196 protein-coding genes, 4 tRNA genes, 2 rRNA genes and 12 pseudogenes (2 of these 214 only partly in view) are annotated in these 230,686 nt (G+C 51.7%); 80 read left to right on the forward strand and 134 right to left on the reverse strand.

What is annotated here, in order from left to right; all coding sequences use genetic code 11:
- Nucleotides 1-579, forward strand: the 3' portion of a protein-coding gene (ytfE, locus tag OLG56_RS19425) for an iron-sulfur cluster repair protein YtfE (RefSeq protein ID WP_000331471.1). Its footprint begins 84 nt before the window's first position; only the last 579 of its 663 coding nucleotides appear in the window; its start codon lies off the left edge, out of view; its stop codon occupies nt 577-579.
- Between the two features lie 111 nt (nt 580-690).
- Here the strand turns inward: ytfE and cycA are convergent, their stop codons facing one another.
- Together cycA and bamJ are read right to left on the reverse strand one after the other, a co-directional pair.
- Nucleotides 691-2,100, reverse strand: coding sequence for a D-serine/D-alanine/glycine transporter (gene cycA, locus OLG56_RS19430; protein ID WP_000228322.1), 1,410 nt, complete (start codon nt 2,098-2,100; stop codon nt 691-693).
- Between the two features lie 295 nt (nt 2,101-2,395).
- Nucleotides 2,396-3,016, reverse strand: a complete 621-nt coding sequence (gene bamJ / locus OLG56_RS19435; protein ID WP_000235164.1) for a BamJ family beta-barrel-assembly machinery protein — start codon at nt 3,014-3,016, stop codon at nt 2,396-2,398.
- 219 nt (nt 3,017-3,235) lie between these two features.
- On the opposite strand from bamJ, the gene OLG56_RS19440 reads away from it, so the two are divergent.
- Complete coding sequence (locus OLG56_RS19440) at nt 3,236-3,871, forward strand: OapA family protein (RefSeq protein WP_001119446.1); 636 nt, start codon at nt 3,236-3,238, stop codon at nt 3,869-3,871.
- Nucleotides 3,872-3,920: 49 nt separating this feature from the next.
- Here the strand turns inward: OLG56_RS19440 and OLG56_RS19445 are convergent, their stop codons facing one another.
- The 5 genes from OLG56_RS19445 to rpsF all read right to left on the reverse strand — a co-directional run bounded on the left by OLG56_RS19445 (nt 3,921) and on the right by rpsF (nt 6,434).
- Complete coding sequence (locus OLG56_RS19445) at nt 3,921-4,847, reverse strand: DMT family transporter (RefSeq protein ID WP_061377164.1); 927 nt, start codon at nt 4,845-4,847, stop codon at nt 3,921-3,923.
- 147 nt (nt 4,848-4,994) lie between these two features.
- Nucleotides 4,995-5,444, reverse strand: coding sequence for a 50S ribosomal protein L9 (gene rplI, locus OLG56_RS19450; RefSeq protein ID WP_016507482.1), 450 nt, complete (start codon nt 5,442-5,444; stop codon nt 4,995-4,997).
- A gap of 41 nt (nt 5,445-5,485) precedes the next feature.
- A complete protein-coding gene (rpsR, locus tag OLG56_RS19455) occupies nt 5,486-5,713 on the reverse strand; it encodes a 30S ribosomal protein S18 (RefSeq protein ID WP_000135199.1) in 228 nt (75 codons plus the stop codon).
- A 4-nt stretch (nt 5,714-5,717) separates the two neighbouring features.
- Nucleotides 5,718-6,032 (reverse strand): primosomal replication protein N, encoded by a 315-nt coding sequence (gene priB / locus OLG56_RS19460; RefSeq protein WP_001519453.1) that lies wholly within the window; start codon nt 6,030-6,032, stop codon nt 5,718-5,720.
- A gap of 6 nt (nt 6,033-6,038) precedes the next feature.
- Nucleotides 6,039-6,434 carry a 30S ribosomal protein S6 gene (gene rpsF, locus OLG56_RS19465; RefSeq protein WP_001216673.1) on the reverse strand — a complete coding sequence of 132 codons (396 nt, stop codon included), beginning with the start codon at nt 6,432-6,434 and terminating at the stop codon, nt 6,039-6,041.
- A 386-nt stretch (nt 6,435-6,820) separates the two neighbouring features.
- On the opposite strand from rpsF, the pseudogene yjfY reads away from it, so the two are divergent.
- Nucleotides 6,821-7,095: pseudogene (yjfY, locus tag OLG56_RS19470) on the forward strand (DUF1471 family protein YjfY).
- Nucleotides 7,096-7,147: 52 nt separating this feature from the next.
- Here the strand turns inward: yjfY and OLG56_RS19475 are convergent.
- The 7 genes from OLG56_RS19475 to ulaA form a co-directional block, all read right to left on the reverse strand.
- Nucleotides 7,148-7,705 (reverse strand): YagU family protein, encoded by a 558-nt coding sequence (locus tag OLG56_RS19475; protein ID WP_000026294.1) that lies wholly within the window; start codon nt 7,703-7,705, stop codon nt 7,148-7,150.
- A gap of 87 nt (nt 7,706-7,792) precedes the next feature.
- Nucleotides 7,793-8,479 carry an L-ribulose-5-phosphate 4-epimerase gene (locus OLG56_RS19480; protein WP_001170774.1) on the reverse strand — a complete coding sequence of 229 codons (687 nt, stop codon included), beginning with the start codon at nt 8,477-8,479 and terminating at the stop codon, nt 7,793-7,795.
- Nucleotides 8,479-9,333 carry an L-ribulose-5-phosphate 3-epimerase UlaE gene (ulaE, locus tag OLG56_RS19485; protein WP_000949530.1) on the reverse strand — a complete coding sequence of 285 codons (855 nt, stop codon included), beginning with the start codon at nt 9,331-9,333 and terminating at the stop codon, nt 8,479-8,481. Before ulaE ends, OLG56_RS19480 begins: the two co-directional genes overlap by 1 nt.
- Nucleotides 9,334-9,342: 9 nt before the next feature.
- Complete coding sequence (gene ulaD, locus OLG56_RS19490) at nt 9,343-9,993, reverse strand: 3-keto-L-gulonate-6-phosphate decarboxylase UlaD (RefSeq protein ID WP_000056761.1); 651 nt, start codon at nt 9,991-9,993, stop codon at nt 9,343-9,345.
- Nucleotides 9,994-10,006: 13 nt separating this feature from the next.
- Nucleotides 10,007-10,471 carry a PTS ascorbate transporter subunit IIA gene (gene ulaC, locus OLG56_RS19495; RefSeq protein WP_000776531.1) on the reverse strand — a complete coding sequence of 155 codons (465 nt, stop codon included), beginning with the start codon at nt 10,469-10,471 and terminating at the stop codon, nt 10,007-10,009.
- A 9-nt stretch (nt 10,472-10,480) separates the two neighbouring features.
- A complete protein-coding gene (gene ulaB, locus OLG56_RS19500) occupies nt 10,481-10,786 on the reverse strand; it encodes a PTS ascorbate transporter subunit IIB (protein WP_000218358.1) in 306 nt (101 codons plus the stop codon).
- A 15-nt stretch (nt 10,787-10,801) separates the two neighbouring features.
- Nucleotides 10,802-12,199 carry a PTS ascorbate transporter subunit IIC gene (gene ulaA, locus OLG56_RS19505; RefSeq protein WP_000404876.1) on the reverse strand — a complete coding sequence of 466 codons (1,398 nt, stop codon included), beginning with the start codon at nt 12,197-12,199 and terminating at the stop codon, nt 10,802-10,804.
- 362 nt (nt 12,200-12,561) lie between these two features.
- Between ulaA and ulaG the strand changes: the two genes are divergently transcribed.
- Both ulaG and ulaR read left to right on the forward strand, forming a co-directional pair.
- Complete coding sequence (ulaG, locus tag OLG56_RS19510) at nt 12,562-13,626, forward strand: L-ascorbate 6-phosphate lactonase (RefSeq protein WP_000049161.1); 1,065 nt, start codon at nt 12,562-12,564, stop codon at nt 13,624-13,626.
- Between the two features lie 104 nt (nt 13,627-13,730).
- Nucleotides 13,731-14,486, forward strand: coding sequence for an HTH-type transcriptional regulator UlaR (ulaR, locus tag OLG56_RS19515; protein ID WP_000133618.1), 756 nt, complete (start codon nt 13,731-13,733; stop codon nt 14,484-14,486).
- Here ulaR and yjfP read toward each other — a convergent pair.
- A complete protein-coding gene (yjfP, locus tag OLG56_RS19520; protein WP_000560303.1) occupies nt 14,483-15,232 on the reverse strand; it encodes an esterase in 750 nt (249 codons plus the stop codon). The two genes, ulaR and yjfP, sit on opposite strands and share 4 nt — an antisense overlap.
- 183 nt (nt 15,233-15,415) lie before the next feature.
- On the opposite strand from yjfP, the gene bsmA reads away from it, so the two are divergent.
- Together bsmA and yjfN are read left to right on the forward strand one after the other, a co-directional pair.
- The gene (gene bsmA / locus OLG56_RS19525; protein WP_000586836.1) at nt 15,416-15,745 is read left to right on the forward strand and encodes a biofilm peroxide resistance protein BsmA; all 330 of its coding nucleotides are present in this window, start codon (nt 15,416-15,418) and stop codon (nt 15,743-15,745) included.
- A gap of 130 nt (nt 15,746-15,875) precedes the next feature.
- A complete protein-coding gene (gene yjfN / locus OLG56_RS19530; protein ID WP_001518964.1) occupies nt 15,876-16,151 on the forward strand; it encodes a DUF1471 family protease activator YjfN in 276 nt (91 codons plus the stop codon).
- A gap of 44 nt (nt 16,152-16,195) precedes the next feature.
- Here the strand turns inward: yjfN and OLG56_RS19535 are convergent, their stop codons facing one another.
- From OLG56_RS19535 to nnr, 22 genes and pseudogenes are all read right to left on the reverse strand, one after another.
- A complete protein-coding gene (locus tag OLG56_RS19535; protein ID WP_061377165.1) occupies nt 16,196-17,818 on the reverse strand; it encodes an isovaleryl-CoA dehydrogenase in 1,623 nt (540 codons plus the stop codon).
- An 84-nt stretch (nt 17,819-17,902) separates the two neighbouring features.
- Complete coding sequence (locus tag OLG56_RS19540) at nt 17,903-19,066, reverse strand: glutathionylspermidine synthase family protein (RefSeq protein ID WP_001647250.1); 1,164 nt, start codon at nt 19,064-19,066, stop codon at nt 17,903-17,905.
- A 2-nt stretch (nt 19,067-19,068) separates the two neighbouring features.
- Complete coding sequence (locus OLG56_RS19545; protein WP_023197641.1) at nt 19,069-19,707, reverse strand: DUF1190 domain-containing protein; 639 nt, start codon at nt 19,705-19,707, stop codon at nt 19,069-19,071.
- 9 nt (nt 19,708-19,716) lie between these two features.
- Entirely contained in the window at nt 19,717-20,115 is a 399-nt protein-coding gene (locus tag OLG56_RS19550) for a DUF350 domain-containing protein (protein WP_000547736.1), read from the reverse strand.
- A gap of 17 nt (nt 20,116-20,132) precedes the next feature.
- Nucleotides 20,133-20,816, reverse strand: coding sequence for a YjfK family protein (locus OLG56_RS19555; RefSeq protein ID WP_000090295.1), 684 nt, complete (start codon nt 20,814-20,816; stop codon nt 20,133-20,135).
- Between the two features lie 121 nt (nt 20,817-20,937).
- Nucleotides 20,938-21,025, reverse strand: a pseudogene (locus OLG56_RS19560) (hypothetical protein); the annotation flags it as partial.
- On the reverse strand, nt 21,025-21,723 hold the full coding sequence (locus OLG56_RS19565; protein WP_000511981.1) for a PspA/IM30 family protein: 699 nt from the start codon (nt 21,721-21,723) through the stop codon (nt 21,025-21,027). The gene OLG56_RS19565 and the pseudogene OLG56_RS19560, both read right to left, overlap by 1 nt.
- Before the next feature lie 14 nt (nt 21,724-21,737).
- Entirely contained in the window at nt 21,738-22,142 is a 405-nt protein-coding gene (locus OLG56_RS19570; RefSeq protein ID WP_000312612.1) for a YjfI family protein, read from the reverse strand.
- Between the two features lie 132 nt (nt 22,143-22,274).
- Nucleotides 22,275-23,006, reverse strand: a complete 732-nt coding sequence (gene rlmB / locus OLG56_RS19575; RefSeq protein WP_001293274.1) for a 23S rRNA (guanosine(2251)-2'-O)-methyltransferase RlmB — start codon at nt 23,004-23,006, stop codon at nt 22,275-22,277.
- Between the two features lie 90 nt (nt 23,007-23,096).
- The gene (gene rnr / locus OLG56_RS19580; protein WP_000076351.1) at nt 23,097-25,535 is read right to left on the reverse strand and encodes a ribonuclease R; all 2,439 of its coding nucleotides are present in this window, start codon (nt 25,533-25,535) and stop codon (nt 23,097-23,099) included.
- A gap of 37 nt (nt 25,536-25,572) precedes the next feature.
- Entirely contained in the window at nt 25,573-25,998 is a 426-nt protein-coding gene (gene nsrR / locus OLG56_RS19585) for a nitric oxide-sensing transcriptional repressor NsrR (protein WP_001177632.1), read from the reverse strand.
- 219 nt (nt 25,999-26,217) lie between these two features.
- The gene (gene purA / locus OLG56_RS19590; protein ID WP_000527976.1) at nt 26,218-27,516 is read right to left on the reverse strand and encodes an adenylosuccinate synthase; all 1,299 of its coding nucleotides are present in this window, start codon (nt 27,514-27,516) and stop codon (nt 26,218-26,220) included.
- A 102-nt stretch (nt 27,517-27,618) separates the two neighbouring features.
- Entirely contained in the window at nt 27,619-27,816 is a 198-nt protein-coding gene (locus OLG56_RS19595) for a DUF2065 domain-containing protein (protein ID WP_001089290.1), read from the reverse strand.
- Between the two features lie 78 nt (nt 27,817-27,894).
- Nucleotides 27,895-28,899 carry a protease modulator HflC gene (gene hflC / locus OLG56_RS19600; protein ID WP_001232416.1) on the reverse strand — a complete coding sequence of 335 codons (1,005 nt, stop codon included), beginning with the start codon at nt 28,897-28,899 and terminating at the stop codon, nt 27,895-27,897.
- A gap of 2 nt (nt 28,900-28,901) precedes the next feature.
- The gene (gene hflK, locus OLG56_RS19605) at nt 28,902-30,161 is read right to left on the reverse strand and encodes an FtsH protease activity modulator HflK (RefSeq protein WP_000312505.1); all 1,260 of its coding nucleotides are present in this window, start codon (nt 30,159-30,161) and stop codon (nt 28,902-28,904) included.
- 214 nt (nt 30,162-30,375) lie between these two features.
- Nucleotides 30,376-31,656 (reverse strand): ribosome rescue GTPase HflX, encoded by a 1,281-nt coding sequence (gene hflX / locus OLG56_RS19610; RefSeq protein ID WP_000460338.1) that lies wholly within the window; start codon nt 31,654-31,656, stop codon nt 30,376-30,378.
- Between the two features lie 71 nt (nt 31,657-31,727).
- The gene (hfq, locus tag OLG56_RS19615) at nt 31,728-32,036 is read right to left on the reverse strand and encodes an RNA chaperone Hfq (protein ID WP_001051875.1); all 309 of its coding nucleotides are present in this window, start codon (nt 32,034-32,036) and stop codon (nt 31,728-31,730) included.
- 82 nt (nt 32,037-32,118) lie between these two features.
- Entirely contained in the window at nt 32,119-33,069 is a 951-nt protein-coding gene (gene miaA, locus OLG56_RS19620) for a tRNA (adenosine(37)-N6)-dimethylallyltransferase MiaA (RefSeq protein ID WP_001000734.1), read from the reverse strand.
- Nucleotides 33,062-34,918 (reverse strand): DNA mismatch repair endonuclease MutL, encoded by a 1,857-nt coding sequence (gene mutL, locus OLG56_RS19625; RefSeq protein WP_039517270.1) that lies wholly within the window; start codon nt 34,916-34,918, stop codon nt 33,062-33,064. Before mutL ends, miaA begins: the two co-directional genes overlap by 8 nt.
- A gap of 9 nt (nt 34,919-34,927) precedes the next feature.
- Nucleotides 34,928-36,250: an N-acetylmuramoyl-L-alanine amidase AmiB gene (amiB, locus tag OLG56_RS19630; RefSeq protein ID WP_061377166.1), complete on the reverse strand. Its 1,323-nt coding sequence runs from the start codon at nt 36,248-36,250 to the stop codon at nt 34,928-34,930.
- A gap of 16 nt (nt 36,251-36,266) precedes the next feature.
- The gene (tsaE, locus tag OLG56_RS19635; RefSeq protein WP_000981984.1) at nt 36,267-36,728 is read right to left on the reverse strand and encodes a tRNA (adenosine(37)-N6)-threonylcarbamoyltransferase complex ATPase subunit type 1 TsaE; all 462 of its coding nucleotides are present in this window, start codon (nt 36,726-36,728) and stop codon (nt 36,267-36,269) included.
- On the reverse strand, nt 36,700-38,247 hold the full coding sequence (gene nnr / locus OLG56_RS19640) for a bifunctional ADP-dependent NAD(P)H-hydrate dehydratase/NAD(P)H-hydrate epimerase (protein ID WP_000968675.1): 1,548 nt from the start codon (nt 38,245-38,247) through the stop codon (nt 36,700-36,702). Before nnr ends, tsaE begins: the two co-directional genes overlap by 29 nt.
- On the opposite strand from nnr, the gene queG reads away from it, so the two are divergent.
- Nucleotides 38,246-39,385: a tRNA epoxyqueuosine(34) reductase QueG gene (gene queG / locus OLG56_RS19645; protein WP_001670426.1), complete on the forward strand. Its 1,140-nt coding sequence runs from the start codon at nt 38,246-38,248 to the stop codon at nt 39,383-39,385. The two genes, nnr and queG, sit on opposite strands and share 2 nt — an antisense overlap.
- 269 nt (nt 39,386-39,654) lie before the next feature.
- Here queG and OLG56_RS19650 read toward each other — a convergent pair.
- From OLG56_RS19650 to OLG56_RS19660, 3 genes are all read right to left on the reverse strand, one after another.
- Nucleotides 39,655-39,730: transfer RNA gene (locus tag OLG56_RS19650), tRNA-Gly, on the reverse strand.
- Between the two features lie 155 nt (nt 39,731-39,885).
- Nucleotides 39,886-39,961 (reverse strand) — tRNA-Gly (locus OLG56_RS19655).
- A 37-nt stretch (nt 39,962-39,998) separates the two neighbouring features.
- Nucleotides 39,999-40,074, reverse strand: a tRNA-Gly gene (locus tag OLG56_RS19660).
- 275 nt (nt 40,075-40,349) lie between these two features.
- Between OLG56_RS19660 and OLG56_RS19665 the strand changes: the two genes are divergently transcribed.
- Nucleotides 40,350-41,090, forward strand: a complete 741-nt coding sequence (locus OLG56_RS19665) for an arginine ABC transporter substrate-binding protein (protein ID WP_000727892.1) — start codon at nt 40,350-40,352, stop codon at nt 41,088-41,090.
- Between the two features lie 61 nt (nt 41,091-41,151).
- Here the strand turns inward: OLG56_RS19665 and orn are convergent, their stop codons facing one another.
- Nucleotides 41,152-41,697 carry an oligoribonuclease gene (gene orn, locus OLG56_RS19670; RefSeq protein ID WP_001271546.1) on the reverse strand — a complete coding sequence of 182 codons (546 nt, stop codon included), beginning with the start codon at nt 41,695-41,697 and terminating at the stop codon, nt 41,152-41,154.
- Nucleotides 41,698-41,803: 106 nt separating this feature from the next.
- Here orn and rsgA point away from each other — a divergent pair, with 106 nt between their 5' ends.
- From rsgA to mscM, 3 genes are all read left to right on the forward strand, one after another.
- Complete coding sequence (gene rsgA, locus OLG56_RS19675) at nt 41,804-42,856, forward strand: small ribosomal subunit biogenesis GTPase RsgA (RefSeq protein WP_000041945.1); 1,053 nt, start codon at nt 41,804-41,806, stop codon at nt 42,854-42,856.
- A 91-nt stretch (nt 42,857-42,947) separates the two neighbouring features.
- Nucleotides 42,948-43,916 (forward strand): archaetidylserine decarboxylase, encoded by a 969-nt coding sequence (gene asd / locus OLG56_RS19680; RefSeq protein ID WP_000934949.1) that lies wholly within the window; start codon nt 42,948-42,950, stop codon nt 43,914-43,916.
- 18 nt (nt 43,917-43,934) lie between these two features.
- Nucleotides 43,935-47,261: a miniconductance mechanosensitive channel MscM gene (gene mscM, locus OLG56_RS19685; RefSeq protein WP_061377167.1), complete on the forward strand. Its 3,327-nt coding sequence runs from the start codon at nt 43,935-43,937 to the stop codon at nt 47,259-47,261.
- Nucleotides 47,262-47,322: 61 nt separating this feature from the next.
- Here the strand turns inward: mscM and yjeM are convergent, their stop codons facing one another.
- Nucleotides 47,323-48,825, reverse strand: a complete 1,503-nt coding sequence (gene yjeM / locus OLG56_RS19690) for a glutamate/gamma-aminobutyrate family transporter YjeM (protein WP_000149872.1) — start codon at nt 48,823-48,825, stop codon at nt 47,323-47,325.
- Between the two features lie 225 nt (nt 48,826-49,050).
- Nucleotides 49,051-50,028 carry an elongation factor P--(R)-beta-lysine ligase gene (gene epmA / locus OLG56_RS19695; protein ID WP_000004797.1) on the reverse strand — a complete coding sequence of 326 codons (978 nt, stop codon included), beginning with the start codon at nt 50,026-50,028 and terminating at the stop codon, nt 49,051-49,053.
- 322 nt (nt 50,029-50,350) lie between these two features.
- On the opposite strand from epmA, the gene frdA reads away from it, so the two are divergent.
- From frdA to OLG56_RS19720, 5 genes are all read left to right on the forward strand, one after another.
- Complete coding sequence (gene frdA, locus OLG56_RS19700) at nt 50,351-52,141, forward strand: fumarate reductase (quinol) flavoprotein subunit (RefSeq protein WP_001192952.1); 1,791 nt, start codon at nt 50,351-50,353, stop codon at nt 52,139-52,141.
- The gene (gene frdB / locus OLG56_RS19705) at nt 52,134-52,868 is read left to right on the forward strand and encodes a fumarate reductase iron-sulfur protein (RefSeq protein WP_000829509.1); all 735 of its coding nucleotides are present in this window, start codon (nt 52,134-52,136) and stop codon (nt 52,866-52,868) included. Before frdA ends, frdB begins: the two co-directional genes overlap by 8 nt.
- Nucleotides 52,869-52,878: 10 nt before the next feature.
- On the forward strand, nt 52,879-53,274 hold the full coding sequence (gene frdC / locus OLG56_RS19710; protein ID WP_000208749.1) for a fumarate reductase subunit FrdC: 396 nt from the start codon (nt 52,879-52,881) through the stop codon (nt 53,272-53,274).
- Nucleotides 53,275-53,284: 10 nt separating this feature from the next.
- Nucleotides 53,285-53,644 carry a fumarate reductase subunit FrdD gene (gene frdD / locus OLG56_RS19715; protein WP_000609650.1) on the forward strand — a complete coding sequence of 120 codons (360 nt, stop codon included), beginning with the start codon at nt 53,285-53,287 and terminating at the stop codon, nt 53,642-53,644.
- 110 nt (nt 53,645-53,754) lie between these two features.
- Nucleotides 53,755-54,288 carry a lipocalin family protein gene (locus tag OLG56_RS19720; RefSeq protein ID WP_001527545.1) on the forward strand — a complete coding sequence of 178 codons (534 nt, stop codon included), beginning with the start codon at nt 53,755-53,757 and terminating at the stop codon, nt 54,286-54,288.
- A gap of 16 nt (nt 54,289-54,304) precedes the next feature.
- Here the strand turns inward: OLG56_RS19720 and sugE are convergent, their stop codons facing one another.
- On the reverse strand, nt 54,305-54,622 hold the full coding sequence (sugE, locus tag OLG56_RS19725) for a quaternary ammonium compound efflux SMR transporter SugE (protein WP_000118469.1): 318 nt from the start codon (nt 54,620-54,622) through the stop codon (nt 54,305-54,307).
- 256 nt (nt 54,623-54,878) lie between these two features.
- Here sugE and OLG56_RS19730 point away from each other — a divergent pair, with 256 nt between their 5' ends.
- The gene (locus OLG56_RS19730; protein WP_000912959.1) at nt 54,879-55,466 is read left to right on the forward strand and encodes a helix-turn-helix transcriptional regulator; all 588 of its coding nucleotides are present in this window, start codon (nt 54,879-54,881) and stop codon (nt 55,464-55,466) included.
- A gap of 30 nt (nt 55,467-55,496) precedes the next feature.
- Here OLG56_RS19730 and ecnB read toward each other — a convergent pair whose 3' ends face one another.
- From ecnB to efp, 3 genes are all read right to left on the reverse strand, one after another.
- Nucleotides 55,497-55,643: a lipoprotein toxin entericidin B gene (gene ecnB, locus OLG56_RS19735; RefSeq protein WP_000239598.1), complete on the reverse strand. Its 147-nt coding sequence runs from the start codon at nt 55,641-55,643 to the stop codon at nt 55,497-55,499.
- Between the two features lie 107 nt (nt 55,644-55,750).
- Nucleotides 55,751-55,885, reverse strand: coding sequence for an entericidin A/B family lipoprotein (locus OLG56_RS19740; protein WP_001670700.1), 135 nt, complete (start codon nt 55,883-55,885; stop codon nt 55,751-55,753).
- Between the two features lie 60 nt (nt 55,886-55,945).
- Nucleotides 55,946-56,512 carry an elongation factor P gene (efp, locus tag OLG56_RS19745; protein ID WP_000257282.1) on the reverse strand — a complete coding sequence of 189 codons (567 nt, stop codon included), beginning with the start codon at nt 56,510-56,512 and terminating at the stop codon, nt 55,946-55,948.
- A 40-nt stretch (nt 56,513-56,552) separates the two neighbouring features.
- Here efp and epmB point away from each other — a divergent pair, with 40 nt between their 5' ends.
- On the forward strand, nt 56,553-57,581 hold the full coding sequence (epmB, locus tag OLG56_RS19750) for an EF-P beta-lysylation protein EpmB (protein WP_000940478.1): 1,029 nt from the start codon (nt 56,553-56,555) through the stop codon (nt 57,579-57,581).
- 280 nt (nt 57,582-57,861) lie between these two features.
- Entirely contained in the window at nt 57,862-58,719 is an 858-nt protein-coding gene (locus OLG56_RS19755; RefSeq protein WP_001229228.1) for a YjeJ family protein, read from the forward strand.
- A 47-nt stretch (nt 58,720-58,766) separates the two neighbouring features.
- Here the strand turns inward: OLG56_RS19755 and OLG56_RS19760 are convergent, their stop codons facing one another.
- From OLG56_RS19760 to OLG56_RS19770, 3 genes are all read right to left on the reverse strand, one after another.
- Nucleotides 58,767-59,120: a DUF4156 domain-containing protein gene (locus tag OLG56_RS19760; protein ID WP_000558210.1), complete on the reverse strand. Its 354-nt coding sequence runs from the start codon at nt 59,118-59,120 to the stop codon at nt 58,767-58,769.
- A gap of 243 nt (nt 59,121-59,363) precedes the next feature.
- Nucleotides 59,364-61,010 (reverse strand): chaperonin GroEL, encoded by a 1,647-nt coding sequence (gene groL / locus OLG56_RS19765; RefSeq protein ID WP_000729126.1) that lies wholly within the window; start codon nt 61,008-61,010, stop codon nt 59,364-59,366.
- A 43-nt stretch (nt 61,011-61,053) separates the two neighbouring features.
- Nucleotides 61,054-61,347 carry a co-chaperone GroES gene (locus tag OLG56_RS19770; RefSeq protein WP_000027827.1) on the reverse strand — a complete coding sequence of 98 codons (294 nt, stop codon included), beginning with the start codon at nt 61,345-61,347 and terminating at the stop codon, nt 61,054-61,056.
- Between the two features lie 275 nt (nt 61,348-61,622).
- Between OLG56_RS19770 and yjeH the strand changes: the two genes are divergently transcribed.
- Entirely contained in the window at nt 61,623-62,864 is a 1,242-nt protein-coding gene (gene yjeH / locus OLG56_RS19775) for an L-methionine/branched-chain amino acid transporter (RefSeq protein ID WP_023217649.1), read from the forward strand.
- A gap of 58 nt (nt 62,865-62,922) precedes the next feature.
- Here the strand turns inward: yjeH and OLG56_RS19780 are convergent, their stop codons facing one another.
- Nucleotides 62,923-63,399 carry an FxsA family protein gene (locus OLG56_RS19780; protein WP_001267291.1) on the reverse strand — a complete coding sequence of 159 codons (477 nt, stop codon included), beginning with the start codon at nt 63,397-63,399 and terminating at the stop codon, nt 62,923-62,925.
- A 340-nt stretch (nt 63,400-63,739) separates the two neighbouring features.
- Between OLG56_RS19780 and aspA the strand changes: the two genes are divergently transcribed.
- The 6 genes from aspA to OLG56_RS19810 all read left to right on the forward strand — a co-directional run bounded on the left by aspA (nt 63,740) and on the right by OLG56_RS19810 (nt 69,542).
- On the forward strand, nt 63,740-65,176 hold the full coding sequence (gene aspA / locus OLG56_RS19785; protein WP_000069439.1) for an aspartate ammonia-lyase: 1,437 nt from the start codon (nt 63,740-63,742) through the stop codon (nt 65,174-65,176).
- A 114-nt stretch (nt 65,177-65,290) separates the two neighbouring features.
- The gene (gene dcuA / locus OLG56_RS19790; RefSeq protein WP_000637595.1) at nt 65,291-66,592 is read left to right on the forward strand and encodes an anaerobic C4-dicarboxylate transporter DcuA; all 1,302 of its coding nucleotides are present in this window, start codon (nt 65,291-65,293) and stop codon (nt 66,590-66,592) included.
- A gap of 120 nt (nt 66,593-66,712) precedes the next feature.
- On the forward strand, nt 66,713-67,060 hold the full coding sequence (gene cutA, locus OLG56_RS19795; protein WP_000887832.1) for a divalent cation tolerance protein CutA: 348 nt from the start codon (nt 66,713-66,715) through the stop codon (nt 67,058-67,060).
- Nucleotides 67,036-68,739 (forward strand): protein-disulfide reductase DsbD, encoded by a 1,704-nt coding sequence (locus tag OLG56_RS19800; protein WP_061377168.1) that lies wholly within the window; start codon nt 67,036-67,038, stop codon nt 68,737-68,739. Before cutA ends, OLG56_RS19800 begins: the two co-directional genes overlap by 25 nt.
- Before the next feature lie 36 nt (nt 68,740-68,775).
- Nucleotides 68,776-69,351, forward strand: a complete 576-nt coding sequence (locus OLG56_RS19805; protein ID WP_001188509.1) for a transcriptional regulator — start codon at nt 68,776-68,778, stop codon at nt 69,349-69,351.
- Between the two features lie 115 nt (nt 69,352-69,466).
- Nucleotides 69,467-69,542: transfer RNA gene (locus tag OLG56_RS19810), tRNA-Phe, on the forward strand.
- A gap of 79 nt (nt 69,543-69,621) precedes the next feature.
- Here OLG56_RS19810 and OLG56_RS19815 read toward each other — a convergent pair.
- A pseudogene (locus tag OLG56_RS19815) lies at nt 69,622-69,696 on the reverse strand (helix-turn-helix domain-containing protein); the annotation flags it as partial.
- A gap of 555 nt (nt 69,697-70,251) precedes the next feature.
- Between OLG56_RS19815 and OLG56_RS19825 the strand changes: the two are divergent.
- Nucleotides 70,252-71,004: a non-specific acid phosphatase gene (locus OLG56_RS19825; protein ID WP_000842407.1), complete on the forward strand. Its 753-nt coding sequence runs from the start codon at nt 70,252-70,254 to the stop codon at nt 71,002-71,004.
- 144 nt (nt 71,005-71,148) lie between these two features.
- Here the strand turns inward: OLG56_RS19825 and OLG56_RS19830 are convergent, their stop codons facing one another.
- From OLG56_RS19830 to OLG56_RS19875, 10 genes are all read right to left on the reverse strand, one after another.
- Nucleotides 71,149-71,997, reverse strand: coding sequence for an SdiA-regulated domain-containing protein (locus OLG56_RS19830; RefSeq protein WP_079980923.1), 849 nt, complete (start codon nt 71,995-71,997; stop codon nt 71,149-71,151).
- Nucleotides 71,998-72,022: 25 nt separating this feature from the next.
- On the reverse strand, nt 72,023-72,184 hold the full coding sequence (locus OLG56_RS19835; RefSeq protein ID WP_176202677.1) for a hypothetical protein: 162 nt from the start codon (nt 72,182-72,184) through the stop codon (nt 72,023-72,025).
- 260 nt (nt 72,185-72,444) lie between these two features.
- The gene (locus OLG56_RS19840) at nt 72,445-72,657 is read right to left on the reverse strand and encodes a FaeA/PapI family transcriptional regulator (RefSeq protein ID WP_000063794.1); all 213 of its coding nucleotides are present in this window, start codon (nt 72,655-72,657) and stop codon (nt 72,445-72,447) included.
- Between the two features lie 72 nt (nt 72,658-72,729).
- Nucleotides 72,730-73,314 (reverse strand): hypothetical protein, encoded by a 585-nt coding sequence (locus OLG56_RS19845; protein WP_024134326.1) that lies wholly within the window; start codon nt 73,312-73,314, stop codon nt 72,730-72,732.
- 42 nt (nt 73,315-73,356) lie between these two features.
- Nucleotides 73,357-74,016 (reverse strand): DsbA family protein, encoded by a 660-nt coding sequence (locus OLG56_RS19850; RefSeq protein WP_001663292.1) that lies wholly within the window; start codon nt 74,014-74,016, stop codon nt 73,357-73,359.
- A 180-nt stretch (nt 74,017-74,196) separates the two neighbouring features.
- Nucleotides 74,197-74,664 carry a hypothetical protein gene (locus OLG56_RS19855; RefSeq protein ID WP_207011555.1) on the reverse strand — a complete coding sequence of 156 codons (468 nt, stop codon included), beginning with the start codon at nt 74,662-74,664 and terminating at the stop codon, nt 74,197-74,199.
- A gap of 716 nt (nt 74,665-75,380) precedes the next feature.
- The gene (afaD, locus tag OLG56_RS19860) at nt 75,381-75,818 is read right to left on the reverse strand and encodes an AfaD family invasin (protein WP_000191852.1); all 438 of its coding nucleotides are present in this window, start codon (nt 75,816-75,818) and stop codon (nt 75,381-75,383) included.
- 19 nt (nt 75,819-75,837) lie between these two features.
- Nucleotides 75,838-78,426 (reverse strand): fimbria/pilus outer membrane usher protein, encoded by a 2,589-nt coding sequence (locus OLG56_RS19865; protein ID WP_139764732.1) that lies wholly within the window; start codon nt 78,424-78,426, stop codon nt 75,838-75,840.
- Between the two features lie 210 nt (nt 78,427-78,636).
- Complete coding sequence (locus OLG56_RS19870) at nt 78,637-79,467, reverse strand: fimbria/pilus periplasmic chaperone (RefSeq protein ID WP_079980926.1); 831 nt, start codon at nt 79,465-79,467, stop codon at nt 78,637-78,639.
- A gap of 201 nt (nt 79,468-79,668) precedes the next feature.
- Nucleotides 79,669-79,974 carry a PapB/FocB family fimbrial expression transcriptional regulator gene (locus OLG56_RS19875; protein ID WP_000370555.1) on the reverse strand — a complete coding sequence of 102 codons (306 nt, stop codon included), beginning with the start codon at nt 79,972-79,974 and terminating at the stop codon, nt 79,669-79,671.
- Between the two features lie 531 nt (nt 79,975-80,505).
- Between OLG56_RS19875 and OLG56_RS19880 the strand changes: the two are divergent.
- Nucleotides 80,506-80,649: pseudogene (locus OLG56_RS19880) on the forward strand (transposase); the annotation flags it as partial.
- A gap of 16 nt (nt 80,650-80,665) precedes the next feature.
- A pseudogene (locus OLG56_RS19885) lies at nt 80,666-80,926 on the forward strand (Rpn family recombination-promoting nuclease/putative transposase); the annotation flags it as partial.
- 288 nt (nt 80,927-81,214) lie between these two features.
- Here the strand turns inward: OLG56_RS19885 and OLG56_RS19890 are convergent.
- The 3 genes and pseudogenes from OLG56_RS19890 to OLG56_RS19900 form a co-directional block, all read right to left on the reverse strand.
- Nucleotides 81,215-81,448, reverse strand: a pseudogene (locus OLG56_RS19890) (IS481 family transposase); the annotation flags it as partial.
- A gap of 234 nt (nt 81,449-81,682) precedes the next feature.
- Nucleotides 81,683-82,174: a GNAT family N-acetyltransferase gene (locus tag OLG56_RS19895; RefSeq protein WP_000622305.1), complete on the reverse strand. Its 492-nt coding sequence runs from the start codon at nt 82,172-82,174 to the stop codon at nt 81,683-81,685.
- Complete coding sequence (locus OLG56_RS19900) at nt 82,171-82,464, reverse strand: type II toxin-antitoxin system TacA family antitoxin (protein ID WP_001110453.1); 294 nt, start codon at nt 82,462-82,464, stop codon at nt 82,171-82,173. The genes OLG56_RS19895 and OLG56_RS19900 overlap by 4 nt, the downstream gene beginning before the upstream one ends.
- A gap of 323 nt (nt 82,465-82,787) precedes the next feature.
- Here OLG56_RS19900 and OLG56_RS19905 point away from each other — a divergent pair.
- From OLG56_RS19905 to rtsB, 3 genes and pseudogenes are all read left to right on the forward strand, one after another.
- Nucleotides 82,788-83,010: pseudogene (locus OLG56_RS19905) on the forward strand (hypothetical protein).
- Nucleotides 83,011-83,273: 263 nt separating this feature from the next.
- The gene (locus tag OLG56_RS19910; RefSeq protein ID WP_000921676.1) at nt 83,274-84,149 is read left to right on the forward strand and encodes an AraC family transcriptional regulator; all 876 of its coding nucleotides are present in this window, start codon (nt 83,274-83,276) and stop codon (nt 84,147-84,149) included.
- The gene (gene rtsB / locus OLG56_RS19915; RefSeq protein WP_001269916.1) at nt 84,146-84,433 is read left to right on the forward strand and encodes a transcriptional regulator RtsB; all 288 of its coding nucleotides are present in this window, start codon (nt 84,146-84,148) and stop codon (nt 84,431-84,433) included. Before OLG56_RS19910 ends, rtsB begins: the two co-directional genes overlap by 4 nt.
- Here rtsB and OLG56_RS19920 read toward each other — a convergent pair.
- The gene (locus OLG56_RS19920; protein ID WP_001527266.1) at nt 84,426-84,608 is read right to left on the reverse strand and encodes an ATP-binding cassette domain-containing protein; all 183 of its coding nucleotides are present in this window, start codon (nt 84,606-84,608) and stop codon (nt 84,426-84,428) included. The genes rtsB and OLG56_RS19920 overlap by 8 nt on opposite strands.
- 19 nt (nt 84,609-84,627) lie before the next feature.
- On the opposite strand from OLG56_RS19920, the pseudogene OLG56_RS19925 reads away from it, so the two are divergent.
- Nucleotides 84,628-84,727 (forward strand): annotated as a pseudogene (locus OLG56_RS19925) (hypothetical protein); the annotation flags it as partial.
- A gap of 109 nt (nt 84,728-84,836) precedes the next feature.
- Nucleotides 84,837-84,971, forward strand: a pseudogene (locus OLG56_RS19930) (hypothetical protein); the annotation flags it as partial.
- Between the two features lie 294 nt (nt 84,972-85,265).
- Here OLG56_RS19930 and OLG56_RS19935 read toward each other — a convergent pair.
- Nucleotides 85,266-86,171 carry an SdiA-regulated domain-containing protein gene (locus OLG56_RS19935; protein ID WP_001268209.1) on the reverse strand — a complete coding sequence of 302 codons (906 nt, stop codon included), beginning with the start codon at nt 86,169-86,171 and terminating at the stop codon, nt 85,266-85,268.
- A gap of 303 nt (nt 86,172-86,474) precedes the next feature.
- On the opposite strand from OLG56_RS19935, the gene OLG56_RS19940 reads away from it, so the two are divergent.
- Nucleotides 86,475-87,875: a CBM96 family carbohydrate-binding protein gene (locus tag OLG56_RS19940; protein ID WP_024154985.1), complete on the forward strand. Its 1,401-nt coding sequence runs from the start codon at nt 86,475-86,477 to the stop codon at nt 87,873-87,875.
- 83 nt (nt 87,876-87,958) lie between these two features.
- Here the strand turns inward: OLG56_RS19940 and OLG56_RS19945 are convergent, their stop codons facing one another.
- The 4 genes from OLG56_RS19945 to OLG56_RS19960 form a co-directional block, all read right to left on the reverse strand.
- Complete coding sequence (locus tag OLG56_RS19945; RefSeq protein WP_310923808.1) at nt 87,959-88,552, reverse strand: TorD/DmsD family molecular chaperone; 594 nt, start codon at nt 88,550-88,552, stop codon at nt 87,959-87,961.
- A 75-nt stretch (nt 88,553-88,627) separates the two neighbouring features.
- Nucleotides 88,628-89,401 carry a dimethyl sulfoxide reductase anchor subunit family protein gene (locus tag OLG56_RS19950; protein ID WP_000544921.1) on the reverse strand — a complete coding sequence of 258 codons (774 nt, stop codon included), beginning with the start codon at nt 89,399-89,401 and terminating at the stop codon, nt 88,628-88,630.
- Nucleotides 89,394-90,020, reverse strand: coding sequence for a DMSO/selenate family reductase complex B subunit (locus OLG56_RS19955; RefSeq protein ID WP_000816143.1), 627 nt, complete (start codon nt 90,018-90,020; stop codon nt 89,394-89,396). Before OLG56_RS19955 ends, OLG56_RS19950 begins: the two co-directional genes overlap by 8 nt.
- Nucleotides 90,021-90,033: 13 nt before the next feature.
- Entirely contained in the window at nt 90,034-92,463 is a 2,430-nt protein-coding gene (locus OLG56_RS19960) for a DMSO/selenate family reductase complex A subunit (protein WP_023207450.1), read from the reverse strand.
- Nucleotides 92,464-92,837: 374 nt separating this feature from the next.
- Here OLG56_RS19960 and OLG56_RS19965 point away from each other — a divergent pair, with 374 nt between their 5' ends.
- From OLG56_RS19965 to fumA, 5 genes are all read left to right on the forward strand, one after another.
- Nucleotides 92,838-94,469 (forward strand): sensor histidine kinase, encoded by a 1,632-nt coding sequence (locus OLG56_RS19965; RefSeq protein ID WP_207011554.1) that lies wholly within the window; start codon nt 92,838-92,840, stop codon nt 94,467-94,469.
- The gene (dcuR, locus tag OLG56_RS19970; protein WP_000611307.1) at nt 94,466-95,185 is read left to right on the forward strand and encodes a two-component system response regulator DcuR; all 720 of its coding nucleotides are present in this window, start codon (nt 94,466-94,468) and stop codon (nt 95,183-95,185) included. Before OLG56_RS19965 ends, dcuR begins: the two co-directional genes overlap by 4 nt.
- A gap of 316 nt (nt 95,186-95,501) precedes the next feature.
- The gene (locus OLG56_RS19975; protein WP_001530565.1) at nt 95,502-95,768 is read left to right on the forward strand and encodes a hypothetical protein; all 267 of its coding nucleotides are present in this window, start codon (nt 95,502-95,504) and stop codon (nt 95,766-95,768) included.
- A gap of 146 nt (nt 95,769-95,914) precedes the next feature.
- Nucleotides 95,915-97,255: an anaerobic C4-dicarboxylate transporter DcuB gene (gene dcuB / locus OLG56_RS19980; RefSeq protein WP_000899149.1), complete on the forward strand. Its 1,341-nt coding sequence runs from the start codon at nt 95,915-95,917 to the stop codon at nt 97,253-97,255.
- A 95-nt stretch (nt 97,256-97,350) separates the two neighbouring features.
- Nucleotides 97,351-98,997, forward strand: a complete 1,647-nt coding sequence (gene fumA, locus OLG56_RS19985; protein WP_000037187.1) for a class I fumarate hydratase FumA — start codon at nt 97,351-97,353, stop codon at nt 98,995-98,997.
- An 88-nt stretch (nt 98,998-99,085) separates the two neighbouring features.
- Here fumA and melB read toward each other — a convergent pair whose 3' ends face one another.
- A complete protein-coding gene (gene melB / locus OLG56_RS19990) occupies nt 99,086-100,516 on the reverse strand; it encodes a melibiose:sodium transporter MelB (protein WP_000028070.1) in 1,431 nt (476 codons plus the stop codon).
- Between the two features lie 83 nt (nt 100,517-100,599).
- A complete protein-coding gene (melA, locus tag OLG56_RS19995; protein WP_001527488.1) occupies nt 100,600-101,955 on the reverse strand; it encodes an alpha-galactosidase in 1,356 nt (451 codons plus the stop codon).
- A gap of 268 nt (nt 101,956-102,223) precedes the next feature.
- On the opposite strand from melA, the gene melR reads away from it, so the two are divergent.
- The 7 genes from melR to pmrB all read left to right on the forward strand — a co-directional run bounded on the left by melR (nt 102,224) and on the right by pmrB (nt 111,714).
- Complete coding sequence (melR, locus tag OLG56_RS20000; protein ID WP_000106992.1) at nt 102,224-103,156, forward strand: transcriptional regulator MelR; 933 nt, start codon at nt 102,224-102,226, stop codon at nt 103,154-103,156.
- Nucleotides 103,157-103,388: 232 nt separating this feature from the next.
- On the forward strand, nt 103,389-105,656 hold the full coding sequence (gene adiA, locus OLG56_RS20005) for an arginine decarboxylase (protein ID WP_001542850.1): 2,268 nt from the start codon (nt 103,389-103,391) through the stop codon (nt 105,654-105,656).
- A gap of 297 nt (nt 105,657-105,953) precedes the next feature.
- Entirely contained in the window at nt 105,954-106,715 is a 762-nt protein-coding gene (locus OLG56_RS20010) for an AraC family transcriptional regulator (protein ID WP_001217075.1), read from the forward strand.
- Between the two features lie 139 nt (nt 106,716-106,854).
- Nucleotides 106,855-108,192 (forward strand): arginine/agmatine antiporter, encoded by a 1,338-nt coding sequence (gene adiC / locus OLG56_RS20015; protein ID WP_000093130.1) that lies wholly within the window; start codon nt 106,855-106,857, stop codon nt 108,190-108,192.
- Between the two features lie 133 nt (nt 108,193-108,325).
- Nucleotides 108,326-109,969: a phosphoethanolamine transferase EptA gene (eptA, locus tag OLG56_RS20020; RefSeq protein WP_001630070.1), complete on the forward strand. Its 1,644-nt coding sequence runs from the start codon at nt 108,326-108,328 to the stop codon at nt 109,967-109,969.
- Nucleotides 109,966-110,634: a two-component system response regulator PmrA gene (gene pmrA / locus OLG56_RS20025; protein WP_000697894.1), complete on the forward strand. Its 669-nt coding sequence runs from the start codon at nt 109,966-109,968 to the stop codon at nt 110,632-110,634. The genes eptA and pmrA overlap by 4 nt, the downstream gene beginning before the upstream one ends.
- Nucleotides 110,635-110,643: 9 nt before the next feature.
- Nucleotides 110,644-111,714: a two-component system sensor histidine kinase PmrB gene (pmrB, locus tag OLG56_RS20030; protein ID WP_001212189.1), complete on the forward strand. Its 1,071-nt coding sequence runs from the start codon at nt 110,644-110,646 to the stop codon at nt 111,712-111,714.
- A gap of 7 nt (nt 111,715-111,721) precedes the next feature.
- On the opposite strand, the gene pmrR is transcribed toward pmrB, so the two are convergent.
- Both pmrR and proP read right to left on the reverse strand, forming a co-directional pair.
- Nucleotides 111,722-111,811 carry an LpxT activity modulator PmrR gene (gene pmrR / locus OLG56_RS20035; RefSeq protein ID WP_000844399.1) on the reverse strand — a complete coding sequence of 30 codons (90 nt, stop codon included), beginning with the start codon at nt 111,809-111,811 and terminating at the stop codon, nt 111,722-111,724.
- A gap of 69 nt (nt 111,812-111,880) precedes the next feature.
- Nucleotides 111,881-113,383: a glycine betaine/L-proline transporter ProP gene (proP, locus tag OLG56_RS20040; protein WP_000919710.1), complete on the reverse strand. Its 1,503-nt coding sequence runs from the start codon at nt 113,381-113,383 to the stop codon at nt 111,881-111,883.
- A 467-nt stretch (nt 113,384-113,850) separates the two neighbouring features.
- On the opposite strand from proP, the gene OLG56_RS20045 reads away from it, so the two are divergent.
- The 6 genes from OLG56_RS20045 to yjcO all read left to right on the forward strand — a co-directional run bounded on the left by OLG56_RS20045 (nt 113,851) and on the right by yjcO (nt 119,880).
- Nucleotides 113,851-114,186 (forward strand): zinc ribbon domain-containing protein YjdM, encoded by a 336-nt coding sequence (locus OLG56_RS20045; RefSeq protein WP_000056482.1) that lies wholly within the window; start codon nt 113,851-113,853, stop codon nt 114,184-114,186.
- 119 nt (nt 114,187-114,305) lie between these two features.
- Nucleotides 114,306-114,749 carry a VOC family metalloprotein YjdN gene (gene yjdN / locus OLG56_RS20050; RefSeq protein WP_001131302.1) on the forward strand — a complete coding sequence of 148 codons (444 nt, stop codon included), beginning with the start codon at nt 114,306-114,308 and terminating at the stop codon, nt 114,747-114,749.
- Nucleotides 114,750-114,900: 151 nt separating this feature from the next.
- Nucleotides 114,901-115,335, forward strand: coding sequence for an aminoalkylphosphonate N-acetyltransferase (gene phnO / locus OLG56_RS20055; protein ID WP_001530527.1), 435 nt, complete (start codon nt 114,901-114,903; stop codon nt 115,333-115,335).
- Nucleotides 115,336-115,592: 257 nt separating this feature from the next.
- The gene (gene lpxO / locus OLG56_RS20060; RefSeq protein ID WP_000457035.1) at nt 115,593-116,501 is read left to right on the forward strand and encodes a lipid A hydroxylase LpxO; all 909 of its coding nucleotides are present in this window, start codon (nt 115,593-115,595) and stop codon (nt 116,499-116,501) included.
- Nucleotides 116,502-116,866: 365 nt separating this feature from the next.
- Nucleotides 116,867-119,014 (forward strand): formate dehydrogenase H subunit alpha, selenocysteine-containing, encoded by a 2,148-nt coding sequence (locus OLG56_RS20065; protein ID WP_011233236.1) that lies wholly within the window; start codon nt 116,867-116,869, stop codon nt 119,012-119,014.
- A 176-nt stretch (nt 119,015-119,190) separates the two neighbouring features.
- A complete protein-coding gene (gene yjcO / locus OLG56_RS20070; RefSeq protein ID WP_000803307.1) occupies nt 119,191-119,880 on the forward strand; it encodes a Sel1 family TPR-like repeat protein YjcO in 690 nt (229 codons plus the stop codon).
- 76 nt (nt 119,881-119,956) lie between these two features.
- Here the strand turns inward: yjcO and OLG56_RS22410 are convergent.
- The 8 genes and pseudogenes from OLG56_RS22410 to nrfA form a co-directional block, all read right to left on the reverse strand.
- Nucleotides 119,957-120,033, reverse strand: a pseudogene (locus OLG56_RS22410) (hypothetical protein); the annotation flags it as partial.
- A 4-nt stretch (nt 120,034-120,037) separates the two neighbouring features.
- On the reverse strand, nt 120,038-121,348 hold the full coding sequence (gene gltP / locus OLG56_RS20075; protein ID WP_000793278.1) for a glutamate/aspartate:proton symporter GltP: 1,311 nt from the start codon (nt 121,346-121,348) through the stop codon (nt 120,038-120,040).
- Nucleotides 121,349-121,692: 344 nt separating this feature from the next.
- Nucleotides 121,693-122,313, reverse strand: a complete 621-nt coding sequence (gene nrfG / locus OLG56_RS20080; protein WP_000083224.1) for a heme lyase NrfEFG subunit NrfG — start codon at nt 122,311-122,313, stop codon at nt 121,693-121,695.
- Nucleotides 122,310-124,548, reverse strand: a pseudogene (gene nrfF / locus OLG56_RS20085) (heme lyase NrfEFG subunit NrfF). Before nrfF ends, nrfG begins: the two are co-directional and overlap by 4 nt.
- Nucleotides 124,541-125,497 (reverse strand): cytochrome c nitrite reductase subunit NrfD, encoded by a 957-nt coding sequence (gene nrfD, locus OLG56_RS20090; protein WP_061377180.1) that lies wholly within the window; start codon nt 125,495-125,497, stop codon nt 124,541-124,543. The pseudogene nrfF and the gene nrfD overlap by 8 nt, the downstream one beginning before the upstream one ends.
- A complete protein-coding gene (gene nrfC, locus OLG56_RS20095) occupies nt 125,494-126,165 on the reverse strand; it encodes a cytochrome c nitrite reductase Fe-S protein (protein WP_001278026.1) in 672 nt (223 codons plus the stop codon). The genes nrfD and nrfC overlap by 4 nt, the downstream gene beginning before the upstream one ends.
- Nucleotides 126,162-126,728: a cytochrome c nitrite reductase pentaheme subunit gene (gene nrfB / locus OLG56_RS20100; protein ID WP_000115063.1), complete on the reverse strand. Its 567-nt coding sequence runs from the start codon at nt 126,726-126,728 to the stop codon at nt 126,162-126,164. Before nrfB ends, nrfC begins: the two co-directional genes overlap by 4 nt.
- Nucleotides 126,729-126,839: 111 nt before the next feature.
- Entirely contained in the window at nt 126,840-128,276 is a 1,437-nt protein-coding gene (gene nrfA / locus OLG56_RS20105; protein ID WP_000101784.1) for an ammonia-forming nitrite reductase cytochrome c552 subunit, read from the reverse strand.
- Nucleotides 128,277-128,707: 431 nt separating this feature from the next.
- Here nrfA and acs point away from each other — a divergent pair, with 431 nt between their 5' ends.
- The 3 genes from acs (at nt 128,708) to actP (ending at nt 132,866) form a co-directional block, all read left to right on the forward strand.
- Entirely contained in the window at nt 128,708-130,666 is a 1,959-nt protein-coding gene (gene acs / locus OLG56_RS20110; protein WP_023233001.1) for an acetate--CoA ligase, read from the forward strand.
- Between the two features lie 239 nt (nt 130,667-130,905).
- Nucleotides 130,906-131,220 carry a DUF485 domain-containing protein gene (locus tag OLG56_RS20115; RefSeq protein WP_000999620.1) on the forward strand — a complete coding sequence of 105 codons (315 nt, stop codon included), beginning with the start codon at nt 130,906-130,908 and terminating at the stop codon, nt 131,218-131,220.
- Complete coding sequence (gene actP / locus OLG56_RS20120; RefSeq protein ID WP_000832536.1) at nt 131,217-132,866, forward strand: cation/acetate symporter ActP; 1,650 nt, start codon at nt 131,217-131,219, stop codon at nt 132,864-132,866. Before OLG56_RS20115 ends, actP begins: the two co-directional genes overlap by 4 nt.
- Nucleotides 132,867-132,904: 38 nt before the next feature.
- Here actP and OLG56_RS20125 read toward each other — a convergent pair whose 3' ends face one another.
- Nucleotides 132,905-133,594, reverse strand: a complete 690-nt coding sequence (locus OLG56_RS20125; RefSeq protein ID WP_001067096.1) for an LrgB family protein — start codon at nt 133,592-133,594, stop codon at nt 132,905-132,907.
- The gene (locus OLG56_RS20130) at nt 133,587-133,997 is read right to left on the reverse strand and encodes a CidA/LrgA family protein (RefSeq protein ID WP_000257347.1); all 411 of its coding nucleotides are present in this window, start codon (nt 133,995-133,997) and stop codon (nt 133,587-133,589) included. Before OLG56_RS20130 ends, OLG56_RS20125 begins: the two co-directional genes overlap by 8 nt.
- 103 nt (nt 133,998-134,100) lie before the next feature.
- On the opposite strand from OLG56_RS20130, the gene OLG56_RS20135 reads away from it, so the two are divergent.
- Nucleotides 134,101-134,988 carry a LysR family transcriptional regulator gene (locus OLG56_RS20135; protein WP_000354962.1) on the forward strand — a complete coding sequence of 296 codons (888 nt, stop codon included), beginning with the start codon at nt 134,101-134,103 and terminating at the stop codon, nt 134,986-134,988.
- A 94-nt stretch (nt 134,989-135,082) separates the two neighbouring features.
- Here OLG56_RS20135 and OLG56_RS20140 read toward each other — a convergent pair whose 3' ends face one another.
- From OLG56_RS20140 to soxR, 4 genes are all read right to left on the reverse strand, one after another.
- Entirely contained in the window at nt 135,083-136,729 is a 1,647-nt protein-coding gene (locus tag OLG56_RS20140; RefSeq protein ID WP_000402189.1) for a Na+/H+ antiporter, read from the reverse strand.
- Nucleotides 136,730-136,878: 149 nt separating this feature from the next.
- Nucleotides 136,879-138,228: a guanine/hypoxanthine transporter GhxP gene (ghxP, locus tag OLG56_RS20145; protein ID WP_000106907.1), complete on the reverse strand. Its 1,350-nt coding sequence runs from the start codon at nt 138,226-138,228 to the stop codon at nt 136,879-136,881.
- Nucleotides 138,229-138,575: 347 nt separating this feature from the next.
- Nucleotides 138,576-139,244: a glutathione S-transferase family protein gene (locus OLG56_RS20150; RefSeq protein ID WP_000958575.1), complete on the reverse strand. Its 669-nt coding sequence runs from the start codon at nt 139,242-139,244 to the stop codon at nt 138,576-138,578.
- Between the two features lie 292 nt (nt 139,245-139,536).
- Nucleotides 139,537-139,995 carry a redox-sensitive transcriptional activator SoxR gene (gene soxR, locus OLG56_RS20155; protein WP_000412686.1) on the reverse strand — a complete coding sequence of 153 codons (459 nt, stop codon included), beginning with the start codon at nt 139,993-139,995 and terminating at the stop codon, nt 139,537-139,539.
- An 86-nt stretch (nt 139,996-140,081) separates the two neighbouring features.
- Here soxR and soxS point away from each other — a divergent pair, with 86 nt between their 5' ends.
- On the forward strand, nt 140,082-140,405 hold the full coding sequence (soxS, locus tag OLG56_RS20160; protein WP_000019483.1) for a superoxide response transcriptional regulator SoxS: 324 nt from the start codon (nt 140,082-140,084) through the stop codon (nt 140,403-140,405).
- Here the strand turns inward: soxS and pdeC are convergent.
- Nucleotides 140,393-141,994 carry a cyclic di-3',5'-guanosine monophosphate phosphodiesterase PdeC gene (pdeC, locus tag OLG56_RS20165; protein ID WP_000083659.1) on the reverse strand — a complete coding sequence of 534 codons (1,602 nt, stop codon included), beginning with the start codon at nt 141,992-141,994 and terminating at the stop codon, nt 140,393-140,395. The two genes, soxS and pdeC, sit on opposite strands and share 13 nt — an antisense overlap.
- A gap of 563 nt (nt 141,995-142,557) precedes the next feature.
- Here pdeC and OLG56_RS20170 point away from each other — a divergent pair.
- The gene (locus tag OLG56_RS20170; RefSeq protein WP_023212848.1) at nt 142,558-142,839 is read left to right on the forward strand and encodes a YjcB family protein; all 282 of its coding nucleotides are present in this window, start codon (nt 142,558-142,560) and stop codon (nt 142,837-142,839) included.
- A gap of 276 nt (nt 142,840-143,115) precedes the next feature.
- Here the strand turns inward: OLG56_RS20170 and siiF are convergent, their stop codons facing one another.
- From siiF to ssb1, 7 genes are all read right to left on the reverse strand, one after another.
- The gene (siiF, locus tag OLG56_RS20175; RefSeq protein ID WP_000358575.1) at nt 143,116-145,182 is read right to left on the reverse strand and encodes an SPI-4 type I secretion system protein SiiF; all 2,067 of its coding nucleotides are present in this window, start codon (nt 145,180-145,182) and stop codon (nt 143,116-143,118) included.
- Between the two features lie 39 nt (nt 145,183-145,221).
- The gene (gene siiE / locus OLG56_RS20180) at nt 145,222-161,907 is read right to left on the reverse strand and encodes a non-fimbrial adhesin SiiE (protein ID WP_061377181.1); all 16,686 of its coding nucleotides are present in this window, start codon (nt 161,905-161,907) and stop codon (nt 145,222-145,224) included.
- Nucleotides 161,908-161,923: 16 nt separating this feature from the next.
- Complete coding sequence (gene siiD, locus OLG56_RS20185) at nt 161,924-163,201, reverse strand: SPI-4 type I secretion system protein SiiD (protein ID WP_001081935.1); 1,278 nt, start codon at nt 163,199-163,201, stop codon at nt 161,924-161,926.
- On the reverse strand, nt 163,198-164,517 hold the full coding sequence (siiC, locus tag OLG56_RS20190) for an SPI-4 type I secretion system protein SiiC (RefSeq protein WP_001541306.1): 1,320 nt from the start codon (nt 164,515-164,517) through the stop codon (nt 163,198-163,200). The genes siiD and siiC overlap by 4 nt, the downstream gene beginning before the upstream one ends.
- Nucleotides 164,507-165,895, reverse strand: a complete 1,389-nt coding sequence (locus tag OLG56_RS20195) for a MotA/TolQ/ExbB proton channel family protein (protein ID WP_000875200.1) — start codon at nt 165,893-165,895, stop codon at nt 164,507-164,509. Before OLG56_RS20195 ends, siiC begins: the two co-directional genes overlap by 11 nt.
- Entirely contained in the window at nt 165,892-166,524 is a 633-nt protein-coding gene (siiA, locus tag OLG56_RS20200) for an SPI-4 type I secretion system auxiliary protein SiiA (protein WP_000389240.1), read from the reverse strand. The genes OLG56_RS20195 and siiA overlap by 4 nt, the downstream gene beginning before the upstream one ends.
- A gap of 1,039 nt (nt 166,525-167,563) precedes the next feature.
- Nucleotides 167,564-168,094 (reverse strand): single-stranded DNA-binding protein SSB1, encoded by a 531-nt coding sequence (ssb1, locus tag OLG56_RS20205; protein ID WP_000168322.1) that lies wholly within the window; start codon nt 168,092-168,094, stop codon nt 167,564-167,566.
- Between the two features lie 247 nt (nt 168,095-168,341).
- Here ssb1 and uvrA point away from each other — a divergent pair, with 247 nt between their 5' ends.
- From uvrA to OLG56_RS20220, 3 genes are all read left to right on the forward strand, one after another.
- Nucleotides 168,342-171,167, forward strand: a complete 2,826-nt coding sequence (uvrA, locus tag OLG56_RS20210; RefSeq protein ID WP_000357725.1) for an excinuclease ABC subunit UvrA — start codon at nt 168,342-168,344, stop codon at nt 171,165-171,167.
- A gap of 131 nt (nt 171,168-171,298) precedes the next feature.
- Nucleotides 171,299-171,754 (forward strand): hypothetical protein, encoded by a 456-nt coding sequence (locus OLG56_RS20215; protein WP_000432195.1) that lies wholly within the window; start codon nt 171,299-171,301, stop codon nt 171,752-171,754.
- On the forward strand, nt 171,741-172,079 hold the full coding sequence (locus tag OLG56_RS20220) for a hypothetical protein (protein WP_001627500.1): 339 nt from the start codon (nt 171,741-171,743) through the stop codon (nt 172,077-172,079). The genes OLG56_RS20215 and OLG56_RS20220 overlap by 14 nt, the downstream gene beginning before the upstream one ends.
- On the opposite strand, the gene OLG56_RS20225 is transcribed toward OLG56_RS20220, so the two are convergent.
- From OLG56_RS20225 to dnaB, 6 genes are all read right to left on the reverse strand, one after another.
- Complete coding sequence (locus OLG56_RS20225; RefSeq protein WP_000155665.1) at nt 172,080-172,436, reverse strand: MmcQ/YjbR family DNA-binding protein; 357 nt, start codon at nt 172,434-172,436, stop codon at nt 172,080-172,082.
- 2 nt (nt 172,437-172,438) lie between these two features.
- Nucleotides 172,439-172,855 (reverse strand): secondary thiamine-phosphate synthase enzyme YjbQ, encoded by a 417-nt coding sequence (locus tag OLG56_RS20230; protein WP_000270392.1) that lies wholly within the window; start codon nt 172,853-172,855, stop codon nt 172,439-172,441.
- A 128-nt stretch (nt 172,856-172,983) separates the two neighbouring features.
- A complete protein-coding gene (gene aphA / locus OLG56_RS20235; RefSeq protein ID WP_000724436.1) occupies nt 172,984-173,697 on the reverse strand; it encodes an acid phosphatase AphA in 714 nt (237 codons plus the stop codon).
- 186 nt (nt 173,698-173,883) lie between these two features.
- Nucleotides 173,884-175,077, reverse strand: coding sequence for an aromatic amino acid transaminase (tyrB, locus tag OLG56_RS20240; RefSeq protein ID WP_000486910.1), 1,194 nt, complete (start codon nt 175,075-175,077; stop codon nt 173,884-173,886).
- A 185-nt stretch (nt 175,078-175,262) separates the two neighbouring features.
- On the reverse strand, nt 175,263-176,342 hold the full coding sequence (alr, locus tag OLG56_RS20245; RefSeq protein WP_001147297.1) for an alanine racemase: 1,080 nt from the start codon (nt 176,340-176,342) through the stop codon (nt 175,263-175,265).
- A 31-nt stretch (nt 176,343-176,373) separates the two neighbouring features.
- The gene (gene dnaB / locus OLG56_RS20250) at nt 176,374-177,789 is read right to left on the reverse strand and encodes a replicative DNA helicase (protein WP_000918353.1); all 1,416 of its coding nucleotides are present in this window, start codon (nt 177,787-177,789) and stop codon (nt 176,374-176,376) included.
- Nucleotides 177,790-177,853: 64 nt separating this feature from the next.
- Here dnaB and OLG56_RS20255 point away from each other — a divergent pair, with 64 nt between their 5' ends.
- Entirely contained in the window at nt 177,854-178,837 is a 984-nt protein-coding gene (locus OLG56_RS20255) for a quinone oxidoreductase (protein WP_000235555.1), read from the forward strand.
- A gap of 174 nt (nt 178,838-179,011) precedes the next feature.
- Here OLG56_RS20255 and pspG read toward each other — a convergent pair whose 3' ends face one another.
- The 3 genes from pspG to OLG56_RS20270 form a co-directional block, all read right to left on the reverse strand.
- On the reverse strand, nt 179,012-179,254 hold the full coding sequence (gene pspG, locus OLG56_RS20260) for an envelope stress response protein PspG (RefSeq protein WP_061377182.1): 243 nt from the start codon (nt 179,252-179,254) through the stop codon (nt 179,012-179,014).
- 167 nt (nt 179,255-179,421) lie between these two features.
- A complete protein-coding gene (gene dusA, locus OLG56_RS20265) occupies nt 179,422-180,420 on the reverse strand; it encodes a tRNA dihydrouridine(20/20a) synthase DusA (RefSeq protein WP_001182221.1) in 999 nt (332 codons plus the stop codon).
- Nucleotides 180,421-180,507: 87 nt separating this feature from the next.
- Entirely contained in the window at nt 180,508-181,818 is a 1,311-nt protein-coding gene (locus tag OLG56_RS20270) for a conjugal transfer protein TraF (RefSeq protein ID WP_023225674.1), read from the reverse strand.
- 246 nt (nt 181,819-182,064) lie between these two features.
- Here OLG56_RS20270 and zur point away from each other — a divergent pair, with 246 nt between their 5' ends.
- On the forward strand, nt 182,065-182,580 hold the full coding sequence (gene zur, locus OLG56_RS20275; protein WP_000416271.1) for a zinc uptake transcriptional repressor Zur: 516 nt from the start codon (nt 182,065-182,067) through the stop codon (nt 182,578-182,580).
- Nucleotides 182,581-182,679: 99 nt separating this feature from the next.
- Here zur and OLG56_RS20280 read toward each other — a convergent pair whose 3' ends face one another.
- The 5 genes from OLG56_RS20280 to OLG56_RS20300 form a co-directional block, all read right to left on the reverse strand.
- Nucleotides 182,680-182,889 carry a CsbD family protein gene (locus OLG56_RS20280; RefSeq protein ID WP_001030592.1) on the reverse strand — a complete coding sequence of 70 codons (210 nt, stop codon included), beginning with the start codon at nt 182,887-182,889 and terminating at the stop codon, nt 182,680-182,682.
- 21 nt (nt 182,890-182,910) lie between these two features.
- Nucleotides 182,911-183,024, reverse strand: a complete 114-nt coding sequence (locus tag OLG56_RS20285; protein ID WP_010989093.1) for a hypothetical protein — start codon at nt 183,022-183,024, stop codon at nt 182,911-182,913.
- The gene (gene dinF / locus OLG56_RS20290; RefSeq protein ID WP_001128113.1) at nt 183,021-184,346 is read right to left on the reverse strand and encodes an MATE family efflux transporter DinF; all 1,326 of its coding nucleotides are present in this window, start codon (nt 184,344-184,346) and stop codon (nt 183,021-183,023) included. Before dinF ends, OLG56_RS20285 begins: the two co-directional genes overlap by 4 nt.
- 178 nt (nt 184,347-184,524) lie before the next feature.
- Entirely contained in the window at nt 184,525-185,133 is a 609-nt protein-coding gene (gene lexA, locus OLG56_RS20295) for a transcriptional repressor LexA (protein ID WP_000646079.1), read from the reverse strand.
- A gap of 108 nt (nt 185,134-185,241) precedes the next feature.
- On the reverse strand, nt 185,242-185,610 hold the full coding sequence (locus tag OLG56_RS20300) for a diacylglycerol kinase (RefSeq protein WP_000002900.1): 369 nt from the start codon (nt 185,608-185,610) through the stop codon (nt 185,242-185,244).
- A gap of 170 nt (nt 185,611-185,780) precedes the next feature.
- Here OLG56_RS20300 and plsB point away from each other — a divergent pair, with 170 nt between their 5' ends.
- Nucleotides 185,781-188,201 (forward strand): glycerol-3-phosphate 1-O-acyltransferase PlsB, encoded by a 2,421-nt coding sequence (plsB, locus tag OLG56_RS20305; protein WP_061377183.1) that lies wholly within the window; start codon nt 185,781-185,783, stop codon nt 188,199-188,201.
- Nucleotides 188,202-188,299: 98 nt separating this feature from the next.
- Here the strand turns inward: plsB and ubiA are convergent, their stop codons facing one another.
- The 5 genes from ubiA to malK form a co-directional block, all read right to left on the reverse strand.
- Nucleotides 188,300-189,172 (reverse strand): 4-hydroxybenzoate octaprenyltransferase, encoded by an 873-nt coding sequence (gene ubiA / locus OLG56_RS20310; protein ID WP_000455249.1) that lies wholly within the window; start codon nt 189,170-189,172, stop codon nt 188,300-188,302.
- Nucleotides 189,173-189,185: 13 nt separating this feature from the next.
- The gene (ubiC, locus tag OLG56_RS20315) at nt 189,186-189,683 is read right to left on the reverse strand and encodes a chorismate lyase (protein ID WP_000019219.1); all 498 of its coding nucleotides are present in this window, start codon (nt 189,681-189,683) and stop codon (nt 189,186-189,188) included.
- Between the two features lie 181 nt (nt 189,684-189,864).
- Nucleotides 189,865-190,782, reverse strand: a complete 918-nt coding sequence (gene malM / locus OLG56_RS20320; protein WP_000782497.1) for a maltose operon protein MalM — start codon at nt 190,780-190,782, stop codon at nt 189,865-189,867.
- Between the two features lie 163 nt (nt 190,783-190,945).
- The gene (locus tag OLG56_RS20325; protein WP_000973678.1) at nt 190,946-192,304 is read right to left on the reverse strand and encodes a maltoporin; all 1,359 of its coding nucleotides are present in this window, start codon (nt 192,302-192,304) and stop codon (nt 190,946-190,948) included.
- A gap of 88 nt (nt 192,305-192,392) precedes the next feature.
- Entirely contained in the window at nt 192,393-193,502 is a 1,110-nt protein-coding gene (malK, locus tag OLG56_RS20330) for a maltose/maltodextrin ABC transporter ATP-binding protein MalK (RefSeq protein ID WP_000179176.1), read from the reverse strand.
- A gap of 361 nt (nt 193,503-193,863) precedes the next feature.
- On the opposite strand from malK, the gene malE reads away from it, so the two are divergent.
- A complete protein-coding gene (gene malE / locus OLG56_RS20335) occupies nt 193,864-195,054 on the forward strand; it encodes a maltose/maltodextrin ABC transporter substrate-binding protein MalE (RefSeq protein ID WP_000695415.1) in 1,191 nt (396 codons plus the stop codon).
- On the opposite strand, the pseudogene OLG56_RS22415 reads toward malE, so the two are convergent.
- A pseudogene (locus OLG56_RS22415) lies at nt 195,003-195,143 on the reverse strand (hypothetical protein); the annotation flags it as partial. The gene malE and the pseudogene OLG56_RS22415 sit on opposite strands and share 52 nt — an antisense overlap.
- Before the next feature lie 42 nt (nt 195,144-195,185).
- On the opposite strand from OLG56_RS22415, the gene malF reads away from it, so the two are divergent.
- From malF to xylE, 3 genes are all read left to right on the forward strand, one after another.
- Entirely contained in the window at nt 195,186-196,730 is a 1,545-nt protein-coding gene (gene malF, locus OLG56_RS20340; RefSeq protein ID WP_061377184.1) for a maltose ABC transporter permease MalF, read from the forward strand.
- A gap of 14 nt (nt 196,731-196,744) precedes the next feature.
- Nucleotides 196,745-197,635: a maltose ABC transporter permease MalG gene (malG, locus tag OLG56_RS20345; protein ID WP_001252081.1), complete on the forward strand. Its 891-nt coding sequence runs from the start codon at nt 196,745-196,747 to the stop codon at nt 197,633-197,635.
- 319 nt (nt 197,636-197,954) lie between these two features.
- Nucleotides 197,955-199,430, forward strand: coding sequence for a D-xylose transporter XylE (gene xylE / locus OLG56_RS20350; protein WP_001091898.1), 1,476 nt, complete (start codon nt 197,955-197,957; stop codon nt 199,428-199,430).
- A 45-nt stretch (nt 199,431-199,475) separates the two neighbouring features.
- On the opposite strand, the gene psiE is transcribed toward xylE, so the two are convergent.
- The 6 genes from psiE to pgi form a co-directional block, all read right to left on the reverse strand.
- Complete coding sequence (gene psiE, locus OLG56_RS20355) at nt 199,476-199,886, reverse strand: phosphate-starvation-inducible protein PsiE (RefSeq protein ID WP_000982752.1); 411 nt, start codon at nt 199,884-199,886, stop codon at nt 199,476-199,478.
- Nucleotides 199,887-200,028: 142 nt separating this feature from the next.
- Nucleotides 200,029-202,125 (reverse strand): YjbH domain-containing protein, encoded by a 2,097-nt coding sequence (locus OLG56_RS20360; protein ID WP_061377185.1) that lies wholly within the window; start codon nt 202,123-202,125, stop codon nt 200,029-200,031.
- Nucleotides 202,125-202,862, reverse strand: coding sequence for a capsule biosynthesis GfcC family protein (locus OLG56_RS20365; RefSeq protein WP_000977974.1), 738 nt, complete (start codon nt 202,860-202,862; stop codon nt 202,125-202,127). Before OLG56_RS20365 ends, OLG56_RS20360 begins: the two co-directional genes overlap by 1 nt.
- Nucleotides 202,859-203,497: a YjbF family lipoprotein gene (locus OLG56_RS20370; RefSeq protein ID WP_000824809.1), complete on the reverse strand. Its 639-nt coding sequence runs from the start codon at nt 203,495-203,497 to the stop codon at nt 202,859-202,861. The genes OLG56_RS20365 and OLG56_RS20370 overlap by 4 nt, the downstream gene beginning before the upstream one ends.
- Before the next feature lie 63 nt (nt 203,498-203,560).
- On the reverse strand, nt 203,561-203,803 hold the full coding sequence (yjbE, locus tag OLG56_RS20375) for an exopolysaccharide production protein YjbE (protein WP_001541297.1): 243 nt from the start codon (nt 203,801-203,803) through the stop codon (nt 203,561-203,563).
- Nucleotides 203,804-204,246: 443 nt separating this feature from the next.
- Nucleotides 204,247-205,896 (reverse strand): glucose-6-phosphate isomerase, encoded by a 1,650-nt coding sequence (pgi, locus tag OLG56_RS20380; RefSeq protein WP_000790032.1) that lies wholly within the window; start codon nt 205,894-205,896, stop codon nt 204,247-204,249.
- Nucleotides 205,897-206,283: 387 nt separating this feature from the next.
- Here pgi and lysC point away from each other — a divergent pair, with 387 nt between their 5' ends.
- The 6 genes from lysC (at nt 206,284) to OLG56_RS20410 (ending at nt 212,572) form a co-directional block, all read left to right on the forward strand.
- Entirely contained in the window at nt 206,284-207,633 is a 1,350-nt protein-coding gene (gene lysC / locus OLG56_RS20385) for a lysine-sensitive aspartokinase 3 (protein WP_000136392.1), read from the forward strand.
- Nucleotides 207,634-208,011: 378 nt separating this feature from the next.
- A complete protein-coding gene (locus tag OLG56_RS20390) occupies nt 208,012-209,601 on the forward strand; it encodes a PTS sugar transporter (RefSeq protein ID WP_000716847.1) in 1,590 nt (529 codons plus the stop codon).
- 23 nt (nt 209,602-209,624) lie between these two features.
- The gene (locus OLG56_RS20395; RefSeq protein WP_000472329.1) at nt 209,625-210,464 is read left to right on the forward strand and encodes a beta/alpha barrel domain-containing protein; all 840 of its coding nucleotides are present in this window, start codon (nt 209,625-209,627) and stop codon (nt 210,462-210,464) included.
- Nucleotides 210,465-210,480: 16 nt separating this feature from the next.
- Nucleotides 210,481-211,344 (forward strand): Cof-type HAD-IIB family hydrolase, encoded by an 864-nt coding sequence (locus tag OLG56_RS20400; RefSeq protein WP_000924643.1) that lies wholly within the window; start codon nt 210,481-210,483, stop codon nt 211,342-211,344.
- The gene (locus tag OLG56_RS20405; RefSeq protein ID WP_001068171.1) at nt 211,331-212,089 is read left to right on the forward strand and encodes a DeoR/GlpR family DNA-binding transcription regulator; all 759 of its coding nucleotides are present in this window, start codon (nt 211,331-211,333) and stop codon (nt 212,087-212,089) included. Before OLG56_RS20400 ends, OLG56_RS20405 begins: the two co-directional genes overlap by 14 nt.
- Nucleotides 212,090-212,299: 210 nt before the next feature.
- Entirely contained in the window at nt 212,300-212,572 is a 273-nt protein-coding gene (locus OLG56_RS20410) for a YjbD family protein (protein WP_001207628.1), read from the forward strand.
- Here OLG56_RS20410 and rluF read toward each other — a convergent pair.
- From rluF to OLG56_RS20425, 3 genes are read right to left on the reverse strand one after another with little or no spacing between them, the layout of a single operon-like run.
- Nucleotides 212,569-213,438, reverse strand: a complete 870-nt coding sequence (rluF, locus tag OLG56_RS20415) for a 23S rRNA pseudouridine(2604) synthase RluF (RefSeq protein WP_000954618.1) — start codon at nt 213,436-213,438, stop codon at nt 212,569-212,571. The two genes, OLG56_RS20410 and rluF, sit on opposite strands and share 4 nt — an antisense overlap.
- A gap of 46 nt (nt 213,439-213,484) precedes the next feature.
- Nucleotides 213,485-214,024 (reverse strand): DUF2058 domain-containing protein, encoded by a 540-nt coding sequence (locus tag OLG56_RS20420; RefSeq protein ID WP_001096724.1) that lies wholly within the window; start codon nt 214,022-214,024, stop codon nt 213,485-213,487.
- A gap of 34 nt (nt 214,025-214,058) precedes the next feature.
- The gene (locus OLG56_RS20425; protein ID WP_001576533.1) at nt 214,059-214,160 is read right to left on the reverse strand and encodes a hypothetical protein; all 102 of its coding nucleotides are present in this window, start codon (nt 214,158-214,160) and stop codon (nt 214,059-214,061) included.
- Nucleotides 214,161-214,231: 71 nt separating this feature from the next.
- On the opposite strand from OLG56_RS20425, the gene pepE reads away from it, so the two are divergent.
- A complete protein-coding gene (gene pepE, locus OLG56_RS20430; RefSeq protein ID WP_061377186.1) occupies nt 214,232-214,921 on the forward strand; it encodes a dipeptidase PepE in 690 nt (229 codons plus the stop codon).
- Between the two features lie 75 nt (nt 214,922-214,996).
- Here pepE and OLG56_RS20435 read toward each other — a convergent pair whose 3' ends face one another.
- Nucleotides 214,997-216,628 (reverse strand): Na/Pi cotransporter family protein, encoded by a 1,632-nt coding sequence (locus OLG56_RS20435; RefSeq protein ID WP_000956811.1) that lies wholly within the window; start codon nt 216,626-216,628, stop codon nt 214,997-214,999.
- Between the two features lie 266 nt (nt 216,629-216,894).
- Nucleotides 216,895-220,578: a methionine synthase gene (metH, locus tag OLG56_RS20440; RefSeq protein WP_061377187.1), complete on the reverse strand. Its 3,684-nt coding sequence runs from the start codon at nt 220,576-220,578 to the stop codon at nt 216,895-216,897.
- 303 nt (nt 220,579-220,881) lie between these two features.
- On the opposite strand from metH, the gene iclR reads away from it, so the two are divergent.
- Nucleotides 220,882-221,706 carry a glyoxylate bypass operon transcriptional repressor IclR gene (gene iclR / locus OLG56_RS20445; protein ID WP_000226434.1) on the forward strand — a complete coding sequence of 275 codons (825 nt, stop codon included), beginning with the start codon at nt 220,882-220,884 and terminating at the stop codon, nt 221,704-221,706.
- Between the two features lie 10 nt (nt 221,707-221,716).
- Complete coding sequence (locus tag OLG56_RS20450) at nt 221,717-222,124, forward strand: ASCH domain-containing protein (RefSeq protein ID WP_077905741.1); 408 nt, start codon at nt 221,717-221,719, stop codon at nt 222,122-222,124.
- On the opposite strand, the gene aceK is transcribed toward OLG56_RS20450, so the two are convergent.
- From aceK to metA, 4 genes are all read right to left on the reverse strand, one after another.
- Nucleotides 222,088-223,839, reverse strand: a complete 1,752-nt coding sequence (aceK, locus tag OLG56_RS20455; protein WP_001137275.1) for a bifunctional isocitrate dehydrogenase kinase/phosphatase — start codon at nt 223,837-223,839, stop codon at nt 222,088-222,090. The two genes, OLG56_RS20450 and aceK, sit on opposite strands and share 37 nt — an antisense overlap.
- Nucleotides 223,840-223,940: 101 nt before the next feature.
- Nucleotides 223,941-225,245 (reverse strand): isocitrate lyase, encoded by a 1,305-nt coding sequence (aceA, locus tag OLG56_RS20460; protein ID WP_000857878.1) that lies wholly within the window; start codon nt 225,243-225,245, stop codon nt 223,941-223,943.
- Nucleotides 225,246-225,276: 31 nt separating this feature from the next.
- Entirely contained in the window at nt 225,277-226,878 is a 1,602-nt protein-coding gene (gene aceB, locus OLG56_RS20465; RefSeq protein ID WP_001069371.1) for a malate synthase A, read from the reverse strand.
- A gap of 268 nt (nt 226,879-227,146) precedes the next feature.
- The gene (gene metA / locus OLG56_RS20470; protein WP_001122767.1) at nt 227,147-228,076 is read right to left on the reverse strand and encodes a homoserine O-acetyltransferase MetA; all 930 of its coding nucleotides are present in this window, start codon (nt 228,074-228,076) and stop codon (nt 227,147-227,149) included.
- A gap of 156 nt (nt 228,077-228,232) precedes the next feature.
- Between metA and OLG56_RS20475 the strand changes: the two genes are divergently transcribed.
- Nucleotides 228,233-228,670 (forward strand): acetyltransferase, encoded by a 438-nt coding sequence (locus tag OLG56_RS20475; RefSeq protein ID WP_000973248.1) that lies wholly within the window; start codon nt 228,233-228,235, stop codon nt 228,668-228,670.
- Between the two features lie 333 nt (nt 228,671-229,003).
- On the opposite strand, the gene rrf is transcribed toward OLG56_RS20475, so the two are convergent.
- Together rrf and OLG56_RS20485 are read right to left on the reverse strand one after the other, a co-directional pair.
- Nucleotides 229,004-229,119 (reverse strand): 5S ribosomal RNA (gene rrf / locus OLG56_RS20480).
- Between the two features lie 195 nt (nt 229,120-229,314).
- Nucleotides 229,315-230,686 (reverse strand): 23S ribosomal RNA (locus OLG56_RS20485); it runs 1,534 nt beyond the window's last position.

Raw genomic sequence — 230,686 nt, forward strand, 5'->3', positions numbered from 1 at the left:
TACTGCTGCGGCGGAAAACAGACGCTGGCGCGCGCCGCCGCGCGTCACGACGTCGATATTGACATCATTGAAGCGCAACTGGCGCAATTGGCTGAACAGCCCATCGAAAAAGACTGGCGCGCCGTTCCGCTGGCGGACATTATTGACCATATCGTTGTGCGCTATCATGATCGACACCGCGAACAACTGCCGGAGCTTATCCTGCAGGCAACCAAAGTGGAACGCGTTCACGCGGATAAGCCAAACGTCCCACGCGGCCTGACAAAATATCTCACCGCGCTGCATGAAGAGCTTTCCAGCCATATGATGAAAGAAGAACAGATCCTGTTTCCCATGATCAAACAGGGTATGGGTCGCCAGGCAACGGGCCCGATAAGCGTAATGGAAAGCGAGCATGACGAGGCGGGAGAGCTGGTAGACGTCATCAAACACGTCACCCAAAATGTAACGCCGCCGCCAGAAGCCTGCACCACCTGGAAAGCGATGTATAACGGCATTAATGAGATGATTGATGATCTGATGGAGCACATCAGCCTGGAGAATAACGTGCTGTTCCCACGCGCGCTGGCCGGGGAATAATCGCCAGCCAGGCATTTTGCCGGATGGCGGCTGTAAACCGCGCCTTATCCGGCCTACAAATCAACGCTACGCTGTAAGCCCGGTAAGCGCCAGCGCTACCGGGCAAAACAATTAACGCATTCCCGCCATCCGTTTCTTACCTATCAACAGCCAGCCCAGACCCAACGCGATAAACCACAGCGGCGTCACGATCAGCGCCTGGCGCGTATCGTCTTCCAGCGTCAGTAATACCAGCACGAACGCAAAGAACGCCATACAGACCCAGCACATCAGCTTACCGAGCGGCATCTTATAGATGGATTTTTCATGCAAGTGGGGACGCTTTTTGCGGTACACCAGGTATGAACACAGAATGATGGTCCAGACAAACATAAACAGGATAGCCGAAACCGTAGTGATCATGGTGAATGCGCCAATCACGCTCGGGTTGACCATCAGCATAACCACGCCGCCCAGCAGGCAGATACAGGAGAAGGTCAGGCCTTTCGCCGGTACCGCGCGTTTCGATAGCTTAGCGAACGCTTTTGGCGCCACGCCTTCTTGCGCCAGGCCAAACAGCATACGGCTGGTCGAGAAGACGCCGCTGTTGGCGGAAGACGCCGCCGAGGTCAGCACAACAAAGTTGATCACGCTAGCGGCGGCAGGCAGACCCACCAGTACAAACAGCTCAACAAACGGGCTCTTATCCGGCACCACGGAACTCCACGGCGTCACCGACATAATGACAATCAGCGCAAAGACGTAGAACATGATGATACGGATCGGTATTGAGTTAATCGCGCGCGGCAGCGATTTTTCCGGATCTTTAGTTTCTGCGGCGGTAGTACCGACCAGCTCAATGCCCACGAAGGCGAACACCGCAATCTGGAAACCGGCAAAGAACCCGCTAATACCTTTCGGGAACCAGCCGCCGTCATTCCACAGATGCGCAAAAGACGCTTCAACGCCTGTCGGCGATTTAAAGTGCATCGCAATCATGACCAGCCCGACCACAATCAACGCCACGATGGCGACGATTTTGACCATAGCAAACCAAAATTCCATTTCACCAAACATTTTAACGGTGGCGAGGTTGAGGCTTAGCAGCAGGATCACTACCGCCAGCGAGGCGACCCAATCGGAAAGGCCGGGAAACCAGAACTGCGCGTAGGCGGTAATCGCCACCACGTCAGCCATACCGGTCACTACCCAGCAAAACCAGTACGTCCAGCCGGTGAAATATCCCGCCCAGGGGCCAAGCAGGTCGGAAGCAAAATCGCTAAACGATTTATATTCCAGATTCGAGAGCAGCAATTCCCCCATGGCGCGCATCACGAAAAAAAGCATAAAACCGATGATCATATACACAAAAATGATCGACGGTCCGGCGAGACTGATCGTTTTACCCGATCCCATAAACAGACCGGTACCAATAGCGCCGCCAATAGCGATAAGCTGTATATGACGGTTTGTAAGATTGCGCCGTAGCGACTGTTCAGCCGGAGCCTGTTCGTCGGCTGCGACTTTTACCTGATCTACCATGTTTTTCTTCCTGTACCTGTCTGTGTTGTGCGGGCTCTACGGCCTTTGGTCTATGATACGACGATCCTGTTATCAGGACTCATCGATATTAGGTAAGAATCGGCGGGATGAATACTAAGATTCAAATACAATGTTAATTTTATGTTTAAAATGAGTGTTATATCACTTTGATAATGCGAATTAGCTCACAAAAATACACGTAACGACGCCATTTGCAAAATAAAATATTGGCATCTGCTGAAGTCAGGGTTGCCGGATAAGGCGTTTACGCCGTCATCCGGCAAACCCGGAGCGCTTAGAGAATTTCCAGCAGTTCCACCTCAAACACCAGGGTGCTGAATGGCGGAATAGATGCCCCGGCCCCACGCTCGCCATAGGCCAGCTCCTGTGGGATAGTCAGTTCCCATTTGGAACCTACCGGCATCAGAGTCAGCGCTTCAATCCAGCCGGCGATCACGCCATTTACCGGGAATTCAGCCGGTTCGCCGCGCGCGACGGAGCTGTCAAATACGGTGCCATCAATAAGCTTACCGGTGTAATGCACGCGTACGCGGTCGGTACGCGCCGGAATCGCGCCTTCGCCCTGCGTCAGAACGCGGAACTGTAAACCAGATTCAGTACTGTTCACACCGTCTTTTTCGCGGTTTTCTTCCAGGTATTTCACGCCTTCGGCCGCCATCGCTTTGAAACGCTCACGACGCACCGTGTCCGCACGCTCATGAATTTCACGCAGCGCGCGATGCACCACATCAACAGGAACCGCCGGGTGTTTACCTTCCAGCGCATCAGCAATACCTGCAACCAGCGCTTCAGGCAATAGCCCTTCAAGACCGGATTCGCTAAGCTGCTGCCCTACCTGCAAACCAATGCCATAGCTCGCTTGCGCTTCAATAGTGTCAAAAGTCGGGGTGGCCATTATTTTTCCTTCATCGGATATCAAAAAAGTAGCGGGCAGCATAACAGCCACGCTTCTTCTGGTAAAACTTTGTCTCAGGGAGGATGACAAATCGCAGGGAAAAAGAAACAATAGATTATCCGTATTGATGTCACGAAAGCGGATAGCACTACCAGTATCATAGCGTTAGCCATCTATACTCTATGATTAAGGAACGAGATGCGGAGCAGGAGGTAAACCATGCCCGGGCGCTTTGAATTAAAACCAACCCTGGCGAAAATCTGGCACGCGCCGGATAATTTTCGCATCATGGAGCCGCTGCCGCCTATGCATCGTCGTGGCATTATCATTGCCGCTATCGTGCTGGTGATCGGTTTCCTGCTGCCCGCCAGCGAGACCAGCGACTCGCCTGTCGTCACGCGGGAAGCGCAATTGGATCTGCAATCGCAATCACAGCCGCCGACGGAGGCCCAGCTTCAGGCGCAACTGGTCGCGCCGCAAAACGATCCGGATCAGGTGGCGCCCGTTGCGCCGGAACCTATCCAGGAAGGCCAGCCGGAAGAACAAAACCAGCCGCAAACGCAGCCTTTCCAGCAGGATAGCGGCATCGGTCAACAGTGGCGCTCGTACCGGGTAGAGCCTGGTAAAACTCTGGCGCAACTGTTCCGTGACCACGGACTTCCCCCAACAGACGTTTATGCAATGGCGCAGGTAGAAGGCGCTGGCAAGCCGCTGAGTAATCTCAAAAATGGTCAAATGATTAAAATTCGCCAGAATGCCAGCGGGGTGGTGACAGGTTTAACGATAGATGGCGATAACGGCCAACAGGTGCTGTTTACGCGTCAGCCTGACGGCAGTTTTATTCGCGCACAGTAACGCCGGCTACGCCTTACCCCGCCTATACCCTATTCGTTCAGGTGAAGCATTACCGCTTCACCTTATTCACCCACCAAATCCCCGAACACACCAGCACCAGCGCAATCATGTATTTCCACTCCAGAATATTCTCGCCGAGGAAAATAGCCGAAAGAGCAGCGCCGGAAACCGGGATCAGAAAGTTAAACGGCGCAATCATCCCCACGCGATTATATTTGAGTAAAATGCTCCATAGCGCAAAAGCGACCGACGAGAGCAACGTCAGGTAGACTAAAATCGCCACCGACGAGAAGCCATGTATCGTCAGCGTACCGCCAAAAACGTAGCCGCCAATGACCAGTACCAGACCGCCAATCCCCAATTGATAGCCAGCCATGACCATCGGATCGACCGTCTGCGAGAGACGTTTGCCATACAACGTGGCCGCAGAAAGAATAAACGCCGCCAGCACCACGGAGCCTTCTCCCGGCAGATTAAAGCTGAAATCCAGGCCGTTGCTGACGTTCACCACCATGACGCCCGCAAAGCCCAGAATACAGCCGAGCGTTTTGTTGTAGCTCAATCGGTCGTTCTGATAAATAAAATGCGCCAGCAATACGCTGAAGAATGTGCCTGTCGCGTTCATGATTGAGCCTTTCACGCCGGAGGTAAACGCAAGGCCGATATAGAAAAAGAGATATTGCAGCGACGTCTGAGTCAGCCCCAGTAACGTTAACTGAGCAAACTGGCGCGGACGAAACCGACCAATCGGTTTACGCTGAAGCAACGCGAACAGTAGCAGCAACCCACCCGCAAACAAAAAACGATAACCAGCAAAAACAATTTTAGAAGGGATATCGTCGGTGGCTATCTGAAAGAGGTCATAACCGCTTTTGATGGCTGGATAAGCGCTGCCCCATAGCAGGCAACAAAATGCGGCACACACATAAACGACGTTTTTGCGGGCAAACGGGGAGGCCTGGCGTTGGGTATCCATTCTTTCACCAAGAAATTAAAATAATGTTTTATTTTTGATTATCGCGAAAAGAGGGGGAGATAGCCAGTCGAAAAGCGATGGGGTTAAAAAAGCAAAACGTCGGCGCTGGGCCGACGTTTCGTTGCTAGCAAAAACGAGAATGCCTGATTACTCAGCAACCACGTTGATGATAACTTTTGCGAATACTTCGCTGTGAACCTGGAAGTTCACTTCGTGTTCGCCAGTGGTACGCAGAACGCCGTTCGGCAGACGAACTTCGCTCTTAGCCACGTCAACGCCAGCTGCAGTCACAGCGTCAGCGATGTCGCGAGTACCGATGGAACCGAACAGTTTACCTTCGTCGCCTGCTTTAGACGCGATAGTAACGGTTTCCAGGGTGTTGATTTTCTCTGCGCGTGCATTTGCAGCAGCCAGAACGTCAGCCAGTTTAGCTTCCAGTTCAGCGCGACGTGCTTCGAAGTATTCAACGTTTTTCTTGGTAGCCGGAACAGCTTTACCCTGTGGTACCAGGAAGTTACGAGCATAGCCCGCTTTAACGTTAACCTGATCACCCAGGCTACCCAGGTTTGCTACTTTATCAAGCAGAATAACTTGCATTACCTTATCCTCTCAAAGTCGTATTAATGGACCGTGACCGATTACTGATGGCGATCAGTGTACGGCAGCAGAGACAGGTAGCGAGCGCGTTTGATAGCGCGAGCCAGCTGACGCTGGTATTTTGCACGGGTACCGGTGATACGGCTTGGGACAATCTTACCGCTTTCGGTGATGTAGTTTTTCAGCGTAGCGATATCTTTATAGTCGATCTCTTGAACGCCTTCCGCGGTGAAACGGCAGAACTTGCGACGACGGAAATAACGTGCCATATGGCTAGTCTCCAGAATCTATCAATTCAATCTGCTCGGCATGCAGAACCATTTTGCTCAGACCGTTCTTTGCCTTGTGGCAAGAGATAAACCCCTGAACGGTTATGCGGCTGCCGACCGTTATACTGTGAGTAATGGCCTGGTTTTCGTGTCCGCTAACAATAACGGGCATTTGGCACCACGCCTGCCGGTGAAAGCCGGCTTCCTCTTGCACAGAACGATGCTCAAGCACGAACTGGCAATGCGGAATTCCTGATGGACTGACCTTTCGAAGGGGGGCCCTGCACACGGTGCCGGACAACGCCAGACGGTTGGTCATCAGAAATTACTCTTCAGAATCCCCAGCTTCAGCATCATCTGCGGTTTCGTTAGCGAAATCATCGCGACGCTCACGGCGCTCGTCTTTCGCTTTAACCATCGGAGAAGCTTCGGTAACAGCGTGCTTAGTACGCATAACCATGCTGCGGATAACGGCATCGTTGAAGCGGAAGGTAGTTTCCAGCTCATCGATCACTTCCTGCGGCGCTTCAACGTTCATCAGAACATAGTGCGCTTTGTGCAGTTTGTTGATCGGGTAAGCCAGCTGACGGCGGCCCCAGTCTTCCAGACGGTGGATCTTGCCTTCTGCGCCAGTGATGGCGGCAGAGTAACGCTCGATCATGCCCGGAACCTGTTCGCTCTGGTCAGGATGGACCATAAAAACGATTTCGTAATGACGCATCGAATTGCTCCTTACGGATTATTCAGCCTCCTGTCTGGGTCAGCCGCGGCCCATGGAGGCAAGGAACGTGTTAAAGGTCGGCTGAAAAATGACGCGTTATAATACTGACACGCCCGGCGAAACTCAAGGCAATAGTTCGATTATTTATGTGCCTGCCGATCAGTTCTGAAATGTAAAAGATTAAGGCTGAGATACCGACCTGTTAACCACCATAACAGCTAGCGAGTTGACGATTTATCAGGCAGAAGCGGGAAATGCGGTAATTTTTTGAACAACTGCATCAGAAATGGTCGCTATCGCTCCTGCTGGTAGCGATTAAAATAACATCAGAGGTTCACAAAAAAGGAGGCAGGGCCAGGTCAGCAACCGCCGCCGAGGAGGTCACTATGTTCTTCCGTATTTTCCCCCTTCTGGCTGGATTTTTGCTCAGCGTAAATACAATGGCAGCCATTGAAATTGATAACGTCAGGTCAGAAATATGGACGATATACAGAGCTTAGGCGTGATTTACATAAACCATAATTTCGCGACCGAAAGCGAGGCCCGCCAGGCGCTGAAAGAAGAAACTGATGCGCGAGGCGCAACGTACTACCACCCGATTTTGTTACGGGAGCCCGGTAGTAACGGCAACATGCATGCCAGCGCGGAGATTTATCGCTAGTATCAGGAAAATGCCATAGTTTTGCCCCCTGGTCAGGGGGCATTTTTTTCGCTTATCGGGTTGTTAATGGCACTTCGGCATCCGGCTCATGCGTTATGCGGTTTCGCAGATCGCGGCGCATTAATTCAATCACCCAAAACCAAAATACATGTCCCAGAATTTCAGAAGCGTACTCGTCAAAAGGAAGTTGTGTAAGCGGAGGCGTTAAGTTCAGCGCCGGGCAGAATATGCCATGCACGACAACCGTAACAATCAGCCCCGCCAGTATCCCCTGCCATAATTTAACTTTCGGGAAAATTTCCGCGACGACGCAGTAACCTATTGCGAACACCAGCGAAAAGATAATGTGAGTTACCATCACAGGGTTAATAACATGCTCAGAAAAGGTATAAACCGTTTGTGTTGGGTCAATGCCTAAATAATCCCGCAAAAAAATATACGGTGGATTAAACTCATCGCGCCCGCCGGAAAACGTTCGCGGCGGTAAAGGAACTTCCGCGCCCCATTTTACAAATGCTGAAATAATACCCGCTGCAAAACCAATTAACGCAGCTACTCCATACCGACGCCGCTGTGGGTCAGTTTTAACAAACAATCCGTTGATAGACACAGTAGTATGATTCTATAGAGTGTTATGAAAGAAGCTCCGGAATCTGACCAATTACATCCCTGAGGGATAGGATCCCGGAGCGTTGTTTTACTTCTGCCCGTAATACGCATTCGGGCCATGCTTACGCATGAAGTGCTTGTTCATCAGATAATCGTCGATGGGGTTGAGGCCAGGGTTAATACCGCGCGCAATCCACGCCATTCGCGCCACTTCCTCCATGACGACCGCGTTATGTACCGCATCGTGCGCATCTTTCCCCCAGGCGAACGGCCCGTGTTGATACACGACAATGCCTGGCGTATGCAGCGGTTCCACCTCGCCCAGCGTTTCGATAATCACCTTACCGGTGTTCAGCTCGTACTCGCCCTGCACTTCTTCTTCGCTTAACGCTCTGGTACAAGGAATATCGCCAAAGAAATAGTCCGCGTGCGTGGTGCCGAGCGCTGGAATAGCCATCCCCGCCTGCGCCCATGCCGTGGCGTGGGTGGAGTGGGTATGAACGACGCCGCCAAGCGACGGATAGCGTTGATACAGCGCCAGATGGGTAGCGGTATCGGAAGAAGGACGATAACCTCCCCCCACCACTTTGCCATCCATATCCACCACCACCATGTCATCTGCCTGCATGGTTTCATAGGCGACACCGCTTGGCTTAATTACCACCAGCCCGCGTTCGCGATCGATAGCGCTGACGTTGCCCCAGGTAAACGTCACCAGTCCATAACGGGGCAAATCCATGTTAGCGTCAAATACCTGCTGCTTGAGTTTTTGCATTAGGCTGCCTCCACCAGACCGGCGCTGGCCATGCGCGCTTTCACCCAGTCACGCGCTTTCGCTACCTCTGCCGCCGGGTTCTCTGCTGTTTCGCTCCACATCTCAATCAGATAGGGCCCGCAATAGCCACTCTGTTTGAGCGTTTCGAAGCAGCGTTCGAAATCGACAACGCCTTCGCCAAACGGCACATTTTTGAACACGCCGGGTTTAGTATCTTTGACGTGTACCGCGACGATATGCCCGATTCCCGCCTGTAGCTCCATCTGTACGTCGTTATCCCAGGCAGACAGATTGCCGATATCCGGATAGAGCTGGAACCACGGGTTATTGAGGTAGTGAGCATAGCCCAGCGCTTTACTGATGGAATTCATCAGCGGGTAGTCCATGATCTCCATCGCCAGCGTCACCTGGGCGCGGCTGGCCATATCAACGCTCTCTTTTAACCCATCGCGGAAGCGGCAACGCGTTTCGTCGTTGGCCTGCTGATAGTAAACGTCGTACCCCGCCAGTTGAATGACGCGAATCCCGACGTCCTGCGCAAACTGAATCGCTTTACGCATAATCTCCAGCCCCTGCGCCCGTACCGCGTCATCTTCGCTACCGAGTGGAAAACGACGATGCGCGCTCAGACACATGGACGGCACGCGCACGCCGGTTTCAGCAACCGCGCTCACCAGCGCCAGGCGCTGCTCGCGACTCCAGTCGAGCCGCGCCAGTCGGGCGTCGGTCTCGTCCACCGACATTTCAACGAAGTCAAAACCCAGCGTTTTCGCTAGCCGCAGGCGCTCCAGCCAGCACTCCCCAGCAGGGAGCGCTTTTTCATAGATGCCGAGCGGAATTTGTTTCGACAGCATAGCCGCTCCTTAGCCCCACAGTTGGGCAATGGAGCGTTTGAACTGCCGTGCGGCTTCTACCGGCGATTCGGCATCGCGAATGCTGCGCCCCGCGATAAAGACATGGATCGGAATGCCTTTGAACAGCGGCAGGTCTTCCAGCGCCAGCCCGCCGGTCACGGTCACTTTAAAGCCCATATCGGACAGCCGCTTAATCGCGGTAATATCCGCCTCGCCCCACGCCACGCCTGCGGCCTGCGCGTCACGGCTGCGGTGATAAACCACTTGCTGAATGCCCGCATCACGCCACTGCTGCGCCTGTTCCCAGGTCCAGTAACCGGTCAGCTCGATCTGCACGTCGCCGTTGAACTCTTTTGCCACATCCAGCGCACCTTTCGCAGTGTTGATGTCAGCGCAGCAAATGACCGTTACCCAGTCCGCGTTGGCTTCGAAACACATACGGGAGAGGATTTTACCGGCATCGGCAATTTTGGCGTCCGCCAGCACGATTTTGTGCGGATAGAGCGCTTTCAGGTCGCGAACGGCGCGCACGCCTTCGCCCACGCACAGAATGGTGCCCACTTCAATGATATCGACTTCTTCGGCAATCAGGCGAGTGGTTTCATAGGCGCTATCCATAGTCTGGTTGTCCAGCGCGACTTGCAACATCGGTAATGACATGTTCAATTCCTTCTTAAGCTGCCGCGTTGGTGCGGTCAATGAGATCCAGGACTTCCTGCGCGGTACGGCAGGCGCGTAAACGGTCAAAATTGGCTTCGTCTTCAAACAGATTAACGATCTGCATGATGCCTACTTCCTGATGGGTATTGGCGTCTACTGCCGCCATGGTGATCAGAATATCCACCGGATCGTTATCTTCGTGGTTGAACTCCAGCGGCTTTTTCAGGGTCACCAGAGAAAAACCGGTTTTCTTGACCCCTTCTTCCGGGCGGCCATGCGGCATCGCCAGGCCGGGGGCAATCACAAAATAGGGGCCAAACTGCTCAACGCCATCGAGAATGGCCTGGTAATAGCGCGGCTCCACCACGTCGGCAGCCACCAGTAAATCGACGCCGATCTTGACGGCTTCCTGCCAGGTATTCGCTTCAGCCTGCAGGCGGATAGAATTATTCTCCGCCAGTGAATCACGTAATTTCATGTTGCATCCTTACTTCACATCTTGCGGGAAATGTTCTTTGATCACTTCCAGCAGTTTCGGGCCGAAGTCAGCTGGAGAGAGCATGTTGCGCACGCCAACCACATATTTGTTGCCGGTCACGCTGATTTCGCCTGCAATATGGGTAGAAGCGATGATGATATCCGCGCCGCTCAACTCGCTTTTGTACTCGCCAACCGCGCAGCTGTTTACCGTGTGGTCAATGTTTGATTGGGTTAAAAACTGGTCCACTTTCATTTTCATGATCATGGAACTGCCTTGTCCGTTGCCACACACAGCCAGAATACGTACGGTCATAATCAAAACTCCTTATTAAGCAGACTGTTCTGCCAGTTGTTTTTCTGCATCTTCTTCTGCGCGCAGTGCGCGGCCAGCGAAGAACATATAAGCCAGTGCAATTACAATGATGACGGCCATAAAGGCGATACCGAGGGAGAAGAAGCCCTGCATCATCGGCGGTGCCAGAATCGACCAGTCCGCCATACCCATCCAGGCACTCATACCGGTGAGTTTCACCGCCCAGACGCAACCAAAGATTTCAATCATCCCCATCACCAGACAAATTTTCAGCGCCGCACGCCAGCCGCCGAAGTGGTTAGCGAACACGCCGATAGTGGCGTTAGAGAAGAACATCGGGATAAAGCCAGGAATAATCAGGATCGAGGAGCCGCAGGCAACCAGGATGCCAACCGCAATCAGCTGACCAATGGTGCCCCACATAAAGCCCCAGACCACCGCGTTCGGCGCGAAGCTATAAATAGCCGCACAGTCAATCGCCAGTACTGCGCCCGGAATCAGACGCTGGGAGATACCGTTAAAGGCCTCAGAGAGTTCTGCCACAAACATGCGCACGCCCTGAGTGATGATGAAGATCGCCACCGCAAAGGAGAAACCGGTTTGCAGGATGTAGACCGTCCAGTGCACTTTGCCCGCCATCGCCTGCACGGTGTCGATACCGAAGGAGAGCAGAATGGCACCAAAGAAGATGGTCATTACAATCGCCGTGGAGACGATGTTGTCGTGGAAAATATTCAGCCAGCCCGGCAGTTTGAGGTCTTCAACGCTTTCCTCTTTTTTGCCCAGGAACGGCGCGACTTTATAGGCAATCCAGGAAGCAAACTGCTGCTGGTGACCAATAGAGAAACCACAGCCATCGGTCACTTCCTGAGTCGGCTTATACATCATGTTGGAGGTAATACCCCAGTACAGGGAAACCAGTATCGCCGTGCAGATAATGGTGGTCCACATGGAATAGCCGAAGATATAGAAAGAGACCGCAATCAGCCCCGCCTGCTGGAACATGATGTGCCCGGTCAACATGATGGTGCGAATACCGGTAATGCGTCGCAACAAGACGTAACAAATATTCAGCGCCAGCGCGAGCAACACCGCGTAGCCTACCCAACTATACGCATCACCCATCCGTTCGATCGTTGCCATCATCGAAGCATAGGTATCGGAAATCGCGCCGTTGATGCCGTAGACCTCAGACATTTTCGCCACCACCGGTTTAAAGGTGCTGGTCAGAATGCCGGACCCGGCCTGTAGCAGCATGAAGCCAATGATGGTTTTGATCGTCCCTTTGATGATCACGCTGACGCTTTTACGCAGCAGGATATAGCCCAGGCAGGTCACAATACCCAGTAATAGCGGGGCATTGGTCATTACCTGATTAAAGAAAATGGTAAAGATGTTGTAGAGGATCTCCATAACGATCTCCGGTAGACAAGGTTGCTGAGTCGCAGGCGCTCAGAATAATGTCCCTCCACTGTAATTTTCAAAAGTAATCACAACAAGATTGAATTTGATTAAATGTGACGTAGCGCGCAAATAATTAGCACACTTAATACATGGTTTACTTATAAATAACTCATTTCTTCATTAAAATAAGTAAAATCATAAAGATGAATACATCCCCATGACGCCAGAAAAGATTAAATTTTCTTCTGACTGCGTTCTCCTCTACCCAAAAGTCAAAAAATAGCCCATTGCCTTCTTGAGAAAATAGTGTCAGGCTTAATCAAAACAAATCACGTTTTGAACCATTTTGAACAAACATGAAGGTAAATGCGATGAGTAAAGTACAAAGCATCACGCGTGAATCATGGATTCTGAGCACGTTTCCGGAGTGGGGAAGCTGGCTGAACGAAGAGATTGAGCAAGAGCAGGTCGCGCCGGGTACGTTCGCTATGTGGTGGCTGGGCTGTACCGGTATCTGGCTAAAATCTGAAGGCGGCACTAACGTATGCGTCGATTTCTGGTGCGGTACCGGTAAACAGAGCCACGGTAATCCGTTGATGAAAACCGGCCATCAGATGCAGCGTATGGCTGGCGTCAAAAAATTACAGCCTAACCTGCGCACTACGCCGTTTGTTCTCGATCCTTTCGCTATCCGTCAAATTGACGCCGTACTGGCGACCCACGACCATAACGATCACATTGACGTCAATGTCGCGGCTGCCGTAATGCAGAATTGCGCCGATGATGTTCCGTTTATCGGCCCGCAGACCTGCGTGGATTTATGGGTTGGCTGGGGCGTGCCGAAAGAACGCTGCATCGTGGTAAAACCGGGCGATGTCGTGAAAGTGAAAGATATTGAAATTCATGCGCTTGATGCCTTTGACCGTACCGCATTAATCACCCTGCCCGCCGATCAGAAAGCCGCTGGCGTACTGCCGGACGGCATGGATGTACGCGCGGTTAACTATCTGTTTAAAACGCCGGGCGGCAATCTCTATCACAGCGGCGATTCTCACTATTCCAACTACTACGCGAAACACGGCAACGAACATCAAATTGATGTCGCGCTCGGTTCTTACGGTGAAAACCCACGCGGTATTACGGACAAAATGACCAGCGCGGATATTTTACGCATGGCGGAATCGCTGAATACCAAAGTGGTGATCCCGTTCCATCACGATATCTGGTCGAACTTCCAGGCCGATCCGCAAGAGATCCGCGTGCTATGGGAAATGAAGAAAGATCGCCTGAAGTATGGTTTTAAACCGTTTATCTGGCAGGTTGGCGGCAAGTTTACCTGGCCGCTGGATAAAGACAATTTCGAATACCACTATCCGCGTGGGTTTGACGATTGCTTTACCATTGAACCCGATCTACCGTTCAAATCCTTCCTGTGAGTCGATATCATGCCGGGATTACCCGGCATTTTTTCCATTTACTTTAGTATTTCCAGGCTATTTCAAATATCATCTTTTCAAATCAATTTGTATCGGAATAGCTCATGACTGAAGCACAAAGACATCAAATACTGCTGGATATGCTGGCACAGTTGGGCTTTGTTACCGTCGAAAACGTGATTGAGCGTCTGGGGATCTCCCCGGCGACAGCGCGCCGCGACATCAACAAGCTCGACGAAAGCGGGAAACTTAAAAAAGTGCGCAACGGCGCAGAGGCCATTACCCAACAGCGGCCCCGCTGGACGCCGATGAATCTGCACCAGGCGCAAAACCACGATGAAAAAGTACGCATCGCGAAAGCGGCGTCGCAGCTGGTGAACCCAGGTGAAAGCGTAGTGATTAACTGCGGCTCCACCGCTTTCCTGCTGGGGCGCGAAATGTGCGGGAAGCCGGTACAGATCATTACCAACTATCTGCCGCTGGCGAATTATCTGATCGATCAAGAGCATGACAGCGTGATTATCATGGGGGGTCAGTATAATAAAAGCCAGTCGATTACCCTGAGCCCGCAGGGAAGTGAAAACAGTCTCTATGCTGGCCACTGGATGTTTACCAGCGGAAAGGGCTTAACCGCGGATGGCCTGTACAAAACCGATATGCTAACCGCCATGGCGGAACAAAAAATGCTCAGCGTCGTCGGGAAACTGGTCGCGCTGGTCGATAGCAGTAAAATTGGCGAGCGCGCGGGAATGCTGTTCAGCCGCGCCGATCAGATCGCTATGCTTATTACCGGCAAAAATGCCAATCCGCAGGTTTTGCAACAGCTTGAAGCCCAGGGTGTAAGCATACTCCGCGTTTAAAGATGCTGTCGGAAAAACGCTACCGTCGCCGACAACGCTTCTGGCGTAATGCGATGCCGCACGCCTGCGGCCCATAAACAGGTCACATGCTTATCCAGCTTCGCCGCGGCGAGTGCCTGCTGGAGCCGGAAGGTTTCGATAGCAGGCACCACGTCATCCTCCTGACCATGCCACAACAGAAGCGGCCTGTCGGCCAGTCGCTCTAACTGATGTGTGACTTCCCATTCACGTAGCGGCGCGATGATATTGTCGAATTCCGCCTGCTGTGCCGGGTTCTGCGGGGATAACGGCGGGAAAAGCGTCCGGGCGAGCCCGGTAAAATAGCCCGACCCCATTAAACTGGCCCCGCATTTTACCTCTCGGTGACGCGTCATAATGCCCAGCGCCGTCATACCGCCCATGGATGCGCCGCCCACCGCCAACCGCCCGTCAAGTAGCCAGTTTTCCGCCTGAATCGCCGCACGTAACGTCGTAAATTCCTGCATGTTTTGGTGCAGAATCTGCCAGAATCGGTGTATCCGTCCCTGTGAGTCGCCGCCGAAGCGAGCGCCATGCTCCGGCGCATCCGGCATGACTACCCGGAATCCTGCCTGTGCCAGGGCAACGGCAAAATAACTATAAACCAGGCTGGAGGAGGTGAAGCCATGATAGAACACCACACAGGGAAGCGGCACGGCGCGTTTCCCTTCCGGGAAGGCATGTAGTACGACGCCTCCGGCTAATTGTCGTGTTTCAATCGCTATCATTATTCTCTCCTTTTTATCCGGTATGCCACGGAGAAATACTTAACGCAAGTTTATGGATAGCGCAATAATTCATAATGTTTGAGAACTGGGTTACGCTTTCGCAACGTTTTCATTCGAAAATCGCGTGACAGGTAACACTTCGGGAACATTCCCCCTAAAGGGAAATCAATAAGGCATTACACTATGATTATCAGGAAACGAGATAGAGTTATGCGTCGGTTTGCTTCATTGATAGCAGCGCTGTTATTAAGCGCGTGTAGCGTGCTGCAGGGTACGCCGCAACCTGCGCCGCCTGTCGCCGATCACCCGCAGGAAATCCGTCGCGATCAAACGCAAGGACTACAGCGGATGGGGACCGTAAGCGCGCTGGTTCGGGGCTCCCCGGATGATGCTATAGATGAAATCAGAGCGAAAGCCGTCGCTGCGAAAGCCGATTATTACGTTATCTTAATGGTTGATGAAACGGTTGTAACCGGCCAGTGGTATTCACAAGCCATTTTGTATCGTCAATAACAGTAGATTGATTTTTAGTCAGTTTTACATTGCTTTGCGTCCCTATGCGTTTACCTGTGCACAATACACAAACAGGTTTACCGTGATGGAGCGTCCTGTTAAATGCGGGGTATGTAATAAGGAGCTGACGATGAAACAAGAACTTGCCTTATCCTCACTGCTGCTTTCTGCCGGACTGGTGAGTACGACGGCACAGTCTGCCGAATTCGCCAGTGCTGACTGCGTAACGGGTCTGAATGAAATCGGCCTGATCTCGGTCAGTAATGTTGCAGGAAACCCACAGGATGTAGAGCGGATTATCGCCCTGAAAGCCGATGAACAGGGTGCGTCCTGGTACAGAATTATTCAAATGTATGAAGAACAACAGTCGGATAACTGGCGCGTACAGGCGATACTCTATGCCTGATGCCGCGTGGCTCGCGCCGGATGGCATGTACTACAGGCCAAACGTTACCGCAGTCCCCCGGTCGCCCTTAACAGTAAATCATTTTGTACCTGGGCAGACAGCGGCATTTCGCCGCGTGTATCCAGCATCATCTGACACCACGCTTGCGCCAGCGGCGGCGAGGCATGACGCAGCATTTCCGCTCCGCATCCCAGCAGGAAAAGCTGCTGCGTAATCTCTCTGCCCATTGCTTCGTCCGGTTTGCGTAAACGTTGCTGTAGCTGACGTACCGCGCGGTCGTAATGGCGATCCTGACCTTTGACTTCCGCAAAAGCTTCACTCAATACGTCATAGACGCCGTGTTGTTTTGTCAGCACCCGAAGTACATCCAGACACATGATATTGCCGGAACCTTCCCAGATACTGTTCACCGGCATTTCACGGTACAGGCGCGGAAGTTCGCTCTCTTCGCAATACCCCATCCCGCCGAGAACCTCCATCGCCTCAGCCACAAAAGGGATTCCCTGCTTACAGATGGCGAATTTCGCCGCTGGCGTGAATAATCGCGCCCATAATGCCTCTTTCGCCTCGCGACGTTGCTCCCAGGCGCGCGCCAGCCGAAACAAAAGCGCCGTCTGCCCCTCCAGGCATAGCGCCATACGACTTAAGGTTTGTCGCATCAACGGTTGTTCGATCAGCAGCTTACCAAAAGCCTGACGCTGATGAGCATGGTAAATCGCGACTGAAAATGCGCGCCGCATTAAGCCATGACTCCCGAGCGCGCAGTCAAGACGCGTCATACCGCCCATCTTTAAGATATGCCGAATCCCGTCGCCCTCTTCTCCCAGCCGCCAGCCGACGGCATCCTGAAACTCGACTTCGGCGCTGGCATTAGACCGATTACCGAGTTTATCTTTCAGGCGTTCAAGACGAACAGAGTTCCGTTGCCCGTCTGGCAGGAAACGCGGCACAAAGAAACAGGATAGTCCTCCTTTTGCCTGCGCCAGCACGAGGTGCGCATCACTTTGCGGCACAGAGAAAAACCATTTATGTCCCACCAGCCGATATGAATCATCCGCCAGCCGCTCCGCGTGGGTCGTATTACTGAGTACGTCCGATCCGCCCTGCTTTTCCGTCATTCCCATGCCGATAAGCAGGCCCCGTTTTTGCCCGCCCGGCAGCAAATGCGAATCGTAGCGATCGCTGCGCAGCGGCACCAGCCAGTCATGGAAAGTGGCGGGAAGCATCTGCAATAGCAACGGTGTCGCGGCAAAGGTCATCGTGACAGGACAGAGTGTTCCCGCTTCTACCTGCGCATGTAACACAAAACGCGCCGCCCGGGCGACAAAGCTTCCCGCCCTTGCCTCCTCCTCCCAGGCCAGATTATGTACCCGATTGGCGCAAAGCCCCTGCATCAACAGATGCCAGGCGGGATGAAAGCGAACGTCATCCAGACGCTGTCCCAGGGGATCGTAACGCAGCAACTCAGGAGGATGCGCGTTCGCCAGACGACCCAGTTCCAGTGATTCCGCCGTTCCCAGTTGTTGGCCAATGCTGGCGAGAAGATCGCTATCCCATCCCGCGCCTTCCCGGGAAACCGCTTCACACAGCGCGCCATCAGACAGGAATAAGTTACTGTTATTGAGCGGAGCAGGTTGATTAAAGACGGTATGTGTTTGCCAGGACATGGTGTCTCCCTCCTTCAATGGCGCTGAAGTCAAGTATGGTCATGACTGCGCCATTGACGCCGGAGCAAGATCACAAAAGTATGATTAACCGGCAATATAATGTGGGACGAAACGGGAAGTGTCTTTGGTAATTAGCGTATTGTCCTCGCGAATCCCCATCCCGGCGGCTTCATCGTCAATGATCCAACTGCCAATCAGCGTATAGCTATCGCCAAAGCGCGGCAAAGGCTGAAACGCCTGGTAAATCATCGGCTCGTCAGCGTAGTCGCCGTCGGCATGATCGATAACATTTTGCCGCTCGTCGAAAATCGTGACGTTGCCGCCTTCACGTGAATAAATCGGCTTCCGTACGCTGCTTTCGCCTGGCGCTGCGAGCGATTTTTCGCCCTCAAACCAGGCCGGTAGCAGATTCGGATGGCCAGGGAAAAAGCGCCACAATAACGGCAACAGCCCTTTGTTACTCAGAATACTTTTCCACAATGGCTCAATCCATTGCTCACGCCGTTTTCGCAGTAGCGGGCCGTTGTCATCGCGCATCATCCATTCCAGCGGGTAGAGCTTAAAGGCGCGGCGAATCACGTTATCGTCCAGATCGGTCAGCACGCCGCCTACGCCAAGCCCCAGTTCTTCAATATAGATAAATCGCGTTTCCTGGCCCGCCTGCTGCGCGCAATCCTGAAGGTACAGCACCGTCGTACGATCTTCGTCGGTATCTTCACAACAGCAAAAGTAGAGCGGTTCCCGACTGTACAGCTCGCTGAAGCGGGCGATCAGCCGCTCCTGTATCGCGTTGTATTGATCGGCATCACGCGGAATGGCGCCGCTACGACGAGCATCCTCCAGCCATAGCCATTGAAAGTAGGAGGATTCATAGAGCGATGTCGGCGTATCCGCGTTGTATTCCAGCAATTTAACCGGATCTTTGCCGCACCAGACGAAATCCATCCGCCCGTAAAGCGAAGGATCGCGGCTGCGCCAACTTTCGGCGATGACATCCCAGTACAATGGCGGGATCGCCAGCTGCTGCATGATCTGCTCATCCCGGACGGCCCGCTCGACAATCTCCAGACACATCTGATGAAGCTCTGCGGTCGGTTTTTCGATCTGTTCTTCAATTTGCCGTAATGTAAAACGGTAGGCCCGGCTTTCATCCCAGTAAATTTCGTTATCGATAACATGAAAGTCAAAACCGTGATCGCAGGCAATCTTATCCAGATCCCGGCGTACCGGTACGTTATGTCGTAGCATGGTTAGCCTCCCCAGTGCCCGCGGGCGCTGGAAGAACGGCCATAGCCGCCGCGGGAGACGGTGGACGCTTTCCGTGTGATATAACCAGGGCTGGTCGCGGTATCGCTTTTCCCGGTACCGCTGCGCCACGCATAATCGCCGGACGTGGTGCGCCAGACGGGACGGGAGGCGTAGGATGAACCGCCGCTGCTATAGATGTATTGTTCGTCACGGTTTTGACGAATCGCGCGGCTGAGCAAAAAGCCGCTTAATACCGGAACCCAACTCCGATCGGTGCTATCAAAGTAGCAATCGCCAAACTGCGACTGACAGCTCTCCTGCGTCAATTGCTTAGGCACATTCGCGTAAAATTCTGTTTTCGCATTATTCCAGCCGTCAGCGCAAACGCTGGCACTATTGCCATCGTCAATACAGTCGTTCACCGTGGCGTAAAACGTCCCATCGCCGTCGTTGTCAGTATTGCCGCCATCACCGCACCCCTTCAGGAGAAAAAAGGCCGCTCCGCCCATAATCGCCAGCGTCAGGCATTTTGGCGTGTAGCGATTTCGTTGCCGCTCAAAGGGATTAACCGGTTCGGCTATCCGTCTTATTGCCGAATGGCCTACGCCGGATGTGCTTCTGGATTTTCGTTTTTTTGCCATGATCTTCCGTTACCATGTCATACAGGCAGCGTTAAAAATACCGCCAGCCAGCGCTGCGGTTCCCATAAATAGCCCCGCCGCCACGTTGTGATGAATAATTTTTTCGCTCAGCGTAGGCATGTATAACCTTACGCAGCCATAAATCAGCAGTTGAATCACCAGCGCAATGCCGCCCCAGGCAAAATAGTCCGGGATACTGACCGAGTTTATCGCCGCGCTGGATAAGGGGATGACATAGCCCAGCAACGTACCGCTAAAGGCCAGCGATGCCGCAGTATTGTTATTTTTTATCAACTGCCATTCATTATGCGGCGTTATCTTTGAGTAAATAAAAAGAAATGCGATGACCATTGCCGCGCCAATAAAAAAATAGGCGCAGAAAGCCAGTAATGCGTCCAGTATATGCATAATTGTCCTGTATGTGCTTAACCAATAACCGTCAGTGAGGTGAGCGGGATATCCACGCCGAGCGCGCGCGAAAACACCCATTCAGGCTCACCGCGTTCGTTAAATGATTCTTCCCCGTTCAATAGAAGATACTCCCAGGCGTCATCCGTCACCTGGCGCTGGAAGCCCATCGTAAAATTGTGAACGTCCCATTTCTCTGCCTGCTGATTTTCAACCTTTTCCAGCATGTAGACAGGTTCAATATTGCCCGGCTCTTCATGGTTAAAAAAGCGCTGCCAGCGCCGTTCTTGCCAATTGAGCGTCATCGGCCCTATTGCCGCTGGCGCAATGGCTGAACGCCAGTGACGTTCCTCGTTAATACCGAAACTTTCCTCATATACAAAAAGTTTGATGTCATCAATGTCGTCAACATCCGTGCCGCCAGTGGTGTTAATTTGTAGAAACTCATCGCCAGAGGTGTAGTAGCGAAAAATCTGACTGCCGCCGCCTAAATCTATGCGACTCGCTGCCGCGACAGTGTATTTTTCACCCGGTAGCTCTACCAGCAACGACGACTTCAGTAGCCGGAATGCCAGCGTATCCAGCGTGAAACCGGCGTTAAGATGTAATCCTAATGGTCCGCGAATCGGCGCTGGCGCGCTTGTTTTACCGAGCAAACGCTGAAAAAATTGCATCATAGGGGAACCTCTATCTCTTGCCATGCGACCTCTTCAGCCAGAATGCGATTGTCGTTAGGCATAATGCCATTTGAGATCGCGCATTCATGTGCCGTCTCGTATGAAAGCGACGAGCTCAGCACGGTAGCGCGCTTTCGCGCTACCGATAACAAAGCAGATACTGCCCGATAAACAGGCCAGGTCAGTCTGGACAAATGACGCTGGCAGGTTTTGACCATCCACGTAAAGAGCATTATTCGCCTTGTTGACGCTGTAAACGCGCCAACACATCCTGAGCATTGCTTTTATTGGTTGCGCCAATGCCGGCCTGCGCCAGTTTTTCGTCCAGGTCGCGTCCATCGGCGACTTTTTCCAGCTGCGCGGCGGCATCCAGCCGGGCCTGGCGTTCAGCCTGACGCGTTTGTAAACGTTTAAGCGACTCCGCCGCCGTAGACACATTCGACGCGGCTCCGACGGTCGAAGTCGTCACCGCCTGCTGGGCGCGCTGCATGGCTTCTGTCGCCTTAACCACTTCAAGTTGCTGCTCAAACTGCGCAATCCGCTGGCCTGTCGCCGTTACGGCCTTCTCCACCGCATCACGAGAGGCTTCCAGATTAGTCAGCACCTGTTCTTCGGCAAGAATGGCATTTTCCAGACGGGCTATTTCTTCCGCCACTTCGTTGAGTAAAGCGGCGTCGACATTCTTACTCATTGCCGCCAACGCCCGCGTTTCAAGGCTGGCTTTACGCTCACGTAAATCATTCAGCTTGTCATGGCTTAGCTTCACCCGCGCCAATAAATCCACTCTGGATTTACCCGCTTTATCCAGCTCGGCTTTTGCGTCGCGAATATGCTGCTCCAGCATACGTACACCCTGTGCTTCATCAATGGCTTCTTCTGCCTGAGCAACGAATGATTTACCTAACGTGAACAAACTTTTTAAAATTCCCATGTAAGCCGCCTGTATTATTCCTGTGAATAGACTTGTGTTATTTCAGCGATATCCAACGCATTTTCTACAAGCGTGGTGATTTCCAGCGTCACGTCGGCAAGCGACGAATTTAACGACAACGCGCCAAAAGCGACATAATATTCCTCCTGTTTTACCTGGGTAATACCGACCGAAGACAGCGGTAAAACCTTCTGATTTCTCAGCAAGAAAAGATTAAATTCCGCGGTATCTCTAATCGTATTTACCGGACAGATATAAGTCTCGATAACTATTTGTTGCGAGGTAAATAAAACCGCCAGTGGTAAATCGCCATAATCATTCATTTTTATTATTAATGAAGATTCATTATTTTCTATATCAATATTTAATTCAGCGATGTTGTTTAACGCATCCGCCAGCGTCCGTGGAGTCCATGCCATATTATTATCTCTATCTCTTTTTTATAAATAAAGGGAGTTACAGGGTAGGTTTTGCTTTTTATATTACCAGCCAAAGATAAAAAAAAACCATCCGATTATGGATGGTTATTTTCTTAAAAAAGAATATTAGCGTCAGGTGCGCTGGCGAACGGCTTCAAACAGACAAATCCCGGTCGCCACAGAGACATTCAGCGACGACACGCTACCGGCCATAGGAATGCTGATCAGCTCATCGCAGTGCTCACGGGTCAGACGACGCATACCTTCACCTTCTGCGCCCATGACCAGCGCCATGCGGCCAGGCATTTTGCTCTGATACAGCGTATGGTCAGCCTCGCCCGCCGTTCCGACAATCCAGATATTCTCTTCCTGCAACATGCGCATCGTGCGCGCCAGGTTGGTGACGCGGATCAACGGCACGCTTTCCGCTGCGCCGCAGGCGACTTTCTTCGCCGTCGCGTTAAGTTGCGCGGAGCGGTCTTTCGGCACGATTACCGCATGTACGCCTGCGGCATCGGCGCTGCGCAGACAGGCGCCAAGATTATGCGGATCGGTGACGCCATCGAGGATCAACAAAAAGGGGCGATCGTGTAATGCGATCAGATCCGGCAGATCGTTTTCCTGATACTGCCGGCCTGGTTTCACGCGAGCGATAATGCCCTGATGCACGGCACCGTCGCTTTTCTCGTCGAGATATTGGCGGTTTGCCAGCTGGATAACCACGCCCTGGGACTCAAGGGCGTGGATCAGCGGCAACAGACGTTTATCTTCACGGCCTTTTAAAATAAAGACTTCCTGAAAACGTTCAGGGGCGCGCTCCAGCAGGGCCTGCACTGCGTGGATGCCGTAAATCATTTCGCTCATTAATGTACTCATTGTTTACGTTTTGCCGGGGGCGCTACGCTTGCCCGGCCTACAGATAATTCACCCTCTTCTGTTTGAAGAGGGTATTGCTCACTCTGCCGCTTTTTTCTTCGCCGCACGCTTCGCTTTGGTCGCTGCGGCTATTTTCTGCGTTTTAGCCGATGGCTTTTTTGCTTTTCTCGCGTCTTTTTTCGCTGCTTTCGGCTTCGCTTTTTTCTCGCCGCGGAAGGCGCTATCAGGCTCGAAGTTAACTTTTTTACCTACCTGACGACGTTTACCGGCGTTTTTACTTTCACCTTTTTTCGCTTTTTCACGCGCCGTTTTGCCGACGTTACGCGGTGCGCGCTCGCTGGAGATCAGGCTAAAGTCAATTTTCCGTTCGTCCATATTCACCGCTTCGACGCGTACCTCGACCCGGTCGCCCAGGCGATATGTCTGCCCACCGGACTCGCCAATCAGACGTTGCCCTACCTGATCGAAGCGATAGTAATCGTTATCCAGTGAGGAAACGTGTACCAGCCCATCGATAAACAGTTCATCAAGACGGACAAAGAAGCCGAAACCGGTGACGCTGGCAATCACGCCCTTAAAGACGTTGCCTACCTGATCCAGCATAAAGTCACATTTCAGCCAATCGGAGACATCACGCGTCGCTTCATCAGCGCGGCGTTCCGCCATCGAACAGTGCTGGCCGAGCTGCAACATCTCTTCCATCGAGTAGTGATAACCGCCCGTTTCTGTGGTGTTGCCCTTGTTCCCTTGCTCTTTCGCCAGCAGGTACTTAATGGCGCGGTGCAAAGAAAGATCCGGATAGCGGCGAATCGGCGAGGTAAAGTGTGCATAAGACTGCAACGCCAGGCCAAAGTGCCCGCGGTTTTCCGGATCGTAAATCGCCTGCTTCATTGAACGCAGCAGCATAGTTTGCAGCATTTCGGCGTCCGGCCGGTCGGCAATCGATTCAAGCAGTTCGGCATAATCGCGCGGTTCCGGTTTATTTCCGCCCGGCAGCTCCAACCCCAGCTCCGCCAGTACGGAGCGGAATGAGGTGATCGCTTCGGTGGTGGGCTTATCATGAATACGGAATAACGCCGGCTCTTTAGCTTTTTCGACAAAGCGCGCCGCCGAGATATTCGCCATGATCATGCACTCTTCGATAAGCTTATGCGCGTCATTACGCTGGGTCTGTTCGATACGCTCAATGCGACGATCGGCGTTAAAGATAAACTTCGCCTCTTCGCTCTCAAACGAGATCCCCCCGCGCTCTTCACGCGCTTTATCCAGCACTTTGTAGAGGTTGTGCAGCTCTTCAATATGCTTCACCAGCGGCGCATATTGTTCACGCAGATCCTGATCGCCCTGCAGCATATGCCAGACTTTGGTATAGGTCAGACGCGCATGGGAGCTCATCACCGCTTCATAGAATTTGTAGCCGGTCAGCCGACCTTTCGCCGAGATGGTCATTTCACAGACCATACACAGCCTGTCAACTTGCGGGTTTAGCGAACACAGGCCGTTGGAGAGCACCTCCGGCAACATTGGGACAACCTGTGACGGGAAGTAAACCGACGTGCCGCGATTGCGCGCCTCGCGATCCAACGGCGTTGGCGGCCGTACATAATAGCTCACGTCAGCAATAGCGACCCACAAACGCCAGCCGCCGCCGCGTTTTTTCTCACAGTAAACCGCGTCGTCAAAGTCACGGGCATCTTCGCCATCAATCGTGACCAGCGGCAAATCGCGCAGATCGACACGACCGGCTTTCGCCTCTTCCGGCACCTCTTCTTTCAGCCCGGCGACCTGCTGCTCTACCGCCTGCGGCCAGATGTAGGGTATTTCATGGGTACGCAGCGCCATATCAACCGCCATACCGGTGCCCATATTGTCGCCCAGCACTTCGACGATTTTCCCTACCGCTTTAGTACGGCGAGTTGGACGTTGGGTCAGTTCAACCACGACCACGAACCCCATCCGCGCGCCCATGACGTCTTCTGGCGGGATAAGAATGTCGAAGCTGAGACGGCTGTCGTCCGGCACTACAAAGCCGACGCCCGCATCGGTGAAATAACGCCCGACTATCTGACTGGTTTTCGGTACCAGTACACGGACGATACGCGCTTCGCGGCGACCTTTACGATCGGCGCCCAGCGGCTGCGCCAGCACCTGATCGCCATGAATACAGGTTTTCATTTGCTCGCTGGAAAGATACAGATCGTCTTTGCGGCCTTCGACACGTAAGAAACCGTAACCATCACGATGACCGATCACGGTGCCTTTCAGCAGGTCGAGGCGTTCCGGCAGCGCATAGCACTGGCGGCGGGTAAAGACCAGTTGTCCGTCGCGCTCCATCGCGCGCAGGCGGCGACGCAAGGCTTCAAGCTGCTCTTCGCCTTCAATATTCAGTTCTACGGCCAGTTCTTCGCGACTGGCCGGTTTTTCACGTTTCGTTAAATGTTCGAGGATAAATTCCCGGCTCGGGATAGGATTCGCGTATTTTTCTGCTTCGCGTTCCTGGAAAGGATCTTGTGACATTGAGGTTCCTCCATTGTCATCTCTAATGAAGTTTACTTCACTCCACCAGTAATAATTTATAAAGCGGTTGATTCTCTTCAACCAAATCGGCAAGCGTGTAGTTATCCAGCTCCTTGAGAAAACTCTGCACGGCCTTAGAAAGCGCCTGTTTCAGACGACAGGCAGGGGTGATGTGGCAAAATTCGCTGCTACAGTTGACCAGTGATAAGGGTTCCAGCTCACGCACCACATCGCCAATACAAATAGTATTAGCCGGTTTACCCAGGCGGATACCGCCATTTTTTCCCCGAACGGCGGTGACAAAGCCCGCCCGGCTAAGCTGATTGATAATTTTGACCATATGATTACGGGACACGCCGTAGACTTCTGTCACCTCAGAAATGCTGGTCATTCGTCCATCTGGTAACGACGCCATATAGATTAGCGCACGTAAGCCGTAATCGGTGAAACTCGTTAACTGCACATCAACCTCAGGAAAAGGGAAAACGGGATATAACTTATCTGTATTGATGATAAACCAGCCACCTGTCAGGCTGCTAATTTATTTCGGTTCAGGAAGGAAAAAAGCGGGGAACAATGACGCATTTGAACCGAAGGGTGATGCAAAGCATCTTATCCGGCTATCAAATGCGTACTCATCATAGACCCGGTAAGCGTAGCGTTACCGGGCATCATCCATCAATTACGCGTCGAACGGATCGCGCAGAATCATCGTCTCAGTACGATCGGGGCCGGTAGAAATAATATCAATCGGCACGCCGGTCAGTTCTTCGATACGTTTGATGTAGTTCAGCGCCGCCTGCGGCAGGCCGCTACGATCTTTCACGCCGAAGGTGGATTCAGACCAGCCCGGCATGGTTTCGTAAATCGGCTCTACACCTTTCCAGTCGTCAGCTGCCAGCGGAGTGGTAGTCACTTCGCGACCATCCGGCATACGATAAGCCACGCAGAGTTTCACCTCTTTCAGGCCATCCAGCACGTCCAGTTTGGTCAGGCAGAAGCCAGACAGGGAGTTCAGCTGTACCGCACGACGAACGGCAACGGTGTCCAGCCAGCCGGTACGACGACGACGGCCGGTAGTGGCGCCATATTCGTTACCCTGCTTGCAGAGGAACTCGCCGGTTTCATCAAACAGTTCGGTCGGGAACGGACCTGCACCTACACGAGTGGAGTAAGCTTTGAGGATACCCAGAACGTAATCAACATAACGCGGGCCCAGGCCGGAACCGGTCGCCACGCCACCTGCAGTGGTGTTAGAAGAAGTTACGTACGGATAAGTACCGTGGTCGATATCCAGCAGGGTACCCTGCGCACCTTCAAACATGACGAAATCGCCACGCTGACGCGCCTGGTCGAGCAGGTCCGAAACGTCAACAACCATAGAAGTCAGGATGTCGGCAACAGCCATCGTATCATCCAGAACTTTCTGGTAATCAACCGCTTCAACTTTGTAGTAGTTAACCAACTGGAAGTTGTGATATTCCATCACTTCTTTCAGTTTTTCAGCGAAGGTTTCTTTGTCGAAAAGGTCACCAACACGCAGACCGCGACGTGCCACTTTATCTTCATAAGCAGGCCCGATTCCACGGCCGGTGGTGCCGATCGCTTTCGCGCCACGCGCTTTCTCACGCGCGTTATCCAGCGCAACGTGATAATCAAGGATCAGCGGACAGGCTTCAGACAGCAGCAGACGCTCACGAACGGGGATGCCACGGTCTTCCAGTTCTTTCATCTCTTTCATCAGCGCGCTCGGAGACAGCACAACACCGTTACCGATGATGCTGGTTACATTCTCGCGAAGAATACCTGATGGAATAAGATGGAGAACGGTTTTTTCACCGTTGATTACGAGAGTATGGCCTGCGTTGTGACCGCCCTGGTAGCGTACAACATATTTAGCCCGTTCAGTCAGAAGATCGACGATCTTTCCTTTACCTTCGTCACCCCATTGGGTGCCCAGTACGACGACGTTGTTACCCATTTTTCAAAATCACCGTTTGCTTAAAAATGGATTCTACCATCGCTTTTTCAGATATACAGCACTTTTTGCACTCAATCTGCGGCAAATCCGACCACTTTTTGCTCAGCCAATCGTTTTCCTCAACATGTAGTAGACCACAACTCCCGCGACCACAAGTCCGCCGCCAAAACGACGTAAAACATTTTCCGGCAGTTGCGCCAGTGCCGAAACCATTTTTTTCCATGCGCCGGGATACAGCATCGGTCCCAGCCCTTCGAGGACTAATACCAGAGCAAGCGCCAACCAGATTGTTGAATTCATTTATCGCCCTTATAAAAGAAAACCACCGGCATCCTTTGGATGCGGTGGTTTTGCTGGTCTAAAACTGCTGACGCTATTTTAGCGTGCCGTCGAACTCGGTGTCTTCATGTAGCGGAAGAAATCGCTGTCCGGGCTCAGTACCATCACGTCCTGATTACCTTCGAAGCTCTTCTCGTAAGCGCGCAGACTACGAATGAACGCGTAGAAATCAGGGTCCTGACTGAACGCGTCGGCAAACAGCTTCGCGGCTTCAGCATCACCTTCACCACGCATGATACGCCCCTGACGCTCGGCTTCCGCCAGAGTTTTCGTCACCTCATAGTCAGCAGCCGCACGCAGTTTTTCCGCTTCTTCCTGACCTTGTGAGCGATGACGACGCGCGACCGCTTCACGCTCGGCGCGCATACGGTTGTAAATCGCCTCAGAAACCTCGGTCGGCAGGTTGATCTGCTTAATACGCACATCGACCACTTCGATACCCAACGCCGCCATACTGTTCGGGTTGATGACCGGTACTTTACCTTTGGTTTCCGCCGTGACGCGTTCCGCCGCTTCGGCAATCGCGTCATCCGCCGCCGGGGTCGCCACTTCATCATCGGTACCGGCTGAACCGGAGTTCAGCGCGTCGCGCACTTCCAGAGTCAGACGACCACGAGAATCGGTCACGATGTCTTTTACGTCCAGGCGACCAATCTCAGAACGCAAACGGTCCGAGAATTTACGTTTTAACAGCACTTCGGCTTGCGAAATATCGCCGCCGCCGGTCGCCAGATAGTAACGGCTAAAGTCGCTGATACGCCATTTGATGTAGGAGTCGACAATCAGGTCTTTCTTCTCTTTAGTCACAAAGCGATCGGCCTGGTTATCCATCGTCTGGATACGCGCATCAAGCATTTTCACTGATTCAATAAACGGGATCTTAAAGTGCAGACCCGGCGCGTAAACCAGCGGTTTGTTCTCATCGTCACGCAGAACTTTACCAAAACGCAGCGTAATGCCACGCTCGCCCTCTTTGACCACAAAGACGGACATGTAGAGCACTACCAGCACGATGATGATAATCGCAATAACTGACTTACGCATCGTTATTCCCCCTGACGCTGGTAGTCGTTACGCTGCGCATTCGCGCGGCGTTGGTCCATAATATCGCCCTGATTTGAGGACGACGTGTTGCTTGCTCCGCTGGCGTTAGACTTTGTGGACGGCGGCAGGCGCAGCAGGTTGCTGGCGCTATTGTCGCTCTTTGCCGCCGGCGCATTCCCGCCTTTCAGCATCTGATCTAACGGCAGCACCATTAAATTACCGCTCTTGTCGTTAACCAGTACTTTACGGGTATGGCTCAGCACTTTTTCCATCGTTTCAATATACAGACGCTCGCGTGTAATCTGCGGCGCGGCTTTATATTCCGGCAAAATCTTCGCAAACCGGGCGACTTCACCCTGCGCTTCCAGGATAGTCTGGGTTTTATAGGCGCGTGCCTCTTCCAGAATACGCTGCGCCTGACCGTTGGCGCGCGGCTGAACTTCGTTGGTATACGCTTCCGCTTCACGAATGTACTGCTGCTCGTTTTCACGTGCGGCAATCGCGTCGTCAAAGGCGGCTTTCACCTCTTCCGGCGGACGCGCAGCCTGGAAGTTCACATCCAGCAGGGTAATCCCCATGTTGTACGGTTTGATAGTCTCTTCCAGCTCGCGTTGGGTATCGCTACGAATAACGGTACGACCTTCCGTCAGAATGCGGTCCATGGTGTATTTGCCGATAACCCCGCGCAGGGCGCTGTCGGTAGCCTGACGCAGGCTATCGTCCGGGCTGGTCACGCTAAACAGATATTTCTGCGGATCGGTGACGCGGTATTGCACGTTCATTTCAACGCGCACGACGTTTTCATCAGACGTCAGCATCACGCCTGACGCCGCCAGTTCGCGCACCGCTTCGACGTTCACCGGCGTGACGTCGTCAATAAATGTCGGCTTCCAGTTCAGACCTGGCTCTACCAGATGGCTGAATTTACCAAAACGCGTCACAACGCCGCGCTCGGCTTCTTTAATGGTATAAAAACCGCTGGCCGCCCAGATAATGACTACTGCCGCCGCGGCGATGGCGACAATACGGCCTCCCAGTTGCGGACGCGGGCCTTGCGATGAGCTACCGCCGCCGGAACCGGTGCCTTTACCGCCCCCAAAACCACCGAGTTTTTTACTCAGCTTACGGAAGATATCATCCAGATCGGGAGGTCCCTGATCGCGGCCACCTTTGTTTCCATTTCCCCCAGAGTTGCTGCCAGGTTTGCTGCTTCCCCACGGGTCGCGGTCCTGTCCGTTATTACCGGGCTGATTCCACGCCATGTTTGTGCTCCATATTTGTTATGCGGTGATCCCCGTTGTCTTTCGACCTCAGAGGATAAGGCGAAATTACTCCATGCTTCAGACGAACCGCCGTTACAGACATCATCTTTCAGGCTGCGTCTTGAGTGGCGGCTTTTTTACCCCAGGTCACTTCGTTGTGAGCTCCTGAGATTCTCTCAGCTACCGCCTCAATACGACCTGAATGACTTCGCGTCTAGATCACGTATTCGATCAACGCCGGTTCTTGTTTACAGAGGCGACGCCAGTCGACAATCGGCATTCGTACCTGCAGACTGACGCTACCGTCTTCCTCCATCCACTCTTTTTCTATTGCCTGAAGCTGATAAAACCGGCTTCTCAGACGCCCTTCCTGCGGCGGCAAACGCAGCGTATGCTGCGCCACCTCGCCGGAAAGACGCTCCGTCAAAGCCTGAAAAAGCTGTGGTATTCCCACGCCGCTTTGCGCTGAAAGCCAAACGCGGATGGGTTTATTCTCTTCATCTCTGTCGATACGCGGTTCAAAGTCGTCCAGCATATCGATTTTGTTCATCACCATTAAGGTGGGGATTTCGTGAGCGTCAATCTCTTCAAGAACGGTGTTTACCGCCTCGATGTTTTCCTGCACACGAACATCCGCCGCATCGACCACATGCAGCAGCAGCGTCGCCTGACGCGTCTCCTGCAGGGTAGCTTTAAAGGCAGCCACCAGATCGTGCGGTAAATGGCGGATAAAGCCTACCGTATCCGCCAGAACGGTTTCACCGACATCCGCTACATCAATACGACGTAACGTGGGGTCCAGCGTCGCAAATAGCTGATCTGCCGCATAGACCCGCGCTTCAGTGATCTGATTAAAAAGGGTGGATTTTCCGGCGTTGGTATAGCCCACCAGCGATACCGTCGGAACGTCGGCCTTGATGCGCGACTGCCGCCCCTGCTCACGTTGCTTCTCAACTTTCTCCAGGCGCGACTGAATCTGCACAATGCGATTACGCAGTAAACGACGGTCGGTTTCGAGCTGGGTTTCACCCGGACCGCGCAAACCAATCCCGCCTTTCTGACGTTCAAGGTGGGTCCAGCCACGCACCAGACGCGTAGCCAGATGGCGTAGCTGCGCCAGCTCAACCTGCAACTTACCTTCATGGGTACGCGCACGCTGGGCAAAAATATCTAAGATAAGACCGGTGCGATCGATAACCCGGCACTCGCACAAACGTTCCAGGTTTCGCTCCTGGGCTGGACTCAATGCATGATCAAACAATACGACCGCTGCGCCAGTCGCTTTCACGGCTTCCGCAATTTCAACTGCCTTACCTTCACCTACAAAGTACTTCGGGTGCGGTGCTTTACGGCTACCGGTAATCACCTGCATTGCTTCGACACCGGCGGAAGAGACCAGAGATTCAAACTCCTGGAGGTCTTCCATATCTTTGTCTTGCGAAAAATAGATGTGTACCAGTACCGCCTGCTCACCGGCATCATAACGGTCAAACAAGCGTAAACCCTCTTAATAACCAGCGGGGGCGATTATCCGACGCCCCCGACATGGATAAACAGCGCGTGAACTTATTCAGTCTCTTCGCTGTCCTGTTGCGCAGTAGAACCCTGCGCGTTGCTACCGTGATGGTAGTTATTGCTGGCGCCGCCACCGGCATTGTTGCTGTGATGGGAAACCGGGCGAGACGGGACAACAGTAGAAATCGCGTGCTTATAAACCATCTGGCTGACCGTGTTCTTCAACAGGATCACGAACTGATCAAAGGACTCGATTTGACCTTGCAGCTTAATACCATTCACCAAATAAATAGAAACTGGAACACGTTCCCGACGCAATGCGTTCAGGAACGGATCTTGTAAAGATTGCCCCTTAGCCATTCTCTTTTCCTTATATGCTTATTTGTACTTTGAACCTTTCGATTCTGAAAAATTGCGCACGATACGTCTCAATTGTACACATTCAGTCTGCGATAGCACCAACAACCTGTAATACTTCTTTTCGCGCCCGATCGGGATTCTCACTGTCAAGCCAGCGCACCCCTTCCCAACCGCGCAACCAGGTCATCTGGCGCTTCGCCAACTGTCTCGTGGCGCAAACACCTCTATAAACCATTTCATCATATGAGATTTCGCCCTCAATGTATGACCACATCTGGCGGTATCCCACACAACGGATGGAAGGCAAGTCCGTATGCAAATCTCCTCGGGCAAAAAGCGCCCGGACTTCTGCTTCAAAACCTGAAGCCAACATCTGATGAAAACGCAGTTCAATGCGCTGATGGAGCAGTTCACGGCTCGCCGGGGCGATAGCGAACTGATGCACCTGGTACGGTAGCGCGTCTCCTGACGTTTGCGTTAGCTCCGTTAAAGTTTTACCCGAAATGAAAAAAACTTCCAGTGCCCGGGAAAGTCTTTGCGGATCATTTGGATGAATTCGCGCGGCGGCAACCGGATCTATCTCCTGAAGTTGCTGATGCAACGCCTCCCATCCAAGCTCCGCTGCTTGCTGCTCAATCCGGGATCTGACTTCCGGATCTGCTGAAGGCAGCGGCGATAACCCTTCCAGCAATGCCTTAAAATACAGCATGGTACCGCCCACTAACAGCGGGATACGCCCCGCAGCGGTGATCTCCGCCATTTGCGCTAACGCGTCGCGGCGAAAATCCGCCGCCGAATACGCCTGCGACGGGTCGCGTATATCCAGCAGTCGATGCGGCGCCGCTTTCAGCTCATCGGCATTCGGCTTAGCCGTGCCAATATCCATTCCCCGATAAATGAGGGCGGAATCAACGCTTATCAACTCTACTGGCAAAACTTTACGCAGTTCTATCGCCAGCGCCGTTTTGCCGGAGGCCGTCGGCCCCATCAAAAATATCGCCTTAGGCAGGCTCGCCTTGCTTACATCATTCATGCTTCAGGGCGTTCATCGCCGAATGTAAATCAACAGGTTGTAACAGGCCACCCGGCGGCGCTTTTACCAGCTGCGGACATAGCCGCTCAACATCCGCCAGCAGCGATATGGCCTGCGCCATCGACCACTGCGGATGTTCACTCTGCACATTACGCGCTATCCATTGTGCAATATTGACCGTTGCAAATGTGGTCTGTTGCGCCAGGTAGCCTATCAGTTCAGGAATCAAGATTTGTAAATTTTGTTGTCGTAAGGGTAAAGGCACCGCCCGAATGGTCACATGCTGCGCATCCGACTGAAATTCAATACCCAATTCTCCCAACAAAGATTGGGCTTTTTGCAGCGCGGCTTTTTCATCGGCGCTCACTTTTAAACGCAGCGGAATCAGCAACGGCTGCGCGCAAACCGGACTTTGACCCGGTGTAAGCTGCGCCTGACGCAGCCAACGCTCCGCAACCGGCAGCGACAAGAGCTGGATAGTCCCCGCGTGTTCCAGCAACGCGCAGTCACCGCCGACTATCGTCAGTACGCGACCAAAACTCTGGCTATGTCCGTCAAGCGCAGGCGCAACCGGCTCCGGCGCGGGGCTCGTCGTCGGCGTCTGTAAAAGCGCGCGATAAACCTCGCCCTGCTGCTTCTGATAACCTGGCTGCGCGTGCGGCCAACCACCTGCGGACTGACGCCCGCCGTTGCCGCCCGATGCGCCGCCGGAATAACGCGGTGTCGCGGGCTCGCGCGCCGCAGTTGGCTCGGCGGGTACAGCAAAATGGTTGCGCCCCGCGGCGATACGGTTTTCCGGGACATGCCGCGGCGCTGGCGCAATCTCCTCCAGCGGCAGCGTCGTTTCCGTCTGCTGTTGCAGAACGCTCAGCACCCCTTGATAGATGAAGTCGTGCACCAGCCGGGATTGATGAAAACGCACTTCGTGCTTGGCGGGATGAACATTGACATCCACCTGATGCGGGTCAATCTCCAGATACAGCACAAACGCAGGCTGTTGGTCCGCGCCCAGTTTATCTTCACAGGCCTGGCGAATGGCATGGTTGATCAAGCGGTCGCGCATCATGCGGCCATTCACATAACAGTACTGGATCTCCGTTAACGCCGTGGTGGTGTGATTCGGATCGGCGACCCAGCCGCGCAGGGTCAGATCGCCATGCTGCCACTCGATCGCCAGTGCCTGTTCGAGAAACGGCGTGCCGCAGATGGCGCCTAACCGGCGCTCTTTTTGCCCGTCCTTTGCGACAGCGCGATACTGCCGTACCAATTTGCCGTTGTGCGACAGGTTAAAAGTGACGTCAAAACGGGCCAATGCAATACGACGGATGATCTCATCGATGTGATTAAATTCCGTTTTTTCGGTACGCATGAATTTGCGCCGGGCGGGCGTATTATAAAAGAGATCCAGAACTTCCAGGGTGGTGCCGACCGGGTGCGCGGCGGGTTTTACCGTTACGTCCATGTCACGCCCTTCCGCATACGCCTGCCAGGCTTCCGCCTGCTCCGCCGTGCGCGACGTTAGCGTCAAACGCGAGACCGAACTGATACTGGCCAGCGCTTCGCCGCGAAATCCCAGACTGATAATCGCTTCCAGATCGTCAAGCGAGGCGATCTTACTGGTGGCATGACGGGCCAGCGCCAGCGCCAGCTCCTCTTTTTTAATGCCGCAGCCATTGTCGCGAATACGAATAAGCTTCGCGCCGCCACGCTCGATGTCGATATCAACGCGGGTGGCGCCTGCATCCAGACTATTCTCTACCAGCTCTTTAACAACCGACGCAGGGCGTTCCACCACTTCGCCAGCGGCGATTTGGTTCGCAAGCTGCGGCGGCAGAACCTGAATCGGCATGAAATCTCCTTAATTCGCGGCGGTTATGGCGCCAGGCTGGTTGGTACTGGCCGTCTGGCCTGGGCCGCGCTGCGGCGCAGACTGGATCGGATGCGCTGCAAAGTACTTACGCAACCCCCGGTATATAGCGTCAGCAATCTGCTGCTGATAGCGGTCGCTCGCCAACAATCGCTCTTCGCCGTGATTACTGATAAAGCCCGTCTCCACCAAAATGGACGGGATATCCGGCGAACGCAACACGCCCAGGCTAGCGTGTTCCGGGCGGCGTTTATGCAGCGACCCCACGCCGTCGAGTTGGCTTAGTACGTTCGTCGCCACATCATACCCTACCCGCTGCGAATGACCGAATTGCAAATCCAGTACCGCCTGGCTCAGGTAAGGGTCTGACTGACTGTTCGCCAGCACATCGCCAGCGCCGCCTAACAGTTCGGATTGCTTCTCATGCTGCTCAAGCCAGTTTGCCATTTCGCTGTTCGCGCGACGATTGGACAATACCCAGACGGAGGCGCCGGTGGCGTCGCGATTTGGCGCGGCATCCGCATGAATAGAGACAAGGAAGTTAGCGTTTTGCTTACGCGCCACGTCAGACCGCCCCATCACCGAAATAAAATAGTCGCCGTCACGCGTCAGCACGCCTTTAAACATCGGATCGTTATTCAGCAATGTGCGTAACTTACGCGCGATGGCGATGGTGACATTTTTCTCGCGCGTACCGCCCGGGCCTATCGCACCGGGGTCCTGGCCTCCATGTCCGGCATCAATAGCAATCACCACTTTATCGCCAGCGCCTGCCGACGCGCGCGCCGCAGGCCGCGTAACGGTATTGCTGCTGGTTACGCCGGTCAGGCGATCATCAGAAGATTTAAACGGATTACGGGCCGGCTCCGTCGGGCGGGGCGCGCTTTCAACCCGTTTCGCGACGACAGGCGGTGGCGGCGGCGGCGGAACATCGGCATTAATGGTGAAAATGACCGTATAGTTGCCGCCGTTTTGCCGCTTCACAGCCTCGGTTTTACCATTTTCCGTCAGATCGACAAGCAACCGTAAAGATTGCGCATCTTTCGGCGTTCCGGCACGGATCGTTTTCACCAGATTGTTACCGCTAAACTGAAGCGGCAGCCCCTGAATCACGCCGGTCTGCCTGATATCCAGCGCCACGGTACGTTTACCGTCCTGTGAGTAAGCATATTCCGGCTCGCCGATAAAACTCAGCGTAATGCGCGCCTGCTGCTCGCCGTTGGACACCTGAATATCAGAGAGACTGGCGGCGCCCGCCTGCGCGCACAGCAGGATTAAGGCTGCTATTACGGCATTTTTGATGCGATAAATCATCCCGCCACCTTTATAGCTAATCGGCTAAACGCGCCAGTAACGAATGACCCGATGAGGATACCGCGCTTACGCGAGCCTCACGCCCCTGCGCCTGGTAATCAATATGGATTTCGACGTCCGGGTCGGGGAGAACGCCTTTACCTTGTTGCGGCCACTCCACCAGACAAATGGCGTCGTTGGCGAAATAATCGCGAATGCCCATAAACTCCAGCTCCTCCGGGTCCGCAAGACGGTATAAGTCGAAGTGATATACCATCATGTTATCAAGCGCATAAGGCTCTACCAGCGTATAGGTGGGGCTTTTTACATTACCGTTATGGCCTAACGCCTGTAAAAATCCCCGGCTAAACGTCGTCTTACCGGCACCTAAATCGCCATACAGATAAATAACGGTCGCGCCATCGCAGGCGTTGGCTACCCGTTGCCCCAGGTCTAGCGTCGCCTGTTCGTCAGGTAGCGGAATTACTCGATTCATCATGGTTTACGTCAATCACATCAGGGTTAACAATACGCCGCAGCGTAGTAAAAAGATCGGTCGCCAACATGCCGCGAGCGCCATAACGCGCTGCCAGTAAGTCCGCCGCCGCGCCGTGAGCCACACATCCCACACATGCCGCATCATACGGGGTAAACTTCTGTCCGAGCAATGCGCCGATGATGCCGGACAGGACATCGCCCATTCCGCCGCTCGCCATCCCCGCATTACCAGCGTCAATGATAGCCAGAGGGTGGTGTTCAGCGGCGATAATCGTTCCTGCGCCTTTTAACACGACCACGCCTCCGTACCGTTTTACCAGACGCTGTGCTGAAAGTAAGCGATCACTTTCAATTTCTGCCACAGAACATCCTAACAGGCGGGCCGCCTCTCCCGGATGCGGCGTAATCACGCGATTGTGACGTTTATCAGGATTGATTGCCAGTAGGTTCAACGCATCCGCATCCCACAGCATAGGTTTACGGACGTTTTCTACTTTCTGTAAGGCTTTTTTGCCCCATTCCTGCTGCCCAAGCCCCGGACCGATCACCACAACGTCAGCCCAGGTCAGGCTCTCTTCCAGCGACTGAGGCGTGAGTTCATGTACCATCAGTTCCGGGCGGGCCGTCAGCAACGGCGCGATGTTTTCACCGCGGGTCAGTACTCTGACCAAGCCAGCTCCCGTACGCAGCGCCGCCTCGCCAGCCATCCGAATTGCGCCCGCTGTTCCCTGGTCGCCGCCGATAATCGCCAGACGACCATGATCGCCCTTATGCGAGGTCGGTCGACGCGGCGTTAACCATTGCCCCAACTGCGTCGCGTCAAAACGCCGGAGCGGCGGCGTCTGGCTCGCCAGCCAGCCTTCCAGCCCCAACGCGTCATAATGCAATATGCCGGTAACGTCACGCGCTTTGCCGGTCAGCAGGCCTGGTTTCAGGGCGATAAACGTGACCGTATGCGCGGCGCTTATCACCGCGCCAGGCGTGGCGCCCGTTTGCGCCAGCAGACCTGACGGGATATCGACGGCGACAACCGGCGCAGGATGAGCGTTCGCCTGTTCAATCAGACCGGCTACCGGGTCGCGCGGCGCCTGGGCTATGCCGGTGCCAAGCAGCGCGTCGATAATTAGATCCGTCGCTTCCGGCCAGATAATATCGGCAGCATGGATAATGCCGCCGGCATTCAGCCAGGCATCGCGCGCCTGCGCCGCTTCTTCAGGCAACGGTTTGTCGCTCTCCTGCGCCAGCAACGTTACGCTAATGCCCGCCGCTTGCGCTAGTCGCGCCACGACGTAACCATCGCCGCCGTTGTTGCCATGACCACACAACACCAGCCAGTGTCGGGTGTCAGGATAACTGTCACGGGCTACCCGAAATGCCGCGTCGCCAGCGCGCAGCATCAATTCATAGAGTGTGAGTCCGAAGGCATCCGCCGCATCGCGTTCCAGCCGTTTGATGTCATCGGCGGGCCAAATGGAGTGTGGTATACTTACAGGGTTTTTCTTCATGTTATGGTCCATCATGTCAAAGCCCCTCGATCTCAATCAGTTAGCGCAAAATATTAAGCAGTGGGGGCTGGAGCTGGGCTTTCAGCAGGTCGGTATTACTGATACCGATCTGCGCGCATCCGAACCTGCGCTGCAGGCGTGGCTGGACAAACAATACCACGGCGAGATGGCATGGATGGCGCGCCACGGTATGATGCGCGCCCGGCCTCATGAACTCTTACCCGGTACGCTACGTGTCATCAGCGTGCGCATGAACTATCTGCCCGCCAACGCCGCGTTTGCCAGTACGTTGAAGGATCCCACGCTGGGCTACGTTAGCCGATATGCGCTGGGGCGTGATTATCACAAGCTATTACGCAGCCGCCTTAAAAAACTGGGCGAGCAGATCCAGCAGTACTGCGGTTCGCTGAATTTTAGACCGTTTGTCGACTCTGCGCCTATTCTTGAACGCCCATTAGCGGAAAAAGCCGGACTTGGCTGGACGGGTAAGCACTCACTTATCCTTAATCGGGAGGCAGGCTCATTCTTTTTCCTGGGGGAATTGTTGATTGATTTACCGCTGCCGGTCGACCAGCCGGTCGAGGAAGGTTGCGGCAAATGCGTCGCCTGTATGACCATTTGCCCGACCGGGGCGATTGTCGAACCGTATACGGTGGACGCGCGGCGCTGTATTTCTTATCTCACCATTGAGCTGGAAGGCGCTATTCCGGAAGCATTTCGCCCACTGATAGGCAACCGTATTTACGGCTGCGATGACTGCCAGCTTATCTGTCCGTGGAATCGTTACTCTCAGTTGACCGACGAAGCAGATTTTAGCCCACGCAAGGCGCTGCATAACCCAGATTTGCTTGAGTTGTTTAGCTGGAGCGAAGCGCAGTTTCTGAAAGTCACTGAAGGTTCTGCGATTCGGCGCATTGGCCATTTACGCTGGCTGCGCAATGTTGCCGTCGCGCTGGGGAATGCGCCGTGGAGTAATGCCGTCATTACGGCGCTGGAAAGCCGCAAGGGTGAGCATCCACTTCTTGATGAGCATATCGAATGGGCGATTGCGCAACAAATTGAAAAGCGCAACGCCTGCATCATTGAAGTGCAACTACCGAAAAAACAGCGTCTGGTCAGGGTGATTGAAAAAGGGCTGGTGCGCGATGCCTGAATTATTCACAGGCTGTGTATAAAAATAAAAACACATTGCGATTCAAGAGGGAAAAAAGGAACAGACAATAACGCTAACGTTTTGAAATCTTATTTTTTCTATACTTTTCAGTAAATTATAGAAATTCTACGCGTCAGGTATGATTTTTTGCATTCCAGGAGTAATGGGCCGTCCTGTGGATAAGTCTGTTTACAAGGATCTGACGAAAGCGGAACAAAACGTGCCCCAACGCGATATTCGTTGTGGATAATTTCACTGTAGATAAGAATTGGAGCGGGAAACGAGACTCGAACTCGCGACCCCGACCTTGGCAAGGTCGTGCTCTACCAACTGAGCTATTCCCGCATAATCTTCGTCTTTCGAACCGCTACTGCGTTGGCTGCCTTCACTCGCCTGAGTCACTTACTTCAGTAAGCTCCTGAGGACTCATTCAGTTGCCGCCTTGTCGCAATTCGAAATCCTGCGATTGGTGGTCTGTACTTAACAAGTACTTTCAAATTTGGAGCGGGAAACGAGACTCGAACTCGCGACCCCGACCTTGGCAAGGTCGTGCTCTACCAACTGAGCTATTCCCGCTTGGGTGCGCTTGTACTTAACAAGTACTTTCAAATTTTGGAGCGGGAAACGAGACTCGAACTCGCGACCCCGACCTTGGCAAGGTCGTGCTCTACCAACTGAGCTATTCCCGCAAATTTGTTGCTGTCGTAATTCGCATTTCTGCGTCGTTACGGGAGGCGCATTATACGAGAAATCCATTTAGCTGCAAGCCCCTGAACGCATTTTTTCGCGATTTTTGTTTGAATGCTGATTAAATCACCAAACAAGACAAAAAACGAGCAAAGCGCGCGCTATGCAACAAAAAACTTTTCACGCCACGCCTAAAGGCACAGAATCAGAATAGCACCCTGCGCCAAAAAAAGAATAGCACGGTGACCACAACATCCAATTGATATCAGGGATCAAGATGAAAAAAAAACTTATTGTCATGCTGTTAGCCAGCCTCTCCGTTCACGCCGCTTCCGTTTCCGCCAGAACATTACATTTTGGCACCTCCGCCACCTATGCGCCCTATGAGTTTGTCGATGCCGATAATAAAATTGTTGGTTTCGATATTGATGTCGCCAACGCGGTCTGCAAAGAGATGCAAGCGGAGTGCTCATTCACTAACCAGAGCTTTGATAGTCTGATCCCCGGCCTACGCTTCAAAAAGTTTGATGCGGTGATCGCCGGTATGGATATGACGCCCAAACGTGAGCAGCAGGTCTCCTTTAGCCAACCCTATTACGAAGGTTTATCGGCGGTAGTCGTCACGCGTAAAGGGGCTTATCACACTTTTGCCGATCTGAAAGGCAAAAAAGTCGGTCTGGAAAACGGTACAACGCATCAGCGCTATTTGCAGGATAAACAACAAGCTATCACGCCTGTCGCCTATGACAGCTATCTAAACGCCTTTACCGATCTGAAAAATAACCGTCTTGAGGGCGTGTTTGGCGATGTCGCCGCGATTGGAAAGTGGCTAAAAAACAATCCGGATTACGCCATCATGGATGAACGCGCCAGCGATCCTGACTACTACGGAAAAGGGTTAGGCATTGCGGTACGCAAAGGCAACGACGCGCTATTGCAAGAAATTAATGCCGCGCTCGATAAGGTGAAAGCGTCGCCGGAATATGCGCAAATGCAGGAGAAATGGTTTACGCAGTAATTCAGTGGCGGGAGAGCTGCCGGATGAGACGCTCTGGCGTTGCCATCCGGCATGTTACGCCTCACAGCTTAATGAAATGCTCGCGGTAGTAAGCCAGCTCCGCCACCGACTCGCGAATATCATCCATCGCCTGGTGCGTGCCCTGCTTGGTAAAGCCGGCCAGAATCTCCGGCTTCCAGCGGCGCGCCAGTTCCTTGAGCGTACTGACATCCAGATAGCGATAGTGGAAGTAGGCCTCCAGTTCCGGCATATATTTAAACAGAAAACGACGATCCTGACCGATGCTGTTACCGCAAATCGGCGACTTACCCGCAGGCACCCACGTTTTCAGAAATTCAATCGTCGCCAGTTCAGCGTCTCGTTCGCCCATCGTACTTGCCTTAACGCGATCTACCAGGCCGCTGCCGGTATGGGTGCGCACGTTCCAGTCATCCATTAACGCCAGTTGCGCATCGGATTGATGTACCGCAATCGTCGGCCCTTCTGCCAGAATGTTCAGGCTGGCATCCGTCACCAGCGTGGCTATCTCAATAATGCGATCGCGCTCGGGGTCCAGACCTGTCATCTCCAGATCGATCCAAATCAGGTTGTTTTCATCGGCACTCATGCTATTTTCCACCCTTCAGAGGTCACATTCACTGTGACTATATTCATCTACAATTGCGTGTATCATAGATGTTTTGCCCACTATGGGCGACCAGGAGCCAGTACGATTGAGCAAAAATAAACTCTCCAAAGGCCAGCAGCGCCGTGTGAACGCCAATCACCAGCGTCGTTTAAAAACGTCCGCGGAGAAAGCCGACTACGATGACAACCTGTTTGGCGAGCCTGCAGAAGGTATCGTCATTAGCCGTTTTGGTATGCATGCCGATGTGGAGTCTGCTGACGGCGAGGTTCACCGTTGCAATATCCGCCGCACTATCCGTTCGCTGGTGACGGGCGATCGCGTCGTCTGGCGTCCAGGCAAAGCCGCCGCAGAGGGCGTCAACGTAAAAGGCATCGTTGAAGCGGTGCATGAGCGCACCTCGGTATTGACGCGCCCGGACTTCTACGACGGCGTGAAGCCTATTGCCGCCAACATTGACCAAATCGTTATCGTCTCCGCGATTTTGCCGGAGCTGTCGCTGAATATCATCGATCGCTATCTGGTCGGCTGTGAAACCCTACAGGTTGAGCCGCTTATCGTACTCAATAAAATTGATCTGCTGGACGACGAAGGTATGGACTTCGTTAATGAGCAGATGGATATCTACCGCAATATCGGCTATCGCGTGCTGATGGTCTCCAGCCATACGCAGGATGGTCTGAAACCGCTGGAAGAGGCGTTAACCGGTCGCATCAGTATTTTTGCCGGGCAGTCCGGCGTCGGAAAATCCAGTCTGCTAAACGCTCTACTCGGCTTACAGAACGAGATTCTGACGAACGATGTGTCGAATGTCTCCGGTCTGGGTCAACATACCACTACCGCTGCTCGTCTGTATCATTTCCCGCATGGCGGCGATGTCATTGATTCCCCCGGCGTGCGCGAGTTCGGCTTATGGCATCTGGAGCCGGAACAAATCACCCAGGGCTTTGTCGAATTTCATGACTATTTGGGACATTGCAAATACCGGGACTGCAAGCATGACGCCGATCCAGGCTGCGCCATTCGCGAAGCGGTAGAGAACGGCGCTATTGCGGAAACCCGTTTCGAAAATTATCACCGAATTCTTGAAAGTATGGCGCAGGTAAAAACGCGTAAAAACTTTTCTGATACGGACGACTGACAGATACGCTAGGCGTCGTTAGAATCGTCCCCTTTTTTCAGGATACCGGTATAACTGCCGGTTCAGGAACAACAATGGCCTGGAGGCTACCTTGTTAAACTCATTTAAACTTTCGCTACAATACATTCTGCCGAAACTATGGCTCACTCGCCTGGCGGGCTGGGGCGCAAGCAAACGAGCAGGATGGCTGACAAAACTGGTTATCGATCTCTTCGTAAAGTATTACAAAGTTGATATGACTGAGGCGCAAAAACCGGATACCGCCAGCTATCGTACGTTCAATGATTTCTTTGTTCGTCCGCTGCGTGATGACGTGCGTCCGCTCAATACCGATCCTAACATCCTGGTGATGCCTGCCGACGGCGTGATAAGCCAGTTGGGTCGTATCGAAGAAGATAAAATTTTACAGGCCAAAGGCCATAATTACAGCCTTGAAGCGTTGCTGGCGGGTAACTACCTGATGGCGGATAAGTTCCGCAACGGCACGTTTGTGACCACTTACCTCTCCCCTCGCGACTACCATCGCGTGCATATGCCATGCAACGGCATCCTGCGCGAAATGATCTACGTACCGGGCGATCTGTTCTCCGTTAACCATCTGACCGCGCAAAACGTCCCCAACCTGTTTGCCCGCAACGAGCGCGTTATCTGTCTGTTTGATACCGAGTTCGGTCCTATGGCGCAGATTCTGGTCGGCGCAACTATTGTCGGCAGTATCGAAACCGTCTGGGCGGGGACCATTACCCCGCCGCGCGAAGGCATCATCAAGCGCTGGACCTGGCCAGAAGGCGAACATGAAGGGTCTGTCGCCTTGTTGAAAGGCCAGGAGATGGGGCGCTTTAAACTGGGTTCCACGGTCATCAACTTATTTGCGCCGGGGAAAGTGAATCTGATCGCGTCGCTGGCAAGCCTGTCCGTTACCAAAATTGGCCAACCGCTGGCGACGTCGACCGAAACATTCGTCGCGCCGGAGGTAGAACCTGCTCCGCTGCCGGCAGAAGAAATTAAAGCCGAACACGACGCCAGCCCGCTGGTTGACAATAAAAAAGACGACACCTAATCAAGAGAGAATGCTGACGTGCGCCTGATTATCGCTTTTCTGATGGCCTGGTGCCTCAGCACGGGGGCCTTCGCCGCAACGGCCCCCGACGCCAAACAAATCACGCAGGAACTGGAGCAGGCAAAAGCGGCGAAGCCCGCTCAGCCGGAAGCCGTTGAGGCGCTCCAGACTGCGTTAAACGCGCTTGAAGAGCGAAAAGGCTCGCTTGAGCGCGCGAAACAATATCAACACGTTATTGATAATTTCCCTAAGCTATCCACCACCTTGCGCGCCCAGTTGAATAATCTGCGCGATGAACCTCGCAGCGTACCGCCAGAGATGTCCACCGAAGCGTTAAATCAGGAGATCTTGCAGGTTAGCAGCCAGCTACTGGATAAAACCCGCGAGGCGCAACAGGAGCAGGAGCGCGTCAGGGAGATCGCCGACTCGCTCAGCCAGCTTCCCCAACAGCAAAACGACGCCCGCCGCCAGCTTAATGAGATTGAGCGACGACTCGGCGCCGCAGGCGGAAGTGCCGCGCTTAGCCAGGCGCAAAGTCTCAATATGCAGGCGGAGTCCGCCAAACTAAAAGCGTTAGTCGACGAACTGGAGTTGGCGCAACTGTCCGCCAACAACCGGCAGGAACTGGCTCGTCTGCGTTCCGAGCTGGCGGAAAAACAGAGTCAGCAATTGGATGCGTATCTTCAGGCGCTGCGCAATCAGCTCAATAGCCTGCGCCAACGTGAAGCGGAACGCGCGCTGGAAAGCACTGAGCTGCTGGCGGAAAACAGCGCCGGTTTGCCGGAAGGCATCGTCGAACAATTTAAAGTCAACCGCGAGCTGTCACAGGCGCTCAATCAACAAGCGCAGCGGATGGATCTGGTCGCCTCGCAACAGCGACAGGCCACCAGCCAAACGTTACAGGTGCGCCAGGCGCTCAATACGCTGCGGGAGCAGTCGCAATGGCTTGGCGTGTCCAACATGCTTGGCGAAGCGCTGCGCGCGCAGGTCGCCCGTCTGCCAGAGATGCCTAAGCCGCAGCAGCTTGATACGGAAATGGCGCAGCTACGCGTCCACCGTATGCGCTATGAAGAGTTACTCAATAAGCAGCCGCAGCTACGGCAAATACGTCAGGCCAATGGACAGCCGCTGACCGCCGAGCAAAACCAGATCCTTGACGCCCAGCTTCGCACTCAGCGCGAGCTGCTCAACTCTTTGTTACAGGGCGGCGACACGCTGATCCTGGAGCTGACCAAACTGAAAGTCTCCAACAGCCAACTGGAGGATGCGCTTAAAGAGGTTAATGAAGCGACCCACCGTTATCTGTTCTGGACCGCTGACGTTAGCCCGCTATCGCTCTCCTGGCCTGTTGATTTGGTTCAGGATTTACGCCGGCTTATCTCATTAGATACATTTAATCAGTTAGGTAAAGCCAGCATCATGATGCTGACCAGCAAAGAGACGCTACTGCCGTTATTCGGCGCGCTGGCGCTGGTCGGGTTTAGCCTCTATTCACGCCAACACTTCAACCGGTTCCTTGAGCGCTCGGCCTCGCGCGTCGGGAAAGTCACCCAGGATCACTTCTCGCTGACGCTGCGAACGGTGTTCTGGTCGATTCTGGTCGCCTCGCCGCTGCCGGTCTTGTGGGCGACGCTCGGCTATGGTCTACAGGAAGCCTGGCCGTATCCGCTGGCCGTCGCCATCGGCGATGGCGTGACGGCGACAGTACCGCTGTTGTGGGTAGTCATGATTTGCGCCGCGTTTGCCCGCCCTAATGGTCTGTTTGTGGCGCATTTCGGCTGGCCGCGAAACCGGGTAGCGAAAGCAATGCGCTACTACCTGATGAGCATTGGGCTGATCGTGCCGCTCATCATGGCAGTGATCATGTTTGATAATCTTAACGATCGGGAGTTTTCCGGCTCGTTGGGCCGCCTTTGCTTCATCCTGATATGCGGCGCGCTGGCGCTGGTCACGCTGAGTCTGAAAAAAGCGGGCATCCCGCTCTATCTTGATAAAGAAGGCAACGGCGACAACATGGTCAACAGCCTGCTGTGGAATATGTTGATGGGCGCGCCGCTTATCGCGATTCTGGCAGCGGCAGTGGGTTATCTGGCCACGGCGCAGGCGCTACTGGCGAGACTGGAAACCTCGGTCGCCATCTGGTTCCTGTTGCTGGTCATCTATCACGTCATTCGCCGCTGGATGCTGATCCAACGACGCCGACTGGCTTTTGACCGCGCCAAACATCGTCGGGCGGAAATGCTGGCGCAGCGCGCGCGCGGCGAAGAAGAACCGGCGCACTCCTCCAGCCTGGAAGGCGCGGTCGACATCGATGAAAGTGAAATCGATCTTGACGCTATTAGCGCTCAGTCGCTGCGTCTGGTCCGCTCAATTCTGATGCTTATCGCCCTGCTATCGGTAATTGTACTGTGGTCGGAAATCCACTCGGCATTCGGCTTCCTGGAGAATATTTCGCTGTGGGATGTCACCTCTACGGTGCAAGGCGTGGAAAGCCTGGAGCCGATTACCCTCGGGGCGGTGCTCATTGCGATTCTGGTCTTTATCATCACCACGCAGTTGGTGCGTAATCTGCCCGCGCTGCTGGAACTGGCGTTATTACAGCATCTCGATTTAACGCCTGGTACCGGTTACGCCATCACGACCATCACCAAATATCTGTTAATGCTGATTGGCGGGCTGGTCGGTTTCTCAATGATCGGCATTGAGTGGTCGAAGCTACAATGGCTGGTGGCCGCGCTCGGCGTTGGGCTTGGTTTTGGCCTGCAAGAAATTTTCGCTAACTTTATCTCCGGCCTGATTATTTTGTTTGAAAAGCCGATTCGTATCGGCGATACGGTGACCATTCGCGATCTCACCGGCAGCGTGACCAAAATCAATACCCGCGCCACCACCATCAGCGACTGGGATCGTAAAGAGATTATCGTGCCGAATAAAGCCTTTATCACCGAACAGTTTATCAACTGGTCGCTGTCTGACTCCGTTACGCGCGTGGTGTTAACCATCCCGGCACCGGCGGATGCCAATAGCGAAGAGGTGACGCAAATTCTACTGACGGCGGCGCAGCGCTGTTCTTTGGTGCTGGATAACCCGCCGCCTGAAATCTTTCTGGTGGATCTCCAGCAGGGTATTCAGATTTTCGAACTGCGTATCTATGCTGCGGAAATGGGACACCGTATGCCATTACGCCATGAGATCCACCAATTGATTCTGGCGGGCTTCCGCGAGCACGGTATTGATATGCCGTTCCCGCCGTTCCAGATGCGTCTGGAGAGTCTCGGCGGTAAACAAACGGGGAGAACGTTAACGTCAGCGGGTAAAACCAGCCGCCCGGCGGGCAGTTTGTAGCGCATGATCCAGGCAAGAAATGCCGGATGCGACCCGTCGGGTCTTATCCGGCATACGGCCTTTACTCCGCCGCCCACTCCGGATCGGCGCTCATGCGGCTGCTGTAATTCTGATAAATCGCCATCGCCAGCAGCGAGAAAAAGATCGGGCCGCCGATCATCCACAAGGCGCTGTCCCAGTCCCCAGCTTCAATCACCGGCTGGATGATGGTAAAGACGTTGGCAAACGTCACCACCAGCACCACAACACCCGTCGCGACCAGGGTAGAGGCTTTGGTTTTAAAGAGAACAAATGGCCGCTCCAGATCCTGACGCGCTTTAAAGAAGGGAAATGCCAGCGCAAGGAACAGGTATGGCAAGGTCATTGAGACGTTCGCCATCAGCGTGAGTTTGTTATAAAACGCCGATGCGGTGTCACCGCCAAAAGAGACCAGCAAAATAAACAGACTCACCAGCACGCACTGTAGCCACATAGCGGTCGCCGGCATACCGTTAGCGTTCAGTGTCGTCATCGGCGCGGGCCACAACGCTTTTGGCGTCCCCTGAATAATGGCTTTCAGCGGTGAATAGCTCAACGTAAAAAACGCGCCGGTATAAGCCAGAAACATAGAAAGGCCGGTGATACGCGCAAACCAGACGCCCACCGTCATCGCTGCGTCCGGAGAAAGGTTTAACGCGTTACCTAATGTCGTGCCTAAACTCGACATCAGAATGTAGGTGATATTCCCTAAGTTAACGGCGCTATTACTTAATATCTGTTGCCAGTTAGTGCTGACGCCCCATAAAAAGATCGCCAAAGAATAACCAATTGAAATCACAATAGCCGCGAAAACAATACCTTTCGCAAAATTCTTTTCCGGTTTCTCGGTTTTATCCACCAGTCCGCCGACAGCCTCAATACCGCCGTAAGCAAAAATAGCAAATACCACAAATGACAACATTGCCAGGCCGGAGTGATAACCCGGATTCGGTGATGAGGTAAAATTAATTTCTTGTGCAAAATGCCCACCATTTAATAACAAAATAGCGACACTCACTAACAATAAAACTAAATTAAGGCACATTACGGCAATACCTCCGACCGCCGTAATTCGCGCAATTTTATTGATCCCTCTGGCGGCGACACACGTCACCAGAATCATCCAGCCGACGGCGAGCAGCCCGACAACCTGCGTAGGCTCAAGCCCCGCAATACGCCAGTGCTGCGTCATATCGGCGCCAAAAACAAAAGTAGAAAACGGTACCCAAATTTTTGCCGCCGTACTTACCATCCATATGACATACGATGAAAACCACATAAACGTGCCGATAAACGCGTAACGTGGCCCCACGCTATTATTCATCCACGAATAGATCCCGCCCTCTTCTTTGCGATAAGCGGAACCCATTTCAGCCATCATTAAGGCGAATGGTATAAAAAACAGCAAGGCAGAAAATATATACCACGGGATTGCGCTATACCCCATTAAATAAAACGCCGACGGGCTATTCGCAAAACCAAAAACAGAAGTAAAAATCATCAGGATAAGCCCAATAAGGCTCATCTTTTTTATCGTGTGGGTCATTCAACCATCCCTTACGCTCGAGCGCGTTTGCCAGACGCCGCTCACCGATTGACGCCGCCTTCTTTTTTACAAAGGTCAGCGATAAAAAAATCAACACAGGATTGATACCTAAATGGCATCAAAGTTCCAGCCTTATGTTGTGGCAAACAGAGGATAATTGAAAAAATATGCTACAAAATGGCGCTTATTGCGCCATTTTATCTCGCTAAAGAGTGAATTTCAGATTTACGCCCGATCGACCGTAAAAGCAATCACGTCCGCCAGGCTTTCTGCTCCCAGCGCCAGCATCACCAGACGATCAACACCCAGCGCCACGCCGGAACAATCCGGTAGACCGGCGGCCAGCGCATCCAGTAGATTTTGGTCAATCGGCTGCTGCGGCAGACCGCGCGCGGCGCGCTTACGATTGTCCTGTTCAAAGCGCTGTTGTTGCTCACGTGCGTCCGTCAGTTCGTGGAAACCATTCGCCAGCTCAATACCTTTGTAGTACACCTCAAAGCGCTCGGCGACGCGATGATCCTCGGTACTGATTTGTGCCAGCGATGCCTGACTGGCCGGAAAGTGATAAATAAAGGTCGGCTTTTCTTTACCTATATGCGGCTCAACCCCCATCGTGAACAACAGTTGCAGCAACGTATCACGGTCTTCTTCCGTATCAGCGATATTGCTTAAATCAAGCTTTGCCGCCGCCTCACGCAGTTGCGTTTTATCTGCTGATAACGGGTCAATCTCCAGATGGCGCTGAAACGCCTGTTGATAGGAGAGACTTTCCGCAGGTTGACAATCCAGCACTTGCTGAAGCAAATCATCCACTTCATTCATCAGGCGGTACATATCGTAATGCGGGCGATACCACTCCAGCATGGTGAATTCCGGATTATGATGTCGTCCCATCTCTTCATTACGGAAACTGCGGCATAGCTGGAAAACCGGACCGCACCCTGCCGCCAGCAGGCGTTTCATATGGTATTCCGGACTGGTCATTAAATAGAGGTTCATCCCCTGGGAATGGCCAGGTCCGACGAAACGCGTTTCGAACGGGAACAGATGAATGTCTGTGACCGTCGCCTGACTCATGCAGGGCGTCTCAACCTCAAGCACTCCACGATCGGCAAAGAAACGACGGATTTCCGCCATAATCGCCGCACGTTTTAATAAATTGGGGATGGACGCGCTCGGCTGCCAGGTTGCCGTTTCGCTCATGATTCTTTCTCCAGTTTAAGACAAGGTCACGAAGTCTACTCGCAACGCGCGGGCGAAACAAATTTTGCGCAGGCGTATCGGGCGCCTTCTGGAGGGTAAAAAAAGTGATTTCAGATGGTTTAGTAATTAAATTAATCAAAATCAATGATAATTCATCCCTCTGATACGCTAAAAAAATCGAACACGTCAAATTTCCCTCACATCCCTGAGACTATACTGTTGTACCCATAAAGGAGCAGTGGAAACGCATTCATACTTCGCAGAACCCAGAGGCTTTATCTGGCTGCGCGAGGGTGAAATTACAATAATCTGGAGGAATGTCGTGCAAACCTTTCAAGCCGATCTTGCCATTATAGGCGCCGGTGGCGCGGGATTACGTGCTGCAATTGCTGCCGCACAGGCGAATCCCAATGCTAAAATCGCACTGATCTCAAAAGTGTACCCGATGCGCAGCCACACCGTCGCTGCCGAAGGGGGTTCAGCCGCTGTCGCCCAGGATCATGACAGCTTTGACTACCATTTTCACGATACGGTAGCAGGCGGAGACTGGCTGTGTGAGCAGGATGTCGTGGATTACTTTGTCCACCATTGTCCCACTGAGATGACGCAGCTGGAGCAATGGGGCTGCCCGTGGAGCCGCCGTCCGGACGGTAGCGTTAACGTGCGTCGCTTCGGTGGTATGAAAATCGAGCGTACCTGGTTCGCCGCGGATAAAACCGGCTTCCATATGCTGCATACCCTGTTCCAGACTTCCCTGCAGTTCCCGCAAATCCAGCGCTTTGACGAACATTTTGTGCTGGATATTCTGGTTGATGACAACCATGCGCGCGGCCTGGTGGCAATGAATATGATGGAAGGCACGCTGGTGCAAATCCGTGCCAACGCCGTGGTAATGGCGACAGGCGGCGCAGGCCGCGTATACCGCTATAACACCAACGGCGGCATCGTCACCGGCGACGGGATGGGCATGGCGCTGAGCCACGGCGTTCCGCTGCGTGATATGGAATTCGTTCAGTATCACCCGACCGGCCTGCCAGGTTCCGGTATCCTGATGACCGAAGGTTGCCGCGGTGAAGGCGGTATTCTGGTCAATAAAAATGGCTACCGTTACCTGCAAGACTACGGCATGGGCCCCGAAACGCCGCTGGGCGAGCCGAAAAACAAATATATGGAACTGGGGCCGCGCGACAAAGTATCCCAGGCTTTCTGGCACGAATGGCGTAAAGGCAACACCATCTCCACGCCGCGCGGCGATGTGGTTCACCTCGACCTGCGTCATCTCGGCGAGAAGAAACTGCATGAACGTCTGCCGTTCATTTGCGAACTGGCGAAAGCCTATGTCGGCGTCGATCCGGTTAAAGAACCGATTCCAGTACGTCCGACCGCGCACTACACCATGGGCGGCATTGAAACCGACCAGAACTGTGAAAGCCGTGTCAAAGGGCTGTTTGCCGTTGGCGAATGCTCCTCTGTTGGCCTGCATGGCGCGAACCGCCTCGGTTCCAACTCACTGGCGGAACTGGTGGTATTTGGTCGTCTGGCTGGCGAACAAGCAATGGAACGCGCTGCGACGGCAGGCGCCGCAAATAGCGCCGCGCTCGACGCCCAGGTTGCCGATATTGAACAACGTCTGAAAAATCTGGTGAACCAGGAAGGCAACGAAAACTGGTCGAAGATCCGCGATGAGATGGGTCTGTCTATGGAAGAAGGTTGCGGTATTTACCGTACCCCGGAACTGATGCAGAAAACCATTGATAAACTGGCCGAGCTTCAGGAACGTTTCAAGCGCGTACGTATCTCCGATACCTCCAGCGTGTTCAACACTGACCTGCTGTATACCATCGAACTGGGTCATGGTCTGAACGTGGCGGAATGTATGGCGCACTCTGCGCTGGCGCGTAAAGAGTCCCGCGGCGCGCATCAGCGTCTGGATGAAGGCTGTACCGAGCGCGACGATGTGAACTTCCTCAAGCACACCCTCGCCTTCCGCGATGCTGATGGCACGACCCGTCTGGAATACAGCGACGTGAAAATCACCACCCTGCCGCCAGCCAAACGTGTTTACGGCGGTGAAGCGGAAGCAGCCGATAAGAAGGAGAAGGCGAATGGCTGAGATGAAAAACCTGAAAGTTGAGGTGGTGCGCTATAACCCGGAAACCGATACCGCGCCGCACAGTGCTTTCTATGAAGTTCCTTATGATGAAACAACATCGCTACTGGACGCGTTGGGCTACATCAAAGATAACCTGTCGCCAGACCTGAGCTACCGCTGGTCCTGCCGTATGGCGATCTGCGGCTCTTGCGGCATGATGGTCAACAACGTCCCTAAACTGGCGTGTAAAACCTTCCTGCGCGATTACACCAACGGTATGAAGGTGGAAGCGCTGGCGAACTTCCCGATTGAGCGCGATCTGGTTGTCGATATGACGCACTTTATCGAAAGCCTGGAAGCGATCAAACCGTACATTATTGGCAACTCTCGCACGCCAGATCAGGGGCCGAATGTCCAGACCCCGGCGCAAATGGCGAAGTATCATCAGTTCTCCGGTTGCATCAACTGTGGTCTGTGCTACGCCGCGTGCCCGCAGTTCGGTCTGAATCCTGAGTTTATCGGACCGGCTGCGATTACGCTGGCGCATCGCTATAACGAAGATAGCCGCGATCACGGTAAGAAGGAGCGTATGGCGCAGTTGAACAGTCCGAACGGCGTATGGACCTGTACTTTCGTGGGCTACTGCTCCGAAGTCTGTCCAAAACATGTCGATCCGGCTGCGGCCATTCAGCAGGGTAAAGTGGAAAGCTCGAAAGACTTTCTTATCGCCACCCTGAAACCACGCTAAGGAGTGCAACATGACGACTAAACGCAAACCCTATGTGCGGCCGATGACGTCCACCTGGTGGAAAAAACTGCCGTTTTATCGCTTTTATATGCTGCGCGAAGGCACAGCAGTGCCGGCAGTCTGGTTCAGTATTGAACTGATTTTCGGTCTGTTTGCGCTCAAACACGGCGCGGAATCCTGGATGGGATTCGTCGGCTTTTTACAAAACCCGGTGGTAGTGATCTTAAACCTGATCACCCTGGCGGCCGCGCTGCTGCACACCAAAACCTGGTTTGAACTGGCGCCGAAGGCGGCCAATATCATTGTAAAAGACGAAAAAATGGGGCCAGAGCCAATCATCAAAGGGCTTTGGGTGGTCACTGCGGTAGTCACCGTAGTCATTCTGTATGTTGCCCTGTTCTGGTAAGGAGTCCCGGATGATTAATCCAAACCCAAAACGTTCTGATGAACCCGTATTCTGGGGACTGTTTGGCGCAGGCGGTATGTGGGGCGCGATCATCGCGCCGGTGATCGTGCTACTGGTTGGCATCATGCTGCCGCTGGGGCTATTTCCGGGCGATGCCCTGAGTTTTGAGCGCGTACTGACGTTCGCCCAAAGCTTTATTGGTCGCGTTTTTCTGTTCCTGATGATTGTGCTGCCGCTATGGTGTGGCCTACACCGTATGCACCACGCGATGCATGACCTGAAAATCCACGTGCCCGCGGGCAAATGGGTCTTTTACGGTCTGGCGGCAATCCTGACCGTTGTGACGGCGATTGGCGTTATCACTCTCTAAGTTGCCACGACGCCCTCTTATCTACCCGATAAGAGGGCGTTTTTTCTTTTCCTGCCTCTCATTTTCCCGCCAGGTTCTACACTTAGAAAAAACACTGGAAGGAAAATCTTATGCGCATTCTGCCCGTCGTTGCTGCAGTTACGGCCGCATTTCTGGTCGTCGCCTGTAGTTCGCCTACTCCGCCTAAAGGCGTTACCGTGGTAAATAACTTTGATGCCAAACGTTACCTCGGCACCTGGTATGAGATCGCACGCCTCGATCATCGATTTGAACGTGGACTGGAACAAGTCACGGCCACCTATAGTCTGCGTGACGATGGCGGGATTAATGTCATCAATAAAGGCTATAACCCGGATCGGGGAATGTGGCAAAAAACAGAAGGCAAAGCGTATTTTACCGGTAGTCCAAATCGCGCCGCGCTCAAGGTCTCTTTTTTCGGCCCGTTCTACGGCGGCTATAACGTGATTGCGCTTGACCGGGAATACCGTCATGCGTTGGTGTGCGGCCCGGATCGCGGCTATCTGTGGATACTCTCTCGCACGCCAACGCTTTCTGAGGAAATAAAACAGCAAATGCTGGCCGTCGCGACCCGGGAGGGGTTTGACGTCAATAAATTAATTTGGGTAAAACAATCAGGTTCGTAGCAATGTCAGCGACGAATTAATGCGCACTGAGTTTTAGCCCAATGATACCTGCGACGATCAAGCCAAGACTGAGCAAACGCGCCGGTGAGGCAGACTCGCCCAGCAGAAGGATACCGGTGATTGCCGCCCCGACGGCGCCGATGCCGGTCCAGATGGCGTACGCTGTTCCAACGGGCAGCGTTTTCATTGCCCAGGAAAGTAACGCCATACTGATAACCATGGCCGTAATGGTGATAATACTGGGGGTCAGACGAGAAAAACCGTGGGTATACTTCAGGCCGACAGCCCATACCACTTCAAGTAAACCAGCGATTAATAGAATGATCCAGGACATAGCAGGCTCCAGATAATTAATGGGGCCGTCCCCGGTGAGAATAGCGTTTACAGGTCGTCCTGTAACGTATACGGATGAAAAGCCATTTTTGCCTGAGAGAAAATGAATTTCAACCTTTTTATTTTTTTCCGTCTAAAGGCGGGAATTGGCCCTTTTAAGCCGCGTAGTTTTCGCATTTAGCGCCCACAGGAGTTCTCTATGATGGAACGCCTTCTGGGAAAGAAAGTGCTTTATCTACTTCCGGGTGCAAAAAACTATGTTGAAAATTTTAGTGATAGACCGATGCCACTTTACCCGTACGGGCATGGAGGCCTGGCTTAATCACACTGATGTGCTCAGTTCTTCACTGCTGGTATCCGGGATGAATAACCTTATACTGGCGAAAGAACATATTCTGCAATGGAAGCCCCATCTGGTTATCGCTGATTTATATGGTTTTCTCAACGATGCCTTACCCGAACAGCCTATCAATGCATTTTTTGCCGCCTGCAGGATGACGCCGTTGGTATTATTACAGTCAGGGAATATGCCGTACAGACCGCAATATGCCAGTCATGCGGTGTTATCTAAACACACGCCTTTACATGAGCTTGCACAACGAATTAAAGGAGCGCTATATACTCATCCACTGCAGGAAGCGCCGGAAAGCGCCACTCCATTGCTCTCTCCGCAGGAGGAAAAGGTACTCGCGATGTGGACGGAAGGCACCAGCAATAAAGAGATTGCGTATGCGCTTGGTATTCACGGGAAAACGGTTTACACCTATAAGCGTAATATCCGTATGAAACTTCATATGGATAACCGGTATTCTCCCTTTCTTATGCTTCCGGAGAAAATCGATTAACGGTACGACGCCATGCCGTACCGTTGATGATTACTGCTGAGCTCTGGTTGCAGCGCCAGAGATCGCACTACCACCGTCCGAGATGTCCTCGCCCACGCCGCGCGTGGTATTACAAGCAGTTAATACAGTGGAAAGTACCAAAACAGAAAAGATCGCTGCAATTGTCTTTTTAACCATAATGTCTTCCTTTTCTAGCCAATGTTGTTTGTGTATAGCAACTTAATAATAGACAACATCCCAGAAAATGATGGGCGATCGACTAATTTTAGGAAGACGAGAAGCGATTAGCTGGCTGCACGGGAGATGGCGTGGCCAAGATGCTGAATATCTTCGCCGAAGCCGCGGGCGGTATTACATGCCGTTAATAATGTGCCGGTAAGAAGAACCAGCGCGACAAGGCAGATAAAGCGTTTCATCATTGAGGCGCGAAAAATAGGATGGCGCAGCATACGCTGCACCATTTTTCCCGATAACGTAAATTATTTTACGCGGGATACGTATTCGCCGGAACGGGTATCGACTTTGATCACTTCGCCAATCTGCACGAACAGCGGAACTTTAACCACTGCGCCAGTAGACAGCGTGGCTGGTTTGCCGCCAGTACCTGCGGTATCGCCCTTCAGACCTGGGTCGGTATCAACAATTTCCAGTTCAACAAAGTTCGGCGGAGTGACAGAGATAGGCTGACCGTTCCACAGGGTTACGATGCATTCCGCCTGATCCAACAGCCATTTTGCGTTGTCGCCGATAGCCTTGGCATCTGCAGACAGCTGTTCGAAGGTTTCGTTGTTCATGAAATGCCAGAACTCACCGTCGTTGTACAGGTAAGTCAGGTTCATATCGACTACGTCCGCGCCTTCTGCGGAATCGGTCGATTTGAAGGTTTTCTCAACGCGCGTGCCGGTCAGCAGACGGCGCAGCTTAACGCGGGCAAACGCCTGGCCTTTACCCGGTTTCACGAATTCACTGGATTCAACCGCATAAGGTTCGCCATCCAACATGATTTTAAGACCGGAACGAAAATCGTTGCTATAGTAAGTCGCCATAAGGCCCTCTGAAATTGTTAACTGGTAGCTAAGCCACAAAATGGCGCATATTGTAACCCTAAATACCCCATTGCGAGAAGATTGGTTAGCGCAACTTGCCGATGTTGTGACCAATCCCGACGAACTGCTGCATCTTTTACAGATTGAAGCTGATGAAAACCTCCGGGCAGGACAGGACGCCAGGCGCTTGTTTGCCCTCCGCGTGCCGCGCGCTTTTATTGCGCGCATGGAGAAGGGCAACCCTGACGATCCTCTGTTACGTCAAGTGCTGACGTCCCGGGATGAATTTATTGTCGCCCCCGGTTTCTCCACCGACCCGCTGGAAGAGCAACACAGCGTGGTGCCAGGATTATTGCATAAATACCAAAACCGGGCGCTATTGCTGGTAAAAGGCGGATGTGCGGTAAATTGCCGCTACTGTTTCCGTCGTCACTTCCCGTATGCGGAGAATCAAGGCAATAAGCGCAACTGGAAAGTCGCGCTGGAGTATATCGCCGCACACCCGGAACTGGATGAGATCATCTTTTCCGGCGGCGATCCGCTGATGGCGAAAGATCATGAGCTGGACTGGCTGCTCACGCAACTGGAAGCCATTAAGCACGTCAAGCGGCTACGCATCCACAGCCGGTTGCCTATCGTCATCCCGGCACGCATTACTGACGAACTGGTCGCCCGCTTTGACCAGTCACGTCTGCAAATTTTGTTGGTGAACCATATCAACCACGCCAATGAAGTGGACGAGGCGTTCTGCCTGGCGATGAAGAAACTGCGCCACGTGGGCGTCACGCTTCTCAACCAGAGCGTCCTGCTGCGTGGCGTGAATGATAACGCGCGAACGCTGGCGAATCTGAGCAACGCGCTATTTGACGCCGGAGTGATGCCCTATTACCTGCATGTGCTGGATAAAGTGCAGGGCGCCGCGCATTTTATGGTCACCGATGACGAAGCCCGGCAAATCATGCGCGAACTGCTCACGCTGGTATCCGGCTATATGGTGCCAAGACTGGCGCGTGAAATCGGCGGCGAACCGAGCAAAACACCGCTGGATTTACAGCTTCGGCAGCGCTAATCCTCGCGGGCGCGTCAGGGACGACGAAAATATTACCGCGCAATATCACGAGGAGATTCCCCCGCGATTCTCCTCACCCTCTGGCGACGATAAAATACCCTTCGTTAAATACACCTTTCCGCTACTCTCTTTTCAATAAAGTCCGTTTTAGGACTCGCTTAGCGTGTACTGCATTTTCGAATTATACTGGTTCTCCTTTTTATAGGGCGGCATAAACAATTTATATATCAAATACATTGCAGTAAAACATTTAATTATTTTATATTTGTGGAGAATTGACATGGCCTTAACGATTAAGGGACTAAATACCGGCGTTATTCGTCACAATGATAAGTTTATCGCGCTGGCGCTTAAGGTGAAGTCACTGAGAAATAAAGAAACACTGCTTTTCTTTCCTGTGCTCGCGCTGCGAGACTTGTTGATCGGCCTTGAACACCGGCTTTATTTACAACACTCGCTGCCGGAACAAGAGCAGGAAAAACGCCAGAAAGCCAAAAGCAGTCATGTGCTTAAAATGCATGAGAATATTCCGGCAATACTCCGTGAAGAGCTGGAAAACGCCGATGTTAATCAGCGTGTTGAATCTTTAGCGTTGAGCGATAATACAGAAAAAGTATTAACTTTTACGTTAAAGCTGCACAATGGTAGCCATCTTGATTTACAGGTCGGTGAGTGGCAGGTTGAAGTTCTGGTGATGGCTATTATTCACGCCATTAATAATGCCGAAATGCGTGAGCTCGCATTGCGTATTTCTTCAATGCTGGACTTTTTACCATTATACGATGCTGACTGCCTGGAAAACGGTAATATCGAATTCGATACCTATAACCAGCCTGACTGGAAACATAATCTGTATAACCATTATTTAGCGCTCGTTTATCGTTATACGGATGAGGCAGGACAATCGCATGATTGCGGCACCATCATTAAGACCCGTAGTCAGTCAGGCTCTAAAGAAGCTGAAGCAATATCACGCCGCTTGCTGAATTTCAGCCCGCGTCTTAAAAAGCTGGAAGGAAAACCGTGTAAGGTTTTTGTCAGAACGCTTGGAACCGGTAAAGCAGCGCGTCTGACGCAAGATCAATGCATGCGCGCGTTGCATAATCTACGCATGGCATCATCGCAGGGAAAACGCTAACCATATCGCCCTCTGAATCTTTCAGAGGGCGTTACGATTCAGACATATCAATTCGGACATTTATAAACCTGGCCGTTCATCTCGCTGGCCGTCGGGACAAAACTGGACAACATGCCCTGTGACGGACTACTTACGCCATACAGCACGTTTCCACCCATCGCGGCTGCCTGATTACGCAGATCGTTCGCTGCGCCACGCATTGAGCCACCCTCTTCGCCGTGCTGGCCTGAAAACCAGTTACTCTGTTTACCAGTTGCCGTACCAATAAGCTGGCATTCCGCGCCTGGCTTATCTTCGACAAAGCGTACATTTTGGCCGGCAGCGGTGAGTTCGTTGCTGGAGCTACAACCCGCCATCAGCAGCGCGGCGCCAACGATCCCTGCTAAATATTTCACGTGCATGTTATTCCCCATAATCAATGAGCTGGACGTTTTGTCCGTATCTGAATCTTATACTAAAAAGATGACTAAAAGAAAAACCCCCGGTCATTTCTGCCCGGGGGTTTCTCAATTCTGGGAGATAAGCACCCAAATCATTCTGGTTGCAGGAAGGCGGCCAGTTTGTTAATCCCCAGTCACTTACTTGAGTAAGTGACTGGGGTTAGCCAACGCATCTGCAGCCTGAAAGATGCAGGGTGTGGGCAATTACATCATGCCGCCCATACCACCCATACCACCCATGCCGCCAGCAGCGCCTAAATCAGGAGCATCGCTTTTCGGCAGGTCGGTCACCATGCACTCGGTAGTGATCATCAGACCAGCCACAGAAGCCGCGTACTGCAGCGCAGAACGGGTAACTTTGGTTGGGTCCAGGATACCCATATCGATCATGTTGCCGTATTCTTCAGTTGCTGCGTTGTAACCGTAGTTACCGTCGCCGCCTTTAACGGTGTTAGCGACAACAGACGGCTCTTCGCCGCAGTTCAGCACGATCTGACGCAGCGGAGCTTCCATTGCGCGCAGCGCAACTTTGATACCCACGTTCTGGTCTTCGTTCTGACCTTTCAGGTCAGCAATTTTAGAAGCAACGCGGATCAGCGCAACGCCACCACCAGCAACCACGCCTTCTTCTACCGCAGCACGGGTCGCGTGCAGGGCATCTTCAACGCGGGCTTTCTTCTCTTTCATTTCAACTTCGGTCGCAGCGCCAACTTTGATAACCGCAACGCCGCCTGCCAGTTTCGCTACGCGCTCCTGCAGTTTTTCACGATCGTAGTCGGAGGTCGCTTCTTCAATCTGCTGACGGATCTGAGCAACACGGCCCTGGATTGCAGCTTCTTCACCCACGCCATCGATGATGGTGGTGGTGTCTTTGTTGATCACAACACGTTTCGCCTGACCCAGGTCTTCCAGGGTTGCTTTTTCCAGCTCCATACCGATCTCTTCAGAGATTACGGTACCGCCGGTCAGGGTAGCGATATCCTGCAGCATCGCCTTACGACGATCGCCGAAGCCAGGTGCCTTAACCGCAGCCACTTTCACGATGCCACGCATGGTGTTAACAACCAGGGTAGCCAGCGCTTCGCCTTCAACATCTTCTGCGATGATCAGCAGCGGTTTGCCTGCTTTTGCAACGGCTTCCAGAACCGGCAGCATTTCGCGGATGTTGGAGATTTTCTTATCAGCCAGCAGGATGAACGGGCTTTCCAGTTCTACTGCGCCAGTTTCCGGCTTGTTGATGAAGTAAGGAGACAGGTAGCCGCGGTCAAACTGCATACCTTCAACCACGTCCAGTTCGTCCTGCAGACCGGTACCGTCTTCAACGGTGATGACGCCTTCTTTCCCGACTTTATCCATCGCTTCCGCGATCAGTTTACCTACGGTTTCGTCGGAGTTAGCGGAGATAGTACCTACCTGAGCAATCGCTTTGGAGTCGGAGCACGGTACGGACAGGGCTTTCAGCTCTTCAACCGCAGCAGCAACCGCTTTGTCGATACCACGTTTCAGGTCCATCGGGTTCATGCCCGCAGCAACGGCTTTCAGGCCTTCAGTAATGATGGACTGCGCCAGTACGGTCGCGGTGGTGGTGCCGTCGCCTGCAGCGTCGTTCGCTTTAGAGGCAACTTCTTTCACCATCTGCGCGCCCATGTTTTCAAACTTGTCTTCCAGTTCGATTTCACGCGCTACGGAAACACCATCTTTAGTGATAGTCGGCGCACCGAAAGATTTATCCAGAACCACGTTACGGCCTTTCGGACCGAGGGTTACTTTCACTGCATCTGCCAGTACGTTTACGCCGCGCAGCATTTTCACACGAGCGTCGTTACCGAATTTTACGTCTTTAGCTGCCATTTTCTCTTTCCCTTAAATTCGTATGTTCAGTGTCGTTCGCGGATTACGCTTCAACAATTGCCAGAATGTCGCTTTCAGACATGATCAACACTTCTTCATTGTCGATCTTTTCAGATTTCACACCGTAGCCATCGTTAAAAATAACGATGTCGCCAACTTTCACGTCCAGCGGCTGTACAGTACCGTTGTCCAGGATGCGACCCTTACCGACAGCGATGATTTCGCCACGAGTTGATTTACCCGCTGCGGAACCGGTCAGTACGATGCCGCCAGCAGATTTGGACTCAACTTCTTTACGTTTGACGATCACACGATCATGTAACGGACGAATACTCATTGATAGCTCTCCTTTGAGAAAGTCATTATCAGTTATGGGTGACGCCGGCCCGTAAACGGTTTCCCGGCTGGTGACCAGAGAGATGGGGATGGGGTTTTGCCCCTTCAAGGGGGGAGATGAAAAAAAATTCTTCTGAGCGAAAAAAGCGGTAAAAACGCTACTTATCTCACGTTTACCCAAGGTTTAGAACATCCTGCTATAAGAAAAGGCGTGTGTGATACGCTTAAAAATGCCTGTCGTCACCTGACGTTACAATGCCGCCGGATAATGAGCTGATGAATGAACTAAAAAAAGAGCTTGGGTTGGTTCAGGGCGTTATCTTGTTAACCACATCATTATTAGGGACTGGCGTTTTTGCGCTTCCAGAGCTGGCTGCGCTGGCGGCAGGCAACATCAGCCTTTGGGCATGGCCGCTACTCATTATTTTGATTTTCCCTATTGCGATTGTCTTTGCTGTGCTGGGGCGTCATTTTCCACACGCTGGCGGCGTAGCGCATTTTGTCGGGATGGCATTTGGCCCGCGTCTGCAACGAGTGATCAGTTGGCTGTTTTTATCAGTCATTCCTGTTAGTTTTCCCGCAGCCTTGCATATTGCGGTGGGTTTCGGCCAGGCGCTGTTTGGCTGGCAAAGCGAACAGCTCTTATTTGGGGAGCTGGGTACTCTAGGTTTGCTATGGTTTATGGGAGCGCGCGGCGCCAGCTCCAGCGCCAACCTGCAAGCCATTATCGCTGGATTAATTATCGCGCTTATTGCCGCCATTCTGTGGAAAGGCGCGATTAAACCTGCAGATATCACCTTCCCAGCCGCAAACGAAATTACCTTTTCCCGGCTGTGTACCGCCCTGGCGATCATGTTCTGGGGATTTGTGGGAATTGAGGCGTTTACGCATTTGTCATCTGAATTTAAAAATCCTGAACGTGATTTTCCGCGCGCATTGATCATTGGCCTGATGCTGGCCGGCGCCATTTATTGGGCCTGTACCGCCGTGGTGCTGCATTTTGGCGTCTATAGCGACAAGATAGCGGCAACAGCCTCGCTACCGCTTATTATTGTTCATCTCTTCGGTATCCAGGCGTTGTGGGTAGCCTGCATTATTGGTTATCTCACCTGCTTTGCCAGCCTGAATGTGTATGCTCAGAGTTTTGCGCGTCTGATATGGACGCAAATGCAATATCAGCCCGATCATTATCTGGCTCAACTCTCTCCCGGGCGCCTTCCCTTGCACGCGTTAAACGTTATTCTGGCCTGTTGTTGCGTGAGTTCCCTGGTCGTCTATGCCCTGAAGATTAACCTCAATGCGCTGATCGTCTATGCTAACGGTATTTTTATTATGCTCTATCTGCTTTGTATGCTGGCGGGCTGTCGACTGTTGAAAGGTCGCTGCTATGCACTGGCGGTGACGGGTTGTCTACTGTGCCTGTTATTGCTGGCAATGCTGGGGTGGAAAAGCTTATATGCCATTATCATGCTGGCTGCATTATGGCTATTTTTACCGAAGCGAAAACGCATGGCGTAAGACGCATCCGCTGGCCGGATAGCGCCTCACGCGACTTATCCGACCAACATCTCTACCTTTAATCCCGACGATCGTCTTTATGTTCAATACGATCGCGATCGTCATCTTTACGCTGATACTCGCCGTCAAATGTTTCGCCACCGCCAGTACCCGCGCTAAACCCGCCGCCCGGCATCCGGGAAAAACGTAAATGCGGCAGCAACTTCAGCGTCAAATGTTTTTGCACTGGCGGTAACAAAAGGAGAAGGCCGAGAAAATCGGTGAAAAATCCCGGCAACAGGAGCAGTAAGCCAGCGATGATCAGCGATACACTCTTAATCATTTCTGCCGCCGGGCTCTCACCGGCCGCCATTTTTTGTTGCATCAGCAAAAAGTTTTTAAAACCCTGGTTACGTACCAGCGACATACCGATAACAGACGTAAAAATCACCAGGATTAACGTCATCAGGACGCCAAGCACATGGGCGACCTGGATAAAGATAGAAATCTCAATGTAAACATAGAGAAAGACAGCTAAAAAGGGTATCCAGCGCAAAGGACTCTCCTGTAAGTCATGGCCGTCTGCGACGACCATTTGAATGGGGTTGCGATTCGCATCGATTCGATATGGTGGTGCGTAGCAAAATTTCAAGTGGTTTGTACACCTATTTTAGGTAGTAATACTAAAGCGGTGACCTATTTCACAAAATAATAAATAAGGGGTAAATTCCCACACTTTAAGTGATCCAGATTACGGTAGGAATTCTGAACCAGCATATGATCTCGTTTATCAGGCCGATGGAGGGGATAATCGTCGGTCAGAAAACATTCGAAATCACATATATCCTGTGTGTTTTAAAGTAAAAATCATTGGCAGCTTGAAAAAGAAGGTTCACATGTCAAACAACATTCGTATCGAAGAAGATCTGTTGGGTACCAGGGAAGTTCCAGCTGAAGCCTACTATGGTGTTCACACTCTGAGAGCGATTGAAAACTTCTACATTAGCAATAACAAAATCAGCGACATCCCTGAATTTGTGCGTGGCATGGTTATGGTAAAAAAAGCGGCGGCGCTGGCCAACAAAGAGCTGCAAACCATTCCTAAGAGTGTGGCGAACGCCATCATTGCCGCATGTGATGAAGTCCTTAACAACGGTAAGTGCATGGATCAGTTCCCGGTAGATGTCTATCAGGGCGGCGCGGGCACTTCCGTCAACATGAATACCAACGAAGTGCTGGCCAACATCGGGCTGGAACTGATGGGTCATCAGAAAGGTGAATATCAGTACCTGAACCCGAACGACCACGTGAATAAATGTCAATCCACTAACGATGCCTATCCGACAGGCTTCCGTATAGCGGTTTACGCCTCTATCGTCAAACTGATCGATGCCATCAACCAGTTGCGTGAAGGTTTCGAACGTAAAGCGGTTGAATTCCAGGACATCCTGAAAATGGGTCGTACCCAGTTGCAGGACGCCGTACCGATGACGCTTGGTCAAGAATTCCGTGCGTTCAGCATCCTGCTGAAAGAAGAAGTGAAAAGCATCGAGCGTACTGCTGAGCTGCTGCTGGAAGTCAACCTTGGTGCAACGGCAATCGGTACCGGTCTGAACACGCCGAAAGAATACTCTCCGCTGGCGGTGAAAAAACTGGCTGAAGTCACTGGTTTCGCCTGTGTTCCGGCGGAAGATCTGATTGAGGCGACATCTGACTGTGGCGCGTATGTTATGGTTCACAGCGCGCTGAAACGTCTGGCAGTGAAGATGTCCAAAATCTGTAACGACCTGCGCTTGCTCTCTTCTGGTCCTCGTGCCGGCCTGAACGAGATCAACCTGCCGGAACTGCAGGCGGGCTCTTCCATCATGCCAGCCAAAGTGAACCCGGTAGTACCGGAAGTCGTAAACCAGGTATGCTTTAAAGTCATCGGTAACGACACCACCGTTACGATGGCGGCGGAAGCCGGTCAGTTGCAGTTGAACGTTATGGAGCCGGTTATCGGTCAGGCGATGTTCGAATCCATCCACATTCTGAGCAACGCGTGCTACAACCTGCTGGAAAAATGCGTTAACGGCATTACCGCGAATAAAGAAGTGTGCGAAGGGTACGTTTATAACTCCATCGGTATCGTCACTTACCTCAACCCGTTCATCGGCCACCACAACGGCGACATCGTCGGTAAAATCTGTGCTGAAACCGGTAAGAGCGTACGTGAAGTTGTGCTGGAGCGCGGCCTGTTAACGGAAGCCGAGCTGGACGATATTTTCTCCGTACAGAACTTGATGCACCCGGCTTATAAAGCTAAACGTTATACTGATGAAAGCGAACAGTAATCGTACAGGGTAGTACCAAAGAGGCACGTCACGATGACGTGCCTTTTTTCTTACAAGAAGTTACCAAATAACAACAATTTAATATCAACTTGTTAAACAACAAGGAAGGCTAATATGATAGTTGTCGAACTTATCATTGTTTTGCTGGCAATCTTTTTGGGCGCCAGACTTGGGGGCATCGGTATTGGATTCGCAGGTGGGCTGGGTGTTCTGGTACTTGCCGCCATCGGCGTGAAGCCAGGGACAATTCCATTCGATGTCATTTCCATCATCATGGCGGTTATCGCCGCGATCTCTGCTATGCAGGTCGCGGGCGGTCTGGATTATTTGGTAAACCAGACAGAAAAACTGCTGCGTAAGAACCCGAAATACATCACTATCCTCGCACCGATTGTGACCTATTTCCTGACTATTTTTGCTGGTACCGGGAACATTTCCCTGGCAACGCTGCCGGTTATTGCTGAAGTCGCGAAGGAGCAGGGAATCAAACCTTGCCGTCCGCTCTCGACCGCCGTGGTATCCGCGCAGATTGCGATTACCGCCTCGCCGATTTCTGCGGCCGTGGTGTATATGTCTTCTGTTATGGAAGGTCATGGCATTAGCTACATTCACCTGCTGTCCGTGGTTATCCCCTCTACGCTGCTGGCGGTGCTGGTGATGTCCTTCCTGGTCACGATGCTGTTCAACTCCAAACTGTCGGACGACCCGATTTACCGCAAGCGTCTGGAAGAAGGGCTGATTGAACTGCGTGGTGAAAAGCAGATTGAAATCAAACCGATGGCAAAAAATTCCGTCTGGCTGTTCCTGCTGGGCGTTATCTGCGTGGTTGTTTATGCGATTGTCAACAGTCCGAGCCTCGGCCTGGTTGAAAAACCGCTGATGAACACCACCAACGCTATTTTGATCATCATGTTGAGCGTCGCAACGCTGACCACCATCCTGTGTAAAGTGGAAACTGACGCCATCCTCAACTCCAGCACCTTTAAAGCAGGGATGAGCGCCTGTATCTGTATTCTGGGCGTGGCGTGGCTGGGCGATACCTTCGTATCCGCTAACATCGACTGGATCAAAGACACTGCGGGTAGCGTCATCCAGGGTCATCCGTGGCTGTTGGCCGTCATCTTCTTCTTTGCTTCCGCGCTGCTCTACTCTCAGGCGGCAACGGCGAAAGCGCTGATGCCGATGGCGCTGGCGCTGAACGTCTCTCCGCTGACGGCAGTCGCTTCCTTCGCCGCCGTTTCCGGCCTGTTCATTCTGCCGACCTACCCGACTCTGGTTGCGGCGGTACAGATGGATGACACCGGTACAACCCGTATCGGTAAATTCGTCTTTAACCACCCGTTCTTCATCCCAGGCACCCTGGGCGTCGTTCTGGCTGTCTGCTTCGGCTTCCTGCTGGGCAGCTTTATGCTGTAAGTGTTTCACCCGCGGGGCGTATCACGCCCCGCATTCTCCCGCCCTTTGACTAACATCCTACCCTCGTCCGTTGTATAGTGACCGTTCACTTGCGGGTCTTTTTGTTCTTTCGAGGTGTTTATGCTTGATGTTAAGAGTCAGGATATTTCCATCCCCGAGGCCGTTGTGGTGCTTTGTACCGCCCCGGATGAAGCTACCGCCCAGGATCTGGCCGCCAAAGTGCTGGCGGAAAAACTGGCCGCCTGCGCCACCCTCCTCCCCGGCGCGACATCGCTGTACTACTGGGAAGGCAAACTGGAGCAGGAGTATGAAGTTCAAATGATCTTAAAGACCACCGTTTCACATCAGCAAGCGCTTATCGACTGCCTGAAGTCTCATCACCCGTATCAAACGCCTGAACTTCTGGTTTTACCTGTTACTCACGGAGATACTGATTACCTCTCATGGCTCAACGCATCTTTACGCTGATCCTGCTGCTGTGCAGCACATCCGCCTTCGCCGGATTATTCGACGCGCCGGGTCGCTCGCAGTTCGTCCCTGCCGACCGGGCGTTTGTTTTTGATTTTCAGCAAAATCAACACGATCTTACCCTCTCCTGGCAGGTAAAAGAGGGTTACTACCTTTACCGTAAACAAATCAGCATCACGCCAACGAAAGCGGATATCGCCGCAGTCCAACTCCCGGCAGGCGTCTGGCATGAAGATGAATTCTACGGAAAAAGCGAAATCTACTGTAAGCGGCTAAACGTTCCGGTAACGGTTAACCAGGCGGCGGCTGGCGCGACATTAACGGTAACGTACCAGGGGTGCGCCGATGCGGGATTCTGTTATCCGCCGGAAACGAAAACGGTGCCGCTAAGTGAAGTCGCCGCGGCAATAGACGCCACGCCGACGCCTGCTGTCACCCAGACGAGTGAGACGTCAAAACCCGCCGCCCAGCTACCTTTTTCCGCGCTCTGGGCACTGCTGATCGGCATAGGCATCGCCTTTACGCCCTGCGTTTTACCCATGTATCCGCTGATTTCCGGTATTGTCCTGGGGGGAAGGCAACGTTTGTCGACGGGGCGCGCACTGCTGCTGGCCTTTATCTATGTACAAGGGATGGCGCTGACCTATACCGCACTGGGTCTGGTCGTCGCCGCAGCGGGATTACAGTTTCAGGCGGCGCTGCAGCACCCTTATGTGTTAATCGGCCTTGCCATCGTGTTCACCCTGCTTGCGTTGTCGATGTTTGGCCTGTTCACACTACAGCTCCCCTCCTCACTGCAAACCCGGCTGACATTAATGAGTAATCGTCAGCAAGGCGGCTCGCCCGGCGGTGTTTTTGTTATGGGGGCGATTGCCGGATTAATTTGCTCGCCCTGCACTACAGCGCCGTTAAGCGCGATTCTGCTTTATATCGCTCAGAGCGGCAACATGTGGCTGGGCGGCGGCACGCTGTATTTGTATGCATTAGGTATGGGTCTGCCGCTAATGCTGGTCACCGTGTTTGGCAACCGTCTGCTACCGAAAAGCGGCCCGTGGATGGCGCATGTTAAAACCGCTTTTGGTTTCGTGATCCTCGCGTTACCGGTCTTTTTACTGGAGCGGATTATTGGCGAGGCTTGGGGTTTACGTCTGTGGTCGCTGCTGGGCGTCGCTTTCTTTGGTTGGGCCTTTATCACCAGCCTTCAGGCCAGACGAGCGTGGATGCGTATCGTACAGATTATCCTGCTGGCGGCTGCGCTCATTAGCGTGCGGCCTCTACAGGATTGGGCGTTCGGATCGCCATCCGCGCAAGCTCCAGCGCACCTCAATTTCACGGCTATTTCTACCGTGGACGAACTCAATCAGGCGCTGGCGCAGGCCAAAGGCAAACCCGTTATGCTGGATTTCTACGCCGACTGGTGCGTGGCCTGTAAAGAGTTTGAAAAGTATACCTTCAGCGATCCGCGGGTCCAGCAGGCGCTCGGCGACACGGTGCTCTTGCAGGCTAACGTCACCGCTAACAATGCGCAGGATGTCGCGCTGTTAAAGCATCTGCAAGTCCTCGGGCTGCCCACCATTCTGTTCTTTAATGCCCAAGGCCAGGAACAGCCGCAATCGCGAGTCACCGGCTTTATGGACGCCGCCACCTTTAGCGCGCATTTGCACGATCGCCAACCGTGAGCGACACTTGCAAAAGCAAAGACGGAGGAGAATACCGTGCAACGTGAAGATATTCTGGGAGAAGCCCTGAAATTACTGGAGACGCAAGGGATAGCCGATACTACGCTGGAAATGGTGGCGGAGCGCGTAAATCGCCCACTCGACACATTACAGCGTTTCTGGCCAGATAAAGAAGCCATTTTATATGACGCGCTACGTTATCTGAGTCAGCAGGTAGATATCTGGCGACGCCAGCTTCTTCTTGATGAGACGCTTTCTGCTGAACAAAAGCTACTGGCACGCTACAGCGCGCTCTCGGAATGTGTCAGTAATAACCGTTATCCTGGTTGCCTGTTCATTGCCGCCTGTACGTTTTATCCCGACCCAACCCATCCTATTCACCAACTGGCCAATCAACAAAAACGCGCGGCACATGATTTTACCCATGAGCTACTGACCACGCTGGAAATTGACGATCCGGCGATGGTCGCAAGGCAGATGGAGCTGGTGCTGGAAGGTTGTCTCAGCCGAATGCTGGTCAACCGCAGTCAGGCTGATGTAGATACCGCTCAGCGGTTGGCGGAAGATATTCTGCGTTTTGCACAGTGCCGTCAGGGTGGAGCGCTCACCTGACGGGTACTGATTTTATGCATTTTGCCTGAAAAGCAGGCAGTCAGCGCGCTTTTATCACTTTTTTCGTGTAAAGCCGTTGACGACCGCGCCCCTTTACGGTTTAATGCGCCCCGTTGCCCGGATAGCTCAGTCGGTAGAGCAGGGGATTGAAAATCCCCGTGTCCTTGGTTCGATTCCGAGTCCGGGCACCACTTATTCAGAAAACCCAGCCTATGGCTGGGTTTTTGCTTTTCTGGGAGTGGAAATCCGTAGCCCCCATCTCCGGCCTGACTAGCTATAACGAGAAGGCCAGATTTTCTCTGGCGCAACGCCCAGCGCTTCGGCGATCAGCCGCTCATCTTTGGGCCTGGGTCAAAAGCTTACTTAGCTACAGGGAGATTATTACCAGTAATAACGCGTATCACTCCATCTGACGGTTCGCTAGCCTCGACAAGTGAGTCCAATATCTCCGCCATGAACTTTTCCATCACTGACAACAACAATTCCTTCGCCAATTTTAGCATTTTTTCTTTTTCGGTTTCTTTATTCTTAAATACTGTTTCCGGCTCTTGTTCATAATCATAAATTAATACTCAGCACATCATAACTGGTGGTAACTGTCGGGGTAACAGGGCACATATTTTAAAATACTTATTCATACTTTGTTATTACGTAAACATTTTAACCTAATGCGTGTCAGTCAGGCACGCAGATAAAAAATAACCGGGGGAAAAGTTAAACAAAATGCTGTTAGCAGGAAGTACCAGTATTGTTCTGTTGTCCGCTGCAGTCAGTCCGGTATGGACAGACGATAATGCCAGTACAGCGTCCTGCTTTTTTACCTGTATGTTGAATAACCATTGCAATAAATCATTATAGGATTACATCTGTTTATTATTGCCTGATCCGGAGTGAGTCTTTATGAAAAGTCGTTATTTACTATTTTTTCTACCACTGATCGTAGCTAAATATACATCAGCAGCAACAGTGCAACTCTTTCATTCTCCTGAAGAATCAGTGAACAGTCAGTTCTATTTACCACCACCGCCAGGTAATGATGATCCGGCTTTCCGCTATGATAAAGAGGCTTATTTTAAGGGCTATGCGATAAAGGGTTCCCCACGATGGAAACAAGCTGCTGAGGATGCAGATGTAAGCGTGGAAAATATAGCCAGAATATTCTCGCCAGTAGTGGGTGCTAAAATTAATCCCAAAGATACGCCTGAAACCTGGAATATGTTACAGAACCTTCTGAAAATGGGCGGCTACTACGCTACTGCTTCGGCAAAAAAATATTATATGCGTACTCGCCCCTTTGTCTTATTTAATCATTCCACCTGCCGTCCTGAAGATGAGAATACTTTGCGAAAAGATGGCTCTTACCCTTCCGGGCATACTGCTTATGGTACACTTCTGGCATTAGTATTATCCCAGGCCAGACCGGAACGCGCGCAGGAGCTCGCCAGACGAGGATGGGAGTTCGGGCAAAGCAGAGTGATATGTGGTGCTCACTGGCAAAGTGATGTTGATGCTGGCCGTTATGTGGGAGCAGTAGAGTTTGCAAGACTGCAAACAATCCCGGCTTTTCAGAAGTCACTGGCAAAAGTCCGTGAGGAGCTGAACGACAAAAATAATTTATTGAGTAAAGAAGATCACCCCAAACTTAATTACTGAAGGTGAAAGTCTTCCCGCAAACTGGACACAGCAAATGAAAGGAAGTGCAACTGCGTAGGGGCGACCGGGCGTGGAGAACGCCTTTGGTTTCCCCGATTCGCATGAATTCAACGCCTCTCCCCCGTTTGCAGTCCGTCCAGACCGTCATGACGTCGTTGTCCGGCTGAAGCGGTAAAACCGGTCTGGCTCACTGACTATCCACAGCGAATTCCGGTCATCAGAAGCTATCCCTTCCGCCTGCGGAATGTCCCGCTCCAGACCACTGTGTCCCCGGCGCAGCGGCATCACCCTCCTGCCGCCCTCCGGGTCTGACACCAGTACCAGGGCTGATTCATGGGAAAGCACATACAGCCGCCTGTTTATCCTGTCGTAATGCAGACCGGAGATATCCTTCAGGAACCACGGCAGGGACAACCGGTGCGTCAGTGAATCACTGACCGACAGAGAGTCATGGCTGTGGTCCGTTTCTAAAAAACGAAGCGGTTTCTTTTCCTGCGCCACTATCAGGGCATTCTCTCCCCGTCCACGGGCAAGGCCTTCAAAACCGGCATTGTCGCTTTTTCTGTCCACATCCAGGGTCAGGGTGTATGACGCCGGCGGCAGGACAGACGTATTCCTGTCAATGTGGTGGGTGGTGAGTATCCGCTCCCGTTCCCGGGACAGGACATAGCGGTTCCGGCCGAGATACTCAATGGCCTCAAAATCATGGTCGCCATCCGATGGTATCACCCGCAGCACGTCCCCGTCCGTGTCCAGCTCCACCACCGACGACGGATGGTCGGTCACGGCAAACAGCGTTCCGCTGTCCGGGTTCCACGTCAGGCCGGAGAGACCGCCCTGTATACCGGGAATGTCTTTTTCTGTCGCAAGCTGCCACTGCGTTTCCTCCGGGTACCAGGTTTCCGGAAAATACAGTGTGGCCGCACCGGCCACCATCAGAAGAGCGCCAGCCAGCAGTGCCGGTTTTTGTTTAAGTAAACGTCTCAGAGTCATGGTTCCGGATGTTCAGTTCATCGCATTACATGCAGTCAATGACAAACCAGAGCATGGCCAGGGCTCCGGTCAGGAAGCCGGAGATGAAAGCGCTGGTCAGCAGCAGTAAAATCAGCGCCCGGAGCGAAAAGCGTCCCCCGCCATACCCGGCGCGTCTTTTGTCATCCGGCATGTTGTCCTTCTGCAAAAAAATTCTCCGGGGAATTACCGGTATGGAGATGTCCGGATAAAAAGAGCTTTATTCCCGTAAGGCCTGTCATGCAGCCCCGGATTATATTCATTCAATATTCAGTAACAGAAATACCGATACAAAAAACACCAGTGATATCATGACGACAAAAGAAATACAGATGTAATAAATCATCTTCAGAAAGTTCATCAGTCAGTTACCGCAATATCTGTTCCGGCCACTTGTTCTCTCCATGCCCCTGTTTTACCGGATATCCGTCAGACCAGCCGCCATCGGCCGGACACGCCTTTACCTGCATTCATTTTCTCCACCACGCCCGCTCCCTCAAGCGTAACCAGATAAGCCCTGGCCTGGTATATTGTCAGCCCGGCCGCATCCGCAATACTCCGGGTTCTGACAGGTATATTTATCCTGCCGTTTGCCTGTGACTGCATAAAAGACAGAATTTTGTCGCAAGCGTCATTACTCATTTTGTTCTCCTGTGACTACGGGGAAGCAATGCTGTCCCGGAAGCTGAAATACCTGCCCCGGGTCTTCACATATCAGAACCGTTGTCCGGTTTCATCTGTAATCACCCCGGGTAACAGGCCGCTCGTGCACAGTACATGCAGGTTCTCCACCCCTGCATACTCCACCAGGCAGGCCCGGAGGTAATAATCCTTGCGTGATGCCGCCTTCAGTGAGGCATTCCTGTTTATGGCCGTACACAGGGATATCAGAGTCCGCTTTCGCAACTCAGTCAGTTCACCTGAGCTTTCCGGCCCGGCTCTTCCCTCAAGCGCCTGACGCAGCATGTCACGCAGCCGGAGGAGGCTGTCCCGGCCACTGATAACCTGCGCAGTTCCTCTCAGTAGCCGCATTTCCTGCAGCCGCGAAGGTACCAGAACAACCATGGGAACCGGACTGGCCGCGTGCAGCATTCTGATACCCTGCAGATGCCGTCCCCAGCCGGCCAGCGGCTCCGCACTCAGTGCCACCAGGGCCAGGTCATATGCTCCGGGAGGTGACATCTCCGGTCGCACCACGGCATACCCCATACCGGCAAGCAGATGTGACAGCCCCAGCAGTTCATATTCACAGTTCCCCGTCAGCAGTATGCGTTTCCGGCGGGACATGGCATTTTCCACTTATTCAGCTTCCTCCAGTTCACCGGCCTGCCAGCCAGATGCTCATTTTTTCTCCGGTGTACAGACCGTGACCGGATCATTCAGCAGGCCTTTCACTGCAGCCACATACGCATCACGAAACCCTTCCAGGCTGTTCGCCTGAAACGCGCCGTTCTCAACACGGTACCGGCCTTTGACAAACACCGTCGGCGTGCCCGTCACGCCATATTCCTTAAACAGACGCTTCTGTTTTTCCGTCATACTGGCCACTTCCTGACTGGTTAGCATCCGGTCATACTCCTCTGCAGAAAGCCCGGCCTTCACAAACACAGCCCGGATATCTTCCGGCGTTTTCAGCGTCCGGGAAACCATGACGGCATCAAACAGTAACGGCTCTACCCTCTCTTCCAGATCGGCCACCATGGCAACCGACCATGCCCGGGTCAGTTCATCCCCCAACTCCCCCAGAAAACCGGTATGATATTTGACCATCTTCTGCCCTGCCGGCAGGCTGTCACGGATAGCTTTGTCAATCCCGAGCTTCTGAGAAAAGAAATAACAGGGCGGGCAGTAAAAGGAGAAAAATTCCACAATCGTGGTATTTTCCTGCACGTCGCTGGTCACTGTTTTGTTCAGTGTCACACAGGTTGTACTGTCCGCCGCATATGACGCTGTTCCTGCTAATACTAAATACAGAAAAATAACCAGCTTATATTGGCGCATTCTACAGCCCCGATTAAAATATTAATACGGCAGCCATCTGTAATAATATTTAAATGTTACAATGGCTGACATTAAATTCATTGTATGATTACCGGATTTAATTGTCTGAAATTTACAATCACACGACATGCAGGGTGGTTCTGCCACCCTGCATGGATTACTCTCAGCTGTTACTTAAAATTAATTAGTCGCTACCTGAACGGTCGCAGTCAACTCATATACGCCAGGCTTCAACGTTTGTTCTTGCGTTGCCTTCATATTAATAGCAGATTTAGCACCAGCTTGAATCACCGGGGTGGTAAAGCCGGTAGCCTCAGCCCAGCTCAGTCCCTCAGCATAAACAAGAATGTTTTTTGTTGGATCGGTCTTGTCAATATAACACGGGCTTGTAGCGCTCTCAGTACGGCACATGTTTGCACCCTCAAATACCACTTCCGCCTTACCCTCAACCGGGCCCGCATTGCTAACAATGAATCCACCTACGTTAGTATCCTTACCAAGCCAGGTACCTAAAATTTTTGCAGGCTGTGCTTCAATACTATATACGGCATCTCCCGAGATGGTTACGGTTGAGGTCGCCTGTGTAGCAGCGTTAGCCGCACAAATACCACCCAGTGAGAGAGCTAAAAATAATGCAGTCTTTTTCATTGATAATGCCTTTTTTAAGTAATAAATAATCGAGCAAGTTCAATTAATCCGTGAACAACTGTCTCATTCACGTTTAATATATTAATCGTCTTACCCACTTAACTTCCGGGACAGACAGGCCTGCACTTGTAACATTGTACGTCTGTGTCGACAAGCTTGCTTAATAAAGCCGCAGATACTATCTTCCGGTGATAGTCAACCACACCGGTGGTCCCGTGTTCATTAAATTCGGTGCCCAGCCTGCCCATACCATACGATAATATTCAGAAAATAAGCCTGTTTCGTTATTTCTTAAATTAACCTCATACAAAACAGTTATTAGGTTTTGGGATATATTACCGCAACCACCAGTGTACTGGCATGAGCAGCACAAAACTTTCCATATAGCACGCATTATCTCTCCTTAATTATATCAGAACCCATATCGATGCAGTAAAATTAAACGAAGCTGGCGCAATAAACGCTCTCAAGGAGCAGTTATTTATGACATATTTATTCATCACCAATATCTACATGACATCATTAAAAATAACTTTATCAGGTTCATTTTTATAGTATAAACACCATAACGTAAGGATTTTCTCAAAAAACGATATATTCAAATATATTTCCATCACATATGGTATTAACGGATGCATTCCGCACTATTTACATACCCAAGCTAACTATAAACTTCACATCATTATTTACAGGTTTTTATCTGTCACCTGACAAATTCACGGCTCAAAATAACGACCCTGCACCGTAATAACATAGGTATCTACTGGCACACTCTGATGACCATTTGCCACAATATCAAATTGTTCCTGCATTTCACGGGTTCGTTTTATAATTCCCTCCCCCCCTTTATTATCCGGCACCCAGCCATTCTGACCAATTATTACGTACAATTTATGTTGTCTGTTACTTTTCCCGGTTAACACATACCGATCTGGCGACTCACCATTTCTTTCAGCATTCAGCCACACCTGGTATCCACTGTGCGCCTGCTGAGTACTGATTCGACCATAGCCAATGAGTTGGCCATCTCTGATTTGCGAATTTAAATTCAGTGCACTGTTTAGCGTGATGTCCACATCATCGTTAGCATGAGCATATACCGCCCCAAAGATAACGAATGCTACCATCCCCCTCTTTATTACACCCTGAGTCATTTTATCAGCTCCTGGTCACTTACCGGCACAATGCCTTCAGATTTGACACACCTGCAATTTCGTCACTTTTCAATAACTGATAGTCGGCCCGACAGTGTTGCTGCTGCCCGTTACCCCACATCACCTGAAGTTGCCCTTTTTCGGGTAAACCGCTCATATATACGTCACCACTATCTCCGACAATACCAGTATCCCACCGGGTATCCTCCTGGCCCACAAGGCTGGCTACAGCCCCGAAGGGAACAGGCTTACCATTCACCTGCGTCAGTGTAATCAGTGCACGCCCACCAACCCGTGTCGCAAAACTCGCCGGAATAATAGCTCCTTCTGTTGGCACTACCCTGGTATCTGTTTGCGGTATCGCCACATTTGCTGGCAGAGTTACCGGATTCAAACTGATGATATTCTCCTGGTACGGAGCCAGGTTCCCCAGGGTGGTATAACCACGAAAATCTGTTTTAACCCCTGCAGCATTAATAACCGAGACACCACTGGCATCGGGCGCTTTAATCAGGGCGGCCGTTTTCCCCAGACGTTGCCCAAACGTCACGCCATCCCGGTGAACAACCATACTTCCCTGAACCCCGGCATTTACCTGATTACCGTTTTTACGGTAGCCATATCCCCCACTGATTTCACCGTAGGTACCATTCCAGCGTAAGTTCAGGTCACTGCTGTTCTGGTTGCTACCTGTTCCCCCCTGTGCTATCTGTTCACTTACATTCCAGTACAATCGCTGGTCAAAGGCATAACCATTCAATCCCATGTTATGTAACGTGCCCTGGTTTGTTCTGTTTTGCATCTGGTAAGAAACACTGGTATTGCCTCCCAGCCAACGATTTAACGGTACGTTAATCCACAGGTTAATAGACTGCTCAGTCTTATTGTCGTTATTTCCACGATAGGTGGAGTAATTCCATTTACGTTGGGTCCAGTCTACTGACCAGGAAATGCCCTGTATCATTGGGCCAGAGTAACGTGCTGACACCTCATTTTGACTCTGCGAGCGATTCCAGTAATCTTCTCTACTTCCACTAAAATAAAGTGCACCCCATTCACCCAACGGCTGATTCAACGTCACACTGGTACGTGACTTTCGTTTATCTGCAAAATTATTGTTATTCCAGGAAGATTGATACCCCGCCCCTGGATACCAGTAGTCCTTTGAGGACCAGACCTCACCCGAGCGATAAGAGTCCAGTACCCCAGATAATGTGTTATAACCTGGTGACGCATACTGATAACTGGCCAGCGTAAACCCGGTATTGGTGCTTTCAAATGACTTACTATAACGAACACGCCAGCTCTGCCCACGCTCTACATCCTGGTTCCGCTTCTGTCCGCGGGATAATGTACTGTCCACCGATACTGCACCAAAGGCCCCCAGGGAAACCCCTAATCCCAACGTGCCCGCCTGGTAATGACTGGCCCATTGTCCCCCACTGTAAGCCGTTAAGTTCCAGGGTAAACCGTACATGATGGTGGCCTGACCAACAGGCACTTTATCGACCGACGTATCCGCAGAGCGATATTGCCCCATCATTACATTGTATTTCAGGTACCCCTGGCGTAACGCAATCGCTGGCGTGGTATAGGGCACGGTAAAGATCTGACGGGTTCCATCCGCCTCGAAAACCGTTACCTGCAAATCACCACCCCCATTAACACCAGGCAGGTCCGACAAAGCAAAGGGGCCTGGTGCCACTGTAGTGTTATAGATCACATAGCCGTTCTGTTTAACTTCAATACGTGCTTGTGTCTGGGCGACTCCCTGCACTACCGGCGCAAATGCTCGCTGACTATAGGGCACCATGGAATCATCAGATCCAATCATCCCACCGCGAAACGGAACGCTGTCAAATACATCGGATGGAGTGAATCGGTCACCCAAAGTTAAACGGCTTTTCAGGCTATACAGCCCACGTTCGGCATAGGTATAGGAGGTCTGCCATTTTCCCTTCTGTGAGTTCTGCTTCTGCCAGGTGGTCAGGTTACGTAAACGCCACGCCCCAAAATTCAAGCCAGGCAATAACTGAACATCCATACCGTTTGTGTTTAATGTTGCTCCATTACTACGATAGCTAGAACGAAAAGAACTCGCCTGGTAATCCATCAAAAATGCAGGGATACCATCATTCCAAAGTGCCTGAGGTGCAATACCTGTATAATGAGGACGCAGCGCAATCTGTGGAATACTCAGTAACAACTGTTGATTGTTGAACTGATAGGTTTCGCTGGCCTGGGGGATCGCTGATATCCGCGCACAGTCAGCCCCCCGAGTTGCACCACTGCCATCCCCCCCCTTGAGGACCGGAAATAATCCGGGATAACTATCCACCTTAATACCATAATCCATCAACTGCTTACGTGTTAAACATGTCTGTAAAAACGGATTACCTTTTGCATCTTTCTCGATATGAAAGGCCATCTCACGTGAGTCAACTCGTTTACCATTAAGCATCACATCCACCAGATAGGTACCGGGAAACTGAGCGCCCTGCTCAAGCAAAGAAATATCAACATTCCCACCCTTATCTAACTGAGAAGCATCGAAAGTGTAATATTTAGCTTGCACACCAGAGCTGTACATCCCACAGATAAAAACCATGCTAACAGCCAGGGCTACAGGACTATAAACCAAACGTACAACCGATGTTTTTTTAGAGAAGATTTTTTTCATCAAGCCATATTCCATTTTATTACCTTCCCGAAACAATGGTTCTGATTCAGGACGTTAAATTAGCTGATTAACAACATCTAAATAATTACACTCTGCTGTATATGATGCTTAATTAACCCACAGACAAACCGATACTATTTACTTAATATCTGCCTGATACACTTTACTCACACCACCGTAGTCAGTGACAACGGTCCAATAAACCTTGCCCGCAGTTCCTTTGGGCAAAGCGAATGTATATGACGAAAATGGTGGCACGTAGTGTATATCTGAAATATCAGTATTACCGATCTTTAAAGATGACAAATTCATATAAAACGGCGTATCATTTACCGCTTTCAACTGCGAACCATGGCGAACCCAGGACAACGATGATGCCACATCATCAGGATGACCTTTAATACTCTCCGGACGAACAAATAACTTAATACAATTATCCACAGATAATTTAAGGTTCAATGAAACAGCCTTATTTACCGCGGGTTTTCCTTCTTTGTCTTTAGCCCATAAGTCATCCGCTTTCGGAGGAATACCCTTTACACACAACCACTGGAGTGTCTCGCGATCCTTCGCAAAGTCCCCGCCAGTACGGATAATACGTAAATTATTCTGTTGCAATCCATCCAGGCGAAATAGAGGTGGTGTCACCACAAAGGGGGCTTTGCTTTTCATATCCTCGGTATACACCCGAGACTGGACCAGCATAGGGTAATCCCTGGGATTACTTACCGATATGCTTTGCCCCATCGAACCCGGTGAATAAATAAGTCGACTCACTCCCAACTTAACACCAAACTCCTGAGAATTTTTTTCAACCTTTATTTTCTCCGCAGCAATACTTTGCAAAGAAGACATACTCAACATGCACCACGTCATCAACAGCAACATTGTTTTCTTTGAGAATTGATAACGCGGCACAACGTTTAATATGCCACACTCCGTGATATTCAATGACTGTTTATTTTGCATTATGAATTTCCTAGTGCATCAGAATTAATTAACGAGCAATATAACTCAGTAATTTAAGTGAGCCTTTAATTTGCACCTGTAAACGTCAAGCATTCAACTACACGGATAAACCAGTGCGGTTGAAATTCATTGCGCGAGATTAATTAAAATCACACACAAGATGGATTATCTACTATAAAAGTTCCCAGGCCTTGATGGCGTTCATTCCTGAAACATGGTCAGTAATGTAACCGCATTTTCAATTCTAATAATTTTCGCCAGACTTAATGAAAAATATCCAACCGCCACTCCATTGCGCTCACATGCTTCCCGCCTTGTGTAGCCCAACACAAGATGATCTTTTAACGCGGCAATCACTTTTTCACTGTGAATGGGTGAAATTTCAATCAACAGCCAGAAACGATTTTCCGACATATCACCAAAAGAATGGTGCTTTTTTTTCTTGAAAGAGATCTCATTATTAATGAGATCGCTCACTCTGTTTCGCTGAATGACACTATTATCCATACCACAGTATCCCACTTATTCTATGTGTCACTATCGATAAAAAATAACTATCTCTCCAAATGCACAGTCATGGCATTTATCCGCCGGATTGCTTTTCATCTGGCCGCCATTCTAGTTTCAATCATTAATGCTGTAAAAGTATATTTTAACGATCTTAATAACTAACAAATAACACAAACAAAGAATAAAAATCTAATTTTATTAATTAAGCCAACACATAAATCCAAAACAAAAAAGAATTGCAGAAAAAAAGATCGCTATGGTTCTTTTTGTCAGAATATTTCCATAGCAAAAAACATGAAAAAACAATGCCTAAAGTCAAAAAAGAATTAACATATTTAATTAAATGTATACATCCTTGAAGCACTAACAACAGCACACTGCCACCCCCGGGGGGTTAAACCGGCGTCTATTTTCTGTTTTTTTTCGCCTGTGTGCCGTGATTTTGCTTTCCACCATTCAGGTATGAAGTGGAGCGTCCCCCGAGCCTTTAGACAAATCTGCCCTATGGTTTGAGCACAGAAGGAGTCTATAGGCACACCACATTTTGCCCCTGAATTTAAGGAAGAAGCTGTCCGCCAGATAGCTGAGCGGGGCTATTCCATCGCTGAAGTATCTGAACGGCCCGGCGTGTCGGCGCGCAGTCTTTATAAATGGCTTCGGGCTGTTAAGCCGTGATAACACGGGGGAGGCCGCCATGCAGCGCCACCTAGAGGCCGGGCATAAAAAACTGCCACTGGTGATACCAGTGTTGTTCTATACGGGGAAACGCAGCCCGTATCCGTACTCCCCCCGCTGGCTGGACGAATTTGACGATACGGCGCTGGCAGGCAAACTCTACAGCAGCGCTTTCCCGCTGGTAGACGTTACGGTCATTACGGATGATGAAATCGCCGGCCACCGTAGCATGGCCGCCCTGACTTTATTGCAGGAACATATTCATCAGCGGGACACTATATGAGCTAAAAGAGTCTCTCCGGGTTAATACATAATTAAACAACAGACAGTGTAATTTTCGACAGGAAAGGAATGATCAGGGGAGATATAACACGGCTCCGATAACGGTCAGGTGCAGGACACAAAGTTGCGCAAACCAGCGGCCACCGGGCAGCAGACCTGACAGCATCATCACGCCCCCGGACGGGACATTGAGCAGCAGGACAGACATCGTCAGTCTGGCGGCAGCCATCATCTTCTGACATCCGATCGTCAAAAAGAACAGAACACACAGTCTGGTCGAGAATGTCTGCTGGTAAATACGCCCAACGCCTTTCAGGTTGCCAACATAGAATATGACCTGTGCCCCCAGATAACCGGGATGCGCCGTTTCGATTTCTCCACACGCCTCGTCGTCACTGGCTCTACGTTCCAGCGCTTTCAGGCGCTTTTTGAAGTTCTCAAGGTTATGGCGAAACCAAACAGAACGGACACCGCTTCCGGAGATAAAGACTCTCTGTTTACGTAACTCATTACTTATTGGTTCTGTGCTGACCTCGCTGCTGCATAATAACAAGCGATAACTCTTATAAGTAACGTAGGACCAGGGTGTGTTTCGTAACTATTTTTTTGTACAACTTGACGCTGCATATCGACGAAAACCCACTTAATTTGATGGAAAATGTTCAAAACTGAATTCATTTTTTATTTCAGGGGCAATGTTCATCCGTAACTTGAAGTGTCTGTGAGGTTAATGGATACGTTCTGGAGTTTAAACACTCTCCACCAAATCCCCCAACGTCACCATCAACATCATCGGATCCATCGGCGACGGTACAAACCCCACCCGCTGGTAAAATTCCCGCGCTTCATCCGACAGGGCGTGAACCAGCATCCCGCGAATGCCGATAGTCTCCGCCACCTGAATAACCCGCAGCCCTGCGTCGCGTACCAGCGCCCGACCAACGCCCTGCCCATGAAGCGATTTATCCACCGCCAGACGCCCCAATACCACAATCGGAATCGGGTCAGGCATATTGCGACGAAAGCGACCGGGGGAGGTATTCGTCGTGACCGCGCTGGACGCCAGCGAGTAATAGGCCAGTACGCTCGAATCGCTGCCACAACACACAAAGGTACGGGACGCACCAGTGGTCTGATTTTTCATCGCCCGCTGTTTCAGCCAGTTATCCATAGAATCCACACCGCAGCAAAACGGAGTAAGAATATGTCCGGCATGAAGCGGCTCAGGGGCGGAGATCATTTTTCCTGCTCCCACGGCGCAGGGGTCTGCATGGTTTTACGCAGTGCGGCATTAGGTGAAGGTGTTTGATCCAAACGAGCCAGAAATTCCTGATAAGCCTGTGGATCGGCCATAATGATGCGTTGTTCGATCAGCGCTTCCTCTGCGGCAGCGCGGGCGGCTTCCAGCACAAAGTCTGTGCGGTTTTTCCCTCTGGCTTTCGCCGCTCGATCGATAAGATCGCGCTCGGCGGGTTTGATACGCAGGTTCAGGGTTTCGCGTTTCATCGCCATACTGTTTGCGGCTGGCATAGTGTTGTCCTCTTGTACTTCTGTGGATATTAAGTATACAACACGCGTAACGCAGATGTCATTACGATAAATTTAGAAGGAATAGAACCGGAGTATCGAACCGAAAGGTTTTCTACTCATTTAGAGATTCAGTACCAGGCTGTGCGCTGGCATTCGCTGTGAGTGATTCCTCCTCGGGGCCGACGCAGCAAAAGATTCAATACTGCCGCGCCAAAACACGCAACATTATATAATCAGAAATCAGAAAGCATAAACCTAACGGATACGCACAGTAAGAACCCCAATAACGTGTTACACCGTTTTTCATAAAGCCAACCATACGATTGAATGCGTCCCCTCCCCCTCAAACTTCCGGATATCGCTACGCCATCTACCCGCCGCAGTATATATTTACCGCGTTGTATGCCTTTCCTAACCGAGAACGTTAATATTTACCTCCAGGATAAACCTTATCACAAATTAAAATCAGATCTTATACCTCATGCTAACTACCTCCATGAAATTAAAGAGCTATTCTCTAAAAGATTAAAGGAAATTATTACTTAATTCAAATTTTAAAGAGATAATTTGATAATAACATGAGCCAATTCTTGTAAATTTCCATCTTTTTTTTATACGCGACATAGTTTTTTAACGATACTATAATATGTAGAAATGCAATATAAAATAGCATTTTCCATAGAAAATGAAAAGATCGCCACCTGATACCTTAAGTTCGCAAATAATTATATAGCTATATATTAGTTTTTTTGAAATATTTTTCAGAATAATTTTTGATTTACACGCACATTTAATAAAAGGAAATTATCATGCTAAAAGTATTTAATCCCTCACCTGTCCAGGTGGGGAGCATTGAATGTTTACAATCAGCGCAAAACTGGCAGAGGAAATCCTTATCACTTCAGGGATTAAATTTACTGCAGTCCGTGCTCATCAAGCTCACCACGGGTAAAATTTCAATTACGACATCGTCCGGGGAGTATATTACGGCATCAGGGCCAATGTTAATATTTTTAGCTAAAGATCAAACCATTCATATCACAATGGAAGAGACTCATGAACAGTTAAATTATAATTTAATTGAATTAGATTCAGCGTCAATAAAAAATGCTTATAATTTTTTTCTGTATGAACATGCAGACTTTTCGGCCCCATTAACAAAACCGACGACAAAACATCTGTTAGCGCCAATAGAAACAGGCGTAGCAAGAGTATTCAACCTCTTACACTCTTCAAATAAAAGCCAAAAACTATCCCAAGATAAAAAGGAATATTTAATAAGATTTCTACTTTCAGAGTTCATCTATGAACCCGAAGCATTTGCTCTCTTCAGAGAACTATCGCAAAATACATTAGCCGAAAACATTTATAATATTATTATAAGCGACATAAGTCGAAAATGGGCGCTCAAGGATATTTCTGACTCACTCTATATGAGTTGTTCCACATTAAAGAGGAAATTGAAACAAGAGAACACCTCATTCAGCGAAGTTTACCTTAATGCGCGAATGAATAAAGCGACAAAACTTCTACGCAATAGTGAATATAATATTACCCGAGTGGCTTATATGTGTGGTTATGATAGTGCTTCTTATTTTACATGCGTTTTTAAAAAACACTTCAAAACTACACCATCGGAATTTTTAGCGTTTTTATCTTCCTCTCGTCATCAATATGTTAATTGAGATATCTGACAATGCAGTATAAGAACAAAGCAAAACATATTAATATAAGAGATGGGATTCTGTTGCTCGCTAAAAAATTCGACCTAACATTGAGCGAGAAAAAAGTCATTTATTACGTGGCAGCAGGATTATCTGTTAAAAGTTGCTCAAATTTATTAGATCGAAATATAAAAACGATTTCAACACAAAAGAGATCAGCCTATAAAAAAATGGATATTACTACTGATGTTGAATTAATCCATTTGATGCTGAATGAGTTTTACATATCAGTCGATATTACGTAATTTTTTCTAAAATGTTGCCAAAGTGGTAGGCAAGGCAATTCTGGATATCATCTTCAGAGATCGGTGTGATATCTACGTTGTTTAATTTAACTGTTCCCGTATAACAATGACTGGAATTTGATAGTGCTTTGATTAAAGAAGATTTACCTGAACCTGATGTACCGATAATACCCATAAAATCTCCGGGAACAGCAGTGAATGAAAGCTGTTCAATCAGTGTTCGTTCCGCAAACGCTATGGGGTAATTCTTCGCTGTCTATCGGCTGGCTGACGATCGACTCTACTCCGCCAGTGTTGATAACGATACCGGTAACTGGCATGTTTCTGTTCCGCAATCCGCTATTCTGTCGGGGGGGAGAATCAGTACATCATTACGGCCACCGATCCCGCCGGGAATAGCGCCACCGCCAATGGAACATTTACAGGCACATCGCCGACGTAAAACCCGGTTAACAAGAGTTCCGGCGTAGATGAAATGATTTCGCTTAGCGAGGCGACATGGCATTCGGTAAGTGTTGATGAAGAATATTATGCCTGATAACTAAACATCACCATGCGAGGTCTCTTCGAAGGCCTCCTGAAAAAAACAGCATAATATTTATTGTCTGTTAATTATTACAGAGAGAGTTAATTTATAAAAAAAAGCGGCAGACTACGCTGCCGCAAATATGAGGAGGACAATTACCGTTACGCTACACCACAAAGTAATCCGTTACTGAGGTAAGTAAAACATAAATATCCCCAACAATGAATCAACGAATCAAACAATCGTCAAATCATGGTATTAATAACCTTGTTCTGTTTTAGCATACTGTGACAGTAAAAATACATTTTAGTCATTCTGTATATCACACGAAAATTTATAAAACAGATTTGGTTCACTCACAATATACAAATTATTTTCATTATCCATGGCAATCCCTTCTGGTTGGGGGATATCATCTCTGAGCCCTGACCACTCCGCCGTCAGGAACAATCGATCGCGCACCCGCCACTCGGAACTGACCTCCAGAATCATTTTTGACTCGTCCGACAACACCAGCAGCGAATCCGTTGGGGCATGGTATTCAAGTCCGGAGACATCGCTCACACTTGCAGTGATGGCAGAAGGCAACGCTCTGGTGATACCATTTTTGCTCATCTCTACTTCTTTGATCATAATGGGTTTTCTTTCTTTTGCGACATATAATCTCTCATTTTTCGCATCCCATGCCGTACCTTCCAGCCCTTTATTTTTTGCTTTGTCATAACCCTCAAGCTTCACCATGGAGATTATCTGCATGGTGCCGCGCTGAATATCCACCTGTGTTTTATAAACCGCGCCATCTTTCTCACTGCCTATCTGGAACTGGTTGCCCCCACTCCATGCAATAGACTCCGGGTCGTGGATGCCCTGGAGCGGCATCCGCCCTACCAGCTGCCCTTCTGTCGTTAACCAGACCAGTTCAGGGGGATTATTAATAACGGCGAAAAGCATCCTGTCTTCGGCGGAGTAGGTCAAACCTGAAAGGTTACTCTTAACTCCTGCGACTGGTTTTTGCTGAATAACCGCTTTATAGCTACTCAGTGCTAGCGCCGAGGGTTTATCACCATATTTGAGGATCAGTTGATAAACATAGCGTATATCGTCCCTGACCATAAATAAAATCACGCCCAAGAGTACAACCACAATAACGCGTTTTAGTAATCTCATAAAAAATCCATAGCAGATCGCGCCACGACTGATGTCGTAACGCATTTCTTAAAAATAAAGCCGATGTCCGATAGAATCGTTATTCGGTTATGGCGAGCGCCATTAGCATAGGCAAAATGAAATAGTGAGGGTTATCACAAAAAGCCCGATTTTAATCACTAACGTACCCTTTTTGTAAATTGACATAATCAAGAGGAGGGTAGTTTCGGCTAATTATTTAAATAGTACGTCTGCAAATTCGCCCCTGTATGCAGGGCGAATGACAAAAAGTGATAATTAATGAGATGTAACACCGCAATCTGATCTGCTATTGCTGCTCCCACTTCTATTCAACCGGGCAGCAAAAAAATGAAACTCAACCTTATTACCGTCAGCCTGGCTACGCTCGTTGCCGCTGGCGCATTCCCGGCCCATGCCGGTCCTCAGGCGCATGTCGTGTGCGGCTATCACCACACGCTGGGCGATGACGCGATTATGATGTTTGGTAAAGCGAATCAGGCGATGTGGCATGACTTTTTTGGCAACACCCACACCGACGCGGTCTCTACCTACCAGACGTTGCGCGCGCAACCAGATACCACCTGTGATAATAAAGCCGACAGCTCCGCTTACTGGGCGCCGTCCATGAAATTACCCGATGGTGAAATCGTAAATCCCGCCTACCAAAAGACCTATTATCAATCCACAAATGTTGCGCAATATCCGCTCCATCCATTCCCGGCCGGGCTGGAGTTACTGGCAGGCGATCATCACGGTACTGGCCCCAGTTCCGCAATCACCTTTTTATGTGCCAACGGCAAAGGTTACACCAACAAGGTAGGCGAAATATGCGGCCTGCGTAAAGCGGGCGATGCCGTCCAGTTTAATATCGGGATCGCTTTCCCCAACTGTTGGGATGGCGTCAACCTGAAACCGACCCATAGTCACAATAACGCTATCTATGCCGACCACGGGAAATGTTCCGCAGACTATCCGGTCAAAATCCCGACGGTGAATATGAACATCGCCTGGGTACTCCCGCAGATCTCCTCGCTGGATACGTCTAAAGTGGAATTGTCGATGGACCCGGTAATGCATGGCGAAACCCGGGCAGATCGCTGGGGAAGTCTTTATACCGCCCATGCCGATTTTATGAATGGCTGGACGGAAGATGGCGCGCAGTTTATGACGGATCTGTGTATGAATCAGGGACTGGATTGTGGCACTACGGTTCCTTACGCCTACAGTAAAGCGGAAGAAAATACCTGGGTAAGCAGCGAAGACGACAAGCCTCATGCCAGCGTCGATACCTTGTACGTACAGGATGGCTGGACAAATGGCGGACGCACGCAGCACCCGGAAACGCTCACGCTGGTGAAATTTAAGATCCCGCCCCTGCCTGCCAATATGGACGCTTCGCTATTCAAATACCGTATTCGCCTTTTTGGCGGCAAAACGGAAACGAACGGCGCCGATCAAATTTTCTTTTACCCGACCAGCAGTGACTGGCACGTCAGTACCGTGTCCTGGAACAATAAACCGGCGATCAACTACCGTTCCGATGCCGTGTTATATCTAAACCATTCACATGAGTATCGCATGGTTGATGTCGATAAAGCGGTGCGCAAAGCGCTGGCGGAAGGGAAAACGGAAATATCCTGGTATATCGGCGGCGACCGTCAGGGAAATCACTACGATTTCACGCCAGCGGACTCAAAACAGAGCCTGGTGCTGATGCTGACCGGTTTCAAAAAGACGCCGGAGCTGTAATAGTAAACTGTGCCCGCTGACGCAACAGCGGGCACGATGGCGGCACAAGCATTATGGCACGCCATCAAAACCTGACCAATACCTCAGAAAAACAACCGTTTATTCTCAGGCTGTAGTCCCTGTTGCTGCTGAACATCCTGCAAATAACAGGTCGCTACGATGGCAAGCCGGGCATAGAAGGCGCTAACGGTATTGCGTTGCAGCAATTCCAGATAGCGGAATCCCCAGGGCAGCAGATGCGCCTCCAGTAACCGGTTGGCCGCCACGTTGTCGCCTCGTGCCAGCAGATCGCTACAGGCTAATAGCATCAGGCCAAACTGATCTTCCGGCTCGCGTTCACGGTCAGTGAATACCATGCCCTGCGCCTGTAAAAAAGCTTGATAATCGGCGGTGGTTTCCCCCATCAGCAAATTATCTTTTTCCAGATAGACCGATCCCCAGGGCGGGACGGGCATCTTTCCCTGGCCTTCAAACAACACGGAAAATTGCCATGTAAGCGCATCATCATCCGGTAGCGACCATGACGCACACAGTGATTCAATATGTCCGCGATCGCGCCAGGGGTAAAGCTCAGGCAACGTTGGCAAACAGTCGAACAACGCTTTCACCTCCGGCCTCTCAGGGGAGAAGTAAAACAGTGCGCCGAGGATACGCGGCAAAACAGCACGGGAAGGCATAGCAATAGCTCCTGAAATATTTCGCCTGATAACGCTACGCTTATCAGGCTTACATGGCATAAACCGGGCAAAAAACTACATTGGCAGCGTCCACAGATTGTAAAACGCAATCCTACCCGCCAACTCCGCCGCGATAACCACCACTGCCGTCATGGCCAGCACCGCAGCGCTCGATTTCAGGCGCGCGCAGACCACCACCCCGACCACACCCGCCGCCAGCAATATCGCCTGGGCGGTAAACCAGCTATGCTGCGCGGCGGTCAGAGCGCTATCGGCGCTCATCAGCGTCGCCATATAGCCCGGGCGCAGACAAAAGCTCACCAAAATCGCCAACACGCTGACCAGTAGCCCCAGACGGCGCACGCCAAACAATGCCGCCAACGCGCCGCCGCCAATCAACGGCGTCAATATCATCATTGCCGTGGTGTAAGATGAACGCCAGGTCGCCACCGTCGGCAGTTGGTAAATCTGCGGAACGGCGTATAAGAAGACCACCCCGACTATCGCTGCCAACCATACCAACGCGTTACACAGCGGCGTCGCCCGGTTCAGCAACAAACCGAGCGCCCCCAGACCGCCGAGCGCCGCAAAAGCCGCCGACAAGACAATCTCGTTACTCATCGGCGAATGTCCGACGCGCAGCAGCATATTCAGCGCGCGCAGCGGTTGCCCGACGTGGAAGATGCCGACAATGACGCCAAGCCCAAACAGGCACATCACCGAGAACAGACCGATAGCCTTACGCCGCGGCGCGACCAGCCCCATTGCGCCGCCAATCAGCAGCAGAATAAACGCGCCGACCGCGCTCTGGGTAAAGACCGTAAAAAAGACCAGCGGTAACTCATGCATGGCGCACCTCCCGAATGTTCATGATTGCGCCTTCCGTATCGCCTGTGGGTCTCGCTTTCGGATGCGGTTTAATAATGAGGTTAGGATGGGTGAACGACGCCGAAGGCAGCGGCGCAATTTGATTCTCCGTGCCATATTTTGCCCGTAATTCATCGACAGGGCCAAAATCCAGCGCTCGCTGCGGGCAAGAATCCACACAAATAGGGCGCAGATTGTTCTCCAGTCGGTCAAGACAACCGTCGCATTTACGCATCACGTTCGCCTGCGTATCAAACTGCGGCGCGCCGTAGGGGCAGCGCATTTCACAATAGCGACAGCCGACGCATACGCTGTCATCCACCACTACCAGACCATCCTCTTTGCGTTTATGCATCGCCCCGGTCGGACAGCCGGAGACACATACCGGCTCATCGCAATGGTTACAAGCAATAGAGAGGTAGTAGGTAAAGGTGTCGTGATGCCAGCTTTCCCCCTCTTTCACCCAGCTTCCGCCGCCATATTCATAGACGCGGCGCAGTTTCGGACCAACATCCAGATCTTTATTATCCTTGCAGCTTACCTGGCAGGTTTTACAGCCTGAACAGCGCGAGGAGTCAACATAAAAGCCATACTGTTTCATCGTACATCACTCCTTAAGCGCGTTTAATTTCAACCAGATTGGTATGCTGCGGATTGCCTTTCGCCAGCGGCGAAGGGTGGTGGCTGGTCAGCGTATTGATACAGCCGCCGACATCAACGCCGTTGCCGTCAAGCCGCGTCCACGCGCCCTGCGGCATCGCCGCCACGCCGGGTAAAATGCGCTGGGTCACTTTACAGGGAAGCTCCACCACGCCGCGGTCATTGAATACATGCACCCGATCGCCGGACTTCAATTGGCGGGCGCTGGCGTCAATCGGGTTAATCCAGACTTCATCCGGCACCGCCTCATGCAGCATCAGCACATTGCTGTAGGTCGAGTGGGTATGCCCTTTGGTATGGAAGCCGCTTAACTGCAACGGATACTTCGCCGTCAGCGCTTTGTTAAGGTGCGACTCTTTCGCCGGACAAAATTCCGGCAATGCGGGAATTCGCTCGCCTTCTGGCAAAGTCCACGTTTGCGCCAGATCCGCCAGCGCCTGGGAGTAAATTTCAATTTTGCCCGACGGCGTGGAGAGTGGATTAGCCTCGGCGTCGGCGCGGAAATCGGCAAACGCAAGGCTCTGCTGCTCGGTCGCGATACGCTGGTCAATCACGCCCATCTCTTTCGCCACGCTCCACTCCGGCAGGTATGGTCGTTTTTCACGGATCTGCTGATAGTGCATCTCCGCCCACTGCGCCTGAGTTCGGCCCTCGGTATATTGCTCGCGCAGTCCAAGATGCCCGGCGATATCCGCGCAGATGTCATACGTGCTGCGCACTTCCCACATCGGTTTAACGGTTTTCTGAATCGCAATCATATAGTTATGCGATCCCGCCGCATAGGAGCTGTCCACCAGGTCTTCCGCCTCAAGATAGCTGGTCTCCGGCAACAGCAGATCTGCATACATCGCGCTGGGCGTCATATGGTTTTCAATCACGATAATGGTTTCACACAGCGATTCATCCGCGAGAATTTGACGGGTGCGGTTCGTTTCGCCGTGCTGATTCAGCAAGGTATTACCGGCCTGGTTGAAAAACAGCTTAATCCCGGTTTTTAGCCTGTCCGCGCCTTTCACGCCCATTGTCGTCGCGGTCATTTTCTCCGGATGCTGAATGGCGTCCGTCCATAGATAGCAAGGAATAGAGGTTTTGATCGGATTCTTACCGACAGGCAACAATGGCACGCCATACGGCGTACCGTAAGGCCAGTTGCCATTGTTGGTGCCGGGCCGCCCGAAGTGGCCGGTTAACGCTGGCAGCGTCTGAATAGCACGCACGGTTTGTTCGCCGTTGGCATGACGCTGCGGCCCCCAGCCCTGGCAAATATAGCAGGCGCGCGCCGAGGCGATTTCGCGCGCCAGTTGGCGAATACGCGTTGCCGGAATACCGGTGATATCCGCCGCCCATTCCGGGGTTTTCGCGATACCGTCATCGCCCGTGCCAAGAACATAATCTTTATAGCTGGCGTTAGGCGCAGCCGTGTCCGGCAATGTGCTACGGTCATAGCCGACGCAATAGCGGTTTACCAGCGCCTCGTCGAGAAGCTGTTCGGTAATCAGCGTATGCGCGATGCCGGCGACTAACGCAGCGTCCGTGGTTGGGCGAATCGGTAGCCATTCGGCGTGTTCGGTAATCACCGAATCGGTATAGCGCGGATCGATAATAATGACTCGGGCTTTCGAGGTCTCCAGCGCCCGGCGCAGCTCTTCAACCTGACCGCCGCCGGACATCCGCGTTTCTGAGAGATTCAGACCAAATAGCACCACCAGATCGGAATGCGCGATCTGCGTAAAATGGCTACCGACATAATCGCCGTGGGTATAGGGCGTGGCGGTGGCGATTTGCGCCGTGGAATAGGTGTTGTGATAATTTAAATAACCGCCGGTGAGATTTAATAATCTTATCCAGGCGGGCCTGCCCTGCGTATGATAATATGCCCCGGATTGATAATTATAATAAATAGCTTCCCGGCCATATTGTTCGCTAACGCGCGTTAATTCCGCTGCAATAAAGGCCGTGGCCTCATCCCATGAAATACGTTTAAATTTTCCTTCACCGCGTTTTCCCACTCTTTTCATCGGATACTTAATGCGATCCGGGCTATAGACGCGCCAGCGACTGGAACGCCCACGCAGGCAGGGACGAATCTGATGCTCGCCGAATACCGCGTCATCTTTCGCGTCTTCCGGCTCAATGCGCACGATGCGATCATTTTTCACGATAACCTTAAGCGGGCATCGGCTGCCACAGTTGACCAGACAGGCGCTGTGCCTGACGGTTTCGTCGTTGGCATCCTTCGGTATCGGGGTATCCTGCGCCTGGGCAGTGGTAGCAAAAGGCAGCGTAATCGCCTGACTTAGCGTCACCGCCGCCCCTACTTTTGCAGTAGCGACAATAGCATCACGTCGGGTTATGGTTGTGTTCAGCCATTTTTTTATTTCCATTTTTTATTTCTCACATTGCTTCCATAATTATTAATAATATGTAATGAAAACTAATCATAATAGATTAAACATTAGCGCTGATTGATTGTGATCAAACGCATTCTGAACGTCAGTAAAAATAAAACGTGACACCGCATACGTTATTATAAAAATTAATGAAAAATTATTTTATGCAATTGTGATGAAAATAAATTACCCATCACGGTATCCGGCGATATTAATTAACGACATGACGTTTGCCAGTCGACATGAGCAGGTAGCGCCCCCTACAAGGTAAGACGGGCTTTTCAACACTGGAGCAACATCGCCTATGCCTTTGAATTAGACGCCTCATCAGGGATAATAACCTTACGATTCGTCCGCTCAGGTCCACTATGAAACACTCCCTGCCATGCCGGGCGTTACGCAAACGCCCCATGAAACTCGGCACTACCGTCATTCTGATGGTCAGCGCCGTTTTGTTTTCGGTGCTCGTTGTGGTCCATCTGATCTATTTTTCGCAAATCAGCAGCATGACGCGCGACGCGCTGGCAGATAAAGCGCTGGCGGTGGCGCGCTCGCTGGCGGACTCTCCGGCAATTCGCGAGGGGCTGAAAAAACCGCCTGCGGAAAGCGGCATTCAGACGCTCGCCGAAGCGGTGAGCCAGCATAATGGCTTTTTGTTTATTGTGGTGACCAACATGCAGGGCATCCGTTATTCGCACCCAGAAACGCAGCGAATCGGTCAACCGTTCAAAGGCGATGACATTCTGCTCGCGCTGCAGGGAAAGGAAAACGTTGCCATTAATCGCGGCTTTCTTGCCAAAGCGCTGCGCGTTTTCACACCGGTTTATGATGAACGCCACCGGCAGATCGGTGTGGTAGCGATCGGCCTGGAACTCAGTCACGTTACGCAGCAGATCAACAATAGCCGCGGCAGTATTATCTGGTCCATTCTGTTCGGCGCTCTGGTGGGGTTATTAGGCACGTATGCGCTGGTCAAGATGCTAAAACGTATCCTGTTTGGCCTCGAACCCTATGAGATCTCAACCCTGTTTGAACAACGCCAGGCGATGCTGCAGTCAATCAAAGAGGGCGTTATCGCCGTGGATGATAGCGGCGAAGTCACGTTGATTAACCATGCGGCGCAGGCGCTGCTCGATTATCGAAAAACGCAGGATGACGCCAGATTATCCACCCTGAGTCATGCCTGGTCGCAGGTGGTGGACATTAGCGAAGTGTTGCGTGACGGTACGCCGCGCCGCGATGAAGAGATTATCGTCAAAGGCCGCCTGCTGCTGGTGAATACCGTTCCGGTGCGCAGCAACGGCGAAATTATCGGCGCGATATCCACCTTCAGGGATAAAACAGAAGTTCGCCAACTGATGCAGCGGTTGGACGGGATGGTGAACTACGCGGATGCGCTCCGTGAACGATCCCACGAATTCATGAACAAATTACATGTGATTCTGGGATTATTGCACCTGAAGAGTTATAAGCAGCTTGAAGCGTATATTATCAAGACGGCCAATAACTATCAGGAAGAGATCGGTTTGCTGCTGGGTAAAATAAAGTCGCCGATTATCGCTGGCTTTTTGCTCAGTAAAATTACTCGCGCCTCTGATTTCGGGCACTGCCTGGTGATAAGCAGCGACAGCCAGTTACCGGATAATAACAATGAAGATCAGGTTACGGTGCTGATTACGGCGCTGGGTAATTTGATTGAAAACGCGCTGGAAGCATTGAGCCAGGAATCCGGCGGCGAAATCAGCGTCTCGTTACACTACCGCCATGGCTGGCTGCATTGCGAAGTGAGCGATGACGGTCCGGGTATCGAACCTGAGCGCATCGAGGCGATTTTTGAAAAAGGCGTCTCGTCGAAAGGCGCCGAACGCGGCGTCGGTTTAGCGCTGGTTAAACAGCAGGTTGAAGCGCTTGGCGGCGTAATTTCCGTGGAGTCCGAGCCTGGGATCTTCACACAATTTTTTGTACAGTTACCCTGGGATGGAAAAAGGACCAGCCTATGATCAATGTATTAATTGTCGATGACGATGCGATGGTCGCGGAGTTAAATCGCCGCTATGTCGCGCAAATCTCCGGTTTTCATTGTTGTGGAACCGCTTCGACGCTGGAAAAAGCGAAAGAGTTTATCTTCAACAGTGAAAATCACATTGACCTAATCCTGCTGGATATCTACATGCAGCAGGAAAACGGTTTGGATCTGCTGCCTGTCCTGCACAGCGCAGGCTGCAAAAGCGACGTTATTGTCATTTCTTCTGCCGCTGACGCCGCCACCATTAAAGATTCGCTTCACTACGGCGTGGTGGATTATCTGATCAAGCCTTTTCAGGCCACGCGCTTTGAAGAAGCGCTGACCGGCTGGCTACGTAAGAAAACGGCGATGGAAAAACGCCAGTATTACGAACAGTCTGAGCTTGACCTGCTCATTCACGGTAATTCATCCAGCGAGCAGGAGCCTCGCCGGCTGCCAAAAGGGCTGACGCAGCAAACGCTACGCACCTTATGCCAGTGGATTGATGCGCATCAGGAGCAGGAATTTTCTACCGACGAGTTGGCCAACGAAGTGAATATCTCGCGCGTCTCCTGCCGTAAATATCTTATCTGGCTGGTGAATTGCCATATCTTGTTTACCAGTATTCATTACGGCGTGACCGGCAGGCCGGTTTACCGCTACCGCGTTCAGCCGGAACATTACTCTTTACTGAAACAATATTGTCAGTAAGGATACCGCATAAATCCGACGCGAAGCGTTATATCCTGGTAACATTTATTATAACAATGCCAATAAAAACGCTATCACATTAATAACAAACCTGGGAAATTGTGTCAGATCAAATATACTCAACCCAGGCCTGTTAACGTTATTTTCTATAATTACAGCGCTATGCGCTGTTTTTAATTTCAAAACGCTAACAAAAGTTAATTAAGTATTATCCCATGCCGAGAGTGTGTATTTTTATTAAAAAAGGGATTTGTCCGGAATTTTCCTGACACTTAAATAAAATTATGTTTGTAGCAATGGAGCTTGTGCTACGCCTATGGACAATACGTATATTGGTGAGCAGATACGCGTCTCCACACGCCATACTAATAATTTAAAAAAATGGCGTGACAATGATCACATAAGTCACATTCTGTTCGCTTTATCTCGTGATTTACCTGATGGCGAGACACAAAAATTAAAGAATAAACGCCTGTTTTTAAAACAGACAAATCATAATTTACTGCTCTCGCTGACTCCACCTGCCCATCGCCAGAGGGTACTCCCCTCTGAACATCACCATCGCAAGAAAATAATTACTTAAAGCAACTCTGTAAAAAGCTTAATCGTTAATCGTCGCCACTGGCGCATTGAATATTCGCCATTTCCTGATGCTCATTCACACAAATCAGAAGATGGCTGTGATCCATTTATCAAAATTGACTGGGTTTATCGCGAGGATAAATAAAAATGTTATTTAGTATACAGCTTCTCATAATATTAATATGTCTGTTTTATGGCGCCCGAAAGGGCGGCATCGCGCTCGGGTTGTTGGGCGGTATCGGTTTGGTCATTCTGGTGTTTGTTTTCCATCTCCAGCCAGGTAAACCGCCCGTTGACGTAATGCTGGTCATTATCGCGGTAGTCGCCGCGTCGGCAACGTTGCAGGCGTCAGGCGGGCTGGATGTGATGCTGCAGATTGCCGAAAAGCTGCTGCGTCGCAACCCCAAATACGTCTCTATTGTGGCGCCGTTCGTCACCTGTACCCTGACGATTCTGTGTGGGACAGGCCACGTGGTCTACACCATTTTGCCGATTATCTATGATGTGGCGATCAAGAATAATATCCGTCCGGAACGTCCAATGGCGGCCAGTTCTATCGGCGCGCAAATGGGCATCATCGCCAGTCCGGTTTCCGTCGCCGTTGTTTCTCTGGTAGCGATGCTGGGCAACGTGACATTTGACGGAAAACATCTGGAGTTCCTCGATCTGCTGTCGATCACCATCCCGTCTACCCTGCTCGGTATCCTGGCAATCGGTATTTTTAGTTGGTTCCGCGGTAAAGATTTGGATAAAGACGAAGCGTTTCAGAAATTTATCTCCGTACCGGAAAACCGTCAGTACGTGTACGGCGATACCGCGACGCTGCTGGATAAAAAACTGCCGAAAAGCAACTGGCTGGCGATGTGGATCTTCCTGGCGGCGATTGCCGTGGTCGCTCTCCTGGGCGCGGACTCCGACTTACGCCCAACCTTCGGCGGCAAACCGTTGTCGATGGTGCTGGTCATTCAGATGTTCATGCTGCTGACCGGGGCGCTCATTATCATCCTGACCAAAACCAATCCTGCGTCTATCTCAAAAAACGAAGTTTTTCGTTCCGGTATGATTGCGATTGTCGCGGTATACGGGATCGCCTGGATGGCGGAAACCATGTTCGGCGCGCATATGTCGGAAATTCAGGGCGTGCTGGGCGAAATGGTCAAAGAGTATCCGTGGGCCTACGCCATCGTTCTGCTGCTGGTCTCCAAGTTTGTTAACTCCCAGGCAGCGGCGCTTGCGGCGATTGTTCCCGTCGCGCTGGCTATCGGTGTCGATCCGGCGTATATCGTGGCCTCTGCGCCGGCATGTTATGGCTACTATATTCTGCCGACCTACCCAAGCGATCTGGCGGCGATTCAGTTTGACCGTTCCGGCACAACACGTATTGGCCGCTTCGTCATTAACCACAGCTTCATTCTGCCGGGTTTGATTGGCGTGAGCGTCTCCTGCGTCTTTGGCTGGATCTTTGCCGCAATGTACGGATTCCTGTAATGGCCGCGCGCGCCGCCCGGCTATGCGCGGCGCGCGACTTAGAGCCTGGCCCATGAGGCTCTTAATACATTTTCTTACTATTAGGCTGGAAGCACATGTCGAAAAAAGAGTTTATCTATCAGGCGCCTTTCCCGATGGGAGAGGACAAAACAGAGTATTATCTGCTCACCTCCGATTATGTCAGCGTCAGTGAATTCAATGGAGAATCTATCCTAAACGTTGAGCCGCAGGCGTTAACGTTGCTGGCTCAGCAGGCCTTCCATGATGCGTCTTTTATGCTCCGTCCTGAACACCAGCAGCAAGTCGCCGCCATTCTCCATGACCCCGAAGCCAGCGAAAACGACAAATATGTGGCATTGCAATTCCTGAGAAACTCCGAGATCGCCGCCAAAGGCATTCTGCCGACCTGCCAGGATACCGGCACGGCGATTATCATGGGTAAAAAAGGCCAACGCGTCTGGACGGGCGGCGGCGATGAAGCCGCGCTCTCCAAAGGCGTGTTTAATACCTATATCGAAGATAACCTGCGCTACTCGCAGAACGCACCGCTGGATATGTACAAAGAGGTCAATACCGGCAGCAACCTGCCAGCGCAAATCGATCTCTATGCCGTCGATGGCGACGAGTACAAGTTCCTTTGCGTGGCGAAAGGCGGCGGTTCAGCAAACAAAACGTATCTCTATCAGGAGACCAAAGCGCTGCTCACCCCAGGCAAGCTGAAAAACTTCCTCGTTGAGAAAATGCGCACGCTGGGCACCGCAGCCTGTCCGCCATACCATATCGCCTTTGTCATTGGCGGCACCTCGGCGGAAAGCACGCTGAAAACCGTTAAACTCGCCAGCACCCACTATTACGACGCGCTGCCGACGGAAGGTAACGAGCACGGCCAGGCATTCCGCGATCTCCACCTGGAACAGGAACTGCTGGAAGAAGCGCATAAACTTGGCCTCGGCGCCCAGTTCGGCGGGAAATATTTCGCCCACGATATTCGCGTAATTCGCCTGCCTCGTCACGGCGCTTCCTGTCCGGTGGGGATGGGCGTCTCCTGCTCGGCAGACCGTAACATCAAAGCGAAAATCAACCGCGAAGGCATCTGGATCGAAAAACTGGAACACAATCCGGGCCAGTATATTCCGCCAGCGCTGCGTCAGGCGGGCGAAGGCGACGCGGTGAAAGTCGATCTCAACCGTCCGATGAAAGAGATCCTCGCCCAGCTATCGCAGTACCCGGTCTCGACTCGCCTGTCGCTGACGGGCACCATTATCGTAGGTCGCGATATCGCCCACGCGAAGCTAAAAGAGCGTATTGAATCCGGCGAAGACCTGCCGCAGTATATTAAAGACCACCCCATCTATTACGCAGGCCCGGCAAAAACCCCGGCAGGTTATCCATCTGGCTCATTAGGCCCCACCACCGCAGGCCGAATGGACTCTTATGTCGATCTGCTGCAATCCCACGGCGGCAGTATGATCATGCTGGCGAAAGGCAACCGTAGTCAGCAGGTCACGGATGCCTGTAAAAAACACGGCGGCTTTTATTTGGGCAGTATCGGCGGCCCGGCGGCGGTTCTGGCACAGCAGAGCATTAAGCATCTGGAGTGCGTCGAGTATCCGGAACTCGGCATGGAAGCTATCTGGAAAATTGAAGTAGAAGATTTCCCGGCCTTTATCCTGGTGGATGACAAAGGCAACGATTTCTTCCAGCAGATTGTCAGCAAACAGTGCGCTAACTGCGCGAAATAACCTGGCAGGCCCGGCGTTCTCCCGGGCCGCGTTATCGGTTAATTGCCGGATGGCGCTACGCTTATCCGGCCTGCACGAGAGACCATGCTCACGCTTTTACATCGCTGGTCGCTACCACAGAAATCGCCGGGCTATCCGGCTGTTCGACGAATGGCGGCGTTTTCCGGTATTTATCCAGCAGGTGGATCTGAATCTTGCGCAGCATATCGCCGTTCAAACGGTAGTAGCGGAAGTAGAGAACCAACGTCATCATGAAAAACAGTACCGGCAGGACAATCATAATAAACTGCATCCCCTGCAGGGTTTGCGCAGACTGCGCCACGTTCGGCGTGTAGCCAATCAGCCCCAGCACCAGAGCGATAAAGAACGCCGCAAACGCCGAGCCGCCCTTCACGACCATCGTCTGTACGGAATAAGCGATACTCTCGCAGCGAATATTGAGCTTAAATTCCCCATAATCGACCGTATCCGCCACCATGATTACCTGAAGCACCCAAAAGAGCGCGGTCCCGATATTCAGGAAAATACCCGCCGCCACGATTAAAGCGGCATTATGGACATCCGCCAACGCCATCGCGAAGAGCCCTGCGCAACTCAGAACGGGCATCACGGAGGCGCCCGCCCACAATATCCGCCGCGATAACATTTTCACCAGCCGGGGGAAGACAATCAGCGTCAGCAGATTCGCCGCGCCGGCGTAAGAAAGGTAATAGGGAAAAAGATCGGCATCGCCAATCACATAGGTGAAGTAGTAGATCGCAAAGCCATTGATAATATTGGAGGCAATGTTATACGCCAGCGCCATTCCCAACAGGCAAGAGAGCTGATCGTTTTTGTATATCAATCCAACGATCGTTTTTAACGTCAGATGTGGGCGGCCCGCCGTTACACCGTTGTCGGAGGAGTACACCTCATGTACGTTGCGTAATGTCACGATAGTCGAGGCGATAAAGAACGCAATCAGTACCAGCGTAAACATCTGAAAGCCGAACCCACGATCCGCTCCGCCAACGTAGTTCACAAACGGCAGCGTTATACCGGCAGTGACGAAGCCAGCCAGACTGGCGAAGAAACGCGGGAACGGCACCAGTTGTTCGCGTTCTCGCTTATCAAGCGTAATGGTCGGCACCAGCGACCAAAATGGGATATCCATAATGGTATACGTCATGCCCCACAGGATGTAGGTTACGCAGACAAATACAACCTGCGCGGTTCCCTCAAAAAGATGGGCGCTGAACAGCAGGAAAAGCACCAGCGAATTGGTTAAGGTGCCGATCAATATCCACGGCTTAAATTTCCCCCACCGCGAACGCGTGGCGTTGACAATCCATCCCATGATGGGATCGTTTATCGCATCCCAGATTCGCGCGACCAGAAAAAGGGTGCCGACGAGGCCGACCGAGAGTCCCACCACATCGGTGTAGTAATACATCAGGTACATATACACAATGCCGATGGCGAAATCCTTACCAAACGCACCGAACCCGTAACTCAGCTTTGTTGTCAGAGAGATGCTCATAGGGTACCGGGTCGCTGTTACCAGCGCCCGCCTTCTGTTAGTAGAGGTTAAACGCCGGATCTGCCGTCCAGCGCGGCTGGAGATTAACGGCGTAACCAGGCCGGAAGCCAGTCGCCATGCGCGGCGATCAGATCGTCAACCAACGCATAGATTTCTTCGATACCCAGCACCGCTGCGGTATGAGGGTCCATCATCGCCGCGTGATACACGCGATCGCGGTTTTCCGTGAGGATGGCTTCGGTCAACAGCGTTTGCACGTTGATGTTGGTCTGCATCATCGCCGCCAGATGAGAAGGGATCGTCCCCACCTTCGTCGGTTGAATGCCGTTGGCATCCACCAGACAAGCCACTTCCACGCAGCTTCCCTGCGGCAGGTTATCAATCAGCCCCTCATTACGCACATTGCCGTAAATCACGCTCGGCTCGCCGGTCCACAGAGCGTTCATAATGGTGCTGGCGTACTCGCGGGACGGTTTGATGTCGATACGCTCGGCGGTTTTATACTCCTCCAGCTCTTTATGCCAGTTCGCCAGTTGTTCTACGCAGCGTTTCGGATATTCATCCAGCGGCACCTTGTAGCGCGCAATCAGATCCTCGCGTCCCGGTTTAATAAACCACGGCGTGTACTCGGCAAAATGCTCTGATGACTCGGTGACGAAGTAGCCCAACTTTTTGAACATCTCGTAGCGCACAATGTTCTGGCAGCGTTCATTGCCGTGAATATTGGGCTTCGGCGCCTGTCCGGCGTCATAGGCCGCCAGCAATTCAGGATAGAGATCGACATAAGTCCCGTCAGCCGTTTTGCGCTCCAGTTCGAGGTAAAACGCCATGTGGTTAATGCCGGCGCAGCGGTAGCGCAGCGAGGCGGGATCGATATTCAGGTCGCGCGCCAGTTCTTCCGCCGTTCCCTGTACCGAATGGCACAGGCCGACCTGTTTGATATGCGGATAGCGGGCATACATAGCCCAGGTGTTCATCGCCATCGGGTTGACATAATTGAGCATGGTGGCCTTCGGACAGACTTCCGTCATGTCTTCGCAAATCCGCCACAGATGCGGGATGGTCCGCAGCGCGCGCATAATGCCGCCCGGCCCCAGCGTATCGGCGATCGTCTGTTCCAGGCCATGACGCTTACAAACCTCAAAATCGGTCACGGTGCAGGGTTCGTAGCCGCCAATCTGAAAGGCGACCACCACGAAATCCGCATCCTGTAGCGCCGCTTTCTGGTTGGTATGGCAGGTAATCCGGCCAGAAGCGCCCGCTGAGTCCATCAGTTTCCGTACCACAATGTGCGACTCTTCCAGCCGGGTTTCGTCAATATCCATCAGGGCGACATGCGCTGATTTTAGCGCCTCGCGGTGAAACACATCGCCGAGGATATTTTTGACGAAAATCGTAGAACCTGCGCCGATAAAGGTAATTTTGGGTGCCGTCATCATGACTCTCCAGAACAGTAGTGAACACCTTCATGGTGGCACGCGTTCCCGGTGAAAACCTCCGTCTTCCCCGATGAGCATTCCCGAAAACTCAGATCGTATGCTGACGCGCGGGAGATCTGAGTTTTTGGGACAAAATGGCGTAAAAAGCAGAGTATTCGGCCTGAAAGTCAGGCTACGCTCTACAATATCGACGGATTCTGTGTCCGGATTCCCGGTTTCCTCCCGGCTAAAGGGGCATAATTCTGATAATTCAGGAAATGGAGTGACGATGAGTACGCAAGCAATATCCCTCCTCCCGCCCGACCCGCACATGTGCAACGGCGATGAAAAGCAAACCCGTAGCCCGCTGTCGCTCTATTCCGAATATCAACGACTGGACGTTGAGCTGAGGCCACCGCACAGAATGGCCAGCAGTCACTGGCATGGGCAAGTAGAAGTGAATGTTCCGTTTGACGGCGATGTGGAGTATTTAATCAACAATGAAGTCGTGCAGATAAAGCAGGGACATATCACCCTGTTTTGGGCCTGTACGCCACACCAGCTTACCCGCCCCGGCAACTGCCGCCAGATGGCGATTTTCAGTTTGCCGATGCACCTGTTTCTCTCCTGGCCGCTGGATCGCGATCTTATCAACCACGTCACGCACGGGATGGTGGTTAAATCACTGGCGACCCAGCAGCTTAGCACCTTTGAAGTGTTGCGCTGGCAGCAGGAAACAAGCAGCCCGAATGAGCAAATTCGCCAGTTGGCGATCGATGAAATCGGCCTGATGCTTAAACGCTTTAGCCTTTCCGGCTGGCAGCCTATTTTGCTCAATAAAACATCACGCACCCACAAGAATAGCGTCTCACGCCATGCGCAGTTTTACGTAAGCCAGATGCTGGGATTTATTGCCGATAACTACGATCAGGCGCTCACCATTAACGACGTCGCGGAGCATGTCAAACTCAATGCTAACTACGCGATGGGGATATTCCAGCGGGTTATGCAATTGACGATGAAGCAGTACATCACGGCGATGCGCATCAATCACGTACGTGCCTTATTGAGCGATACTGACAAAACGATCCTCGATGTCGCTCTGACTGCCGGGTTCCGATCCAGCAGCCGTTTTTACAGTACTTTTAGCAAATTTGTCGGCATGTCGCCGCAACAATACCGCAAGCTAAGCCAGCAACGACGCCAGACGATGCCCGGCTAAAGCCGGATACCACTATCAGCCAAAAAAATAATTCACCTGTCGATAAACGGCAGGTGAAATCGCTCGATATCAATAATTAACCCATTGTTTATTAAACAATAATATCAATAACTGACCATTATTCCATCACTTTACACCCCCTATTTGACGGGGTAATACTTGCCCACGTCACATTCATACGGCGGGTCGGCAAGGCGTAAATTGCACGGCCTCCACAACCGGGTAAAAGATGATGAAAGTATTAATTGTTGAAAGTGAGTTTCTGCATCAGGACACCTGGGTTGGCAACGCGGTTGAGCGTCTGGCGGATGCCTTGAGCCAACAAAATGTTACCGTCATTAAATCGACATCCTTCGATGACGGCTATGCCATCTTGTCCGCGAACGAAGCCATTGACTGTCTGATGTTTAGCTACCAAATGGAACAACCGGATGAGCACCTGAGCGTCAGGCAATTGATCGGTAAGCTTCACGAGCGTCAGCAAAACGTGCCCGTTTTCCTGTTAGGCGACAGGGAAAAAGCGACGGCATCGCTGGACCGCGACCTGCTGGAGCTTGTCGATGAATTCGCCTGGATTCTGGAAGACACCGCTGACTTTATCGCCGGACGCGCTGTTGCCGCCATGACCCGGTATCGCCAGCAACTGTTACCGCCGCTGTTTAACGCGTTGATGAAATACAGCGACATTCATGAATATTCATGGGCGGCGCCGGGACACCAGGGCGGCGTCGGTTTCACTAAAACGCCTGCCGGTCGCTTTTATCACGATTATTATGGCGAAAACCTGTTCCGCAGCGATATGGGGATTGAGCGTACCACGCTCGGTTCACTCCTCGACCATACCGGCGCGTTTGGCGAAAGCGAGAAAAACGCCGCCCGCGTATTCGGTGCTGACCGCTCCTGGTCCGTGGTTGTCGGGACCTCCGGTTCTAACCGTACTATTATGCAGGCCTGTATGACGGATAATGATGTCGTTGTACTGGATCGTAACTGCCATAAATCCATCGAGCAGGGGCTGATCCTCACTGGGGCCAAACCGGTATATATGGTGCCAAGCCGTAACCGTTACGGCATTATCGGGCCAATCTACCCGCAGGAAATGCAGCCTGAAACCTTGCAGAAAAAAATCAGCGCCAGCCCGCTGACCAAAACCAAAGCCGGACAGAAACCGTCTTACAGCGTGGTGACCAACTGTACCTATGACGGCGTATGCTATAACGCCAAAGAGGCGCAGGATCTGCTGGCAAAAACCAGCGATCGCATTCACTTCGACGAAGCATGGTACGGCTATGCGCGCTTCAACCCGATTTATTGCGATCACTACGCGATGCGCGGCGAGCCAGGCGACCATAACGGTCCGACCGTGTTTGCCACCCACTCCACGCACAAACTACTGAATGCGCTTTCACAAGCTTCCTACATTCATGTCCGTGAAGGCCGTGGCGCGGTGAATTTCTCCCGCTTCAACCAGGCATATATGATGCATGCCACCACCTCTCCGTTATATGCCATCTGCGCATCCAACGATGTGGCGGTATCGATGATGGACGGTAACAGCGGCCTGTCCCTGACTCAAGAGGTGATTGACGAAGCGGTTGATTTCCGTCAGGCGATGGCGCGTCTTTATAAAGAGTTTACCGATGAAGGCGACTGGTTCTTTAAACCGTGGAATAAAGACGTCGTCACCGATCCACAAACCGGTAAAACGTATGACTTCGCCGACGCGCCGGCAAAACTGCTGGCAACCGACCAGAACTGCTGGGTCATGCGCCCCGGGGAAACCTGGCACGGCTTTAAAGACCTGCCGGATAACTGGAGTATGCTGGACCCGATTAAAGTCAGTATTCTGGCGCCGGGTATGGGCGACGATGGCGAACTGGAAGCATCCGGCGTACCTGCTGCGCTGGTCACAGCATGGCTTGGCCGCCACGGTATCGTGCCGACCCGCACCACCGACTTTCAGATTATGTTCCTGTTCTCCATGGGGGTCACTCGCGGGAAATGGGGAACGCTGATCAACACGCTGTGTTCCTTCAAACATCATTACGACGCGAATACGCCGCTGGCGCAGGTGATGCCGGAACTGGTGCAGGATTATCCTGACACTTACGCGAACATGGGTATTCATGACCTGGGCGATAAAATGTTTGCCTGGCTACGTGAAAATAACCCGGGCGCCCGTCTCAACGCCGCCTATTCCACCCTGCCGGTTGCGGAGATTACCCCGCGCGACGCCTACAACGCGATTGTGAACAACAATATTGAAATGGTGGCGATTGAAAATCTACCGGGTCGCATCGCGGCGAACTCCGTTATTCCTTACCCGCCAGGAATCCCGATGCTGCTCTCCGGCGAAAACTTTGGCGATGAAAACAGTCCGCAGGTGGGTTACTTACGCTCACTGCAATCCTGGGATCATCACTTCCCTGGCTTTGAGCATGAAACCGAAGGCACGGAAATTATTGATGGCGTATATCACGTTATGTGCGTGAAAGCCTAATCACAAAGAGTCTTTTTTTTGAGGATGGCATGTATTCCCTGAGTATTGCTGCAAAACAATAATACTGTCATACCTTTTTGCGCGGGCCCCATCCCGCGCTTTTTTTATACAAAAATGACAAGTTGCCACTCGCGTACAACTTTTTGTACACCCTAAATCATCGTACAAATATTGTAATATTATTCAGGAAAGTTATTTTAGTGCAGTTTCAATTCATCACACAATTGACTCAGTCCCCGTTATCTCTCCCGTTTGGCGAGATCCGGTATTTTATGTTCATATTCCAGGAGTTCGGGTATGAGGATTTGCAGCAACGAACCTTGCATAGTGTTATTAACCGAAAAAGATACATGGTTACGAGTAAATGGTAAGGAGCCAATCAGTTTAAAAGCGAATCATATGGCCATTCTGGCTTGTGAAAATAACGTTATTGACATTTCATCATTAAATAGCGTGCTAGTAATACAAGTGAGTCGCAATAATATTAAAGACTATTTACAATTCCTGAATAAAGATCTCTCACACCTTCCCGTCTGGCAACGCAACGCCGATCCCTTATTGACCGCCAACTGTCTGACGCCGGATATCTTCAGGGTCGCTGCCCGCTACAGCGCGATGGAAACACCGGATGAAATTGTTAGTGAACGTACCCGTGCGCTCCTTTTCACCGTTTTATCCCGCTTTCTTGACCACAAAAAATTTATTTCTTTGTTAATGCACATGCTGCGCAGCCGCATCAGTGACAGCGTTTACCACATCATTCAGAGCGATATTCATAAAGACTGGAATCTGAGCGCCGTTGCCAGTTGCCTGTGCCTGAGTCCAAGCTTGTTAAAGAAAAAGCTCAAAAACGAGAATACCAGTTATAGCCAAATAATCACGACCTGCCGAATGCGTTATGCCGTAAACCAATTATTAATGGACGGAAAGAATATCTCTCAAGTCTCACAGCTGTGTGGGTATAACAGCACATCGTACTTTATTTCCGTGTTTAAAGAGTTTTATGGTATGACCCCCCTGCATTATGTTAGCCAACATCGGGAACGATCGGCTGCCTAATTTTTCTACACTCAACGATAAGACACGATAATAACAGCATTGGCGATAACCCGTCTCCTACATAATTCAGCGGCATTCTGAGGGGGTATGATACGACGTAATTTATCGTAACGAAGTCACCTTTTCAGGAGTCCAAATTATGTCTTCGGATGCTGATGCTCACAAAGTGGGCCTAATCCCCGTCACCTTAATGGTATCGGGGAATATTATGGGTTCAGGGGTATTCTTACTCCCTGCCAACCTGGCGGCCACTGGCGGGATTGCAATCTACGGATGGCTGGTCACTATCATCGGCGCCCTGGCGCTGTCGATGGTTTATGCCAAAATGTCGTCCTTAGATCCCAGTCCCGGCGGTTCCTATGCCTACGCACGTCGCTGCTTCGGGCCGTTTTTGGGCTATCAAACGAACGTGCTGTACTGGCTGGCATGCTGGATCGGTAATATCGCGATGGTCGTTATCGGCGTCGGCTATCTGAGCTATTTCTTCCCGATTCTGAAAGATCCGCTGGTATTAACGCTTACCTGCGTCGCGGTGCTGTGGATTTTTGTTCTGCTGAACATCGTCGGGCCGAAAATGATTACCCGCGTACAGGCCGTCGCCACCGTACTGGCGCTGGTGCCTATCGTAGGGATTGCGGTCTTCGGCTGGTTCTGGTTTAAAGGCGAAACCTATATGGCGGCCTGGAACGTGAGCGGCATGAATACCTTCGGCGCGATTCAAAGCACGTTGAACGTTACGCTGTGGTCATTCATCGGGGTAGAAAGCGCCTCCGTTGCGGCCGGTGTGGTCAAAAACCCGAAACGCAACGTGCCTATCGCCACCATCGGCGGGGTACTGATCGCCGCCGTCTGCTATGTACTCTCCACAACGGCGATTATGGGGATGATCCCCAACGCGGCGCTGCGTGTATCGGCATCGCCTTTCGGTGACGCGGCGCGTATGGCGCTGGGCGATACCGCAGGGGCTATTGTTTCCTTCTGTGCGGCAGCTGGTTGCCTGGGCTCTCTCGGCGGCTGGACGCTGCTTGCCGGTCAAACCGCAAAAGCGGCGGCGGACGATGGTCTCTTCCCGCCGATCTTCGCGCGGGTTAATAAAGCCGGTACGCCAGTGGCTGGGTTGCTTATCGTCGGCGTGCTGATGACTATCTTCCAGTTCAGCAGTATGTCGCCGAACGCCGCGAAAGAGTTTGGTCTGGTCTCCTCCGTGTCGGTTATCTTCACCCTGGTGCCTTATCTTTACACCTGTGCCGCGCTGTTGCTGTTGGGCCACGGCCACTTTGGTAAAGCGCGCCCGCTGTATCTGCTGATTACCTTCGTCGCGTTTGTGTATTGCATCTGGGCGGTCATCGGTTCCGGCGCCAAAGAAGTGATGTGGTCGTTCGTCACGTTGATGGTGATCACCGCGCTGTATGCGTTGAACTACAACCGCATTCACAAAAACCCGTATCCGCTGGATGCGCCGGTTAAACAGGATTGACCACGTGTAGTTAATGTTATCGCAACAGGCCGGATAGCGCAGGTTATCCGGCCGCCACCAACATTAAGTTCTTAAGGTTCACTTAATTTTACTTTGTCACGATTAGCGTCACCGAATCGATGGACGCATCAACATGTTAAAGCGCTTTCTTAAAAGACCTGTTCTTGGGCAAATCGCCTGGCTTCTGCTTTTTTCCTTTTATATTGCCGTCTGCCTGAACATTGCGTTCTACAAGCAGGTACTACAAGACCTACCGTTAAACTCGCTGCGCAATGTGCTGGTGTTTATTTCCATGCCGGTCGTCGCGTTTAGCGTGGTCAATAGTGTGCTAACGCTGGCCTCATTTATTTGGCTAAACCGACTGCTGGCCTGCGTTTTTATTCTGGTCGGCGCTGCCGCGCAGTATTTTATTTTGACTTACGGCATCATCATCGATCGCTCCATGATCGCCAATATGATGGATACCACGCCTGCGGAAACCTTTGCGCTGATGACGCCGAGAATGGTGCTGACGCTGGGATTAAGCGGCGTTCTGGCCGCCGTGATTGCCTTCTGGGTCAAAATCCGCCCGGCGACGCCGCGCTTACGTAGCGGGCTTTACCGCCTGGCCAGCGTCCTGATCTCTATTTTATTAGTTATTCTGGTCGCCGCCTTTTTCTATAAAGATTACGCCTCGCTATTTCGAAATAATAAACAGTTGATCAAAGCGTTAAGCCCATCGAACAGTATTGTCGCCAGTTGGTCATGGTATTCGCATCAACGGCTGGCGAATTTGCCGCTGGTACGCATTGGCGAGGATGCCCATCGCAATCCATTAATGCTGAAAGGCGATCGCAAAAACCTGACGATTCTTATCGTTGGCGAAACCTCGCGCGGCGATGATTTCTCTCTTGGCGGCTATCCGCGCGACACCAATCCGCGGCTGGCGAAAGACGATGTAATCTATTTCCCGCATACCACCTCTTGCGGTACGGCGACCGCGATCTCCGTTCCCTGCATGTTTTCTGATATGCCGCGCAAACATTATGACGAAGAGCTGGCGCATCACCAGGAAGGGCTGCTGGATATTATCCAGCGCGCGGGGATTAACGTACTGTGGAATGATAATGACGGCGGCTGTAAAGGCGCATGCGATCGCGTTCCGCATCAAAATGTCACCGAGCTAAACCTGCCCGGACAATGTATCGACGGCGAGTGCTACGATGAGGTGTTATTCCACGGTCTGGAAGACTATATCGACCATTTGAAAGGCGATGGCGTTATTGTACTGCATACCATCGGCAGCCACGGCCCAACCTATTACAACCGTTATCCACCGCAGTTTAAAAAATTTACCCCAACCTGTGACACTAACGAAATTCAGAACTGTTCCCAACAGCAGTTGATCAACACCTATGATAATACCGTGCTGTACGTGGACTATATTGTAGATAAAGCCATTAATCTGCTGAAATCTCATCAGGATAAATTCACAACCAGCCTGGTCTATCTTTCCGATCACGGCGAATCATTGGGTGAAAATGGCGTTTATTTACACGGTCTGCCGTATTCTATTGCGCCGGATACGCAAAAACATGTCCCGATGCTCATTTGGCTTTCTAAAGATTATCAACAGCGTTATCAGGTGGATCAGGCCTGCCTGCAAAAACGGGCGAGCACGCTGGATTATTCACAGGACAATCTTTTCTCAACCATGCTGGGATTAACCGGCGTACAAACGACGTATTACCAGGCCGCAGATGATATTCTGCAACCGTGCAGGAGACTAAGCGAATGAAGATACTGATTGTTGAAGACGACACGCTATTATTACAGGGGTTAATACTCGCCGCGCAAACCGAAGGCTATGCGTGTGATGGCGTTTCGACAGCGCGTGCCGCCGAGCATAGTCTGGAGTCTGGTCATTACAGTCTGATGGTGCTGGATTTAGGGCTGCCCGATGAGGATGGCCTGCATTTCCTGACGCGAATCCGACAGAAAAAATATACTCTGCCGGTACTCATTCTGACCGCCCGCGATACGCTCAACGATCGCATTAGCGGGCTGGATGTCGGCGCAGATGATTATCTGGTAAAACCCTTCGCCCTGGAGGAGTTGCACGCCCGCATCCGCGCGCTGCTGCGCCGCCATAATAACCAGGGTGAAAGTGAACTGACGGTTGGCAATCTGACGCTCAATATAGGCCGCCATCAGGCATGGAGGGATGGACAGGAACTGACCCTGACGCCTAAGGAGTACGCGCTGCTCTCACGGTTGATGCTCAAGGCAGGCAGTCCGGTGCACCGGGAAATTCTTTATAACGATATCTACAACTGGGATAACGAACCCTCGACCAACACTCTGGAAGTGCATATACATAATTTGCGCGACAAAGTCGGCAAGTCGCGCATTCGCACGGTTCGCGGGTTTGGCTACATGCTGGTTGCCACTGAGGAAAGCTAAGTGAGCCTGATGCGTTTTCAGCGAAGAGCGATGACCCTTCGCCAGCGTTTAATGCTGACAATTGGTCTTATTCTGCTGGTGTTCCAGTTAATCAGTACCTTCTGGTTATGGCATGAAAGCACTGAGCAAATTCAATTGTTCGAGCAGGCGCTGCGGGATAATCGCAACAACGATCGCCATATCATGCACGAAATTCGCGAGGCGGTCGCCAGCCTGATCGTCCCCGGCGTATTTATGGTTAGCCTGACTCTGCTAATTTGTTACCAGGCGGTACGGCGTATTACCCGTCCGCTCGCCGAACTGCAAAAAGAGCTGGAAGCACGGACGGCGGATAATCTGGCGCCGATCGCCATTCACAGCTCCACGCTTGAGATTGAGTCCGTCGTCTCGGCGATCAATCAACTGGTTACGCGTTTGACCACCACGCTCGACAATGAACGCCTTTTTACCGCCGATGTGGCGCATGAGCTACGCACGCCGCTGTCGGGGGTGCGTTTGCATCTGGAATTATTGTCAAAAACCCACAATGTTGATGTCGCGCCGCTTATCGCCCGTCTTGACCAGATGATGGATAGCGTCTCCCAGCTTCTGCAACTGGCGCGCGTGGGCCAGTCATTCTCTTCCGGGAATTATCAGGAAGTAAAACTGCTGGAAGATGTGATCCTCCCCTCCTACGATGAGCTGAACACCATGCTGGAAACGCGTCAGCAAACTCTGTTGCTGCCGGAAAGCGCGGCGGACGTGGTGGTGCGCGGTGACGCGACGTTACTGCGTATGCTGCTGCGAAATCTGGTGGAAAACGCGCATCGCTATAGCCCTGAAGGAACCCATATCACTATCCACATTAGCGCCGACCCCGACGCTATTATGGCGGTCGAAGACGAGGGGCCGGGTATTGATGAAAGCAAATGCGGGAAGCTAAGCGAAGCGTTCGTGCGGATGGACAGCCGTTATGGCGGAATTGGCCTGGGGCTGAGTATCGTCAGCCGCATCACCCAGCTACATCAGGGACAGTTTTTCCTGCAAAACCGTACAGAAAGAACAGGCACCCGTGCCTGGGTGCTGTTGAAAAAGGCATAACAGGCGTTTAATACGTCGTGACCCACACATAGATAAAACTGCTGACAATCAGCACACTACACAGGGTCGTCAAACTTTTATAAATATAGCTTTTCATGACGCTCTCCTCCAAAGGTATGGAGGAGAGTATGCCCGCGAGAGATTAAGCGAACCTTAAGCGCGAAATTTATTCATCGATGCGCGGATGTTGCTGTACCAGACGCGAACGTTTGACCTGCAGCTCCGCGATTTCCTGATCGATGTCGTCGATTTTCTGCTCAATATTATCGTAATGCTCGCCCAGAATTTCCTTCGCTTCCTGGATGTCCGACGCCGCTGGCGTTGCGCCTTTTAACGGACGATTGGCCGTCTCTTTCATGGAAATACCGGTAATCAAGCCTATCACCGCGATGACCATCAAATAATACGCCGGCATCATCAGATCCTGCGAGCTTTCCACCAGCCAGGCCGCCAGCGTTGGCGTCAAACCGGCAATCAATACAGAGATATTAAAAGCCGCCGCCAGCGCGCTGTAACGAATATGCGTCGGAAACATCGCCGGCAATGTCGAGGCCATCACCCCGGTAAAGCAGTTCAGAATCACCGCCAGCATCAACAAACCGGCAAAAATCAGGCCAATAACGTTACTGTTAATCAGGATGAAGGCCGGGATCGCCAGCGCAAACAGCGCAATGCTGCCCATAATCACAAATGGACGTCGACCGAAACGGTCGCTCAGCAGCCCCATCACCGGCTGCACAAACAGCATCCCGATCATAATGGCGATGATAATCAACACGCCGTGATCTTCAGAATAGTGCAGATTATGCGACAGGTAGCTCGGCATGTAGGTGAGCAGCATGTAGTAGGTCACGTTGGTGGCAATCACCAGACCGATACATGACAACAGGCTCCGCCAGTGTTTGGTGGCAATCTCTTTAAAGGAGACTTTCGGCCCATCCTGCAGCCCTTCGCGGTCGCCCTGCTCCAGTTTATCCACGTGCTGCTGAAACGCTGGCGTCTCTTCCAGCGCATGGCGTAAGTAGAGACCAATAATTCCCAATGGCAGGGCGATAAAGAACGGAATACGCCAGCCCCACTCCAGGAAATTCTCCTCGCCGACAATCGTTGAGATTAAGACCACCACGCCCGCGCCCAGCACGAACCCGGCGATGGAACCAAAATCCAGCCAGCTTCCCATAAATCCGCGTTTACGATCCGGCGAATATTCCGCGACAAAGATCGACGCGCCGGTATATTCCCCGCCAACCGAGAAGCCCTGCGCCATTTTACATAGCAACAACAGTATTGGCGCCCAGATACCGATCGTCGCGTAAGAGGGAATTAACCCGATACAGAAAGTACTGATCGACATAATCACAATCGTGATCGCCAGGATCTTCTGGCGCCCGTATTTATCGCCGAGCATACCAAAGAATAACCCGCCGAGCGGACGAATCAGGAAGGGAACGGAAAACGTGGCCAGCGCGGCAATCATCTGGACGCTGGGATCGGCACCGGGGAAAAAGACTTTACCCAACGCGTAGGCAACAAATCCATAAACACCAAAATCAAACCACTCCATCGCGTTGCCCAGCGAGGCGGCGGTAATCGCTTTGCGAAGTTTACCATCATCAATGATGGTCACATCGCCCAGTGTAATCGGTTTTATTTTTTTCCTTTTCAGCATAGCTGTCCTCATAGGCTAAGCCCTGTAGCGCTATATACGGCGGGCACTGGCATACCGCGCCAGCGTCGCCGTCGAGCGGAGGGAGGGGCGCGAACGCTCTCCCTCATACAAGCGTAGCAGGTTTACTTACACTGTCCGGTTACGGACTGTACAACCGAACCTGTTGACGCCTGAATGGGCAGTTAATGACCTTTTTACCCTAACAGGGTTTAAATATGTGATCAACTTCACACATATATGTCAATTCGGTCAAAAGGTGTAAATAAGGACGCCCTAATGCGCTGTGGTGACAGTAAAAAAGCGGTTATTCGAGTGTAAACCATTGCTGACTGGCGTGGCGCAGACCCATTTATAAAAGCGGCAATAGTCCCGACAACGCTAAGGATTTTGTGTATAATTGCGGCCTTTTTCGGCGATCTGCCATTTTTGGGCGCGTTTGCCCCCGCTGACTTTTTGAGGATACCAACATGTCATTACCCCACTGCCCGCAATGTAACTCCGAATATACCTACGAAGATAACGGCATGTTCATCTGCCCGGAATGCGCTCACGAATGGAACGATGCGGAACCCGCTCAGGAGAGCGATGAGCTGATTGTCAAAGACGCCAACGGCAACCTGCTGGCGGACGGCGATAGCGTCACCATCGTGAAAGATCTGAAAGTAAAAGGCAGCTCTTCCATGCTGAAAATCGGCACCAAAGTGAAGAATATTCGTCTGGTTGAAGGCGACCATAACATCGACTGCAAAATCGATGGTTTTGGCCCGATGAAACTGAAATCCGAGTTCGTGAAAAAGAACTAATTTACCGTGTCATTGCCCGGTAGCGCCTCGCTTACCGGGCCTGAGCGGCCCTGCCACCGGCAATATTGTGCCAATTTCGAACTACACTTAACGAGCATCTCTTACCTGAGGTAACCATCATGCCGTTAAGTCCCTATCTCTCTTTTGCCGGCAACTGTGCCGACGCCATCGCGTATTATCAACAAACGTTAGGCGCAGAACTGCTTTATAAACTCAGCTTCGGTGAAATGCCCCCCTCGGCGGCGGATAACGAAGAGGGCTGCCCGTCAGGAATGCGCTTTCCCGATACTGCTATCGCCCACGCCAACATGCGCATTGCCGGCAGCGATATCATGATGAGTGATGCCAGCGCGTCGGGAACGGCGCATTATTCCGGCCTTACGCTGGTGCTTGATACCCAGGATGTAGCAGAAGGGAAGCGCTGGTTTGATAACCTTGCCGCACAAGGGCAAATCGAAATGGACTGGCAGGAGACCTTCTGGGCGCAGGGTTTCGGCAAGGTCAGCGATCGTTTCGGTGTGCCGTGGATGATTAACGTGGTTAAACATCAGCCTGCCACCTAACTCCCCGGGAGGCTCGCCCTCCCCCTTGCCATCAGAGTGATCTTTGGCTGCACGTTATCCGCCGTTTAACTGTCATAGAATAAATAATGACGGTAGTTTGTTACAGTCTGTCGAAAGATGGTTGATCCTGATGAAGCATCGGGAGGACATTATGCCAGTCTGTGAATTACGCCACGCGACAACAGAGGATACCGATTCTGTTTACGCGCTTATCTGTGAGTTACTTAAAGATGAGCTTGATTATCAGGCTTTCAGGGATGGGTTCGCCGCTAATTTACTGGACCCCAACTTTCATTATCGTTTAGCGCTGCGCAACGGAGAGGTAGTCGGCATGATCAGCCTGCATATGCAGTTTCATCTCCATCATGCCAACTGGATTGGCGAAATTCAGGAGCTGGTGGTATTACCGCAGATGCGGGGACAAAAAGTTGGCAGTCAGCTTCTGGCCTGGGCAGAAGAAGAAGCACGTCAGGCGGGCGCCGAGCTAACGGAGCTTTCCACAAATATTAAACGCCGCGATGCACACCGTTTTTATGTTCGCGAAGGTTACAAGCAAAGTCATTTTCGGTTTACGAAAGCATTGTGATCTGGCAGCCGTCATCGGGAGATAAGACATAACGTAATCAACCGTCACCGGGTGAAGTAGCGGAGCCATCTTAATTCTACTGTCGGCAAGCCTGGATAAAGATTAAACGGGCTGACTCGCTTCTTTAACAAAAATGGCCCTTTTAAGTTGTATAAATGTAAATTTATTGTCAACGAACTACACTTTTCTCTTTGGCATCACCGGGAGGGTTGCCTGAAAATCCCGGGATGAGGTTTTCTTAGAAGGACAGTGACGTTATGTTCGCAGCAATCATTATCGGTATTTTTATTATCAGCGTCATTTATGCGCATTCACGCGGGGTGGAAAAACAAAAGCTTTCCCGTCAGCTCTTTGACCACTCGACGTTTATGGCGCCGATCAATATGTTCATGACTCGCTTCTCAACGTTACCGGCAAAGCAGCCGTACTTTGATACCACGGCATTTCCAGAGCTGCAGAAGCTGACGGAAAACTGGCAGGTGATTCGTGAAGAGGCGCTACGGCTTCAGCATCACATAAAAGCCGCGCAGTCCAATAACGACGCCGGATTCAACACCTTTTTCAAGCGCGGCTGGAAACGGTTTTACCTTAAATGGTATTCCGATGCCCACCCGTCGGCGGAAACGTTATGCCCGATAACGACAAAGCTGGTCAACAGCATCCCCTCTATCAAAGCGGCGATGTTCGCCGAGTTGCCTCCCGGGGCCTATCTGGGAAAACATCGCGACCCCTATGCCGGTTCAGTACGTTACCATCTTGGATTAAGCACACCGAATGATGACCGCTGTTTTATTGAAGTTGATCGACAGCGCCATAGCTGGCGCGACGGCGAAGCCGTCATCTTCGACGAAACCTACGTTCATTGGGCGGAAAATAAAACTGAGCAGACGCGTATTATCCTCTTTTGCGATATTGAGCGCCCAATGAAATGGCGCTGGGCGCAGAGCGTAAACCACTGGGTCGGCGCATCGTTGATGTCCGCCGCCAGTTCGCCAAACGACGAGAACGATCGCACCGGTGCGATTAATCGCATCTTTAAATACGTTCACGCAGCACGCGATGCCGGGCAACGGCTGAAAAAGAAAAACCGCACTCTCTATTACGCGCTGAAATATCTCGTTATTGCCGCTATTTTTGCCGCGATAATCCTTTTCAGCCTCCTCTGAAGCCGGGCCGCGGTATGGAACTGCCTGCCGCGGCCCGTTCTATCCTGGCGTTAGTCTCAACGCGTTCCCTGGCCTTGAGTCTATCCATCCGGACAATTTATTAAAAACCCCCACTTCAGGCAGAGCAGATTGCCGGATGGCGGCTCCGCCCTATCTGGCCTGCGCTCCGCGTTTCTCCCCATAATAAATGTCATGCGGCATTTTCTTTCGACACGTCAAAACTGACGATAGCCTGTTTTTCGTCAGGGTTTTGAACAAAATTCGCCCGTAATATCAGGGAAAGCCCATACTAAAAAAGTGGCATAAAACATGCATACTGAGGGCGACAGCGCGTATGCGCGATTTGATTAACTGGAGCGAAACCGATGAAAAAAGTCGTCACGGTTTGCCCGTATTGCGCATCAGGTTGCAAAATCAATCTGGTGGTCGATAACGGCAAAATCGTCCGGGCTGAGGCGGCGCAGGGGAAAACCAACCAGGGTACCCTGTGTCTGAAGGGCTACTACGGCTGGGATTTTATTAATGATACCCAGATCCTGACCCCGCGCCTGAAAACCCCAATGATCCGTCGCCAGCGTGGCGGCAAACTGGAATCTGTTTCCTGGGATGAAGCGCTCAATTACGTCGCTGAACGTTTGAGCGCCATCAAAGCGAAGTACGGTCCGGATGCAATCCAGACAACCGGCTCCTCTCGCGGTACCGGAAATGAAACCAACTATGTAATGCAAAAATTCGCACGCGCCGTTATTGGTACCAATAACGTTGACTGCTGCGCTCGCGTCTGACACGGCCCATCGGTTGCAGGTCTGCACCAATCGGTCGGTAACGGCGCAATGAGTAATGCGATTAACGAAATTGATAACACTGATTTAGTGTTCGTCTTCGGGTATAACCCGGCGGATTCCCACCCTATCGTGGCGAATCATGTGATTAACGCTAAACGCAACGGGGCGAAAATTATCGTCTGCGATCCGCGCAAAATTGAAACCGCGCGCATTGCCGACATGCATATCGCGTTGAAAAACGGCTCGAATATCGCGCTGCTCAACGCCATGGGGCATGTCATTATTGAAGAAAACCTGTACGACAAAGCGTTTGTCGCCAGCCGTACTGAAGGTTTTGAAGAGTACAGCAAGATTGTCGAAGGCTATACGCCGGAGTCCGTCGAAGAGATCACTGGCGTGAGCGCACAGGAGATTCGTCAGGCGGCGCGGATGTATGCCAGCGCGAAAAGCGCAGCGATCTTGTGGGGGATGGGCGTCACCCAGTTCTATCAGGGTGTGGAAACCGTGCGTTCACTGACCAGCCTCGCGATGCTGACCGGCAACCTCGGCAAGCCAAGCGCGGGCGTTAACCCGGTTCGCGGCCAGAACAACGTTCAGGGTGCGTGCGATATGGGCGCGCTGCCGGATACTTATCCGGGCTACCAGTACGTTAAGTTCCCGGAAAATCGCGAGAAGTTCGCTAAAGCCTGGGGTGTAGAAAGTCTGCCTGCGCATACCGGCTATCGCATCAGCGAGCTGCCGCACCGTGCGGCGCATGGCGAAGTGCGCGCGGCGTACATTATGGGTGAAGATCCGCTGCAAACCGATGCGGAACTCTCTGCAGTACGTAAAGCGTTTGAGGATCTGGAACTGGTCATCGTGCAGGATATCTTCATGACCAAAACCGCGTCGGCGGCGGATGTGATTTTACCCTCCACCTCGTGGGGCGAGCATGAAGGCGTCTTCTCTGCGGCTGACCGTGGTTTCCAGCGTTTCTTTAAAGCCGTTGAGCCGAAGTGGGACCTGAAAACCGACTGGCAGATTATCAGTGAAATCGCCACCCGGATGGGCTATCCGATGCACTACAACAACACCCAGGAGATCTGGGATGAGTTGCGTCATCTGTGCCCGGATTTCTACGGCGCCACTTACGAGAAAATGGGCGAGCTGGGCTATATCCAGTGGCCGTGCCGCGACACGTCGGATGCCGATCAGGGAACCTCGTACCTCTTTAAAGAGAAGTTCGATACCCCCAACGGTCTGGCGCAGTTCTTCACCTGCGACTGGGTAGCGCCTATCGATAAACTCACCGAAGAGTACCCGATGGTACTGTCGACGGTGCGCGAAGTCGGCCACTACTCCTGCCGCTCAATGACCGGTAACTGTGCGGCGCTGGCCGCGCTGGCCGATGAACCGGGCTATGCGCAAATCAATACCGCCGACGCCGCGCGTCTGGGCATTGAAGATGAAGCGCTGGTGTGGGTTCATTCGCGCAAAGGCAAAATCATCACCCGCGCGCAGGTCAGCGATCGCCCGAACAAAGGGGCGATTTACATGACCTACCAGTGGTGGATTGGCGCCTGTAACGAGCTGGTGACTGAAAACCTCAGCCCGATTACCAAAACGCCGGAGTACAAATACTGCGCCGTACGCGTTGAGCCGATCGCCGATCAGCGAGCCGCCGAGCAGTATGTGATTGATGAGTACAACAAACTGAAAACCCGCCTGCGCGAAAGCGCAATGGGTTGATCTGCCGGATGGCGGCATCAGAATGCTTTATTCGGCCTGCGTCTACTGTAGGCCTGATTAGATGCATTAGCATCGCCATCAGGCATTTTCCCTATAACAGCCTCCGCCCGGAGGCTGTTTTTTTATCCATACGATCTCTTTATACTGTCTTTTCCGTACCCTAAATAAAATTCAAAATGAAACCACTTCTTGCATTGATGTTGTTTATGACATTCTTTGCCCATGCCGCAGATCCTGAGCCGGGTAGCCAGTATTTGCAGGCAGCAGAGGCAGGTGACAGACGCGCGCAATATTTTCTGGCCGACAGTTGGTTGAGCTATGGCGATTTGAACAAAGCTGAATACTGGGCGCAAAAAGCCGCCGACAATGGCGACGCCGACGCCTGCGCGCTACTGGCGCAAATCAAAATCACTAATCCGGTAAGCCTGGATTATCCCGACGCGAAAAAGCTGGCTGAAAAGGCGGCTAACGCGGGCAGTAAAGCGGGCGAAATTACGCTGGCGCGGATCCTGGTCAACACCCAGGCCGGGCGTCCGGACTACCCAAAAGCCATCTCGCTGCTGCAAAAGGCCTCTGAAGATCTGGATAACGACTCCGCGGTGGATGCGCAAATGTTGCTTGGCCTGATTTACGCCAACGGCGTGGGCATTGCCGCCGATGATGAAAAAGCCGCCTGGTATTTCAAACGCAGTTCCGCCATTTCCCGTACCGGCTATTCAGAATACTGGGCGGGAATGATGTTTTTAAACGGTGAACCGGGCTTTATTGAAAAGAACAAGCAGAAGGCGTTGCACTGGTTGAATCTAAGCTGTCTGGAAGGGTTTGATACCGGTTGCGAAGAGTTCGAAACGCTAACAAATGGCTGATGTTTATTGCCTGATGAACGTAGTCGTTGTAGGCCTGATAAGCGTAGCGCCATCAGGCAACCCGGAGCAGGTTGTCGGATGGCGGCGTGAACGCCTTATCCGGCCTACATTTTCTTTCTCTGTAGGCCGGATAAGCAAAGCGCCATCCGGCAATCCGTTATTGGGCGGTCTTATCAAATTTCCCCAGTACGTCGCGCTCATAGGCCAGCGCTTTTTTACGGTCAAACTTGTGTTCCCACTTGGCAATCACCAGCACCGCCAGCGCATTCCCCACCACATTTAGCGCAGTACGCGCCATGTCGAGGATACGGTCGACACCGGCGATAAACGCCAGCCCTTCCAGCGGAATGCCCACGCTGCCCAGCGTCGCCAGTAACACCACGAAGGAAACGCCTGGCACGCCGGCAATCCCTTTCGACGTCACCATCAGCGTCAGCACCAGTACAATTTCCTGCCACAGCGACAGGTCGATACCGTATAGCTGCGCGATAAAAATGGCGGCGATGCTCTGGTATAACGTGGAGCCGTCGAGGTTAAATGAGTAACCGGTCGGTACCACGAAACTGGTGATAGAGGCTGGCGCGCCGTAAGCTTCCATCTTCTCGATAATGCGCGGCAGCACGCTCTCGGAGCTGGCGGTCGAGTACGCCAGAATCAATTCATCTTTCAGAATGCGAATCAGAATCCAGATACTTAACCCGCACAGGCGCGCCACGATGCCCAGCACCACCAGCGCAAAGAAGATAATGGCAAAGTGTACCAGCAGCACCAGTTTCGCCAGCGGCCACAGCGACGCGAAACCAAAATTCGCCACCGTGACGGCGATCAGCGCAAAAACGCCCACTGGCGCATAGCGCATCACCATATGGGTGACTTTAAACATGGTTTCAGAGATGGAACGAAATACCGTCACCAGCGGTTCGCGGTGCGTTGCCGGCAGGGACGACAACCCCAGCCCAAACAGGACCGAGAAAAAGATAATTGGCAGCATATCCCCTTTGGCCATCGATGCGATGATATTGGTCGGCACCAGCGACAGTATCGTCCCCATCAGCCCATGCGCATGACTTTGTACTTCCGCCGTGGTGTTCTGGTATTTCGAAATATCGACGGTCGCCAGTTGCGACATATCAATGCCTGAGCCTGGCTGAAAGACATTCGCCAGCGTAATGCCGAGGATAATCGCCACCGTGGTGATCAGTTCAAAATAGAGAATGGTTTTGGCGCCGATACGGCCTAGCTGTTTCGCATCGCCAACGCCGGCGATGCCGACAATCAGAGTCGAGATCACGATCGGCACTACGATCATTTTAATCAGGTGGATAAAGATATCGCCAGCAGGCGACAGCAGGTTGGCAATCAGCCATTCACGACTGTCACTGTGATAATGCAGATAGCTGCCCAACAGAATGCCCAGCACCATAGCCAGCAAAATTTGCCAGGCCAGGCTGACTTTCAAATTTTTCATAACAACAGACTTCCTCGATGAAGCGTTGCTCTCCGCCGAAAGCATGAGAGCAATACATACTGAAAGGGTATGATTTGTGTTGCGTTGGTTTGTAGAGTTTTTTAACGCGCATAATCAGTATCATTTGCATAGCGTCTTGCGCAACCCTTTCATAACAGGGCTTTTGGCTGTTTTTATGCATAATAACGCGAGTTTATGGCGTTAATGATGAATAACTATTTGTTATGGAAAGTTTTTTACTTCGTCAAAAACGAATAATACACTGAGGTAATTAATTTTTACTTGTGTCTCATTCGCCGTTTTTTTAAACAGCACACATGACAAAAGTCACAAAAAAGAAAAAATTATTTCTGCCGATTTTGTAACAATTTAGCCAAATTAATGGCCTCTACCAGCTGCGCGCGGTTCACTCGCGGCGAGTTAGCGTCCAGTAAGGTTTGCCACAGCGACACGGCTTGCGCATAATCCGCCTGCATAAACGCATCGGCCGCCAGCAGCATCTGCGCGGTCACTTCTGTCGCATCCAGCGCTAACGCTTTATTAATCATTTCACGCGTCGCAGGCGTCATATGTTGCCCGGCCTGGTAATACAACACCGTTGCCAGCGCGGCGAAAAGCTGCGCGTTATCGCCTCGCAGACGCAACGCCTGACGATATGCCAGCAGCGCATTGTCATACGCATTGCGATAGAGATAATACTCGCCCAGCCGCGCCCATTGCTCGCTATCCTGCGGATTGGCGCGTATTTTTTCTTGCAGCCTGGAAAGCTGCGCCTCTGGCGTTTGCGGGTTCGTAAAGTCACGTAGCGGATCGGCCAGACGCTGTTGCTCGCTACGCACAGCCTGCCATTTCGGCGTCAACAGATAGCCGCCGATACAGGCAGCCACCATCAACACCGCCGCAGCCGCCAGACGCTTTACGGGCATGGGACGTAACGGCGCAGTGGAGTGTTCAGACTGGCTCATTGTTCCCCCTCTTCTGCGTGCTGACGCTTTCTCGCCCGCCAGACCACCACGCCCACCAGCAATAACAGCAGGCACGGCAGCGCCCACAACAGCAGCGTTTGCTCATTCAACGGCGGGTTGTAGCGTACGAAATCACCATAACGGTCGGTCATCCAGGCGGTGATTTCCGCTTCGCTTTTACTTTCGGCCACCATGCTGTAAACCTGATGGCGCATACTGACCGCCACGGGCGCATTGGATTCCAGCAAATTCTGGTTCTGACACTGCGGACAGCGCAGTTGACTGGCAATAGACAGCGCTTTTTCCTGCTGTTGTGGATTGTCAAAGCGCCAGGTATCCACCACCTGGGCGTGGGTGGCGAAGGTGATTAAAAACAGGACGATCGTTAAGAGTAAAAACTTTCTGCCGGATGGCGCTACGCTTATCCGGCCTACGGTTTGCGCATCCTGTAGGCCGGATAAGGCGTTTACGCCGCCATCCGGCAACGCTGTGAGTAATTTACGCATCACGCTTCCTCCCCCGCCATCCGCTCAGCAGCGCGCCACACACCATCAACAATCCCCCACCCCAGATCCAGCGCACGCCGGTCTGCACGTATAAGCGCATGGCGTAACGATCCGGTCCGGTTTTTTCGCCCATCACTGCGTACCAGTCATGTAGCAGGTTCCAGTGAATCCCCGGCTCCATCATCTGTTGATGACGCGCGGCATAGAAGCGCCTTTCAGGCTGCAGGCTGCCAATGCGTTTTTCATTCCGCCACAACGTGATCCGCGCTTTTTCACTGGTGTAGTTGCCTTTGGCTTCCAGATCCAGACGCTCAAAGCGGAAAATGTAGCCCGCCAGTACCACCTGCTGACCGGGGCTGAGGTTAAGGCTGATTTCATGCCGACTGCCGCTGGAAACCATGATCCCGGCGGCGAAGATAAATACGCCCGTATGCGCCAGCAATGCCGGAAGCTGACGATGCACAGAGACTTTGCGGCTTCTGATTGTCGCCAGCACGATAACTACCAGCATCAGCAGGCCAAACGGCAGCGTGACGCGATTAAAATAGGGCGCGCCCACCGAAAGCCTTCCCCAGCCCATCAAACCATAAATCATGGGGTAGAGCGTCCCGACCAGCACGATCAACAAGACGGCGCTAAAGAGCAGCAACGTCGCCAGAATGAGCGTTTCGCACTTTCCGCCGTCCAAACGCGTCGCCGGATACGGCTCCCGCGCCCGCCAGCCGTACAGAGCAAGCGATGCCAGACTTAACGCGGCAAAAAGGATAAACAGCGGCACCGCGCGCACGTTATCCAGCGCAAAGGCATGTACCGAAACAAGAATGCCGGAACGCACAATCAGCGTTCCCAGCAACGAGAGGATCAGCGTCAGTATCGCCAGCAGCAACGACCAGTGACGGAAGCTCCCGCGCTGGCGGCTGACATACAGACTGTGCAGCAAGGCGCTGGCGGCAAGCCACGGCAACAACGAGGCATTTTCCACCGGGTCCCAGAACCACCAGCCGCCCCAGCCCAGTTCGCAATACGCCCACCACGATCCGAGAATGATCCCCAGCGTCAGAGCGCACCAGCCGGGTAACACCCAGCGCCAGCAAACCCAGGCGGTTGCCGCGTTAAAGCCGCCGCACAGTAGCGAAGCCAGCGCTACGCTCGCCGCGGTCATCAGGCCGCCATAACCCAGATAGAGCAGCGGCGGATGTAAGATCAGCCCCAGATGTTGCAGCATGGGATTAAGGTCGCGCCCTTCCATGGCGGGAGGGAAAATACGCAGGAACGGATCGGACCACAGCACAATAAATAGCAGCAGCGAGGCCATAATGAGGGACAAGATGCTCAGGGTCAGCGGAAAAAGCGCGTCAGATTCATGCCGGGAGCGACAGGCGAATAGCGCCGTCCACCCCGAAAGAAGCAGCGCCCACAGCAGGAGCGAGCCTTCATGACCGCCCCATACCGCCGCCAGTTGTAGTCCCCATGACAACTGACTATGGCTATGCTGCGCAACATAAACGACCGAAAAATCGCTGGTCAGAAAACAGCTAACCAGAATCGCAAACGCCAGTAGCAGCAGCGTGAACGCCGTCCACGCGCCGCAGGTCGTCAGGCGCATGACGCCACGCCAGTGCCGCCCCATCCCGCACCACGTCGCCAGCGGGGTCAACACGTTGACCCCGAGACTCAACAACAGCGCCAGAAATCCGGCTTCAGGAAGGAAGATGTCCAGATTATGCAACCGTTAGCTGTCCCGCATAAAGAATGAAAAAGCGCAGCAGCAGCACGCCGGTCAAACTGGCGCCGCAAACGGCCAGCACGCCGTGAGACGTGACGCTACGATTTGCCCAGGTTTTCAGCAGCAGCGGGATAATCAATCCCAGCCCTACGACGCCGAGCCAGAACCACCAGCTCCAGAATCCGCCGCCCAGCGCCGCCGCCAGCGCGCGCATTTTGCCGTCATCGCCCAGCGCCAGCCCGATAAAAAAGGCCGCCAGCAGGAAGATCTCCAGCCATACCACTGGGGTTTCAATGCGATGTACAAAGCGCGCCTCGGTGCTGTGCGGGTTGCTACGATGGCGTAACGCCATAACGATCAGCGCCACCGCCGCGCCGGAGGAGATGCCGGAGAACAGAAACAGCGCCGGCAGGATCGGGTTATTCAGGAACGGATAGGATTTCAGCGCCGACAGCAGAAACCCGGTGTACGCCCCGAGCAGAACCGCCAGTACCAGCATTAACGTCTCCAGCACGCGATGAAACGGCGTTATTAGCGCCAACACTTTCTGCACGATCCCTAAACGCGGCAGCCAACGCTGTTGCAGGGCAATCACCTCTTTTCCAAAGATTTTTGCCAGCCACAGTACTAACACCACCATGTACAACTGGAACAGCATCACCCCCATCGACATCACCGAGGTAAAGCTGTAGTGGAACATCAGTTTCCAGAAGGTCCACGGGCGCGTCAGGTGGAAGACCAGAATCAGCAGACCAAGAATAATCGCCCCCGGCCCTAACACCAGCGTAGTGCGCAGCAGCGTGCTGTCCGAACCGCCCGCCTCAGGATGGAAGCGGCGCAGCAGAATCGCCAACGTAACCAGTCCGGCAGAGATGCCAATCAGGAACAGATAGATGGCGATGGGCCAGTCCCACACCAGTGATGCAAAATGAAATGCAGAAGCGGATGTCATTGGCTCACCTCCCCATAGTTAAAGGGAACGCGGTAGACCTTCGGTTTTGTGCCCAGCGCCAGCTTGTAACGATAGGTAGTTTTTTGCCGCAACAAACGGGAGATATCGCTGTTGGGATCGTCCAGATTACCAAACGTCAGCGCCTTCGTCGGACATGACTCAACGCAGGCGGGCTGTTTGCCCGCTTTCAGGTTGGTTTTCCGGCAGAAATCGCATTTATCCGCCGTCTTACTGACCGGATGGATAAAGCGCACGCGGTAGGGACACGCGGCAATGCAGTACTGGCAGCCGACGCAAAGGTCCGGATTCACATCGACAATACCGCTGGCGGCATCGCGGAATGATGCCCCCGTCGGGCAGACGTCAACGCAGGGGGCATGGTCGCAGTGCTGGCACGAGTGGCGGAAAAAGCGATATTTCACCTCCGGAAACGTCCCCTGCGGCTCGCTGCGAATAATCGTCAGGCGCGATACGCCTTCCGGCACGTTGTTGACTTCCCGACAGGCATCCATGCAGGCCGTGCAGCCGATGCATAATGACTCATCGTGTACCATGCCATAACGCACGCCATTAATATTCAACGTGTTCGCTACAACGCGTCCTGCCATCCCACTGACCGCCGCCAGCGCACCGACGCGGGTAATAAATTGACGTCGGGTGCAACTCATGGCTGCTCCTTAAGCAACGGAACGGACGCCGGGTTAAAGTGCGGGTTAGTACGCTGATCGCTGTGGCAATCCACGCATATTTTGATCCGCCCTTTCTCGTTTAGCGTCTGCATCGTGTCTTGCTGCGGATGCAGGGAATGGCAACTGGCGCAGGTCACTTTAGTAACATGAACATCGTGCGGCCAGAACGCTTTTTGCAGTTGTTCAGGCAAGTGGCAGGACATACAGACGCTGTTCTGCTGCTCTACCGTATACATCGGGTCGTTAAAACGCATCACATCTTTCACCCCTTCACGGTGGTGAAGCGACGGTTGACCGTGGCAGTTGGTACAGGTTATCGGCAATTTATTGTTCGGGTTGATAGCGCCCGTATGTTTACCGTGCATACCTTCGGTGTCCGGCTTGTGACAGTCCAGACAGGCAGCATCCGGATTACGCTGCTGGGTGACCGTCCAGCGTTGATCCGACTCCTGCGGCGTTGGCGTGGCAGTAATTCCACTCAGGCTCCAGAACAGGCCTGACGCCAGCACCCCAGCAGTTAATAACGAACGTAATACGCTCATATTCACTCCATTACATAATGCCTGATGGCGCGCAGCTTTAAGGCCTACAAGACTTCTGTAGGCCGGATAAAGCGCTTGCGCTGTCATCCGGCAAATTTGTCACATGTGAGGTTATTGGCTTAACAGACCGTTTTTACGCGCCTGATCTTCCCACTGCGGTACGACCGTTTTCAGGAAGTCCTGCTTCTCCGCGTTGATTTGTTGCATATTCAAACCAATCGCTTTCTGCGCCTTCTCTTTCGTCGAAATATCCGGCAGCGGAATTTCATGGGTAATGCCTTTGGTCGCCAGCAGTCGCGCCAGTTTAGTACGGGCATCCGCGGCTTTATCCATCGCACTGCCTAACATCCGTAGACCTTCTTCCGGGGCATGCATATGAATACCGTGTGACGCAATCGCCAGATCCCAACGCCACTGCGCGTGGCGAATATCGTTCAGAATCGGTTTCATTTCCGCGTCTGTCGCCCCCGCATCCCATGCGGCTTTCGCTTCGAAGTGCGCATGTACCAGCTGATCTTCAACCTTGATTTTCAGGTCATGAATCGCCTGTTTACGCTCGGCGACCACTTTTTGCAGGGACGCTTTGTCCTGGGTGTGGCAGTTGGCGCAGGTTTGCGCGAAATTGTCGAACGGGTTGCCGATTTTATGGTCGGTGTAGAGCTTGCCTTCGGCGTTCTGTACTTTCGGCATGTGGCAGTCGATACAGGTCACGTTGTTCTTACCGTGAATGCCCGCGCTCCAGGTTTCATATTCCGGGTGCTGCGCTTTGAGCATCGGGGTTTTCGACAGAGAGTTAGTCCAGTCAGAGAAGGCGATGGCGTCGTAGTATTGCTCCATATTTTCGACCTTCATGCCCTCATCCCACGGGAACTTAACGGCTTTGTTTTTACCGTCAAAGTAGTACTCCACGTGGCACTGGCCGCAGACCATCGATTGCTGATCAAATCGTCCCGCTTTATCAAACGGTTTGCCGATAGCCTCCATCGCCCGTTCAGCATAGGGGCGCGACAACGTTAACGCGGGCTTCCCCTGGGCGAAATCGTCCGACGCGGTGTTATGACAGTCGGCACAGCCCAAATCGTTGACAATTTCCGGGCCGCCGCGCGCCCATTTGCCATGGAAGTAGCCGTCTTCGCCTTCTTGTTGGATAAGGCGCGCGACATCGGGGCTTTTACAGCTCCAGCAGGCCATCGGCAGCGGGCCGTCTTCCGCCGTTTTTGGCGCGCCGGTACGCAGCGTTTCGCGCACGTCAGTTACCGCATACGCGTGGCCGCGTGGTTTGTTGTAATCACGGGAGAAGGGATAGCCCGCCCACAGGATCACCAGACGAGGGTCTTCCGCCAGCGCATCTTCACGGGCAGACTGTTCTGACGTCGCTTTCCATGACTGATATTGGTCGGGGTGTTGAGGCGCGAACGTTTCATTTTTCGCTTCAACAGTAACGGTTTTTGCGGATACAGGCGTTTGCTCAGCGTAAACAGAGGTAATGAAGAAAAAAGGAAATATAAGGCTGAAGAAACGGCGTGCGCGTAGTGTTTTCCTTGCCATAGAGGTCTCATCCAGATTGCGCCATTATCTTTAATGGCGATTTTTTATCGTTTTCCATAACAGCAACCGCACAAATACTGTTATTACATTGATCTCCTCTATGTGTAACAAATAACCACACTTAAAATGTTGTCTTTAATCAATTGTAAGTGTATGTAAAATACCACTTTAGAGTTAGTAACCTGGACAAAACTCCCTCTCTTTTCTGATTTCCGGACACGGATCACTTTTTTAAAAAATTTCATATAACGTCATGTTATCCCGAAAATTTATCTAATTTTGCGGGACACAATCAAAAAATAGATTGCTGCTTATTTGCACAGTTCCCTTTTTGCGTGATCTGTCGCCCAAATACTAAACAAAACTTATTAAGACCCTACATTTAACGTTTATGCGACATATTATTAACATCCCACAAGGAGAACAACAGCATGAGCCAAACACATAAACACGCCATTCCCGCCAACATTGCGGATCGTTGCCTGATAAATCCAGAGCAGTATGAGACTAAATATAAACAGTCTATTAACGACCCCGATACGTTTTGGGGCGAACAGGGAAAAATTCTCGATTGGATCACGCCGTACCAAAAAGTGAAAAACACCTCCTTTGCGCCAGGCAATGTGTCGATTAAATGGTACGAGGATGGCACGCTAAATCTGGCGGCGAACTGTCTTGACCGCCATTTGCAGGAAAATGGCGATCGCACCGCCATTATCTGGGAAGGCGATGACGCGTCGCAGAGTAAACATATCTCTTATCGCGAACTGCATCGCGATGCCTGCCGTTTCGCGAATACACTGCTGGATCTGGGCATTAAAAAAGGCGATGTGGTAGCGATTTATATGCCGATGGTGCCGGAAGCGGCGGTGGCAATGTTGGCCTGCGCCCGCATCGGCGCGGTGCATTCGGTGATCTTCGGGGGGTTCTCGCCGGAAGCCGTCGCCGGACGCATTATCGACTCCAGCTCGCGGCTGGTGATCACCGCTGACGAAGGTGTACGTGCCGGACGCAGTATCCCGCTGAAAAAGAATGTCGATGACGCGCTGAAAAACCCGAATGTCACTAGCGTTGAGCATGTGATCGTCCTGAAGCGCACCGGCAGCGACATTGACTGGCAAGAAGACCGCGACCTGTGGTGGCGCGATTTGATTGAAAAAGCCAGCCCTGAGCACCAGCCTGAAGCGATGAATGCCGAAGATCCGCTGTTTATCCTTTATACCTCCGGCTCCACCGGCAAGCCGAAAGGCGTGCTGCACACCACCGGCGGCTATCTGGTCTACGCCGCGACCACCTTTAAGTATGTCTTTGATTATCACCCTGGCGATATTTACTGGTGTACCGCCGATGTGGGTTGGGTGACGGGGCACAGCTATCTGTTGTATGGCCCGCTGGCCTGCGGCGCGACCACCTTAATGTTTGAAGGCGTGCCGAATTGGCCAACGCCCGCTCGCATGTGCCAGGTGGTCGACAAACACCAGGTCAACATTCTCTATACCGCCCCAACGGCCATCCGCGCGCTGATGGCGGAAGGCGATAAAGCCATTGAAGGCACCGACCGCTCTTCACTACGCATTCTGGGTTCCGTCGGCGAGCCGATCAATCCCGAAGCGTGGGAATGGTACTGGAAGAAGATCGGCAAGGAAAAATGTCCGGTCGTCGACACCTGGTGGCAGACTGAAACAGGCGGTTTTATGATCACGCCGCTACCGGGCGCTATCGAACTGAAAGCCGGTTCCGCCACCCGTCCTTTCTTTGGCGTACAGCCTGCGCTGGTGGATAACGAAGGTCATCCGCAAGAAGGCGCGACGGAAGGCAATCTGGTCATCACCGATTCCTGGCCGGGCCAGGCGCGCACTCTGTTCGGCGATCATGAACGTTTTGAGCAGACCTATTTCTCTACCTTTAAGAATATGTATTTCAGCGGCGACGGCGCGCGTCGCGATGAAGACGGCTATTACTGGATCACCGGTCGCGTGGATGACGTGTTAAACGTCTCCGGCCACCGTCTGGGTACGGCGGAAATCGAATCGGCGCTGGTGGCGCATCCGAAGATCGCCGAAGCGGCGGTGGTGGGTATTCCACACGCTATCAAAGGCCAGGCGATTTACGCTTATGTCACGCTCAACCACGGCGAGGAGCCGTCGCCAGAACTGTACGCGGAGGTGCGCAACTGGGTACGTAAAGAGATTGGCCCGCTGGCGACGCCGGACGTGCTGCACTGGACCGACTCACTGCCAAAAACCCGTTCCGGCAAAATTATGCGCCGCATTTTGCGCAAAATCGCGGCGGGCGATACCAGCAATCTGGGCGATACCTCGACTCTCGCCGATCCTGGCGTGGTGGAGAAACTGCTCGAAGAGAAGCAGGCCATCGCGATGCCGTCATAACCATAAATGCCGGATGGCAACGCGAATGCGTTTTATCCGGCCTACGACCCTACCCCTGCCCTCTCTCAAACCGGGAGAGGGAAATATAAAAAAACCTCCCCCAAAGGATTTCGTGTTACAGGAAGGCGGCAAGCGAGCACATCCTCAGCAGCATAGTTCACTATGTGGCTGGGGCGCGCGAGTGCGGCCAACGCGCCTGTAGCGCGAAAGACGCAGGGGGACCTCTGGAGAGCTCTGTGATGAATGACCAAATTTATCAGCGGATAGAAGACAGTGCGCGTTTCAGGGAATTAGTCGAAAAACGGCAACGGTTTGCCACGATTCTGTCGGTTATCATGCTGGCGGTTTATATCAGCTTTATTTTACTGATCGCCTTCGCGCCTGGCTGGCTGGGCACGCCTCTACATGCGGGAACCAGCGTCACCCGAGGAATTCCCATTGGCGTCGGGGTGATTGTGATTTCTTTTGTGTTGACCGGAATTTATATCTGGCGGGCGAACGGCGAATTCGATCGTCTTAATAACGCCGTACTGCATGAGGTGAAAGCATTATGAAGAGAGTTCTGACGGCGCTTGCCGCCGCACTCCCCTTCGCCGCTCATGCGGCGGATGCCATTAGCGGCGCGGTTGAACGCCAGCCCACCAACTGGCAGGCGATTATCATGTTTTTGATTTTCGTCGTGTTTACGCTCGGTATTACCTACTGGGCCTCTAAACGCGTACGTTCCCGTAGCGACTACTACACCGCAGGCGGCAATATCACCGGGTTCCAGAACGGGCTGGCGATTGCCGGCGACTATATGTCCGCCGCGTCATTTCTCGGCATTTCCGCGCTGGTGTTTACCTCCGGTTATGACGGGCTGATCTATTCGCTGGGCTTCCTTGTCGGCTGGCCAATCATCCTGTTTTTGATTGCCGAGCGCCTGCGTAATCTGGGACGTTATACTTTTGCTGACGTTGCCTCTTATCGCCTGAAACAGGGGCCAATCCGTATTCTTTCGGCCTGTGGCTCCCTGGTAGTGGTAGCGCTTTATCTCATCGCCCAAATGGTCGGCGCCGGTAAACTGATTGAACTGCTGTTCGGCCTCAACTATCACATCGCCGTGGTGCTGGTCGGCGTGCTGATGATGATGTACGTGCTGTTCGGCGGGATGCTGGCGACAACGTGGGTGCAAATTATCAAAGCCGTCCTGTTGCTGTTTGGTGCCAGTTTTATGGCCTTTATGGTGATGAAACACGTCGGCTTTAGCTTCAATAATCTGTTTACCGAAGCCATGGCGGTACACCCGAAAGGCACGGCGATTATGAGCCCAGGAGGGTTGGTGCAAGATCCGATTTCGGCGTTGTCGTTGGGTCTGGGACTGATGTTCGGCACCGCCGGATTGCCGCATATTCTGATGCGTTTCTTTACGGTCAGCGATGCCCGCGAAGCGCGCAAGAGCGTGTTCTACGCCACCGGTTTTATGGGCTATTTCTACATTCTGACCTTTATTATCGGCTTCGGCGCTATCATGCTGGTGGGGGCGAATCCCGCCTATAAAGATGCGGCGGGCGCGCTGATTGGCGGCAATAACATGGCGGCGGTGCATCTGGCCAACGCGGTAGGCGGCAACCTGTTCCTCGGCTTTATTTCGGCAGTGGCGTTTGCCACCATTCTGGCGGTGGTTGCCGGTCTGACGCTGGCGGGCGCATCGGCGGTGTCGCATGATTTGTACGCTAACGTGTTCCGCAAAGGCGCAACCGAACGTGAAGAACTGAAGGTGTCGAAAATCACCGTCCTGGTGCTGGGCGTGATCGCCATTATCCTCGGCGTCCTGTTTGAAAATCAGAACATCGCCTTTATGGTGGGCCTGGCGTTTGCTATCGCCGCGAGCTGCAACTTCCCTATCATTCTGCTTTCCATGTACTGGTCAAAACTGACCACGCGCGGCGCTATGCTGGGCGGCTGGTTAGGTTTACTGACAGCGGTGGTGCTGATGATTCTTGGCCCTACCATTTGGGTGCAGATCCTCGGCCACGAAAAAGCGATCTTCCCGTATGAGTATCCGGCGCTGTTCTCTATCAGCGTGGCGTTCCTGGGGATCTGGTTTTTCTCGGCCACCGATAACTCGGCAGAAGGCAACCGTGAACGTGAGCAGTTCCGCGCTCAGTTTATCCGCTCCCAAACGGGATTCGGCGTACAACAAGGGCGTGCGCATTAATCTTACCGTTTCCTCCGGCCCTGTGGGTCGGAGGAAAATCAGAACATTACCCTCGCCACCAGCGGGGCTGCCAGCACCATCACCACGCCGGACAGCATCATTACCAGACTGGCGACGACACCCTCCTGCTGACCAAGTTCATAGGAACGCGCCGTGCCCGCCCCATGTGACGCCGCGCCAAATCCTGCCCCTTTTGCCATGCCTTCCCGGATAGAGAGACGCAAAAATAGCGCGTCGCCGACCGCCATGCCAAACACGCCAGTGACGACCACGAACAGCGCCACCAGATCCGGCTGCCCGCCCAGGGGTTCTGCCGCCGCCAGCGCAAACGGCGTAGTAACGGAACGTACCGCCAGACTACGCTGAATCTCATCCGATAACGTGAACAGACGCGCCAGCCAAACGGAACTGGTGACCGCCACCACCGTCGCCGTCACTACGCCCGCGGTGAGCGACATCCAGTGACGTTTGATAATCGCGAGGTTATCGTACACCGGCACCGCAAAGGCAATGGTCGCCGGGCCGAGCAGCCACAATAGCCAGTGCGATTCACCAATATAGTTTTGCCAGGAGATATGACCGAACACCAGCATTAACACCAGCAGTGCTGGCGTCAACACTAATGGCATCAACGGCAGTTTGCGAAAACGGCGATACAGACGCTTATTGGCGAAGTAAATCCCCAGTGTAATCACCAGACACAGTACGCTTAACTGAACGTTATTCACGGTTTAGCCTGCTCATCTCATAGCGATACACTTTATCCACCACCCACGCCGTCGCACCGAGTACCATTAAGGTACTGATCGCTATCACCGAGAAGATGCGCCAGCCGTCCACCAGTAACAGATGGGCATAGTTCACTACCGCCACGACGGCGGGAACAAAGAATAACAGCATCTCCGCCAGCAGCCAGCGTGCGCCTGCGCGTACCCAGCTAAGCGGAATAATCCGGCAAACGATCAGCGCCAACATAAGTACCATGCCGACCAGATTCGCGGGCAACGGCAGGTGCAGCCAGGAGACAAGATATTGGGAAAAAATGAATAAACCTGCATAGAGCAGTACCTGAACCGGTACCTGGAGTCGTTGCACAACGGCAGGCGTAACGCGGCTTATCGCCACAGCCATGAGGGAATGTCCTGAAAAATAATACGGAGCGCCAGTATAGAGAACCTCCGTCACGGGCAGAAATGAATTAAAATCATTGCAGGCATAGTCGGAAGGAATAATCATGGATATCAGAACGCTGCGTTATTTTGTCGAGGTGGTGCGCCAGCAAAGTTTCACCCGCGCAGCGGAGAAGTTATTTGTCACCCAGCCCACCATTAGCAAGATGCTGAAAAATCTTGAAGATGAGCTTAACTGTACGCTACTGATCCGCGACGGACGTAAGTTATTGCTGACCGATACCGGACGCGTGGTGTTTGAACGCGGTCTGGCGATCCTCGCTGAGTTTCGCCAGTTAGAGGCCGAGTTGAGCGATATTAACCATCTCAATAAGGGCGTGCTGCGGCTGGGTATTCCCCCGATGGTCGGCATGTTGATGGCCGGGCCAATCAGTTTGTTTCGACAACGCTACCCTGGCGTTGAACTCAAAATTTCGGAGTTTGGCGGCCTGACGGTACAGCAGGCGGTAATGAATGGCGAGCTGGATGTTGCGATGACCGCGCTCCCGGTGGAAGAAGCGAGCGGGCTAACGACGTTATCGCTGTTCAGTCATCCGCTGTGCGTGCTGGTTCCCCGTTCCGGTCAGTGGACAACCTGCGACTCCATCGCGCCTGAAGCACTGGCGGAGCATCCTCTTCTTATCTACAACGAAGACTTTGCCCTGAGCCGCCAGTTGATGACCTTATTTAGCCAGCATGACGTAAAACCACGGATTGCCGTGCGCAGCGGGCAATGGGATTTTCTCGCCGCCATGGTGCAAGCGGGCGTCGGCATCGCCATTTTACCGGAGCCGATTTGTCAGCGTCTGGATAAGGCCACGCTGCGCTGGCTACCGCTGGAAAGCGATCTCCGCTGGCAGTTGGGCATGATTTGGCGAGAGGGCGTGTATCTGTCGCACAGCGCCCGGGCATGGTTAACCTGTTGCGAAGGGTTTTGGCTGAAACAACCGTAAGCCATGGGTTAAAACCCTTGCCGGATGGCGGCGCAAGCACCTTATCCGGCCTACTTGTAGGCCCGGTAAGCATGGCGCCACCGGGCCACAAGGACTACTGATTTTCTATCAGTAACGCCTCCATCAAATCCAGGTCGTGCAGCAGCTTTTGCAATGTTTCATTGCTGATTTCTCGTGTGGCGCGCAGATGATACAACTCGGCGCGTTCGGAACGCAGCGCGGCAAGACGGAAACGTCGCTCCAGGTTTTCTTCCTGTATGGAGCTTTCGACATCGTTTCGCCCATCGGCACGGCGACGCAAGTTACCAATGACACGCGAGCTTACTTCAGTAAGCAACTGATTATCGATGTTTTCTTCGGTATCCGCCGCCAAACGCTCTTCCATTTTCTGAATGGCGACAATTGCCACCTCCGCCGTCGCCGCGCGGGCGATACGCTCCTCTTTCAACTGTTGCGCATGATCGGCGACTTCCAGATGTTGCAACAGCAGCGGCAGCATGATCACGCCGACAAACAACGAGAACAGAATGACGCCAGCCGCCAGGAATACCAGTTCATAACGCGCCGGAAATCCGCTGCCATCCGGCAAAAGTAACGGTATAGAGAGCACACCAGCCAGGGTGATCGCCCCACGAACGCCAGCGAAGGAGGCAATCAGAATTTCACGCGACGTCCAGCTGGCGAACTCCATCGGTTTCTTCTTCAAAAAGCGCAGGCTGAACTTTTTCATGGTCCACAGCCAGCCGAAGCGAACCAGCATCAATGCCGCATAAATCAGCACGATATCGGTAAAGAGCATCCAGGTTTCGACATTCGGGTCAGCTTCCGCCGCCGCCAGCGAAGATTCCAGAATCCCCGGCAATTGCAGTCCCAACAGCAGAAAGACCATACCGTTAAAGACAAATTCCAGCATCGCCCAGGTACTGTTCGCGCGCAAACGCATTGCCAGCGGCGCGCGGCGCATTACGCCAGAACGGGTGATGGTCATCCCGGCGGCAACCGCGGCCAGGATGCCTGAGACGCCAATATGCTCGGCAATCAGGTAAGACGCGAAGGGCAGCAGAAACAGCAGGACGATTTGCGTCGCGGGTTCATCGCCGCCCCAGCGGCTCAAAAAACGCAGCGAGCGGCCATACAGCCAACTGACCACAAAACCCGCCAGAATACCGCCGATAGCGACCTTAAAAAATTCCAGCGTCGCGCCGCCGACGGTAAAGACCATCGTCCCCATCGCCACCGCGACGGCGAATTTCAGCGATACCAGACCGGAGGCGTCGTTCATTAACGCCTCTCCCTGCAGAATGCCCATGATTTTTTTCGGGATACGCCCCTCGCCCACAATTCCGGAGAGCGCTACCGCATCGGTCGGCGACAGCACGGCGGCCAGCGCAAAGGCGGGGATCAGCGGAATGCCGGGCACCAGCCAATAAATCAGGAAGCCGATTCCCACGACCGTTACCAGGACCAACGCCAGCGCCAGCCCGAAAATCTCTCGTCCATGCTCAAGAAATTCACGGGTCGGCGTCTTCCAGCCATCCGCAAACAGCAGCGGCGGAATAAACAGCACCAGGAAGAGTTCCGGGTCGAATTCCACATGCAAACCAAACGTCGGCCACGCCAACAGCGCGCCAATGGCGATCTGCATAAGGGGTAAAGGAAGCTGGAAGGGTAATACACGCGTAAATACCCCCGACAGCGAGACCACAAGGGTCATGATGAGTATTGTGAAGAAAATTTCCATGCGTTCCCTGTTTGCGATGTTTTTTATGATGGAGAAAGGCATCATGCCTCGGTTTCACCTTCTTCAGATTAACGCAAAAGGTAACGTGATGTGTCCTGAAAATGAAAACGGGCGACCAACGCCGCCCGTTTTTCAGAATGAAGGCAGAACTAGATAGCCCAGCCGCCGGCATAAAAAGCGACCAGCGCGACCGCAATGACGACAGTTCCGATATTCAGCTTACGCCATTCGCCGGAAACCAGACGCCCGACGACCAGCGTGGCAAAGCCGATCATAATCCCGGTGACAATGTTACAGGTCAGTACAATAAATACAGCCGTTACTAGCCCCGCCATCGCATCGACGAAATCAGCAAAATCGATTTTCGCCACGTTACTCAGCATCAGCAGACCGACATACATGAGCGCCGGGGCGGTTGCGTAGACGGGAACGAGATAAGAGAGCGGCGAAAGAAACAGGATCAGCAAAAACAGCACGCCCACGGTAATCGCCGTCAGGCCCGTTTTACCACCCGCCGCCGTACCGGCCGCAGACTCGATATACACCGCCGCAGGCGCCGCCCCGACCAGGCCGGAGAAAACGCTACTCAGGGAGTCGGTGGTTAGCGCTTTACCGCCATCGATAATTTGTCCATCTTTGTCCAGCAGATTAGCCTGCCCTGCGACCGCACGGATCGTTCCGGTCGCATCAAACACCGCCGTCATCACCAGCGCCAGTACGCTTGGCAGAACGACAGGGTTTAACGCGCCCATAATATCCAGGCTGCCGATCAGCGAGTTGCCGTTTTCATCGCTCAACGAAGGCATGGCGAAAATGCCGGAAAAATGGACGTTAGGATCGAAGAGCAAACCCACAATAGAAATGCCAATAATGGTCAACAGAATGCCGCCGGGGACTTTCAGCTTTTCCAGACCGAGAATAACAGCCAGCCCCACGAGCGACATAATCACCGGGAAGGTGTCGAAATCGCCCAGCGCGACCGGCAGGCCATCCAGCGGGTTTTTAATGACCAGGCCGACGCCGTTGGCGGCAATCAGCAACAAAAACAGGCCAATACCGATACCGGTTCCGTGGGCCACGCCCTGCGGCAAGTTACGCAAAATCCAGCTACGAATGCCGGTGGCGGAGATAACGGTAAACAGTACGCCCATCAGGAATACGGCGCCAAGCGCGACCGGTACGCTAATATGCTGCCCCAGGACCAGGCTAAACGCGGTAAACGCCGTCAACGAGATAGCGCAACCGATAGCCAGCGGCAGATTCGCCCAAAGCCCCATAACGATAGAGCCGACGCCTGCGACCAGGCAGGTCGCTACAAAGACGGCGGCAGGCGGGAACCCGGCTTTACCCAGCATCCCTGGCACCACGATGACGGAGTAAACCATCGCGAGAAACGTGGTTAAGCCAGCAACGACTTCCTGGCGAACGGTGCTCCCGCGTTGTGAAATTTTAAACCAGGCGTCGAGTGAACCGCCGGTACGCGCTGAAGGCGTAGACATAGAAAACATCCCCTGAGAATTTATTATTCGTCGGTATACGTGGGAGGTAATCCACTAACAGCGCAACGTTATCTCCTTGTGCTACATTTACGACAACCGGGGCGCCGCAAAAAAAGCAAACGTTTAGCTCCACGTATACAAAACGGGTGGCAAAAAAAAGCAAACGATTATCCAGCGATCATCAACGCTTTTTCAACTGAACTTTGCCGCTTTTTATGCTTTTCTGCTTAGTATGCTCAATAAATCGCCAGACGATGCGCAAACGTTATCGTCCCTGCGCAATCCAGCAACAATTTTTCGCATCGCTGTTAGCAAATACGTTGCGCAATCTGCTCACAAAAACGCCATTATCCGCCAGGAATGGTAAACGGACCGCCCTGCTGAATCGCTCGTTGCCAGGCTGGACGCATTTCTACCCGCGCTTTCCATGCGTTGATATGGTCGAGATGAGCGATCCCGCCTCGGGCAAGCAGCGCAAATAGCGGGAAGCTCATCTGGATATCCGCCATACTTAACTGCTCTCCGGCAAACCAGGGGTGATTTGCCAGATGCCCGTCAATAAAGCGCGCATGGGTTTCCAGTTGCGGATTGAGGTACGCTTTTTGCGCGCCCTTACCGATAACGCCGCCCAACGTTCGCAGGCCCAATGGTACCGGCGGTTTACCCAGAGAGGTAAAGAGCAGTCTCATCAATAGCAAGGGCATGAGCGAACCTTCAGCGTAATGTAGCCAGAATCGATAGTGTTGTTTCCCCTGCGCATCCGCAGGTTTAAAGCGTCCGATACTGTCGTAAGTGTCCTGCAAATATTCCAGGATGGCGCCCGATTCCGCAATAACCATACCGTGATCTTCGATAACCGGAGACTTGCCCAGCGGATGCACTTTTTTCAATGCCGGCGGCGCCAGCATGGTCTTTTCACGCTGGTAACGCACAATCTGGTAAGGCAACGCCAGCTCTTCCAGCGCCCAGAGGATGCGCTGCGAACGAGACTGATTTAAATGGTGCACCGTCAGCATGGCTGTCTCCTGTAAGGTATGCCAACTAACTATAGAAAATTATGGCAGTTGCCGTAAAAATTTCGGCTAAAAAATCAGCATTTCGCTGGCGAACAGGGCGTCGTCGCTTACACTTACAGTATCAACACAAACCGGAACCTCCACCACGTGCTCGATATGAGGGGTGTTGACGTCGGGGGAAACCCTCCTGTAATCAGCGGGATAGAGCGAAAGACAAAGACCGGAAATAAACTAAAGCGCCCTTAGCGGCGCTTTAGTTTTAGGTGAACTCAGCCCGATGGCCGAGTGCATGTTAATCATCTTCAAGCAGCCGGGCACCCGTCCCGTGTTCACCAAGCCTGTCGCCTGGATTTCGCAGCGGACAGTCGCTACGCGATAAACAGCCGCAGCCGATACAACCGTCCAGCTCATCGCGCAACGCCACCAGCGTATGAATACGTCGGTCTAACTCTTCGCGCCACTGCGAGGAGAGCTGCTTCCACTCTTTCGCGCTTAACGTATGTCCTTCCGGCAAGATACCAAACGCGTCGCCGATAGTTGCCAGCGGGATGCCGATACGCTGGGCGATCTTGATAATCGCGACATAACGCAACACGTCACGCTTGTATCGCCGTTGGTTACCGCTATTACGGATACTGGTAATTAGCCCTTTGCTTTCATAGAAGTGCAGGGCGGACACAGCAACACCGCTACGTTTCGCAACTTCCCCCGGCGTCAGTAAGGCTTTTAAACGGGGAGATTTTTTTTCCATAAATCGCTTTACCTCAAGTTAACTTGAGGAATTATACTCGCCCGCAGACAAAACGACGAATCGAATACTGTTTAAGAGGCAACAATATGTCGCATCAGCAGATAATTCAGACCCTTATCGAATGGATTGATGAACATATCGACCAACCGCTAAACATTGATGTGGTGGCAAAAAAATCGGGCTACTCCAAGTGGTATTTACAGCGGATGTTTCGTACGGTAACGCATCAAACATTAGGCGAGTATATTCGCCAGCGCCGTCTCCTGTTGGCGGCTGTTGAGCTACGAACGACCGAGCGCCCGATTTTTGATATCGCGATGGACCTGGGCTATGTATCGCAGCAAACCTTCTCGCGTGTATTCCGCCGCGAGTTCGATCGCACTCCCAGCGATTACCGTCACCGCCTGTAGGGCGTCTGCCCGCGTATCGTCAGAGGCGCGGGCGTTTGTTGTAGCCAGGAGATGAATTCCTGCGGTGGTAAAGCCTTCGCAAAGTGCCATCCCTGACAATACTGAACGCCGCGTTTTAGCAACCAGCTAACCTGTTCAGCCGTTTCAACCCCCTCCGCAATGATTTTTAGCCGCAAACTTTGCGCCATTTCAATAATATGTTCCACAATCAAATGGCTGGCGCTATTAGTGGTTAGCGTGTCGACAAAAGATTTATCAATTTTTAAAAGGTCGACATTTAATGAGTACAGGTTATGCAAGTTCGAATAGCCGGTACCAAAGTCATCAATTGCCACCTCGTATCCCGCCTGGCGAAACGCCTGAATAATCGGCGTCATTTTAGGCACATCAATAAATCCGCGCTCGGTCACTTCAACCTTTATCTGTTGCGCAAGCACTGAATGCTGACGCGTTTTTTCATGAATCATCACAATTAGTCGGGAAGAGAGAAAATCGGCGGCAGAGAGATTGATAGAGACATAAAGATGCGGGTGCGCGGCCAGAAAACCACCTAAATCATTAAATACCTCTTCGACGACATAATCGGTGATCTGCTCAATCATCCCCTCTTTTTCCGCCAGCGGAATAAATTCGCACGGGCTCATCACCGGACCGTGATAGCCCGGCCAACGCAATAGCGCTTCGGCACCTACACATGTCCCGTTTCGGATATCAATGATCGGCTGATAATGAAGGCAAAGCTGGTGCCTGGTAATGGCCCGTTGCAGCAATCGACGCGGTGAGTAATATGCCTGCCGGGATCGTGACCACATAAATAAGACGATAATGCTACAGATGATCCCTAACGGTAGCGTTAACGTAAGCTGATGAAAGAGGTTCTGGTAAAAGCGTTGCTTTGAGGTTGACACAATCGCGGCAACCGGTCGTTTTGCTGATTTAACCAGAGCATAAAAACGCTCACCCTGTTGGAACACAGGTTCACTCCGTCGTACCAAAGGTAATAGCTGATCAGCCTGCGCCTGTTCACTCAGGGAGAAAAAGGTGTTGGTCACCGTATCATACATTCCCCAAGCCAACGCCGGATCGTCTGACATCACCTCGCTATAAGATAAGGGATTGATAACCGCGACATAGTTTCCCCGCTGCATATATGTCATTTTATAACCGTTGAAAAAAGGCGTATCACGATAGTAATAAATAGCGATGTCAGGCTTTCGTTTATAGTCAGCGCGGGGAATAAAATAAGGACTTGTTGGCGTCATAACCGTAGAGCATAGAAAACGCTGGCCCTTAGCATAAATCAACTCATTAATGTACAAACGACCGCGGATAATATTCAGCATTCGCTGTTGATGGGCTGGCGTACAGGCTTGCCCCTGATATTGTTCAGCGGCATCGCGGGCTAAATTCGCTTGCAGGATAACCCGCTCCGTTTTATCTAATACCAACTGCGCAAATGAATGTAACTGATTTCTGGTTTCAGAGACTGCCCGGATATGAGCAAACCAGATCGCCAGCAATACAGGAAGTAACACCACAATGATCGTTCCGAGAAATCTCAACACCTTGCGTCGTGTGCTTTGACTCATTTTCAGCCTATTTCCCTGCATTATTTGTGACTATTGTTGGCAAAATAAGACGTGAACCAAACGGAGGTTTACGGTGCATGAATTTATCAATATTAGCAACAGACTTTTACCGATCAACATTTACCATTAATAACTAAGCGCAATCTCTCTCGCATACCAGGCAGGACGCTAAATATTTTTGATAACATCAGATTTATACCTAAGTAAACGATGGGGTATACATCTTTACTCCTTTCTTTTGATAAATAACTTGATATTTTTATCAGGTCTGAATTTCACGAAAAAAAAATAAAAGAGTAGTAATAATACATCTTTGCTTTCCGGCTGTTTCTCTACGGACGCGCAGAAGTCACACAAAAAATAAGGTTATAAAACGCACAAAAAATACATTGCCGATCTGGCGAACAAGCCTGTTTTTGTGATATAGTTCACAAAAACAATGAAACAGAAACAATGTTTCATTCGATGTTGATGTGACGTCCGTTGATAGCCAGAATGTCCCACGTTTCCCGGGAACAACGCCGTGCTGTCCTGGACAAAGGTCTATTCAGAGGAAATGTTTCATGGCTGCCATAACCACTGGTGTCGTTCTTCTCCGCTGGCAACTGTTGAGCGCCGTGCTCATGTTTTTAGCCAGCACGCTCAATATCCGTTTCCGTAAATCAGATTATATTGGTCTGTCGGTGATCAGTAGCGGTCTGGGCGTGGTATCCGCCTGCTGGTTTGCCACCGGTTTACTCGGTATTACCATGATGGATCTCGCTGCGATCTGGCATAACATTGAAGCCGTAATGGTCGAAACGATGAGCCAGACCCCGCCAGAATGGCCGATGGTGCTGACCTGATACGCTATCGCTGCCGATGAAGCCGCCCACCGGTTATCTCAACGCGGAATCGCGCGCCAGGAGTAGCCTTGCGAACCATCACGTCCCTCGCATTGCCGTTGATGAGGGCCGCCAGGTGTGGTTATCCAAAAATGGCAAGTGGAATAGCCCTAACAGAATCGAGCTAAACTTATTGAAGACGTTGCCGACTCGTTAAATGACAAAAAGACCCGTTTGTGCAACGGGTCTTTTTTATTAAGTAGTACCGCCTGATAACAGCGACAAGCGCTGCTTATTTTACGTTAATAATTTATCCGGAGAACAATCACGGATTATTTTTCCACCTTTCATTACCAGGACCCGGTCAAAATACTTTATCAGGTATCGACGATGCGTCACCATGATCAACGTTTTCCCATGAATAAACTCATCTAAGTTATCAAAAATTTGCTTCTCGGTATTTTCATCCAGATTTGATGTTGGTTCATCCCATAAAAAGACGCTGGCGTTACTGCTCAGACTACGTGCTAATAATAACTGCTGTTGCTGTCCGGATGACAGGTTTTTAGCCATAAAATTCACCGGAAACTTCAGCCCCATAGGATGTTGCAAGATAAAACCACAGTTCGCCAGATGGAGCGCCTTGAGTACCCGGCCCCTGTCGTTTTGCGGTTTTAACGCGAAATTACTTTCAATGGTTCCGGTGAATAAAACATCATGTGTCGTCACCACGCTTAAATGCTGAGAAAAAAAGTTCTGCGATAAATGCCCTAAGTTATATCCATCATATAAGATGGCGCCGTCTGTTGGCGAAAGGTAGCCAGATAGCATTCCCAGTAATGAGCTTTTTCCTGCACCGCATTCGCCTATCACTGCGACACGCTGCCCCGCAGGTATGTCTATAGACAGTCGGTTAATAATCATCGGAGATTGAGCGTCATACTGATAACTCACACCCCGAATAGAGATATCGCCATTGCACTTTGATATAGACTGTAATGCCGGTGTTTTTTCTGCCTGATCTTCATCAAAAAAAGAAAGCAGATCCTTACCGGTTTTTTCTGCTGATAAAATAGAGATTAATGTAGAAGAAAAATTCGAAATGATCCCGGAAATACGACCAGAGACAATGACAGATGAAACAATTGCGCCAGTAGTAACATCACCCTTGATTACCATAAAAAAGGCTATTACCATAATAGTTATTTGGGTAATAGATGACATACTCCCCAATATAGATTGATAGATAAGATTTAATTTCCTTATCTTCAGGTTAAGATACGACTGTTCATTTGATGTGTTGACCCAATCAAAAAGTAAACCTTGATTATTTAAGGTATGGATCATTTTAATAGATAAGAAAACCTCTGAGATGAAGATATTCCTATTCTTCTGTCCTTCTTTTTGTTTGTTCATTAACTCATTAGTATAATGGTGGTTAACGAGGGAAATAATAATAGAGACGATAAACATGGTAACAGGGACAATAACGACCAGACCTAAATTTACATATATAACAATGAGAAATATAATAAATATTGGAATATCGGCTATACGTTGAAAGATCGAGTTTAATAAAACGGGTTTAATTTTCTGAAACTCATTCCATAGCACAAATGCTGATGACATGGATCTGCCATTTTTCTTTTTACTATAAAGTACCGCTTCAAGAAATGCGATATCAATATCGACGTCATCCTGCCTTGCTGTGATAGACTGATAAATATCTTTCGAAGTACGAAGGATAAACTCAAAAACAATAAATACAGCAACAATTATAGCCACGCCAAATAAAGATGAAACCGAAGCGCTTGGAACAAGCTTATCATAGAACAGATTACTAAATACTGGAATAGTTAACGCAAAAATTGCCATAAAAAGAGATGAAAAGAAGTATTTAGTATAAAAAATCTTGTTCATCGATAAAGAGTTTTTTATGATATTTTTTACTCTTATACTATCAACAACTTTATTTAAAGGCAGTATACTAAATGCAGATAGCTCTTTTAAATATTCATCTTCAATTTCAACATAACAGAGTTCACCGCGCGCGTTTACCAACTTTATTTTTTGCCCGCCACTCACACACACCATCCACTTCATTTCTGGTGTTAATAGTAAAATCGGCATAGGCTCATTTAGTAAATCCTCACCATTATTAAATAATATATCCTGTAGAGAAAGCCCTAACGACAAAAAGAAATTCTTCATTTGTATAGAGTCGTCAGTGTTATTTCTGTCGTACTTTTTAAATCTTAAATTTATATCATCCTCTTTGATGTCAATTTTTATGTTGAATTTTTTAGACACTATAGATAATGCCGTTTCCGCACTTAAATAATAAGGTTCTAGTTTTTTATCCATAAGTAAACCCCCTCACCCAAAGGTGAGGGGCCTCCGTTATTATGCGTGTTCTTCTTGATTATCTACAGGTAACGTAACTTCATTAACGGCGAAAACTTCAATAGCGCCGTTATTGTTGTGCCCTACAGAACTCGTTGAAGGGGAATCATTAATATCATCCTCGGTCTTTCCTCTTGCATTCATTGCGTTCACAATATCCGCCGAGGAGTGATCGACTGAGAATGTTTTCTCCTTAATCAGGAAATCATCGTCCTTATCAAGGAATTTCACGTCCATAGTATATTCACCATCTTCCAAAGATAGCGGAACTTCGAATATTGCTTTCTGGTTAGTTATCGGCAGAGTAAACTCTTCTCCTTCAAACATAACACTGACATTAACAATATTCTCAGGTACTGATATTTCAAAAGAAGGTGTCTGACTAATTGAACGATCTATTTCATCCCCAGAGTCAGCGTTTAACAATGTAATACTATAGGCTGTCTCCTTCACCACGCTTTCTTCCGCCGCAGACGGCACTGTACGAAGATGCGTAGCGCTTTCGGCATTCACTGTTTCAGACTCCGGTGGAGTAACCGCTGTTGGCGTGGCGTCATCGCTCGCATCGTCATGCTGGCTATCCGCTGTTACCGTCACCGTTGAGTCAACCGTCACCTCCAGCGAAGCAGATTGCAGTGAGTTCCCCGCGCGATCCACCACCGTCACGCTCAGCGTGTAGGTACCATCATTCCAGGCGGCTGGCGGCGTGAAGGTCCAGCCATCCGCGCCTTGCGTCGCCTGATAGATGTCTGTCACGCCATTATGCGTCACGTTTACGGTCACCCCGGTCACGTCAGCATCAATATGCTGCAGCGTGAACTTAGGCTGGGTGTGATTGTGATTCGTCACGTTATCGCTGTCTGAAGCGCCATTGCCTTCACCTGCTGCCAGCGCAATCTCCGGCACGGTCAGCGTACTGTCGATCGTAACGGTAATGGGTAACGAGTTTTTCTGATTACCCGCGGCATCGCTTGCGATTACCGATATCGTATAGGAACCATCAGCTAACGGTGTACCTGGCGTAAAGAACCAAACGCCATCGGCATTTTTTTCAGCATTATATACGGTCCCATTGATATCGACCTGAACGACCACAACATCGCTTTCCAGATTCCCGATAATAAAGGTAGGCTGATTATCTCGCGTAATATTATCGCCCACCGTACCACTGTCTGAGTCTGGAGATAATGAAATAACGGGAACCTCTTTCATGATATCGAGAGGGACATCATCACTCCGGTTACCAATCGCATCCACACTCGTAATGGTAAACTTCCCTTCCGATGGATACGGGATCGCCATACTCCATTTACCATTATCAGGAACGGTTAACGTATAAGTATTCCCATTACTATCGGTTATTATTAGCTGAGATTTGGCTTCCGCCGTCCCCTGCATAATAATTAGATCGTTGACAATATCTGAATAAGTTACGACCGGAGCGTTTGGCGGCGTTCGATCAATAAATATTTCATGTACCTCTTCCTTACGGTTGCCTGCGTTATCCTCAATACTCAAAGTGATATCGTATTTCCCTTCCGGAAGCTGATCGGTCGATAACTCCCACTGCCCATTAGCCGCAACGACAGCGGTTGCCAGCGTGACCCCTGCCACGATTAATGATACCGTAGCGCCAATTTCCCCCATACCTCTCATGGTAATAGTGGAGCTATTACTCCACCAGTCCGTTTTCGATGATGATTTATTGTCATCAAGCTCGCTGGTAAATACCTGGATATGCGTATCGACCCAAATGGAATACTTTTCCTGATTTACGTTACCAGCACGGTCCGTAGATTTAACAGTGATATCCAGCTGGCCTTCTGTGAAATAAAGCGGGTTCACCGGCATCTGCCAGTGGCCTTTGTCATTAACCCAAACTTCCCCCACATTTAAGCCATTAATGATGATTTCTATTTTGCTATTGGGCTCGGCACTGCCACTAAACAATAAGTTACGTGTCGTGTCCGTTATATATATTTTGCCATCACTACCGGTCATCTCTGCTAACGTTTGTCCGCCGATAGAATCAATAGCGACAGGCGTCGTATTTAAGGTATCGATAGTAAAGTTTAGCGTTTTCGAGGTAGCCGTGTTGCCTGCTTTATCGGTGATAACATAATAAATGCTATGGGAACCATCGCCCAACGGTGACTCAGGTCGATAAACTTGATTTCTGTCCGTCACCGTGATCGTATCGACTAACACCCCATCAATGAAAATCTGAACACTCTGGTTCATTTCTCCATAAATACTAAACGCAGGCCGGGTTTGACTCGTTATACTATCATTACTGAAAATACCGTTATCAGAACCTGCCATCATAACAGGATTATCGATAAACGTACTGGTATCTATCGTGACGAGTAAGCGAGGCGATTCTGCCGTATTACCTGCCGGGTCTTCGGCAACCACTCGGATAGAATATTCACCATCTTTTAACGCATTATCAAACTGATAGGACCAGGTTCCATCTTCAAGCACAAGAACATTTGCCACGATCTTTTCATCCACATAAATATGGATTGTGGCTCCCGCTTCTGCGGTGCCAACTAACACAGGCTTGTTGTGACTAGTAATCAGATCGTCAAGTGAACCAGAGTTGCTCGCATCTTCAAGGTTGAGCGTTGGGAAGTCGGTTGATGAATCGACATCCACGCTATAATCCTTGCTCACTTCAGTGTTGCCAGCAACGTCAGTAATGCTGAAATGAATATTAAACGTACCATCATCTTGCAGCAGTATCGGCGCGCGCCATGTGCCATCAGCCTCAACCATAACAACGTTGACTAATTTACCATCGACAAAGATGCTGACCTGAGAACCTGCCTCCCCGACACCTGAGACTGACAACGCCCGGTTATTAGAGAGGGCCGGTAATGAATCTTCATCAATGTCAAAGACAGCAATTTGAGAATCGATTGTCACGGTTGTAATCGCAGACTCAACCCGGTTACCAGCAGTATCCGTAGCAACAAATTGCACCTGATACTCGCCGTCGGCGCTATTTGCCGGCATGGTATAGCTAATATTACCTGACGAACTCGCCTCTACTGTGCCTTGTAACACACCATTAATATAAACCTGTACCGTCGCGCCGGGATCGGTCATGGCAACCAGTACCGGAGACTTATTATTGGTAATCAGATCATATTTATCACCGCTATTAGTATCCCGACTTAATGAAATATCGCTGATTTCAATCTGCGTATCATGTTCTATCAGGATATCTTTTTGTTGGCTGTTGCCCGCTTTATCTTCCGATACCACGACAAAGGCATTACTACCTTCACGCAGATCTAATTCTGCGCTCCATCGACCATCATTGCCTACCACCAGGGTAGCAATAACCACCCCCTGCGGATTCCTGATGGTTAAAGTACTTCCGGCTTCGGCAGTACCATCGATGGTGACATGAGATTTATTGGTGATCCAGTCGCCAACTTTGCCACTGTCATCAGCTTCGCGTAATACCACGGTTAACGGCGAAATTACCGTATCCAGTATCACATTCTGCGGACCAAACTCTCTGATATTGCCGGCAACATCTTCAACTTTAAACGTTAATACATAATTACCGTCATTACCCAAAGCAGGTAATACTACGCCCCAGTGTCCTGCGCCTGTCGTATAAGCAATCGCTTTTTCAACGCCATTCACAAAGATAGTGATTTTGCTGTTTGGCTCACTGGTGCCGCCAATCTCCGGCGTCACCGTATTGATATATCCGCCCTCATGCATTCCAGATATATTCCATACCAGTTCAGCAACCTCGGTATCGATAGTGACATCAACGGCGGTGGAACGCAGTTCGCTATTATCGCGAGGGTTGACGATACCCACCTGGACGACATAATGGCCATCTTTCATTTCCGATAACTGGAAAGTATATCGACCCGCTGTATCCGCTGTCGCCTCGCCGACCTTCACGCCATCCACATAAATACTCACAATCGCATTAGGTAACGTGTTCCCAACCAGGGTCGGCGTTTTATTATTCGTGGTAAAGTCTCCTAAGGCACCACTATCGCTCTCCTCGCTGAGCTTTATGGTTGGAGGCGTGACATCAATAACAGGTATTACGACAGGAAAGTCGACCTGCGACGATTCATTACCCGCTTTATCTTTGGCAACAATGCTCACAACATAGGAGCCTGGCGCTAATACTGATGGCGGCGTCCAACTCCATTCGCCATTCGCATTGGCGTTTGCCGAGCCGACCACTTTCCCATCCCACTGAATCATAATCGTCGAGAACGCTTCGGCTAGCCCTTTGAACTCAGGACGCAGGCTGGTTGCTTCATACTGATCATCAATAGATGGATCCGAAAGGCGAATGGTAGGATCGATCGTAACCGTATCGATAGTGAATCTTTCCTGCGTTTGCGCAGTATTTCCCGCGACATCTGTTGCGACGACGTTGATGGTATACATGCCATCCGGCAGTATATTCGGCGTCACACTCCAGTTGCCATCGGCGCCAACCGTAATCGTGTGTTTTAGAACCTCCCGACCTGACTTATCATCAACAATGGTAATCACCAGTTTCGCATTAGGCTCCGCAGTACCTTCGAATTTGGGATTTTGCTTATTCGTAAGGTTATCGCTATTGGAGCTGCCGGTATCAGACGCTGGCTCCATTCTGACACTGACGCTTGTCGTGGTATCAATGGTAAAGGGCAGCGTAGTTTCAGAAGTATTTCCGGCAATATCTCTGAAGACAACAACGGCTTCATATACGCCATCGTTTAACGCAACGGGAACCTGAAATTCCCAGAGGTTATTGCCATTTGCCGTAACCGGATAAGAAACGCCGTTAATTCTGATTACAACAGTATCAATATCGGCGGGTACATTGCCAATAACGAAACGTGGTTTAGTGACACTCGTAATATTATCAACAGCGCTTTCGCCAGTATCATCCGCATCCAGCAAATCAATACTGGGATCAGAAACAATAGTGTCTATTGTGAATGATACCTCTTTGCTAATTTTATTACCTGCGATATCTTCAGCCACTATTTCTATTTTGTAAGTTCCATCCACTAACGGTGTATCAGGGGTAAACAGCCATTTATTACCTGCCCCCTGAGTCAGTGTGCTGGATTTCCCGTTTAAAATTACCGTCACGCTCTGCAGCGGTTCTCTGGCTGAAATTTCAAAACGTGGAGAGGTAATATTCGTAATACCATCCGTAGAATCCTTTCCGGCGTCGTCCAGCATCACGACGCTCAGGCCGTCAATCTGCGTATCCACGGTGAAGCCCAGCGTGGAATTTGCCGTATTCCCTGCCCGATCCGTCGCCTGGACATGGAGAGTATAATGACCATCAGGCAATGCGCTACCTGCAGTAAATTCCCACTGCCCGGCCGCATTTTTACTGATAGGCGTCCAGTTTACGCCATCGAAAGAAACCAGCACCGATGTCACATCATCAGGCGTTGCAATTTCAAAAGAGGGACGGGTAGCATTGGTGACATTATCGTGATCGTTGACGCCGCTATCTGTTGTTAACGTAACACTGTCAATCTGAACCTGCGTGTCGATTTCAATCTGCAGTTCGGCCGATGTTTTGGTATTACCAGCAATATCCGTTACGGTAACAGAGATCGTATGCTGACCGTCAGACAGCGGTTGATCCGGCGTAAAGGTTAAATTCCCCCCTGTGTTTTCAATGGTGTAATCCCGACCATCAATATGAACCACAATGTGTGATACATCATTATCGACATTACCGATAATAAACACCGGTTTGTTAATCCTGGTAAGATTATCATTAGTATCATCACCAGTATCATGGGTGGGATCGAGTACAATTGTCGGCTCTCGCAGAGTCGTATCAATCGTAAACTGCAGCGTTTCTTGCGCAACGTTGCCAGCGATATCAGTCACATCAACCAAGAGAGTGTGTTTCCCATCAGGTAATGCCGAACCGACATTAAATATCCAGCGGCCATCCCCTCCTTTTGTGAGTTCAATCCAATTAGCGGCGTTATCGATTTTAACGCGCACATGGGTAATATCATCAGCGGTAACAATACTAAACTGCGGCTTGTCGACTTTGGTAATGTTATCTACATCGCTATCACCGCTATCTGTAACCAACGTGACGCTTTCAATTTCAGCCGTCGTATCTATCACAACAGGTAATGGTTTCGATGTCGCGGTATTTCCGGCCTTATCTTCAACCGTAACGGTAATATTATAAGAACCATCCGGAATGGCATTGCCTGGTGTAAATTGCCAACCAGCCCCAACCTTAGTCGCGTTATAATCATGACCATCAATCGTCACCACGACTTTAATAACATCGGGGTCAACATTACCAATCGTAAAGGTGGGTCGTGAAATATTAGTAATATTATCGGCGGTATTCGCTCCGGTATCTTGTCCTGCGTCTAAAGCAATAGTCGGAACCTGTATATTAGTATCGATATTAAATACTAAATCTTTATTCGCAATATTACCTGCCTCATCCGTGGCCTCTACGCGAAGGGTATATGTGCCGTCAACCAGAGTATTCGGACTGTCAAAAATCCATTGTCCGTCGGCATTTTTGCGTATCACATTCCAGTTAGCGCCACCATCCAGGGTTACGCGTACCTGGATGACATCACCGGGAACGTCAATTCTGAATGACGGTTTGGCAACATTCGTTAATTGATCATTCTGCACGCCAGTATCATTAAGCAATACGATATTGTTAATGGTTGTCGTGGTATCAATACGCACCTCTAACGGCGCAGATTCTTTTACATTCCCCGCCAGATCTTCCACCACAACGGCTAACTGATATGAGCCATCAGCCCAGCTCGCAGAAGGCGTAAAGCGCCATTGACCATTGGTGAATACCGCCGCTTCCTCGTGCGTTTTACCGTTGTAAGTTACTTTGACCATCACGCGCGTAACGTCAGAATCAACCTGGCGTATGTCGAACACAGGCCGATCGTGATTAGTGAGGCGATCGCCAACAGTACCGCTATCTTCGCCAGCTGCCAGTTCAATCACCGGCGTAGTCAACGTACCGTCTATCGTCACCTTTAAAGGCGCTGATGTTTGCTGGTTGCCTGCCACATCTGTTACCGTCACGGTGAATGTGTAGCTACCGTCCGCCAAAGCAGAATCCGGTCGATAACGCCAGCCGTCGGCTGATTCGGTGAGTACCACCGTTTTAAACGTGCCGTTATGCTCAATACTCAATTCCACGTGTCGAACATCTTTATCGATACTCCCCAACACAAATACCGGCTGAGTGACACTGGTCAGATTATCGTTCTTATTCTGTCCGGTATCCTGATCGGGCGCTAGCTCAATGGTTGGCGTCAACAACGTGATGTCGATAGTGAAATCGAGCGTCCCCGTCATCTTATTACCCGCACCGTCAGTCACTTCCACGATCAGGGTATGCTGTCCCTCTGGCATATCCGTCGGCCAGGTGTAATCCCAAATGCCAGCCGTCGAACTCTTGATTGCAGTAACCCAGGTCGTGCCGCCGTCAATACTCAGAAGAACCTTTTCCACATCATCCGGTACCGAGATCTGGAACTGCGGACGCACATGTTTTGTGATATTATCGCCAGGGACGCCGCTATCGTTGACTAATTCAATATGATCAATGGCTATTTGCGTATCCACTGTCACCGTCAGCGGCGTAGACGGACGCGTATTTCCCGCCCGATCCTCCACTGTCACCGTCAGCGTATAATCACCGTCGCCCCACGGCGCTGGCGGTGTAAAGCTCCATCCTCCAGCCCCCTGTGTCGCAGTAAACGAGGTTGTCGTTCCATTATGCGTGACGCTGACTGTAACGTTGATAACATCCGAATCGATATTCTGCAGAATAAAGGTCGGCCGGGTGCGATTGGTCATATCATCGCCAGGCGTACCGGTATCATCCGTGCTATCCAGCGCAATGGTCGGCGTCGACAACCGGGTGTCGATGAAAAATTCAAGCGTTTGCGTCGCCGTATTGCCCGCTCTGTCGGTGACCATGACGGTTAGGGTGTGTTTTCCATCGCCCATATCCGTTGGCCAGGTATAGCCCCAGACGCCTTCGATACCCTGCGCCGCGCTCACCCAGTTTGCGCCGCCATCAATGCTCAGTTGCACAGAATTCACATCCGCCGGCACCGTGATCTCAAACTGCGGACGGGTGCTGTTAGTTAGATTGTCATCCGGCACGCCATGATCATTGACCAATGTAATATCAGTAATGCTGGTTTGCGTATCTACCGTCACTATCAGCGGCGTGGACTGACGAACGTTTCCTGCGTTATCCGTTACCTCTACCGTCAGTGTATAGCTACCGTCCGCCCAGTCAGCATCTGGCGTAAAGCGCCACTGTCCTCCAACCTGGGTTAGTATCACTTCCTGGCTATTGCCGCCCTGTGTGATCCGCAAAATGACCGATTGCGCATCGGCGTCAATATTGCCAATGGTAAAGCCCGGTCTTTTGACGCTCGTAATATGATCGCCAATGGCACCTGTATCGTCCCTGCTATCCATAGTGATGGTAGGCGTTGACAGCCGGGTATCAATGGTAAAATCGAGCGTCTGCGTCGTCTTATTTCCCGCCTTATCGGTCGCTTCTACCGTCAGGGTATGTAGCCCGTCGGTCACATCTTTCGGCCAGGTGTAATCCCAGATCCCTGCCGTGCCCTGTGTTGCACGAACCCACGTATTACCGCCGTCGATACTCAGACGTACCTCGTTGACATCCCCTGGCACCGTGACGCGGAAGTGTGGACGAACGTCATTGGTCAGGTTGTCGCCGGGAATACCGTTATCATTAACCAGTTCAATAACATCGATGGTGATTTGGGTATCAACCGTGACCGTCAGCGGCGCCGAGTATTTTACGTTACCCGCTTCATCCTCCACCCTCACCGTCAGCGTATAGTCGCCATCTGCCCATGTGCCGGTCGGTGTCACGCTCCAGATGCCGGTCGCGCCTTTGGTGGCCGTCAGCACTTCTTTCGTGCTGCCATGCTGCACCTCAACCGTGACATACCGCGCGTCTGCGTCAATATTACCCAGTAAAAACGTCGGCTTATTCGCGTTGGTCAGGTTATCGCCTTTTATTCCGCTATCGTCCGTGTTGTCCAGCACGATAGTCGGTTCTGACAGTAGGGTATCGATGATGAAGTCCAGTTTCTGCGTCGTCTGGTTTCCCGCCTTGTCGGTCGCCTCCACTGTCAGGGTATGCTTCCCCTCTCCCACATCAGCCAGCCAGGTATAATCCCAGACGCCCGGCGTCGCGCTCTGGGTAGCGTTGAACCATGTCTTGCCGCCGTCAATGCTCAGGCGCACCTCGTTGACATCCGTCGGTACCTTCACCTGGAACTGCGGACGCACGTTATTAGTCAGATTATCGTCGGGAATACCGCTGTCATTGACCAGTTCAATGTTATTAATGGCGATTTGCGTGTCCACCGTCACCGTCAGCGATGCCGAATGGCTGGTGTTCCCCGCTTTATCTTCGACTGACACACTCAGGGTATAATCGCCCGCCCCCCATGATGTCGGCGGCGTAAAGGTCCATCCGCCTACACCTTTCGTGGCGTCAAATGTGGTGGTGACGCCGCCATGCTCCACGCTGACCGTAACGCGAACGGCATCATCATCAATATGTTGCAGGTTAAATGTCGGCTGGGTGCGATTAGTCATGTTATCGCCCTGGATGCCGGTGTCGTCCGCGCTATCCAGTACGATGACCGGCGTCGACAGCGTGGTATCAATAGTGAAGTGGAGTGTCTCCGTCACCGTATTACCCGCATTGTCAGTCGCTTTCACATTCAGCGTATAGTCGCCATCCGGCACGGTGCCCGGCCAGGTATAATTCCAGACGCCCGGCGTCGCGCTCTGTGTCGCCTTAACCCAGGTCACGCCACCGTCAATGCTCAGACTGACTTCGTTAACGTCCCCCGGTACCGTCACGCGGAACTGCGGATGGGCGTCGTTAGTCATATTGTCGCCGGGAATACCGTTATCATTAACCAGTTCAATAGCATCAATGGTGATTTGGGTATCAACAGTGACCGTCAGCGACGCTGAGTGTTTTTCGTTCCCCGCCTCATCTTCCACCCTCACCGTCAGCGTATAGTCGCCATCTGCCCATGTGCCGGTCGGTGTTACGCTCCAGTTGCCGGTCGCGTCTTTGGTGGCCGTCAGCACTTCTTTCGTGCCGCCATGCTGCACCTCAACCGTGACATACCGCGCGTCTGCGTCAATATTGCCCAGTAAAAACGTCGGCTTATTTACGTTGGTCAGGTTATCGCCTTTTGTTCCGCTGTCGTCCGTGTTGTCCAGCACGATAGTCGGTTCTGACAGTAGGGTATCGATGATGAAGTCCAGTTGCTGCGTCGTTTTGTTTCCCGCCTTGTCGGTCGCCTCCACTGTCAGGGTATGCTTACCCTCTCCCACATCAGCCAGCCAGGTATAATCCCAGACGCCCGGCGTCGCGCTCTGGGTAGCGTTGAACCACGTCTTGCCGCCGTCAATGCTCAGGCGCACCACGTTGACATCCGTCGGTACCGTCACCTGGAAGTGCGGGCGCGCTTCATTGGTCAGATTATCGTCGGGAATACCGCTGTCATTGACCAGTTCAATATGGTCAATGGCGATTTGCGTATCGATGGTGACCGTCAACGGCGCTGAGTGGCGAATATTACCCGCCTCATCTTTCACCGTTACCGTCAGCGTATAGTCGCCATCAGTCCACGCGCTGCCGGGTACAAAACGCCACTGCCCGTTAGTCTGCGTCAGCTCCACCTCCTCGCTGTGACCATCGCGCATCACCTGCACGACGACCTGAGTCACGTCAGAATCAATACCGCCGATAATAAAACCCGGTGTTTTAACGTTAGTCTTATTATCGTTGGCGGTGCCGCTATCATCTGCGCTATCCAGCGTGATGGTCGGTGTCGACAATGTGGTATCAATGATAAAATTGAGCGTTTCCGTCGCCGTGTTGCCTGCAACATCGGTTGCTTTCACTGTCAGGGTATACGTATTTTCGACCAGATCTGTCGGCCATATATACTCCCAAACGCCGTCGGGCGTCAGCGTTGCGTTAACCCAGTTGATGCCGCCATCAAGACTCAGTTGCACAGAGTTCACGTCCGTCGGTACCGTAATATGAAACTGTGGACGTGCTTCATTGGTCAGGTTATCCCCGACAATACCCGTGTCATTAAGAAGTTCAATGCGATCAATAGACGTTTGCGTATCGATAGTCACCGTCAGCGGCGCAGAATAATTTGTATTACCCGCCTTATCTTCTACCTTTACCGTCAACGTATAGTCGCCATCGGTCCAGGCTGCGCCCGGCGTAAAGCGCCACACACCGCCGTTCTTAATCAACTCTATCTGTTGGTTCTTACCATCATGCGCCACCGTCACCACCACTTTGGTCACGTCGGCGTCGATATTACCGAGGGTAAAGCCTGGCATCTTAACGTTGGTGATGTTATCGCCAGCGGCGCTGTCATCCGCACTGTCCAGGGTAATCGTCGGTTCTGACAGCATGGTATCGATGATGAAGTCCAGTTTCTGCGTCGTTTTGTTTCCCGCCTTGTCGGACGCTTCCACCATCAGGGTGTGAGGGCCGTTAGCCACATTCGTCAGCCAGGTATAATCCCAGACGCCCGGCGTCGCGCTCTGCGTGGCGTCAAACCACGTTTTGCCGCCATCAATGCTCAGTCTTACACCGTTAACATCCGCCGGTACTGTCACCTGAAAGTGCGGGCGCGCTTCATTGGTCAGATTATCGTCGGGGATACCGCTGTCGTTAACCAGTTCAATACGGTCAATGGCGATGTGCGTGTCCACTGTCACCGTCAACGGCGCGGACTGCTTCACATTTCCGGCCCTATCTTCTACCTTCACCGTCAGGATATAGTCGCCGTCCGCCCAGTCGCTGGTCGGCGCAAAGCGCCACTGTCCGCCGGTCTGAACCAGTGGCACCTCCTGTTTAATGCCATTGTGCATTACCTCCACTGTTACCCGGCTGACATCGGCATCAATATTGTTGAGGGTAAAGCCCGGCGTTTTAACATTGGTGATATTATCGCCCGCGATGCCGCTGTCATCTGCGCTGTCCAGCGAGAGGGTCGGCACAGACAGAGTGGTATCGATGGTGAAATCGAGCGTCTGTGTTGTCTTATTTCCCGCCTCATCGGTCGCTTCTACCGTCAGGGTATAGCCTCCGTCGGCCACATCATCCGGCCAGATATAATCCCAGACGCCCGGCGTCGCGTTCTGGGTAGCGTTGAACCACGTCTTGCCGCCGTCAATGCTCAGGCGCACCACGTTGACATCCGTCGGTACCGTCACCTGGAAGTGCGGACGCACGTTATTAGTCAGATTATCGTTGGGAATACCGCTGTCATTGACCAGTTCAATGTTATTAATGGCGATTTGCGTGTCCACCGTCACCGTCAGCGATGCCGAATGGCTGGTGTTTCCCGCTTTATCTTCGACTGACACACTCAGGGTATAATCACCATCCGCCCACGCCCCTGTCGGCGTAAAGCTCCATCCGCCTACGCCTTTCGTGGCGTCAAATGTGGTGGTGACGCCGCCATGCTCCACGCTGACCGTAACGCGAACGGCATCATCATCAATATGCTGCAGGGCGAATGTCGGCTGGGTGCTATTCGTCATGTTATCGCCCTGGACACCGGTATCGTCCGCGCTATTCAGTACGATGACCGGCACTGACAGCGTGGTATCCACCGCGAAATCGATGGTCTTCGTCACTGTATTGCCTGCTTTATCAGTCGCTTCCACCGTTAGCGTGTATTGACCATCTGCCAGGTCTGTCGGCCAGATATACTCCCAGCTTCCTGCCACGCCCGGAGTTGCCTGAACCCACGAATTACCACCGTCAATGCTCAGACGGACTTCATTGACATCCGTCGGTACCGTCACACGAAAGTGGGGACGGTCGTCGTTGGTCATATTATCGCCTTTCACACCGCTATCGTTGACCAGTTCCACCCCATCAATGGCGATTTGGGTATCGATAACGACCGTCAGCGGCGCTGAGTAGTTGGTATTTCCTGCCTTATCTTCTACTTTCACCGTTAACGTGTAGCTGCCATCCGCCCACGTATTCCCTGGTGTAAATAACCAGCTACCATTGAGGTGGGAAAGTTCGATCTCTTCGCTCACGCCATTGTGCATCACCTGTACGACGACCCGATGCGCATCGGCATCAACACCGGAAATAGCAAAACCTGGCTTATTGATGTTGGTCAGGTTATCGCCTGTAACCCCCGTATCATCCTTAGAAAGCAGGGAAATCACCGGCGTTGATACTGTGGTATCGATAGTAAAATCGAATACCGCGCTGTTCGCTTTATTACCCGCAATGTCCTCAACCTTGACATAAACCTGATGCAAGCCTTCCGTTAAATCTGAAGTAAAGGTATAGGCCCATGAACCATCAGGTTGTTGCGTGGCAACACCGATCTGCGTATCAGACGCGGCATCCCATACCTGAACACTGATAATGTCCGGATCAATATCTTTTAGGTGCAAGGTAGGTTTAACGATATTCGTTAAATTATCATCTGAAATTCCCGAATCTGAATCCGGGCTCAATGAAACTATCGGTATTGAAATAGCAGTATCGACGCTAATTAAGAAAGGATCCGAATGGGCAATGTTGCCAGCGATATCTTCAACTGAAGCGGTTATTCTATGATCGCCATCAACCAAACCTTGATCGGCTTTTAGAGTATACTCCCATCTGCCATCTTTATTTGTTCTGACCTCAGCGATCAGCGCACCATCAATATAGAGTTTAACCGTTGAATAGGGTGCAGCGGTTCCTGTCAGTGCAGGATTCTTTTCATTAATAATATGGTCTGTATTATCAACCCCCGTATCGTTGACCAACTCTATTGTTGGTTTTTGCGTTTGCGTTACGATTTGGAAATTATACGCTGATGAGGAGGCAGTATTACCGGCAATATCTTCTACCTTTACCGTTACGTCATGCGAGCCATCGGATAACGCTGTGGTAAATTGAAAATTCCATACACCATCATCGCCAGCAATAGCCTCGCCACTTAACACACCGTCAACATAGATGGAAACCTTAGCATTAGCTTCAGCCATCCCGGTAAACAACGGCGTATTAATTTTAGTAATCATATCGCCTTTAACGCCAGAATCAGCGCTATCATGCAACATAACAGTAGGGATCGGCGTAAAGCTATCAATGGTAAGCTGATAATCTACAGATGACGTTCTTCCTAAAGGATCGATGGATTCAACCGTAATCTTATAAACATTGTCAGACAGATTTCGGGAAATATCAAAATTCCAGTTACCGTCTGCATCCGCAGTCGTCACGCCTATCGTTTTACCATCAATAAGGATATTTACGGTAGCAAACCTATCCGCTGTTCCCAGTAACGTCAGAGCATTATGTTTATTGGTAATCCAGTCGCCTTTTGCACCGGAATCATCACTGGCATCGAGTTCCGCTTTTGGAGGTACAACTTCAGTTTGAATAGTAAAAGAATATTTAACAGTAGAGGATTTATTACCGGCGGCATCCTGAGAAATGATTTCAATATCATAGGCACCCTGAAGAAATTTATTACTAAACTGATAATTCCAGGTCCCGTTTGAGTCAACCTCAATGCTGTCATATAATTTACCATCTCGCATCAATAAGATGGTAGACTTTGGCTCTGCCGTACCGACTAAAGCCGGTAAATCATTCCCTGATAAAATTATACCATTCGGTAAAACAACAAAATCCTCCAAAGAAACTGTCGGAGGTACAGGGGCAACAGTATCGATAACGTAACTAAAGGAAAAATCCTTTTTGTTGCCAGCGACATCTTCAACAGTGAACGTAAGATTGTTAACCCCTTCCACTGAGTCGGAAGTGAAATTGAACGTCCATTCGCCCTTGTCATTCGCTTTAAAAATAACCTCTTCGCCAGTCTCACTATTTATGACACTGATAATAGCATTTGGCTCAGTTTTACCTGTAAAGGTTGGGCGAGTATTGTTAGTAACGTTATCTCCAACAATACCGCTATCATCAGTCGTTTCAATCTCAGCGCTGAAATAGCTGATACGTGTATCAATAGTAAAAGGCAGATTTGCCGTCGCTGAGGTATGCCCGGCAATATCAGTAGCTGTTGCTGTTATATTGTATTCGCCATCCTTGAGCGGCGTAGTAAGCGTATAGCTCCATGTCCCATCTTTAGCAACAATGACCTCACCAAGATGTTTAAGTCCAAGATAAATAGAGACTGTAGAACCGGGTTCCGCCACACCAATAAATGTTGGCAGGGTGCTATTAGTAATGCTGTCATTTTTAATGCCGGAATCACTACTATCATCCAGCTCAATCGTCGGCTTTTCCGGAGCAATGGTGTCGGTTATGATACTATCCGTCGTTTCGTTTTTATTACCTGCTTTATCCACGGCAACGACTTTTATACTATTTTCGCCCTCAGATAGTTCATTATCTTTAAATTCATAACTCCAGTTTCCATCTTTATCGACATCAACGCTGGCAACCAGTTTATTATCTACATAAATGTCAACCTTGGCATTCTCTTCCGCCGTACCAACAATTGAAGGCGTCAAGGTCGGCGTTAAGCCCTTATGACCAGACACACTACTTTCAGGCGAAAGTTCAAATGTTGGCTTATCGGTAACGGAATCGATAGTAATGACAAGTTTGGCGCTACCGCTCCCATCAGCAGTCTTGGCCTCTGCCTCCAGATTGTATGTTCCATCAGTCAATGTTTCAGGCGCAGCGAAGGTGAAGTTACCCAAACTATCCGCTACAGCCTGACCGACAGCAATACCATTAATTTTAATAATGACCGTGGCATTGGGAGCAGTGCTACCTACAAACTGAGGTTTGGTAAAATTAGTTATACTATCATCTTTGCTACCGCTGTTACTCTCGGCCGCAAGCGCTAATGTGACTTTAAGCGGCTCTTTAACAGACTCGGCATCGAGCTTATTTTCCTCATTTTTACTGCTATTACTTTTGCCAGTGCTGGTATTTTTATTAATAGGTTGAGGAAGAACTTTTTCAGCATCGTTCTGTTTAGAAGCCTGCGTTGCTTTAGCCTGTGTATTTTGCTGGGAAGCATCGCTTTGCTGAGCCAGATTGTCTTTTGCTACATTGTCAGCCAAAAAGTTCTGCAGCATTTCTTCAATTTGCTTTGACGAGTTCTGTACTTCAAACGCTTCATTGAGCGCTTTTTCTGCAGCCTCCTTAGCTTTCTCAGCTTCTTCCTTCGCCTTATCAGCTTCTTTCTTTGCGTTTTCAGCCTCGTCAAGCTGCTTTTTTAATTCCTCTTCTTCCTTCTTATTTCGTCGTTTGCCATTACCTTTCTTTTCTACCTGAGCAGAATCAACCAATGAGCTGTCAATTCTCTCTAGTTGAATATCTTTTAAATCTACGCTGCCCAGAATTTTAGCGCCGGTAATAGTCTTATCTTTAAATTTAACAGCGAGGTTATTGCCTTTGATACTTGAATAAAGAGCGCCATTGACAATGATCACTGCCCCATGCGGCGTCGTAATGTTCATGTCTGGCCCGGAAAGAGAAACTTTTGCGCCTTTGGCATTACCCAAAGAAGATAAATCAATTACAGAATTTTGATCGGCAAAAAACTTTTGTATGCTTTTATTTCCCATAATATTATATTCACTCTCAAGGTGTATCTAATCGTTTAGTATTAACGGGTTCTGAAAAGGCTTTGTCCACGCCTTTCATCAAGGGAGATAACAGGTATTCCATAATGCTGTGTTTTCCGGTAATTACACTGGCGTCAACAGTCATACCTGGTTTTAACCACCGTAAATCATCTTCATTAACATCGAATGCAATAATTACTTTATAATAACGCTGAATTGTTCCTCCGGTATTTTCCTCATAGGAATCAGGGCTAATATTATCGATAGTCGCATTATACGATTTTATCTTTGGTTGGATAATTGACTGCACATCCAGTTTAACGGCTTCATCTACATATATTTGGTCACGGTATTTGGGTAATATTTTCACATCGGCCAGCATAGTCCTTACTTTTGGTTTTATTTCAAAAAGTAAGTCCGCCGCCTGAATCACACCACCATGAGTAGTGGCACTTTTATTGATTTTATAAATTACACCGTCAACCGGTGAATAGATATCCTCCTCATTTATCTGCTTCTCTATTACTTTTAATGTAGAGTTAACAACCTCAAGTTCCTGAAGATTTTTAGATATTATTTTAGATAAAGATAGTCGCAATTCATTATTAAGCGCCTCAATATCATTAACAACCAACTCAATATCATCTTTTTTTAAAGTGATGCTACTTTCAATATCATTAATTTCAGACTTAACTTTTATATACGCCTGTTTCTTGTTAAGAAAATTGGTATATGGGCTAATTCCTTTTTTTACCAGTGGGGAAAGAATATTTATTTCTTCGGCAAGCAATGCGAGTTCTTTTTCTTTCGAACTCAGCTTCTCTTGTAATCCGCTAATCTCAGAATCAAGAGAGGTTTTTTTTAACTCTTTAGCTCTTATCTGACTATGCACTAATTCAATATTCGCTTTTACCTCTTTATTACTTAAAGAACGGGTGCCATCCAGGGTAATCAATCCACTCTCATTTTCTTTATCAAGAATGAAAGATATTTCGTTAACATCTTTATCCAGATACCCTTTTTGAGTTCTATACCTTTGATATTCTTTTTGCAGATCAAGGTTAACGACCTTTGCAAGGAGTTCTCCTTTTTTTACAGTATCACCCTCGGCTACATAAATATCTTGTATCGTCCCTCCTTTAGAAAGAGATATTAACTGAGCATTATCTTTAGTGGTGATAACGCCCTGACCATGAACCACTGAATTAATTTCTATAAAGTAGGTAAGGATAATAATTAAGATCGTCAAAGAAATAATTATCATCATGAGATGATCGCTTTGTCTTCTATTCATTTCATTACATTTAACTCACTTTCAGTATTTCCTTTTAAATAATCCATTAAATGAAAAATCAATGAGAGTTGCTGTAACTTTAAAATATACAGGCTATATTTGCTGTCGATCATGCTTACATATGCCTGAAATGCTTCATTACGGCTTGAAATTAAATCAAGCAAACTTTTTTGCCCTAACTGAAACTCCTGCTCATATAATTCAGTAAGCTGTAACGCGTTTGTATGTGAACGTTCCGCCACTGAGTAAGTCTCTTTTGCAGCGGCGTATCTTGAAAGTTGTGAATCAATGTTATAACGCGTTTTAATCAAAAAATCGTCAATTTGCAGCTTAGCCTGCGAGTAACTTGCCACCATTTTTCTTTCCTGGGCTGAATTTCTGAACCCATTAAAAATGTTGAAACTGACATTGATACCCGTTTTGAATTCATCTTCATAATCACTTTTTTTGGCACTACCGCTCGGGTTATTCTGTACATAGCTGGAAACGAGATCTACAGTCGGAAAATAGGATGATTTTGCGGCATTAATATCTTCGGTCGCGGCTTTTCGGGTATTGACAAGCATCTTATAGTCATCATTGTATTTCATCACCATGTCCATAAGTTTTTCAGGACTTTCGACAAAGATATATTTTTTGAAGAGGTTGAATTTTTCATCGCTTTGAATCTGAACTGGTGATAAATTCAGACCAGTCATATTCTGCATTTTATACATTTCATCATCCAACATCGACTGATACATAATGCTTCTGGTATTTAATGCATCGATAGATACTTGTACTTTACGCATATCAGATTGCATCGCTACACCGGAAGATACCAGCAGCGAAAAAGTTTCCAGCATCTTTTTATAAAACTCTTTCTCAAGATTTACGCCATCAATCATTTCACGATATTTACTGATGTTGTAATAGGTTGTCACAACCTCCTGAGACACTATATTCTTTGTTTTTTCATAGTCAGTTTTACTATTATCTCTTTCGTATTCAGATTTCCTGATATTAGCCCCCCTCACTCCAAAATCCGTTATTCGGTATGATAAAGACACCTTATTTTCAACGTTTCTCTCGGTACCTGATGACTCTTTCCTGTTATTATTAAGGCCAGATGTTAGATCCAGGGTAGGATAAAGTGCTGCCCGTGAAAGATCTAAGTCACTGTTTTTCTTTTCAGTCTCATAATATGAAACAGCAACAGAGGGCTGATGCGTTAATGCGGCATTAACTAAGTCTCTTAGAGGAATGACCGGAAGCTCGCTGGCGTATGTGCTTTGTGTAATAAAAGCAGTCGTCAGAAAAAACATCTTAATCTTCATTTTTTTCCTCCTTGTTTAACAAACGTTGCTTTACTATTTCCTGGTGCATAGATGTTATTTTTTCCATTAATGGCATATAGGTATCACGGTAGCTAACCATTTCAGCACTAATCTCTTTAGTATTGGCAATAATCTTTTTATCAGTAGCCGATAGATCGGATAGCGCTAAATGAACATTGTTCATATCCTCATCCATTTCTTTTCTCAGCCCATCGAGAGTATGAGAAATATCGGCACTGCCAGCGGCAATATCGTTTATGGTCTTACCATGTGAAAGAGATTCCTGATAACATTTATCAACTGATGCCATTATTGAATCATTCTTTTTGTCTATAATATTTTGTATTGTACTCATTGCCTCCAGCCGTGCATTATTATCAGCAAGCAGGATATTACCTTCAGATAAACGAGAGGTAATTGTTATTACACCGTCAGATAATTTTTTGAGATTTTCGTTACTGCTTACCAGATAACCATCAATCAGCGTAGAAAGTTGTTCCAGTTTTGCTGAGTTATCCGATAGTCGGTTTTGCAAAGTGACAAAGCTATCTGATAGCATCACTCGTTTCTTTTCTTCATCCTGCGTCCGTAAGTTTTCAACTGTCAGGTAGTTATCAAAAAACGCTTTAAACAACTCTTTAAATTCTACAAGCGTCTCTGATTCAACCCGCAGGCTTCGTTGTTTATTATTGGATCTGTTGCTTATGATTTTTAATTTTTTGATTTCCGTAGAAACAAGGGAATAGGAGCTGCGAACAAAAACACTTTGTGAGGTCAGGAGTATGGCGCAAACAACACCATAGATAGAAGATACAAATGCGGTATTCATCCCTTTCAATGGTTCAGAAAGCGACGCTACCATTGTCACGATCATATTGAGTGTATTACTTGCATTATCACCGCCAACATCTGATGGCGAGCTCAATAAATTCCCGATTGAACCAATCGTAATAGACAGACCCGCAAACGTCCCCAACAGGCCAACAAGCGTCGACACATTGCTACAACTCATAATAAATGACAATCGTTGGTTACGGGCGGTAGACACATTGTCATCTAATTCCATCAGCAAATTGAAATCACACTGTTTGGGTTCTCCGGAAAACAAAATCTGATTGAGGTTAGAAAGAATACTATTTTTTCTGCTGGCGTCCTGAGCTATTAATATGTCTTTTGCTGAAATATTTTTAAAAATAGTGAATAATGCACACAAAGAGCCTGTAATATAAATGGCAATAATGACTCCATTGTAAATTGCAGAAACCATAAAGTTATCAAAAACATACTCTCTTATACCGGGAAAAGATAAAGCGGAAAAAGGGAGTATGGCAAGGAAAAAACAGACAAACAAATAGCGGTAATGATTTATATATTTCACTCGGACACCTTTTTATTAATAGTCGTGATAATAGCTTTACTCGTTGTACTTGATGCTGCGGAGTTAACACTCATGTCAATAACTACATCAGGATATATCTTCTTAATCTCTTTCATTAAAATAATTCCCCGTTCATATCCCAGTCGTAAAGAGTCAGAGAAAGAGATGTCTGCCTGAGGAATAACCATTTCTATCAATAAATTACTATTGATTTTGTCTTCTAACCAAGCCTTTATTTTATGAGTGTCCTCTTCTGAAAAGCTTCTCAGCCTGCCATGATACGTAATAACAAGCTCATTTTTTGTAGATGTTATATCAATTTTCTGACCATCGGCGATATCGTATACTCCAACCTCCTTACCTGACATTGTAGTCATTCCGTCCGACACATCTTGAGTATTCACTTCCTTATTAACTATTTCATTAGGATTTGAATTGTCATTGGCTCCGCTATTTTGAGCAGTAGATTTAGTCTTATTCTCTATATTTGCTTTATAAACTTTAATTGAGTTGTCATACATAATAATCATATTATTAAGTGCAAACACCAACATAAGAAATATAAAAATGCACAATACCGTAGAGAATGTATCAACAAAACTAGGCCACGGATTACTTTCGTCTTCCATGTTGTCTCCTGATATTACATTGTGAATAAAATGTTTTTGTGGATTAGAAAGGATAAAGGATGCTCAACTTATTCAGAAAGTGAACGCTACCGCCCTTGGCTTCCTGCTACCAATACGCTTTATAGATTTCAGTTTTCCTACATCTCGTAATCAGAAAAATAAAAACAATGACGCCATTTTTGTGCGCCCACAACAAAGATGAGTGCTTTAATTAAAAACACTCTTTATTTTTTAATTAGGTAGACATCAATTATTGCACTAACTATATCTTCCCCAATAATAGGTATCGCATAAGCTCTCAGCTCATAAATAAAAAATAGTCATCAGCAAATTAAAACCACTCGCCGATAAATAGATTTGTTAGCTAATCATTGAAACTCTAAATCATTTTAAGGACATATTTCTTTTTAATACGCGTTATAATCATACGTATTTAATAAATTTGCCTCCAGAAGATAAAATGAATTTTCACAATTAAAACATAGGGTCATAGGGACTTCAATATAACTTAAATCATTAAAAATATAATAAGCGGGGAGTAAAAAATCAGAATTGCGTAAAAAAATACATAAATAAAACCATTTTTTATATAAAGCCAGCTATAAGTAACAAGTTTATCTTCAGCAATTAAAAATAAAGCAAGATGAACATATCATATTTGACCTCATCACAAGCTAAAGCAAACATTTAATTAACTATTGATAATACCGACCATTCTCTAACGTTATTTTATAATATCTTTTTGTTGTCAAAAAATGGCTATAAATTATATATTTTGCAGATGAGATTTCTCTTTCATATTTAAGACAATCCGGGTTATTGCAGTACATTTATGAACTTCGGCTGGATAATGATGTGCCGAGGCGAGTCGGCCAGAGGCGATAAGCGACATTTTTCCGTAAGATATGCGCTTCTCTTTTTTGAAAGGGAGACAAAGACAATAATACCAGGTAAGAAAATGCCTGGTTTACACCAGGCATTTCAGCAGACGAGAACTATAGCGAAAATGCAAATAACGCTTTGAGTTTTTTACCAAAAATCAGAACGGAATGTCGTCGTCAAAATCCATTGGCGGTTCGTTAGACGGCGCTGGCGCGGATTGCTGTGGACGCGACTGCGCGCCGCCGCTGAACTGGTTGCCGCCCTGCGGCTGCTGAGGTTGTTGCGGTTGACCCCAACCCCCCTGCTGCTGACCGCCTGCCGGTGCGCCGCCGCCCTGGCGACCACCCAGCATCTGCATCACGCCACCGATCTGCGGAACGTTAATTTCAGTCGTATAGCGTTCCTGGCCACTCTGATCGGTCCACTTGCGGGTACGCAATTGACCTTCGATATACACCTGAGAACCTTTACGCAGATATTCGCCGGCCACTTCCGCCAGTTTGCCGAACATCACCACCCGGTGCCATTCAGTCTGCTCTTTCATTTCGCCGGTCTGCTTATCGCGCCAGGATTCAGAAGTAGCCAGCGTTAAGTTGGCGACAGCGCCGCCACTCGGCATATAGCGTACTTCCGGGTCCTGGCCCAGATTACCAACGAGAATCACCTTGTTTACGCCTCTGCTGGCCATAATTGAGTCTCCTGAATACGTTTCATAAATAGTGTAAACGCGTGAGTGTACCATTTCCACGTAGCATTTTAATAGCTGCGATGCAGGTTCCAGGTCACTCGCGCGAACCTCATATTGTTGCATACTTTAGCTGAAGATGCATTCCAATACTGTATATTCAAACAGGTTAAATTGTGTCATAATTAGCCGTTTCTGCCGTTTGTCCTTCAAACAAACCAGGCATCCGAGTCTCTACCGGGAAAGGTGAATGGATAAGATCGAAGTTCGGGGCGCCCGCACCCATAATCTCAAAAATATTAACCTCGTCATCCCCCGCGACAAACTGATTGTCGTGACCGGGCTTTCGGGTTCAGGCAAATCCTCACTGGCTTTCGACACTCTGTATGCCGAAGGGCAGCGTCGTTACGTTGAATCGCTCTCCGCTTACGCGCGGCAGTTTTTGTCGCTCATGGAAAAACCGGATGTCGACCATATTGAGGGGCTATCGCCCGCGATCTCAATTGAACAGAAATCGACATCGCACAACCCGCGCTCTACGGTGGGTACTATTACCGAGATCCACGACTACCTGCGCCTGCTGTTTGCCCGCGTGGGCGAACCGCGTTGTCCGGATCATGACGTGCCGCTGGCGGCGCAAACCGTTAGCCAGATGGTCGATAACGTGCTGTCACAGCCGGAAGGCAAACGTCTGATGCTGCTGGCGCCGATTATTAAAGAGCGTAAAGGCGAACACACCAAAACGCTGGAAAATCTGGCAAGCCAGGGTTACATTCGCGCCCGTATTGACGGCGAAGTCTGCGATCTCTCCGATCCGCCGAAGCTGGAGCTGCAAAAGAAACATACCATTGAGGTGGTGATCGATCGCTTCAAAGTTCGCAACGATCTTTCCCAACGCCTGGCGGAGTCGTTCGAAACGGCGCTGGAATTATCCGGCGGCACGGCGGTTGTTGCCGATATGGACGATGAGAAAGCGGAGGAGCTTCTGTTCTCCGCCAATTTTGCCTGTCCGATTTGCGGCTACAGTATGCGCGAGCTGGAACCGCGTCTGTTCTCGTTCAACAACCCGGCAGGCGCCTGCCCGACCTGTGACGGCCTCGGCGTTCAGCAATATTTCGATCCGGACCGCGTGATCCAGAATCCCGACCTGTCGCTGGCAGGCGGCGCGATTCGTGGTTGGGATCGTCGCAATTTTTACTACTTTCAAATGCTCAAGTCGCTGGCGGAACACTATAAGTTCGACGTGGATGCGCCGTGGGCAAGCCTCAGCGCCAACGTACACAAAGTCGTGCTGTACGGTTCCGGCAAAGAGAATATTGAATTTAAATATATGAACGATCGCGGCGATACTTCCGTGCGCCGCCATCCGTTCGAAGGCGTGCTGCATAATATGGAGCGCCGTTATAAAGAGACGGAATCCAGCGCGGTGCGCGAAGAGCTGGCGAAATTCATCAGTAATCGCCCCTGCGCCAGCTGTGAAGGAACGCGACTGAATCGCGAAGCGCGCCATGTATTTGTGGAAAATACGCCGCTGCCTGCTATTTCCGATATGAGCATTGGCCATGCGATGGATTTTTTCACTAATCTCAAGCTTTCCGGGCAACGGGCGAAAATCGCCGAAAAAGTGCTAAAAGAGATCGGCGATCGCCTCAAGTTTCTGGTGAACGTCGGCCTGAACTATCTCACGCTCTCCCGCTCGGCAGAGACGCTTTCCGGCGGCGAAGCCCAGCGTATTCGTCTGGCGAGCCAGATAGGCGCCGGGTTAGTCGGCGTGATGTATGTGCTGGATGAACCGTCCATCGGTCTGCACCAGCGCGATAACGAACGGCTGCTGGGTACGTTGATTCATCTGCGCAATCTTGGCAATACCGTGATTGTGGTGGAACACGATGAAGACGCCATCCGCGCCGCCGACCATGTGATTGATATTGGCCCCGGCGCGGGCGTTCACGGCGGCGAGGTGGTGGCGGAAGGCCCGCTGGAAGCCATTATGGCGGTACCGGAATCACTGACCGGCCAGTACATGAGCGGTAAACGCAAAATTGAAGTGCCGAAACAACGCGTGCCGGCAAATCCAGAAAAAGTGCTCAAACTCACCGGCGCGCGCGGCAATAACCTGAAAGATGTGACCCTTACGCTACCGGTAGGGCTGTTTACCTGTATCACCGGCGTCTCGGGTTCCGGTAAATCAACGCTGATTAACGATACGCTGTTCCCCATCGCCCAGCGTCAGTTAAACGGGGCGACTATCGCCGAACCGGCGCCGTATCGGGATATTCAGGGGCTGGAACATTTCGATAAAGTGATCGATATCGACCAGAGTCCAATCGGGCGTACCCCGCGTTCCAACCCGGCGACCTATACGGGCGTCTTCACCCCGGTTCGTGAGCTTTTTGCTGGCGTGCCGGAGTCTCGCTCTCGCGGCTATACGCCAGGGCGATTCAGCTTCAACGTGCGCGGTGGTCGCTGCGAAGCGTGCCAGGGCGATGGCGTCATTAAAGTCGAAATGCACTTTCTGCCGGATATTTACGTGCCGTGCGACCAGTGCAAAGGCAAGCGCTATAACCGGGAAACGCTGGAGATTAAGTACAAAGGCAAGACCATCCACGAAGTGCTGGATATGACCATTGAAGAAGCGCGTGAGTTCTTTGATGCGGTTCCGGCGCTGGCGCGTAAGCTGCAGACGCTGATGGACGTGGGGCTGACCTATATCCGTCTTGGTCAGTCGGCGACGACGCTTTCCGGCGGCGAGGCCCAGCGCGTGAAGCTGGCGCGCGAACTGTCGAAGCGCGGCACCGGGCAGACGCTGTATATTCTCGACGAGCCGACCACCGGCCTGCACTTTGCTGATATTCAGCAGTTGCTTGACGTTCTGCATCAGTTGCGCGATCAGGGCAACACCATCGTGGTGATCGAACACAACCTGGACGTCATTAAAACGGCGGACTGGATTGTCGACCTCGGCCCGGAAGGCGGCAGCGGCGGCGGCGAAATTCTCGTCTCCGGTACGCCGGAAACCGTGGCGGAGTGCGAGGCGTCGCATACCGCCCGCTTCCTTAAACCTATGCTCAAATAACCTTCACGCCGCTTTCCGATTCGCCGGGAAGCGGCATCATTTTTCCTCATCCCACCTCATTGTATCCGTGTTGAGCATTTGTGATTTGCGTGCCGCCTCGCTCTGACATGTGATAGCGCAAACGGTCTGTTATGGAAAACACCATGAAGTTGCCCTACGCAATCACACTACTGCTGTGCCTGTTTTTAGCCGCCTGTACGCTACCTGACCGCTTTAGCGCCGTGGCTTTTCAACAACTGACGCTATTACAAGCGCGCTCAACCCGCTTCCTGCAGGACGCGGCGCGAATACCGTGGCAAAAAGAGACACTGCTCAAGGATGACCGCGATATCCGCCAGACATTTTTTCAGGCTGAGCGGGTCGCCCGTCAAGGTGGGGATAAACACCGACTCGATAATCTGGCGCTGCTGAAAAATCACTATTTGCGTCTTTATGCGCGGGTTATGCAACGTAAGCAACCACTTACTTACATCCAGGCTGAGAGATACCAACAGCAAAATAATCAGGTCTGGAAATTAGCCATACAGGGTGAGTGTCTGCATTGGGGCGCACGCTGTACTCAGGGAGAAGAAAATGGCGTCTATTAACGAAATACATAACCTGATGACCACCGCCCGGGCCGAACATCCTGTAGCCTCCTCGGCGATTGCCGAGTTTATCCAGGCGTATAAGCAGGCAAGAGAAGACAGCGACGACGGTATACGCGAGTCCGCTGCGTTTATCGCCCGCGCGCTTCAGGAACATGCTCGCGGCTGGCTGGACGACGACGATATGATTATTCTGCTGGAAGGACAGCGGGACCTCGCCAGGCTACGCGCCAATAATGCGCAAATCGCCCTCGGCAGCCGTATCCGGTCTACGGTCATCCGCCTCATTGATATCGCCCTGGCGTTGTTGGTCGGCGCGCTATAATCAGGACTGCGGCAACTGCTTGCGTTTATCTTCCGGCAGCGCATTTACCGCCTGTTGATAAGAGGCATCGACCAGATAATAGAGTTGTGAATCCGGCAGCGATCCGTCCAGATAGACCGTGCTCCAGTGCGCTTTATTAAGGTGCCGACTCGGTCGTACATCGCTGTGCTGCTGACGTAATAACTCTGCCAGTTCCGGGCTGGTTTTGAGAGAGGCTGCCGGGCGTCCTTCAACTTCTTTTACCATCGCGAAAAGTACATCTTCCACTTTAATTTGCGTCGCTTTCCAGTCGCTGTGGACGCTCTGCTCTGCGCCAGGTTTTGCCATGCAGTATTGCAGTAATTCCGAAATGGTCATTATCATTCCCCTTGTAGTGTCGCGATGATTTTACGTGGACCGCCGTGAATACGGTGCTCTCCCAACCAGATACCTTGCCATGTTCCTAACTGTAAACGCCCCTGGCGTACAGGCAGCAGCAACGAGACGCCCAATACTGACGACTTAATATGCGAAGGCATGTCATCTGCGCCTTCGTAATCATGTTCATACGCCGCATTATCGGGAACGGTTTTCAGGAAATGGCGCTCCATATCAGCGCGCACGGTGGGATCGCAGTTTTCGTTTAACGTCAGCGAGGCCGAGGTATGTAGTAACAACAGATGCAGCAAACCCGTTTCGACAGGCGGTAAGCCAGACAATTTATCGATAATTTCATCTGTTATCAGATGAAACCCGCGCGGCTTCTCGCTCAGTGTAATGGTGCGCTGATACCACATAGGCTGCTCCTTCCTAAAAACAAACGTCTCCTGAATAGTGTGCAGCAAGTCTGGAAAAGGTAAAAGCCAGCGGGGCAAGTTTGTGCAAAAATCATGCAAAAAAGGAGAGCCTGTCGCTCTCCTGATTTTTAGTACTCCGAGTTGACAATGACTTCCTCGCCAAACGCTCCTGCCTGCGGCAGCGGTTTGTAGGTGGAGTTAGCCGCGCGCAGGATGCGAATACCGCGGATACCACAATCACGAGCCGCAGTAATATCGTTATCCGAATCGCCGTAGAAGATACGCATGTTCTTCTCCTGCAGCCACTGAACTTTCGTATTTTGTCCCGGTTTATCGCCGGCGAAAATCACCGGATTCATATTCGCCGCCGGAATATGGAAGTTATCCGCCAGCGTTTTCGACACGGTTTCCGTTTTCGTCTGACTACGACCAGTGACAAAGTAAATACTGTCGCCACGACGAACATGCATATCAATGAGCTGTCGGGCCACTTCTTTTGGAATACTGAATTCATCCCAGCCGTTGTTCATTTTTTCCCAAAAGGCCGGATTTTTCAGATAATCGTCGCTGTCCGGGGAGTAGGTTTTCTTTCCGCGCCAGAATCCGGGGCTGGAAAATAACACGGTGTCGTCAATATCAAAGCCGACCGCCATCGGCGGGCGTCCGGTGAGGCTGTTTTCAATCTGGGCGACAGAGACCCAATGGACAGGCGCTTGTTCCGCGAGTTTTGCAACGTTAGTGCCCGGATTGAGCGTCGAAGGGGAAGATACTAACGCATTCGCGGAATGGTTTAGCGTAAACAACAAACAGACGGCACTTAGCGCCAGGGTTATTTTTTTCATGCTTTTCCCTTAAAATTCAAAATATTATAATTATCAAGATGAGTCTTTGCTCAAAAAACTATCTGACCATAACGCCAGTAACGGTCAAAAGGAAGGATTATCTGCGGTTTTGTTACGAAAAAAGAGGATGATCACAACAGCTATTGTCAGACCGGAGGGCAATGTTATCGCCGTCCGGCCTGAATATTACATGACAGCGGCAAATGCCTTCGCCACGCGGTGTACATTTGAAGCATTAAGCCCGGCGACACACATGCGGCCACTGGCAATCAGGTAAACGCCAAACTCATCGCGCAACCGCTCGACTTGCTCCTCGCTTAACCCGGTATAGCTGAACATACCGCGCTGCTGTAACAAGTAATCAAAGTTGCGGTCAGGCATCTCCGCCTTCAGCTCCTTCACCAGCGTCTGGCGCATCGATATAATGCGGTTACGCATCGCGTCGACTTCCGCCAGCCAGCCCGCTTTTAACGCCTCATCGCCCAGGACCGTAGCGACCACCTGAGCGCCGAAACACGGCGGACTGGAGTAAATTCGGCGCACCGTCGCTTTTAGCTGTCCCAGAACCCGCGCGGCAATTTCAGCATCTTCACACACCACGGACAGGCCGCCGACGCGCTCGCCGTACAGCGAGAAAATCTTCGAAAAAGAATTACTGACTAACGCAGGTAACCCGGCGCTGGCAATGGCGCGAATAGCGTAAGCATCCTCGTCCATGCCTGCGCCAAACCCCTGATAGGCAATATCAAGGAACGGAATCAGATCGCGCGCTTTCACTATCTCAATCACCGCATCCCATTGCGAAGGTGTTAAATCCGCCCCGGTCGGGTTATGACAACAGGGGTGCAGCAGCACGATACTGCGTGCAGGTAACGTATTCAGCGTGGCCAGCAGATCGTTAAAACGGATGCCGTTAGTCGCGTCGTCATACCAGGGGTAAGTACTCACTTCGAATCCTGCCCCGGCAAATATCGCAATATGGTTTTCCCAGGTGGGGTCGCTCACCCATACGCCTGCGTCGGGGAAATAACGCTTCAGGAAATCCGCGCCTACTTTCAGCGCGCCGGAACCGCCTAATGTCTGGATAGTAGCCACGCGCTGTTGCTGAAGAACCGGGTGATCGGCGCCAAAGAGCAAAGGCGCGATAGTATGGCGATAAGTATTGAGTCCTTCCATCGGCAGGTACAGCGAAGCGCCATGCGGCTGCGCGTTAAGCCGGGCTTCGGCTTCGGCCACCGTTTTGAGCTGTGGGATAATCCCGTCTTCGTTGTAATACAGGCCAATGCTCAGATTTACTTTGTCGTGACGGGAGTCGTCTTTAAAACGCTCCATCAGTGAAAGAATCGGATCGCCGGCATAGGCGTCAACTTTTTGAAACACGCGATGGTTCTCCAGGTTTACAGAGGGCAGGAAATAACACAATAAACCGGAAGGACGAGAAGATCGAGAGGATGTTGTGGTGGATGCGCATATTGCCGGATGGCGGCGTGAACGTCTTATCCGGCCTACAGCCAATGCGCGAGACAAGCCGGATAAGCGCAAGCGCCACCCGGCCTGCCGCGTATTTAATCAATATACTTCATCGCCACCCTTGAAGTCAGGCGCGTGATAAGTTCGTAAGCACTTACTTTTGTCATTTCAGCGATACGTTCAACCGGCAGACCTTCGCCCCATAAGACCACCGGATCGCCCGCGTTATCCTGCGCGTTTGGCCCCAAATCCACGCAAATCATATCCATCGCCACCCGCCCGACAATCGGGACTTCACGACCATTGACCAGTACTGGCGTACCGGAAGGCGCCGCTCGTGGGTAGCCATCGCCATAACCCATCGCCACCACGCCCAGGCGCGTGTCGCGCTCACTCACCCATGTCCCGCCGTAGCCCACCGGTTCGCCCGCTTTGTGGTCACGCACCGCGATCAAACTGGAGGTTAAGGACATCACCGGCTGAAAACCAAAATCAGGCCCCCAGGGTTTGTGTTCCAGCGGCGATACGCCATACAAAATGATGCCCGGACGCGCCCAGTCAAAGTGAGACTGCGGCCACAGCAGAATACCGCCAGACGCGGCAATAGAGCGCTGACCGGGTTTACCCTGACAGAAGGCATTAAAAATGTCGAGCTGATGTTCGGTAGCGCCGCATTCCGGCTCATCCGCACGGGCAAAATGGCTGACGATATTCACCGGCTGGCGTACATTTTTACAGTGCGTCAGACGCTGGTAGAACGCCTCCGCCTCTTCGGGACGCACGCCGAGACGATGCATACCGGTATCCAGTTTCATCCAGACCGTTACTGGCTCCGCCAGCTCCACCGCCTCCAGGGCGGCAAGCTGCTCCTGATTATGTACGGCGGTATGCAGACATTGCGCGGAAATGGTCGGCAGATCGGCGGCGTCGAAAAAACCCTCCAGCAGCAGGATAGGCTGCGTGATCCCGCCCGCTCGCAGACGTAGAGCCTCTTCAAGACGCGCCACGCCAAAAGCGTCAGCATCAGGGAGCGTTCGCGCGGTCTCCAGAAGACCGTGTCCATAAGCGTTCGCTTTCACCACCGCAACCAGCTTACTGGCAGGCGCCAGTTCACGCAGACGTTGCAGGTTGTGTCGCAGAGCGCGGCGGTTAATGACGACTGTTGCCGCTTGCATTTGAATTCCTTGTTAACAGAATGACGGAGAGTTACTCATCATCGTATTGCGGTCCCGCATAGTTATCGAAGCGCGACCACTGACCATTGAACGTCAGACGAACCGTACCGATAGGACCGTTACGTTGCTTACCAATAATAATTTCAGCAATGCCTTTTAAGTCGCTGTTCTCGTGATAAACCTCATCACGGTAGATAAACATAATTAAGTCGGCATCCTGTTCAATAGAGCCGGATTCACGCAGGTCGGAGTTCACCGGACGTTTATCCGCGCGTTGTTCCAGGGAGCGGTTAAGCTGCGATAGCGCCACGACCGGCACCTGGAGTTCCTTCGCCAGCGCTTTCAACGAGCGAGAAATTTCGGCGATTTCCAGAGTACGGTTATCAGAAAGCGACGGCACGCGCATCAATTGCAGGTAGTCGATCATAATCAGACTTAACCCGCCATGTTCGCGGAAAATACGCCGTGCGCGCGAACGGACTTCTGTCGGCGTAAGACCTGAGGAGTCGTCAATATACATATTGCGTTTCTCCAGCAGAATGCCCATCGTGCCGGAGATTCGCGCCCAGTCCTCATCATCGAGTTGACCGGTACGAATACGTGTCTGATCGACGCGGGACAGCGAGGCCAGCATACGCATCATGATCTGTTCGCCGGGCATCTCCAGACTAAAGATCAGTACCGGTTTATCCTGCAACATCGCCGCATTTTCGCAGAGGTTCATCGCAAAAGTGGTTTTACCCATGGAGGGACGCGCCGCGACGATAATCAAATCCGAACGCTGTAACCCTGCCGTCTTTTTATTGAGATCCTGATAGCCGGTATCCACGCCTGTAACGCCATCGTGCGGTTGCTGGAACAACTGCTCAATACGCGCCACGGTAGCGTCGAGAATCTGGTCGATGCTTTTCGGGCCTTCGTCTTTGTTGGCCCGGTTTTCCGCGATCTGGAAGACGCGCGACTCCGCCAGATCCAGCAGTTCGTCGCTATTACGCCCCTGTGGATCGTAACCGGCGTCCGCAATTTCATGCGCCACCGCGATCATATCGCGGACCACGGCGCGTTCGCGCACAATGTCCGCATAAGCACTGATATTCGCCGCGCTTGGCGTGTTTTTAGACAACTCCGCCAGATAGGCGAAACCGCCGACGCTGTCCAGTTGGCCCTGCCGCTCCAGCGATTCCGCGAGCGTAATCAGGTCGATAGGACTGCCGCTTTCCTGCAAGCGCCCCATCTCCGTAAAGATATGGCGATGCGGGCGGGTATAGAAATCTTCCGCCACCACGCGCTCGGCCACATCGTCCCAGCGCTCGTTATCCAGCATTAAACCGCCCAACACCGACTGTTCCGCTTCAATCGAGTGCGGCGGTACTTTTATCCCGGCAACCTGCGGATCGCGGTCGCGGGCATCAGTCTGTGGTTTGTTGAAGGGTTTATTTCCTGCCATAGTGAATGGAGTTACCGAGATAGTGATTGGGTCGAAAGATTACCACATTTCTTTTGGAGGAAGCATGGCAACGCGTATTGAATTTCACAAGCATGGTGGTCCGGAAGTGCTTCAGACCGTGGAGTTTACGCCAACGGAACCGGCGGAACACGAAATCCAGGTTGAGAACAAAGCCATTGGTATCAACTTCATCGACACCTATATCCGTAGCGGACTCTATCCGCCCCCGTCGTTGCCTGCGGGCCTGGGAACCGAAGCTGCGGGTGTGGTCAGTAAAGTCGGCAACGGCGTGGAGCATATTCGCGTGGGCGATCGCGTCGTCTACGCGCAGTCAACGCTCGGCGCTTACAGTTCTGTCCATAACGTCCCCGCAGATAAAGCCGCGATTTTACCTGACGCCATTTCCTTCGAACAGGCGGCAGCCTCTTTTCTCAAGGGGTTGACCGTTTTTTACCTGTTGCGCAAAACCTATGAAGTGAAACCCGACGAACCCTTCCTGTTTCATGCCGCTGCGGGCGGCGTCGGTCTGATCGCCTGCCAATGGGCGAAAGCGCTGGGCGCGAAGCTTATCGGTACCGTCGGTAGCGCGCAAAAAGCGCAGCGGGCGCTGGACGCTGGCGCCTGGCAGGTAATTAATTACCGTGAGGAGAGTATTGTCGAACGGGTAAAAGAGATCACCGGCGGCAAAAAAGTCCGCGTGGTCTATGACTCCGTGGGGAAAGATACCTGGGAAGCCTCACTGGACTGCCTGCAACGACGGGGACTGATGGTCAGTTTCGGCAATGCGTCCGGCCCCGTCACCGGCGTGAATTTAGGTATTCTGAATCAGAAAGGTTCCCTGTATGCCACGCGACCTTCACTACAGGGGTATATTACGACGCGTGAAGAACTGACCGAAGCCAGCAATGAATTGTTCTCACTGATCGCCAGCGGCGTGATTAAAGTTGATGTGGCTGAAAATCAACGCTATGCGTTAAAAGATGCCCGTCGCGCGCATGAGGTGCTGGAAAGCCGGGCAACACAGGGCTCAAGCCTGCTGATTCCGTAATAGCTCTGCAAAGAAATTGGGCTTCCACCCGGGAAGCCCTTTCTTTTTTTGTTCGGCTGTATGTAGGGTACAGCGCGATGAATTCGTTACCTGCGCAATCATGACAGATTTAATAATCGATTCCTATTTGCCTGTGAGGGCAAAGTTCCAGGTTGTGACGAACCGCTCAATACCTTAGTAAAACCGACGGTTATTGCGCTGATACTGTGGGATTTTTGGCGTTTTTACTGCTTTGATCACCCACACCACAGCCACCGCCAGCAGTAGCCACGGTAACAGTTTGATCATCAGGGAGAACATTCCGCCCAGGAACATGACGGCAGTCGCTACAACCAGCGCGGCCAGAATGCCCAGCAAGGAGACGCCCGTCACCATTAACATCAGAAAAAAGCCAAGCACAAAAAGTAGTTCCAGCATAGTCGCTCCCCATAAAGATGGCATTGCCCGGCGGCACGACGCTTACCGGGTCTGGTCAGGTAAGCTATTACAAAAATCATGCCAATATTTATATTATTGATATATAAAGAAAACGCCCTGCAAGACTGCACAGAGCGTGGTGAGATTGACTAATTTTTGGCGAACTTTTAACGCTTGTCTGCTACCAGTTTTAGCGCCTGCTCCAGTACAGCAACATCCGCGCCAGCTTTATGGGCGTTTTCGCTCAGATAGCGACGCCACTGCCGCGCGCCGGGGATGCCCTGGAACAACCCCAGCATATGGCGAGTGATATGCCCCAGATACGCTCCCTGGCTCAATTCACGCTCAATATAGGGATACATCGCACGAACCACCGCAACCGGGTCGGCATCGGTGGTATCGGCGCCAAAGATCTCCCGATCCACCGCGGCCAGTATACCCGGATTCTGATAAGCTTCGCGGCCAACCATGACGCCATCCATATGGCGCAGATGCTCCTTCGCCTCTTCCAGAGATTTGATGCCGCCGTTAATGGAGATGGTCAGGTGCGGAAAATCCCGCTTTAGCTGATAGACGCGCGGGTAATCCAGCGGCGGGATCTCACGATTTTCTTTCGGGCTTAAGCCAGAAAGCCAGGCTTTGCGCGCATGGATAATAAACATCTCGCATTCGCCCTGACCGGAAACCGTATCGATGAAATCACACAGAAACGCATAACTGTCCTGATCGTCAATACCAATGCGGGTTTTTACCGTCACCGGAATCGAGACGACATCACGCATGGCTTTAACACAATCGGCGACCAGTTGCGCATTGCCCATCAAACAGGCGCCAAACATACCGTTTTGCACGCGATCGGAGGGGCACCCCACGTTGAGGTTAATTTCATCGTAGCCACGCGCTTCCGCCAGCTTTGCACAATGCGCAAGCTGAGCCGGATCGCTTCCACCAAGCTGTAGAGCGACCGGATGCTCTTCTTCGCTGTAAGCCAGATAGTCACCCTTACCGTGAATAATCGCGCCCGTGGTCACCATTTCGGTGTAGAGCAGCGTCTGGCGAGACAGCAAACGCAGGAAATAGCGGCAATGTCTGTCCGTCCAGTCGAGCATAGGCGCGATGGAGAAGCGATAAGCAGGAAAAGCGGAGGACTGGGTTTCAGGCTGCATGGCGAATAAATAAGCATCCGGTTAAAAAAGGGGCGTTACTATAGCATAACGCTAAACCGGAGGCGTAGCGCCTCCGGTGAAAGCACCTCAGAATGTCATTGTAAGCTGCGCGCCTGCCCCCCAGGTTTCATCTTCGCCGTACAGTCCCATTAAGTCGAGATGCACACGGTTAAAGGGCGCAAAACCAAGACCGCCGGTAACTACATTGCTATCGTTATTTTTCACATCCGCACGATACCCTGCGCGCACCGCCAGCCATGACAACGGTCGAACTTCAGCGCCGACACCCACGTACTGTGAATTGTCTTCGCTCTTAAAGCCTTTCGTTTCCGTCAGATCGCCATCGGCGCTTACGGTCAGCAAATCGTTATGCCATGCGACGCCCGCGGTAACCAGGGGGCGGATTTGGTATGTATCTTTGTAGTTGGTGGTTTCTCCCGTCATACCATTAGTGATGTAAATATCTTTCGTATCGATATCGCGAGATACCAAATTTTGCCCGCTCAGCCCCAGCGTCCAGTTTTCACCGATATCGGCAGCAAGCCCCGCATCAATGTTAAAACCCGTATCGTCATTGCGATAACGGCTGCTATTCCAGTCGCTACTGTCGTAGTTATAAATTGAGGTGGTGTAGTTATAGAGCCAGGTTTTTTGCAGTTTTGGCGTAACGCCAATGGAAACAGGCACCTCGCCCATCACAAACTGCTTCGCCAGCGCAATACCGTAGTCAGATACAATCGCTACCCGTCCTGACGCGGTAGAGTTTAAATGCTTTGTAATTTCGTCAGACCCCAGCAAAGCAGCGCGTCCTGCTTCACGAAGCGCGACACGTTCATCATGCTGGATATCGCGCAGATACTGAATATCGTTCTGATCAATGGACGAACTCACGCGCCCATGCGCATAACCTTTGGCGATAAACGCCACGGAAAGCGTTTGCCCTGGAATACTTACCGCCAACCCGGCGCCGGCATTGGCGCGGGCGGTTTTTCCGTTGAGATATTCCAGCTCATCGGCCAGGTCGCGCGCGGCGCCCTGAAATTGATTCAGCACGCCTCGCGGATTGAACAGAATTTGCCCCAGCGTAAGGTTATCGACGACCTCATCGTAGTAATCCACTTTATCGCTGATATCGTCAATTTCATCCTGGAGATTGTCTTTATCCGTAATCTGGACGCCGACCGCAGGAAGGACAACAGTGATATTGTCTTCCGGTTTAGCTTTTGCCAGTAACGCCGGATTTAATAGTACTCCGCTGCCATAATTCGCGGACGCGACGCCCGTCCCGCCCATTGCGTCATTACGCGCTTCCGTCCAGGTATTGGCGGCGCTCGCCTGCTTTGCCATAAAAAGCGAGACCGCGATAGCAATCAGTGAAAGTTTGACGTTTTTGTTCACAGTTAGCCCATCTTATTATCAGGTGAAGTAATCCCTCCGCCACGCTTTACCGGACAGAGGCGAACCATTGCTGTGAAATAGTGATGTTAAATCCTGTTGTTATAATATCGACCCTCATTATGTATAGATGAGAATACTGGCGCGGAAAAGCTTAGCAGGCGATATATTGTCGCGGGGTAATTTCAGAGTTTTAAGCAGCTCGTGGTAAAGTAGCGGATTAGACTTTCATGCCATTCGAGGTGCTACATGGAAAAGACCACAACGCAAGAGTTACTGGCGCAAGCTGAAAAACTCTGCGCGCAGCGCAACGTGCGCCTGACGCCTCAGCGCCTCGAAGTGCTGCGCCTGATGAGTCTGCAACAGGGTGCCATCAGCGCATACGATTTGCTCGATTTGCTGCGCGAAACGGAACCACAGGCCAAACCGCCCACCATCTACCGCGCGCTGGATTTTTTGCTCGAACAGGGTTTTGTCCATAAAGTGGAATCCACCAATAGTTATGTGGTTTGCCACCTGTTCGACCAGCCAACGCACAGCTCGGCCATGTTTATCTGCGATCGTTGCGGCGTGGTGAAGGAAGAGTGTGCCGAGGGCGTGGAAGACATCATGCATACGCTGGCGGCTAAAATGGGCTTTGCGCTACGACATAACGTTATTGAGGCGCACGGTCTGTGCCCTGCGTGCGTAGAAGTGGAAGCGTGTCGCCATCCGGGCGACTGTGGTCACGATCACTCGGTGCTGGTGAAGAAAAAACCGCGTTAGCCTGAACGGAAAAACGGGCGGCAGTAGAGAGGGGCACGCCCGCATTCATAAGCAAACAGTGGGAAGCACATCCATGTACTCCTGGTAGGGGAAAACATATTACCAGCGATAGTTGTTACGGGTTTCCCAGTCAACAACCTCTTTTTCCGCCTGATCTTTCTGGTAACCGTAACGCTCCTGGATTTTACCTACCAGTTGGTCGCGTTTACCTTCGATAACGGTCATATCGTCATCGGTCAGTTTGCCCCATTGTTCTTTCATTTTACCTTTAAACTGTTTCCAGTTACCGCCGGCTTCGTCTTTATTCATCATCTTGTCCTCATCATTCGGTTAGGAATAGCAGGTGTTATTCGCCCAAATGCTCTGCAATTTCTGCTGGACGTGATAATAATTGTAGGCAGGAATTCGGCCTTCGGTTTTATATTCAGAATTTTTAACCGTCACGATCTGGCAAACCATGTACCCTCGCGCCAGTGACGACGCCAGATAAGGCTCAACGACAGACCGCGAAGCGCCAGGAACACGGTTAATGCCAGCCATAAACCATGATTTCCTAATACCGGCAGGGCGAAGAGCGTCAGCGCAAATCCTCCCGCGGCGACTGCCATGCTATTGCGCATTTCGGCGGCGCGCGTCGCGCCAATAAACATACCGTCGAGCAGATAGCACCATACGCCCACCAGCGGTAATACCACCTGCCAGATAAGATACCGATCCGCCAGTAGCTGTATTTGCGGCAATGAGGTCAGTAACGCGACAATATGTTCGCCTGCCAGGGCATAGACTGTGGAAAACAACAAGGCCACAATTCCTGACTGACGACACGCCGCTCGCCAGACGTCCAGTAGCTTGCTACCGTCACGCGCGCCGTAAGCCTGACCGGAGTGCGCCTCCACCGCATAAGCAAAACCGTCCAGCGCATAGGCCGTAAAGGTGAGTAAGGTCATCAGGACTGCATTTACCGCGATAATATCGCTGCCCAGCCGCGCGCCTGACACCGTGATTGCGCCAAAACAAAGCTGAAGGAGCAATGAGCGCAGCATGATATCGCGATTGAGCGCTAAAAGGCGGCGCACGTTGCCGCGCCAGGCCTGTTTTAGCATATCCAGCGACACACCGCGGAGATGGAGAACTTTACGTACCATCATGAGGCCGATCAGTAACGTGGCATATTCTGCGATGACCGTCGCCAGGGCGGCGCCCTGCACGTTCATATGAAGTCCCATCACCAGCCACAGGTCGAGCGCGATGTTGAGGATATTGCCCACGACCAACAAGATAACCGGCGCCCGCGCATACTGAACGCCTAACAGCCACCCGAGCAGCACCAGATTCGCCAGTGACGCGGGAGCGCTTAGCCAACGAATTTCAAGGAAGCGTCTCGCCTGCACCAGGACAGCGTCGTTCCCGCCGACAATATGTAAAGCCAGCTCGATAAGCGGCGTGCGAAATAGCACAATCATCACGCCTGCGCCCAGCGCCAGCAATAACGGTTGAATGAGCGCCCGGGCTAACGCCTGCGGATTTTTGGCGCCAAATGCCTGCGCCGTTAGGCCGGTGGTGCTCATACGTAGAAATAGCAGCAGCATGAAAAGAAAGCTGGTGGCAGTCGCGCCCACCGCCACGCCGCCCAGGAAAACCGGGCTGTCCAGATGACCAATCACCGCCGTATCGACCAGCCCCAGTAAGGGGACGGTGATGTTAGAAAAAATCATCGGCAGCGCGAGACGCCAGAGAGCTTTATCAGAGGAGGTAAAAAGCGGCATGGAGAAAAGCCTGACAAGGAGTTAAACGAAACGAGCGCATTGCCGGATGGCGACGTAACGCCTTATCCGGCCTACAAATTAATCATCTCAGGAACTGCATTCCCGTAGGCCTGATAAGCGCAGCGCCATCAGGCTGCACGATTGCCGGATGACGGCTTACAAGGAGATTAAAAAGAGATTACAACCATTCCCCGTTGCGAATGACGCCTACCGCCAGCCCTTCAATCGTAAAGCTTTGTTCGCGCAGATCCACCACTATCGGTGTAAACTCACTGTTTTCCGGCAGCAACTCCACTTTATTGCCCTGCTTTTTCAGGCGTTTTACTGTCACTTCATCGTCAATGCGAGCGACAACCACCTGGCCATTACGGACGTCCTGCGTTTTATGTACCGCCAGCAAATCCCCATCCATAATACCGATGTCTTTCATCGACATACCGCTCACGCGCAGCAGGAAATCGGCGCTGGGTTTGAACAGTGAAGGATCGACCTGGTAATGGCCTTCAATATGCTGCTGCGCCAGAAGCGGTTCACCCGCCGCGACACGCCCGACAAGCGGTAATCCGTCCTCTTCTTCCTGTAACAGACGGATACCTCGCGATGCGCCGGAAACGATTTCAAGCACCCCTTTGCGCGCCAGCGCCTTAAGGTGTTCTTCCGCAGCGTTTGGGGAACGGAACCCCAAACGCTGCGCGATTTCCGCACGCGTCGGTGGCATACCTGTCTGGCTGATGTGATCCCGGATGAGATCAAACACCTCTTGTTGCCTGGCCGTTAACGCTTTCATTCCGCCCCCTGGGTGTATATACAGTCATGCTGTGAGTATATACAGTTAAAGGTGATTTTGGAACCACAAACGGCGCAAAAAACAAGAGATTTATAAAATTTGGAACCTTTATCGAAAATGTGACCATAACAGGATGCCCCAGGTCATCAGGGCCACGAAAATAGACAGTAGCACCGCAGCCGATCCCATATCTTTCGCACGGCCGGAAAGCTCATGGTATTCAGAACCGATGCGGTCCACGACCGCTTCAATAGCGCTGTTGAGGATTTCAACAATCATGATAAGTAAAACGGAACCTATCAATAACACACGGGTAATCGCATCCACATCCAGCCAGCAGGCGATGATGACGCCCAGCAATACCGCGATACTTTCCTGGCGAAACGCCGCTTCGTGAGTCCATGCGGCGCGAAATCCTTTCCAGGAATATCCTGCCGCTTTGATAATTCTGGTGAATCCAGTGGTATTATTGGCCATCAAAAGAACCTTTTTACATTATTAACGTCAATGACATTATACGGTTGCCCTGCACGATTCGGACTGCCGTAACGCAGCGCGAAGTATGACGGGATACAACAGAAATTCGCTAAACTTTCTGATATCCTTGCACCGCATTTGCATTATTAACCAGAGGCTTTACATCGTTTATGTCCGGCTGGCCACGAATTTACTACAAATTACTGAATTTACCATTAAGCATACTGGTAAAAAGCAAGTCTATTCCGGCGGAACCCGCCCAGGAATTGGGGCTCGATACTTCTCGCCCCATTATGTATGTCTTGCCATACAACTCAAAAGCGGACTTACTGACGCTGCGGGCTCAATGTCTGGCGCACGATCTCCCGGATCCGCTGGAGCCGCTGGAGATCGACGGCGCGCTGTTGCCACGCTATGTATTTATTCACGGCGGACCGCGTGTCTTTACCTATTACACGCCAAAAGAAGAGTCGGTGAAACTTTTTCACGATTATCTCGATCTGCATCGGAGTAATCCGGCTTTGGACGTGCAGATGGTGCCCGTTTCCGTGATGTTTGGCCGCGCGCCGGGTCGTGAAAAGGGAGAAGATAACCCGCCTTTACGTATGCTGAACGGCGTACAGAAATTCTTTGCCATCTCCTGGCTGGGTCGCGATAGCTTTGTCCGATTCTCGCCGTCCGTCTCATTGCGTCGTATGGCTGATGAACACGGCACCGATAAAATCATCGCGCAGAAGCTGGCTCGCGTGGCGCGTATGCACTTTGCCCGCCAGCGCCTGGCGGCGGTTGGCCCACGCCTGCCCGCTCGTCAGGATCTGTTTAACAAACTGCTGGCCTCGAAAGCGATCGCCCGCGCGGTAGAAGACGAAGCGCGCAGTAAGAAAATCTCTCATGAAAAAGCGCAGCAAAACGCCATTGCGCTGATGGAAGAGATCGCGGCGAACTTCTCTTACGAGATGATTCGTTTGACCGACAGGATTTTGGGGTTTACCTGGAACCGACTGTACCAGGGGATTAACGTGCATAACGCCGAGCGCGTACGCCAACTGGCGCACGACGGGCATGAAATCGTCTATGTACCCTGTCACCGCAGCCATATGGACTACTTGCTCCTTTCTTATGTGCTGTATCACCAGGGACTGGTTCCGCCGCACATTGCCGCCGGTATTAACCTTAATTTCTGGCCCGCTGGCCCGATTTTCCGTCGTCTGGGCGCGTTCTTTATTCGTCGCACCTTTAAGGGGAATAAACTCTATTCCACCGTCTTTCGCGAATACCTGGGCGAGCTGTTCAGCCGCGGCTACTCCGTAGAGTATTTTGTCGAAGGAGGACGTTCGCGTACCGGACGTTTGTTAGACCCGAAAACCGGCACCCTGTCGATGACTATCCAGGCGATGCTGCGCGGCGGTACCCGTCCAATTACGTTAGTGCCTATTTACATCGGCTATGAGCACGTCATGGAAGTGGGCACCTATGCGAAAGAGCTGCGCGGCGCGACAAAAGAGAAAGAGAGCCTGCCGCAAATGCTGAAAGGCTTGAGCAAGCTGCGCAATCTGGGTCAGGGCTACGTTAACTTTGGCGAACCGATGCCGCTCATGACGTACCTGAACCAGCATGTGCCGGAGTGGCGCGAATCTATCGACCCTATAGAGGCCATACGCCCAGCCTGGCTGACGCCGACGGTAAATAGTATCGCCGCCGATCTGATGGTGCGTATTAACAACGCTGGCGCGGCAAACGCGATGAACCTGTGTTGTACCGCGCTGTTGGCGTCGCGTCAGCGCTCGCTCACCCGCGAGCAGCTCACCGAACAGCTTGATTGCTATCTCGATCTGATGCGCAATGTCCCTTATTCCACAGACTCAACCGTTCCTGCCGCCAACGCTGGTGAGCTCATCGCTCACGCGCTGCAGATGAATAAGTTTGAGGTCGAGAAAGACACCATTGGCGATATCATCATCCTGCCGCGCGAGCAGGCGGTGTTGATGACCTACTATCGTAACAATATCGCGCATATGTTGATTATGCCTTCGCTGATGGCGGCGATTATCACCCAGCATCGTCGCATTTCGCGTGATGCGTTGCAGCAGCATGTTGAAGCGCTCTATCCGATGTTAAAAGCGGAGCTGTTCCTGCGCTGGGAGCGCGAGGAGTTAGCCTCGGTCATCGACGCGCTGGCCAGTGAAATGCAGCGTCAGGGGCTAATTACCCTGCAGGATGATGAACTGCATATCAACCCGACGCATTCCCGTACGCTGCAACTGCTGGCGGCAGGCGCGCGAGAAACGCTACAGCGTTATGCCATTACGTTCTGGCTGTTGAGCGCCAATCCGTCCATCAACCGCAGTACGCTGGAGAAAGAAAGCCGTACCGTGGCGCAACGTCTGTCTGTCCTACACGGTATTAACGCGCCGGAGTTTTTCGACAAAGCGGTGTTCAGTTCACTCGTGTTGACGCTACGGGATGAGGGTTATATCAGTGATACGGGCGATGCCGAACCGGCAGAAACGATGAAGATATATCAGATGCTTGCCGATCTGATTACCTCTGATGTCCGTCTGACGATTGAAAGCGCGACGCAGAGCGAGTAAGCCAGTGCCTGAAATGCCCGATGGCGTAAGCTTATCGGGCAACTGATATGACGTATTGAAAATTTTGGCTTTGCAGGCCGGGTTCGCCCGGCATGACATCAGAAGTGCCAGTAACTCATCGCCAGCCCTAAAAATAGCACCAGGCCAACGTAATTATTGTTCATAAAGGCTTTAAAGCAGGCTTCACGTTCACGGTTCGCAATCAGTTTTTGCTGGTAGACAAACAGCGCGCCCGCCACCAGCACAGCCCAGTAATATCCCCATCCCAGACCATTCAACCAACCGATCAGCGCCATTAACGCCATGACGCCAAGCTGCAGAATCCCGATAATCAATGTGTCATAACGACCAAACAGGATCGCCGTCGATTTAATGCCTATCTTGATATCATCATCTCTGTCGACCATCGCATATTGCGTATCGTAAGCCACCGCCCAGAGAATATTGGCGAGGAACATCAGCCAGCAGCTCAACGGCAGGGATTCGCTCACCGCGGCGAACGCCATGGGGATTGACCAGCCGAAAGCGGCCCCCAGCACGACCTGCGGCAGGTGGGTGTAGCGTTTCATAAAGGGATAAACCCAGGCCAACGCCAGCGCCGCCACGGAAAGCAGAATCGTCATGGCGTTCAGCGTCAGCACCAACAAAAACGCCAGCAGCACCAGTACCACAAACAGGTTGCGCGCTTCTTTCTCTGTCACGGCGCCGCTGGGTAAAGGCCGGTTGACCGTACGTTTTACATGTCCGTCAAATTTACGATCGGCATAATCATTTACCACGCAGCCCGCCGCGCGCATTAACCACACGCCAGCGACAAAAACCGCCAAAATCCACAGCTGAGGCATACCCGGCGTCGCCACCCATAGCGCCCAAAGCGTCGGCCAGAGCAGCAGCAACGCGCCAATAGGCTTATCTGTACGCATCAAACGGTGAAACGCCAGCAGCTTACTCTGCGTCAGACTCCACTCCATCTTTATCTTCCTCTCAGTACAGCGGCGATGCAGGTAAAAAAAGCTCGGTAAGCAACAGTGGCTTTCCGCTCAACCGCAGTCGAGAGCGGCGCCCCCACAGCGTTGCATCGCGTCCAATTTCAATAAAATCGCGGGTCAGTGTCGATGATGTAAATAGATAACGTCCAAGCGGGGTTTTACCCAGATGTTGTAAGACCTGTTCAGGTCCGCACAGCGTGGATTCCGGTACCACGGTACGTCCGGCAAGCCAGGGCTCGCCGTCAGCGCAAAGCAGTATCTCACGTAACCAGTAACGGGATTCGGATGGCAGTAAACCTGATGCTTCCTCGACCTCACTTTGGCCGACAAACGCTTCCCGAATCAGCGTCACGCTTACCCGCTTTCCCTGCTGCTCAAAACGTTTAGTCATAGAATCTTCCAGCAACAGCCAGTCCAGCAAATGGGGTTCAAGCGCAGGAATCGCATCAAAATAGCGCAGCGCACGCAGTTGCGTTAACGCAGGGTGTGACATGCCTTACTCTCCGATTTATAACCTAAAGTCATTGTATCTCAGAAAAGACATTACGGGGGGCGCAATCACAATTAAGTGATCTGTTGCGCAACAAAAAAATAACAATTCGCATGAAATGATAAAAAAAAGGTGCGCCAGGAGACGCACCAGTTGCTGCAAAATCAGCACTGTGGGGAAACAATTACCCCTTGCCTTTTACACTGCTGATAAAGGTGGAACGGGCAGATGTCGATCCCAGACGTTCGGCCTCATCAAGCAGTTTCAGCGCTTTATCGACGTCGCCTTTCGCTACGGCATCCTTAATCGCTTTATTAAAGTAGCTTTCCGTATCGTTCAACATCGGTTCGCTTTTCTTCGGCGCGACTGGCGCTGGCGCAGCGACCGGCGCGGCGGTATTGCCTACCGTTACCGGCCCGGTACCGGACGAGCCAAACAACGGCCCGACCAATACGCTGGAGCTACTGTTGGTTTTCACCTTCAGTTTCACCACGCCGTCAGTGGTATGGCGAGCAACTGGATCGGGAATATCCGGGATAGAGTTACCGACGCCTTTGGCATAGGCTTTTGCCGGATCGAGCAGCGTAGTGGTTTGCTGAAGATCTTTTTCGGTCGTAAACACCAGAACATAGAGTTTCTGCTGCCCCAACGCAGGCGTCAGGCGCATCACGCCTTCCAGCCGGTCTGCGCTCATGACGCCCGGCTGCTGATAAGTAAAGTAACTGCTGGGGAAGAACGCCGAAGGCGTCATATTTTGGTCAAGAATCAACACGTTTGGCGCAAAAACGCTGGCTTGCTTATTGACCTCGCTGGTCAGAGTTAATGTCAGCTCGCCGATATTCGCCGGAACGCTATAAGCGGCGACCGGGCCGGTAATGCCGGCGACGTCAAGGCGCTGGCCCCCAGTCGCCAGTTGGGTAGACTGCGTTTTTGACTGATCTACAGGCGTCCAGGTTAATTGCTGTAGCGCAGCAGCAGGAATAGCAGGCGCGGCGCTGGTATTTTGCGGTACATAGTTCACTTCCGCCAGGCTGATACCCGGCACGCTGGCGAACAGCCCTGCGGTTAAACAGAGGGCGACGAGACTTTTCTTCATTTTCATTATTCTCACCTCAATAAGGCGGGTTCAGCGGTAGCCAGGCAATAGCGCGCCAACCCAAACATATCGCCGAATGGCGGCTGGCGCCTTATTCGGCTTACAAGCATCATCAGACCTGATGTTTCAGAGGGGCTTGCGCCCCTCGTTACGTCAGATGACCATCGTATTACCACCAGATTTCCATCTGGGCGCCGAAGGTCCACTCATCGCTATCGCCACGGCTGTTGGTGGAAATGCCGGAGTTAGTCGCTGCGGCATAACGGGAAATGTTATCGCCGTCTTTGATATAGCCCCATTTCTCATCCCATTTCGCGTAGGTGGCGAAAATACGGATAGCCGGACGCGACCAGATGCTGTCGCCCGCCTGCCACTGTTGCGCCAGGGTGATTTTATATTGATTGTTACGATCGCCGGTCTGCTGAGATTTCACGTTGTCGTAGCCGACTTCCAGCAGGGTACTCATGATTGGCGTCCACTTGTACATTGGACGTACGCCCACGGTCCACCACTCAGTACCCAGGTTATTATCCCAATCGATATTCTGGTACATACCGACGTACATCAAATCCCATTTATCACCAAGCGAGATGGCGCCATGATCCAAAATACGCCACATATCGCCATTATTATTGATGACCTTATTGGCATAATTAATTTTGGTTCCATCAGGCAATTCTTCAGTGAAAGATGAAGAACCGTCGGAACCACGCGCCTGGCCTTTACCCTGCGTGGTCATGGCATCGGTGGCATATTGCACGACAAACTTGTTATAGCCTTTCAACATGCTTTGCGTGTGTTCGGCGGTGAACATCCAGCCGTCTTTCGATGCCCCATCAGCCAGCTTATAACCATCGGTCGTATTGGCGCGACCGTAATCAACGCCCAGCTCCAGTACGCCGTCCGGGTTCGTTTGCAGACCAGCCAGACGTACGTCAAAGACGTCGTTAGCGGTATCTTTCACTTCATCATAAATATTCTGGCTGCTGAAGGTGTAAGAGCCGCCCGCTTCAGTAGAGCGGGTCGCCGCCAGTGAAAGCTTACCGAAGCCCAGATCGATATTTTCGATACCCGCGCCAGGACCTGAAATATCCCAGTAGTAGAAGTCGATCATGTGTACGTCATGACGCTGATAGAAGCGCTTACCGGCCCAGATGGTAGAGCCCGGCAGCCATTCAATCAGGTTTTTACCCTGCACGTTCGCTTCGCGGAAGGCGGGATCGGTCGATTCCCAGTCGTTCTGCTGGTTAACCGAATAGGCGACGTTGGTGTCGAAATAGAAGCTCTTATCGCCCTCTTTCCACACTTCCTGGCCCAGTTTCAGTTCCGCATAGGTTTCACATTCGTTACCGAGACGGTATTTACTTTGTGCACCGGTCACCTGGAAACACTGTTGTTCGCCGCCGCTTCCCGTCCAGCCAATACCGGAACGGGCGTAACCGTGGAAATCGACAGCCATTGCCTGAGCGGACATTACGCCCGCTGCGACAGCAACCGCCAGAGGGAGTTTGCGCAGAGTAATCATCATTCTATCTCCTGAGATCATTGCTTTTCTTTAAACGCTGCCACCTTCTAAAACTGCGAATGGTTTTGCGTTTCGTTTTTTTATGGAGGCCTTAAACACCCGGCTCTTGATGCAGACGACGACATGCGCTGCCATCCTCGCGGAACAGATGACAGCGCTCTGGCGGCAGGCCGATAGCGAATGTGGCGCCCTCTTCTACCAGCACCACGTCATTCTGGCGATAAACCAGGTTTTGACGGATGGCGGGGATCTGGATATGAATTTGTGTTTCATGCCCTAACTGCTCGACCACCTGGACTTCACCTTCCAGGGTGACATCGGCGATATCGCTCGGCAGCAGGTGTTCCGGCCGAATGCCTAAAGACATATTGGCGCCGACCTGCACGCCGCGACTTTCGACCGGCAGCCAGATTTGCTGGCGATTCGGCAGTTCGACCTGGACTTGTTCAATCGCGGTGGCGGTCACTTTCACCGGCAGGAAGTTCATCTTCGGCGAGCCGATGAAGCCCGCGACAAAGCGGTCCGCCGGATAGTGGTACAGCTCCAGCGGCTTACCGACCTGCGCGACGCGACCGGCGTCCAGCACCACGATTTTGTCGGCCAGCGTCATCGCCTCGACCTGATCGTGGGTGACGTAAATCATCGTGCGGCCCAGACGTTTATGCAGGCGAGAAATTTCAATGCGCATCTGCACGCGTAGCGCGGCGTCCAGGTTAGAGAGCGGCTCATCCAGCAAAAACACACGCGGCTCCGCCACCAGCGTGCGGCCAATCGCTACGCGCTGACGCTGCCCGCCGGAAAGCGCTTTTGGCTTACGTTCCAGCAGATGCGCCAGTTGCAGCACTTCCGCCACCTGGTTGACGCGTTGATTCATTACCTCTTTTTTGGCGCCCGCCAGCTTGAGGCCGAAAGACATGTTTTCTGCAACGGAGAGATGGGGATAGAGCGCATAAGACTGGAATACCATGCCCACGCCGCGCTCGGCAGGCGGAATATCATTCATACGGGTTTCCCCGATAAACAGGTCGCCACTGGTGATGGTTTCAAGCCCGGCGATCATACGCAGCAAGGTCGATTTACCACAGCCTGACGGTCCGACAAACACCACGAACTCCCCGTCATGGATATCGAGGTTAATATCTTTCGATACCACCACGTCACCCCAGGCTTTCGTTACATTTCGTAGCTGTACGCTCGCCATGCCCTTCTCCCTTCGTTACAACCTGTCATTGACAGCAACATTCATGATGGCCTGACTATGCGCGATCCCTGACTGGGGTAAATCCTCCACCCCCCGGCTTTTTTATGGGGGAGGAGGCGGGAGGATGAGGGCACAGCGCCTGAGACCACGGGCGCGGACAGAAAAGGAATTTCGTGATGCCGCCCGCAAAAATCGGCGTGTTTTTATGTGCGCCAGCACGCATTACTCACATTTATGTAACACAGATCACATAAAGCCGGGGTGGGGCGTAGGGGCGGGGAGGATGGAAAGAGGTTGTCGTATAAAGAAACTAGAGACCGTTAAACCACCTCTGTGTACATCACCAAAAAGGATGGGAGATATGAAGATTAAAACTGGCGTAGGCATCCTCGCATTATCCGCACTTACGACGATGATGATTTCCGCCCCGGCTCTCGCCAAAATTGAAGAAGGTAAACTGGTTATCTGGATCAACGGCGACAAGGGCTATAACGGTCTGGCCGAGGTCGGTAAAAAATTTGAGCAAGACACCGGCATTAAAGTGACCGTTGAGCACCCGGATAAGCTGGAAGAGAAATTCCCGCAGGTGGCAGCCACCGGCGACGGTCCTGACATTATCTTCTGGGCGCACGACCGTTTTGGCGGCTACGCGCAGTCTGGTCTGCTGGCGGAGGTCACTCCGGATAAAGCGTTTCAGGACAAACTCTATCCGTTCACCTGGGATGCGGTACGTTATAACGGCAAGCTGATCGCCTACCCCATCGCCGTTGAAGCCCTCTCCCTGATTTATAACAAAGACCTCGTCCCGAACCCGCCGAAAACCTGGGAAGAGATCCCGGCGCTGGATAAAGAACTAAAAGCGAAAGGGAAGTCGGCGATAATGTTCAACCTGCAAGAGCCGTATTTCACCTGGCCTTTGATCGCCGCTGACGGCGGTTACGCGTTCAAATTTGAAAACGGCAAGTATGACGTGAAAGACGTTGGCGTCGACAACGCCGGCGCGAAAGCGGGTCTGACTTTCCTGATCGATATGATCAAGAACAAAAATATGAGCGCCGATACCGATTACTCCATCGCCGAAGCAGCCTTCAATAAAGGCGAAACGGCAATGACCATCAACGGCCCGTGGGCATGGTCGAACATCGACAAGAGCAAAGTCAACTACGGTGTCACCCTGCTGCCGACCTTCAAAGGCAAACCCTCGAAACCGTTCGTCGGCGTGCTGAGCGCGGGGATTAACGCTGCCAGCCCGAATAAAGAGCTGGCGAAAGAGTTCCTCGAAAACTACCTGCTGACCGATCAGGGTCTGGAAGCGGTGAACAAAGATAAACCGCTGGGCGCTGTGGCGCTGAAATCTTTCCAGGAGCAGTTAGCGAAAGACCCCCGTATCGCCGCCACCATGGATAACGCCCAGAAAGGCGAGATCATGCCGAATATTCCGCAGATGTCCGCCTTCTGGTATGCGGTACGTACGGCTGTGATCAACGCCGCCAGCGGCCGTCAAACCGTGGATGCCGCGCTGAAAGATGCACAAAGCCGTATCACTAAGTAATGCCGCGAGCCTGTGCCGGATGGCGGCATAAATGCCTTATCCGGCCTACAACACACCGTAGGCCTGATAAGCGCAGCGCCATCAGGCACATCTCCGGCCAGGAAGTTTCAACGCTGTAGAGGAAAACCCCCATGGATGTCATTAAAAAGAAACACTGGTGGCAAAGCGACCAGCTTAAATGGTCAGTAATTGGTCTGCTGGGCCTGCTGGTGGGTTACCTTGTAGTTTTAATGTACGTACAAGGGGAGTATCTGTTCGCCATCATGACGCTGATTTTAAGCTCTGCTGGCCTGTATATTTTCGCAAATCGTAAAACCTACGCCTGGCGCTACGTTTACCCTGGCCTCGCCGGCATGGGGCTGTTTGTGCTATTCCCGCTGGTGTGCACCATCGCCATCGCCTTTACTAACTACAGCAGCACCAACCAGCTCACCTTTGAACGCGCCCAGCAAGTGCTGATGGACCGTTCTTATCAGGCAGGAAAAACCTATAACTTCGGTCTTTACCCGACCGGCGACGAGTGGCAACTGGCCCTCACCGACGGAGAAACGGGCAAACATTACCTGTCTGACGCATTTTCCTTCGGCGGCGAACAAAAATTACAGCTGAAAGAGACTGATGCCCTGCCGGGCGGCGAACGCGCCAATCTGCGAATAATCACCCAGAACCGTCTGGCGTTGAACCAGATAACCGCCGTCCTGCCGGATGAAAGTAAAGTGATTATGAGCTCGCTGCGTCAGTTTTCCGGTACCCGTCCGCTGTACACACTGGCTGATGACGGCCTGCTGACCAATAACCAGAGCGGCGTAAAATACCGGCCAAACAACGATAGCGGTTATTATCAGTCGATCAACGCCGACGGAAGCTGGGGTGATGAAAAACTCAGTCCTGGTTATACCGTTACTATCGGCGCGAAAAACTTTACGCGCGTCTTTACCGACGAAGGGATCCAGAAGCCTTTTTTCGCTATCTTCGTCTGGACCGTGGTCTTTTCGGTTCTCACTGTGGTGTTAACCGTGGCGGTTGGGATGGTATTGGCCTGCCTCGTACAGTGGGAAGCGCTGAAAGGTAAAGCTATCTACCGCGTCCTGCTGATTCTGCCCTACGCCGTACCGTCGTTTATTTCAATTTTGATTTTCAAAGGGTTATTCAACCAAAGCTTTGGCGAAATCAATATGATGCTGAGCGCGCTGTTTGGCATTAAACCTGCCTGGTTCAGCGACCCCAACACCGCGCGGGCAATGGTGATTATCGTGAATACCTGGCTGGGCTATCCCTACATGATGATCCTGAGCATGGGACTGCTGAAAGCGATTCCGGATGACCTGTACGAAGCCTCCGCAATGGACGGCGCCGGTCCATTTCAGAATTTCTTTAAGATCACCTTACCGCTGCTGATTAAGCCGCTAACGCCGCTGATGATCGCCAGCTTCGCTTTTAACTTTAATAACTTTGTCCTGATTCAGTTATTGACCAACGGCGGGCCAGACCGTCTCGGCACCACCACGCCTGCCGGTTATACCGATCTGCTCGTCAGCTACACCTACCGTATCGCCTTTGAAGGCGGCGGCGGTCAGGACTTCGGTCTGGCGGCGGCCATTGCCACGCTGATCTTCCTGCTGGTAGGCGCGCTGGCCATCGTGAACCTGAAAGCCACGCGTATGAAGTTTGATTAAGGGAGATAATAACAATGGCTATGGTCCAACCCAAATCTCAAAAATTACGTCTCTTCATCACGCACCTGGGGCTGCTGATTTTCATCGCGGCGATCATGTTCCCGCTGCTGATGGTCATCGCTATCTCGCTACGTGAGGGGAACTTCGCCACCGGAAGCCTGATCCCGGATAAAATCTCCTGGGAACACTGGCGGCTGGCGCTGGGTTTCAGCGTGGAACATGCGGATGGTCGGGTAACGCCGCCTCCCTTCCCGGTCCTGCTGTGGCTGTGGAACTCGGTGAAAATCGCCGGTATTACCGCCATCGGCATCGTGGCGCTCTCCACCACCTGCGCCTACGCTTTCGCACGAATGCGTTTTCCAGGTAAAGCAACACTGCTCAAGGGGATGCTGATTTTCCAGATGTTTCCGGCGGTTTTGTCTCTGGTGGCGCTGTATGCGTTATTTGACCGCCTGGGACAATACATTCCATTTATCGGTCTGAATACGCATGGCGGCGTGATCTTCGCCTATCTTGGCGGCATTGCGCTGCATGTCTGGACGATTAAAGGCTACTTCGAAACTATCGACAGCTCGCTGGAAGAGGCCGCCGCGCTGGATGGCGCAACCCCGTGGCAGGCATTTCGCCTGGTGCTGCTGCCGCTTTCCGTACCGATTCTGGCGGTGGTGTTTATTCTGTCGTTCATCGCGGCGATTACCGAAGTTCCGGTCGCCTCGTTGTTACTGCGCGATGTGGACAGCTATACGCTGGCCGTGGGTATGCAGCAATATCTCAACCCGCAAAACTATTTGTGGGGCGACTTTGCCGCCGCCGCCGTCCTTTCCGCTATTCCTATCACCCTGGTGTTCCTGTTGGCGCAGCGTTGGCTGGTCAACGGCCTGACGGCAGGGGGTGTGAAAGGTTAAGTCTTATCGAAGTACCTGCCCGGCAACGGGCAATGCCACTGCCCTCAACTTATGTTATCCCCACTTATGGTCGTATTTTGGCGCTCTTCGGAGCGCTTTTTTTATGTTATTTTGCATTGCTGTTACGATTATTTCCTTTCGTGGCCCCCATCACTGCAATTATATTTACCGCCTGAAAACAGACAAATTAAACAGAATTAAGATCACAGAAAAGACAAAACATAATTGCAATGTAAAAAATGATAATTGTTTTCCCTGCCTGTTAAATTCACCATCACGACACTGATCAAAAGAGCTGTATCCTCTAAGGCAGGTCTGAATGAACACCCACTATAATTCCCGCTATATTTTTTCCATTACCTTAGTCGCAACATTAGGAGGGTTATTATTCGGTTATGACACTGCCGTCATATCCGGAACGGTAGAATCCTTAAATACCGTGTTTGTCGCTCCGCAACATTTAAGTGAATCCGCCGCCAACTCGCTATTGGGCTTCTGCGTCGCCAGTGCGTTGATTGGCTGCATCATCGGCGGTGCGCTGGGCGGTTATTGCAGTAACCGCTTTGGTCGTCGGGACTCGCTGAAAATCGCCGCTCTGCTGTTCTTTATTTCCGGTATTGGCTCCGCATGGCCAGAATTAGGATTTACCACGATTAACCCAGATAATGCCGTACCTGTTTATTTGGCCGGATATGTCCCCGAATTTGTTATTTATCGCATCATTGGTGGTATTGGCGTTGGTTTAGCCTCAATGCTCTCACCGATGTATATTGCTGAACTGGCTCCAGCGCATATTCGTGGGAAACTGGTTTCCTTTAACCAGTTCGCCATTATTTTTGGTCAACTGTTGGTGTATTGCGTTAACTATTTCATTGCCCGCTCTGGTGACGCTAACTGGCTGAATACCGATGGCTGGCGATATATGTTTGCTTCAGAAAGTATTCCCGCCCTGCTGTTTTTACTGCTGCTGTATACCGTACCGGAAAGCCCGCGCTGGCTGATGGCACGTGGCAAACACGAACAGGCGGAGGGCATTCTGCGCAAAATTATGGGTAGCAGCCTCACTACCCAGGCCATGCAGGAGATCAACCAGTCTCTGGAGCATGGCCGTAAAACCGGCGGACGCCTGTTGATGTTTGGCGTGGGCGTGATAGTCATTGGCGTGATGCTGTCCGTCTTCCAGCAGTTTGTCGGCATTAACGTCGTGCTCTACTACGCGCCGGAAGTGTTTAAAACGTTAGGGGCCAGCACCGACGTGGCGCTCTTGCAGACCATTATTGTCGGCGTAATCAACTTGAGCTTCACCGTGCTGGCCATCATGACGGTAGATAAATTTGGTCGCAAACCGCTGCAAATTATTGGCGCATTGGGTATGGCTCTTGGGATGTTCAGCCTTGGCACCGCGTTTTACACCCAGGCTTCCGGGCTGATAGCGCTGCTGTCGATGCTGTTTTACGTCGCCGCATTTGCCATGTCCTGGGGACCGGTTTGTTGGGTGCTGCTGGCAGAAATCTTCCCGAACGCGATTCGTGGCAAAGCGCTCGCCATTGCCGTCGCCGCGCAGTGGCTGGCGAACTACTTCGTCTCCTGGACCTTCCCGATGATGGACAAAAATTCGTGGCTGGTTTCCCATTTCCACAACGGTTTCTCCTACTGGATTTACGGTTGTATGGGTATTCTGGCGGCGCTGTTTATGTGGAAGTTCGTGCCGGAAACCAAAGGCAAAACGCTGGAAGAACTTGAGAAGTTATGGACGCCAGCAGAAGAGAAAACGCCGAAAGCCGCCATACAATAAGCTGATTTATCGCCACGCCGTACGTCCGTTACGGTGTGGCGACGCCTATTCTCGCCGTAGTCGGTTCGAATTACATAACCACAACGTGATAACCAACAGGAGGATCGCCGCCGAATAGAGTAATACATCCATTGGCGTTTTATGATCGACAATGATCAGGCGCACAATCGCCGTGATCCCAATGTACACGAAATAGCGCAGCGGAAAGTGAAGGCCAGACTTAAAGTACTTCACAATCAGCGCAATAAATTCGAAATAAAGAAAGTAGATCACCAGCCCTTCCACCAGTTCATATTTGCTGGCTTGCTCAGGCACGAATAATGCATCCGCCAGATGCACCGTCTCTTTACCGAGAAAAACGACCAGGATCAGACCGAGGGTAAGCAGCCCCAAATTTAGTACGTTTTGTAAAATCGTGGCGATAAACTCAAGACGTGAGCGCGATAATGGCATCATAACAGCCCCCTCTTTCTCTGCGGCGAGGTTTCTGTATAACGCACAAATGTGACGAGCATCTATATTTTTTATTTATGTTTATATTTTGTTCAATAAGATAATTTGCCGGATAGCGCTTTGAACGCCTTATCCGGCCTGAGTATTAACGGAAATTTACGCTCCTGTCACTGGTCATATCATACAGGCCAAACTTACGCCCAAGCTGTTGACCACCGTCACGCGTCAGCGGCGTCCAGCCAATTGCCGCACGAGTTCGGGTTGGGCCGGACGAGAAGAGATCCAGCGGCACGGAAACATATACGCCTTTGGTAAAATCCCCTTCCCCATATTCATCCGGCGACGCATCGGTAATCGTCGCGTAACCGCCGACAACGACGCCGCTATCGAAGCGTTTGGCGATCTCCAGCGTACCGCCTTTATCGCCCGCCAGATACTGACCAACGCTGGCTTTCACCAGCACATCCTGGGCGAACGACGGCGTCCAGTATGCGGTCAAATGTCCGGTCTTCACGCTGTAATCGGTAAACTTCATCATATCCTGCGCGCTACGCCAGTCACGCTGTTTCACGTAGTTGGCATCCAGACCAAACGCCCAATTGCTGTCTATCGGGCGATACAGGACTTCCGCCCCGGCACCGCCAAACATGGTCTCCAGATAACCACCGTAGACCTGCCCATAGAAACCATTGCCAAAATACTGGAAGTAGTTGGCCTGTAGGTTATTCACATAAACATCATTCTGCACATACTCACGGACATGCGTACGCACCCGCGGCAGATGCGAATCCTTCGGCGGATTGGTGTAGTTAAATTTGTCGTAGTTGTTGGCGATATTGGCAAACACGCTGCCCGTGGTGAGCAGATGATCCGTGACCCACAGATCCGCAGTTCCCATTACGCCCAACTGATACATATAGAAGTTTTCCGGGCCGCCTACCGACTGATTCAGCACGGGATCAAGATGAAAATCAATGCGCGACTTGTCGATATACCAGCCCTGTTCAGTACTCTCTGGCACGATCGGCTCTACGCGTTTTTGCACCAGCGGGGTTTCATGTCCCAGCGGTTCGCCTTCCAGATGGCGTTTCAGGCTGGCGACATCGGTTTCAGTGGTGACCTGCGGCAGATTAAGGCGGTTTTCCGTCACGCGGATCGTGCGGATCCCCTCCGGCAGATCGTTCATGACGATCCGGTTAGCGCGCACGATCCCTTCACGGGAGTCGCGGTACTTCACCTGTTCACCGGTAACGTACAGCGTATCGCCTTTGACCTGGATTTTCGGGTCCGCCAGACCAGCATTATATTTCAATAACGTTAATTGATTAGCCACTACCGAATGTTGCAGGATGGCATCCTGCGGCTGTGGTCGGTATTGCGGGCGTGAATTGTCATGATACGCGGGACGTAAATCGTTGAAATTGGTGCGCAGCGTAACACCAAACATAAAGGTGTTGCCGCGCTCGTAGCTGAGGTTAACGTCGGCCCAATCGGTGACGCGGTAAATGGCGCCGACGTTAAACTTGCTCTTCTGTTCCAGTTTACCCGCAAAATCCTGCTGATAGTTATTGCCTTCATACTCCAGCTTCAGGCGTAGCGGTTGCCACGGGGTCTGGTATTCCACGCCGCCAAACAGCGAGGCCGGGCCGTGAAACATATCGCTACCGTCGACGGAACCTGCCTCTTTATAACTGTTATCACGTGAACAGAATTTATCACTATACGAACAGAAAGGATTAGACACATTGCCGCTGGTGCCAAGATAGCCCCAGCCGAGACCTAATGAAAAATCAAACGGCCCCCAGGCCTTACTCGCTACAATATATTCCGCATCAAACAGCCCCGTCCCGCCGATATCGCGCGCGCCAACCGCCACCTGCGGCATCCAGTAACTCTCTTCCCACAACCGCAGTTTCACATCAAACGCTTTATCTTTGTAAGTCTGGTCGCCGGAGAATGATTCCACGCTGCTGTACTTTTTCGTACGGACATCGGTATAGCGCAACGTGGTTTCCAGCCACGGGAAAAGCTGAACCGAAGCCGAGTAGTAGCGGTACTGATCGTTATCACGATAGTTCAGGCTCATCTCCCCTTCACGCGCCATACGCGCTGTCGGCGTTTGCAGCAGGCCCACGCCGCCAAAGTCAGATTGTGAAGGCCCAATAGGGGCTGGATATGTTTCGGCATGGCAGGCCGCGCTAATACCCAGCGCCAGCACGCTGAGCAGATGTGTTTTTTTCATTATTCCGGTATCCGCTGCGTCAGGGTATGAAGAATGTCGGCATTTATCGCCTCCGGCGTGCCGCGCCAAAGGGAATCGGCAAAACCGACAAAAATAATGCTGCCGGGCATTGGCTCGATATGACGTTTATTCCAGTAAGCCACCGGCGCTTTTTGGCTGCGTCCATCAGGGTAAACCACCCAGGCATAGCTACGATCCGCGCCGCTGAGTAAGCGCTGACCCTCAAGATAACTGGCGACGTCCCGCCCAGGGACGAACGGCTGGCTGCCCGGCTGGCTAATCAAGCCAAAGAGCGTCACCTGCGTGGGTTGCGGCCCGACCCAGAGCGTGTAGTGACCTTGCAGCGGCGGGTTACCTCGTTCGCTCACCCGAACTACGTCAGGATCAAGATTCACGAATTGTCTGCCCGTCACCTTCACCGCCTGAATCTGTCGGCGCAGTGTATTTATCGCCGCCGCCGCATCACCGTCTTCCTCAGCGCTGAGCGCCGCCAGTCGCCCGAGAAGTTCCTGTTGCTGCTGACGCGCCGTCACGGTCGCCTGTTCTTCGCCTATCACCGCCGCAGGCCACCAGCTCGTTGCCAGGCGCGGCTGTCCGACTAAATCGAGCAGACGCTCAGCGTCTGTCAGCGTTTTAGGCTCGCTATTACCTTGGGTAAAAACGGTAACAGTGCCGCTGGCAAAGGCGGATGACGCGACAAAGGCCAGCGCCAGCGCGCTTATCGTCCTTTTCATCATGATTTTGCCGCCTTAATCAGCGTGGTTTTCACCGGAAAGTAATTCGCGCCCAAATACTGTTCCGTCTGGCGAATTTGGCCTTCGCTATCAACCCAGTAGCGATTACGCCAACGCGTTTGATCGGTCGTCACTTCTTCATCCAGCACCCGCACGGCGGTCTCTTCACTGCCGACGCTAACGCTATCGGTCCCTCGCCATGTAAAAACGGAACGGGCGGTGGCGTAACGCACCTGGCGATGTTCGGTCCAGCCCAGGGTGCGAGTCCAGGTCGCGCCATCGATAATCTGTCCTGGTTTCGCCAGCGGGTCGGCCGCCAGATTATTCACATCGATCAGGTTGTCGCCGCTGAGCAGCGTTTTGACCAGACGGCCATGCTGTGTCACGATCGTCGCGCCATCCTGCGTCACCCATTTCTGCTGCCCGTTTTCCGAGAAAGCGAGCACCACAAACAGTTGAGGACCGCCGTTAAGCTGCATGTACTGGCTGGCATAAGGCATGTTTTGAATATCGTCATCCGTTAGCTGTACGCCTGGCGTACCGAACAAACTGTCCCACAGTGAATCGCCCAGGCCTTTAGTGGTGGCCGAACACGCCTGTAATAGCAGGCAAATCAGGATAAGTGCGAGTCGCTTCACGACGCTTCTCCAGAGGGGCAAAATAACCACACCGGAGTGTGGTTATGGTTAAACGTACCGATACTACTGGGTACTGGTGGTCGTGGTGGTCGTGGTTCCGGTATTGGAACCATCGCCGCCGCCGGTTGCCGCTAACGCGACGCCCACCGCCGAACTTACGGTGCTAACGCTGGTGGCGGAGGAACTTCCCGCCGATACCGACGTCGCTGCCGACCCTGCCGCTTCACCCACCTGAACGGGGGCTGCCGAGACAGATGTCGCCGCAAGCGCGGTTATGGCAAAAATGCCATACAGTACTTTTTTCATCATAATTTCCCTTCATTGAATGAATGGAGATTTACCCAAAAGAATTTCGGGCGCTACCGAGTATACACAACCAAAGCAGGCGGATTATGTCCGGGAGAAATAACAGCGAGGTTTTAGGATAATTAAACTTTAAAGAAGTAACGCCTACATTATTTAATTAACAAACAAATAAAATCAATAAGTTAAAATTAAAATAAAAGACATCGGCATCCGTATAATCTGAAAGTAACGCAGAGTGATTTTCTGGTTATTGCTTATTTTAGGATTAAGCTCAATATAAAATTGTGGGGATAAAGACGGACAAGCGGAATTATCTTATAAAAAAGGCCAATGTGAATATCGGCTTTTTTATTATCTTATTCTCTTTTTGCCGGATGGCGGCGAAACGCCTTATCCGGCCTACAGACGCTATGCATTACGTAGACCGGATAAGCGCAGCGCCATCAGGCGCGCCAGGCTTTATAACGGTTAATCAGACCGTTGGTAGAGCTATCATGGGACGAAATAGCTTTATCATCGCCCAGCTCCGGCAGAATACGGTTAGCCAACTGTTTACCCAACTCAACGCCCCACTGGTCGAAAGTAAAGATGTTCAGGATGGCGCCCTGCGTAAAGATTTTATGCTCATACAGCGCAATCAGCGCGCCCAGGCTGAATGGCGTAATTTCGCGCAGCAGGATAGAGTTGGTCGGGCGGTTGCCTTCAAACACTTTGAATGGCACAACGTGTTCAAGCTGCGCCGGATCTTTACCCTGATCGCGATATTCCTGCTCAACCACCTCGCGGGATTTACCAAACGCCAGCGCTTCGGTCTGCGCGAAGAAGTTAGACAGCAGCTTCTGATGATGATCGGATAGCGGGTTATGGGTGATAGCCGGGGCGATAAAATCACACGGCACCATTTTAGTACCCTGGTGAATCAATTGATAAAACGCGTGCTGACCGTTGGTGCCTGGTTCGCCCCAGATAATTGGGCCTGTCTGGTAATCCACGGCGTTGCCGTTACGGTCAACGTATTTACCGTTGGATTCCATGTTACCCTGCTGGAAGTAGGCGGCGAAACGGTGCATATACTGGTCGTACGGCAGAATGGCTTCGGTTTCCGCGCCGAAGAAATTGTTGTACCAGATGCCAATCAACGCCAGCAGAATGGGTAGGTTTTTCTCCGCCGGAGTGGTGGAGAAATGCTTGTCCATCGCGTGCGCGCCGGAAAGCAGCTCGACAAAGTTGTCGAAACCGACGGACAGAATAATGGACAGTCCGATGGCAGACCACAGCGAGTAACGACCGCCGACCCAGTCCCAGAACTCGAACATATTGGCCGTGTCGATACCAAATTCGCCGACCGCTTTGGCGTTAGTGGAGAGCGCAGCAAAGTGTTTCGCCACGTGTTTTTCATCGCCTGCACTTTTCAGGAACCAGTCGCGCGCGCTGTGGGCGTTGGTCATGGTTTCCTGCGTGGTGAAGGTTTTCGACGCCACCAGGAACAGAGTCGTTTCCGGGTTCACTTTTTTCAGCACTTCAGCGATGTGGGTACCATCAACGTTAGAGACGAAGTGCATAGTCAGATGATTTTTATACGGACGCAGCGCTTCGGTCACCATGAACGGGCCGAGGTCGGAACCGCCGATACCGATGTTCACCACGTCGGTGATGGCCTTACCGGTGTAGCCTTTCCACTGACCGGAGATAATCGCTTGCGAGAAAGTTTTCATTTTCTCAAGCACGGCGTTCACTTCCGGCATCACATCTTTGCCGTCCACAATGATCGGCGTATTGCTACGGTTACGCAGCGCCACGTGCAGCACGGCGCGGTCTTCGGTGCGGTTGATCTTCTCGCCGGAGAACATGGATTTAATCGCGCCGGCCAGATCGGTCTCTTTCGCCAGATCCTGTAATTTTGCCAGCGTCTCTTCGGTGATGCGGTTTTTGGAGAAGTCCACCAGCATCAGATCGTCAAACGTCGCGGAAAATTTAGCGAAACGGTCGCTATCGTTCGCGAAAAGCTCAGCGATCGTAACGTCTTTCATTTCATCGTAGTGTTTCTGGAGCGCCTGCCAGGCAGAAGTCTGCGTTGGATTGATGTTTTTCATTAGCAATACTCTTCTGATTTGAGAATTGTGACTGGGATCGATTGTAACGCCAGTCACAGAAAAGTGTGATTGTTTTAGTGCCGTTGCCCCAGGCACTGTCGAATGAGGATAAAAAGTATATACCCTAAATAATTCGAGGTGCAGAAAGGCAGCAAGTGGGTGAGTCGCCGGGCGCATAGATAAGCCAACATACTACAAACGGGTATCGGGGTTATAAGCGCTGTTACTGAGCCTAAACTCAGCATAAAAAATCCGCATAATCCCAACGTTGACAGTCCAGGCCACAACTTTTATTTATAAATACGTTACTTGCATTTGCGCCTGCACCGGTTTCTGTTCTGCCCTTGTGCCATGGTCGCGTTTTTCATTTCCTGACACGAGGTTGATATGACAGAGATCGTTGTTTCCAAATTTGGCGGTACCAGCGTCGCTGATTTTGACGCCATGAACCGTAGCGCGGATATCGTACTTTCCGACGCCAATGTTCGTTTAGTCGTGCTTTCCGCGTCTGCCGGCATCACTAATCTGCTGGTGGCGCTGGCCGAAGGGATGGAGCCTGGCGAACGTTTCGCTACGCTCGACGCCATCCGTAAAATCCAGTTCGATATCCTTGATCGTCTGCGTCATCCGAATGTCATTCGCGAAGAGATTGAACGCCTGCTGGAAAACATCACTATTCTGGCGGAGGCGGCATCGCTGGCGACATCGGCAGCCCTGACCGATGAACTGGTCAGCCACGGCGAGCTGATGTCTACCCTGCTATTTGTTGAGATCCTGCGTGAACGCGACGTACAGGCCCACTGGTTCGACGTGCGCAAAGTGATGCGTACCAGCGATCGCTTTGGTCGTGCGGAACCGGACGTCGCAGCGCTTGCGGAACTGGCCGCGCAGCAGTTGCTCCCGCGCCTGAACGAAACTTTGGTCATTACTCAGGGCTTTATCGGCAGTGAAAGCAAAGGCCGCACCACGACGTTAGGCCGCGGCGGCAGCGACTATACGGCAGCGTTGCTGGCTGAAGCGCTCCACGCCGCGCGGGTTGATATCTGGACAGATGTGCCCGGTATTTACACCACCGACCCGCGCGTGGTGCCCGTCGCGCAGCGAATTGATGAAATCGACTTTGAAGAAGCGGCGGAGATGGCAACCTTCGGCGCAAAAGTACTGCATCCAGCCACCTTACTCCCGGCCGTGCGCAGCGATATCCCGGTCTTCGTTGGATCCAGTAAAGATCCGCAAGCGGGCGGTACGCTGGTGTGCAATAAAACCCAAAACCCGCCGCTGTTCCGCGCGCTGGCGCTGCGCCGCAATCAAACGCTATTGACGCTGCACAGCCTGAATATGCTGCACTCACGAGGTTTCCTGGCTGAGGTGTTCGGCATTCTGGCGCGGCATAATATTTCGGTAGATCTGATTACCACTTCGGAGGTGAGCGTCGCGCTGACGCTGGATACTACCGGCTCCACCTCCACGGGCGATACGTTACTGACCCAATCCTTATTGATGGAGCTTTCCGCGCTGTGTCGGGTAGAAGTCGAAGAAGGACTGGCGCTGGTCGCGCTGATTGGCAACAACCTGTCAAAAGCCTGCGGCGTTGGTAAAGAAGTGTTTGGCGTCCTGGAACCGTTCAACATTCGCATGATTTGTTACGGCGCCTCCAGCCACAATCTGTGCTTCCTCGTGCCGGGAGACGATGCCGAGAAAGTGGTGCAAAAGCTACATCAGAACTTATTTGAATAATCGCCCTGACACGACAGCGGGTGAGCGCTATCAGCGCAATACGCTGCCGGATGGCGACGCAGGCACGTCATCCGGCGGTTCCCACGCCAGGCGCTGCCGGCGGAATACTGCTCAGGAATCCGCAACACCCTACTCGTCCCACCAACATGGGCAACTTTCCCCCTATTTATGCACTCCCCATTTTGAACCTCGTCACAAAACCACACAAAACAACACAAAGCAAAAACATAAATTAATCATTATATTTTAATGCGTTACCTTTAAAAATTGAGATCGTTTGGTATAAGGCCACTTTTTCATTGTTGCTTTATTTTGTTTTAGTTGGAATTATGATTGCACTACAACACAGATAACCCCCTTACCCTATTTGAGGCCGCTATGAAAAAAATTGCGATTATTGGAAGCAGTGGAGGCAACCTCTACAACCTGGGTGGCGCCGAGCCAGAGAAGTTACTCCAGGAGATTTATCAGCAGTGTGAGGCTGCGGGCGTGAATGTGGCCGCCGTACAGTTTATCGCGGCAGAAGCCTCGATGGACGTCGCCAAACCGGATACCCCGGCATCGGTTTATGCATTAACCACAGAAAACCAACAAAAACCACAGCGCATATTTCAGGGCAAACTTTCGGAGGTAAACACCTCGGTAGTAGAAAGCGATCGCCAAATCGCTGAGATGATCCGCTGCGGTGAGATCGATGGGATCGTGGTAATGAGCGCCGATCCGGTAAAGGCGAACCAGGCCGTTTTTGCCGCCGCCGTTGAGATGAAAACACCGATTGTCGGCACCGGGGGAACCTCCATGGCGCTGGTGGCGGCAAAGGGGGCGAATGTGGTCGCGACCTCCGGAACAACCGGCACCACCAGCCGTACCCGCGCCGTCTCCTTCGTGGCGTCACTGTGTAAACATTGGGGTATCAAGTACAAACCACAGTTGGGTAGCGCTTCGCCCTCGCAGAGCGGTTCCGGAAAAAGCCTGCTCAAACGTTTTAACATTCGTAGCATCATGATCCCTGCGCTACCAGGCTTTATTGCCATGGCGATTGTACTCGCCCTGAGCCACATACCAGGACTGGAAAAACTTAACGATATCTTTGAAATATTACTAAAAGGTCTGCCGGTGTTAGTCGCGGTACTGGCGGCAAAACAGATTTCCGAACTGGATGAAGTTTCAATTGTGGCCGGAGTCGTCGCTGGCGTGCTTTCCGTAGAGGGCGGTCTTATCGGCGGCATTATCGGCGGTGTAATGGCGGGGATTTTCGTCCGTTGGCTGTTCGAGCTGTGCCTGAACTGGCGCTTCCCAATGACTACCGTCAACATCGTCGCCGGTGGGATATCGGGCCTTGCCGCTGGGTTAATCATGCACTATCTGCTGAGTCCGCTGGCGCTATCTGCGGGTAATTACATCAAACTGGCTATCGAAAGCACGCTGGCATTCAGCCCAATTCTTGCCGGGCTGCTGGCTGGTCTGGTTATCTGGCCTGCCATTCTCGGCGGCGTCTATCACGCGGTGATCCTGCCGTTGGTACTGCTGGAGATGGAAAAATCCGGCGTCAGCTTCCTCGGCGCGGTCGATATGGTCGGTCTGGTGATGGTGGCCGCAGGTATTAACCTTGCCAATGTGATCGCCCCGCGTGAAAAAAGCGAAGCTGCCGTTGCTACGCCGGGCCTGCTCATTAACCTGGGCTTTGGCACCTTTGTTGAATCCGCCTATCCCTTCATGTTCGCCAACAAAATTGTTTTTGGCTCCGCCATTTTTTGGGCCGGAATGGGCGGCATGATGCTGGGCTTTTTTAACGTCAAAGGGGTGGCCTATGTTCCGGCTTTCGCCTCACCGTTCTTATCCAGCAATGCGCTCCAGATGGCCATCGTAATGATTGCCACAATGGCGATGACCTGCCTTACCACCATTATTGCTAACCGTTTCAAACCTGTCGTACAGAGCGAATCAACAACGACAGCCGTTAATTAATGCACCAACACCAGAGGTACACCATGTTTAAAGGCGATATGAATAAAAAACGCGCCAAAGCGTTACAGAAAGTGAAAGAAGCCATCACACTTCACGGCGGGCAAACCATCCTCAGCACAGGAATAACCGGCGACGATGCGCGCCTGGCGAAAGCCGTGTGTGAGGCTGGCGTTAAGCTACTGGAGCCGAACCACCCTGCGTTGGCGCTGGCGCGTGGACACAAAGGCGTGAACAACATGCACGCGGCGGAGCAGATTCGTCACGAAATCACCAATAGCCAGATGGCTGAGGCCGTACACGGTGTGCGTAATGTGGTCCCGGACGATATTTTTATCACCGTTGGTATCGCCGGCGGTTTTACCGAAACCTTACCGGTGCCGCTCAGCGAAACGGAAATTCTGGAGATTGCCCGCGCTGGGGCCGACGGTTTACATACGCATAAATCCGACTGGGACGATCTGCAGGACATCGTTAATCTCGCCCATCAGTATGGTCTGACTGTCGATGCCTACATTGGCCATCCTGACGATCTGCATACTTTCGGTATTCCTGCACGCACGCCGGAAGAGGTCGCCAGCGTGGCGAAGCGAATGCAGGATATCGGCGTGGATATGATTGGTCTGATGACAGGCATGAGCTATGAAGGCGTAGCGGCAGGCGATATCCCGCAGATGATTAAAGATCGCCTGCGGGCGTTGGTCGGCGCGGTGGATGTTCCGACGCTGGCGGAAGGCGGGATTAACCTCGCCAACGCGAAAGCGTTTAAAGATACCGGGGTCAATATTCTGGTGGTCGGTACGGCTATCGACAACATGGTGTGCAACGCCGCCAAAGAAGCCGTTACGCCGTTTATTGTTCATTGATATCAGGGAACGAGAGATGTTGTTGATCACCGATCTGGATGGAACATTACTCACCTCGCAGAAAACAATCAGCCCGCGCACGCGTCAGGCGCTGATTGCGTTCCGCCAGGACGGTGGTCTGCTGGCGGCATGTTCCGCCAGACCGGTCTCCTCAATGGTACGCCTGCTACGCCAGCAACAGGTTGATACGTTGTTTAGCTGGTGCGCCGGTTTTAACTGCGGACGCCTGCTGGAGATGGCGGGGCCGCGCATTATTCATGCTGCCCCGCTGACCGCCACAGACCTGTGGAATATTGACCAGCATATTTCTCTTTCCCGCTATCACCACCACTTTTTTAGCGCCGAAGCAATTCACCATCGTGACGATAGACTAATTGCACCCTGGACAACATATGAAGCCCGCTTATTTGAGTTACCGCTTATAACTGAAACTGCAGAAAATATCTTTAATCGTCGCAATATATATAAAATTACACTTGTTGCCGCATCTTCGGAGATAGATACTCTGTGTACAGAAGTGAATAATCACCTGCCTTGTGGATATTATGCGGTTGTCACGGGAGAAAATTATATTGATATTCAAAGAGCCGATATAAATAAAGGGTTCATAATCGATAAATTAATTCATTATTTAAATATATCTTCTGACAAGGTAGTCGCGATTGGCGATCAGCAGAATGATGTCAGCATGTTTGCCGCTGCCGGAATCAGTATCGCAATGGGCAATGCGCCGGATGCAGTAAAGCGGCAGGCCGGCTATGTGACTGCCACGAATGATGAGGAGGGTATCGTCCATGCATTGGAGTGGTTGCGTTGCCTGACGCATCCAGTTACCATGCGCCAAAGGTTGACGGCGGCGAAAGATAATGAATCCAATTAAAAGACGAAAACATATTCTTGATGAATTAAACAAATTCGGTGAAGTCACCGTTATTAAATTATCGGAAATGCTCAACGTCACCTCGGAAACCATTCGTCGCGATCTCTCCTTACTGGAATCTGAAGGCAAAATCACTAAGATTCATGGGGGCGCAGTCAAAAAGCAGGTTGTCCAGGAGGATGCGTTTAGCGCAAGAATAGAGGCGCATCGCGAAGAGAAAATAGCGATTGGCAAACTTGCCGCCGAAATGGTCAGTGAACGGGATACATTGTTTATTGATTCCTGTACAACTAACCTTATTCTGGCCGAGCAATTACCGCCTCTCGCTTTTTCCGTGATTACCAATTCAGCCCTGATTGCCGATAAAATTAAAGAGCATAACCTGCAGGCCCGCGTGTATGTATTAGGCGGCGAATATGATTACCATTTTCGCGCCAACCTCGGCGTCTCGGTTTGTCAGCAGATTAACGCGATTCACGCGGATATCTGTTTTATTGGCGCTGGCGGCATTTCTCCCCAGCATGGCGTGTTGGTGAAGAGCTTTGAAGAAGCCTACGTTGCCAAAGCCATGATTGCGATGAGCAAAAAATCAGTGATTCTCGCCGACCATACCAAATTTGGTCAGGACGGTGTGATGTGCATCGCAAGCGTAAAAGAAATCGATAACATCATCACGGATAAAGGATTTACGTCAACGGGTTATACGCCACAGGATTTCGCCGGAAAGCTGCGGATTGCTGACTGAGCGCTATCCGCCCGTTGCGTATTGCCGTAGACTAAGAGCCTATCCCACCAGGCGTTATTGGCGCAGCCAGTTTGGACACGGACAGCGCGCAAAAACCGGAGCGTACACGTAGTACGTGAGGATTTTGAGCACTGCCCAGGTCTAAAATGGCAAGTAAAATAGCCCTAATGGGATAGGCTCTAAATGCATCGGCTAACTGAGGGCACCCGTATGGCACTCCCCCGCATTACTCAAAAAGAGATGACCGAGCGCGAACAGCGCGAACTGAAAACGTTGCTGGACCGCGCCCGTATTGCGCACGGGCGTCCACTGACCAATTCTGAGACCAACAGCGTAAAAAAGGAGTACATCGATAAGCTGATGGCGCTGCGTGAGGCTGAAGCGAAAAAAGCCCGCCAGTTGAAGAAAAAGCAGGCGTATAAACCCGATACGGAAGCGTCATTCTCTTGGTCGGCGAATACGCCGACGCGCGGCAGACGTTAACGTCCTTTCTTCTTTCGTCCCGGCGAGGTAAAGCGCTTACCGCTTGATGCCGGGCGCGCTTTCTCATTGCTTTTTTCGATCGCAACGACCGGTCGCTTAATACCCGTGGTCTTCGGCTTCGCTTTGGCCTTTGGTTTGGCTTCGGAAGAGGAACGCTCAATCAATTTAAACAGATCGATCAGCTCATCGTCCGTCAGATCGCGCCACTCGCCCAGCGGAATCCCGCTCAGGCTGACGTTCATAATGCGCGTACGCTCCAGTTTCGTCACTTCATAACCAAAGTATTCACACATACGACGGATCTGACGGTTTAATCCCTGCACCAGGGTGATGCGAAAGACAAACGGCGCCTCTTTTTTCACCTTACATTTTTTGGTGACGGTACCCAGAATCGGCACGCCAGCGCCCATACCGCGAATAAACTCGTCGGTAATCGGTTTATCCACCGTCACCAGATACTCTTTTTCGTGATCGTTACCGGCACGCAGAATCTTATTGACCAGATCGCCGTGGTTAGTCAGAAATATCAGCCCCTGCGAGTCTTTATCCAGACGACCAATCGGGAAGATACGTTTGCTGTGGTTCACAAAATCAACAATATTGTCGCGTTCGCCGTCTTCAGTGGTACTGACAATGCCAACCGGTTTATTCAGCGCAATCAGCACTAAATCATCCGCTTCTCGCGGCTCAATCAACCGACCATTTACTTTAACAACATCCCCGGCGACCACCTGATCGCCAATGGCGGCGCGTTTGCCGTTGATAAAAACATTGCCCTGTTCGATAAAACGGTCCGCCTCGCGACGCGAACAGATGCCGCTTTCACTGATATATTTATTAAGCCGGGTAGATGTGTCAGTCAGCATATTTACTCTCTGAGAAATTTTTCTACATAAACGTCGGGAATGTGACTTACCACATCAAATCGTCAGGAACTTTAAAATCGGCATACGGATCATCTTCGTCCTGCTCTTCCTGACTCAGCGCACTGTTTACGACAATACTGTCCGCATCTCGTTGTGCGATTTTATCGGCGACGCTCGCGGGAATAATCGCATATTCACATTCACCGCTGTTATTGATAACCAGACGCGCAATCGCGAGACGCCCATTAATCAGTTGCGTCTGAGTGAGCTTATCCACGTCTATTTTTTTGATGACGTTATTATCGGTGAAGTTAAAACCAATATCGCCTTTAGAGACATTGATTCTATTCATTTCAATAAGTTGCTTAACCTGAGCTTTAAACTCTTTCGCTAAAACCGCTTGTTTTTGCTGTTCACTAAGTTGTTTATCACGCTCAAGTTGCGCCTTTTTATTTTCTTCCACCGCTTCTCTGGCCTCACGAGCCTGAACGCGTGATTTTTTAGCCGTGCGTTGGACTTTGGCCATTTTTTTGCTGGTCACTAATCCCGCTTGTAGCAGTTGCTCTTGTAAGGTCAGTTTTGCCATTTTCGTCTCTAAACGTGTTAAATAATTTTGCGGATTATACCTGTAATTTTTCAGGCGATACCAGATAGCAGATCTGGCCTGGCGTCACTTTTAGCGACCGCGCGTTGCCTGTAACACGCGCAACATCATGAGCCATATCAGTAAGACATTAAATGGATAATGGTAGCATTATTACGTTTTGACATTTCCTGATGAGGTGGAGAAGTAATGGAACTGCTTTTATTAAGTAACTCGACGCTGCCGGGTAAAGCCTGGCTGGAACACGCTCTGCCGCTGATAGCGAATCAATTGAACGGTCGACGCTCAGCCGTGTTTATTCCGTTTGCCGGCGTCACGCAAACATGGGACGAGTACACGGATAAAACCGCAGAGGTACTTGCGCCATTAGGGATAAACGTCACAGGGATTCATCGTGTCGCCGATCCGCTTGCGGCGATTGAGAAAGCGGAAATCATTATTGTCGGCGGCGGAAATACCTTTCAGCTACTGAAAGAATCGCGTGAACGCGGGCTGCTGGCGCCGATGGCGGACAGGGTAAAACGCGGCGCGCTGTATATCGGCTGGAGCGCGGGCGCAAACCTCGCCTGCCCGACGATTCGTACCACCAACGATATGCCGATCGTCGATCCAAACGGTTTCGACGCGCTGGATCTGTTCCCGCTGCAAATTAATCCTCACTTCACTAACGCCTTGCCGGAAGGTCATAAGGGCGAGACCCGCGAGCAGCGTATTCGCGAACTGCTGGTGGTCGCGCCGGAACTGACAGTGATTGGTTTGCCGGAAGGTAACTGGATTCAGGTGAGCAACGGCCAGGCGGTTCTCGGCGGCCCGAATACTACCTGGGTGTTTAAAGCGGGCGAAGAGGCCATGGCGCTGGAAGCGGGTCATCGCTTTTAATCCCTGTCCACATTGAATGCCGAATGGCGGGCCTACGCGCATGTTCTCCGTAGGCCCCGCCATCCGGCATTTCACTTAATACTCGCCGCGTTCCTCGTCCTGATCCGGCTGTTCCAGTACGCTATAGGCGACCGAACAGAACAGTGAGTTAAGACGCTTCATATCGCCCAGCAGCCCTAAATGGAGCGAGCTGGTTTCAATGCTTTGCACGTTCTGCTGGTGCAGGCGGTCGACATGCGCATGTGAGTATCGGCGATTAAGTATACGGAAGCGATGTTTACTGCGGCGCAACCGACGGGCGCTGGTGACATCACCGGAGAAAAAGACCGACATCGCCAGTTGCAGATTACTGAGCAGTTGATCGTAAAGCGCATCCAGCTCTTTCAATCCTTCTTCTGAAAATGCCCGACGCGCCGCCAGCGACTTGTCGGCAATCTCACTGCCCATTCGCTCGATAATATCCGACGCCTGTTCGAGGTTCAGGGCCATTTCGATAATCTCCGCCCACCGGCGGGACTCCTCCGCCGCCAGCTCGTCTTTTGGCATTCGCGCCAGATAAAGCTTAATCGCGGTGTAGAGCACGTTAACGTCATCCGCCAGCTTGCGTAGCGCTTTCTCTTCACGCGGTTCTCCGTGCATGACCTTTTTTAGCCCTTCCATCATCTGTTCCATCGCATCGCCAATGCGCAACACCTCACGGGCAGCATTGGCCAGCGCCAGCGTTGGCGTATCCAGCGCGCTGACATCCAGATGTTTCGGCTTCAGATGGGTATCCAGTTCAGGCTCATCACGAATAATTCGTTTACAAAAACGCGCCATCAGCTCGGCAAATGGCACCATCGCCAGGCAGCGCACCAGGTTATAGAAAACGTGGAAATAGATCACCAGCTCTGATTTCGGTAGCGATAGCTCATCCATCAGATTCGCCAGCGGATGGACAAACGGCAGGATGACCAGGCTGCCGATCAATTTGAACAATAGGCTGCCGAGCGCTACGCGACGCGCGGCAGCATTGGCGGCGCTGTTATTGAGCATCGCCAGCAGCCCCGATCCCAGATTGGCGCCGATGACCAGGCACAACGCCACCGGGAACGATATAATCCCCGCCGCCGTCAGGGTCGCCGTCAGCAACACCGCCGCCAGGCTGGAATAACTGATGATAGCGAACATCGCGCCAATCAGCGCATCCAGCATAATGTCGCCCGTCAGCGACGCGAAAATGACCTGCACGCCATTAGCTTGAGTGATCGGCGTCACCGCCTGCACAATCAGCTCCAGCGCCAGTAGAATCAGGCCAAGCCCGATACCGACGCGACCCAGCTGCCCGGCGCGGGACTGCTTACGTCCCAAAAAGAAAATCACGCCAATAAAAATCAGCAGCGGCGATAGCCACGACAAATCAAAGGTGAGAATACGCGCCATTAGCGCAGTACCCACATCAGCACCCAGCACAATCACCAGAGCTGGCGTCAGGGCGACAAGATCCTGGGCGACAAACGACGTTACCAATAAAGTGGTGGCGTTACTGCTTTGTACCAGCGCGGTAACACCGATACCCGCACAAAAGGCGAGCGGTTTCTTTTCCACGCTGCGGCTGAGGACAGTGCGTAAACGCGCGCCAAACACGCGCATTACGCCAGTACGAACGATATGTGTTCCCCATACCAACAGCGCAACGGCAGAAAGTAGATGGAGCAAAGTTAACACGGCGTCAGGTTCTCCTTATCGTTATACGTTTTCCTGAAGCTCACTTGCGATAAATTGCCTGATGGCGCACAGCGTTAAGGCCTGCTGGCGTTGCACGCCACCGGGCTTACCATACGTAATACGGTATGCTGGATAAGGCGTTTACGCCGCCATCCGGCAAATTCAGCGTAGAGCCTTCCTTCAGTATAAGGGTTTAATTGTAAGAAAGAGACAAGGCACCCAATGAGCGCCTTGTATGTTGTAAGGAAAAGTGACGATTTTATGAATCAGTCCGCATCGTAACCCAGGTTCGGCGCCAGCCACCGCTCAACGCCCTCAACGCTCATTCCTTTACGGAAAGCATAATCTGTCACCTGATCGCGTTGGATCTGCGCTACCGCGAAGTATTTGCTCTCAGGATGGCTGAAGTACCAGCCGGAGACCGACGCGCCAGGCCACATGGCGAAAGATTCGGTGAGCTTCATCCCGGTGTGTTTTTCGACATCCAGTAGCTGCCAGATAGTGCCTTTTTCGGTATGTTCCGGGCAGGCAGGATAACCCGGCGCCGGGCGAATCCCCTGGTAGTTTTCGCGGATTAATTCGTCGTTACTCAGGCTCTCGTTCGGCGCATATCCCCAGTAAACCTTACGTACACGTTCATGCAGGTACTCGGCAAACGCTTCCGCCAGACGGTCGGCAATCGCTTTCACCATGATCTTGTTATAGTCGTCGTGTTGCGCTTCGTAAGCATCAGCCAGGGCGTCTTCTTCAAGACCGCCGGTGACGGCAAACGCGCCGATGTAGTCCGCTTTTCCGGACAATTTCGGCGCGACAAAATCCGCCAGACAGTAGTTGGCAAAACCGACTTTCTCGGTCTGCTGGCGCAGGTGGTGGCTGACCGTCAGAACATGAGTACGGGTTTCGTCGCGATAGATTTCGATGTCGTCACCCACACGGTTCGCCGGGAACAAGCCCACCACGCCACGCGGATTCAACAGTTTCTCCGCGCTCAGTTTATCCAGCATGTCGTTGGCGTCTTTAAACAGGCGCTGCGCCTCAACGCCCACCACTTCATCTTCCAGAATACGCGGGTATTTGCCGGCCAGCGACCAGGTCATAAAGAACGGCGTCCAGTCGATGTAGTTGCGCAAAGTTTCGATGCTGGCTTCCACCTCCTGCACGCCCAGACGGTGGGCTACTGGCGGAGTGTAGCGTTCCCAATCGAACGCCAGATCGTTATCGCGCGCCGCTTCCAGCGTGACCGGCGGCGTGCGCGGTTTTTTGCGGGCGTGCTGAATACGCACGGTTTCGTACTCTTTGCGGGTACGGGCGACAAAGTCATCGCGCTGGGTGTCGGAGAGTAGCGCCGCCACCACGCCCACGGTACGCGAAGCATTCTGCACGTAGACCGTCGGACCGCTGTAGTTCTGCTCGATTTTTACCGCCGTATGCGCTTTCGAAGTAGTTGCGCCGCCGATCAGTAGCGGGATAGTAAAGCCCTGACGCTCCATCTCTTTCGCCACGTTGACCATTTCGTCCAGCGACGGGGTGATAAGCCCGGAAAGACCAATCAGATCGGCATTCACTTCACGCGCCGTTCTGAGGATTTTCTCCGCTGGCACCATCACGCCAAGATCGACGATTTCGTAGTTGTTGCATTGCAGCACCACGCCAACGATGTTCTTGCCAATGTCGTGCACATCGCCCTTCACGGTGGCAATCACCATCTTGCCGTTGCTGGAGCCTTTTTCTTTGCTGGCTTCAATAAACGGCTCCAGGTAGGCCACCGCTTGTTTCATCACGCGAGCGGATTTCACCACCTGCGGCAGGAACATTTTCCCTTCGCCGAACAGGTCGCCGACCACGTTCATGCCGTCCATCAGCGGCCCTTCGATCACCTCAATCGGGCGGGCGGCCTGCTGGCGGGCTTCTTCAGTATCCTGTTCGATAAATTCGGTAATGCCTTTCACCAACGAGTATTCGAGGCGCTTTTTCACGTCCCAGCTACGCCATTCCGCCTGCTGGGCACTGGCAGCCTCGTCGGTTTTACTGCCGCGATATTTCTCCGCCAAATCCAGCAAACGCTCGGTGCCGTCATCGCGACGGTTAAGAATGACATCTTCAACCGCATCGCGCAGCTCGGCGGGCAGGTCGTCGTAGATAGCCAACTGTCCGGCGTTGACGATGCCCATGTCCATGCCGTTGCGGATGGCGTAGTAGAGGAATACCGCGTGGATAGCCTCACGTACCGGGTCGTTGCCGCGAAACGAGAAGGACACGTTAGACACGCCGCCGGAGATCAGCGCGTGCGGCAACTCGCGTTTGATGTCTTCACAAGCGCCGATAAAGTCCTGCGCGTAGTTGTTGTGCTCTTCAATACCGGTCGCCACGGCGAAGATATTCGGGTCGAAGATGATGTCTTCCGGCGGGAAGCCCACCTCTTCGGTGAGAATTTTGTAGGCTCGGCGGCAAATTTCGATTTTACGCTCGCGGGTGTCGGCCTGCCCCTGCTCATCAAAAGCCATCACCACCACTGCCGCGCCATAGCGACGTAGCAACTTCGCATGATGAATAAAGGCTTCCACGCCCTCTTTCATCGAAATAGAGTTGACGATGCCTTTACCCTGAATGCACTTCAGCCCTTTTTCGATAACCTCCCATTTGGAGGAGTCGATCATGATTGGTACACGGGCAATATCCGGCTCACCGGCAATCAGGCTGAGGAAACGCACCATCGCCGCTTCGGCGTCGAGCATCCCCTCATCCATATTGATATCAATAATCTGCGCGCCGCTTTCGACCTGCTGACGGGCGACATCCAGCGCTTCGCTGTATTTCTCTTCTTTGATCAGCCGTTTAAATTTGGCCGAGCCGGTGACGTTAGTACGTTCGCCGACGTTCACAAACAGGCTATCGTCGCCAATGTTCAGCGGCTCCAGGCCAGACAGACGGCAGGCCACCGGGATTTCCGGCAGCTGGCGCGGCGGCAAACCGACAACGGCGCGGCTCATGGCGGCGATATGCTCCGGCGTAGTGCCGCAGCAGCCGCCAACAATATTCAGGAAGCCCGCTTCCGCCCATTCGCGAATCTGTTTCGCCATGGTGTCGGCGTCGAGGTCGTACTCGCCGAAAGCGTTCGGCAGGCCGGCGTTCGGGTGCGCGGTGACGTAGCATTCGGCAATCCGCGACAGTTCCTGGACGTACTGGCGCAGTTCATCTGGCCCCAGCGCGCAGTTAAGGCCAAAAGTGAGCGCCTCGGCGTGGCGCAGCGAGTTATAAAAGGCTTCGGTCGTCTGGCCGGAAAGCGTACGGCCAGAGGCGTCGGTGATGGTGCCGGAAATCATGATCGGCAGATCAACGCCCAGCGCTTCAAACTCTTCTTTCACCGCAAACACCGCCGCTTTCGCATTCAGGGTGTCAAAGACGGTCTCAATCAGAATCAGATCTACGCCACCTTCCACCAGCGCTTTAGTGGATTCACGGTAGGCCGCCACCAGCTGATCGAAGGTGATATTACGAAACGCCGGGTCGTTGACGTCCGGTGAAATGGAGGCCGTGCGGTTAGTTGGACCAAGCACGCCCGCAACAAAGCGTGGTTTTTCTGGTGTTCGCGCCGTCCATTCATCGGCGCAGGCACGCGCCAGTTTGGCCGCCGCATAGTTAATTTCCGCCGACAGGGATTCCATCCGGTAATCCGCCATCGCAATGGTTGTCGAGTTAAAGGTGTTGGTTTCGATGATATCCGCGCCAGCCTCAAAGTAGGCGTTGTGGATAGCGGCGATCACCTCCGGCTTGCTGAGTACCAGCAGGTCATTGTTGCCTTTCAGGTCGCAGGGCCAGTCGGCAAAGCGCTCCCCGCGGAAATCTTCTTCATGTAGACGATAGCTCTGGATCATGGTGCCCATACCGCCGTCCAGCACCAGAATACGTTCATTTAACTGCGCACGCAGTTGTTCAACTTTGCTGCTCACACTCGCTCCCGACAACGCTCCACGTAACGAGCCATACTGGCACAAAGCGTGCTGGCGGAAAAGAGAACAACGGGCAACATGAGACATGTTCAGCTTGCCACCCACTTCTGTCGCTTTGCCGGATGGCGGCGCAAGCGCCTTATCAGTCTACAAATTACTTTGGCGGCTCCCAAAGCGTAGGCCTGATAAGCGCAGCGCCATCGGGCATCCTGTGATGTCACTCATCCGATCAGTTCAGGAACTCTTGCATTATAATTGAATAAAACGAAAATGATTTCCACGATACAGAAAAAGGAGTCTGCCATGGTTGCCCCTGTTCCCGCGAAACGCGGGAGAAAACCTGCCGCTACCACTGCACCCGTAACCGGGCAGGTTCAGTCTTTAACTCGCGGTCTGAAGCTGCTGGAGTGGATTGCCGAGTCCAACGGCAGCGTCGCGCTGACCGAACTGGCGCAACAGGCGGGTTTGCCTAATTCCACGACTCACCGTCTACTCACCACCATGCAGCAACAGGGTTTTGTCCGCCAGGTTGGCGAGCTGGGCCACTGGGCCGTAGGCGCACACGCGTTTATCGTCGGCAGCAGCTTCTTACAGAGCCGTAATCTGCTGGCGATTGTCCATCCGATTTTGCGCAAACTGATGGAGGACTCCGGCGAAACGGTAAACCTTGCCGTACTCGACCAGAGCGACCATCAGGCCATTATTATCGACCAGGTGCAGTGTACGCAGCTGATGCGTATGTCCGCGCCTATTGGCGGCAAGCTGCCCATGCACGCCTCTGGCGCGGGCAAGGCGTTTTTATCACAGCTCAGTGAGGAACAGGTTACCAGTCTGCTGCACCGCAAGGGGTTGCACGCTTATACCCATGCGACGCTGGTGTCGCCGCTGCATCTGAAAGACGATTTGGCCCAGACGCGCAAGCGCGGCTATTCGTTTGACGATGAAGAACATGCGCTCGGTCTGCGCTGCGTGGCCTCGTGTATTTATGACGAACACCGCGAACCGTTTGCGGCCCTCTCTATTTCCGGCCCCTGCTCACGCATTACTGACGATCGCGTCACCGAACTTGGCGCCATGGTGATTAAAGCGGCGAAAGAGGTGACGCTGGCCTATGGTGGAACTCGCTGAAATGAGCAGCCTGAAATTATACTGGCAGGAGAAGTACCCACAGGCCTTCTGTTGGTCTTTCGGTGATTCGCCGACGCTGGCCGACGAGCTGGCGGCGCTAGTGGTCGCCGGTAAAAAGCGTGGCACCTGTAGCTCGCTGGTTAGCTATCAGAAAGAGCAGCCCCCTGTCACGCCCGGGTCATATCACATTGTGCTCAACGGCACAGGCGACGCCGTGTGCGTCATACGCACGCTGGCGCTCAGGCTGATCCGTTTTAACGAGATGAGCGCCGATCTCGCCGCACTGGAAGGCGAAGGCGATCTTAGCCTGGCGTACTGGCAAGCGGCACACAGGGCCTTTTTTGAGCGCGAGGGTAATTGGTCGCCGGAGATGGAACTGGTTTACGAAGAGTTCGCCGTACTTGAGATCGCGCCGTAACGCACGCTAAAGCGCTGGCGACGACGATAGGCATACACATCTTCTACATGCCCTTCTTTAATACGCGTCTGTAGCGCGCGCCAGTAATCGGCGCGAAACAGGTCGGCATGCATCTCTTCAAACAATGGCCCGATACGCGGATCGGCACACAGCCAGTGGCGAAACTCCTCCGGGAAAACATCACCCGGCGAGACGCTATACCAGGGTTCGCTGGCCAGTTCGTCTTCCGGATAACGCGCTGGCGGAATATCGCGGAAATTCACTTCCGTCATGTAGCAAATTTCATCGTAGTCATAGAACACCACGCGACCATGACGGGTAACGCCAAAGTTTTTAAACAACATATCGCCGGGGAAAATATTAGCGGCGGCAAGCTGGCGAATCGCATTACCATATTCTTCTATCGCATCGCGCAACTGCTGGCCTTCTACCTGTTCCAGCCAGATATTGAGCGGCACCATGCGCCGTTCAATATAGAGATGGCGAATGACGATATGTTCCCCAAGATCGGTAATCTTCTCTGGCGCTTCTTGTCGTAACAGCGCCATCAGCGCCGGATCGATTTGCCGTTTATCCAGTACGAAATTCTCAAACTCCTGGGTATCCGCCATACGACCGACGCGATCATGCTCTTTTACCAGTTGATAACAGGCACGCACATGGGCGGCAGACATCTCTTTCTGCGGGGCGAATTTGTCTTTAATGATTTTAAATACGCGGTCGAAACCTGGCAGGGTAAACACCAGCATCACCATGCCGCGGATACCAGGCGCCTCAATGAATTTCTCATCACTTTCAGCCAGATAACACAAATATTCGCGGTAGCTTTCGGTTTTCGCATGTTTCTGGCAGCCAATCGCCATATACAGTTCGGCAGTGGTTTTACCCGGCAGGATTTCACGCAACCACTCAACCAGCGCGGCAGGCAGCGGCGCATACACCATAAAATAAGAGCGGGCAAAACCAAACACAATGCTCGCTTCTGCCGTGGTGGTCAGGCAGGTATCGACAAACAGTTCCCCCTCATCAGTACGATGAATCGGCAATAAAAATGGCAGCGTACCGTCAGGTGTGGTTAATTTACCTACCAGCCAGGCCGCTTTATTACGGTAAAACAACTCATTCGCCACCTGGACATGGCAGCGAGGTAGCGCGTCCTCGCCCAGTGTTTCAGTCAGGTGCGCGATAATATAGCGGATATCCCGGCTTTTATTCTGCCAGGGCAAACGCAGCGGTAAGTCACTGAGTATGCGCATCAACAGAGTCTCCCAACCGTGATCGGGAAAGAAGTCTTTGGCCAGCGGGCGCGGGATAGTACGAAAGCGGCGCTCCGGTTGCGAACTGAAAATAAACAACCGCTCGGGTGTTAACGAGCGGTGGTCAAATAACCGACAATAAACGGAGTTGAAAAAGCTCTCCGCAATCTCGAAGCGCGGGTAATCCGGTAACAGCCGGGTGTAATGCTCTTTAACGCGTAAAAGGAAATCCGCGTCGGTACTTTTGCCATCGGTAATACAGCGCAGTTGCTCCACCACCAAGCCCACATGATGATCATAGAGGTGGATACGGCTTTTCATCGCCTGTTGAACGGCGTGCCAGTCGGCCTGTTCAAAACGCTGCTGCGCGCCGGAAGTCACTTCCAGAAATCGACCATACTGCGCGTCAAAGCCTTGCAGGATGGTTTGAGCAATCAGTAATTCCAGGCCACGCGGCATTTTTTTCCCTCATCCGGCACCACGTCATGCCGGATGGCGCGTTCGCTTATCCGGCCTACGCTATCTGTAGGCCCGGTAAGCGCAGCGCCACCGGGCATCAATCAAAACTGCGATTCTTCGGTAGAACCCGTTAATGCGGTAACGGATGACGCGCCGCCCTGAATAATGGTGGTGACTTTGTCGAAGTAACCTGTGCCCACTTCCTGCTGGTGGGAAACAAAGGTGTAGCCATCTTTCGCCGCGGCGAACTCGGGTTGTTGAACCTTCTCAACATAGTGTTTCATGCCCTCGCCCTGAGCGTATGCATGCGCCAGGTCGAACATGTTGAACCACATGCTGTGGATGCCCGCCAGGGTAATAAACTGGTATTTGTAACCCATGTCCGACAACTGCTGCTGGAAGCTGGCAATGGTCTTGTCGTCCAGATTCTTCTGCCAGTTGAAGGATGGCGAACAGTTATAGGCCAGCAGTTTGCCCGGATACTTCGCGTGGATAGCATCGGCAAAACGACGCGCCAGTTCGAGATCCGGCGTAGAGGTTTCGCACCACACCAGATCGGCATACGGGGCATACGCCAGACCGCGGCTGATCGCCTGCTCAATGCCCGCATGGGTGCGGTAAAAACCTTCGCTGGTGCGTTCGCCGGTAATAAAACCGCTGTCATAGGGATCGCAGTCGGAGGTGATCAGATCTGCCGCATCCGCATCGGTACGCGCAATCACCAGCGTCGGGACGCCCATCACATCAGCGGCCAGACGCGCAGCAATCAGTTTCTGAATCGCCTCCTGCGTGGGGACCAGCACCTTGCCGCCCATATGGCCGCATTTCTTCACCGACGCCAGCTGATCTTCGAAGTGAACGGCCGCTGCACCGGCTTCAATCATCGATTTCATCAGTTCGAAGGCATTCAGAACGCCGCCAAAACCGGCTTCCGCATCAGCAACGATCGGCAGGAAGTAATCCACATAGCGCGGATCGTTGGGTTCAATACCGGATGCCCACTGGATCTGATCTGCACGACGGAAAGTGTTGTTGATCCGATCCACTACCGCCGGAACAGAGTTTGCCGGGTACAACGATTGATCCGGATACATGCTGGATGCAAGGTTGGCATCTGCCGCCACCTGCCAGCCTGAAAGATAAATCGCCTCAATACCGGCTTTCGCCTGCTGCAACGCCTGACCGCCAGTCAGCGCGCCAAGGCTGTTGATATAGCCTTTTTTCGCTTCACCGTGCAACAGCCGCCACATTTTCGCGGCGCCGAGCTGCGCCAGCGTGCATTCCGGGTTAACCGAGCCGCGTAATTTCACCACCTCCTCCGCGCTGTACGGGCGGGTGATGCCTTCCCAGCGCGGTTGTGTCCACTCTTTCTGTAATTCTTCGATTTGTTGAGTACGGGTTTTCATGTGCAGATGCTCCATATTGTTATGTGGTGAATTAAGCCAGTAAGCGATAGCCCGGCAGGGTGAGGAAGTCGATTAAGTCATCTGAGGTGGTGATTTGCTCCATCAGACGTGCGGCATCGTCGAAGCGCCCGCTGCTGTAGCGGTGCTCGCCCAGTTCGTCCTGGATTACCCGCATCTCTTCCGCCAACATTTCGCGGAAAAGCGCTTTCGTTACGGGTTTTCCATTGCTCAGTGTTTTCTCATGGTGAATCCACTGCCAGATAGAGGTTCGTGAGATTTCCGCCGTCGCGGCATCCTCCATCAGACCGTAAATCGGTACACAGCCATTGCCGGAGATCCACGCTTCAATGTACTGCACTGCCACGCGAATATTGGCGCGCATTCCCGCTTCTGTGCGTTCGCCTTCACATGGCTCCAGTAACTGCTCAGCGGTAATCGGCGCATCTTCATCACGGGTAATGAACAGCTGATTTTTGTGCTCGCCCAGTACCTCGTTAAAGACGGCCATTGCGGTATCCGCCAACCCGGGATGCGCAATCCACGTGCCGTCGTGGCCGTTGTTCGCTTCCAGCGCTTTATCCGCTTTCACTTTGGCAAGGACCTGATTGTTGCGTTCAACGTCTTTGCTCGGGATAAACGCCGCCATACCGCCCATCGCGAACGCGCCGCGCTTGTGACAGGTTTTGATTAGCAGGCGCGAGTAGGCGCTCAGAAACGGTTTGTCCATCGTTACCACCTGCCTGTCCGGCAAGACGCGATCCGGGTGATTTTTCAACGTTTTGATATAGCTGAAAATATAATCCCAGCGACCACAGTTGAGACCGACGATATGATCACGCAACGCATGAAGAATCTCATCCATCTGGAAAACAGCAGGCAGCGTTTCAATCAACAGGGTCGCTTTGATCGTACCGCGCGGCAGGTTAAAGCGGTCTTCGGCGTAGCTGAAGACTTCACTCCACCAGGCTGCTTCCTGCCAGGCTTGCGTTTTCGGCAGGTAAAAATACGGGCCGCTACCTTTAGCGAGCAGCGCTTTATAGTTGTGGAAAAAGTACAGAGCAAAATCAAACAGGCTGCCGGGAATGGCTTCCCCCCGCCAGGTAACATGTTTTTCTGGCAGATGTAGACCACGTACACGACAAATCAATACGGCCGGATCGGGCTTGAGCTGATAGATTTTTCCGGCTTCGTTGGTATAGCTAATGGTGCCGTTCACCGCATCACGCAGGTTGATTTGACCATCAATAACTTTATTCCAGTCCGGCGCCAGCGAGTCTTCAAAATCCGCCATAAACACTTTCACGTTTGCGTTCAGGGCATTAATCACCATTTTACGTTCAACCGGCCCGGTAATTTCTACTCGGCGATCCTGTAAATCCGCCGGAATACCACGAATCTGCCAATTACTTTCTCTAATGGAAGTGGTTTCCGAAATAAAATCAGGCAACTTACCGTTATCAATATCCTGCTGTTGCTGGATACGTGCAGCCAGGAGTTTATTGCGTTTTGGCGTAAAACGGGTAACTAACTCCGTCAAAAACTCGACTGCCTCAGCGGTCAGGACTTGCTTTTCCAGCTCGCCTTGCGGCCTGGTAAAGGTTAATTCATCAGTTGTGGTTGCCTGTGGATTCATCATGCAGCTCCTCGTTGTTGATCCAGATACATCCCCAATGCGAACGAAGGATCACTGTGCGCTTTTCGTTCAACACAACTAAGACTACTCAATTAAATTTCAAAATCAAAAACAATTTCCATTTTTAATTTAATTATACATTAACCTATTGATAACAATATAAATTAAATTTAATTACATGATGAGGTGCATTTCGGAAATAAAAAAGGCACCCGAAGGTGCCTGATTCAACATGCTGAAACGCTTTAGGATCGTCAGGAGCAGAAGATTAATCCAGGGTTGGATTCATGTGACGCAGATCATATGGCGTAATCTGGTAGACATAATAGTTGAGCCAGTTAGTAAACAGTAAATTACCGTGGCTGCGCCAGGTTGCGCGCGGTATGTTTTGCGGATCGTTTTTTGGGAAATAGTTGTACGGAACCTCCGGATTTAACCCGGCCTCAACGTCACGAAAATATTCACCCGCTAACGTATGGGCGTCATATTCAGGATGACCGGTGACAAACGCAATACGTTTATCTTTGCTGGCAAACAGGTACGCATCCCCCTCTTCTGTTTCGGCCAGAATTTCAAGATCCGTATAATCCCGTATTAGCGCCGCCGGGAAATCGGCATAGCGTGAGTGTGGCGCAAGAAACGAATCATCAAAACCACGCGTCAACAGAGCATGAGGATGAAGGATGTGATGTTCATAGACGCCGGAAAGTTTATCTGTACGGGTCTGCTTAGGGATACCATAAAGAATATTGAGTGCAGCCTGAACGGCCCAACAGACAAATAGCGTCGAAGTAACGTGATCTTTCGCCCATTCCAGCACCTGCCTAATCTGCGGCCAGTAAGCCACGTCATTAAACTCCACCAGACCCAGCGGCGCTCCGGTCACGATAAGCCCATCAAAGTTCTGATCGCAGATATCGTCGAAGTTACAGTAAAAGTTGTTCAGATGCTCGGCTGGCGTGTTCCTCGACTCGCGGGCATCTATCCGCAGTAGTTGAATATCGACCTGCAATGGCGAGTTCGATAGCAAACGCAGAAACTGATTTTCCGTTTCAATCTTCTTCGGCATCAGGTTAAGGATAAGTACCTTTAGCGGGCGAATTTCCTGACCTGATGCGCGAGAAGTCGTCATGACGAAGACATTCTCCTCACGTAAAAAATTGACGGCGGGTAGCTCGTCCAGCACGCGAATCGGCATAACCTGATAACCTCACGACATACGTTTAAACGTTTAGACATCCAGATAGCTGAAGATACTCAGAAATCAGGCGAATGTCGAGTCTGCAAGTTCAAGGTGAGAAAGTTTCACGACAGCATTTGCATTAGAATAGAAGTAAGCAAAAAAGGAGTGAAGATGATGATTAACATTCGCCGTTCAAGGCATGAGGAAGGGGAAAAACTGATTGCGATCTGGCGTCGCTCTGTCGATGCCACGCACGATTTTCTGTCAAACGCTTATCGGGCCGAACTGGAAGAACTGGTGAGCGATTTTCTGCCAGAAGCGCCACTATGGGTTGCCGTGACCGATCAGGATGAGCCGGTAGGATTTATGCTGCTTACCGGCGAACATATGGATGCGCTGTTTGTCGATCCGGACGTGCGTGGTCAGGGTATCGGTAAGAGATTAGTTGAACATGCGTTAACACTGGCACCGGGGTTGACAACCAATGTTAACGAGCAGAATACACAAGCTGTTGGATTTTATAAGAAAATGGGATTTAAGGTGACGGGACGTTCGGAGGTCGACGATCTTGGGAAACCGTATCCATTGTTGAATTTAATTTATCCGTGAGTAGTGGCGCTGCCTGATAAGTGCATGTAGGCCGGATAAGGCGGAGCCGCCATCCGGCGGTGCAGGTTGCCTGATGGCGCTGCGCTTATCAGGCCTACGGTTTTACAGTTACCACACACGCAAAAAAGCCCGTCCGTCAGGATGGGCTTCTTCACTTGTCTGATGCCTGGCAGTTTATGGCGGGCGTCCTGCCCGCCCCCCTCCGGGCCGTTGCTGCGCAACGTTCAAATCCGCTCCCGGCGGATTTGTCCTCCTCAGGAGAGCGCTCACCGGCAGACTACAGACAAAAACAAAAGGCCCTGTCTTCCGACAGGGCCCTTCGCTTAATTTGATGCCTGGCAGTTCCCTACTCTCGCATGGGGAGACCCCACACTACCATCGGCGCTACGGCGTTTCACTTCTGAGTTCGGCATGGGGTCAGGTGGGACCACCGCGCTAGTGCCGCCAGGCAAATTCTTTGTGCTCTGTCCTGTGTCTTTTACGCTGATACGGCGTTGGCTGCTCTTGCGAACGTCAGTCACATACTTCTGTATGCTCCTTCCGTCGCCGCGTTTGCCGCCTTGTCTCAGCGCAAAATCCTTCGGACTCTGAATCTGAGCTGAAAATTGTTGTCTTCTCAACCGCCAAAACATCTTCGGCGTTGTAAGGTTAAGCCTCACGGTTCATTAGTACCGGTTAGCTCAACGCATCGCTGCGCTTACACACCCGGCCTATCAACGTCGTCGTCTTCAACGTTCCTTCAGGAGACCTAAAGTCTCAGGGAGAACTCATCTCGGGGCAAGTTTCGTGCTTAGATGCTTTCAGCACTTATCTCTTCCGCATTTAGCTACCGGGCAGTGCCATTGGCATGACAACCCGAACACCAGTGATGCGTCCACTCCGGTCCTCTCGTACTAGGAGCAGCCCCCCTCAGTTCTCCAGCGCCCACGGCAGATAGGGACCGAACTGTCTCACGACGTTCTAAACCCAGCTCGCGTACCACTTTAAATGGCGAACAGCCATACCCTTGGGACCTACTTCAGCCCCAGGATGTGATGAGCCGACATCGAGGTGCCAAACACCGCCGTCGATATGAACTCTTGGGCGGTATCAGCCTGTTATCCCCGGAGTACCTTTTATCCGTTGAGCGATGGCCCTTCCATTCAGAACCACCGGATCACTATGACCTGCTTTCGCACCTGCTCGCGCCGTCACGCTCGCAGTCAAGCTGGCTTATGCCATTGCACTAACCTCCTGATGTCCGACCAGGATTAGCCAACCTTCGTGCTCCTCCGTTACTCTTTAGGAGGAGACCGCCCCAGTCAAACTACCCACCAGACACTGTCCGCAACCCGGATCACGGGTCCACGTTAGAACATCAAACATTAAAGGGTGGTATTTCAAGGTCGGCTCCATGCAGACTGGCGTCCACACTTCAAAGCCTCCCACCTATCCTACACATCAAGGCTCAATGTTCAGTGTCAAGCTATAGTAAAGGTTCACGGGGTCTTTCCGTCTTGCCGCGGGTACACTGCATCTTCACAGCGAGTTCAATTTCACTGAGTCTCGGGTGGAGACAGCCTGGCCATCATTACGCCATTCGTGCAGGTCGGAACTTACCCGACAAGGAATTTCGCTACCTTAGGACCGTTATAGTTACGGCCGCCGTTTACCGGGGCTTCGATCAGGAGCTTCGCTTGCGCTGACCCCATCAATTAACCTTCCGGCACCGGGCAGGCGTCACACCGTATACGTCCACTTTCGTGTTTGCACAGTGCTGTGTTTTTAATAAACAGTTGCAGCCAGCTGGTATCTTCGACTGACTTCAGCTCCATGAGTAAATCACTTCACCTACATGTCAGCGTGCCTTCTCCCGAAGTTACGGCACCATTTTGCCTAGTTCCTTCACCCGAGTTCTCTCAAGCGCCTTGGTATTCTCTACCTGACCACCTGTGTCGGTTTGGGGTACGATTTGATGTTACCTGATGCTTAGAGGCTTTTCCTGGAAGCAGGGCATTTGTTGCTTCAGCACCGTAG

Origin of the sequence: Salmonella sp. 2018103 (assembly GCF_026247685.1) — a bacterium.
GTDB lineage: Bacteria > Pseudomonadota > Gammaproteobacteria > Enterobacterales > Enterobacteriaceae > Salmonella > Salmonella enterica.

Coding starts and splice junctions, on each gene's coding strand:
- cycA (WP_000228322.1), bottom strand. CDS start 2,100: ATGGTAGATCAGGTAAAAGTCGCAGCCGACGAACAGGCTCCGGCTGAA.
- bamJ (WP_000235164.1), bottom strand. CDS start 3,016: ATGGCCACCCCGACTTTTGACACTATTGAAGCGCAAGCGAGCTATGGC.
- OLG56_RS19440 (WP_001119446.1), top strand. CDS start 3,236: ATGCCCGGGCGCTTTGAATTAAAACCAACCCTGGCGAAAATCTGGCAC.
- OLG56_RS19445 (WP_061377164.1), bottom strand. CDS start 4,847: ATGGATACCCAACGCCAGGCCTCCCCGTTTGCCCGCAAAAACGTCGTT.
- rplI (WP_016507482.1), bottom strand. CDS start 5,444: ATGCAAGTTATTCTGCTTGATAAAGTAGCAAACCTGGGTAGCCTGGGT.
- rpsR (WP_000135199.1), bottom strand. CDS start 5,713: ATGGCACGTTATTTCCGTCGTCGCAAGTTCTGCCGTTTCACCGCGGAA.
- priB (WP_001519453.1), bottom strand. CDS start 6,032: ATGACCAACCGTCTGGCGTTGTCCGGCACCGTGTGCAGGGCCCCCCTT.
- rpsF (WP_001216673.1), bottom strand. CDS start 6,434: ATGCGTCATTACGAAATCGTTTTTATGGTCCATCCTGACCAGAGCGAA.
- OLG56_RS19480 (WP_001170774.1), bottom strand. CDS start 8,479: ATGCAAAAACTCAAGCAGCAGGTATTTGACGCTAACATGGATTTGCCC.
- ulaE (WP_000949530.1), bottom strand. CDS start 9,333: ATGCTGTCGAAACAAATTCCGCTCGGCATCTATGAAAAAGCGCTCCCT.
- ulaD (WP_000056761.1), bottom strand. CDS start 9,993: ATGTCATTACCGATGTTGCAAGTCGCGCTGGACAACCAGACTATGGAT.
- ulaC (WP_000776531.1), bottom strand. CDS start 10,471: ATGAAATTACGTGATTCACTGGCGGAGAATAATTCTATCCGCCTGCAG.
- ulaB (WP_000218358.1), bottom strand. CDS start 10,786: ATGACCGTACGTATTCTGGCTGTGTGTGGCAACGGACAAGGCAGTTCC.
- ulaA (WP_000404876.1), bottom strand. CDS start 12,199: ATGGAGATCCTCTACAACATCTTTACCATTTTCTTTAATCAGGTAATG.
- ulaG (WP_000049161.1), top strand. CDS start 12,562: ATGAGTAAAGTACAAAGCATCACGCGTGAATCATGGATTCTGAGCACG.
- ulaR (WP_000133618.1), top strand. CDS start 13,731: ATGACTGAAGCACAAAGACATCAAATACTGCTGGATATGCTGGCACAG.
- yjfP (WP_000560303.1), bottom strand. CDS start 15,232: ATGATAGCGATTGAAACACGACAATTAGCCGGAGGCGTCGTACTACAT.
- bsmA (WP_000586836.1), top strand. CDS start 15,416: ATGATTATCAGGAAACGAGATAGAGTTATGCGTCGGTTTGCTTCATTG.
- yjfN (WP_001518964.1), top strand. CDS start 15,876: ATGAAACAAGAACTTGCCTTATCCTCACTGCTGCTTTCTGCCGGACTG.
- OLG56_RS19535 (WP_061377165.1), bottom strand. CDS start 17,818: ATGTCCTGGCAAACACATACCGTCTTTAATCAACCTGCTCCGCTCAAT.
- OLG56_RS19540 (WP_001647250.1), bottom strand. CDS start 19,066: ATGCTACGACATAACGTACCGGTACGCCGGGATCTGGATAAGATTGCC.
- OLG56_RS19545 (WP_023197641.1), bottom strand. CDS start 19,707: ATGGCAAAAAAACGAAAATCCAGAAGCACATCCGGCGTAGGCCATTCG.
- OLG56_RS19550 (WP_000547736.1), bottom strand. CDS start 20,115: ATGCATATACTGGACGCATTACTGGCTTTCTGCGCCTATTTTTTTATT.
- OLG56_RS19555 (WP_000090295.1), bottom strand. CDS start 20,816: ATGGCAAGAGATAGAGGTTCCCCTATGATGCAATTTTTTCAGCGTTTG.
- OLG56_RS19565 (WP_000511981.1), bottom strand. CDS start 21,723: ATGGGAATTTTAAAAAGTTTGTTCACGTTAGGTAAATCATTCGTTGCT.
- OLG56_RS19570 (WP_000312612.1), bottom strand. CDS start 22,142: ATGGCATGGACTCCACGGACGCTGGCGGATGCGTTAAACAACATCGCT.
- rlmB (WP_001293274.1), bottom strand. CDS start 23,006: ATGAGCGAAATGATTTACGGCATCCACGCAGTGCAGGCCCTGCTGGAG.
- rnr (WP_000076351.1), bottom strand. CDS start 25,535: ATGTCACAAGATCCTTTCCAGGAACGCGAAGCAGAAAAATACGCGAAT.
- purA (WP_000527976.1), bottom strand. CDS start 27,516: ATGGGTAACAACGTCGTCGTACTGGGCACCCAATGGGGTGACGAAGGT.
- OLG56_RS19595 (WP_001089290.1), bottom strand. CDS start 27,816: ATGAATTCAACAATCTGGTTGGCGCTTGCTCTGGTATTAGTCCTCGAA.
- hflC (WP_001232416.1), bottom strand. CDS start 28,899: ATGCGTAAGTCAGTTATTGCGATTATCATCATCGTGCTGGTAGTGCTC.
- hflK (WP_000312505.1), bottom strand. CDS start 30,161: ATGGCGTGGAATCAGCCCGGTAATAACGGACAGGACCGCGACCCGTGG.
- hfq (WP_001051875.1), bottom strand. CDS start 32,036: ATGGCTAAGGGGCAATCTTTACAAGATCCGTTCCTGAACGCATTGCGT.
- miaA (WP_001000734.1), bottom strand. CDS start 33,069: ATGAATGATGTAAGCAAGGCGAGCCTGCCTAAGGCGATATTTTTGATG.
- mutL (WP_039517270.1), bottom strand. CDS start 34,918: ATGCCGATTCAGGTTCTGCCGCCGCAGCTTGCGAACCAAATCGCCGCT.
- amiB (WP_061377166.1), bottom strand. CDS start 36,250: ATGATTTATCGCATCAAAAATGCCGTAATAGCAGCCTTAATCCTGCTG.
- tsaE (WP_000981984.1), bottom strand. CDS start 36,728: ATGATGAATCGAGTAATTCCGCTACCTGACGAACAGGCGACGCTAGAC.
- queG (WP_001670426.1), top strand. CDS start 38,246: ATGTCAAAGCCCCTCGATCTCAATCAGTTAGCGCAAAATATTAAGCAG.
- nnr (WP_000968675.1), bottom strand. CDS start 38,247: ATGATGGACCATAACATGAAGAAAAACCCTGTAAGTATACCACACTCC.
- OLG56_RS19665 (WP_000727892.1), top strand. CDS start 40,350: ATGAAAAAAAAACTTATTGTCATGCTGTTAGCCAGCCTCTCCGTTCAC.
- orn (WP_001271546.1), bottom strand. CDS start 41,697: ATGAGTGCCGATGAAAACAACCTGATTTGGATCGATCTGGAGATGACA.
- yjeM (WP_000149872.1), bottom strand. CDS start 48,825: ATGACCCACACGATAAAAAAGATGAGCCTTATTGGGCTTATCCTGATG.
- epmA (WP_000004797.1), bottom strand. CDS start 50,028: ATGAGCGAAACGGCAACCTGGCAGCCGAGCGCGTCCATCCCCAATTTA.
- frdB (WP_000829509.1), top strand. CDS start 52,134: ATGGCTGAGATGAAAAACCTGAAAGTTGAGGTGGTGCGCTATAACCCG.
- frdC (WP_000208749.1), top strand. CDS start 52,879: ATGACGACTAAACGCAAACCCTATGTGCGGCCGATGACGTCCACCTGG.
- frdD (WP_000609650.1), top strand. CDS start 53,285: ATGATTAATCCAAACCCAAAACGTTCTGATGAACCCGTATTCTGGGGA.
- OLG56_RS19720 (WP_001527545.1), top strand. CDS start 53,755: ATGCGCATTCTGCCCGTCGTTGCTGCAGTTACGGCCGCATTTCTGGTC.
- sugE (WP_000118469.1), bottom strand. CDS start 54,622: ATGTCCTGGATCATTCTATTAATCGCTGGTTTACTTGAAGTGGTATGG.
- OLG56_RS19730 (WP_000912959.1), top strand. CDS start 54,879: ATGTTGAAAATTTTAGTGATAGACCGATGCCACTTTACCCGTACGGGC.
- ecnB (WP_000239598.1), bottom strand. CDS start 55,643: ATGGTTAAAAAGACAATTGCAGCGATCTTTTCTGTTTTGGTACTTTCC.
- OLG56_RS19740 (WP_001670700.1), bottom strand. CDS start 55,885: ATGATGAAACGCTTTATCTGCCTTGTCGCGCTGGTTCTTCTTACCGGC.
- efp (WP_000257282.1), bottom strand. CDS start 56,512: ATGGCGACTTACTATAGCAACGATTTTCGTTCCGGTCTTAAAATCATG.
- epmB (WP_000940478.1), top strand. CDS start 56,553: ATGGCGCATATTGTAACCCTAAATACCCCATTGCGAGAAGATTGGTTA.
- OLG56_RS19755 (WP_001229228.1), top strand. CDS start 57,862: ATGGCCTTAACGATTAAGGGACTAAATACCGGCGTTATTCGTCACAAT.
- OLG56_RS19760 (WP_000558210.1), bottom strand. CDS start 59,120: ATGCACGTGAAATATTTAGCAGGGATCGTTGGCGCCGCGCTGCTGATG.
- groL (WP_000729126.1), bottom strand. CDS start 61,010: ATGGCAGCTAAAGACGTAAAATTCGGTAACGACGCTCGTGTGAAAATG.
- OLG56_RS19770 (WP_000027827.1), bottom strand. CDS start 61,347: ATGAGTATTCGTCCGTTACATGATCGTGTGATCGTCAAACGTAAAGAA.
- yjeH (WP_023217649.1), top strand. CDS start 61,623: ATGAATGAACTAAAAAAAGAGCTTGGGTTGGTTCAGGGCGTTATCTTG.
- aspA (WP_000069439.1), top strand. CDS start 63,740: ATGTCAAACAACATTCGTATCGAAGAAGATCTGTTGGGTACCAGGGAA.
- dcuA (WP_000637595.1), top strand. CDS start 65,291: ATGATAGTTGTCGAACTTATCATTGTTTTGCTGGCAATCTTTTTGGGC.
- cutA (WP_000887832.1), top strand. CDS start 66,713: ATGCTTGATGTTAAGAGTCAGGATATTTCCATCCCCGAGGCCGTTGTG.
- OLG56_RS19800 (WP_061377168.1), top strand. CDS start 67,036: ATGGCTCAACGCATCTTTACGCTGATCCTGCTGCTGTGCAGCACATCC.
- OLG56_RS19825 (WP_000842407.1), top strand. CDS start 70,252: ATGAAAAGTCGTTATTTACTATTTTTTCTACCACTGATCGTAGCTAAA.
- OLG56_RS19830 (WP_079980923.1), bottom strand. CDS start 71,997: ATGACTCTGAGACGTTTACTTAAACAAAAACCGGCACTGCTGGCTGGC.
- OLG56_RS19840 (WP_000063794.1), bottom strand. CDS start 72,657: ATGAGTAATGACGCTTGCGACAAAATTCTGTCTTTTATGCAGTCACAG.
- OLG56_RS19850 (WP_001663292.1), bottom strand. CDS start 74,016: ATGCGCCAATATAAGCTGGTTATTTTTCTGTATTTAGTATTAGCAGGA.
- OLG56_RS19855 (WP_207011555.1), bottom strand. CDS start 74,664: ATGAAAAAGACTGCATTATTTTTAGCTCTCTCACTGGGTGGTATTTGT.
- afaD (WP_000191852.1), bottom strand. CDS start 75,818: ATGACTCAGGGTGTAATAAAGAGGGGGATGGTAGCATTCGTTATCTTT.
- OLG56_RS19865 (WP_139764732.1), bottom strand. CDS start 78,426: ATGGTTTTTATCTGTGGGATGTACAGCTCTGGTGTGCAAGCTAAATAT.
- OLG56_RS19870 (WP_079980926.1), bottom strand. CDS start 79,467: ATGCAAAATAAACAGTCATTGAATATCACGGAGTGTGGCATATTAAAC.
- OLG56_RS19875 (WP_000370555.1), bottom strand. CDS start 79,974: ATGGATAATAGTGTCATTCAGCGAAACAGAGTGAGCGATCTCATTAAT.
- OLG56_RS19895 (WP_000622305.1), bottom strand. CDS start 82,174: ATGATCTCCGCCCCTGAGCCGCTTCATGCCGGACATATTCTTACTCCG.
- OLG56_RS19900 (WP_001110453.1), bottom strand. CDS start 82,464: ATGCCAGCCGCAAACAGTATGGCGATGAAACGCGAAACCCTGAACCTG.
- OLG56_RS19910 (WP_000921676.1), top strand. CDS start 83,274: ATGCTAAAAGTATTTAATCCCTCACCTGTCCAGGTGGGGAGCATTGAA.
- OLG56_RS19920 (WP_001527266.1), bottom strand. CDS start 84,608: ATGGGTATTATCGGTACATCAGGTTCAGGTAAATCTTCTTTAATCAAA.
- OLG56_RS19935 (WP_001268209.1), bottom strand. CDS start 86,171: ATGCGTTACGACATCAGTCGTGGCGCGATCTGCTATGGATTTTTTATG.
- OLG56_RS19940 (WP_024154985.1), top strand. CDS start 86,475: ATGAAACTCAACCTTATTACCGTCAGCCTGGCTACGCTCGTTGCCGCT.
- OLG56_RS19945 (WP_310923808.1), bottom strand. CDS start 88,552: ATGCCTTCCCGTGCTGTTTTGCCGCGTATCCTCGGCGCACTGTTTTAC.
- OLG56_RS19950 (WP_000544921.1), bottom strand. CDS start 89,401: ATGCATGAGTTACCGCTGGTCTTTTTTACGGTCTTTACCCAGAGCGCG.
- OLG56_RS19955 (WP_000816143.1), bottom strand. CDS start 90,020: ATGAAACAGTATGGCTTTTATGTTGACTCCTCGCGCTGTTCAGGCTGT.
- OLG56_RS19960 (WP_023207450.1), bottom strand. CDS start 92,463: ATGGAAATAAAAAAATGGCTGAACACAACCATAACCCGACGTGATGCT.
- OLG56_RS19965 (WP_207011554.1), top strand. CDS start 92,838: ATGAAACACTCCCTGCCATGCCGGGCGTTACGCAAACGCCCCATGAAA.
- dcuR (WP_000611307.1), top strand. CDS start 94,466: ATGATCAATGTATTAATTGTCGATGACGATGCGATGGTCGCGGAGTTA.
- OLG56_RS19975 (WP_001530565.1), top strand. CDS start 95,502: ATGGACAATACGTATATTGGTGAGCAGATACGCGTCTCCACACGCCAT.
- dcuB (WP_000899149.1), top strand. CDS start 95,915: ATGTTATTTAGTATACAGCTTCTCATAATATTAATATGTCTGTTTTAT.
- fumA (WP_000037187.1), top strand. CDS start 97,351: ATGTCGAAAAAAGAGTTTATCTATCAGGCGCCTTTCCCGATGGGAGAG.
- melB (WP_000028070.1), bottom strand. CDS start 100,516: ATGAGCATCTCTCTGACAACAAAGCTGAGTTACGGGTTCGGTGCGTTT.
- melA (WP_001527488.1), bottom strand. CDS start 101,955: ATGATGACGGCACCCAAAATTACCTTTATCGGCGCAGGTTCTACGATT.
- melR (WP_000106992.1), top strand. CDS start 102,224: ATGAGTACGCAAGCAATATCCCTCCTCCCGCCCGACCCGCACATGTGC.
- adiA (WP_001542850.1), top strand. CDS start 103,389: ATGAAAGTATTAATTGTTGAAAGTGAGTTTCTGCATCAGGACACCTGG.
- OLG56_RS20010 (WP_001217075.1), top strand. CDS start 105,954: ATGAGGATTTGCAGCAACGAACCTTGCATAGTGTTATTAACCGAAAAA.
- adiC (WP_000093130.1), top strand. CDS start 106,855: ATGTCTTCGGATGCTGATGCTCACAAAGTGGGCCTAATCCCCGTCACC.
- eptA (WP_001630070.1), top strand. CDS start 108,326: ATGTTAAAGCGCTTTCTTAAAAGACCTGTTCTTGGGCAAATCGCCTGG.
- pmrA (WP_000697894.1), top strand. CDS start 109,966: ATGAAGATACTGATTGTTGAAGACGACACGCTATTATTACAGGGGTTA.
- pmrB (WP_001212189.1), top strand. CDS start 110,644: ATGCGTTTTCAGCGAAGAGCGATGACCCTTCGCCAGCGTTTAATGCTG.
- pmrR (WP_000844399.1), bottom strand. CDS start 111,811: ATGAAAAGCTATATTTATAAAAGTTTGACGACCCTGTGTAGTGTGCTG.
- proP (WP_000919710.1), bottom strand. CDS start 113,383: ATGCTGAAAAGGAAAAAAATAAAACCGATTACACTGGGCGATGTGACC.
- OLG56_RS20045 (WP_000056482.1), top strand. CDS start 113,851: ATGTCATTACCCCACTGCCCGCAATGTAACTCCGAATATACCTACGAA.
- yjdN (WP_001131302.1), top strand. CDS start 114,306: ATGCCGTTAAGTCCCTATCTCTCTTTTGCCGGCAACTGTGCCGACGCC.
- phnO (WP_001530527.1), top strand. CDS start 114,901: ATGCCAGTCTGTGAATTACGCCACGCGACAACAGAGGATACCGATTCT.
- lpxO (WP_000457035.1), top strand. CDS start 115,593: ATGTTCGCAGCAATCATTATCGGTATTTTTATTATCAGCGTCATTTAT.
- yjcO (WP_000803307.1), top strand. CDS start 119,191: ATGAAACCACTTCTTGCATTGATGTTGTTTATGACATTCTTTGCCCAT.
- gltP (WP_000793278.1), bottom strand. CDS start 121,348: ATGAAAAATTTGAAAGTCAGCCTGGCCTGGCAAATTTTGCTGGCTATG.
- nrfG (WP_000083224.1), bottom strand. CDS start 122,313: ATGAGCCAGTCTGAACACTCCACTGCGCCGTTACGTCCCATGCCCGTA.
- nrfD (WP_061377180.1), bottom strand. CDS start 125,497: ATGACATCCGCTTCTGCATTTCATTTTGCATCACTGGTGTGGGACTGG.
- nrfC (WP_001278026.1), bottom strand. CDS start 126,165: ATGAGTTGCACCCGACGTCAATTTATTACCCGCGTCGGTGCGCTGGCG.
- nrfB (WP_000115063.1), bottom strand. CDS start 126,728: ATGAGCGTATTACGTTCGTTATTAACTGCTGGGGTGCTGGCGTCAGGC.
- nrfA (WP_000101784.1), bottom strand. CDS start 128,276: ATGGCAAGGAAAACACTACGCGCACGCCGTTTCTTCAGCCTTATATTT.
- acs (WP_023233001.1), top strand. CDS start 128,708: ATGAGCCAAACACATAAACACGCCATTCCCGCCAACATTGCGGATCGT.
- OLG56_RS20115 (WP_000999620.1), top strand. CDS start 130,906: ATGAATGACCAAATTTATCAGCGGATAGAAGACAGTGCGCGTTTCAGG.
- actP (WP_000832536.1), top strand. CDS start 131,217: ATGAAGAGAGTTCTGACGGCGCTTGCCGCCGCACTCCCCTTCGCCGCT.
- OLG56_RS20130 (WP_000257347.1), bottom strand. CDS start 133,997: ATGGCTGTGGCGATAAGCCGCGTTACGCCTGCCGTTGTGCAACGACTC.
- OLG56_RS20135 (WP_000354962.1), top strand. CDS start 134,101: ATGGATATCAGAACGCTGCGTTATTTTGTCGAGGTGGTGCGCCAGCAA.
- OLG56_RS20140 (WP_000402189.1), bottom strand. CDS start 136,729: ATGGAAATTTTCTTCACAATACTCATCATGACCCTTGTGGTCTCGCTG.
- ghxP (WP_000106907.1), bottom strand. CDS start 138,228: ATGTCTACGCCTTCAGCGCGTACCGGCGGTTCACTCGACGCCTGGTTT.
- OLG56_RS20150 (WP_000958575.1), bottom strand. CDS start 139,244: ATGCTGACGGTGCACCATTTAAATCAGTCTCGTTCGCAGCGCATCCTC.
- soxR (WP_000412686.1), bottom strand. CDS start 139,995: ATGGAAAAAAAATCTCCCCGTTTAAAAGCCTTACTGACGCCGGGGGAA.
- soxS (WP_000019483.1), top strand. CDS start 140,082: ATGTCGCATCAGCAGATAATTCAGACCCTTATCGAATGGATTGATGAA.
- pdeC (WP_000083659.1), bottom strand. CDS start 141,994: ATGAGTCAAAGCACACGACGCAAGGTGTTGAGATTTCTCGGAACGATC.
- OLG56_RS20170 (WP_023212848.1), top strand. CDS start 142,558: ATGGCTGCCATAACCACTGGTGTCGTTCTTCTCCGCTGGCAACTGTTG.
- siiF (WP_000358575.1), bottom strand. CDS start 145,182: ATGGATAAAAAACTAGAACCTTATTATTTAAGTGCGGAAACGGCATTA.
- siiE (WP_061377181.1), bottom strand. CDS start 161,907: ATGGGAAATAAAAGCATACAAAAGTTTTTTGCCGATCAAAATTCTGTA.
- siiD (WP_001081935.1), bottom strand. CDS start 163,201: ATGAATAGAAGACAAAGCGATCATCTCATGATGATAATTATTTCTTTG.
- siiC (WP_001541306.1), bottom strand. CDS start 164,517: ATGAAGATTAAGATGTTTTTTCTGACGACTGCTTTTATTACACAAAGC.
- siiA (WP_000389240.1), bottom strand. CDS start 166,524: ATGGAAGACGAAAGTAATCCGTGGCCTAGTTTTGTTGATACATTCTCT.
- ssb1 (WP_000168322.1), bottom strand. CDS start 168,094: ATGGCCAGCAGAGGCGTAAACAAGGTGATTCTCGTTGGTAATCTGGGC.
- uvrA (WP_000357725.1), top strand. CDS start 168,342: ATGGATAAGATCGAAGTTCGGGGCGCCCGCACCCATAATCTCAAAAAT.
- OLG56_RS20215 (WP_000432195.1), top strand. CDS start 171,299: ATGGAAAACACCATGAAGTTGCCCTACGCAATCACACTACTGCTGTGC.
- OLG56_RS20220 (WP_001627500.1), top strand. CDS start 171,741: ATGGCGTCTATTAACGAAATACATAACCTGATGACCACCGCCCGGGCC.
- OLG56_RS20225 (WP_000155665.1), bottom strand. CDS start 172,436: ATGACCATTTCGGAATTACTGCAATACTGCATGGCAAAACCTGGCGCA.
- OLG56_RS20230 (WP_000270392.1), bottom strand. CDS start 172,855: ATGTGGTATCAGCGCACCATTACACTGAGCGAGAAGCCGCGCGGGTTT.
- aphA (WP_000724436.1), bottom strand. CDS start 173,697: ATGAAAAAAATAACCCTGGCGCTAAGTGCCGTCTGTTTGTTGTTTACG.
- alr (WP_001147297.1), bottom strand. CDS start 176,342: ATGCAAGCGGCAACAGTCGTCATTAACCGCCGCGCTCTGCGACACAAC.
- dnaB (WP_000918353.1), bottom strand. CDS start 177,789: ATGGCAGGAAATAAACCCTTCAACAAACCACAGACTGATGCCCGCGAC.
- OLG56_RS20255 (WP_000235555.1), top strand. CDS start 177,854: ATGGCAACGCGTATTGAATTTCACAAGCATGGTGGTCCGGAAGTGCTT.
- pspG (WP_061377182.1), bottom strand. CDS start 179,254: ATGCTGGAACTACTTTTTGTGCTTGGCTTTTTTCTGATGTTAATGGTG.
- dusA (WP_001182221.1), bottom strand. CDS start 180,420: ATGCAGCCTGAAACCCAGTCCTCCGCTTTTCCTGCTTATCGCTTCTCC.
- zur (WP_000416271.1), top strand. CDS start 182,065: ATGGAAAAGACCACAACGCAAGAGTTACTGGCGCAAGCTGAAAAACTC.
- OLG56_RS20280 (WP_001030592.1), bottom strand. CDS start 182,889: ATGAATAAAGACGAAGCCGGCGGTAACTGGAAACAGTTTAAAGGTAAA.
- dinF (WP_001128113.1), bottom strand. CDS start 184,346: ATGCCGCTTTTTACCTCCTCTGATAAAGCTCTCTGGCGTCTCGCGCTG.
- lexA (WP_000646079.1), bottom strand. CDS start 185,133: ATGAAAGCGTTAACGGCCAGGCAACAAGAGGTGTTTGATCTCATCCGG.
- OLG56_RS20300 (WP_000002900.1), bottom strand. CDS start 185,610: ATGGCCAATAATACCACTGGATTCACCAGAATTATCAAAGCGGCAGGA.
- plsB (WP_061377183.1), top strand. CDS start 185,781: ATGTCCGGCTGGCCACGAATTTACTACAAATTACTGAATTTACCATTA.
- ubiA (WP_000455249.1), bottom strand. CDS start 189,172: ATGGAGTGGAGTCTGACGCAGAGTAAGCTGCTGGCGTTTCACCGTTTG.
- ubiC (WP_000019219.1), bottom strand. CDS start 189,683: ATGTCACACCCTGCGTTAACGCAACTGCGTGCGCTGCGCTATTTTGAT.
- malM (WP_000782497.1), bottom strand. CDS start 190,782: ATGAAAATGAAGAAAAGTCTCGTCGCCCTCTGTTTAACCGCAGGGCTG.
- OLG56_RS20325 (WP_000973678.1), bottom strand. CDS start 192,304: ATGATGATTACTCTGCGCAAACTCCCTCTGGCGGTTGCTGTCGCAGCG.
- malK (WP_000179176.1), bottom strand. CDS start 193,502: ATGGCGAGCGTACAGCTACGAAATGTAACGAAAGCCTGGGGTGACGTG.
- malE (WP_000695415.1), top strand. CDS start 193,864: ATGAAGATTAAAACTGGCGTAGGCATCCTCGCATTATCCGCACTTACG.
- malF (WP_061377184.1), top strand. CDS start 195,186: ATGGATGTCATTAAAAAGAAACACTGGTGGCAAAGCGACCAGCTTAAA.
- malG (WP_001252081.1), top strand. CDS start 196,745: ATGGCTATGGTCCAACCCAAATCTCAAAAATTACGTCTCTTCATCACG.
- xylE (WP_001091898.1), top strand. CDS start 197,955: ATGAACACCCACTATAATTCCCGCTATATTTTTTCCATTACCTTAGTC.
- psiE (WP_000982752.1), bottom strand. CDS start 199,886: ATGATGCCATTATCGCGCTCACGTCTTGAGTTTATCGCCACGATTTTA.
- OLG56_RS20360 (WP_061377185.1), bottom strand. CDS start 202,125: ATGAAAAAAACACATCTGCTCAGCGTGCTGGCGCTGGGTATTAGCGCG.
- OLG56_RS20365 (WP_000977974.1), bottom strand. CDS start 202,862: ATGATGAAAAGGACGATAAGCGCGCTGGCGCTGGCCTTTGTCGCGTCA.
- yjbE (WP_001541297.1), bottom strand. CDS start 203,803: ATGAAAAAAGTACTGTATGGCATTTTTGCCATAACCGCGCTTGCGGCG.
- pgi (WP_000790032.1), bottom strand. CDS start 205,896: ATGAAAAACATCAATCCAACGCAGACTTCTGCCTGGCAGGCGCTCCAG.
- lysC (WP_000136392.1), top strand. CDS start 206,284: ATGACAGAGATCGTTGTTTCCAAATTTGGCGGTACCAGCGTCGCTGAT.
- OLG56_RS20390 (WP_000716847.1), top strand. CDS start 208,012: ATGAAAAAAATTGCGATTATTGGAAGCAGTGGAGGCAACCTCTACAAC.
- OLG56_RS20395 (WP_000472329.1), top strand. CDS start 209,625: ATGTTTAAAGGCGATATGAATAAAAAACGCGCCAAAGCGTTACAGAAA.
- OLG56_RS20400 (WP_000924643.1), top strand. CDS start 210,481: ATGTTGTTGATCACCGATCTGGATGGAACATTACTCACCTCGCAGAAA.
- OLG56_RS20405 (WP_001068171.1), top strand. CDS start 211,331: ATGAATCCAATTAAAAGACGAAAACATATTCTTGATGAATTAAACAAA.
- OLG56_RS20410 (WP_001207628.1), top strand. CDS start 212,300: ATGGCACTCCCCCGCATTACTCAAAAAGAGATGACCGAGCGCGAACAG.
- rluF (WP_000954618.1), bottom strand. CDS start 213,438: ATGCTGACTGACACATCTACCCGGCTTAATAAATATATCAGTGAAAGC.
- OLG56_RS20420 (WP_001096724.1), bottom strand. CDS start 214,024: ATGGCAAAACTGACCTTACAAGAGCAACTGCTACAAGCGGGATTAGTG.
- OLG56_RS20425 (WP_001576533.1), bottom strand. CDS start 214,160: ATGGCTCATGATGTTGCGCGTGTTACAGGCAACGCGCGGTCGCTAAAA.
- pepE (WP_061377186.1), top strand. CDS start 214,232: ATGGAACTGCTTTTATTAAGTAACTCGACGCTGCCGGGTAAAGCCTGG.
- iclR (WP_000226434.1), top strand. CDS start 220,882: ATGGTTGCCCCTGTTCCCGCGAAACGCGGGAGAAAACCTGCCGCTACC.
- aceK (WP_001137275.1), bottom strand. CDS start 223,839: ATGCCGCGTGGCCTGGAATTACTGATTGCTCAAACCATCCTGCAAGGC.
- aceA (WP_000857878.1), bottom strand. CDS start 225,245: ATGAAAACCCGTACTCAACAAATCGAAGAATTACAGAAAGAGTGGACA.
- aceB (WP_001069371.1), bottom strand. CDS start 226,878: ATGAATCCACAGGCAACCACAACTGATGAATTAACCTTTACCAGGCCG.
- metA (WP_001122767.1), bottom strand. CDS start 228,076: ATGCCGATTCGCGTGCTGGACGAGCTACCCGCCGTCAATTTTTTACGT.
- OLG56_RS20475 (WP_000973248.1), top strand. CDS start 228,233: ATGATGATTAACATTCGCCGTTCAAGGCATGAGGAAGGGGAAAAACTG.